The sequence below is a fragment of the Bradyrhizobium sp. LB8.2 genome, assembly GCF_040548035.1.
GTDB lineage: Bacteria > Pseudomonadota > Alphaproteobacteria > Rhizobiales > Xanthobacteraceae > Bradyrhizobium.
The window spans coordinates 1-182,755 of sequence record NZ_JBEPQV010000012.1 but is presented as its reverse complement, the minus strand read 5'-3'; the positions used below and the strand labels follow the sequence as shown (position 1 = coordinate 182,755).

Sequence of the window (182,755 nt, the reverse complement as noted above, 5' to 3'; positions counted from 1 at the left end):
CACCGGCAACGCGCTGAACGGGCTCGGCTTTGCCGGCAACACCGGCACTGCGAGCGCCTTCACCGCGGCACGGACCTCGGGCGTCGGCGGCATCACCGGCAAGACCCTGACCTTCTCCGCCTTCAACGGCGGCACGGCGGTCAATGCCACCTTCGGCGACGGCACCAACGGCACCGTCAAGACGCTCGACCAGCTCAACTCGAAGCTTCAGGCCAACAACCTGACCGCGACGATCGACGCCAACGGCCTGCTGACGGTCTCGACTACCAACGACTACGCGTCCTCGACCATCGGATCGAGCGCCGCAGGTGGTTCGATCGGCGGCACGCTCACTTCGGCGCTGACCTTCTCGACGGCTTCCAGCCCCGTCCAGGATACAGTTGCCCAGACGTCGCGTGCGAATCTCGTCAACCAGTACAACAACATCCTTCAGCAGATCGACTCGACTTCGCAGGACTCCTCGTTCAACGGCGTCAACTTGTTGAACGGCGACCAGCTCAAGCTGGTGTTCGACGAGACCGGCAAGTCGAACCTCAGCATCACCGGCGTGACCTACAACTCCAAGGGCCTCGGCCTCGCTGCGTTGACCGGCGGTGTCGACTTCATCGACAACGCCGCCACCAACAAGGTGCTGACCAACCTGAACACGGCCTCGAGCACGCTGCGTTCGGAAGCGTCGAGCCTCGGTTCGAACCTGACGATCGTGCAGGTTCGTCAGGACTTCAACAAGAACCTGATCAACGTGCTGCAGACCGGTTCGTCCAACCTGACCCTGGCCGACACCAACGTCGAAGCCGCCAACAGCCAGGCGCTGTCGACCCGCCAGTCGATCGCGGTCTCCGCGCTGTCGCTGGCCAACCAGTCGCAGCAGAGCGTGCTCCAGCTGCTCCGCTAACAAGCGGAAGACATCGCAAGCAAGATCCGGCGGCGGGGCTTCGGCCCCGCCGTTTTTTTCGTGCGTCAGCCGACATTCGCAGCCACGCAACGCTCTGAAAAAGTAACCAGCGGTTATGGTTAATGGAGGGTAAGCGCGGATAAACGCCAATGATTTCAGCCTGATTGCCGGCCGCGACCACGCCTTCCGCGCACTTATGGTGAACCCGCGCTTAATGCGGGCGCGTGTCGTTTCACCCTTTGTTAGCCATGTCGCGGCACGCTGTCCCCGTCACTCGATCCGAAGCGATCGAACGAAGACGCGTAAACCAGAAGGGTAAGTGTTATGTCCGGTATTGTTCTCTCTGCGTCGGTTCGTCAGAACCTGCTGTCTCTCCAGTCCACCGCCGACCTCCTCGCCACCACACAGAACCGTCTGTCGACCGGCAAGAGCGTCAATTCGGCCCTGGACAATCCCACCAACTTCTTCACAGCCCAGTCGCTCGACAACCGCGCCAGCGACATCAACAATCTGCTCGACGGCATCGCCAACGGCGTGCAGGTGCTGCAGGCCGCCAACACCGGCCTGACCTCGCTGCAGAAGCTGATCGACAGCGCGAAGTCGATCGCCAACCAGGCGCTGCAGACCACGGTCGGCTACTCCACCAAGTCCAACGTCTCCACCTCGATCGCGGGTGCGACGGCGGCCGACCTGCGCGGCACCACGTCCTTCGCCAGCGCGACTGCAAGCAGCAACGTGCTCTATAACGGCACGGCCGGCGGCACCACGGCGGCAAGCGGCACCACGACGCTCGGCGCCACCATCGGCTCCTTTGCAAGCACTGGCGCAACGGCCGGCGACGGCACCACGGCCCTGACCGGCACCATCACCCTGATCGCCACTTCGGGCACAACCGCAACCGGTCTGGTCGGCAACGCCCAGCCCGCCGACGGCGACACACTGACCGTGAACGGCAAGACCATCACCTTCCGCTCGGGTTCTGCTCCGGCCTCGACTGCGGTTACGTCCGGTTCGGGCGTCAGCGGCAATCTCGTCACCGACGGCAGCGGCAACACCACCGTCTATCTCGGCACCGCGGGCGCCCCGGCTGCGAACGTCAACGATCTCTTGACCGCGATCGATCTCGCCAGCGGCGTGAAGACGGTTTCGATCACTGCGGGTGCCGCGACGATCGCCACCAGCGTCGGCCAGACCGCCTCGAGCGCTGCTGGCGGCGCCGTCACGCTGAAGAGCTCGACGGGTGCGGATCTGAGCGTCACCGGCAAGGCCGACCTGCTCAAGGCTCTCGCCCTGACGACGTCTTCCGGTGCAGGCAATGCAAGCGTGTCCGTCAACCGGACCACGAGCGCGGGCTCGCTGGGTGCGACCCTTACGGACGGTTCGGCGCTGAACGTCGATGGTCACACCATCACCTTCAAGAACGCGCCGACCCCGGGTACGACCGGTGCTCCGAGCGTTCCGAGCGGGTATGGTGCGAACGGTGCGATCGTCACCGACGGTAACGGCAACTCGACCGTCTATCTGCAGTCCGGCACGGTTGCCGACGTGCTGAAGGCGATCGACCTTGCTACCGGCGTGCAGACCGCGACGATCAACGCCAGCGGCACCGCGACGCTTGCGACCGCGACAGGCCAGTCGAACTCGACGATCAATACGTCCGGTCAGCTCAAGCTCTCGACCGGCATCAACGCCGATCTGTCGATCACGGGCTCAGGCAATGCGCTGAATGTGTTCGGGCTGGCCGGCAACACCGGCAGCGCGTCGGCGTTCACTGCGGCGCGCACCTCCGGTGTCGGCGGCATTGCCGGCAAGACCTTGACCTTCTCCGCCTTCAACGGCGGCACGGCGGTCAACGTCACCTTCGGCGACGGCACCAACGGCACCGTCAAGACGCTCGATCAGCTCAACACGCAGCTTCTAGCCAACAACCTGGCTGCCACGATCGACGCCAACGGCCGGCTGACCATCACGGCGTCCAACGACTACGCGTCCTCGACAATCGGTTCGACCGTCGCAGGCGGTGGGATCGGCGGCACGCTCACCTCGGCGCTGACATTCTCGACGGCTTCCAGCCCCGTCCAGGATGCCGTCGCGCAGACGGCCCGTGCGAACCTGGTGTCTCAGTACAACAACATTCTGAACCAGATCGACACGACCTCGCAGGACTCTTCGTTCAACGGCGTCAACCTGCTGAACGGCGACCAGCTCAAGCTGGTGTTCGACGAGACCGGCAAGTCGAGCCTCAACATCACCGGCGTGACCTACAACTCCAAGGGTCTCGGCCTCGCTGCGCTGACCGTCGGTGTCGACTTCATCGACAACGCCGCGTCCAACCGCGTGCTGACCAATTTGAACGCCGCGTCGAGCACGCTGCGCTCGGAAGCCTCAGCGCTCGGTTCGAACCTCTCGGTGGTGCAGGTGCGTCAGGACTTCAACAAGAACCTGATCAACGTGCTGCAGACCGGCTCGTCCAACCTGACCCTGGCCGACACCAACGTCGAAGCCGCCAACAGCCAGGCGCTCTCGACCCGCCAGTCGATCGCGGTCTCCGCGCTGTCGCTGGCCAACACCTCGCAGCAGAGCGTGCTTCAGTTGCTCCGCTAAGCAGCTGAAACTACTAAATAAATCGAGCGGCGGGGCCAGTTGCCCCGCCGCTCTTTTTTGCGTCCGGAGGCGGGCAGGGGCGTTCACCCGCCATTAACCCTATCCCTTAAACCGGCGTTAACCATACTTTAAAGGACAGCCTCTAAGACTGGACAAAAGCCCGCTTTCCAGACCGCGCGGCCGATTCGTACCCGGTTCAAGAGGAAGACTCGCCAATGTCCAACATCGTTCTCTCGGCGTCCGTTCGCCAGAACCTGTTGTCGCTGCAGTCGACGGCCGACTTGCTGGCCACGACGCAGGAGCGGCTGTCGACCGGTAAGAAGGTCAACACGGCGCTCGACAATCCCACCAACTTCTTCACAGCGCAGGGGTTGGACAACCGGGCGAGCGACATCAGCAACCTGCTGGATGGCATCAACAACGGTGTGCAGGTGCTCCAGGCGGCCAACACCGGCATCACATCGCTGCAGAAGCTGATCGACAGCGCCAAGTCGATCGCCAACCAGGCGCTCCAGACCACGGTCGGCTATTCCACCAAGTCGAACGTCTCCACCACGATTCCCGGTGCGACGCCCGCCGACCTGCGCGGCACGACCTCCTATGCAAGCGCGACCGCCAACAGCAACGTGCTCTATACCGGCGCACCCGGTGGCGTGACCCCGGTCACGGGGACCGCCGCACTTGGCGCCTCGCTGGGCTCGACCGCCGGCGCTTTTACCGGAACAGCAGCGCTCGCCGCCGACGGCACCACCGCACTGTCCGGTACCGCCACGTTACTCGGCACCACGGCATCCGCCACCTTCAGCACGGCGCCCGCTGACGGCGACACCATCACGGTCAACGGCAAGTCCATCACCTTCCGCACCGGCGTCGCTCCGAACACGCAGCCGACCGGCTGGGGCCTCAACCCCAGCGGACACATCGCCACCGACGGCAACGGCAATTCGATCGTCTATGAGGGAACGGCGGCTGCGCCGGGGGCGACTGTCAACGACGTCCTCAGCGCGATCGACCTCGCCAGTGGCGTCAAGACCGCGACCATCAGCGCCGGCGCTGCGACCATCGTTGTCAGCGGCTCGGCCGGTCCGATCGGCACGCTCCAGGTGGCATCGTCCATCTCGGGAGGCGGCGCGGTTACGCTGAAGAGCTCGACCGGCGCCGACGTAAGCTTGACCGGAAAGGCCGATTTCCTCAAGGCGCTCGGTCTGACCACAGCGACCGGCGCAGGCAATGCCAACGTGACCGCAAATCGGTCGACGACGGCTGGCTCGCTGGGCAGTCTTGTTCAAGACGGTTCGACCCTGAACATCGACGGCCACACCATCACCTTCAAGAACGCCCAAACGCCCCAGTCGGCGTTGAGCGTCACCTCCGGCGGCGTCAACGGCAACGTCGTCACCGACGGCAACGGCAATTCGACCGTCTACATCCAGAGCGCGACACTCACCGATTTGCTCAACTCGATCGACCTTGCCACCGGCGTCAAGACCGCCAGCATCTTCAACGGCGCGGCGACCCTGTCGACCACCGCGGGCCAGATCCCGTCGTCGGTCAACAGCAGCGGTCAGCTTGCACTCTCGACCGGCATCAACGCCGACCTGTCGATCACCGGCACCGGCAACGCGCTCAACGCGTTCGGTCTCAGCGGCAACACGGGAACGGCAACCGCTTTCGCCGCGGCCCGCAACTCCGGTGTTGGTGGCGTCAGCGGCAAGACGCTGACCTTCACCTCCTTTAACGGCGGCACCCCGGTGAGCGTCACCTTCGGCGACGGCACCAACGGCACCGTCAAGACGCTCGACCAGCTCAATGTGCAGCTTCAGGCCAACCACCTGACGGCGACGATCGACGCCAACGGCGTGCTTACGGTCACCACCGTCAACGAGTACGCGTCCTCGACCCTCGGCTCGACTGCCGCGGGCGGCACGGTCGGCGGTACGCTCACCGGCGTGCTGGCCTTCACCACCGCGCAGCCCCCGATTCAGGATCCCGTCGCGCAGACGGCGCGCTCCGGCCTGGTCAGTCAGTTCAACAACATCCTGGCGCAGATCGACACGACCTCGCAGGACTCGTCCTTCAACGGCGTCAACCTGCTCAACGGCGACACGCTGAAGCTGGTCTTCAACGAGAACGGCAGCTCGACGCTCGGCATCAACGGCGTGGTGTTCAACGCGGCCGGCCTCGGTCTCAGCAATCTGGTTCCTGGCACGGACTTCATCGACAACGGTGCCACCAACAAGGTGCTGGCCAGCCTGAATGCGGCCTCGAGCACGCTGCGCTCCGAAGGTTCGTCGCTCGGTTCGAACCTGTCGATCGTTCAGGTGCGTCAGGATTTCTCCAAGAACCTGATCAACGTTCTCCAGACCGGCTCGTCCAACCTGACGCTCGCCGACACCAATGAGGAAGCGGCGAACAGCCAGGCGCTGTCGACCCGCCAGTCGATCGCGGTGTCCGCGCTGTCGCTGGCCAACCAGTCGCAACAGAGCGTGCTGCAGCTGCTCCGCTAATTCGCAGCGCAAGATCGCTACTCGATTTCGCGGCGGGGCCAAGGCTCCGCCGTTCATTTTACGCAGATCGCTAAGACAGGATTAGCTGAGATTGATGCGCATCGTGCGAGGCTTATTTACAGCGTGCACGTGCACATCTAGCTTCGTGATGAAGGACTTCGGGACCCGTAATACTCCGGAGCGCTTCCAAGCACACATGTAAGCAAATCTTAAGCGGTGCTGCCTAGGGTTGGGAAAGAAATCCTTAAGCGCGTTCAACGGGCTAGGTAACCTCCAAGGTGTGATTGATGTCGAATTCCGCTGCCTCGGCCTACGCGCGTGTTGCAACGACCACAGCATCCCCTCGCGACGTCGAGGCGCAGACCCTGCTCAAGGCTGCCAACAAGCTTCAGGATGCGATCAACAACGCCGAGCCGTTCAGCGAGCAGACCACGCAAGCCCTGATGTTCAATCGCAAACTCTGGACGATTTTCCTGAGCGAGGCCATGCGCGAGAACAATCCGCAGCCGCTCGACGTCCGGCAGAAGATCGCCAACATCAGCGTGTTCGTGCTGAGCCAGACCGCCGCGCTGCAGATGAGCCCGCAGTTCGATCACTTCCGTCCGCTGATCGAGATCAACCGCAATATCGCCGCCGGTCTGTCCGGCCGTCCGTGATCAAGGACGGCTCGTTCCGCTTCGGCAACACCAAATTCACGCTGACGGATGCCGGCAAGGCGCAGATCAAGAACGTCGTCACCGATCCTGCGACCGGGTCGAGCTATCTCGACACTGCCGTTGCGACGCTCGACGCCTGATCGTCAGGCGCTGAGGTCGGTGCTGGCCGGACGCGAGGGCTCGGATTTCAAATCCTGCGCATGGAAATAGGCCCGCCGGCGAAGCATTGCTTCGTCGGGGAACTGGTTGACCACGGCGTCGGTCCTGTCGTTGACGACCTGGAAGACGAAGGACGCCGCCGCCTGGTCGAACACGACCTGGCGTGAGACGTTTTCGTTGCTCCGCAAATCATTGCGTGCAGGCGCGCTCGCATCGCCAGCGGTCACTGTCTGACTCACTGGCAGCTCGGTTTGCACGGCTTCGTGTGCCGCCGCGTTCGACGTCGTTACGATCTGCACGGCAGCCGGTATCCCCACCGGCCTGATGCTGAAATCTGTACTCATGGCAGCCTCCTGGTTGCCTCACGTGAGTCAAATCCCAACCCCTCTCAATGCGCAACCATGGAACACCAGGATTGAAGACCCGGTAAGGAAACGTGCCTAACCGCGCGACCACGTTGCCGCGCGGTTTTTCGTAAAATTGTCGCTTGTTCTTGCGCGCGCTCAGAGCGAGCGGCTGACCGCCAGCGGGGTGATGTGGCGCGGGCCCGGAGCGGCGCGCCGCCCCGCGGCCGTGTAGGTGTTCGGCACGTTGCGCTTCTGGATCTCGGCATTGACGCCGCGCACGACGCTTTCCGAGACCGCGTGTGCGGTTGCGAGCACGGTGAGATTGACCTGGAGCATCGCGCGGAATGCATCGTGGTGCCGATGCAGCGTCGAGAGCAGTTCGGGTTCGGATTTCGCGAGTTGGGCCTGGTTGGCCTTCAACTGGCTGACGGCGCCGACATAGTTTCGCGACAGCTCTTGCTTCTTGCTCTCGAGGGTCATCGCCTCGCGGACCTGTCCGGCGCGCACGAGCTCGGTCTCGCGCTCGATCAGTCCGAGCAGGGCGCTCATCGCATCCATCAACTGCTCGGCGACCTTGCGCGCCTCGGCGCTGCCGGGTGCGGTGTTCGGGCGCTGCGCTTGCACCGGCTGACGCGAGGCGTTGAAGTGGTTCATCTCGTTTGACCTTATGCCGTGCGGATGGTTTTCGCCTGCTGCATGATGAGGGTGCGATAGACTTCGGTGGCGACGCCGACGCCGCCGGCGTTGGCGAAGTTCTTGGAATATTGCTCGGTCAACATCGAGCGCCACACGCCGGTGCCCGGCGTGTCGCCGAACGGACCTTCGCCCTTCAGACTCGAGGTCATCTGCGAGAACATGCTGTTGAGGAACATCGCCTCGAAGTCGGTGGCGGTCTTCTGCGCCTTGGCCTGCTGCTTCTGCGGGACCTTCTGCAGGGCCGCGGCGAGGTCGAAATCCGGCCGGCCGTTGCGGCTCTCCACCGAGAAGGCAGAGCTGGCGACGCGTGCGGTGTTGACCATGCCGGTCTGCATCACATCACCTCGATGTCGGCTTCGATCGCACCGGCGGCCTTGATCGCCTGCAGGATGCTGATGAGATCGCGCGGGCCGATGCCGAGGCCGTTGAGGCCGTCGACGAGCTGCTGAAGCGAGACGCCGTCCTTGACGACGGCGAACTTCTTGCCGTCCTCGGTGACGCTGACACTGCTGCGCGGCGCGACCACGGTCCGTCCCCGCGACAGCGGGTTGGGCTGGCTCACCTGCGGGCTCTCGGAGATCGTGACGGTGAGGTTGCCTTGTGCGACTGCAACGGTGGCGACGCGGACGTCGCGGCCCATCACGATGATGCCGCTGCGTTCGTCGATGATGATCTTGGCGGCGAGATCCGGCTCGACCTGGAGCTGCTCGATCTCGGTGAGAAAGGCGACGACGTTGCCCTTGAACTCCGGCGGGATCGCAAGCTGCACCGTCGACGGGTCGATCGGCTCGGCGGTTTTGACGCCGAGATAGTCGTTGATCGCGGCGGCGATCCGCTTGGCCGTGGTGAAGTCGGCGTTGCGCAGCGCAAGGCGGACGTTGGGCAGGCGATTGAGCGCGAACTCGATCTCGCGCTCGATGATGGCGCCGTTGGCGATGCGTCCGACGGTCGGCACGCCACGCACGATTTTCGCCGCTTCGCCCTCGGCCTGGAAGCCGGAGATCGCGAGCGAGCCCTGTGCGACCGAATAGACGTTGCCGTCGGCGCCGAGGAGGGGGGTGACGAGCAGGGTGCCGCCCTGGAGATTCTTGGCGTCGCCGAGCGCAGAGACGGTGACGTCCATGCGCGTGCCCTGGGTGGCGAAGGCCGGCAGATTGCCTGTCACCATCACGGCGGCGACGTTGCCGGTGCGGATGGTGGCGCCGCGGATGTTGACGCCCATGCGCTCGAGCATCGCTTGCAGCGACTGCTTGGTGAAGGGGATGTTGTTGAGGGTGTCGCCGGTGCCGTTGAGGCCGACGACGAGGCCGTAGCCGATGAGCTGGTTCTGCCGCACGCCTTCGATGTTGGCAAGATCCTTGATGCGCGATGTCGCGCTTGCAGACGTGACCGAGAGCGCCACCGCTGACAGCGCGGCGCAGGCCACCCCAACAATCCTCACCCAACGAACGCTTGGCATCCTCTGCTCCCCGAGGCTCCTCAAATCGACGGATCCTCACGACACTCCCATGACGAGCTGGTCCGACGCTGTCCTTGCGAGCGCTGTGCCAACTCGGAGCAGCGGGGGTAGGTGGCTGAACAGGTTGAGTAAATCTGTTTCGAGCGGTCTCAGCCGGTGTTGTCCCTGAGGAGCGAAACTGCCGCCTGTCGGCAGATTTTGCCGGGCTGTTTACGGGCCGTTAACCATAAAACGGCGAATGTGGCGCATCGATCACCCGGATTGCTTCCGATGCGCATCTACGGACCGAACGGCACCACGCTTGGAACGCCGGCCAGCCAGGCCAGGCGGACGAGCTCCGGCACCTTCGTGCTGCCCGACACCTCGTCGGCGCAGGAGACGCGGGGCGCTGCCGCACCGAAGGCCGCCGCCAACATCGACGGGCTGCTCGCGCTGCAAGGCATCGAAGAGAACCCCGTCGAGCGTCGCAAGCGCTCGGTCACGCGCGGCAAGACCGCGCTCGACGTGCTCGACGATCTGAAGATGGGGCTCCTCTCCGGCAAACTCGATGCGTCGACCGTGATGCGGCTGCGTGACGCTGCGGCGAACCTGAAGTCGTCTTCCGGCGATCCCGGTCTGGACTCGGTGCTGTCCGAGATCGAGCTGCGCGTCGAGGTCGAGCTCGCCAAGGCCGGGCAGGCGTAGCGTCTTACGCCGCTTCATCCTTCTGCGCGTCGTAGCGGCGCTGGGCGGCGAGCACGTCTTTCAGATTCTGCTCGGCCCAATCTCGGAGCGGATCGACCGCAGCTGCGAGCGTCACGCCGAGCTGCGTGATCGAGTATTCCACGGTCACCGGCACGGTTGCGATGGCGTGACGCTTGATCAATCCGTCGCGATCGAGCGACTTGAGAACCTGGCTCAGCATCTTCTGCGAAATGCCTTCAATCGTGCGGCGCAACTGATTGAAGCGCATCGGCTCCTCGCGCAGCAGTAGCAGGATCAGCACCGCCCATTTGTCGCCGACGCGGTCGAGGATCTGTCGCGTGGGGCAGTTCGCTGCATAGACGTCCGGCTTCATCGTCGGGTCCTCACGATCCATTCCGCTCATTTGCCGGCCGCCGCCGGTTACTCCTGCGTAAGCAGGTAAGCACAAGGTGCTCTCTTAACACCAGCATTCTTTATGATATCTAGTCACCGGTAGTTACCACAGAAGCAAAGGAGCCTTTCATGAAGATCGCAGTTGCCGGCGCCTCGGGCCGGACCGGGTCGGAGATCACCAAGGAACTGTCGCGCCGCGGCCACGCGGTCACGGCCATCGCCCGCAACCCCGAGAAGATCGCGGTCCTGCCGAACGTCACGCCCACCAAGGGGGACGTCCTCGACCGGTCCGGTCTTGCCAAGCTGTGGGTTGGGCACGACGTCGCCGTGAGTTCCGTGCACTTTCTGGCCAGCGACGCGCTCAAGCTGATCGGAGCGGCAAAGGATTCCAAGGTCGGTCGTTACCTCGTGGTCGGCGGGGCCGGCAGCCTTGAGGTCGCTCCGGGCGTCAAACTGGTTACAACTCCCGGTTTTCCGGCTCAGTACAAGGCTGAGGCTGAGGCGGGTTCGGCTTTTCTCGACCTGCTGCGGCAGGAAAAAGAGCTGAACTGGACCTTCATCTCGCCATCGGCCCTGTTCATCGAGGGGGAGCGCACCGGCAAGTTCCGGCTTGGGACCGATCAGCTTCTCGCAGATGCGAACGGGAAGAGCTGGATCACCTTCGCTGACTACGCCATCGCGCTCGCCGACGAGATCGAACGGCCGGCCCATGTGAAGCAGCGTTTCACGGTCGGCTACTAGGCCTTCGGCCGCCCCCGGGGCCCTCCAGGATAAACCTTCCTGTGCAAGGGCTTGGGAGCGCCAATCGGGCGATCAGGGAAACATTGTCTGTCACATGAGGCCGCTATATAACGCCCCGCTCAGCGGACTCCGTTCCGTTTGCGAGTCGTTGCTTAGACAGATAGGCCGCCCTTGGAAAAGTTGAAAAACTACCGACCGACCGAAAAAGAGCCTTTCATGAACGACAGGCAGAAGGAGTACTTCCGTTTGAAGCTCCTCGCCTGGAAGGATGAGATCCTCAAAGAGTCCAAGCTCACCCTGCAAGCCCTGCAGGAGGAGAACGTGAACCACCCCGATCTCGCTGATCGGGCATCGTCCGAAACCGACCGCGCCATCGAACTCCGTGCCCGCGACCGCCAGCGCAAGTTGATCGCCAAGATCGACGCCGCGCTCCAGCGTATCGAGGACAACACCTACGGCTATTGCGAGGACACGGGGGAGCCGATCTCGTTGAAGCGGCTCGAGGCCCGGCCGATCGCGACGCTCTCGGTGGAAGCGCAGGAGCGTCACGAGAAACGCGAGAAGGTCTATCGCGACGAATAGAGCCTGAGCCGCAGAGATGCGGCTCTTTGTTTTTGGATATGCCGCCACCGAAAGAACGAGTCGGTCGCGCAATAAGAACGAGTCGGTTGGTGCCAAGGCATCTCTTCAACCGACAGTCGGCGCGCGGCTAGAAAAACGTTCTCGATCGCGCTCGGTTCTGCGCGTGCGGAAGAACGTTTTTCTAGAAATGAATTGAGCGGCGCCAGCAGGGTCTGTTGAAGGGGGCAACGACTGCAGGACGTTGATCCTTCAGTACCAGTTGCCTTGGAGTTCGACCCCTCTCAGTTCATTGAGCAGCGGGACCAAACCTTCGGTCGGCACCCGTCCATCTGTCAGGTGGTCCAATAGCTCTTGGACTTGAAGAACACGCGGCATTCCCGCTTCATCGTACAGCGGCTCGTCGATCAGCCACGCGAATTCGACGAATGGCGACACGACTCTCCATTCGATCGACTTAGCCCAGGACACGTCGAAATTTGTGCCCTTTGGCTCCTTCGCGACCCGGTCTGCAAGCGACCGCGCTTGGTCGACCTTCTCCAGGATGAACTTCTTTCTCTTGTCGAAGACGCTCGGCTTTCCCACTTCGAAGTCGAGAGGTAGCTCGTAAGAGAAGCACTCGATTAAGATAAGCCGGTCGTTCAGCCGGACGGCGGCGTCGACTTCGCGTGGACTGCCGCTTGACCACTTGAGGTCGCCTTCGAGGCAGAGATCAAGTCCTCGAGCCCGGATCGCGCTGCGCACAGAGTTCTCAAAGCTTTCGCCGCCGCCGGCGGCCTTGCGCAGACCCACGAAGATCGTATGCAGGGCAGGTAGGATCGCCGCCAGATCGATCATTACCTTGCCCATCGATGGAAGAAGGATTGGGCGCTTGCCGCCACTCCAGAGACCAATGTTCTTCTGAGCTTCTTCGCTCAAGGATATGAACTCGACGGCTTTGCGCACCTCTTCGACAGTAAAAACCTTTTCGTGCCCGAGTTGCTCTGCGAACCAAACCGCTTCACTCGCGAATTCGTCGAGGTCGAAGCTGACCATCGTGTAGCCGCGGAACATCAGGTTCGTGAAGTTGTTCATCGTCCGGTCGCGGCGCTGCGCCCACGTCGAATTATGCATCGTGATGCCGAGGTAGGTGCCAAAGAACGCGGCAGCCCACACCGCGAACAGTACCGCGTCAAAATCGATTCCGTACTTCAGCCTGAACGGTTCGCCCATAAATGCGTTTTCCTTTCGGAACTGCGCCAAGGAGAACGTGCCGATCTCGAAGCTGGTGGCGCCGTACCCGCGCCCGATGCGACCCGCGACGCTGTTCCAGGCGGGATACTCTTCCGTCTTCGGGTTCGGCTTCAACTGGGCGAACTTGATCGTGTCGCCACCTTCGGCTTCAGTCTCGCCGGCATTTTCTTCGTCGAGCCAGGTGCCAAGCCGCGTATGAAAGCCAAAGGTTTCAGCGTTCCTCGCGTCGTGAAGCTCGAACGTGAGAGGGTTGACGACGCTATCCTTGTAGCGGTGCGACCCTAGCGCAAGGTCCCACTTGATCATCGATCCCTTGCCGATGCATCGCATCGCGGCCGATGCCCGCCAGTATTCGTAGCAAAGCCCCTCGATGGCGAACACGTCTATCAAGTCGGACCGGCGGAAGTCGGTCATCACGATCTGGTCTGTTTCGCGCAAAGCCTGGTAGGCCTTCTTCGCCTTCAATTTTCCTCCATACGCTTCGGCCATGGCTTCATACCAGGCGCCGTCGAGTAGGGTCTGTAATCGCGTCCGGCGGACAGGACCAAGGTCATCGGTTTTGCTAAGCGCACCGTGCTTCGCGTATGCGAGCTCGGCGATGCTGCGCACCAACATCACGGTGGCATCGTCGTTGTTGAACCCGTGCGCCTCCGCGAGCATGGGGCGCCGACGCCGATGGAGATGAAACCAAAATCCAGGAGAATGAATTCGAACGAGCTTTGCGATCTCCGCTTCAACCTTGTCCAGATACGCGCGGAAGACGAGCCACGCCTGATCGCCTGCGGCTTCGCCCAGCGCGATGAGTTGAGGTGCCAACTCGCGTTGTCGCAGTTCGCGAGGAACGTCGACGAGCCGCCGACGAATTTCCGCGTGATGTTTGAACATCAAATACGGCAACGTCTGCGAGTAGTAAAACTGCGTTACGACAAGCGGATCCTCTCCGCCCGCCTTGGTTTGAATATTCATGCACGCGCTCTCGTCATCCAATCGCGGGATGCGACCTGGGAGTCGGAAATCGTCTCAGAAACAGGAGTTTAAGCCTAGAAATGTAGCATTTTGGGAGAGGTGCGTCGACTCGATATGTTTCGCGTTCGCTCGCCGTCGCGGCAGCTTAGCGCGGCGCCTACTCGAAGGATTGCAGGCGAACCAAGATCCGGCGCCGACGGTCATGGCCAGCTTGCGACGACCTGATCGAGTTGGACCTGATCTCGCAGCGGCTGGGGCCCGGCAGCGTGGTGAGGGCGCGGACATGACGACCGGAACGGCTTGGGAATCCATCCTTAGCAATCCTTCTCCGTCGAACGGCGCCCAAGGATCGGATCTGGCACGCCCGAGAGAGCCCGCTCACGCCGATGTGAGAATCCTCGATTCCGGTTGTGGCGCCGCCGGCGACTCGGAATGCGCGAGAAAGGATTCGGAATCTGCGGGAGCGGAGCGGAATCCGCACGGAGCGATTCCTTTGCGCACACTCGACGAACTCAAGTGCCGCGGCCTCGTCCCGAGATTCGGATCCGGCTTCGCGAAGCCGTTCGGCGCCGTCGATGCGAAAGGATTCGATTTTAGGAGAGCATCGGTCGAGGAAAACGCCGACATGGCTGACGGGTCGGATCGCCTCAACTTACGATCGTCACTCCGGAACCAGGCGGGCCTTTTCGCGAGACTTAGCTCGGTTCATGTTTACCCGCCACCGGCTGAGGCGGTTCTGAGGAAAAAAGGAATGTAGAAAAAGAGAGCCTACCCGCGAAACGCGGAAAGTCTTCCGAAGGGGCGGCAGCTCGTAACAGCCCCGGGGGATACCCGCATCGGCGGTGAACAGTGAGAGCGAGAGAGCGCCCGTTAGGAGCGAGCACTCTCTCTGGTAGGCGCGCACCGCAAAGTGCGACTCTGAGCAGACCACCTCTGCTCCGGGAACGCAAGCGCGCGCCCACCTCCCGCTCCTCACAATCCATCGATCGATACCCCCGCCGGCGAGCCCTGCTTTCCGGCGGCCGGCGGAGCCTTGCCGATGGCCGGGCAGCTCCGTCTCCAGCCACCGCGGGCCGCCGAACTTCGGTTGGGAGAGATGAGAACATGAGCAAAAAGCCGACGACCTCCGCGACGAAAGTCGATCCTTTGGTCCGCTTGCCCGATCCCCGTGCTGAGTTCCAGCGCGGCATCGCGCGCTTGCGCGCAAAGTACGGCACCCGAGCGATTTCCGAGCCGCCCTCGTTCGAGCTCGTCGAGGATGACGAGGACGAGGAGGATCATCAGACGGATCCGAACAGTCAGAAGCGTCGCGTTTCGGCCGCCACGGCGATCATGGGCGCGGTGCTGGACGCCTCCATCCCGCGAAATCTCCGGCGACAGCTGCGCCATGTCCAGGCGCTCGCGGTGGTCGTGCAGGTGCCCGGCCCGGACTGGATCGAGCCGGTGCAGCGCGAGTTCCGGTCTGCTTTCGGCCCGCGCTGGGTGATGATTGGCCGCAGCACCTCAGGTTGGACGCCCTACAGGCCCGACCTCTCGGCTCAGGCGGCAGATTACCTGAGCGAGGGCCGTTGCGTCGCTACGGTTTGCGTCGACGAGACCGACGCTCCGGAAGCGCTCCGTCTGACCGCTGATATCACCATCGAGATAGCGCCGCCGGATACGGAGGTGTTGCGCCGGGCAATCGACAGGTTCGCCGGCGGGCAGATCAGCCTTCGCGCCGGCGACGGGGAGGGATTGGCCTATCCGGCTCTTATCGCGTGCTTCCGGCCAGGCTCCGGAGCGCAGCGCATCGCCGCCCGCCTGGCCAATGCCTCGCGGCTGCTGAAGGTCCAGCCGGATGAACGGCTGCCTGTTCTGGCCGAGGCCGTCGAATACGGCGCATTGCGGACGTGGAGCGTAGAGCTCGGCGAGGCGACCGAGTCATACCGTCGAAAAGCATGCTCCTGGTCAGACGTGCCTCATGGAATTTGCGTGGCGGGCCCGCCCGGCACGGGGAAGAGCGTCTGGGCCCGTTCCCTGGCCCGCCATTGCAACTGCCCCATTATTTTCTCCAACGTCCCCGCGTGGTTTCTGGCCGGAAAAACCGGGTTCCTCGACGATTGCCTCCGTGCAGTCCGCAACACGTTCGACTCCGCTGCGGCCGCTGCGCGCGCGCACGGCGTCGCGATCCTCATGCTCGACGAGGTCGACGCTATCCCTAGCCGCAACTCGGCCTCCCGCAATTCCGACTTCTGGTCGGCGATTTTGGCGGAGGTGCTCCTGAGGCTGGATAGCGGGAGTTCGTCGAGCCGCACCGGCGTCATCGTGATATCGGCGACCAATCGGCCCGCTGCGCTGGACGACGCATTGCTGCGGCCGGGACGGCTCGAACGCATGGTCACGCTGGGGCCAGCGGATGCTTCCGGCATTCTTTCCATGCTGAAGTTTCAGGTGAACGGCGAGGTCGGCGAGAACGAACTCGTCGAGGTGGCCCAACTGATCGGTCGCTCCACGGCGGCAGAAGTCATGGCGACGGTCCGTGAGGGACGAGCCATCGCGCGCCGGGCCGGGCGGGCGCTTCAGGCCGACGACCTCAAGGTGGCGCTCCTCGGCGACAAGGTAGCCTTGGTCGACGACCGTGTCTTCGCGCATGAGACCGGGCACGTGGTGCTGGCACTGGCGCTTTCCTACGGGCGGGTCCGTCATTGCGCGATCGGGGCGCGCGTCGGACCGTCGAACCGGACATTGATCGAGGTTCCTGAAGGCTGCCTGGCTACCCGCAGCACCCTCGAGGACGGCGTCACCATGACGCTCGGCGGGCGGGCGGCGGAGATGGCGCTTTACGGTGACTACTCCATCGGCGCCGGCGGCGACGAGCAGTCGGACGTCGGGCTCGCTACCAAGGTCATCTCGGCGTTGCGGCTGTCCTACTGCGTCGCGGACGAGATGTTCTTTCACGGTACCCCGCAGGAGGCCGTGGAAGCGGCCCGCTGCGATCCGGATCTGCGCAGGCTAGTGGAAGAAGACCTGCGGCGGCTGCAGAAGCGTGCCGACGCTATCGTCGCCGAGCATCTAGGCACCGTGATCGCCATCGCGCAGGCCCTGAAAAGCGCCCGCTATATGAGCGGTGCCGAGCTCAAGCGGATTTTCGATTCCGCCAGGCCCGCGGGCAAGGCCGGAAAGATCGGGAGGGCGGGCCGATGAGCGATATCAGCCAGCGCGCCGAGATCCTCGCGCCCGCGAAAGCCGTCATCGTGCAAGCGGAAGGATTCAGGCCGATCCGGACTTTTGTCGAGGCCGCGCACTCGAAACCGACCGGCCGCTGGACGTCGAGAAAGAGCCGGCGCGCTTTGCCTTGGGAATCCTATGCCGAGCGACATCTGTTCCGGTGCTGCGAGGTAGACCCGAAAGTCACGCGCTTCCTCGCGCAGCCCCATAGACTCGAGATGATGACGGGCGCGCCGCGGCCGCTCATCTATTTTCCCGACGTCCGGGTCGACTACGCCGACGGCACGACCGAGATCGTGGAGGTGAAGAAGACGGAGGAGGAGCTGGAGGATCCGGACTACCTCGAGAAACTGGCCGGCGCCGAGGCCGTGTACAGGGCGCTCGGCTGGAAATTCCGCGTCGCGATCGCGGAGGACGAGTTCGAGATCGACCCGGTCTTTTCCAAACGCCAAGGCGGTCTGCGCGGACCGGTTCGCGCTGATCGTTCGCCCGGCCGTGCTCGCGATCGAGGAAGCATTCCACGTCGAACGCGAGATCGCGCTCGGGAAGGCCGAGGAGATCGTAGCGGAAGCGGCACGCATTCCGCTCGATCGCGCCACCGCGATCGTGCGTGCCATGATGTGCACCCGTCGGGTCGCCGTCGATCCCCGTCGCCGCATCCGCCACGACAGCCCCGTCGGCAAGCCGGAGGAGGCGGTCGGTTCGCGCAAGCGGTCGTCGGGGGCCCAGCCATGACCACGCTCGATATCAACGTCGGCGACATCTACGAATTCCCGGATGGCCGCCACCGATTCCATGAAGAGTGGGACGACGGAACTTTATGGTTCTGGAAGGAAACGACGAAAAAACGCTTCCCGCTTGCCGAACCCGCGTTGGTCGAAATGCTCGACCTCGGCACCGCGCGGCGTATCGACGTCTTCCGCGGCAAAGACCGCAAACCGCAGTCGTGCAATGACAACGCAGAGTTCGGGCCGGACGAGGAGCATTCGCCCGACGCCGTTCGCGCGCGGACATTCCAGTGGCTTGTCCCCCGCTGGGACAATACGCCGGACGCAAAATTAGGGAAGAAATGGCTCGGCAACTTCATAGTCGACGCCAAACGAACGCAGCCGAGTCATCTCTCCTGGCCCGTAGCGCCGGGGCGCCTCTACGATGCCATCACTCTGTGCGGCGAGCCTGGCAACCGGCCGCTCCGGCTTTTCCGTTCGCGCCGCGGCAAGACACCGCGCAAGCGGTTCGAGCGCTTCGTGGAAGAAGCGATCGGTCAGACGATCGTCTTCTACTGGGATCTGCGGGCCCGCACCTACGACGACGCATACGCTTTTTTCCGCGACAAGATCGCAGCGGAGAACGCCCGCAGAAGGGATGTCGGCGAAGGGGAGATCGAAAAATACCCGCGCCGTTCAGAGACGATCCGCCGGCGCATCAACAAGACGATCAATCGCGACAACTGGGCGCGAAAATACACCGTCCATGCGGCCACTTTGAAATTCAGTGGCATCAAGGACAGCCCGACCGCCGACGCGCCGCTCGAGATCGTCATCATCGACCACACGACCGCTGACGCGTGGACCGTGCTCGACACGGCCACCGGACTGCCGCTGCGCCGGCCGACGCTGACGATCGCAATCGATGCCTGCCCGCGCGTCATTCTCGGCTACGTCGTCACGTATGAGGACCCTTCGATCTACAACGTCATGACGTGCGTGAAACGCGTCGTCCGGTCGAAGAACTACGTACAGCACGTATTTCCGGATATCGACTATGAACCGGACGCGTGGGACGGATGGGGTCTTCCGCAGACGATCCTGGTGGACAGCGGCTGGGAATTCAAGTCTCCCAGCTTCCAGGACGCGCTGCGTGACATCGGCATCGAGCCGGTCTGGTCGCCGGTACACCGCCCGACCTACAAGGCGATCGGGGAGCGCTTCTTCAAGACGCTGAACCAGAAATTATTCCACAAGATTCCCGGTGCCGTGCCGTTCGGGCCGACCGAAGCGCGTCTCGTCGATCATGAGCCGCGCAAAGAGGCGACGATTTCGCTCGGCATGCTCGACGAACTCATCCACGAAACCATCCAGGAGTACCATCTCGATGAGCACTCCTCGCTCGGCGAGTCGCCCGCCTCCGCGTGGAAGCGGAAGTTGAAGACGCGTCGCATCATCTCGGATGTCCATTCCCTCGACGCCCTGCTCGGACGGACAGCTAGAGTCCGTTTCACGCGCAAGGGCGTCACATTCCGTCATCAGACCTTCCTCGACGCGGACGTGGTCAGCCGGATTCTCGGCCCGATGTCCGCGCTCGCCGCCCGGCGGGACCAGTCTCATCGCCGGTCGGCAGCGCGCGCTGTTGGGCGAAGATCCGGTACGATCCTTTCGACGTATCCTGCGTCCGCATCTGGAACGACGCCGTCAAGCCCCCGCGCTGGGAAACGCTGCCCAACCGCGACCGCAAATTCTGCTACGGCGTAAAGATCGACGGAGCCCAGCGCGACGCCCGCCGCGAGCTTCCGATCCCGATCAGCTTCTGGCACGCCGACCAGATCAGGGAATACGCCAAGAAGAACGGCTTCCGATTCAGGACCGACGAGGAGAAGTGGGTCGCACGCAACAAGCTGCGCGCGAAGTGGGAGAAGACGGCGGGGCTGCTGCCCCTGCGGGAAACGAAGGATGCAATTCGGGGCCTTGCGCAGTCCTTGGGGACCTTCGAGCAATTGGTGAAGGTGAAGTCCCCCCCGCTCGCGGTCGAGGCGTCGCAGGTGGTGTTCGCGACCGCGCCCTCGACGCCGGGCGGCATGGCGCGCGCGACCTTGATCCCGCAGCAGGTCGCGGCTTTGGAACGGGAGACCGACGAGTATTTCCAGCCGAAAGGCCGCGGCGCCGGAAAGAAGGCCCAGGCGAAGGCGAAGCGGACCATACGCGAGAAGGCCGAAGCGGCGGCCGAGGAACGCGCCGAAAAGGCCGTCGCGCGCGTCAAGGAGCGCGCCCGCAAGGCGGCCGCGTCCGAGCAGCCATCCCGCAAGAAGGAACCGGCATCCGAGCAGCGGGCCAGCCGGGAAGACATCGACAAGTACCTCGACGAGGAGTGAGCGACCATGAAGCAGGATGACCGCGACAGCTTCGTCAGCCAGGCGCAGCTCAGGGCCAGGCTGAAGAAGATGGTGGTCGAAAACAGCCGGCTCGACACGATCGAACGATACACCCGCGAGCTCGTGGAGGAAACCAGGGCGTTGATGGCCGACGATTGCCTTTCGGACGACGACAACGCCGCGCCCGGACAGACCTTCACCTACACGGAACTGCCGGTCATGCCGATCATCGGACCCTCCGGATCGACCAAGACGACGTCGATGCTGCGCGTCGCCGAGAAGCTGAAGAAGGATTATCCGGGCACGACGCCCGTACTCATTGTCAAGTGCCGGTCGAACACGCGCACGATGAAGAGTTTGCAAGCGCTCGTTCTCGAAGCGTTCGGGGATCCCCAAGCCAAAGAGGTGCTCCAGAAGCAGTTCGCCGACCGCTATGAGCAGGATATCGTGACGCGGGCGATCCGCAAGGTCGCCCGCGAGGCCGGCACCTACGTCGTGGCGCTCGACGAGAGCCACACTCCGCTCGGAAGCGTCAACAAGCGTGAACGGGCCGCGACCATCGCTTCGCACTTCAAGAGCCTCGTCAACGACGGGCTGTTTGCCATCGTACTGATGGGCACTTCGGATGCGGAGTTGTATTTCGAGATGAGCGCCGAGCTCAACAACCGCAAGATCGAAGGGGTATCGCTGGAGCCGGTCGACCTGCGCCGAGCCGACCACTACCATTATTTCTACAAGTTCGTCGGACGCATCGAACGCCAGATGGTGCGCGAGGGGATCATCGAGCAGCCGATCGGGCTCATCGATAACGTGCGCAGCCGCGCCATGGTCTACGACATGTCGCAAGGGATCGCCGGCCTGGTCAGCCGGATCCTGATGGGCGCGCTGCGGATATCCCAGCGCGACAAACGTCGCGTCGTCACCTGGGACGACATCAAGGAGTCGTTCTGGGCTTGGAAACGCGAACAGGTCGACGAGAACGGCGAGCCGATCGAGATCTACGATCCCTGGGTCTCCGAGCCCAGGCCGACCACGCTGGAGACGGTCCGCGTGATGTGGAAGCCGGCCGCGGCGTGAACGATGGCATCCGTCGTCCGCCCCTTCGTCGCCAGAATGCCGGTCCCGCGCATCGACGAAGGCCTGCTCGGCTACATGGACCGCGCGCTGCAGAACACGATGATCCGGAACTCGCGACAGGCCTTGCGGATGGCGGGGCTCGATCCCGATCCGAACGCGCCGCCGAACGCGGCCAAGCTGACGGAGGAGGCGGTCGCCGGACTAGCCGCCCTGTTCAAGCTCGATCCTGAAGAGGTGAGGCGCCGCTGGTACCGGCGCGAACACGGCAGCTCCGCCATGATCGAGTTCTTCGGGACGCCGATCCGGGCCCAGTATTGGGAATCCCGATACCGGCGGCTCTCGCCTCGGGCGCTCGCCGGCGACCCGTACTACCGCGCCCTGTGGGAGATCCGGTGCTTCGGATTCGATCCGGACACCAGAGAACCGCTGGTCGAAGTCTGTCCGGTCTGCGGCCGCCGCTTCGGCTGGACGTCCATGCGCGGTCCGACCAAGTGCGACCACTGCACGGACCGCGACGGCTACCCGTCGACCGACCTGCGGGACCATCCCCAGCCGATCATCGAATTCCGGGATCCGGAAGCGATCGGCTTCGTCGTCGCCCTGCTGCACCCGGACCCGCAGCGCCGGCGCGCAGCCATGGCTCTCGTTCCGCAGGAGCTCGCCGGCGCCACCAACGGGGAATTGTTCGAGGCAGTCATGTGCATGGCCAGCGCACTCCGCCCCGGCGCCAGTACCAAATTGACCGACGCCGGCCGGCCGCTGCGGGCGCCGGACTTCACGGAGCTGTCGGCGGAAATGCTGGAGGCTGCGGGAAGGGCGCTGATCGGGGGCGAAGACGGATTTGCGGCGCTCGCCGCCCGTATGCGTGTTTCCGCCGACGAGAGGACCTCTTCGCACGGACTCTACAAGGAGCTCGGCCCGCTGGCTGCCATGCCGCTCGACCGGCACCTCAGTCCCGTCATTCGACGCTTCGCCAACGATGCCATCGCCCGCGATCTCGCACGCACCCGGGACGATGGGTTCGTCCGCCGCAGCGTCCCGCGCCTGGCCGACGCCCAAGGCGGCGCCTGGTTGACCATGGACGCGCTGTCGGCCGAGCTGGGCCTCCGGAAGCACGCGCTCGGCCGACTGGCGGAAAGCGGAGCCGTCGAAACCCGCCGCGCCGATGCCGAACAATCGCCCGTGCTGATGAAGATCGCCGACGTCGCTCCGCTCGCGGCCGTCTACAAGGATGCCGTGACCGGCAGGATGGTGACGGCGCTGCTGCGGGTGCCTGCTTCGGCGATCGAAGATCTCGCCGATCGCGAGCTGATCCAGCGCGTCCAGGGGCCGGCCGCCGCGATGCTGCCGCGCAAGCGGTACTACCGCGAATCCTCGGCCAAGGCCGTTCTGATCGCCATCCGCGAGCGCGCAGCGCCCGCCGCCGGCGAGGGCCGCGTCAAGCTCATCGCCGCGGTCCGCGAGCTGGGCGGAGTGGCGCCCTGGGCCGCCATCGTCGAAGGCATCGTGACCGGCGCCTTGCAGATCCGAACCGAGGCGCCCTTCGGTCGCGACTGGCGGCACGCGGTCTCCGTCGACCAGTCGGAACTCGAAGCCTTCCTGAAGCAAGCGGCTAGGCCGGCAACGGCGGGTGCCCAGGAAGCATGGCTTACGCGCGACCAGGCCGCCCAGATGCTCGGCACCGACGAGACCGTGGTCTGGGCCATGGGACGGGACGGCATCCTGCCGAAGCGCAAGGGAGAGGTCGCTATGTTCACGCGCGCGGACGTGGAGGCAGGGGCGAAGCGCTGGATATTCGGACAGGAAATGAGCGCGCACCGTATTCGGAAACGGGCGCGAAAGGAACGCCTGGTTGCGATCGATCGGCATCATGCCAGAATTCACGCTCCGCGACGGTTGGGTTTCCGTCTATTCGCGCACGCAGGTCGAAGCGGCCCTCGCAGTGCAGCCGCCCCGGCACGACGAAGTGGAACGTCCGGTCCGCGCCGGCGCGCGCGTTTCTGCGGATTTGAAGCGGCAGGCGGTCGAGGCGGTGCGGAGCGGCCTCGCCGCGTACTACGTCGGCAAGCGCCTCGGCATCGCCCACAAGTCGATCACAAAATGGGCCCAGCATTTCGAGAAGACCGGTCGGATCGAGCCCGCCGGCAAGCCCGATCCCTATGCCGACGTTATCATCGGCATGATCGAGGCAGATACGGGGCGCAGTACGCACGCGCTCTGGAAGGATTTCAACGAGACTCACGGCCTCGATGTGGCGTACACCAGTTTTTCTCACTTCATCGCCGTAATCGGGTTTGCGCGTGATCCTGGCACAGGTCTGTTCCGGCGAATACGACCAGCTTGATTCCAACCGGCATAGTGAACCTGAAGTCATATTGGATCTTGAGACCCAGAACCGAGCGCTGTCCGGAGTAAGTCATCCTTGCATAAGCTTCGCGGCGGGACGCGGGAAAGGCCAGTGCTTCAAGGGTCAATTATGAGCTGCGGTAACCGCGTTCCTGGAGCAGCCAATGATTGCCGTCCGGGTCGAAGAATTCGCAGAAGCTCGCGTAATCCTTCCGAGCCGCATCGAGTCCGGGCGCGAAACTGCCGTCCCATGCATCAATTGGAGTCTTATGTCTGATCTCCCCAACGGCGACGCCCCGCTCGCTCAGTAGGTTGCGTGCGACCTCGACATCGTTCACGACGAGATAGATGTTCTGCACGGATCCGGCAGGAGCGGCAGTGGTTCCTTTGCCGATCTGGATCGAACAGCCGGAGCCCGGAGGTGTGAGCTGCACCACGCGGAACAGGTCATTCGGCGCATAATCAACGTCCAGAGTGAAGCCGACCTGGTTAACGTAGAACCGAAGCGCACGATCGACATCGCTCACCGGCAGTACGACTACCTCGACCGAGAATTTGATTGCTGTGTTGGTTGCCTTCATTGCGTTTGCATCCATCGTTTCAAAGATCGATGACGACATCGTCGGTCGGCTGCGAGCAACAGATCAGCACGTTGCCTTCTGGCGGCATGTCGAGGGGCTGCGGTTCATAGGCGGCCGCGCCTGATATCAGGCCACTTTCGCAGTTGTGGCAAATGCCGGTCCGGCACGACCAGCGCACCGGTACGTCGCATGCCTCGGCGAGTTCTAGGATGTTTTGATAGGTCGAAGCGTTCCAGTGCGCGGCAACGCCGCTGCGTGCGAACGAGACCAGCGGACCGGTTGCGGCATCGTCGGCTGGCGGATGTGGTGCGCGCGGCGTGGTGCCCACGATGCCAGGATTGAGCGCCTCGCCACCGTTGAAAATCTCGAGATGCTGCCGTTCCGGCGCCACGCCATAAGCTGCGAGCCCCGCCTTCATGTCGGTCATGAAACGATTGGGCCCGCAGATATAGACGTCCGCGTCGCGCGGCATACCGATTGCATCGAACGTCGATCGTGACAGGTGGCCGGGCTCATCGAAATTCTCGCCAATCTTGTCATATGCACCCGGCCTGCTGTAACAGACATGGAGGCGGCCGTGCGAGAGCGCGCCCATCAGGAGGCGGACCTCGGCGGCAAAGGGATGATGCCGCCCGTCGCGCGCCGCATGCAGCCACAGGATTTGTCGCGGCGAACGCGCCGCAGCCAGCGCAGATAGCATCGCAAGCACCGGCGTTGCGCCGATCCCGGCGCTGAGCAGCACCACGGGTCGTTCGCCTGATTGCAGGATGAAGCTTCCGCGCGGCGAACTGACCTCGATAAGATCATAGACTCGGACATGGTCGCGGAGATAGGCGCCGGCGGCCCCGTCCGGCTCAATCTTGATGCTGATGCGACATTGTTCGCTCGACGGAGGGCCAGACAGCGAGTAGCTGCGCAGCAGCGGCGGACGGTCTCCCCCAGGCCGCAGCCGCAGAACGACATACTGACCGGGCAGAGCCGGAAGCAGCTTCTTGCCGTCCGGATCGCGCATCGTCAACGAGAGCACATCCGCGGATTCCTGTTCGATCGCGGTGATCGCGAGCGGGCGAAATCCAGACGCAGCAGGGTGGGCGGCGGATGCAGGCGCGAGCCCCGCATTGCCGCTTGCGTTGGCGGCCTGCCCGTTGAGAAGAGCTCCGAATGACGAGCGCCATCCCAGCGAGAGCGCTCCGATTCTCAAAGCCCGCTCGAGGCGCTCGCGCGGATGTTCGGACGAGTAGAGGAGCGCGTTGATCTCGGCGACGGTCATGCGCTCGTCCGCCTCTCCGACCCTGACGATCACATCGCCGGCGCCGACCTCGCCCTCCGCGAGGACGCGGAAGTAGAAGCCCGGCCGCCCGCTCGACGTCAGCAGGGCCGGCATGCGCGGCTCGCCGAGCCGGACGCCCACGCGATAACATGTCACGCGCGGCTGCGTTACCTCGAACAATGAGCTGCCGATGCGGTAGCGGTCACCGATGCACACGGCATCATCCGGCAAGCCTTCGACGGTGAAATTTTCTCCGAATTGGCCGTGGACGAAGTCGGAGCGCTGCAGCTTATCCTGCCAATGGCGATAGGACTCGATCTGGTAGACGAACACGGCGCGCATCTCGCCCCCATGGCCGTCGAGGTCGCCCTGGCCGTCGCCGGCGAGATTAAGACGACCGACCTTGCAGCGACCGGGCACCGGGTCCTTCCAGATGCCGGTATGCACCGTGCGGCCCTTCCACGCGATGTCGCGCGGCAGTCCGACATTCACCGAAAGCAGTCGCGCCATGCCCAGCTCCGCTTCAGATGGTTTGGCTTGGCCAGCCGGGTTCACGCGCGGGCGAACTCTTCGACATCGAGGTTGCGGTCGGGACCGTGCGGTACCACCGATTGCCCGGGCTCGAGACGAAGCTGAACGCCGTCCAACTGGACTGTGACGACGTCAGGCTCGAACGAGACCATGTTGGAGATACGGCGCACTTCGGGGTACGGGTCGGGATACGACCACGCCGCCTGCCGCGCCTCGCCGACGGAGAAGTAGCTGCACAGTCCCTTGTATGGACAGAAGGTCTGCAGCTTCACCGGCGCAAGCGCCGCTTCGTCGATGTCTTCGCGCGGAACGTACCAGCGCGGCGCGAAACCCGACTCATAGAGCACAAGCGGCCGCCTGGTGTCGGCGACCAGGCGGTCTCCGTAGCGAACCACAAGATTGCGCGAAGCCTGGCGAATGTCGATGCGGTGGTAAGGATCGGCGGCGTGACCGACGATCCGCTCGTCCTCCTCGTAGAACGCATCCATCGCGCGCCATGCGAAGGCAATGCGCCCCCGCAGATCGCTGGCGTGGGCCGGAAGATCGGTGTGCTGCCACGCCCCGCGGGCCGCTACGTGCTCGTCGTCGGCGCGGACGCTATACCAGGAGGTAGTTCCGAGATCGGCATGCCTGGTGACCTGCTCGGCGCGCTCGAGAACGCCAGGCGGTATATCGTTCTCGGGAAAGTACGCGACCGGATAACGAGCCGGCTCGAACAGCAGAACAACGTTTTCGCTGTCAGCGACCCAAGTTCCGCCAAAACGCACCCGCATCCGGCGGCGCAAGCGCTCGACGTAAAGCAGTCGCTTCGGCAAGGGCTCCGGCACGATGAAGCGGCCGACAGCGCCGGTTGATAGCGGACCTTGTTGCCAGGATAATCCCATGAGGTTTCTCCTAATGCTCGAGGCGGTGAGGGATCTTTTGCCGTCCCCCAGGATCACCCAAGAATTCGTTGATGGCCTGGGCGATTTCGGCGCAGTGCGTTTCCAGCGCGAAGTGGCCGGTATCGAAGAACCGAACCGTTGCCCCCGGAATGTCTCGCTTGAATGCTTCGGCGCCTGCCGCAAGGAAGAACGGATCGTTCTTGCCCCATACCGCCAGGAATGGCGGTTTATGTGTACGGAAATATCGTTGGAATGAGGGGTAAAGTGCAATATTGGTCTTATAATCGCCGAGAAGGTCGAGCTGAATTCCGTCTGCTCCGGGACGTGCCAAGTAAAAATTGTCGAGATTCTGGCCGTCCGGCGACACGATCGAGGGATCGGGAACGCCTTTGGTGTATTGCCAAGCGGTCGTTTCGGGCGTGAGAAAGGCGCGCAGCGCTTCCCGATTCGCTTGCGAGGCGTTCTCCCAGTACGCCCTGATCGGAGCCCACCCGTCACTGAGGCCCTCTTCGTAGGCATTTCCGTTTTGGGAGACGATCGCCGTGATGCGTTCTGGGCGCCGGACCGCCATCCGAAAGCCGGTCGGCGCACCGTAATCGAAGACGTAGAGAGCGAAGCGATCGTACTCCACGATCTCCGTAAAGCGCTCGATTACTCGAGCGATGTTCTCGAACGTGTAGAGAAACTTCTCCCGCACCGGCATCTCGGATTGACCGAAGCCGGGAAGGTCCGGCGCGATCACGTCAAATCTTTCGGCAAGGAGCGGAAGCAGGCCGCGGAACATATGGCTTGCGGTCGGAAAGCCGTGCAAGAGTAGCAGCTTCGGGGCACCGGCATTTCGCGCTTCGCGATAGAAGATGGTAATGCCGCTAACTTCGACTGTCTTGTATCTAACCGGAGTCATCAGACGCTCCTATTATCCGCGCTGGACTGAGGTAAACGAACAGGCAAAGGCAGATCAGCGCCATGCCGACGATCGGATAGCGAAGCGCTACGATTCCTGCGGCGGCGAACACCGCCAGCGTCGCAAGCGAGCGCATGCGCATCATCGATCGGACTTTCCGCTCTACTTTGTGAGGTGCAGATCGGTCGACGGCCTCAAGGCACAGCAGCAGATACGTCGCGTTGACCAAGAAGAAATCACCAGCATAGAAAGCTACGGCGGCGGCGCTCAGTCGAGTGGTCGCGACCCATGCAGTGGCGAATGGGATCAACGAGACGGCGAACAGATGCGCAAAGTTTCCCCATATCAAACGTTGCGTCGCAGCATCGGGAAACCTCAAAAGGTGATGGTGGTTTACCCAAACGATCGCGATGAACAGGTAGCTGATAATGTAGCTGATCGCGGTCGGCCAAAGTTCCAAGAGCGCTCCTAAGCTGGCCTTCCTCGGAGGATGGAGCTCCAGCACCAGAACCGTGATGATCACGGCGAATACGCCGTCGGAGAAGGCGTTCATTCTCTCAGGAGAGGCTATCCCTCTATTCACCATTGCCACGCGTCCTGGGCGCCTTGGTCAAGGCGGATCCGCGACTTGTCCGAGCACCGGCCAACGGCTGACGAGACATGTAATTGATCACGTTGAACTTCCATGGCACGGCTGCGATGTGTTAGTGCACGGTAGCCAGAAGATGTCCTACTCCCCGCTGTAAGCGGTCCTCGTTGGAGCGAGCGTTGGAGCGACCGTGGAAATGGCGCATCAGTCGACGGATCGAGTGCAGTTGCTGGGACCGCTCCAGGTCATCCGCGACGATGTCCCCTTGGATCAGCCGCCCTCGCGTAAAGTCCGGGCTCTTCTTGCGTATCTGGCAATGTCGCCGCGCCCGGTCACCCGCGAGAAGCTGTGCGAGTTGTTTTGGGATGTCGCGGACGACCCGCGGGGTGAGTTGCGCTGGTGTCTTTCCAAGCTGCGCCCCCTCATGGACAGGCCGACGGAGAGGCGGATCGTCGCCGACCGCAAGCAGGTTTGGATCGACGCAGGTTCGCTCGATGTCGATGCCCAGTCCGTCACACTAAGGATGCAGAAGGCCTTGGCGACGGCGTCGCCCGGAGAGCTTCGGTCGCTGTTGGCGTTGTTCAAGGGAGAGTTCCTCGAAGGTCTCTCGGTCGACGGCGCTCCTTCGATCGAAAACTGGCTTGCTGGCCAGCGGCACCGTTTCCGTCAGATGCGCCAGCAGCTTCTCGAACGTCTCACTTCGGTCCTGCCGCCAGAGAGCGACGAACGCATCGAATTCTTGCGAGAATGCATCGAATTGGCGCCGTTCGACGAAGCGGCTCACCTCGAACTTGTTCGCGCGCTGCTCCATCGCGGTCTTCATACGGAAGCTCAGCACCAGATCGAGTTGTCCTTGGCGCGTTTTCGCGCTGAAGCCATCGATCCAGGATCGCTCGAGACCGCTTTCGCGGCAGCGCGGCGGAGCTGCTCGAGGCCTACCGTCGCAAGCTTGATTGAAAACGCGCGTTTCGACGTTCCCCCGAAGCCGCCAACGAGGAACGTGGGAAAATCCACTCTGCTTTTGCTGCCTTTCACGGCGGCGCCGGAAGGCATCGCGGACGCCGACAGCATCACCTGCGACATCATCTTCGGTTTAGCGAAATTGCGAAGCTTCAGCGTTATTGCCCGGGGGACGGCCTTTTCGTTGCGCAGCTTGCCTCCAGGAACGGCAGCCGCCCTGGTGAATGCGCAATACGTGGCGACCGGCCATTTGCGACGGGACGGGAAAAGCTACGTTGTTTCGGTGGAGTTGATCGACCCCACAAGCGATCGCATTTTCTGGGTCGACGAGTTCAGGTGCGATGCCGGCGATTCCTACGCCGTGCCTCCTTTGCTCGCGGCGCGCATCATAACGGGCCTCGATGCAGAGATCCATATTATCGAACGAAACCGTGCGCTGCTCACACCGCCAGCTTCGCTCGATGCGTGGCAGGCGTACCATCGAGGACTTACCAGCATGTCTCGCTTCACAAGCGATGGTAACCTCGAGGCCCAGCACTTCTTCAGCATGGCGATCGCCCGCGATCCGATGTTTTCGCGAAGCTACGCGGGACTGTCGTTCACGCATTTTCACAACGCTTTCCATCTGAATGTGCTGGAATCGAAACGCGAGATAGCTTTGGCATGGGAGACTGCCGAGCAGGCGCTCTTGGCGGATCCTAACGACCCGGCGGCGCATTGCGCGGTCGGTCGCGCAAAATGGCTGGCGTATGCCCACGTGGGAGCCGTCGACAGCCTCAATCGATCGATCGATTTGAGTCCCAACTACGCGTTCGCTCACTACTCTCTCGCATTCGTGCAATGCCAGACGGGTCCCCCTGAGAGCGCGATAGGTGCCGCCGATATCGCGGCCCGCCTCAGCCCGTTCGATCCCATGATGTTTGGAACTTTTAGGGTGCGGACGTTCGCGTTGCTCCGTCTCGGCAAAGTGCAAGAGGCCGGCGAATGCGCCCAGCTTGTCGGGCTGAATGCCGGAGATCATGTTCATGCGCACGCTGTTTCGGCGTTGACGCTTGCGGCGGCCGGACGGCTGGACGAAGCTCGAGCAGAGCGTCGACGAATCAGCGAGCTAAGGCCGGACTATTCCTTTGGGCAATTCAAAGAGGTCCTTCACATGCTCGACGATCTAACGAAGATCTACAAAAAAGCCGCAAGGTTGCTGGAAATACCTGAGTAAGCCGAAAGTCTGCGATGGAGCGAAATCTGGGAGCCTCGGCAGCAAATGTTTACTTGGTGTTCGTGCAACTGAACGGTGCACGGGATCGTGAACCGAAAGGTTCGCAGCGTCCGTAACGATTGAACCCACGCCCACGTACAGCCAGCATCGACCACAAAGGAGCGGCAAGATGCGAGAGCTGAAGAAAACCTTCAATATTGCAGAAACCGGAGCAGGCTCCTATCGACTTTTGGCGATTCTGCGGTGGGTCATGGTCGTGATTTTCGTATCCTTCGGCATGCAGAAGTTCACCTTGCAGTCGGCTCAGGGCATAGAGCAGTTCATAAGCCATAGTCCGTTCGTTTCCTGGCTATCGCTGTTCGGTTTCAGGGGGGAAGCTTATTTCCTTGGCGTGACGGAATTCATCATCGCAATCTTGCTGGCTGTCGGCGCATTCAGTCCTTTGATGTCGGCATTGGGGTCCCTCATGGGAGTCATTACTTTCATGGTGACCTGGTCGTTCTTCTTCACGACTCCCGGCGTCGTCAAATGGAGCATTTCGACGGACCCGATGGCCTGGAATCTGGCCGGCGAGTTCTTATTCAAGGATATCGTGCTGCTGTGCGTCTGCGTAGTGCTGCTCATGGCATCGCTGCCTGAGACGATCACCCGGCTACGCACCTATCCCTGATCGTGCGCTTCGACCCGAGGGGGCTGATCTTGACACGGCGGAGAGCGGCAAGCTCGATCAGTACGCCGACGCGATCGTCTCCATGATCGAGGCGGACCCGGCGCGCAGCACGCTCGCACTCGACCTGGAGTTCATGAACCGCGGGGGCATAAAGGTCGCCTACACGCGGTTCTCGCAATCCATCACGGAACTGGGTTTCGTGCGCGACGCCCAGACGAAGCTGCTGGCTCAGATCGATCGGAGCGCTTCCAATATTCTCCCTCGAGAAAACGCAAGGCAAGGTCTACGATCGCGCGCAATTCGAGGCCGTCTTGCAACGGCAGCCGCCAGCTCCGGTCGAGTCCGTAACCGAACCTCGTCGCATGCACCGCGTCCCGCAGAAGGACAAGCTGTTGGCGGTCGAAGCCGTGAAAAGCGGTCTGACGCCGCACCATGTCGGCAAGCGCATGTGCGTGTATCATTCGACGGTCGCGAAATGGTTCAAGGAATTCGAAAAGACCGGCCAGGTCGCTCCGGCCGGAAAGCTCGATCCCTACGCGGAGCGAATCAGCGCAATGATCGCGGAGGACCCGTCGCGCAGCACGAACTCGCTGCATACCGAATTCATAAAACGCGAGCAGGTGAAGGTCGCATATACCCGGTTCTCGAAGTTCATCTCGGAACTGGGGTTTGTCCGAGATTCCACGACTAAACTCATGGAAAGAGAGTCGTCGCATTCGACAGCTGCCGATCGTGCCGCTACCAAGTCACGTTCAACCGGAACTGACCTTTGAAGTTGTAGACGGGATAGTCCTCGCTCACTGCGTGGCAAATCGGTATGTACGGTTTCATGGCAATCGCGCAGTTCGCGATTTTTAGGAATGTCCTCGGGGTGAGGCTCGAGCCGTCAATGCCAGAGTTTTGGTTCATGATGCAGATCGCGATGGTCGCGGGATTTTTCACGAGCTATCCAGTGAATTGGTGGCTGATAGAGCTCGGCGTGAAAGAACGCATGTAGGCGGGTCGAACCCATTCCAAGAACTATTCCGCGACTGCAGCTTCCCCGGCACGATCCTGCTGAACGCGCCGGGCACTTTGCTGCAAGCGCGGCGCGTCACCACCGATGGTGCGCACGGATCACGCCATGATGATGCCGGTAGGGCCGTGGCGCCCAGCCGTAGCTATGACGCCAGGGATGCGCACGCCGGACCGTATATCCCCACGGCCTCGGCGCGGACCAGCCGTAGCTATAGCGCCAGGGGCGCGGGCCCCAGGCGTATGGTTGCGGTCCCCAGCCATAGCTACTTCCGTAAGGTGTATAGGTGTATGCTGGATAGTACCCACCGTAGCGCGCATATGGGTATCTGTACCCATAGTACGGCGGATATTCCCCATAGTACGGGGCAGCAATGGCAGAGCCGATCAGCGCTCCTGCCAGTAGTCCTGCGCCGATCCCCCAGCCCCCGCGCCAGCGAACCTGCGTGAGATTATCCTGAACCGCCGAGATGTGCACCGTCGGGCCCGCGGCCGCAGACAGCGCTGTCAGAGGTGCAGCCTGAGTACTGCTGACAGGAGAAATTGCGATCAGGCCGGTGAGAGAAAGTGCAAGTGTGAGTCTCCGCATCTGTGGCTCCTGTGATTTCAGAACGCGGTCTCAACTTGAGCCTGCAATGTTGGTTTCTCGCGTCAAGAGTTCGGGACACTATGTCGCGCCGAGTGCCGGACCAGACTTGCGCGTGTACGACACCGTACCAACGGCATAGCCGCCGCACCGTTTAGCGATGTGTTTCTGGGGAGGACTGTTTACTCTCGCGCTCCAAGAACCCTTCAACATAGATCATCCGGACAGCAACGAGCAGGACCGCGATCAAAGGCGTTGCAACGATTAGCCCGATCAATCCGAAAAGAGTCCCGAGCACGGTTTGGGAAAGTATCGTAAGTGCCGGCGGTAGCGAAATCGTCCTTTTCTGGATCCATGGTGCGATTACATTTCCCTCCAATAGCTGGATCGACAAAAACAAGAGAGCGACCCAAGCGGCTAGAATAGGAGACTGAGACAAGGCCACAAGGATCGCCGGCACGGCGCCGGCAAGCGCCCCGATGTAAGGCACGAAGTTCAGCAAACCCGCCAGCAGGGCCAGTGAAAGTGCCAAGGGCGAACCGATCGACAGAAGGCCCAATCCGAGGAACAGCCCCACGATCAGCATGTCGATGAATTGTCCAAGAAACCAGAGCCTGAGCGTAGCACCGAGCTCCCTGGCAACTTCCCGGCCACGAGGCCGCCATGTCATTGGAAGCAGACGAAGCGAGCCTTCGAGATACAGTTGAGGCGATGCGGCGAGGAATATTGCTGTCGCCCCCGTGACGACAAGAGTGCCACTGATGCCGAGAACGGAGCCAACGACGCCTGGGACGTAGCCAGTCAGGCCAGCGCGCAGAGACTTTCCGGCGATCAGCAACTGTTGGGCCAAGATCGAGCCCCACGAGCTATGTTCCAGTTCGCCCCATATCCGCTCCAGTTGGATTCTCAGTTGCTGACTGATTTCGTCGGCCTGGTTGAAAATTGCGCTGCCGCGCCACCACAGTAGCGCACCGAGTGCCAGTCCAGTCACGAGGATGACGGAGAGTAACGAGGTGTATGGACCGAGGCGCGTTGCCCGCTGGACGGCGTTGCTTGCACCCCGCAAAACGCAAGCGATGACGACGGCGCTGAACGAGAGTAATAAAATATCGCGAAGCAACCAGACCGAGACGGCGAGAAATAGGCCCATCGCGCTTACTCGGAGGGTGCGCTCTATATGCCGGATATGAACAGTCAACTTGTCTTCCAATTCGTCTCCTTTGTCGAAACGGTCCGGAACTTCAGGTTGGTGATGTCCGCCGGCGCAGATGGGACAACTCGGAACATGAACGGAACGATCGCACCGCGACCGAGAGCCAGCGACCCGCGCGTTCAGACGGAACTGTCCTTCGGTACTTTGCTCAGCTTGAAGGTAATACTCCGTCGCGGCCTTAAATGTCCTAGCTACCAGAGCGAAATTTGTCGCACGACAAATAGGGGAGCAGTGTCGGAGCACCAGAGCGACCTGGGGCGCTGCGCTAACATTGTGGTTCGTCTCTGAGGCGAGGACATGAAGAATGTTCTAATCTCCGGCATTGGAATTGCTGGGCCCACACTTGCCTACTGGCTGAGGGCAGCAGGCTTCGAGCCTACGCTTGTCGAGCACGCTCCAGCTCTGCGTGGAGGAGGCTATGTCATCGACTTCTGGGGGCTTGGCTACACCATCGCCGAACGGATGGGATTGCTCCCGGAGATCAATCGCGACGGCTACCACGTTCAGGAATTGCGGATTGTAGACGAGGCCGGCCATCGACTAGCCGGCTTCGGCACGCGCGTTTTCGCGGAATTGACGAACGGACGATACGCCACCGTTCAACGCAGCCACCTCTCGCGCCTGCTGTTCGAACGATCTAACGGCTGCGCTGAAAGCATTTTCGGCGACGAGATCATTCTCGTCGAAGAAAAAGCAGATTGCGTCGAAGTCCAGCTGAAGCACGGCGGCAGGCGCAGGTGCGATCTTCTCATTGGTGCGGACGGCCTGCATTCGGCCGTTCGCAAGCTGGTCTTTGGACCCCAGGCACGGTTCGAGCGGCATCTAGGGTATGTCGTGGCGGCGTTCGAAGCTCGCGGCTATCGGCCGCGCAACGAGGATGTGTATCTGATCTACGGCCAACCGGGCCGCATGGTCGGCCGCTTCACGCTGCGTGACAATCGTACGTTGTTCCTCCTGGTATTTGCGGCGGATAGCGCGATTTTGCCTGAAACGCCGGGCTCGCAGAAGGCGCTCCTCCGAAAGGTCTATGGCGGCGATGGCTGGGAGTGCGAACATATGCTTACTGAACTGGAGCGCACCGGCGAACTCTACTTCGACGCTGTCAGTCAGATCAGGATGCCGAACTGGTCAAGAGGTCGTGTGGCACTCATCGGCGATGCCGCCTGTTGCGTCTCGCTGCTGGCCGGTCAGGGGTCGGCGCTGGCAATGACTTCAGCTTATGTGCTGGCCGGCGAACTCGCCGCGGCCGACGGACGATATCCGGAGGCGTTTGCCAGATATGAGGCGTTGCTCAGGAGCTATATAGACCGAAAACAGCGGGGCGCCGAGCGCTTTGCTGGGGCGCTGGCGCCGCGGACACGCTCAGGAATGCTCTTCCGCAACCTCGTGATCAGAAGCTTTTCGATACCAGGGTTGGCCAGGCTCGCAATCGGGCGAGACATTGCCGACGAGCTAGAGCTTCCTGATTACCGGTGACCCGCACACCATGAATTGATGCGCGCCCGATGAGAGCGTCCGCTAGTGGGGTGGACGCTGCGGTGCGGATTGGCCTCTAGTCTCGCTTGGCCTCTCGGCAGGAACCGCTTTCCGGAGCCAGGAGTTCATATCGTGATGTTTTACGCTCTTGTGACAAAATGCCCTCAGTCCTGACTTACGGCCCAAGAAAATCCCTGATCGGCAGCGGCGTTAATCCGTTTGCTGAAGAGCGGAGAGTCAGCCTTCTCGTACTTTGCGCGCTTGCCTTGGCAATTGGCGTCATGACCGGGCTTGGCGCCGTCGCCTTCCGCGCTCTGATCGGCCTGGTGCATAATTTGTTCTATAAGGGCACGCTAAGCGTCGTTTATAACGCGAACATCAGTGAGGGGCCCAGCCCGTTTGGTGACTTTATTCTACTTGCACCTGTGATCGGCGGCCTCGTCGTCGTCTTCCTCGTCAGGCGCTTCGCTCCTGAGGCAAAGGGTCATGGCGTGCCCGAAGTCATGGACTCGATCTTCTACAAGCGCGGCAAAATTCGCGGCACAGTGGCCTTGATAAAGGCGCTCGCTTCCGCAGTATCGATCGGAAGCGGCGCCGCCGTGGGACGAGAGGGCCCTATTATCCAGATAGGCTCGGCGCTCGGCTCAGCCTTTGCTCAATTCATCGGACTCTCGACCCGACAAAGGATCACGCTGCTGTCAGCGGGCGCCGGCGCCGGTATTGCCGCAACCTTCAATACTCCGCTGGGCGGCGTGCTGTTTGCTCTGGAAATTCTTCTGCCGGAAGTCTCGAATCGAACATTCCTTCCTGTCGTCGTGGCCACGGGGGCTGCGACCACGATTGGGCGCATCCTGATCGGCCCGGACCCGGCATTTACGGTTCCGGACATTCAATTCAGCATGGTTGCATCGTTCAATATCCAGGAGGCCATTGCATTCATCCTGCTCGGCGTGTTGTCGGGCGCGGCAGCTTGGGCGTTCATCCGTCTGCTCGTCTTCATGGAAGACGGCTTTCCAAAGCTGTCTGGCAACGAGTATGTTCAAAACATCATTGGCATGTCGTCAATCGGCCTGATGATGGTGGCCCTCACCCATGCCTATGGTCACTCCTACATCGATGGTGTGGGCTACTCTGTCATTCAGGAGATACTGAACCACAAGATGGTAGCGGCCGGGCTATTGGCGCTGCTGTTTGTGCTGAAACTGGTTGCGACCACGGTTAGTCTCGGCTGCGGAGCGTCGGGCGGGATCTTCTCGCCCTCGCTTTACCTTGGCGCCACTCTGGGCGCCGCTTTTGCCGCTGCAAGCAATTCCTTTCTGCCTCATTCAGGGCTGACGCCATCTTCGGCCGCGATCGTCGGAATGGCGGCCATCGTCGGCGCAGGGACGGGCGGCGTCATGACGGCGATCGTCATGGTCTTCGAAATGACGCGCGATTACGCAATCATCGTTCCGGTGATCGTTGCGGTGGCGCTGGCGGCAGGCGTCAGGCGCGCACTTGTCAATGAGACGATCTACACCGTCAAGCTGCGCCACCGTGGGCACCGCATTCCGAAGGAACGGCATATCAACCTCTACCTGGTGAAGCAGGCCCAAGACATCATGGAAAGGCGCTTTATTATCGCGAGGGTGGGGACAACCCTAAAACAGGCTATGGCTGCGGAAGATATCAACGATGCGCTTGCGATCGTTGTCGAGCGAGAAGGCCGGATTGTTGGGCTCATTCCGCCGCGTTCCGGATTATGGGCGGAATCGCAATCGAATCCGACGCTCGTGGTCGAGCACTTCGTCGAGCGACGAATGGTCGTTTGCCGCGATCAGGATCTTTTGAGCTTGGTGTTCGCCAGGTTGAAGCGCCATCGGGCCGGCGCTGCAATCGCTGTCCGCACTGCTTCACGCCCGCGCGTGAACGATGTCGTCGGCGTCGTCACCAAACGTGTGATCGCAGATGCGGTTATCGACAGCTATGAGGATTGACCGAGCGGAGCCAGGTCGGCTCGAGGAGAGCTGACCTATTGACCTACAGTACGTCTTGCAACCCAGCCCAGAGTCGAGCTTTGGATGATGATGCTGAACAGGACGACCGCATAGGTTGAGGCGAGTATGGCGGCCTTGGCCGAGTTATCCGGCAGCGACAAGGCTAGGGCAACTGAAATGCCGCCACGCACGCCTGCCCAGGTCAGGAAAGGTGCGTTGCGCAACGAGAGCAGCCGTGTCCATCCGAACAGAAACGGCTGTACTGCAACCGAGGCAAACCGCGCCAAGAGGACGATTGGCACAGTTGCCGCCGCCAGAACGAGACTGCGGAGATCAAATCGCAGTATCAAGGTCTCGAGCCCGATAAGCAGAAAAAGAACAGAGTTAAGAATTTCGTCGATAAGTGTCCAGAGCGCGAAAAGATACCCCTTTGTCCGCTCGCTCATCGCATATCGCGGTCCTCGGTCGCCGATGAGAAGACCTGCGGCGACCATGGAAAGCGGCCCGCTAACGTGCAAATGAAGCGCGAGAGCATAGGTCGCAGTGACGAGCGCGAGGGAGATCAGCACCTCGATTGCATAATCGTCAATGAGCCGCATCGCGCGATACGCGATATAGCCGCTCAATAAGCCGAGCACGATCCCGCCACCAGCTTCGCGAACCAGTAACTGCGCGACATCGGCAATCGAAACATGCGCACCATCGCCCGAGCTCGCGAAACGAAGCAGAATCGTGAACAGGACAATTCCGACGCCGTCGTTGAACAACGCTTCGCCTTCGGCCTCGATCTGTAGCTCTTTCGGCACATTCGTGTTGCGAAGTGTGGTGAGAACGGCCACTGGATCCGTCGGGCTTATCAAGGCTCCGAAGACGAACGCCCAGGCGAGCGGCACAGGTAAGTTCATAAGGCCGCAGATCAGCCAAAAGATTAGACCGACGAGCGCCGTAGAGATCAGCGTGCCGAACACGGCCAGAAGAAGCACCGGAAATGCGCGGCTCCTGAGTGTCTCCAGATCCACGTGCAGGGCGCCAGCGAACAGAAGAAATGCAAGCATCCCATTCACTACGACTTCGGCAAAGTCGATCTGCCGGAGCCCACTGGCAAGCTGGTCGAGCAGCTGAATGTTGGGAATTGCCGCATCCAAGCCGATCAGGAGCAATGACGTCAGGACGCTCATCACGAGAAGTCCTACGCTGCGGGACAGTGGCAGAAATTTGTGATTGAGCCAGCCGAAGACGGCTGACAGCGTAAGCAGAACGGCGGCAATATCCATCAGCGAAAGCACGGCAAGTTCCGTTGTTCTGGTGAGTGCGTTTGCTCCGCCCGCTATAGGCCGCTGCTTAATCTATCGAGGCAGTCAGATTCAAAATAGCGACTTCTGGGATGGCAACAACCAAAAAGCGGCCTCCGCCCATTCTTGCGACCCATGCAAGCGAAGCCAGGTGCTTCTGAACTCCCAGTTACCTCTCTCTGCGGGATTTGCCGCTCTTCGAGCTTTGAAGAGGATCTATTGCTTGTCAGCTTTGTACTGATGCTCCTGCGGCCAAAGATCGCGACAACAATTATCGACGCCGTCGTTCACTCCGCGTTCATTGAACAGACGTGAAAGTGCGAAGCGGGGCATACGCAAGGAAAAAATATGAAGAAATTCGCCTATGGTCTCGCCGCCGCTGCTTTGCTTGCGGGCACTCATTTCGCGGTTCCCGCCAGTGCGATGACGGCGCCTCCGGTCGGCGCAGGGGCAACATCCGAGACGGTGCAGGTCCGCTATTACAATCATCATCGGAGGGTTTGCACGGTGCGGACCATAGTCAAGCGCGGTTATCATGGCCGGCGTATCGTCAAGCACGTGCGTGTCTGCCGATAGTTGCGAACCCGAGGGTCGCTGTCCAGGCGGCCCTCGCCTTCGATACGAGAACCCTTGATCCTAAGGCGAGGGGGTTGCGTACGGTCAGTCTACGCGTCCAGAGGGAGGCACCGCGCTTACATCGGCCGCTGACGAGTAAGAACTCGGGAAAAGCGACGAGCTGCGACTTCCGCGCCGCGACACCGATAGCCATGAGCAACGTGCCGAGGACGATGGGCGCAAGGAGTGTATTCATGATCAGACAAAGTTCCTGCCGAAAATTCGATCGTGTCCCGTGGCGTGGTGTAGCTGGCGGTGGATCACCGCGTTCGCCGGCGAGAGCCGGGCTGGTCAGCTGGCGATAGCCGTGAGGCTGACACTCGGATCATCGCTCAACGGCGCGATTGTTTCCAGTGTCATGTAACGGGCGCGCTGGACGGCCCATTCATCGTTCTGTTCGAGCAGGATCGCGCCGATGAGGCGAACGATGGCATCCTCGTTGGGGAAGATGCCGACCACCTCGGTGCGCCGCTTGATCTCGCCGTTGAGGCGCTCGATCGGGTTGGTGGAGTGCAGCTTGGTCCGGTGCTGCAGCGGGAACGTCATATAGGCCAGCACGTCGGTCTCGGCCTCGTCCAGGAAGCCGGCAAGCTTCGGCAGTTTTGGCCGGAGCTGGTCGGCGACCTTGCGCCACTGGGTTCGCGCGGCCTCGGCATCGTCCTGGGCAAATGCTGTGGCAATGAAGGCGGAGACCACCCGCCGGCCGCTCTTGCCGGCATGCGCCAGCGCGTTGCGCATGAAGTGGACGCGGCAGCGTTGCCAGCTGGCGTTGAGCACCTTGGCTACGGTGGCCTTGATGCCCTCGTGGGCGTCGGACACCACCAGCTTGACACCGCGCAGGCCGCGGCGGGCGAGCTTGCGCAGGAAGGCCGTCCAGAACGTCTCGGCCTCGGAGGGGCCAATATCCATGCCCAGAACCTCGCGCCGGCCGTCGCTGTTGACGCCGACCGCGACAATCACCGCGACTGAGACGATGCGGCCATTCTGGCGCACCTTCACGTAGGTGGCGTCGATCCACAGATACGGCCAGTCGCCCTCGATCGGACGGGCGAGGAACGCCTTCACTTTGTCGTCGATCTCGCCGCACAGCCGGCTGACCTGGCTCTTGGAGATCCCGGTCATGTCCATGGCCTGCACCAGATCGTCCACCGAGCGGGTCGATACGCCCTGCACGTAGGCTTCCTGCACCACGGCCGTGAGCGCCTTCTCGGCTATCCGCCGTGGCTCGAGGAAGCCCGGGAAGTAGGAGCCCTTGCGCAGCTTGGGGATACGCAGCTCGACCGCACCGGCACGAGTCTCCCAGATCCGGTCGCGGTAGCCGTTGCGCTGGGCCAGACGCCCGGGAGTCTTCTCGCCATAGGCCGCCCCGGTCTGGCTTTCGACTTCCAGCTCCATCAGACGCTGGGCGGCAAAGCCGATCATCTCGCGCAGCAGATCGGCGTCTGGGGTCTTCTCTACAAGCGTGCGCAGGTTCAACATGTCGTCGGTCATCGGTGGTTCCTCGGTTGCGTTGGCGTGTCGCAACCCGATCCTACCGGAGAACTGCCGGTGACCACCGCAAAGCCGCCCGCCCGCTACGGCGCTATGGGAGGCGCGCGTCCGGACGGCTTTGCTCTACCGAGCTACACCACCACCGGGGACACGACCGAAAATTCCGGCCTGATGAGAGTCCGCGCTTCGACGATTCTGATCAATGTCTGGTGCTTAACGCGCTGATTGCCGTTCAAGCAATTGCATACGCCGAGAACAGAAGGCAGGTGAGGTATACACACGCGAGGCCAATTTCCGCGGTTCTCGCCATGCGGGCATCAACCCGCGAGTTTGTCCTGGCTGCGAGCCTCGGCAATTTCTCATATTGCGCAAAAAGCTGGCGACCGGCACGTCCGCGGAAAAGTACATTTCGCATGTCTGCCTCCAAACAAGTTGATCCGTTCCAGGTGCGAAGTGCAGGTTCGGGAAGAAATCGGGTTCCGGCTGTCTCATCCGCTACACGGAGGATAGTTCACGGCGCCTCATCGGACAGTCAGGAGATGAGCGTGGCTTGTCGGGATATCCCTGACGTCCGCACGCCGTGCGGCCGCCTGGCTCAATTCCGGGTCAGACTTGATCGGTACTCTTTGCCGGATGGCCCAACCAGCCAAGGGCCACGCCGTGGCGCACTATGTCGGCACGCGTGAACAGTCCGAGCTTTTCCACTGCTCTGGCCTTGTAGGTTTCGACGGTCTTGATGCTGATGTTTAGCTGATTGGCGATTTCCTTGTTGCTGAAGCCTTGTGCGATGAGTCTGAGAACCTCACTCTCGCGCGGTGTCAGCTCGCTGGCTGCGGAAGCGCCGGAAGACGGATGTGCGCCCCGCGTGGATGGAAGTGCCTTCTCCGCTATTGCGGGATCCAGATACAATCCACCTCCGGCAATCGCGCGAACTGCGCGCTCGAGCTCGTCGGCCGCAGAGCGCTTCAGAAGATAGCCGCGAGCTCCCGCCTGCAGCATGGGCTGAACGTAGGCGTGGTCCTCGTGCACGGTAAGCGCCAGCAGACGAACCTGAGGCAGCTGTGTCGCTAGGGTGCGAGCGACTTCAAGGCCACTGACGCCGGGGAGTGAGATGTCCAGGATGGCAATGTCTGGCGTCGCCTGGCGAATGATATCAAGGGCGGTTTGTCCATCCGTTGCTTCCCCGACGATCTCGATGTCCTGCACGTCCTGGAGCAACGCTTTCATTCCGGCCAGAACAAGCGGATGATCGTCAGTCAACGTGATCCGGATCGGGCACATAGCCGATCTCCTTTGTTGGCACCGGTATTCTCATGAAGAGAGAAGTGCCGTGGGCGGGTTCAGATTCAATCGCCAAAGATCCGCCCAGCAGCGTGAGGCGTTCCTCGATTACGGACAGGCCCAATTTTGCGTGGCGGCTCTCGCCCTGCGAGAATTCCTGAACGTCGAAGCCGTTCCCGTCGTCTTCGACGACGATCCTCAGCTCCGCTGTGCGCCGGTCGATTACCACGCTGACATTTCGAGCTCGCGCGTGTTTGACCACGTTGTTTACGGCCTCCTGAACTGCGCGGTAGACCGCGATTTCGACGTCCTGGCCGAGACGATCTTTTCTGCCCAGAGGCTGAAGATCAACGCTGATCCCGAACCGGCGCTGGATCTCCGCACAGAATGCCTCCAGCGCCTTGTAAAGGCCCAGGTCATCAAGGGCAGTCGGGCGCAGATCAGAGGCGATTTGATGGATATCGCGACCGATCCCTCTTGCGAGTCCTTGCAGCCAATTGAGCTTCTCCAATCCGAGCTTGCGTCTGGGGCTCGTGCCGAGAAACGGCTCCAGGCTTTTCAGGCCGAGGAGGAGACCTGTTACTGTCTGGCCGATCTGATCGTGGAGCTCTCTTGCGATTCGACGACGTTCGTTTTCTTCCGCCTCCGAAAGACGTCGAAGCAGTTGCTGTCGTTCCAGCTCGGCTCGCTTGGTCTCATCGATATCCAGAATGACCCCATATACAACGTCCAAGTTCTTGTCATCGAGCCGAGATAGCCGTCCGCTGGCCCGCAGCCACCGGCTGTGAGGGGGAGCGATCCGGAAATCGGCGATCGCGACGTTTCCCGAACGGCAACTCAGCAAGGATGCCTCAAAGTTCTGCTGGTCGGCGGGGTCAATGCTGCTCAGCATCCGATCAATCGGTAGGCTCATATCCCCTTCGGAGCGCGAACCTTCGATCTGGAGCATCTCTCGTGCGCGGGGCGATACAACCGCCTCTCTGGTCGCAAAGTCACAGCTGAATACGCCGAGATCTGCGGCATCGATCGTCAGCCTGCGTCGCTCTTCACTTGCGCTGAGTGCCATTGCCGCCTGCGCCTCTTGCTCGCGTCGGCGCAGCGAAATGTCGCGTATCGTGTACCAGGCTAAAGTGAGGGCAAGGACGAAGCTCAGGACTCCACCCCCGGCAAGAAAAATGGCTGAGCGCTGGACCGGACCGTTGAGTTCCTGCGTCGGTATTCCAAAATGGACTGACCATCCGCTGGTTCCGGGGATGAGCTTATAGATTGAGTCGACTTGGTCGCCGGCAGGTGTTGTTTTGATGTAGCTTCCTTCTGGCGCAGAGGCGATCGCTTGGCGGACTGTGACGCTGGCAGATTGTCCGAGCTCGGATTGCTCACCGAAGGTGCGGGCGACGATGTTGCCCTTGGCATCGACTACGAACCCAACCCAGCCTGCCGGGGCTCCTGCGCTCTTCAAAATCTGGCTTATTGCATCGGGCACCAAAGCCACGGTGAGTACAAACTTTAATTGTCCATCGCGCTCAACGGGGGCCCTGACGGCAACCACGCGTTTGCCGGTGACAGGACCGCGTGGCCCTATTCCGCCAATCGCCGGCTTTCTCGTCTTCAGGATCCGTTCGAAATTCTCGCGGTCGGCGGTGGCGCGCATCCCATCTCCTAGCGGGCGGCTAACGTCCAGCACCTGATTTCCGTCGGGATCGACTAGCTGTATCGTTTGCCAAAGAGGACGCGCTTCGTTGACGCGCGTCGCTTCTCGATAAAATGCATCGAGATCCGGCTTATCGAGCGTGGCGGAAGCCGCGACAGTCTCGGCGATCTCGAGCTGGAGGCTGATCTCCGAGGCAAGCCGGTTTACGACGCTATCGAGGGTTTCCACCGCGGCCGCCTGAGAATCCTTGCGCTGCTGCTGGGCATTCAGGAAAACGACCCAACCCGCAAAAAGCGCCAGAGGCATCGCTGCTGCTATGAAGACGAGGATCAGGGGGCGACGCGCTGCGCGCCGGGCAGCCGAAGCAGGCGCCTCCTTGCGGGTAGGTATCAAATGAGACAGCGCAACACCCACGTCTCGGCACTTTCTCGAGGCTTCTGGTTCACGTCAGGTTTTTCCTGACAGCGCTAACGGTCGCCCTGACTCCCAGCACTGTTCGATCCATCCCATAGTATAGACAATCATTGTTGCGGTCTAGAATTGGGCTTGCCATGGAACACTCATCATCGTCGCCGCTGTTGATCGAGAGCGAGTTCAAGCTGAAGCGGCCTCCCTCTGACGAACCCTTCTGCGGTCCCAGCCGGAACGAACTCGTCTCACGGCTATCGGCCTCATCGCGGAGTCGCTTGCTCGAAAGATGCGAGACAGTGCCCCTGAGCAAGGGGCAAGTTCTCTACGATCGTGGTACTCTTCTTCGCTACGCTTTCTTCATCGAGTCGGGCGGATGTTCCGTCACGACACGTGCGGGCGACTGCCTCCCCGTAGAGATCCATACGCTCGGGATGAAGGATTTTGTCGGTGTGCCGCTGGTCCTCGGCATGCAGGTGTCGCCGCACCGCTGCAGCGTACGAGTGCCGGGTCAAGCGTTACGCATCCAGTCCGAGCAGCTGATCTTTCTGATCAAGCGAGAGGTCGAACTTGAAAAGCTGCTTTTGGGCTATGTGCAGGCGATCCTGATCCATAGTTCGCAATTATCCGCCTGCAACTCGAGGCACACGCTGCACCAGCGCCTTGCGCGGTGGCTGCTGGTCGCCAGCGACCGGCTCGGGTCTCGCGAGGTGCCTTTCACGCACAGTTACATAGCGAATGCTCTCGCGGTCAGGCGCGCCGGAGTTACGGTCGCGCTCGGGGATATGGTGCGCGAAGGAGTGATCAGATGTCGCAGGGCAGGGATAGTAGTCACGGATGTAACCAGACTGAAGGCAATGTCGTGCGATTGCCAAAGCATCATTCTCTCGGCGCACGACCGCTCTTATACGGTGCCGCCCCTTCGCATTGCGTATTCGTAAACAGTAGTCCCGGCGACGGTCGAGCTCAATGTACGGCAGCGAACAGTGTTCAGACGTCATTGGAGCGCGTTGGCGAACGTAGAGTCGAAAAATGACATCTCAAGAGGGCAAGATTCGAGCCGATACCGAGGTCCTGGTGGCGGCGTTGGAGGAGGCCCAACGACTTCTTGCCGCCCGCGAGAACCCTTACTGCAATCGTACCAGAGACGACATTGTCGCCATGGTCGAGTTCATCATATGCAACCCATCCGTCACACGAGCAATGCTTCGGCAAAAGATGCGCAGCCGCCTCAAGCTAGTGGGATAAACCTCGCGCGGGAGCGCACCTCGAATGCGGTCAAACGAAACTTCCGATCGTCAGGGGAGTTGACGATGATCCAACAACACTAGGAGTTATCGTCATGAAGACACCTCTCTGCATTCTTACAGCCGCGATGTTGCTGGCCACCCCGGCCATGGCGCAGTCGCCCCAGAACAACGCGACGACCGCGGCGCCGAACATGCAGTCGACAACTGGTGCGACGGCTTCCATGCACAAGGACGGCGAATGGCGAGCATCGAAGCTCGTCGGTGTGAACGTCTATAACGACAGCAACGAGAAGATCGGCGACATCAACGATCTGATCCTGGATTCGAGCGGGCGAGTTGCGAACGTGGTGATCGGAGTGGGAGGATTCCTTGGAATGGGCGAGCACAACGTCGCCGTGGGATTCGATCAGCTCAAATTCGCCAAAGAACCGGTGAAGACAGCGTCCAACGATGGCGCTGGAAAAACCGGCAGCGCCAGTTCGATGAACACGACGGGGAGCGCATCATCGTCGGCCAACCGAAGCGACAATTGGTATCCGGACCACGTGGTGCTGAACGCAAACAAGGATCAGCTGAAGAAGATGCCGGAATTCAAGTACTGAGCCGACTTCGGCCGATAGCTGATCATGCTTATCGGCGGCGGTGTCATCTGAGATGACGCCGCCTTTTCGGCCGTCTTTCGTCCGGCCGGCCTATGTTTGCGGTAACAAGAAAGCAGCCTTGAACTTCCGTTTTGAATCGATCAGCTTGCGTCTCGCTGGCGAGGTCGACGATGTCTGATGAAGCACTGCCGCAAGATGTGAAGGAGTTGGTCCGCCGCTACATACATTCCGTGGCGCAGCTTGAAGCGTTGTTGTTCTTCCATAGGCGGCCTGGCGAGCGCTGGGACGTGGAGTCTCTCGCTGCACGCCTTTACGCGGGCAAGATCGAGATGGCAGATGCTCTAAGGTCCCTCAGGAGAGATGAATTCCTGGACGATGAGGCGGGACTCTATGTGTTCGCGCCCCGACCCGAGTTGCGGCCTGTGGTAGATAGCTTGGCGAAGGCCTATTCACGGCACCTGATCCCGATCACACATATTATCCACAATAGCCCGCGCCGTATCCAGGCATTTTCAGATGCTTTCAGGATTCGAAAGGACTAGTCATGGCTGCGGTGATTTACACGCTTTGCGCGATCACGAGCGGCTTTTGTACTTGGCTGCTCGTTCGGGCGTACATCGGTAATCGGTCAAGGCTACTCCTATGGAGCGCGGTCTGCTTCGCGGGTCTGACTTTAGAAAATGTTGCACTATGGATCGATAAGATCGTGTTTCCTCAAATCGACCTTTCCGCCGTGCGGCTGTCGATCGGCCTGTTCGCCATGGCGGTGCTGCTTATCGGCATGGTTTGGGAGGCCGAGTGATGGACCATCTGGATCCCGTTCTTTCAGGTGCGACGGCATTCGCATCGCTGCTGGCGAGCATATATTTCCTGAAGTTTTGGCGTAAGACGGGCGACACACTTTTTTTGTTCTTTGCCGCGGCGTTTGCGATTGACGCCGTTGCGAGGTTTATCCTGGCAGTGGTGCAAGTGACGAATGCGAGTGAACCAGTCTACTTCATCCCGCGCCTGATCACGTTCAGCCTGATCGCGCTTTCTATCGTCGGCAAGAACGCGCTGCCGAAGAAGCGGAAGTGAAGCTCGCGGAAGATGGCTTACGAGACCAGTTCGGTGCGCAAGCCTACAACCGATTCCACCCGTGGAGATGAACCGGCACAACAGGTCATTGCATCATCTCTCTTGCGACGTTTTGACCATCGATCACATGGATCAATCTCGGAACGCGGCTCGCGTCTCGCCGTTTGCACTTCGTTGAAGCAGAAGGGATCTTATGATAGCTACGAAGCCCATGATACTCGTAACGGCGTTGATGTCGATCGCATGCACCCCAGTGCTTGCCGCTCCCATCTCGCCGACAGCCATCACACAGGATGCTCAAGTCCAGCAAGTGCAGTACCGGCACTGGCACGGCCACGGGGGCCAGCGCTGGGGCGGAAGGCACAGGCATCACTATGGCTCTGGCGCCGCAGTGCTGGGCGGGCTGGCGGCTGGCGCGGTCATCGGAGGTGCGATTGCCAACAGCCAGGCGCAGGCGAATGCGGATGCATACTGCTCCCGGCGATATCGCTCGTATGACCCTCCGTCAGGAACGTATCTAGGGAACGATAGAATGCGGCATCCGTGTCCCTGACTTGCGGGAGGTCCCAGCGCAGTGAACCGCTAGGGGTCTACTCCGCTGGCCTTTGCGCCGACGATTGGCGATTTGTCACCGTGCCGAGGCAGCATTTTGCGGAAATAGTCGTCGTAGTGCTGCCGCGCAACGAAACACGGTACAGTTACGTACCAAAGGCCGTTGGGCCGCCCCGCCGCCGCTTGCTCGCGGGCGGCGATACGCGCTATTGCGCTTGGGGGGCAGCCATCATGATGAGCAAATCGAGTCGAACGGCACTCAATGTGTTTCCGCAGGCATACTGCCTATCCTGCGAAGAAAGCACGCCCCATCAGCATGAACGACTGGCAATCCGAGGAGCGCAAGTGGCCCGCTCGATTTGTCTCGCCTGCAACAATGAGCACACCGGTTTTGAGCCGCACAAGCAACTCGCCAGTCCGACCTAAGGGCCGCCGTTCTGGGATCTGGCAATTGTTTGCGCAATGTTGCGCATCGAGATCGGCGCAGTCGGTGGGTCGCCCCTATGGCTGCGCCCGCTCGAAGGCTCGACTAGTTGTCTGCGGACGACCGGGGTGACCTCGGAGTGCTGCCGATATCGTATAGGGATTTCTTTCGCTATGGCTTTTTCGGCCTGGCGGTGGCTGCGGTGGTGGCGTTCGGCATCTCCCCGTTCACCGGAGGAATCGTACAGCAATGGTCGCGAAGCGATGTTGAAGCCAGATCCAAACTGGTCTTCAACACCATCCAGCCTCTGCTCAACCGTGATGTAGAAGACCATGCGTGGGACCGGCTTTCGGACCTCTTCAAGAGAGTGGCGCTTGATAAGAAAATCCTGGCAGTAGGCTTTTGCGACCCGGAAGGGACGCTGGTGGCGCCAACGCCGGAGATGCCCGCGAACTTCTCGTGCGAAAAGTCAGCTGCAAGGTCTGAGAACGACAGTTTCACCAGCATAGTCAGCGGCGGGCGGCGCATTCTTGTTGCTGCGTTTCCGGTCACGAGCAGCCGAGGTCGCTCTTACCTGGTCATTCTGACCGACCTCAGCTTCGCAGCGGCGCGCTCCAGTCAGGTGCTGGCGTATCTCCTTGCCGCTCTTGCCGGGGTCGTCCTGGTCTTGACCGTCGGCACGATCATATTTGCCGTCCTCATGATGCGCGGTTGGATGGACGCCTTGCGACGCGCGGTTGAGGAGGTGCGTCGAGGCCCTCAGGGAGGGCCGATACAGCTCGGAGGCTCGTCTATTGATCGCGAAATTCACAAGCTGTTGCGCAATGCCGAACACGCTACGGTTACAAGCCAGATCGAGTGGACGCCAAAATCGCTTCAAGAGGTCCTGCAAAGCGTGCTTCCGGGCGCCGAAGTTCTCGTCGTTTCCAATCGGGAGCCATACATTCACAACGGTTCGGAAGATGGACCTGTGGTGCAGAGGCCGGCGAGTGGCTTGGTCTCGGCACTCGAGCCGATCATGCGTGCCTGCGGTGGCACGTGGATCGCACACGGTAGCGGCAGCGCAGATCGGGAAACGGTCGACGAGAACGATAGAATCCGCGTGCCCGAGGCAGCTCCGGCATACACGCTCCGGCGCATCTGGATTTCCGAAGAGGAGCAGGACGGATATTACTACGGTTTTGCCAATGAAGGGCTCTGGCCGCTCTGCCACATCGTCTTCGTGCGTCCCACATTCAGGTTCAGCGATTGGCAAATGTATCGCCAGATCAATCAGCGCTTCGCCGACGCGGTCGTTGCCGAGGCACGCACCGAGGATCCGGTCGTGCTGGTCCAAGACTATCACTTCGCACTCGCTCCGAGAATGATTCGCGAACGCTTGCCGAAGGCAACAATCATAACCTTCTGGCACATCCCATGGCCGAATGCCGAGACGTTCAGCATCTGCCCATGGAAGGCGGAAATCATCGCAGGTATGCTCGGTAGCACAATCGTTGGTTTTCACACCCAGTTTCACTGCAACAACTTCATCGAGGGTGTCGATCGGTTTGTCGAAAGCAGGATTGATCGCGAAGTACAAACGGTCAGCCTCGGCGGGCATGAGACCAGAATACGTGCCTATCCAATCTCGATCGAATGGCCGCCAAGGGAGCTGGAAAAGCTGCCACCTCCCGCGGAATGCCGATCCGGTATCATCTCGCAGTTCGAGTTGGCGGAAGGAACGAGACTGATTGTCGGTGTTGAACGCTTCGACTACACCAAAGGCATCCTTGATCGCATGCGGGCGGTCGATGCGCTTTTGTTGCGAGATCCGGCCTGGAGGGACAGGGTTGCCTTGATCCAGGTCGCAGCACCGACGCGTAGCAAACTCAGCTCGTACTCGAAGTTACAAGCTGAGGCGGAGGCGCTCGCTGCCGAAATAAACGAGCGGCACCACGGTCGCCAACCCGTGATGCACTTGATCGCGCGGCACTACGAGCCGTCAGACGTGTTCCGGCTGTTTAGAGGAGCCGATGCCTGCGTCGTCAGCAGCCTGCATGACGGAATGAACCTAGTCGCAAAGGAGTTCGTTAGCTCGCGAGAAGACAACGCTGGGGTCCTTATCTTATCGAGCTTCACTGGGGCGTCACGAGAATTGTCCGAAGCTCTCATTGTCAATCCCTATGACGTCGAAGAAATGGCATCGGCGATCGAGCTTGCACTTACCATGCCAGCGGAGGAGCAAGCCGAGCGCATGAAGCTCATGCGACAGCAGGTGAAGGAGCATAACGTCTATCGCTGGGCAGGCGCGATGCTGGTGGACGCAGCGAGAAGTCGCACCCGCGAGCGGGTTCTTGGTCTGGCCACTAAGGCCCGTCAGGGCCTGAAGCCGATCTGAGCGGGATCTCTCAAAAGGCGGTCTTCGAGAAAATCGGTAACCAAAGCGTACTGTTGGTTCTTTCCAAAAACGAACAGCTCGGTCGCACTCTCGTGCTCGCGACTTTTTGCTCCTTGATGTGGAGGAAGGCGAATATGAACATCCTGATCGGAGCTGCTATGCTTGCGGTAGCAGGCATTTTGATCTTCATTGGGCTTCCCGATCGGACCGGCGAGCAACCGAAGTTCCTGCGCTTTGAACCAGCGCTGGTTCTGTATCCTCCAATTATTTTGTCGTTCATAGGACTCGGCGCTGCGGGCCTGATTTCGGGCCTGCTAACTAGATAGCGCCTCTCGAGACATGAGAGAAGCACCTCCTGATCTGCCAATCGCAAGCATGGCCGCTGCGTAGTCGGAGAGCCAAAAGCCATGGAAGTTATGCGCAACGCCGATGCCGCCAATCCAGAGGGGTGTAGCCTTCCGAACTCTAGCCCGCTGGAGTTTCGAAACCAGGCGATTAGCGCCGGCCGAGCATCCTATGGGTCTGCAAACCGGCCCACAAACCCAAGTTTCGAGAGTCGATTGACCGATCAACAGCGGAGTGGTGTCAGATCAGCGGGAGCCGCGACGTAAAAACGGCGGCGGGGTCTGGATGGACAAAGGCTTCGTGCCGAGCACCGCCTGAAGCCCAGCCGACAGAGGTCCCGCCCCGATCACTTCGGCCTTGGCACAAAGCCTTTGCCACCGCATTTCGAGCACCGCCTCGGATAGATTTTCGGCCTGACTCAGGCCGCCGCACCGGTAAGGATCCGGTCCCGCTGCAAGCCTCGCATTTGGTCTCGTCCACCCGGTCCTTCGTCATGTTTCGCCGGCCGAGGAGAAGATTGCCGCAGGCGGAATGGTTCGGGGCGCCGGCAGCCCCCGTTTCGCGATTCCGTTTGCTTTGGGCATCGTACCGCTTCGCTCAGATCGAGTAGTCGCCGTCGTGTGATCCGCCTTCTCCGCCAGATCGCGGGCACGCTGCGCAAACCCTCTGTAGAACTCTTCCATCACGCCACCCCGCAACACCAACCAGAGCGGGATTTCAGTACGTCGGTAAGGTGCCGTCAAGCGCTCGAGCGAACGAGTGCCACCCAAGAGCACGGATGATGCAGCCGTTGCGACTAATCCTCTCCACCGCCCATTCCCGGCAGGCCCTGTTCCGTCGTCGAAGGTTGAAATGCCGCCCGTGCGACGTATAATGGGGCTCGGGTGTTCGCTGTATCGGCAGCGACAGGAAGAGCGATGGTCGGGCCGCCACGCGGAGATCCTGCGCCCGTGAACCACAATCCTCCGTTTCACGATCTGCCGAAAGCCCAGCGGCTGGCCGAACAGGCCCTCAACACCCTTCAGCGGTTCCTGCATGTCGAGGCCGTCAGCGGTGCGGTCCTGCTCGCTGCCGCCGCCGCTGCACTGATCTGGGCGAACTCTCCGGTCGCTCATAACTATCGGGATTTCTGGCATCTTCCCGCGACCATCGGTTTGGGGGAACTCGTCTTTTCACGCTCGTTGCACTTCTGGGTCAACGACGTGCTGATGACCGTCTTCTTTCTCGTCGTTGGCATGGAGATCCGGCGCGAAATTCACGAAGGCGCACTGAGCAGGTTGGACCAGGCCATTCTGCCGCTGATCGCGGCGGCCGGTGGCGTGATCCTCCCGGCACTGATCTATCTGAGCCTCAACGCCGGTCCGGATCGCGGGCAGGGCTGGGCGGTGCCAACGGCCACGGACATCGCGTTCGCGGTTGGAGTTCTCGCCCTGCTTGGACGAAGAATCCCGGTCAATTTGCGGGTCTTCCTCCTTGCTCTTGCGATCATCGACGACATCATTGCGGTCCTGATCATTGCTCTGTTCTACACCGCAGATATTCAGCTTGGTGGCTTCGTCATCGCGTCGGTCGGCGTTCTCGCAGTTCTGTGCTTTCAGCGGATCGGGTTCGGGTCAGCGCTCTTGTACGTCTTGCCCGGTTCTTTGGTTTGGATCGGGTTCATGACGGCCGGAATCCATCCTACCCTTGCGGGTGTGGTGCTTGGGCTGATGACTCCGGCGCGCGCAATTCCTTTGCGGGAGCCACCGCTGGAAATGGTGTCTCGCGTTGTGAAGCAGTTGCGAAGCAGCGATGCGGTCATGGAAAAGGATCCGCACAGATTGGCGCAACCGCTGCGAGACCTTCGCGTGGCTCACCGGGAGATGTTGCCGCCGGTCTCGCGGGTACAGATGGCACTGCATCCGTGGGTGGCTTACGGCATCATGCCGATCTTCGCGCTGGCAAATGCCGGGGTAGGCTTGACGAACACCAACCTGCCCGCCGGCGGTCAGTGGGTGATGCTGGGCACTGCGCTGGCTTTGGTCGCCGGGAAACCACTCGGCGTCGTTGGCGCGACCTGGGCGGCAGTGCGACTCGGCTGGTGCCGGCTCGCTCCGGGAGTTTCGTGGACCGGGGTCTGGCTGGTCGGGCTGCTGGCTGGCATCGGTTTTACGATGTCCATCTTCATCTCCATGCTCGCCTTCGCGGATGAAGGATTGTTGACGGCCGCCAAATTGGGGGTCCTCCTCGGCTCGCTTCTCGCGGCCATGCTCGGCCTCGGCTGGGGCTTCAGCAACGCCCGACGTTTGTGAAAGTCTAACCGATGCCCTTTAGAGCTCCGCATGTGTCGTTCGTGTCGTTCGCCGTCGAGATATTGTCCTCGGGGGTCACTCAGGTGATGATCGTGGAAACGGACCTGCACCTCAATCCAAGGCATCCCGCCTACGATAGGTCGGCCGTGACGCAACTGATCGCAGCCGCACAGGCCTACACGAATGCCAATGTGGAAGGCCCTTCTTCCATTCGGCTCGTCTCGACCCGCAGCGGGGAAATTTGATGCGTATCATTCGGGCATCAGTCGCCTCACTGATGGCCGATGCCGGAGCGGCTGACCGGGGCCCGCATGGGAAGCTAAGCAGGGTGGACCGACAAATGGAAAAGGCCCGTGCGGCGCCGTAAGGCCTGGACCGACAGGGAGGAGGCTACACTCCTGGAGATGCGGGCCGCTGGGGCGTCGTGGGAGGCGATCGCCGAAACGCTGGACCGCACCAAAATGTCGGTCGAGGTTCGCGCAGCGGAGATCAGGCGTCGCAATCCCGGTGTTACTTCTGAGCCGCGGGGCAGATGATCGACAGGCTGTTCTATTTTCCCCGACGTGCTCGGCAAGGGCAGCATTGCTGCGGCTGCTCGGAAATGATTGGTGACCAAGATGAAACATGTGCCGTCGTTGCTGGGCGTCGTCGTCCTGTTTTGCATCGTCTTCTTCCTGACGAGAGTGTCTCTTTCAACGCCTCAACTGGCAGCTGGCATTTGCATTGCTCTACTCGTCTATGCCGCCACCATGGCCTGGCATATCCGCAACATCCTTCGGTGATCGAGAGAGGCGGCGAAGGGGCTGAGCAGCCAATGCCCCAGGTCTTCGGAGTCCTGGAGCAGCGACCGGCCCTTAGGCCGTCAGTCGAACCGGCAATCGCGCCAAGGCGCGGATGCCAAGCCGCTTGTGCCACCTGATGTCTTCGGGCCGCTTGGCAAGCCGCAAGTCGGGAAAGCGATCCAAGATACGCTGAATTCCTATCGATGCCTCTGCACGCGCAAGCTGGAAGCCGAGGCAAAAGTGCACGCCGGTGCCGAAAGAAAGGTGCGGATTGGGGTGGCGCGTGATGTCAAACGTGTGGGGCTGCTCAAACCTTGCGGGGTCGCAGTTCGCCGCAGCAAGAAATGCCGCGAACATCTCGCCGCGCCGGAACTGACGTCCTTGCCAGATCAGATCTCGGGTCGCGAAACGGGGCTTGGTCATCTGCACGGGAGAGACGTAACGAAGACATTCCTCGATGCATGTCGGCATCAGGGCCGGGTCTTGGCGCAACCGGCTCGACTGGTCCGCGTTGGTGAGCAGCGCGTAGAGACCGCCCGCTATGAGATGCGTGGTGGTTTCCTGCCCTGCACCGAAGAGCAGGAAGATCATGGAGACAATTTCGTCCTCGCTGAGCGTTTGGCCTTCGATTTCTACCTCGCGCAGCGCAGCGATCAGGCCCTCGGGCCGGGCCCCGCCGCCGGGTCTCGAAACGCGCCGAAGGTACCGGACAACGCTGATCACGCCGGGGATCGCGCGTATCACCGCAAAGACATTCGCCGTATCCTTCAGCCCGCCCAACCAGTTCTTGAAACGGTCGTGATCCTTCTCCGGCAACCCTAGCATCGCGCAGATTACCGAAAGGGGCAGATCTCGGCAGAACTCGGTCATGAGATCGGCCTCGGGCTTGCCGTCCAACTTGTCGAGCAGCCGATCAGCCATCTCAACGATCGTGGGCTTGAGGACTGCAATCGTTCGCCTCTGGAAGGCGTCATCAACGAGGGCACGCAGGCGACGGTGCTCCGGATCGTCGTGGCCGAGCATGTTCGACGCAAGGAGGCCGAGCGTCCTCGGAAGAACTTTCAATATCCGCTCCTGCGTCCTGCTTCCGGCGTTTGCGGGATCGCGCGCGAAGTCCTGGCTGTTTTTCAACAGTTCCGCGCAGCTCTCATGACTTGTCGCGAGCCAAGTGCGGCCGACGATCGGCAATCTCAAGCGCACCACCGAGCCTTCGGTCCGCATGCGGTCGAGTGTCGCAAAAGGGTTGGCGTGGAACTCCGGAGATAAAATGTCGAACCGTCGCTCGTCGGTCATGTTCGTTTCCGCGCTTCTGCTTGTTGGGGGTACAAATTGAGCGGTGCTCCGTCCTTCATGCCGCGCTGGTGCGGACGGGGCGGCGCCGCTCTGCCGAGGGGATGCATCCCTGGAACGACACACTGAAAAGAACAGGGAACGTAGGTCCCCGCCTGGATCAAGGGCGTTGCGTGGATTGTCGGGCAAGGATAGGCACGCGCGACGCGTATGCCGCAGCGCAGGGCCACAGGGGAGCGTTGGCTCTGAAGAGCAAGCGGGTCCATTCAAACTGCCTCGACGCGCGCGCCGTGCGTTCAGTGAAAGTATTGGAACTGCAGAATGTAGACCGCCGCTCCGGCGAAGTATCCGAGGAGCGCGAGTACGCTAATGTTTCGCATGTACCAGATGAACTGGATCTTCTCGATTCCCATCGCGGCAACTCCAGCAGCGGAGCCGATGATCAGTATCGATCCGCCCGTTCCGGCGCAGTAGGCGATAAATTCCCAAAGGAAGCTGTCCGGTGGATACTGGCTCATTCCATACATCCCCATCGACGCTGCGACCAAGGGAACGTTGTCGACGATCGCGCTGAGCAGCCCCAACGCAAGCACGATTGCGTCGGTGCGGCCGATGCTTTGATCCAGCCAGGCTGCAAGGGCGGCGAGAATATGGGTGTGCTCCAGCGTGGCAACAGCCAGCAGAATGCCCAAGAAGAAGACGATTGAGCTGAGGTCGATCTGGGTGAGAGCGTGCGCCACGGTCAACCGCCTCCTCTCCTGCGGCTGCTTCTGGCGATGAATGATCTCTCCGACGAGCCACAATGTTCCCAAGCCGAAGAGGATGCCCATGAAAGGCGGCAGGTGGGTAACAGTTTTGAACGCTGGCACCAGGATGAGGATGGCAACACCGAGAGTGAACATGACGTTTCGTTCAAAGGCCGGCGTGAAAGCGTCGACGCTGCCCTCCAGCTTGGGAGTCGCGAAAGTTCGCCCGCGCAGCTGGTAATTCACGATGAGCAGCGGGATCAGCATGTTTGTTACGGAGGCGAGGAATAGCGTCTTGACTATGGCGAGAGCGGTGATCTGGCCGCCGATCCACAGCATGGTCGTGGTGACGTCCCCAATGGGGGACCATGCGCCGCCTGCGTTCGCAGCGATCACGATCATAGCGACGAACAACAACCGATCACTCTTCTTGTCCAGCAGCTTCCTGATTAACGAGACCATGACGATCGTGGTGGTGAGATTATCCAACGCTGCGCTCAGAAAGAACGTTACGGCGCAGATGAGCCACAGCAGGGTCGTCAACTTCTTTGTGTTGATCTGCGAGGTGATGATCTCGAAGCCGTCGTGGGCGTCTATGACCTCGACAATGGTCATAGCGCCCATCAGGAAAAATATGATCCCTGCCGTCGAACTGATGGTCTCGCGGAGCTGATCGGCGATAGCTTCGTGGTCGGCTGCCCCCACGGCATACATCGTCCAGAGCAGGCCGGCGCCAAAAAGGGCAGAAGCTGATTTCTCTATTTGGATCGGGTGCTCAAGCGCTATAGCGGCATAAACCACAACGAAAACGACTACGAGTGCGACCAGCAAAACGAGCCTCCGAATCCGGATTTCGTGGGGATCATGCCCGAACCGAACTGCGCTAAGAAGCCTCATGTGCTGAAAGGCCGCGGTCCAGTATTGTTGGTTCGGGAGAATAAAATGCCTCAACCAAACGGTAGCAGATCAAACTTGTGGGGCTCCCGCGCGAACGGCCCCGTCGGCTGGATTGTCACCGTCGTATCCGTTCTGATGTTTGTCGTGGCCCTGTACGTGTATGCAACGAGTGGCCCACGGACTTCGCCTCGGAATGGGACGGGCAGATCAAGTGATCACTCGCCGGCTCGTCTCTCAGCACCGAGCAAGTAAGGCCCTAGCAACTACTTGGCGTTCCAAAATCGTTCGCCGCAGGGGCATTGCTCAAGCCGGACAAGCAAGAAGCTTAGCAATGTGCCGCATCGGCCGAGGCCGTTTCGGCAAGCTCTACTCGCAAGTTCCCGCAGCAACAGCCTGATCTTGTGAGCCGCGATATTGGCGTCGTTACCTGGTCAGCAGGCTCGAAATGAGCGCCGCCGCGCCGAGTCCGATGAAACTCAAAATGATGGGCGGGTAGAGCACCAACGCCGCTTCGAAGCGCAAGAATTTTGGATGCTCGCCAGCCTTGTTGGGGCGACCGATGAAGATGAGCACTGCTGCGATTGCCAACATCGCAACTCCGGTCCAGATGTTCATGTCCGCTTCCTCCCGTGACGCGGGAAGCAGACCGACCCCATCGTCAGAGGGCAAGTTGGTCAATGGTCGCATCCACGGCCTGACATGCGCGGCTCATATAGCGTCAGAACGGTCCCGTCGCATGCAGAGGTGTCGAGCAGCGGGTCAGGATTCCTGACGCAGACGCATCGCACAAGTCCGACTTGCTGGACTAGTTAATCTAGAAAAGATTTTAGAATGGTGGCGGGAGTCCCGCAAGTATGCGCATGGCCATGGAAGCTCACCATCAAAGTGCGTACGGTACGGACCATGGTCAACGCTGCTGCCGCGGAGGGCGTATTGCCAACCGGGTGCGCATCTGCCGATAAAGGACAGACCGCCGCAGTCGCCGCCGTTGCACGGCTGCTTGACGAGCAATCTCCAGCAGATCTAGCGAGAGAAGTGGATTATCTCACAGGCCGCTTCGGCCTGGTCGTTTGAGGTTTGCCGCCAGGCGATCGACGCGCCGCGACCTCCAAGGCCACGAGGCCGAAGGCGGAGAGAGCGATAAGCATGACGAGTAGCAGCAGGCTGCCGTACATTCAGATGGCTCCTACCGAGCTGCTCCTGTGAGGAGCGCGTGGTTCAACAACGTGCGGCGTCGACGTCGCAGGTAGAGTGAAGTTGTCGATCAAGCAAATTGCACATGCGGACATAAGCAGGCAGTTGTGTGTACGCAGGTAAGGCCCAGGCCTGCAGCCCGAGCCTTGCCGGCATCTACACGCGAGTTTTCTCGGCTCTACGGCGGGGTAGTTTCTGATACTGCGCAAAAAGTTGCCGGTCGGGGCGCCCTCAAAAAATACGTTTCTCACGGGAGTCTCCACGAACGACACTTCGGGCCAAACGGAACGTAGTGATTGGCAGCTCGCCAGGCAGTCGGGAGATCGCTTGTCGCCCGTCAGGAAAATCCTGACTATGAAGACCTCCGTTCGGGCGAGGAAGGTTCGGTCAAGTGGCTCAAAGTCAGAACCTCAACTGGCAGGTGGCATCTGCATTGCTCTACTTGTTTATGCCGCGACCGCGGCTTGGCACATTCGTAGGCTCATTCGGTGATCAGGCTAGGGAAGCGCGGCGTCTCGGCGACCTAGCGCAACACTGCCGGTGGATGTGCGGCAGCACGAAGGGTTTGGTGCGCTGCACGATGGTAATCGCCCGAGGAGTGGGAGTATGCTTCGACGTCTGCCAAAGACGGCGCTCGAACGCCGCACACAATTACGTCCAAGGATGGAAAGGCCGCTCTTCGGGGCGGCTTTTCTGTGAGCACGGGGGTAAAGCAAATGCATCTGAAAGTCCCTATCGACCTTGACACGGAAAGGTCGCGCAAGAGGGCCGTGTGGTTGCGTCAACTAGCTGAAGGGGCGGCTCACCCGCAATTCGCTGAAAAGCTCAAGGATCTGACGGAAGAATATAACGGACTTGCCGAACAATTAGCACATGAGCGCCAGTAGGGCCGTCTCGCGACCGCCTTCTGGAGATGCTTGTCAATCGGCGTTCAAATATTGCAGGCCGAATGACACGTTGAGGCTGAATGTTCGGCCGGCGGACATCGGTGGCATCCTGAAGTCGGGGCGACATCTTCATCGGGACGCATCCGCTCGGGAGACGAGCGCCGGAGCTGATGTTCGACACGAGCCGCCTGCTAGAGCGCGAGCGACCTCGCCGCGCTGGCCGCGCGGGCTGCCTGCTTTCCGGATTGGAGTGCCGCGAGCGCCTTTTCCTTTTCGGTCAGGGCGCGGGAAAGGCATCGCGAGGTGCGCGTGGACTTGGGAGAGACCAGGTCTTCGGCCATGACATCGTGGCTGCTCCCGCCGAGCAGGGAGCCCACGACCGCACGCATGACGGGCGCGCAGACGCCGTTTCCGATGACCTTTACCTTGTCCCTGCGAGTGCCGTGATCGAGCAGGAATTTCACGCCTTCGCCGTTCTCGTCCTTCAGATGTGTTAGGCCCATCGCGCGCTTGAGCTCGGGAATCTGCAGCATGCGCAGGGTGGTTTGTCCGTCGATCCACTGCACGAGACCGAAGCGGTCGAGCGTCGTCAGCGTGCGCAGCGGCCGGTCGAGCCGCTGCCAGCCGCCTGCGCGGTCGGAGCCGTAGTACACGATCAGGAAGTCCTTCTTGCGCCCGAGCTCCGCGATCCCGCGCTCGACGCGGGCGATGGTGGACTCCGCGCGCTTGCCGTTGAAGTGTCATTCAAAGTTGCAAGCCGATTGACAGTCCGGGCGGGTGGCGCGCGAGAGGAGCGTGGCGTAGCGATCCGAGCCTCGAACCTGGGCGGCTCAAGCCGCAAGGCGTCTGATTCCGTCCAGCAGAACTCGAGTGGCTCGGCAATCGTCTTCGTTGTAGTCGAGTATTCGTTGCATGATGCTGGGGGTTTGTTCGCGCCACCACCGATCGGCCCACTCTACCGAAGCAGCTCCTGAGGGATGCGCATCCCTCCAGGCGAACCCCAGAAACCTGGCGAGGGTCTTGATGGAGTGATCTCTCGTCGGCCACTCGGTCGCTTTGAGCACCACGTCTGCGTACAGATCGACCGCGCGATCGGGGGCAAACAGCCGCTCCACGTCCTCGGGCGTGCAGAGGTCGGGGTACTTTTGCTGGAGTTTGCGGTAGATCGTGCGTTCGTACTTGGAATAGTAAAAGATTCCGGCAGCCGGTCGGGCGGCAAAATAGCCTAGCGCAGCGGCAAACGCGCGGCGTTCCGCCGCCGGCGTGGCCTGGTCCGCGAAAAATGCGACGTATTGCTCAGTTTCGTTGTCTCCATTCTTGCGCTCCACACAGCCGTGCAGGTAGCAGACGTCGCGCAGCGGATCGACTTCGATATCGAAAAATAGCTCGGTCGAGAAATATCCCAGACTTATGGGCCGACGCAAATAGGGCCGAGGGAAAGGAGCCTTCAGCATGACGGCACGCGCCTGCAGAGATCGGAAGCGGTCCGCCCCGATCCCGGAAAACGCGCTCCTCCGGCCCTTGATGAACTCCTCGGGATTGATCGAAGCGAAGGAGGCGATGGTAGGGATTCGATCGCTCATGATGTCGCGGTCGGATCGCCGTAGAAACGGGATCAGCGTGAGGTCGTCCGCCGCAGTGAGTGCGCGGATGCAGAAGGTGTACCAGTGACAAAGCTTGCAGGCGCTCGAGTAAGCAGCCCTCGGCACCGTTTCTCTCACAAGTATCGATCGCGCCTGAACGAGCGCTTTCTCATAGTCCCGCCAAAGATCCCGACCGGGCGGATCGACAAAATCGTACGCGACCTCGTCGCCTCGGATGTCCAACACGAACGCGCGACGACCGGCGGAAAGCCCCAAGCGCTCGAGAATGTCAACATAGAGCGCCAGCTGGACGCCGTAGTGCCGCTTTGGTCTGCCCTCATGCCGGTCGTCAGCACCTTCTTTGCCGCGTCCTGATTTGATGTCGCCCGGTACATAACCATCGAGCTCCTTGCGCAACAAGTCGGGCTTGCCGAACAAATCTCCTGTTTTTATGGACCCTCCGTAGATCAGCTGCTCGCCGTTCGCCATGGCGATGAGGGTCAGCCGTTGACAATCCGGCTCGCGGACGTCCGACAGATCGACGAACGGCTGTCGCAAGTTAGCGACCGTCTCCCGCTCGAACAGGGCTCCTCGTTCCCACAGCATCCGTATGAAGGGACTGATCGCGTCCCGCTGGGGGGGCGGGCCAAAGACATCGAGGGCAACACGCTGCGGGCACTCGACGAGGTTGTATAGAACCGACGCGGTCACGGTCACGCGGGGCCTCCGTCAAACACTGCTCGTCCCCAAGCATGCTTCCCGGCTCCATGATCTGCAAGACGTGCCGCTTCGCACTTTCGATACGGCGGATGTCCGCTAAAGAACGCGTATGCCTTCCTTTCCGTCGGCGAGCACGAACCGGCAGAGCACCGCCGCAGAACCGCACGAGGAGGCCGCAGGAGCGAGGTGTCCGCAGCAGCTTACCGTATCCAGAGTCGGAAAATCCGTATAAGCTTTGGAGAGCTCGGACCCTGCGAGTGCCTGAACTGAGCAGCCGACACTCGAGTCCTTGGACATTTCTTATTTTGCTGTGGTGCTCGCGGGAGAGCCGTGGCAGAGATTCTCTTCGTTTCTTGCCTTACCGCGTCTGCTGCATGAAAAAGGTAAGGATTTGCGGGGAAGCCGTGGCTGGATCTGAGTCCTTCGCCGAAATTCAGAAGCAGGTCCGATCCGCTCTCGGGCGACAAGTCAAGGACCGTCGACGCGCGCTCGAGCTGACGCAGGCCGACCTGGCGATGCGCGCGGGTGTCCGCCGTGCAATGGTGATTGAGTTGGAGCGAGGCGAGGCCAATCCGAGGCTGGACTCGCTCGTGCGCATCGCGGCGGCGCTCAAAATCGAGCCTGCCGAACTGCTGAGCTCCGACCCCTGAGGTGTCGAAAGATAGTCGTCGACGCGTTGGGCAAACTTCCGATAGGCGCGAAATGGATGTGCGGAACGCTTTGACGCAAGTTCGTATGTACGGTATACCGAACATCAGCACGGATTGGATTTCGGCGCGAGGCGTTCCCGTGATCCAGAGGACCTGGAAGCGGCCGAAGAGCGACGAGCCTAGCCGATCTACCGGATTTGGATCATGCTTCTCCAATTCCCGACAACTCCCCACCGAGACGCGCAGCCATCGCTGTTCAGATCGCCCAAATGCCGCGGCCCTATACCGGTGCAACATGTTCTTGTTCGTCACGCGCTGGAGCAGGCTTCGCTGGATACGACCGTACGCGAGATCCAATATCGCAGTGGTCCTCGCATAGAATGTCCGCCCCTTTCGCTCGCAGGTGTGGTGCTTCGAAGCGCAGCCGGCGCGTTTCTCCTTCGAGTCCATAACGTGAGCTGTCAACGCAACGAGGAGGACGATGCGCGCATCAGATTCGTCCTTGAGCGCCATAGATTGCAGTTACTTGAGAGAAGTGCGGGAGACGTGTTGTGCGAGCCCATGTTTTCAAACGCACGTAAAGTCTGGTCCCATGCCGGCGAAAGCGTGTCCCTCGCAGACAGGTTGAGACTTTCGATCGCACTCGAAGGCGGACCGCTTCGCATCTTCGAACTCGAGGGCCGAATTAGTCCCGATTGCGACATTGTTGCTGCGCTTTGCGCTCTCGCCTGCGAAAATCTTGTGCACGTCAGGTTGCGCGACGCTCCCCTTGGTCGCCACACGATCGTGGAGGTTTAAATGCCGAGTTCGGTTCGGAGCAGGAGAATCAAGCCGGCGCAGGCCTTGTCCGTCGTCTTTCATCCAGCTGCTAACGTGCCGGGCCTCGCAACTGATGCGTTCACATGGCGCAATCGCCTCGAACGAGGCGCCGTACCGAGCCTGATAACGGGGCAGCTTGACGGCGGGAAATTCGATCGCGTCCACTCAGAAGGCCGTTTCGAGCAGCATTCACCTGGATTGCGCTCTGTCGCTCGAAGCGAGTGCTCGGGTCGAAGAGACCTTCCTGGCCCTTGCGCGGAGTGCGGCCACTTGCGAGCTGGGCTGCGAACGGCTGGGGGACTAACTAGCCGGAAGGACCGCTGACATGCGGCTCTGGATCATGGGCGATCTTCACATGGAAACTACCCGCGGCTGGGATTTGCCGCCGCCTGCGGACCGTCCGGATCACGACGTGCTGGTCGTTCCGGGCGATCTCATCACGCGCATGGAAAGAGGGGTCAAATGGCTCGCCGAGCGCGTCGACCGGCCGACCATCTATGTTCCCGGCAACCACGAACTTTGGGGCGTCGATGCCGACATCACCGTGGAGAAGGCGCTGCGAGCCGCCGACGGTACGAATGTGCACGTGCTCCAGGATCGCGCCGTCATGATCGGGGGCACAGTCTTCGCGGGGTGCTGCCTCTGGACGGACTTCAACCTGTTCGGCGATCAGCGCCGTGGCATGGCGGTCGCCGGCGACCGGATGAACGATTATCGCCGCATCAGGAAGAACAATTACAAGCAGCGCTTCCTGCCGCAGGACGCGCTCGCCAGACATGTGGCGTCGCGGACCTTCCTGGAAGGCGAGTTGCGCAAGCCGCGGGGCGATGGCCAGAAACTCGTCGTCGTGTCGCATCACGCACCGATGCCGGAGATCGGCTTCCGGATCGCGCCGCATCGGCCGAACGAGAGGATCAGCGACGAAACCATGTTGAGCGCGGCGTTCCGCTCGGACCTCACGGAGCTGATGCGGCCGCAGCCGGCCGCCGACAGCAAGGACGCGCTGCGTCCCGCCCAGGCTTGGATTTTCGCGCACACCCACGAAACGATGGAGGTCGTTGTCGGCGAGACCCTCGTGGTCTCGAACAGTAAAGGATATGGCCCCTACGGAGAGCGCGCCGGCGAGACCTGGGAGAATCCGTTCTTCCGCAACGACTTCGTCATCGAGATTTGAGGAGGCGAGCCGATGTCCGACAGTCGGCTGCTAGGCCGGTTCGATCTCTTCACGTCCGCGAAGACGACGTGCGCCATTCGTGCGCGTCATCCCGCGCTGCACGAAGCCTTCGTGCAGGCGAGCCTCGATCCGCTGGTGCGCCCGATCGGCTACCAGGCGAAAGCGGCCGTCGGGAGCGCCGAGGTCGCGATCGACGCCGTGATCCTGCACCAGCACGACGGACGATATCTGCTCGATGTCGTGCCGGCGCGCCAGTTGCGCGACCTTGAGGAGGAGGGCTTGGTCCGCCTGGCGCCGCGCGGACTCGCCCTGCAGCCGCGCACGCTCACGCTGGAGGATAGTCAAATTCAGCCGCGCCGCGGCAATTGCGCGTTTGTGTGGACCTATCGCGGGCGGCAAGTCCTAATCGGGATTAGGACGCGCGTGCTGCAGGCGCTACGCGACGACGGTCCCCTGGAGCTCGGGCGGTTGCTGGAAGGACTCCACGCGGACCGGGATCCGGCGCCCGTCGGCCCTCTCCATGTGCTGCGACGATCTAGTCGAGCTGGACCTCGTGTCGCGGCCGCTCGGACCCGACAGCGTGGTGAGGGCGCGCAGATGAAGGCTCCGCACATGAAGGATTGGACGCAAGCCGCCTCGAAGGGCCCTCACATCCCCGTGAACGGCTCCCGCTCCGGCTGCGCCGAAAATCCGAAATCCGGGACTTCATGCAAGGACTCGTATCAAAGCGCGCGCCGCTGTTGCCGCGAGGGCCGAGTCCTTGCTTGCTCCGAGAGGGAATCCACAGTTCGTGGCGGGCGCCGGACGAATCCGCACGCCGAGCGCGAGGCGGTTGCTTTCGTCGGGACGCTAGGATTCGATTTCATGTGTTGCGGCGAGAGAAACATCGAGGCCGGTCCGCGACGAAAATCCCGCCGCAACCTACGATCGCCGCGGCCGCCTTTTCAATAAAGGAAGAGGGGTAGAAACTGCAGCTGGTTCGCGGACGACCAACGGAGAAGCCAGATGTAGATCATGACGTAGAACTACCAGCACCGAACGCCCGGAATGGCGTGGATGAGGAGATGGCTGTAACGAGCAGCCACCCCCGCTGATAGGCGTGCACCACAGAGTGCGCCCTGAGCAGACCACGGCTGCTCAGGGAGCGCAAGCGCACGGCTGTCCAGCTCCATTCACAAACCATCGATCGATACCGACGCCGGAAACCTCCTTCCGGCGAACGGGAACCTCTGTCCAAAAAGCGAGGATCACGTGAGCAAGAAAAAAGAACTAAGGAAAGTACGAAAAACCCTGTTCCATCGCATCGCGTCCGGACCGGACGAACTCGTTCGGCAATTCGACGTTTCGTGTTCAGGAAATCGTCTGAACGACGCAGCTTTCTACCTGGTCGACGAGGATGACGAGACCGTCGCGCCGCCCCGAGATCGCAGCGCCATCTCCGCAATTGTGGCGGCGGCCTTCGAGGCGTCGATACCGCCCGAACTTCGCCGCACGCTCCGGCGCACGCAGGCTGTGGGAGTGATCGTCCGCGTTCCGGAATCGGAATGGGTGGAACCTGCCGCTGCGTATTTCGGCGCGACGTTCGGCCCCCGTTGGCGGATCGAACGCGACGGGTCCGGGTCGAGCCACAAGGCTGCCGGTTCGACCCGGGTGGCGGGCGCGCTGAGCAACGGCCTCTGCGTAGTGGGCATCACCAGCGACCCCGGCCGGTTGCCGTCGCCGCTGACCGCGACCGCCGATATCACCATCCGCCTCGCGCCGGCGGTCGGCCAAGTCGTGCGGACCGCCATCCGCCGGTTCGCCGGTCGCGTCCCGGGCGGCGACGACGCCGCCCTTGGCGCAGGTCTTTCCCTCAACGAACTCGTCGCCTGTTTTCGTCCGGGTACCGGCGCGCAAAAGGTTGCCGAACGCATCGTCGCCGCGTCAACGGCGAAGCGCCGCGTCGTGGCCGGCGAACGAGTGCCGGAGCTCGAGCATGCGACCGAGTTCGGGGAGGCAAGAACCTGGGGCCTCGGACTGGCGCGCGACATTGCCGCATTCAGGCGGAACGAGCTGACCTGGGACGCATTGCCGCGCGGTCTGATCCTCACGAGCGACGCCGGCGGAGGCAAAAATACCTACGCAAAATCCTTGGCCGTTGCGTGTGACTTGCCCATTTTTCACACCTCGGTGTCCGCCTGGTTCGAAGGCTCCGGGTACCTCCATGATGTGATTCAACGGATGAACGCCGCGTTCGACCTCGCGCTCGCGGCGTCGCCCTCCTTGCTCTATTGGGACGAGCTTTCGTCTTTGCCGCGCCGCGACACCATCGATAGTCGCGGAAAAGACTTCTGGTTTCCCGTATTAGATGCCGCCCTCATCCGGCTGGATGGAGTCCTCTCGTCCGAGACCAGACGAAACGTCATCGTCATCGCGGCGACCAACGACATCACTCGCGTCGACCCGGCGCTCGCCAGGGCCGGGCGACTCGAGCGCATCGTTCACATCCCGCGCCCCGACGCCGCCGGGCTGGAACGCATGCTGCGTTTCCACCTCGACGGTCAACTGCAGGACTACGATCTCTCCGACATCGCCGCCATCGGGCAGGGAGGGACTGGCGCGGACATCATGATGCTCGTCCGGGAAGCCCGGCAAGCGGCGCGGCACGCGGGCGTCGCGCTGTCGGTGGACCATCTGCGGGCGAGGCTGTTGCCGCCCGCGGTGCAGGCTCCCGAGAAGATCTGGCGCGCCTGCGTGCATGAAGCTGCCCACGCGGTCATGGCCATCGTCCTCGGCTTCGGGAAAATCGACGTCGTCGTGGGAGCCGTCGTCGGCAATGCCAACCGCACGCTCATTCAGGGCATGCACGATACCGTGCCCACTCGAGAGACCTTCAAGAAGAAGGTCATGATCTACCTGGCGGCCCGCGCAGCCGAAGCCTGGCTGCCGAACGGCATTTCGGCCGGCAGCGGCGGCGGGAGCGATTCCGATCTCGCACGTGCTTCCCAGGAGCTGGCCGCGATGAATTTGAGCGCCGGTCTGGGCGACACGCTCCTCTACGTCGCCTCGCCCGACCAGGCTCTCGAACAGCTGCGCTACGACGGCGAGCTGCGCCAGACAGTCGAGGCGCAGCTCCAGGAACTCCAGAAAGAGACCACAGCGCTGGTCGAAAGGCATCGGGACGCCGTGCTCGCAGTCGCGCTCGCCCTGAGCAAAGCGCGCCATCTGGACGATGCGGCGGTCCGCCGGATCTTCGCCGGCGCAGGCGGCGGGGCGCTGCGCCGTCCGACGAAGGCGAGGGGACGGGCGTCATGAACGACAACTTCACGCCCTCTTCGCGCGCCGAAATCCTCGCACCGGCGAAAGCCATGATCGTGGAGGCGCCAGGGTGGCGGCCGATCCGAACCTTCGTCGAATTTGCCCATTCTAAAGCGGTCGGTCGCTGGACCTCCCGCAAATCCCGCCGAGCGCTGCCCTGGGAGTCCTACGCGGAGCGGCATTTTTTCAGATGCTGCGAGGTCGATCCGAACGTCACGCGTTTTCTCGCCCAGCCGCACCGCATGGAAATCATGAACGGCCGCGCTCCGCGGCCGCTCATCTACTTCCCCGACGTGCGCGTCGAGTACGCCGACGGCACGACGGAGATCGTGGAGGTGAAGCGCTCGGAAGAGGAGTTGCAGGATGCGGACTATGCCGAGAAGCTCGCCGGTGCCGAAGCCGTCTACGCCGCCCTCGGGTGGCGGTTTCGGCTCGTGATTGCAGAGGAGGAGATCGAAGTCGATCCGATCTATTCGAACGCCAAGAGCATCTGCGCGGACAGATTCTCCCTCATTCTCCGGCCCGCCGTGCTCGCGATCGAGGAGATATTCCACGTCGAGACGGCGATTGCACTCGGCAAGGCAGAGGAGATCGTGGCAAAGGCCGCCGACGTCCCGTTCGACCGCGCCACGGCGATCCTGCGCGCGATGATGTGCACGCGCCGCGTCGCCGTCGACGTGAGCCGCCGGGTCTGCCGCGACAGTTCCGTCACCAGGCCCGAACAGGCGACCGGATCGCGCAAGCGGCCGACCGGAATCTCGCCATGAGCAAGCTCGATCTGAAGGTCGGCGACCGTTTCGATATGCCGGAGGGGCCCGCCCGCTTTTACGAAGAGTGGGACGACACTGACAGCACCCTCTGGTTCGCGAAGGAAGCGACCAAGAAGCGCTTTCCGCTGACCGAATTGGAGCTCGTCGAGATGCTCGACCTCGGCACGGCGCGCCGTATCGACATTTTCCGCGGCCGGGACGGGAAGCCTCGGTCGTGCAACGACAACCCTGAATTCGGTCCGGACGAAGAACACTCGCCCGACGCGGTGAGGGCCAAAACCTTCCAGTATCTTGTGCGCCGCTGGGACAACACGCCCGATGCAAAACTGGGCAAAACATGGTTGGGCAAATTCATCGTCGACGCTAAGCGGACCCAGCCTGCGCATCTGAACTGGCCCGTGAAGCCCGGTCGTCTCTACGATGCCATCACCCAACGCGGCGAACCGGGCAACAGACCGCTCCGACTGTTCCGGTCGCGCCGCGGCAAGAGCCAGCGCAAGCGTTTCGGTCGCTTCGTCGACAATGCCATCCTTGAAACGATCGACTTCTACTGGTCGCTGCGGCCCCGCACCCATGACGATGCCTACGCAAGCTTCCGCGCCAAGATCGCCGAGGAGAACGCACGCAGGAGGGTCGCCGGGGAAAAGGAGATCGAGAAGTATCCGCGCAGGTCGGAGACGATCCGCCGGCGCATCAACAAGACGATCAATCGCGACAACTGGGCGCGGAAATACAGCGTCCACGAAGCGACGATGAAGTTCAGCGGCATCAAAGACAGCCCGTCCGCCGACGAGCCGCTCGAGATCGTCATCATGGACCACACGCGCGCGGATTCCTGGACGGTCCTCGACACGGCGACCGGGTTGCCTCTCGGCAGGCCGACGTTGACGGTCGCCTTCGACATCTGCACCCGCGTGACGCTCGGGTATCTCATCAGCTATGAGCCGGCCTCGGTCTACAGTGCGGTCACAACTTTGAAGAGGGTCGTGCGCTCGAAATCATACGTCCAACACGTTTTTCCGGACATCGATTACGCACCGGACGCATGGGACGGGTGGGGATTTCCCCGAACTTTGCTCCTCGATAGTGGATGGGAATTCAAGTCGCCCAGCTTCCAGGATTCGCTACGCGATCTCGGCATCGAGCCGATCTGGTCGCCCGTGCGTCGGCCCACCTACAAGGCGATCGGCGAGAGGTTCTTCCGCACTCTGAACATGAAGCTCTTCCACAAGATTCCCGGAGCCGTGCCGTTCGGTCCGACCGAGGCTCGTCTCCATGACCTAGAGCCGCGGAAGGAGGCCACAATTCCGCTGGGCATGCTCGACGAGCTCATCCACGAAACGATCCAGATGTACCATCTCGAAGAACACTCGACATTGGGCGAGGCTCCCGCCTCCGCATGGAAACGGCGGCTCAAGACGCGTCGCATCATCTCGGACAATCACAGTCTCGACGCGCTGCTGGGTAGGACGGCGACGGTACGCCTCACGCGCAAGGGCGTGAAGTTTCGTCGCCATACCTTCCATGACGCGGCCGTCGTCAGCCGGATTCTCGGTCCGATGTCGGCGCGCGCAAAGCGGCGCGACCAGTCGCGCTCACCGGTCGGCAGCGCCCGATGCTCGGCGAAGATCCGGTACGACGATCTGGACGCATCCTGCGTCCGGATCTGGAACGACGCCGAGAAGCCGCCGCGTTGGGAAACGTTGCCCAACCGAGACCGAAAATTCGTCTACGGAGTCAACATCGACGGCGCCCAGCGCGACCCGCGCCGCGAGCTTCCGATCCCAATCAGCTTCTGGCACGCCGACCAAATTCGGGAGTACGCCGAGAAGAACCGGATCAACTTCCGCACCGATGAAGAGAAGTGGGTCGCGCGCAACCGGCTGCGCGCGAAGTGGGAGAAGACCGCGGGGTTGCTGCCGCTGCGCGAAACCAAGGACGCAATCCGCGGCCTCGCGCAGTCGCAAGGGACCTTCGACCAACTGGTGACTGTAAAGTCGCCGCCGATCGCCATCGAGCCCTCCCAGGTCGTGTTCGCCACCGCGCCCTCCACCCCCAGCGGCATGGAACGCGCGACGCTGATCCCGCAGCAGGTCGCCGCCTACGAGCGCGAGGAAGATGAACACTTTCAGCCCAAGGGTCGCGGCGCCGGCAAGAAAGGCCAGGCGAAAGCCGCCAGGACGCGGCGCGAGAAGGCGGCTGAGGCGGCCGAAGAGCGCGCCGGGCAGGCCGTCGAGAACGCCAAGGAACGCGCTCGCAAGGCCGCAGCGCCCGACAGCGCCTCCCGCACCAAGGTGGAAGTAGAAGCGAAGCTCGACCGCGCTGACATTGACAAGTACCTCGACGAGGAGTGAGCGACCATGAAGCAGGACGATCGTAGCACCTTCGCCAGCAATGGGCAGCTCAAGGCCCGCCTGAAGAAGATGGTCGTCGAGAACAGCCGTCTCGACATGATCGAAGAGTACACCCGGGAGCTCCTCGAGGAAACGAAGGCTCTGATGGCCGACGACATCCTCTCCGACGATGCCGACGTCCCGCCCGGGCAGACATTCACCTACGTCGAGCTCCCGATCATGTCGATCATCGGTCCATCGGGCTCGACGAAGACGACCTCGATGCTGCGCGTGGCGCAGAAGCTGAAGAAGGACTACGGCGGCACGCCCGTGCTCGTCGTCAAGTGCCGCTCCAATACCCGCACCATGAAAGCCGCGCAGGCTTTGATTCTGGAAGCGCTCGGCGATCCGCAGGCCAAGGAGGTCCTTTCCAGGCAGTTCGGCGACCGCTACGAGCAGGACATCGTGACGCGAGCGATCCGCAAGGCCGCACGCGCCGCCGGCACCTTCGTCGTCGTGCTCGACGAGGCGAACACGCCCCTGGGGACGATCAAGAAGCTGGAACGCGCTGGAAGCATAGCGCCGCACTTTAAATCCCTCATCAACGATGGTTTGTTTTCCATCATCGTGATGGGGACGCCCGACGCGGCCCTCTACTTCGAAACCAGCGACGAGCTGAACAACCGCAGGATCGAGGGCATCTCGCTCGAGCCTGTCGATTTGCGCAGGCCGGCGGACTACCACTACTTCTTCCGCTTCGTCGGCCGCATCGACCGTCAGATGGTGCGCGAGGGCATCGTCGACGAGCCCATCGGCCTGATCGACGACGTCCGCAGCCGCGCGATGACCTACGATTTCAGTCAGGGCATTCCCGGCACGGTGAGCAGGGTCCTCCTCGGAGCGCTGCGGATCTCCCAGCGCGACAAGCGCCGCATCATCACATGGGAGGACGTCAAGCAGGCCTTCTGGGTCTGGAAGGGCGAGCAGCGCGACGAGAACGGCGAGCCCATCGAGATCTATGACCCGTGGCTCTCCCAGCCCCGTCCGACGACGCTGGAGGTGATCCGCGAGATGTCGAACCCGGCGGCGTGAACGATGGCCAAGGCTGCCACCGTCCGCCCCTTCGTCGCGAAGATGCCGCCGCCGCTGACCGATGAGAGTCTGCTGGGCTACATGGACCGCGCCCTCCAGGACACGATGATCCGGAACGTTCGGACAACCTTCCGGCTGGCCGGATTCGATCCTGATCCGAACACGACACCGAACGCGGGGAAGCTGACGGAGGAAGCGGTGGCCGGCCTGGCCGTCCTCTTCAAGCTCGATCCCGAAGAGGTGAGGCGCCGGCGATACCTGCGCGAGCACGGGAGCTCGGGCAGAATCGACTTCTTCGGCACGACGATCCGCGCGCAGTATTGGGAGTCGCGATTCCGGCGCCTGTCCCCCAGGGCGCTCGCCACTCGGTGCTATCATCGCGCGATCTGGGAAATCCGCTGCTTCGGCTTCGATCCGGATACGGGGGAACCGTTGCTCGAGGCTTGCCCGGTCTGTCGACGCCGCTTCGGATGGATCTCGATGCGGGGGCCCAGCAAGTGCGACCATTGCACCGGGCCGGACGGCTACCCCTCCACCGACCTGCGCGACCATCCGCGGCCGGTTATCGAGTTCCGGGATCCGGAGGCGATTGAGTTCGTCGTGGGTCTGGTTCATCCGGATCCGGAGCGCCGCCGGGCCGCCATGGCCCTCGTTCCGGACGAACTCGGCGGCGCAACCAGCGGCGAGTTGTTCGAGGCCGCCATGTGCATGGCAAGCGCGCTGCGCTCCGCGGCCGGCACAATGATGAACCGGTTGGGGCGGCCGCTGCGGGCGTCCGACTTCGCAAGCCTCACCCCCGATATGCTGGAGGCTGGCGGAAGGGCGCTCATCGGAGGCGAGAGCGGTTTCGCGGCGCTCGCCGCCAGGATGCGCCTGTTCGCCGACGACAGACCCTCGTCGCACGGCCTCTACAAGGAGTTGGGCCCGCTCGCGCGCATGCCGCTCGATCGCCATCTCAGTCCCCTTGTCAGACGCTTCGCGAATGACGCCATCGCCCGCGATCTGGCCCGCACGCAGGACGACGGATACGTGCGGCGGGGCGTGCCGCGCTTGCTCCGCGGGACGGGCGGGCTCTGGCGGAACATGGACGCGCTCTCGGCCGAACTCGGCCTCTCGAAACACGCACTCGGCCGCCTGGCGGACAGCGGAGCAGTCGACGTCCGGCGCGCCAAGGGAGAGCATTCGCCCGTGCTCATGAAGATCTCCGACGTCGTACCCCTTGCGGCGGTGTACAAGGATGCCGCACTGGCGAGGACTATCACCGCTTTCCTGCGGGTGCCGGGGGCGGTGCTAGACGAACTCGCCGCCCGGAAGCTCATCCAGCGCATCGGTGGTCCCGCAGCGGCGATGTTGAAGGCGGGGAGCTACTACCGGGAATCCTCCGCCAAGGCGCTCCTGATCGCGATCCACGCGCGTGCGCAGGCTTCGGGAGAGCCGGGCCGACGCGCCAAGCTGATCGCGGCCATGCGCAGGGTCGCTCGGGCAGCGCCTTGGTCGGACGTCATCGAAGGGATCGCGAGGGGCGCCTTGCGCATCCACGCGGAGAGACCGTTCGGGCGCGATTGGCGGCACGCCGTCACCGTCGACCAGGCGGAGCTCAACCAGTTCTTGAATGGGGTGGCGAGGCCGGGGTCAGCGAGCGCGCGGGAAGAATGGCTCACGCGCGACCAGGCCGCCCAGATGCTCTGTACCGACGAGACCACGGTCTGGGCCATGGGACGTGGTGGCATCCTGCCGAAGCGGTCGGGGACGGTTGCGATGTTCGCGCGCGCGGACGTTGAGGCGGCGGCAAAGCGCTGGATATTCGGTGAGGAAATGCGCGCGCGCAGCGTCTTCGGAAATGGGCGCGAATTGAACGCCTGGCTGCGATCGGTCGGCATCATGCGGGATTTCACGCTGCGCGACGGAACAATTTCCGTGTTCCTGCGCGCGGAAGTCGAAGCGGCCCTCGGACGGCAGCCCGCTCGGCACGATGAGATCGAACCTTCCGCGCGCCAAGGCGCGCGCGTTTCCGCGAACTTGAAGAGAGAGGCAATCCAGGCGGTTCGTAGCGGGCTCGCGGCGCACTACGTCGGAAAGCGCCTCCGGATCCACCACAAGTCCATCGCCAGGTGGGTCCAACATTTCGAGAAGACCGGTCGGATCGAGCCCGCCGGCAAGCTCGATCCGTACGCCGATCGCATCGCGTCCTTGATCGAGGCGGACCCGGCGTGCAGCACGAACCGACTATGGGCGGAGTTCAAGAAGAAGGAGCGCTTCGAAATAACTTACGGCAGGTTCGCCCGCTTCATCTCGGAGATTGGTTTTTCGCGCGATCCCGCGACAGGGCGGTTCCGTCGGGTACGGCCGGTCTGACTCAGCGCCTCTTTTCCTCCGTCATCTCGGTCAGCGTGTCGGCCATGCGGTCGTACAGCGCGTAGTAGACGCCGGCCTAGCTACGCCATCTGCGCAACCGGCGCATGTTCTCCGAGGCCTGTCCATACCGAGGCGCCACCGGATCGCGCCTGCGGCGTGTTCGACGCAGCGGGAGCCGAGCCAGCCATTGTTGTCGTACAGGCGGCCCTCAGCGCCGCAGCTCTCGCAGGTGCAGGCGGAGTGGGCGACGGCAAGATCGATGGCGTGGCCGATTTTGAGCTCGGTGTCCTCGGGGGCCTCAGTGTCCCAGTCGACTCGCAAGATTCCGAACTTCTGCTTGATCCGAATGAATTCGAATTCCTCGGGCTCGGCCAGAGCGATTTCGATCCGCTGACAGAGCCGCACCAGGATATCCTGCCAGCCGCGTTCGCAACGCGGGTAGCCGAACGAGCGGCTGGGCTCCTCCGCTATGGGGAGGAACAGTCGGACGTGCCGCAACATGAGGTCGCGCTGCAAGCCGGTCGCCATCTCACGTCTCCTCGATGCCGAGAGAGGCGGGGTCTACGTCGCCTCCAATTTCCAACGACGCCCGACATCACTGACCTCAACGCTATCGAGAAGAAAGCGCGTTGGTCTGGCGCGGCCGCCGCATTTTCGCTGGCTTGTCTGGATCAAATCATGGGCAGCGCCCAGACGCTCTCGATGCTTTCTATCCCGCGGGACGCGGCCGGTCTCCACTGGGACCAGGCCGCAGCGACCCGTCGCCTTCCAGTGGCATCCGGAACGTGAACCTGGTCTCCGTCTGGGACGAATCCACTTCGATCGTGCCACCGTGCGCCTTGGCGATTTCCGCCGCGATATAGAGGCCCAGCCCAAGTCCCTGCGAATGCCCCTGCGCCTCTCCGCGGTAGAATGGCTGAAACAGGCGCTTGCGCGCGTCTTCCGGAATGGCCGCGCCTGCGTTGGCGACTGAAAGCTCGAACTTATCTGCTTTGGCGCTCGCCTCGACCCGCACGGTGCGGTCAGGCGCGCCGTGGCTGATCGCGTTGCCGAGAAGGTTTGAGAACAACTGGGCGATGCGGGCCGGATCGCAAAAGACGGGCGTCTCAACCTCGAACATCGTTTCGATGCCGCGATCCGGATGGGCGGTGGCCAACTCCGCGACGACCTGATCGAGCACGGGCTCTATTCCGGTGATGGCCTTCGAGAGCGTAATGCCTCCGCCGAGGCGGCCTCGCGCCAGGTCCATGATGCTCTCGATCATCTTGGCCATCCGGTCCACGCTGCTTTGCATCATGGACTCGAGCCGAAGCGCGTCTTCCGAAGTCTTGGCCTTGAGCATCAGCCGTGCGCCGGCCGCAATCGATGCGAGGGGATTGCGCAGATCGTGTCCAAGCACAGCGATGAACTGCTCACGCAGTTCTGCGTTTTCACGCTCCTGCTGCAGGCGCTCCTCCAGCACCGTCTTGAGCTCGTCGCTTTCCTTGCGGGCGTCGATCAGCCCGCGCTCGTAGCGGCGCCGGTCCGCCGCGCGCATGATCGTCAGGCGGGTGAACAGAAGCGCGTCCGTGTCGGTCCGCCGCTCGCGGGCGTTGGCGATGGCCGGCAGCCGAGCCCCGGTCTTCGTGAGGAGATCGAGCGCGAATTCGTCGAAGAAGCCCTGCATCCGGAGCAGCGGCGCGACATGGGTCTCGAGGAATATGCGTCCCGCCATGTTGAGCAAGTCGCTCAGCCGCATCCCGGGAAGGTCATCGGGCTGGTACCCCATCCAGCCCGCAAGGGTCCGATTCGCCCGATCGATACGGCCGTCCGGACGAATCGAGAGGTACCCGCAAGGCGCGTTTTCGTAGAGGTCTTCGAAATCGCTGTCGGCAGGATGATTGTTGTTCACTCAGACGAAATCTCGAATTGCGGCGACGACTTCTTCGGGCGCGCTCAGGTTGGGACAATGGCCGGTTGCTTTCAGGGTCACCATTTTGCTGTTCGGGATATTGCGCTGGACGTACGCACCCACCTGTTGCCCCGCGATGATGTCTTCGCTGCACTGGAGGATCAGCGTTCGAGCGTTGACCTTGGCCAAGTCCGCGCGATTGTCGGACAGGAACGTGACCCGGGCGAACTCCTTGGCGATCGCGGGATCCGTACGGCAGAAGCTGTTGGTCAGCTCCTCGCCGAGTTCGGGACGATCGGAATTGCCCATGATGGCGGGCGCCATCTGCGCCGACCAGCCCATGTGGTTCTCCTCCAGAAACGAAAGAAGCTCTTCGATCTGCTGGGCGCTGAAGCCACCGACATAGTCCCCATCGTCGATGTACCGCGCCGAAGGCCCCACCAGCACCAGGCTTTCGAACAGTTCCGGATCCTTGATCGCGGCAAGCACTCCGATCATCGCACTGACGGAATGCCCCACGAATACGGCGTCCTTCAGGCGCAGCGAGCGGCCGATCTCGACGACGTCGTCGGCATAGCCGGACAGCGCCGAATACTTCCGGCGGTCGTAAGCGCCGAGGTCCGAGCGGCCGGCTCCGACGTGGTCGAACAGCACCGTGCTGAATTCCGCCTCGAAGGCCGGCGCCACGAAGCGCCACATGTTCTGATCGCATCCGAAACCATGGGCGAACATCATGGCACGCTCACCGCGGCCACGGACCTGAACGTTGTTGCGGAATTCGACTGACACCCAATTCTCCTTCGCTTCAGGCGATTATCATTCTTTGGACAAGCCTAGGGGCAACTTGACGGGCATCCTTTTTGGAGTCGGCAGGTGATTAGGACTTCCGGATCAGGAGATCCGACAAAGCCTCGACCAACTGCGCGGGTGCGAAGGGCTTGGATAGCATGACGCTGCACGCCACGCCGTTCGAGGTCCACCGATGGGCGCTATCGCCGGAGACGTAGAGGATCCCGCAGCCCGGATCATGCTGGCGTGCGAGACGGGCGAGCGTCCAGCCGTCCATCCTGATGCGGCCCAGATTGATGTCGGTGATGAGAGCTCGCGGTAGCGGCGCCCCACCCAGCAGATCCGCGGCCTCCTCGCCGGATGCGGCGCATACGACGCCGTAACCTGCCTCCTTCAAGGTCTCCTCAAGCATCTCGCGGAGAAGATCTTCGTCCTCGACCAGGAGGATTTTCGGTCTTCCTGCGGCCTCTTGGGAGTTGCTCAACTGCATCCTCGCGCATCTCTCATTCTCAAGGACACCTGGAGTCCACGACCCGTGATGATAGCGGAAAACGCTTCACCTTGCCTAGGCAAGTCGCGGGCGTCGGGAACCCTCGGGGGCAGCGACAAACGGTGGTTGCAGCGTTCCCTGATTTTGACGGCCGCGGTCAATTGGCTATTCGTTGTAAGGTGGCCCGCGATGCACACTCACAGGACCGTGGGCGATACGGTCTTGCCATTCTGGCCGCCACAAGGCCGGCGCCCGGACGGCCGGCCAGATACTTGCTGCCTTGGAAAAAGCCGGTACGCCCATCAGCCAGCCGACGCTTTCCCGCCGCCTCTCCGCGCGCTGCAGCAGGGACTACGGGCAAGCTCCTGACCGCAGGCGGCGGCGCCAAAGTCGAAGCCAGCGGCGAGCCGCTCCGGCGCGCCACGCATGGCCGAAGCTGTGGCTCTCAGGTGCCTTACTTCTTGACGCGTGATGATCGACCTGTTGTGGCGTTCTTGTCGTCGTCGTCGTGCAGGTCCGCCAGCAATTGCAGATGTTCCTTGATCTGCCCACGCGCCAGCTTGGCCACGTTGATGTGGGCCGGATCCTTGCCGCTCGCGAGATAAGTCTCCTGAATGCGCAGCAGCTTCTGATGGCCTTCGGTCTGCGCGCGGACATAGGCCGTCTCGAACTCCTTGCCCTCCATCTGCTCCATCTTCTGCAGCGTCGCCTGCTGGTCCTGCGGGACGTGCTTGCGAGCCTCGGACTCGGACGGCGGATTCGATTTACCTGTCGCCTTGCTCGGGTCCATCATCGACATCAGCACGTCGGCAATGGTTTCCTGCTCGGCGACCTCGAATTCGGCAAACTCCTTGATGTCGTCGTCGCGGACCTTCTTGACCGCCACACGCGAGGCGAGCAGCGACATCGAGCCCACGGCCATCGTGTCCGTCATGTGCTTCTGCTCGGCATCCCCCATCGTGCCGGTTCCTGCGCCAGTGGTTTGAGACATCGACGAGTCCTTGGAGGCGTCATTCGTCCTTTCTTTGCCGGCGGTTTGAGCGAGAGCCGGCGCGGCCATTGTCGCAGCGATGCCGGCGGGAAGAATGCGTCGTTCGAGCATTTGAAAGTCTCCTTGCATGTGACGGGGGCAGCAGGCTTCAAACGTCGTGATGAGCGGAAGTTTCCTCAGAAACGACGTCTCTCCTGATCGCGGCGCAGGCACAAAGATCGGGCCTGGCTGCACCAGTCCAAAGGAGGTTGCCTCGAAGTTTCAGGCGTTCGAACTGATGTGCCCAGAGGACCAGCAACTAGCGTCGGCCGCGGAGTGGGAACCCCAATTGGCATCGGGGCGGATGGCCAGAACGATCGGCTGCCGGCATTGGTCGCCGAGTTGATCCACGGGCGGGCGGCTGGCCCGAGTGTCGCAGCGGCTGCCAAACGCGGCAAGGAAATCGTGCCTGTCGTGTTCACCATCGGCAGCGATCCGGTGCAACTCGGCCTGGTGGCCAGCCTCAACCGGCCGGGAGCCAACGTGACCGGCACGACCTCGCAAGCCAGCGCAATCGTCGTGAGGCAACTGGAGGCCGCACGGGAGTTGAGGCCGAGCCTTGCCGTGGTGGGCTGCCTCGTCAGGGCGCGCTGCGCCACCATCAAGAACGAGCAGGGGCGTGGGCGTCAGGCCTCGCCGGGTCCGGAGAAGCTTGATGCAGGCGGCTTCGTGCGCGGCACCGGCAGCGGACGCTCGGCGGGTCCGGATGCCGACCGCTGACCGCCCTTGGAGTCGTACCGCTTTGCGAGATCCAGGAGACGACGCCGGGTGAACGGATCAGCCTTTTCGGCCATACCGCGGACCCGTTGGGCCAGGCCTCTGTAGAACTCCTGCTCCATGACACCCCCCTCAACATCACTGTCCACACTTGAGTGCTCTGCGGCTGCGGAGTCAAGAAACGCGACCAGGATTTCATTGACCAGCTTGAGCTCACGTTGTCGGCTGAACTGGATCATGCGATCTACTCAGGGTCGGGAAGAGGAAGGTCAACGATTCGGTTCATCAAATCGCGGAGATCAGAGGCCTCCCGTTCGCCCACGACCTTTTCAAAGGCGGTCTGCGCGCGGCGCCATGCGGCCAGGGCTCTGGTATGCGTTCTGTGACCCAGCTTTGTGACGGTAACGATCCGTTCCCGCCGGTCAGTTTCGCCGACTGAAATTTCAACGAAACCGTCACGCACCAGCGGTCTGAGGTTATGGCCTGTGGTGGCGCGGTCCATGGACATCAGCTTGGCGAGACGCGCCATCGTCATTGGCCCCGACGTCACCAGATAGCTCAACAGACTATATTGCGTCGCTTTGAGCCCAGTCGGGGCGAGGGCGAGGTCATAGTAGCGGGAGAGACGACGGGCTGCGCGCCGGACCTGATTGCAGTTACAGCGCGCTGGGTCATCAACGAAATTCGATGCTCCTACAGCTGCTCTCGTCATCGATCCCCCTCCGATGCGCAAGATATCACCCGCGCGTGTTTGCTGTCGATAGTTCCAGAGCGGCGGGATCCGAGGGACCAGTTGAACGAGGGCTCCTCCTGCTGTATATCCAATATAGTTTGATATGCCCCTATTTCTGCCCGACGCCGCCCCGGCTCGCTGGGGGCTCCGGAGGAGGAGATATGGATTTTCCTGTCTTGATCTCGGATGCCGCAGGGACTGTCGATCATGCCGTATGCGAGCTGCTGATCCGACAGGTCTCCAAGCTCAGAGCTCTCGTGCGCCACGTGGATTTGTACATGGCTGGAAACCCGGGCTGCGCGCTATGAACCGCATGGGCTTGTCGCTGGGCCTGATCATGCTGGCCACCTCCGCGCTGGCGCGTGACGATGGGCGCTACACCGGTTCACCACTGAAGCCTTGGTTCGAAAGCCTGTCCAGCGACTTTGGGCAGTGCTGCTCGGATGCGGATGGATACTTCGTCGCGGATGTCGACTGGGAATCCGACCACGGCCACTATCGTGTGCGCATCAACAATGAGTGGGTGATGGTGCCGGACGGGGCCGTGATCACACAGCCTAACAAGGTCGGGCGAACTATGGTTTGGAACTACTACATTGATGGCCACCCGCGGGTGCGCTGCTTTTTGCCGGGCACCATGATGTGACATGTGGGGCTCGAGCCGCAGTCACGCCGATCATGCGCCCTCCAGTGCTTTGCGGATACGCGGGTTGTGTTCGAGAGCCCATTGGACGGTCTTTGGAGCGCGCCCAAGCAATCGCTCGAGCTCATCGGTGACAACGTCATAACGTCCGCCTGCGACCAGGCGGGTGATGGCTTTCAGGTGGTCCGCAATGTGCGGATTGCGAGATGCCAGAGCCCTGTTGATGTATGTGCCGATCCAGGCGTCCAGGTCCTGGGGTACTACGAAACCTGGCGCCCCAGCGCGGCGCCGTAGTCCTCAGCAAACCCGTGCATGTCCTTCAACACCGGTCCCGTGAGCGCATACGACATTGATATGTGCGACGGCGGGTCGGTCAGGATCTTCGCGCAAAGTTCCGCAACGTCATAGGCAGCGATTGGCGCGATCTTCTGCGTGGCAAACGGCAGATGAAGTTCGCCCGCACTCAGCAATTGCTTGAGCGGAAACCAGGAAAGGATCGGGTTCTCGGCGAACATCGTTGCTCGGATGTTGACGACCGGGAGACCAGACCATTGCAACGCCTGCTCCGACGCCCAATGTGCCCGCTGTTGCGGCGACCACTCGGCGACAGATCCGCCCAGCCAGGCTATTCGCGCCTCCCGCTCGGCGGTCATTCGATCGAACGTCATGAAGGTCTGCTCGAACTCCGAGATGTTCACGAAAACCTCGATGCCGCCTTGCGCACGCGCAGCGGCGGCCATCAGGATGGTCGCGTCGCTATAGTAAGGGTTCAAGCTCATGCTGAAGTAGATCCGGCGACAACCTTTCAGGGCAGCCGCGACATCGGAGGCATTAAGAAGATCGCCGACGAATACCTCGGCTCCGGCCTGTCGAAGCGCCTCAGCCCGCTCGTCGTCCGTCCTAACGAAGGCGCGCACCGGATATTGCTGCAGCAGCATCTTGATCATCGTCCTGCTGACAGAGCCAACCTCGCCACCGGCACCGGTGATCAATATTGGGGGCCGCTTCGACATCGATTTGTCCTGTTGGCTGAGTGACCGAGTGGTTCGTCGACAGGTCCGATCCTCGCGCGCGGGATCAGTTAGGCTCTCATGAAGCGGAGGATGTGGTCGAAGACGGCGTCGGGTTGTTCAAGATGGAGAAAGTGCCCGACTTCAGGCATCACGACACGCTCAAGACCATTTGTGAACGCCGCCTCCATGCCTTCGCTAAGCTGGGCGGAGATGCAGCCGTCGTCTGCCCCATGAAGATAGAGCGACGGGACAGTAATTGGGCCAGTCGCGAGAGCCTCGAGAGCTTGCGCTGCCGCGTCGGATGGCGGGGCGAACAACTGCCGATAATAGGCCAGAGTCCTGCGTGAGGAGGCCGGGCTGGGCAAAGGCCTCGTTGAGTGCAGATCGAGCCGGAGCTGGCAGCACATAGCCCGGTGACCATTCCCGCCACAGGCGGTCGAGGAATGCAAAGTCGTTCAGCTGAACGGCGATCTCGGCCAGACGTGTCTGGAAGAAGAACATGTACCAGCTTCGCCGCTGCTGATCACCGTCGGCAACGAACGCCGACGCCAGTCCCTTTCCATAGGGCACGGCCAGCCCGACAAGCTTGCGGACGCGTCCCGCATCGAGGCTTGCCGCAGCGTAGGCTGCACGTGCGCCCAAATCATGGCCGACGAGAACGGCTTGCTCAGCTCCAAGCGATTCGATGAGCGCTAGTACGTCCTGACCTGTTGCCAAGGCGCGGTACGACCCGTCCGGTGCAGCGCCGCCGACCCAATATCCACGGAGCGCCGGCGCCACCGCCCAATATCCTTCTCGCTCGAGGCGATCGAGAAAGGGGATCCAACTCTGCGCATGATCGGGAAAGCCGTGCAGGCAGAGCACGAGGGGACCATGTCCAGCCTCCAGAATCGGGAAATCGAGCCCGTTGGCGTGAACCGTGCGGTTGCGGATATGGCCGCTCGCCAGAGAGTTCTCCCGCGAGCGCCCTGGACTATCGGCGTGCCGTTGTTGGGCCATTGAAGCGGAGGCGTTCATGCTCGGGTTTTCCTTCGTAGAGCCTGTCTGAACGAGCGAGCGCGCGCTTCCCGATTAGAGGCCCCACGAGCGAGGCGCCACTGCTACGCGGCCATTCGCAGCAGATCGACGATATCGGCTTCGTCTTACGGAGTGCCTGATCTTCTCGATCTCGTCCGTGTTGGAGTTCAGGGTCCGACTGGCAATGAGGAAGACGCGCTTTGCGTCAAGTCGCTCCGCCTCGGCGCGGATAGATTCGGAGGCGGCGGCGTTCGCTATCGCTGTTCATGGATGCGCTGCCGCCAATGTCAGGCGAGCCAGCTCGGACGGGTGCTCGACAGAGGCCTACGCTTTTCCACAGCGCCGCAACCGCTCCAGGCGTCAAGCGTCCATGATTCTTTTCATCGTGGCCCTTTGCATCGATCGCGGCGTCAGGCGATTTGAAAAGGCAGCCATGTTGTTCGCCAGGCCCGGGATCACCATGGCCTTTCCTTGCGAGAGCGCCCGAACGCCGCTCTCGGCAACCGGACGCGGCTTCATGGTGAGGAGCCGCAGCATGGCCGATGTGGTTGCGCCGGCCGCCGCATCGAAACCGGTCGCGGTGTGCCCCGGGCAGAGACTGGTAACGACCACGCCGTGCGGGCGGAGTTCGTCATGCAGGGCCTCGCCAAAGGCGAGTACATAAGCCTTGGTCGCCGCATAGGCCGCGTAGCTGGGAACGGCCTGGAAAGCCAGGAGGCTGGCGACCAGAAGGATATGTCCAGACCGCCGCTTGGACATGTCGCGTCCGAAAAGATAGGTCAGCTCTGTGAGCGTCGTGATGTTGAGCTGGATCATGTTCGCGGTCTGCTCGATCGGCGTGTCCAAAAAATCGCCGTGCAAGCCGAATCCGGCATTGTTCACTAAGATGTCGATCGTCACCGACCTCGCGTCGAGACTGCTTTTCAGGCGGCTGGCCGCGCTCGGCGCGGCAAGATTGATCGCCTCGACGAGCACATCCACCCCGTATTTGCTGCGGAGATCGGAGGCAAGCTTTTCCATCCACTCCCGCCGTCGAGCCGCCAAGACGAGATTGACTTTCTGCGCCGCCAGGAGATCTGCGAATTCAAGACCGAGGCCACTCGACGCTCCCGTGACCAGCGCCCATTTTCCGGCGAAGCTGTTCATTGCTTCATTCGACATCGTTCTCGTCCTCATCTAGTTGGTCAGCGAATGGGGCTCGGCCAGATCTCAATCAGAAACACTGGCCCATCCTTTCAAGCTGCGGCGGCGCCGCGAACCTGTTTCGCCGCGGCATCCAGAACGGCCTGCGCCAGATCAGGATCGTTGATCACGCGCGATAGCGTCACCGCGCCAACCATCGTCGCGAGAATGGCCATGGCCTTGCTGCGGGAGGCCTCGTCGCCGGCCCCGGCGAGAAAGCGGTCGAGCACGTCGAGATGCGCCTTGATTCCTGCTTCGAATTCCGCCTTCACCTCGGGGCCCTGTCGGGCGGCGTCTGAGCCGAGTGCCACGATGGGGCAGCCGTCCATCTTTTCTCCGCGATGGTCGCCGCTGAGGTAAAACCCGATCACCGCGCTCAGCGGATCATCGGGATTCTGAGCAGCCGCGTCCGACCATCGGCCCGACGCGCTCTCCAATGCTCGCCTGGACGCCTCGACAGCCAAATCCTCTTTTGACGCGAATTGCTTGTAGAAGGCGCCTTGGGTTAGCCCCGCCCCTTCCATCAGATCCTTGAGCCCGATGCCATCGAAGCCGCGCTCCCTGAAGAGGCGACTTGCCACATTGATCACGGTTTTGCGGTTCTCCGCGGCCTGAACGCGACTGACTCGCATTGGCACCTCCAACTTAGATTGCATTTGAACTCTAATACGACAATATAGAAGCCGAGCGCAATCTATCAAGGGGCCCCAACGCCGAATCTCTTTGGTGGAGGGCTTCAGCCGGCGCTCTTAACGTCGCCCGAGGGCCCGGAATCACATTTTCTTTGTCTCCCTTCCTTTTTAGATTGCGTTCGAAATCTAAACGGAATACAGAGTTCGGACGAAATCTAAATTGGGAGATTGACATGAGGATGCGGGGTTTTGCGGTTTTGGCTGGTATTTTGATCTCGGCCGGGGTGGCGACCTTCGTTGCCCTCGGGATCCCGCCCCGGGAAGCCTCTGCGGTCGGTGACCCCAGGCAAGAGCCCCCAATGGTTCGTCTCGCGATGGCCGCGCCGGTCGGCGGATCCGAACGCGGTTTCACCGGCACCATCGGGGCGAGGGTGGAAAGCAATCTCGGTTTTCGCGTCGCCGGTAAGATCGTCGAGCGGCTCGTCAGTGTCGGTGAGCAGGTCAAATCCGGGCAGCCGCTGATGCGGATCGACGAAACCGACCTCCGCCTGGCGCTCGCAGCGAAGCGCAACGCCGTCGCCGCTGCGCGTGCAGCTGTCGTTCAGACCGACGCCGATGAGCGGCGATACGCCAACCTGGTCAGCGACGGATGGACTTCCAAGCAGCGCTACGAGCAGGCGAAGGCCGCGTCGGATACAGCCAAAGCGCAGCTTGCCGCGGCGGAAGCCGACGCCGGGGTTGCCGAGAACCAGGCGACCTATTCGGTCCTGGTGGCCGATGCGGATGGTACGGTCACCCAAACGCTGGGCGAGCCGGGACAAGTTGTGTCCGCCGGCCAAGCGGTCGTTCGGGTCGCGCAGTCCGGTCCTCGCGAAGCTGTGGTGGCGCTCCCCGAAACGATCCGGCCGGCGATCGGCTCGCTCGCTGAGGCGAGCCTGTATGGGAGCGATGGGCGGTTTACTGCGCATCTGCGGCAGTTGTCGGATTCCGCCGATATCCAGACCCGCACTTATGAGGCACGTTACGTGCTCGATGGTGAGGCCGCGGCGGCACCGCTTGGCGCGACGATCACCATTCGGCTTGCAAGCCAGGGGAGCCAGCCGGAAGTTCAGGTGCCGCTGGGAGCCGTGCTCGACGACGGCAGAAAGACCGGCGTTTGGGTGTTCGACGGCGGCACCTCGACCGTCCGTTTTCAGACCATCAAGCTTGTGCGTGTGACCAGCGAAAATGCCGTTATCTCCGGCCTGAGCTCCGGTGATCGGGTTGTCTCTCTGGGCGCACATCTCCTGCAGGAGGACGCTCACGTCAGGACAGCCTCTCAAGACAGGAGCAACTGATGAGCTTCAATCTTTCGGCGATCGCAGTCCGTGAACGGGCCGCAACGCTGTTCTTCTTGCTTTTGCTGGCGGCCGCGGGGGCCTACGCCTTCCTCATGCTCGGACGGGCCGAGGATCCCTCCTTCACCATCAAGACCCTGACGGTCACGACCGTGTGGCCGGGTGCGACCGCACGCGAGATGCAGGACCAGGTCGCCGAACCGCTCGAGAAGCGGATTCAGGAACTGACCTGGTACGACCGGGTGGAGACGACCACACGGCCGGGTTATGCGTACATGACCGTGACGCTGAAGGACAACACACCGCCATCGAGCGTGCAGGAGGAATTCTACCAGGCCCGCAAGAAGCTGGGCGATGAAGCGCGCAAGCTGCCCCCCGGTGTGCTCGGCCCCTTCATCAATGACGAATATTCGGACGTCAGCTTCGCCCTTTATGCCCTGAAGGCCAAGGGCATGCCGATGCGGGAGCTCGCCAGGCAAGCAGAGACCATTCGCCAGGATCTCCTGCACGTGCCCGGCGTCAAGAAGATCAACATCCTCGGTGAACGCCCCGAGCAGATATTTGTCGAGTTCTCCTATCCCAAACTGGCAACTCTCGGCGTATCGGCAACGGATATCGTTGCCGCTTTGCAGCGGCAGAACACGGTCACACCCGCGGGCTCGATCGATACCAAGGGGCCGCAGGTCTTCATCCGGGTCGAGGGGGCCTATGACAGCGTCCAGGCGATCGCCGACACTCCGATCGTCGCAGCCGGGCGAACGCTGAAGCTTTCCGACATCGCCGAAGTCCGTCGCGGTTACGAGGATCCTCCCACCTACCTCATCCGGCACCAGGGCGAGCCCACCATCATGCTCGCGGCGGTCATGCAGGAGGGCTGGAATGGTCTCGCGCTCGGCAAGGCGCTGGAGGAGAGGTCCGCAGCGATCTCCCGGACACTGCCACTCGGGATGACGTTGGCAAAGGTCAGCGACCAGGCCGTCAACATCTCCTCATCGGTGAACGAATTCATGATGAAGTTTGCGATGGCGCTCGGCGTGGTGCTGCTGGTGAGCCTGCTCAGCCTCGGCTGGCGCGTCGGCATCGTTGTCGCGGCTGCCGTCCCACTGACGCTTGCCGTCGTGTTCCTCATCATGCTGGAGACCGGCCGTTTCTTCGACCGCATCACGCTGGGCGCCCTCATCCTGGCGCTTGGCCTTCTCGTGGACGACGCCATCATCGCCATCGAGGTGATGGTGGTGAAAATGGAAGAGGGCATGGACCGCATCTCGGCGGCAGCCTATGCCTGGAGCCACACTGCGGCACCGATGCTGTCCGGAACACTCGTGACGATCGCAGGCTTCCTGCCGGTGGGCTTCGCCCGCTCGACGGCCGGCGAATACGCCGGCAACATCTTCTGGGTCGTGGGGTTCGCTCTCATCGTCTCCTGGATCGTCGCGGTCGTCTTCACGCCCTATCTCGGCGTCAAGATGCTGCCCGCGATCAAGCCGATCGAAGGCGGCCACCACGCGATTTACGGTACGCCCAACTATCGGCGCTTGCGCGCTCTCATTACCTTCGTCGTGCGCCAGAAGTTCATGACCTGCGGCGTCGTCGCGGTCGCTTTCGCGCTTTCCGTCGCCGGCATGGGTGGCCTCAAACAGCAGTTCTTCCCGACGTCCGACCGCCCTGAAGTGCTGGTGGAGGTCCGTCTGCCGGAAGGCACCAGCATCGGGACGACGACCGCCACCGTCGCAAAGCTTGAACGCTGGCTGGAAGGCCAGTCGGAGGCCAAGATCGTCACGAGCTATGTCGGTCAGGGTGCGCCGCGCTTCTTTTTCGCGATGGCGCCGGAGCTGCCCGATCCGGCCTTCGCAAAGATCGTCGTGCTGACACCGGACGCTGAAGCCCGCGAGGTCTTGAAGCATCGGCTCCGACAGGCGGTGTCGGATGGGCTTGCGCCTGAGGCGAATGTGCGCGTCACGCAGCTCGTGTTCGGACCCTATACGCCATTCCCCGTCGAGTTTCGGATCATGGGGCCTGACCCAGCGGAATTGTACGCTATCTCTGAAAAGGCGCTCGGTATCATGCGTGGCGTTGCCGATGTGCGCCAGGCGAACCGCGATTGGGGTGATCGCACGCCCGTGCTCCGCTTCATCCCTGATCAAGACCGGCTGAACCTCATCGGACTTTCGCCCGCGGAAGTGGGCCGGCAACTCCAGTTCCTTCTCACTGGCATCGCCGTGACACAGGTCCGCGAGGACATTCGCAATGTCCCCATCGTGGCGCGCAGCGCCGGCGGCGAGCGGCTGGATCCGACGCGACTGGCGGATTTCTCATTGATGAGCCGAGACGGCCGCGCCGTTCCGCTCGACCAGGTGGGCCATTCGGAAGTCCAGCTTGAAGAACCGATCATGAAGCGTCGCGACCGCACCCCCGTCGTCATGATCAGGTCGGACATCAACGAGGCAACTCAGCCTCCGGAGGTCTCCAAGGATATCCAGACGGCTCTTCAGCCGCTGATCGCATCTCTTCCGGCCGGTTATCGCATCGAGCTGGGCGGATCGATCGAGGAGGCAACCAAAGCCAACGACGCGTTGGCGACAATCTTTCCGGTCATGATTGCCGCCATGCTGATCGTCATCATGCTGCAGGTGCGATCCTTCTCGATGATGGCCATGGTCGTGCTGACCGGACCACTTGGCCTCGCCGGCGTCGTGCCGATGTTGTTGATTTTTCACCAGCCCTTCGGATTCAACGCCATTCTTGGCCTGATAGGACTGGCGGGCATCCTGATGCGCAACACACTTATCTTGACCGACCAAATCAAGGAGAACCTTGCCGCTGGCCTTGACGACTATCACGCCGTCATCGAGGCCACGGTACAACGTACGAGGCCCGTGATCCTGACCGCGCTTGCAGCCGTGCTGGCCTTCATCCCCCTTACGCATTCCGTTTTCTGGGGATCCATGGCCTACACGCTGATCGGCGGCACCGCGGTCGGAACGGTTCTGATTCTGCTGTTCCTTCCTGCGCTTTATGCCGCGTGGTTTCGGATCAAGCCGACCGCAGATGACATGCATGAGGTTTCACCCAAGAGGCCGGAACTGCAGCCAGCATTGGCTGCCGAATAAGGCGCTGTCGCTCCAATGGATCGTCCGGTCCGAACAGGAAGAGAGTCCGACGAGGCCCGCGCCCGGATCCTGGGAGCGGCGGAAGAGCGCTTTCGGCGTGTCGGTCACCACAGGACGTCGGTGGCCGACATCGCCGCCGAGCTCGGCATGAGCCCGGCGAACATCTACCGGTTCTTTCCCTCCAGGAATGCAATCGACGAGTACATCTGCGGGCGTCTCATGAACGAGCTTGCCGACCTCGCCTTTGCGATCGCACGGAGGGACGCGCCGGCCACCGAGAAACTCGAGGAACTGCTGAGCACTGTTCACCATCACAGCAAGATGACGTTGGTCAAGGCGAAGCCCATGCACGATCTGATCGTTGTCGCCACGCAGGAGAACTGGCCGATCATCAAGGCGCAAATCGAGCGGATGGAGACGATCTTCGAGGCGATCATACGCGGGGGCGCCCAAGCGGGCCAATTCGATGTCGAAGATCCCGCGGAAGCGGCGCGAGCAGTCAGATCCGCGTTTATGCCATTCTTCCATCCGATTCTGATCGAGCACTGCGTTGTACACGGCGAAGACACGGAAGCAGGCCTGCGCGACCAGATTCGTTTCATACTGAAAGCACTCCGCAAATCGGGCTGAGCGGTCTGCTGCGTTCAACCCCTCCATCCACAACACGGAGCCCATCACCATGGATGACGTCATCATCATCGGCGGCAGCTTTGCCGGTCTAGCCGGCGCCCTGCAGCTCGGCCGTGCCCGCCGCAAGGTCACCGTTCTCGATACCGGCCTGCCGCGCAACCGCTTTGCCGGCCACTCGCATGGCCTGCTCGGCCACGATCACAAGCCGCCGCTGGACATCCTGGCCGAGGCGCGGCAGCAGCTGGCGCGTTATCCCACGATCAAGCTGGTCAGTGCCCGGGCCGACAGCGTCTCCGGCGCCATCGACGATTTCTCCGTCCTCACTTCCGACGGCGAAAGCCTTGGGGCGCGTCGTCTGATCCTGAGCTATGGCGTCGCCGACCAGATGCCAGATGTTCCGGGCTTTGCCGAAGGCTGGGGCACGTCCATCGTGCCCTGCCCCTATTGCGACGGCTTTGAAGTCGCCGGCCAGCATTGGGGCCTCGTCTGGTCCGGCCCGCAGTCGCACAATCAGGTCAGGCTGTTCCACGATTGGACCGACAGGTTGACGCTCTTCGCCGATGGTCACGACATTCCGCCCGATATCCGGGCCGATCTGGCGCGCCGCAACATACCTGTCGTCGAGGGCCGGATCACCGGGATCGCCCATCACGGGGGCCATAGCGCCACGGTCAAGCTCGATACCGGCCCCGATTTCGCGGTCGACATCCTGTTCGCACATCCGCGCAACAAGCCGTCCGCAAGCCTGCATGAATCGCTGGGTCTCGCCACGGTGGATACGCCCGGCGGCATCGCGCTCAAGGTCGACGAGCGCCGCCAAACCAGCATGCCCGGCATCTACGCCGCCGGAGACCTCGCCAACCCCCTCATGCCCTCGGTCACCACGGCATCATGGCAAGGCGCGATGGCGGGTATCTTCGCCCAGCAGTCGATGCTGGTTTGAGAGCACAGATTGGAGATGAGCATGGCCGTCGAACCGGACAGCGCGGGTGTGCGCTTCCCTCCGCCCTTGGTCTATCTGGGAGCGCTGCTGTTGGGGCTGGCGGCGGAGCGGTTCGTCACCTTGCGCTCTTTTGGCATCGACTGGCGGTTGCTGGTCGCGACGGGCGCGCTGCTGTTCGTTGCCGGTGCGGCGATGATGCTTGCGGCGGCGGGGCTGTTCCGGCGGCTGGGCACCAACGTTCCGCCGTCGCAGCCAACGACCCTCATCGCAACGACCGGCCTTTATCGGTGGACCCGCAATCCCATGTATCTCGGCATGGCGCTTATCTATGCCGGCCTGGCGATCGGCTTGGACGGGCCGATCGCCTTCGCCTTGCTCCCGTTGGTGCTGATCGCGATCCAGACGCAGGTGATCGCCCGCGAGGAGCGCTATCTCGAAACGAAGTTCGGCGACGACTACCGCCGCTACAAGGCCGAGGTTCGCCGCTGGCTGTGACTTGCGCCGCTGCCGTCTGCGTGGCCGCCCGTCAGCCAGCTTTGCCAACGGATCGCCGTCGTTACCCGGAGCAGCTTTCAGTATCTGGAAAGTATCCATCCCGTCTTGCAGAGCCGTCGGCTATCCAACAACAGGGGACATCAATGGTCTACAGTCTAATTGTCAAAAAAGAGATCCGCAGGAGCTTCGATCATGTCAACAACCAGCGTTGGGATGATGCTGCAAAAGGCCTAACACCAAACGCGTATCACTGGGTTGCCGGAGATCATGCGTTGGGGGGTGAGCGACATGGAAAGCAATCCGTGAAGCAGTGGTTCGAGCGCATGGGCCGTGTTTTCCCGAAGCTGCACATAGATGTTGAGCAGGTGGAGGTGACGGGTTGGCCATGGAATACCACAGTGTTCGTCAAGTGGCGGGCCAACGCGAGGCTACTTGACGGCCAAAGCTCGTATGTGAACAGAGGCGTCCACGTCTTCAAGTTGCGATGGGGCAAGGTTTATTCGATTGAGGAATACTTCGACTCGCAGGCTGCAGAAAGAAGCCTCGCTATCCAAGCTCGTGCCGGTTTGGATGAAGCTGCGGCTGGACCAATCGTGAGCTAACGCTGATCATTCGTGTGATGCCGCCATCAGCCTATCAGGTCGCCGACTGGAATGGCCAAAGCGGGGAGCGCTGGGTCGCCCACCAGGCCCGGCTCGACGCCAGGCTGGCGGTGCTCGGCCAGGCCGCGATCGAAGCCGCCGCGCCCGCGACGGGCGAGCGCGTGCTGGACGCCGGCCCTGTTCCGGGTAGCCGACGCCAGCAGCGCCGAGCTGCCCGAGGGCGCGTTCGACATCCTGTTCTCGCGTTTCGGAGTGATGTTCTTCGACGATCCGACAGGGGCGTTCGCGCATATGCGCCGCGCGCTCCGGCCGGGCGGCCGGGTCGCATTCGTCTGCTGGCGCGGTGCGACCGAAAACGATTGGATGCGCCTGCCGATGGGCGCGATCAAGGGTATCGTCCCGCCGACGGCGCCGCCCGATCCCGAAGCGCCCGGTCCATTCTCGTTCGGCGACCGGGGGCGGGTGGGTCGGATCCTGACGGCGGCCGGGTTCACCAATATCGCTATCGCGCCCTTCGATGCTTCCGTCCCGTTTGGCGAGGGCGCGACGCGGGACGCGGCGATCGACGACGCGGTGAAGATGACGTTGGAGGTCGGCCCGCTGTCGCGCGCGCTTGCTGATCAGCCCGACGACATCCGCGCCCGCGCCTCGGCCGCGGTTCGTGCCGCCTTCGCGGGCCGCCCCGGCGAGCGGTCGGTGATGATCGACAGCGCGACGTGGATCGTCACGGCGCGCAATCCGGCGAGCTGAGCGATTAACAGGGGAGACGCCCCGCTCGCGCCTTCTTCGATGAGTTTGCGGATTCACGGATTCAGGCCCCTGTTCACCTCGGGTCACAAGCGCTCAATTTCAATGCCTTGCGAGCAGCGACTCGATCCTATCGTCAAAGGCCTCCGATTGCCCCGTTCTTAAGGTCAAACACGACTCGCTCATTCGGCGGGGTATCAAGCAAATTCAAGGGCTTAGACGACTCGTTCTTAATGTGGTCGCATATTGGATGCAAAGCGCCGTTTCGCGCCGTGATCAGCATTTTGCCTTTCGCGTGCAACCCCGCGGCGCGCGAGCGCAATCGCAAAAAGTGAATCGCAATCAATGGGCTGGACTTAACTCCTCCGAGCTCACGTGAGTTCGGATGAGCAACAGCCTTCACTTCAGGTGCGGGAGGTTTTGCGAGTCGCGTCAACGACATCGACTGGAACGCTGAGACACCGATCCAGCAGCTTCACGCGTCGCTGCAATCAGGCCTGTTGCGCCCCTAAAAGGCGCGCTTCCCCATAAAGCCTGGACCAGTTCAATATTTCCTTAAACGCTGGCAGCAGGCCATGAGGCTTCCCCATGATGTGGCCGATCTGCGTCCGCAGCTCGTCCAGCTCGGGCTGGCAATGACGTGCTGCCCTGCGGCCCCGCGCTTGTCACACCCCGGCGGGGATGCTGAAGTGCCGCCCTCAATGCGTAGCGTAGGAGGCGGCGCCGATGGACAATATTCTCAAGGCCGCAAAGGCGATCGCGCTGGCGCGCCGCAACCATGCGCCGCTCGCGGCGCTCGAAGTTCCCCCGGCCGATGAAGCCGAGGGCTATCAGGTCCAGCGCGCGCTGCACGATCTGCTGCTGCCGCATGTTGGCCCGCTCGTCGGCTACAAGATCGGCTGCACCAGCCAGGTGATGCAGGATTATATCGGCATTCCGCACCCTTGCGGTGGCGGCGTGTTCAAGAAGGGCGTGCACGAAAGCGGCGTGCAGCTCGCGGCTGCCGACTACGTCCGGGTCGGCGTCGAATGCGAAATCGCCGTGCGGCTCAAGCGCAATCTTGCCGCCGGCGAGGCGCCGTTCACGGCCGAATGGGTCGGCGAGGCCGTCGAGGCCTATCATCCCGCGATCGAGATCGTAGACGACCGCTATGTGAAGTGGGAGACGATGGGCGCGCCGACCTTGATCGCCGACGATTTCTTCGCCGCCGGCTGCGTGCTGGGTGAGAGGGTGCCGCGCTCGTCCGTGCCGGACCTGAAGGCCGTCAAGGGCCGCGCCATCGTCAACGGTGAGGAGGTCAGCCACGGCACCGGCGCCGACGTGCTCGGCCATCCCCACAACGCACTCGCCTGGCTCGCCAACCATCTCGCCGCCGAGGGCAAGGGCTTGCACGCGGGACAGCTCGTGCTGACGGGGAGCCTGGTGAAGACGCTGTGGCTGAAGGCCGGCGACAAGGTGCGGATGGAGCTGGATGGGCTGGGGACGGTCGAGGCGGAGTTTACGTGACGTCTCCGCCGTCATTGCGAGGAACCCGTGGCGACGAGGCAATCCAGACTCTTTCCGCGGCGGCAGTCTGGATTGCTTTCGCTGCGCTCGCAATGACGGAGGTTGGGGCACGATTTCGTTCTTTCAATTTACATCGCAATTGCGGACGCACCACCACATCCTCGCGGCATCTTCCGCCCGAGTTTTGCAATCGTCTCGCCCTCCTGAAGATCAAGAAGGTGCAGGGAAGGCCGGGCGCCGGCTGGCACCCGCAATCCCGTGTGCGGATCAAACGCGCACGGGTGGATCACAGGTGACGCCGGGACATCCCGGCCTTCCCTGCGCGAATGGTTTTAACGGTGTCCTTCGTGCTCTCCCCGGGGAGCGATGCACTATTGCCCCCGTCGCCATGCAGATGGCTGATGCGCGTGCCCGGTCGGACAGCACACATCACTACAAGACTTGACGCACAGACCCCGGGCGTCAGGACCACACGACTTCTCCGTCCGCGCGCATCCCCGCTCGCATCATCGACGGCTGGCGTGCGCTCACCATCGAAGCCGAACCGGGACGCCGTCAGCGTCGTGTCGTCACGCGAGAGGTTCTGCTCACGGAATACCATCGAAGGATTCCCGCCCTGCAAAGCTCTTCGCGCCCGACGCCGTCGCGTCCACTGCATTCCATCCCTCGTTTCGTGACGGTCGCGAGACGCCCTCTTGTGGGAAGGAACAAAGAGGGAACATAATGAAGCGATCGGAGCGCGTCAACAATAAATTTCTAAAATCCGAAAATTCTGAAATAGAAAATTGGTAACGAATATGGTACCAAGAATCGAGATCGCGGAATACAGCATCGACGGTCGTATCCCGTTTCGGGATTGGTATGACCGGCTCGATGCGCAGGCCGCCGCAGCTGTCGCCGTTGCAATTGGACGACTTGCCGATGGAAATACCTCGAACGTCAAGTCGATCGGTGAGGGCGCGGCCGAACTGAAGATCAACCGCGGCCCCGGCTACCGGGTCTATTTCGGGTGGGACGGCAGCGTGCTGGTGATCCTCCTGGGTGGCGGCACCAAGCAGAGGCAACAGAGCGATATCAGCGTCGCGCTTCGTCGATGGCGTGACTACAAGGTGCGAAAGCGCAATGAGGGATGACCCGATGCCGTTGACCCACAGTTTTCAAGAGACCATTCGCGCGCGGGCAGAGCGCGATCCAACTTTCCGCGAGGCGCTGTTTCAGGAGGCGATGCAGACCCTGTTGCAGGGGGACACCGATTACGGTCGCACCGCGCTGCGGACTTACATCAATGCCACTATCGGTTTCGAACGATTGAGCGAGGTGCTTGATCGTCCGCAGAAGAGTCTGATGCGGATGTTCGGGCCGGGCGGAAACCCAACAATGGGCAACTTGGTGGCGGTGATCCGCGCGCTTCAGGAGGAGACCGGCGTGCATCTGGAGATACGCGCAGTCATGGATGTGGCGTGATGTGCACGCTCTCGCCTCCATCGTTGCGAGGAGCCCTTCGCGACGAAAGCAATCCAGAATCTTTCCGCGGACGCTCCGAATTGCTTCGCCGCGCCCACAATGACGGAGTTTGGGGCAGCGGTGTCGCTACAATTTCTCGCCTCTGACTTGCTTCTTGCAGCCGACGCCGTCGCCAAAATACATGCGGCCCTCGCTAGGGGAGCTAGCGAGGGCCGCGTCGTACATCGTCGTTCGCGCCTAGGTCCGCGAACACGATGTGGGAGCTCGGGAGAAGACTAGAAGGGCAGCAGCACGTCCATGACTTGTTGGCCGTAGCGTGGTTGCTGCACGTCCATGATCTGGCCGCGGCCGCCGTATGCGATGCGGGCCTGCGCGATCTTGCTGGAATCGATGGTGTTGTCGCTCTGGATGTCTTCGGGGCGGACGATGCCGGCGACGATGAGCTCGCGAATCTCGTAGTTGACGCGGATCTCCTGCTTGCCCTCGACCACGAGGTTGCCATTCGGCAGCACCTGGGTGACGACTGCTGCGACGTTGGTCTGCAATGCTTCCTGGCGGTTGACCGAGCCCTTGCCATCGGCGGAGGATGTCGAGTCGGTGGTGAGAAGCCGACCCGGCAGGATCTTGAGTGGCTGCGTGACCGTCTGGCTGCCGATAAAATCGGTAATTCCCGAGTCTTCCTTGGAGGTGCGGCTGCGCTGAGTCTCGTTGGAGAGGTTGGCCTTGTCGGTGATGTTCACGGTGACGGTCAGGAGGTCGCCGACGTGGGTCGCGCGCTGGTCTTTGAAGAAGGCTCGGCTGCCGTTGCGCCACAGCGAGTTCGGATTGTAGGAGGCGACTTCCGGCTTCGGCATCGGCATCTGCACCGGCTTGTAGCCGGGCTGCGTCGTCGGGTTTTCGATCGCCGCGAGCTTCGGCTGCTCGCCGATCTGCGACAGGCGGTCGATCGAGGAGCAGCCGCTCGCCAGCGCGCAAGTCGCCAGCAGCAGGGCAGTAATCGCGATGCGACGAGGACGGGAAGCCGAACTGAAACTGGACATGACTTACTCTGACTTGGCTGGAGCTTGCGAGACGCGAACTGGCGGGATCTGGGCTTGTGCGATCTGGGCCGGGGACGCCGGGGTCTGGATCAGGCTCTGGGCGAGAGCTGCGGCCGTGAGGGCGGGGGCGGGCGTTTCGTCACGCTTGAGCGATGAGGTCTGCTCGACCGCGGCCGGCATCGGCGCGGCCTGGCTGGCGCCCTGGACCGTCACCTGGCCGCGGGCCGTGACCACGCCTGTGAGCGTGCGCTTGGTCTGCAGGTTGAGCACGCTGATGATGTCGCCCTCGGCGCCGCTCTCGATCGCCTTGCCGCGCGTGGTGAGATAGATCCCGGGGACCTGGTAGATGACCGTGACGTTCTGGTCGCGCTGCACGAATTCCGGCTTGACGATATCGGCGACGCGGATCGGCATCCCCGCCCGCATCGGTCGGCGGAGCTGCATGCCGAGCGTCCGATCGCGCGAGGCGGCCTCACCGGTGACCTCGGCCTTCGGCCGGCGTTCCACGGCGACGTCGGAGGACTTCAGGAGATCGGCGCGGTCGATGTCGCGCGTTAGCACGGCCACTTCCACCGTTTCGATCGCATTGCCGGTAAAGCGCAGCTTGGTCGGCGCCGGATTGTTGTCGTTGTTGATCTCGAAGGCGATGTCGAAGCGGCCGCTGCGGGCGTCATAGCGGGTTGCGACCGGCTGCAGCGCGCCGGTGTTAGAGGCATCCAGCCGCATGTCGGCGACACCGCGGTCGAACGTCACGGTGATGTTGGCGGCATCGCCAAGTCCGAAGCGGCGCTCGAGCGCCGAGGCGACCGCGGTTTCGAGGTCCTTGTTCACCAGCGTGCGGGCGAGACGGGTAACCTGGACCTCCTTGATGTCGCCGGTCATCACGCCGATCACCTGCTTTGCACGGAGCACGCTCAGGACGTGGGCGACCGGCAGCGCGCCGGTGGTGCCGAGATCGGGCGAGCGGTAGACCGGGATCAGCGCGGCGGATCCGGCATTGTCGATGAGATCGCCGACCCGCACCACGTCCGAGGTCACGGAGATGCTCGCGCGCAGCGTCGGCGTTGCGATGAAATCGTCGGCGGCCCGTGCAGGCAGCGCCAGCACGAGGAGAGCGGAGATCGTGGCGAGGGTGGTGCGGATCATGGTCATCACCTCAGCGGAACAGCGCCGTGGTCGATTGCATCATCTGGTCGGCGGCGCTGATCACCTTGGCGTTCATCTCGTAGGCGCGCTGGGCGGCGATCAGGTCGCTCATTTCCGAGACGACGTCGACATTGGCCTGCTCGAGGCTGCTCTGGGTGATGTTGCCGAAACCTTCGGCGGTCGCCGTGCCGTCCTGCGGCGGGCCGGAGGAGGGCGTCTCAGTGAACTGATTGTTGCCGACCGGCTGGAGGCCCGCCTTGTTGATGAATCGGGTCAGGCCGATCTGGCCCTGGACCGCCGAGGTCGACGAACCCGGCAGCGTCACCGAGACCTGGCCCTGCACGTTGATGGTGAGACCCGAGGCGTTGTTCGGGATCGTGATCGTCGGCTGGACCGGGTTGCCCTGCGCGGTGACGATGCGCCCCTGATTGTCCATCTGGAAGGTGCCGTCGCGGGTGTACTGGTAGCTGCCGTCGGGCATCAGGATCTTGAAGAAACCTTCGCCCGTGATGGCCATGTCGAGGTCGTTGCCGGTCTGCGACAGCGTGCCCTGGGTCATGCTGCGCGGCGTACCGACGGTCTTGACGCCGCCGCCGATGTCGACGCCGACCGGCAGGATGGTGCCCTGGTCGGACGACTGGGCGCCGACGCGGCGGACGTGTTCGTAGATCAGGTCCTGGAACGCCGCGGTCTGCTTCTTGAAGCCGGTGGTGCGCAAGTTCGCGATGTTGTTGGAGATCACCTGAACGTTGAGTTCCTGTGCCGCCATTCCGGTCGCTGCGGTGTGAAGCGCCTGCATGTCAGTTCTCCCTCAATCAAGCCGGAACGTCGGCGAGTTTCTCGATCGCCGATTTGTGCATGTCACTCTGCTGCTGGAGCAGGTTGGCGATGGCGGTGTAGCTGCGCATGACTTCGACCATGCGGCTCATCTCACCGACCGAGTTCACGTTCGACTTCTCGACGTAGCCCTGCTGCACGGTCGACTTGGTGTCGGCCTGCGCGGTCGCGGAGCCGGCGCTGTAAAGGTTGGCGCCGAGCTTGGTCAGCTTGGCCGGGTCGTCGAACGCGGCCATGCGGATCTTGCCGCGGATCGAGTCGTTCTTGGCCGTGCCCTCAAGCACGGTGACGGTGCCGTCGGGGGCGACGTTGATGTCGTGGTCGGTCGGCTGGAAGGTGATCGGGCCGCCGGTGCCGAGCACGAGGTTGCCGTCGGAGGTGACGAGCTGGCCGGTGCTGTTGAGCGAGAATTTGCCGTCGCGGGTGTAGCGCTCGGCGCCATTGGTCTGCACCGCGAAATAGGCGTCGCCGCTGATCGCCATGTCGAGCGGATTCTTGGTCGGCTCCATCGGCCCCTGGCTGACGTCGCGGAAGGTGCCGCGGTCCTGCACATAGGAGACCCGGCGGTCGGAGCCGACGAAATTGTCCTCACGCGCGTTCGAGTTGAGGTACTCCTCGAACAACGAATGGTCGGCCTTGAAGCCGTTGGTATTGGCATTGGCGACGTTGTTGGCGACGACATCCATCTGCCGTTCCAACGTCATCTGCCGTGACAAGCCGATCAGAAGCGCGTTCTGCATCGGAAATCTCCCCTGAGTGAGATCCGCCAGCTCGCTCTCCCAAGCGCCTTGGCCGATCCCGTGAACGAGACCTCGGGTTCTCCCAAACCTTAGGTCTCGGCCCTTTCTTAGCGAAAGTCGTGCCAACCGGGAAAATTACGTAAATTCAATCGTTTATCTATTTTAAGAGGGCGTGGGGAGGCGGCAGAAAGGAACTGTTAGCCATGTTTGCCCGGCAGATTTTTCCTAGTGGGAGCCCAATCGAAAGGTTCCGTTAACCATTATTACCGTAGCGTTTGCACATAAGAGGAGCGCACTGCGCTGGGGCATTTGTGTCGCGTCACTGTCTGCCAGGAGCTTCGCTCTTTCGATCCCTTTGAGAAATGAACGAGCGCGGCGACCATGGCAGAGAATGAAGCGGAAGGCGGCTCAGGCGCGGAAGCCGCTCCACCGAAGAACAAGCTCAAGATCATCGTCATGGCCGTGGGCCTGCTCGCGGTCCTCGGCGGCGGTGCCGCGACCTGGTTCTTCTTTTTCCGTCACGGCGACGACGAGCATCACGCCGAGGCGGCGCCCCCGCCGAAGCCGCCGGCTTTCGTCGACGTTCCCGACATCATGGTCAACCTCGCCGGTGCGCCGGGCGAGCGCGTGCAATATCTGAAGCTCAAGATCGTGCTGGAGCTGAAGGAAGAGAAGCAGATCGAGGCGATCAAGCCGACGATGCCGCGCATCACCGACATCTTCCAGACCTATGTGCGCGAGCTGCGCTCCTCCGACCTCAATGGCTCCGCCGGCGTCTTCCGTCTCAAGGAAGAGCTGACCAAGCGCGTCAACGCGGCGGTAGCCCCGGTCCAGGTCAGCGCGGTGCTGTTCAAGGAAGTCGTGATCCAGTGAGCATGACGGTCTAGGGATCATGGCAGGCACCGACCAACCGGACCAGGATGCAATTGCCGCCCAATGGGAGGCCTCGCTCGATTCCGAGGATCCCGCCGAGGCCGCGAAGGCTGCTGCCGAAAACGAACTATCCGAGACCATGGCCCTGCAATGGGCGGCCATGGTCGAGGACGGCAGCCGCGATCTCGGCGCCGGCAAGAATTCCGGCGAGCGGGTGCTATCGCAGGAGGAGATCGACAACCTCCTCGGCTTCACAGCCGGCGACGTCACACTCGACGACCATTCCGGCATTCGCGCCATCATCGATTCGGCGATGGTCTCCTACGAGCGTCTGCCGATGCTCGAAATCGTCTTCGACCGCCTGGTGCGGTTGCTGACGACATCCTTGCGCAATTTCACCTCCGACAACGTCGAAGTCTCGCTCGACCGCATCACCTCGGTGCGCTTCGGCGACTACATGAACTCGATCCCGCTGCCCGCCGTCCTCACCGTCTTCAAGGCCGAGGAGTGGGACAATTTCGGCATGGCGGTGGTCGATTCCAGCCTGATCTACTCGATGATCGACGTGCTGCTCGGCGGCCGCCGCGGCTCGAGCCAGCTCCGCATCGAGGGCCGGCCCTACACCACGATCGAGACAGAGTTGGTCAAGCGGCTGGTCGAGGTGGTCATGGCCGATGCCGAACAGGCGTTCCGGCCGCTGTCGCCGGTGACCTTCACGATCGACCGGCTCGAGACCAATCCGCGTTTCGCCGCGATCAGCCGGCCTGCCAACGCCGCGATCCTGGTGCGCCTGCGCATCGACATGGAAGATCGCGGCGGCAACATCGAGCTCTTGCTGCCTTACGCGACCATCGAGCCGATCCGGGGCGTCCTGCTCCAGATGTTCATGGGCGAAAAGTTCGGCCGCGACCAGGTTTGGGAAGGCCATTTCGCAACCGAGATCGTCCAGGCCGAGATCTCCGTCGACGCCGTGCTCTACGAAGCCGACATTCCGCTCAAGCAGCTGATGCGGCTGAAGGTCGGCGACACGCTGCCGCTGGACATGCGCGCGGATGCCAATGTCACTGTTCGCTGCGGCGACGTCACGATCACCGAAGGACGCATGGGCCGGGTCGGCGATCGCGTCGCGATTCGGGTGACGAAACCCCTGCGCAAGCCAAGTACGACACTTGCGATGTTCGAAAAGGTCGACGAGCAGAACAAGATGATGGAGGCCCCATGAACCACTCCCTGGGAATGGCGATCGAGACGCTGGTGGCTATCCTGCTGATGCTGACCATCTTCTACTGCGTGATGCTCAACAAGCGGCTGACGCGGCTGAAGGCGGACGAGCATTCGCTGAAGGCGGTCATCGGCGAGCTGATCACCGCAACCGAGATCGCCGAGCGCGCGATCGGCGGGCTGAAGCTCGCCGTGCGCGACGTCAACGAGAACCTCGGCAGCCAGCTTGTGGCGGCGACGCAGATGTCCGAACAGCTCTACAAGCAGCTCGGTGAAGCCGACAACGTGGTACGGCGCCTGTCCAAGATCGCGATCGCCGCGCGTCCCATGACGAACCCGGATATGGTCGCCGCGCCCGCAGCCAAGCCCTCGTCGGCGAAGGCGGTGGCGGCTGCGGCCGAAGCCTTCTCCGAGCGCCGACGGTCCAACGGTCTTGCCGCATAAAGTCAGGGTATGAAGTCCTTTCGCAACATCCGCGTCATCCCGATCGTGCTGGTTGCCGTCGCTGGCCTCGCCACGCTGAAGGTGGCGGGCCTCGTGCTCAATGGCGGCTATGTCTTCGACTACAAGCCGAACCAGGTCAAAAAATCCTGGGCGCAGGAGAATCTGAACTTTCCGAGCAGCCGCGAGGACCCCGACATTACGGGCTCGACCCACGGCGCGCCGAAGCCGGCCGCGCCCGAGACCAAGCCCGAAGGCACCGTGGTCAAGGTGGAGGAAGCCCAGCCGCAGATATCGGCCTCGGAGCGCGCAATCCTGGAACGCTTGCAGTCGCGCCGCCAGGAGATCGAGGCCCGCCAGCGCGAGATCGACATCCGCGAGAGCCTGTTAAAATCCGCCGAGAAGCGCATCGAAAACAAGGTCGAGGAGATGAAGGCGGTGGAAACCCGCATCTCAGCGACCCAGGCCGAGCAGAAGGCCGCCGAAGCCCAGCGCATGAAGGGCCTCGTGACCATGTATGAGGGCATGAAGCCCAAGGACGCCGCGCGCGTGTTCGACCGCCTGGAGATGGGCGTGCTGATCGAGATCGCCTCGCAGATCGCGCCGAGAAAGATGTCGGACATCATGGGACTGATGTCGCCAGAGGCCGCCGAGCGGCTGACGGTCAAGATGGCCCGCCGGGCCAATGGCGGCGGCGATCAGTCCGCCTCGGCCGGCGATCTGCCCAAGATCGACGGCAAGCCGACGCAAAAGCCGAATTGAGGGCTCGAGAGGCGCGGCACACCGCTGCAACCTGCGCGTCCTCGCGCGGCCGTTCGGCCAGCACGCGGCTAGACGCCTTGCGTGTCTAGCTTGCGTGCCGCTGTTGAACCCTGCGACCGGCCGAGCTCAACGGTTTCTCGACGGGAAGGAGGGTCTCGCAGTGCTGCTTGATCAGCGCAGCCTTTGTCATTCGAGTCACGAGATGCAAGGTGCTGTGGCAGCAGGAGCACTCGTATACCTTGAGGGCATAGCCCCGCGCGATTGGAAAGACGGCTACGACCGTTCTTGTCCGGCTGCATACAATGCAGTTGGCTTCTCCGCTCATTGATTGCCCCCCAAAAGTCGACCAATCGAATTCGCATCGCCGTGATCACATTGATTCAGAGTCGTTGATGGACCGCAACACCTTTGGGGTTGTGCGCGCATAATCGGCAACCAAACACCCAAATCAAACACGCCTGGGAGTGGGGTGATCGCCGCGGGTTGACTTCCTTGCCGCACGGAGCGATGCGACTCGCGTTGCGGATGCAGCCGAAGCAAGCGGCATCTTCTGAGGCTGCGATGAGTTGACGCGTACAAATGTGAAGTGGAGTACAGTGGCGCTGAAGCGTTCGTCCTAGGCTTCCGCCATTCGCAATCAGCAGCGCGGGAGGAAGCTATGAATTACTCGTCCGTAGCAGAACGCGCAATCGAAGCCGTCAATCGGCTGCTCATCGCCGCGATGACGTTCGCATGGACGTCCGCGCTAGACCATCAGCATGCATGGCCGCCGCAAGAGGAAGAAGACGACTCTGATGACGCTTGTCTCGAGCGGGAGCACTCCTCGGCGCCGGATTGCGCGGGAAAGCAACACTGAAGGCGTGATTGGCGTCGCCGGTCGACGCCAATCGCGGGCCTCGAGGTGCGGGCGTCGGCCGGATGTTAACACCTCCCAAACCACTTGCTCTCCAAATTCGCAAGGGCGAACGCTTCAGCCCGCATCCAGGGCGTCGCGACACGCTGCGCCGGATCAGTCGTCATTACAGCATTAACAAGTCCTTAATTGGCAAAACCTACAGTCGACGGCACGGGCCGGCGCCAGTGCCGGCATGGACCGTCGAATCGGAAGAAATACTGCCAATGGCGCGAGAGGCTGCCGCTGGATTTGTGTCGCGAGCCCGCGCTTTGGCGCGGGGGCTGTCGCGTCACGTCCGGGTGGCGCCGCTACTGGCAGCAAGCCTCCTGATCGGCTTCAACGCACCGTCCCGGGCGGCCGATGTCGTCAGGGGCGAGGCGACTTTCTCGGCCGCGGGCGGCTTTGCCCGTCTCGTGATCAAGCTCGGCGAGGACGTCTCCTCCGAGGTGACGACGGCCGGTTCCATTCTCGTTATCCGCTTCGACCGGACGGTCGATGTTCCCGTCGATCGCGTCCCGGAAGGCGCGCCCGACTACGTCAACTCCGCCCGCCGCGATCCCGACGGCGGCGCCATCCGCCTGTCGCTGGCGCGGCGCGTCACCGTCAACACCATGAATGCCGGCGAACGCACCTTCATCGACCTCTTGCCGGAGGGTTGGAAGGGACCGCCGCCGAGCCTGCCCATGGACGTGGTCAAGGAACTCGCCGAGCGCGCGCGCGTCGCCGAACGGGCCCTGCGCGCCCAGCGCGCCGCGGCCGAGAGCAAGAAGCGTCCGCAGATCCGCGTGCGCGCCTCGGTGCAGCCGACCTTCGTCCGCTTCGTGTTCGAGATGCCCGACGGCGTGGGCGTGTCCTCCGTGCTCAACGAGCAGAAGCTGACGCTCGCCTTCAACGCCAACCTCAATTTCGATCTGGCGGACGCGGTCGTCGCAGCGCCGCCGAACGTCGCCTCGATCAAGCAGAAGGGCGACATCGACCAGACCAGTGTCGAGATCGCGCTGATCGGCGATTCCGACGTGCATTCATTCCGCGACGACAAGAACTACGTCGTCGACATTTCCTTCCAGCCGGACAAGGGCAAGATCGCCGCGACAGCCGAGGCCGCGATCGCGCAGGCCAAGCCCGCCGCCCACGGACCTGCGCCTGCGCCTGAAAAGCCGGCGGCCGAGAAGCCGAAGGACGCCCATCGCGAGATTGCACCGCCGACCTCCGAGGCGATCGCGCACGAAGCCAAGATCGATGTCAAGCCCGAGGTGAAGCCGGAAGCGCCGGCCGCCATGCCGCCCGTTGAAGCGCCGAAATCGGCGCCGGCTCCCGCGGCCGAAGCGGAGCACGCTGTGGAGGCGCCCAAGGACGTGTCGAAGGAAGCTTCAAAGACTGTGGTGCCGGCTGCAGAAACCGCGGTCGCGCCTGCCAAGCCCGTCATGGCCGAAGCGCCCAAAGAGGTCGTGAAGGAAGCCGCCAAGGAGACTGCGAAGGATCCGGTCAAGGAAGCCGTCAAGGCTGCGCCGGCAGAGGCGCCTGCCGCGCCGCAGCCCACTGTTGCCAGCGTCGATGCCCGCCGCGACAGCGACGGCCTGCGCGTGACTTTCCCGCTTCAGGTCGCAACGCCTGCGGCGGCGTTCCGACGTGGCGACACTGTCTGGCTGGTGTTCGATACGCCGAAGCCGATCGACGTCGAAGCGATCCGCACCAAGGGCGGTGCGATGATCGGCGACGTCGGCCGCATCCCGCTCGACAAGGGACAGGCGGTGCGTATCCGTCTCACCCGGCCGCTGGTCTATTCGCTGACGAGCGAGGAGGTCGGCAAGGAGACCAACTGGCTCCTGACCCTCGCCGACAAGATCCAGGCGACGCCGCTGCCGCTGATGATGTCGCGCAACATCACCGACCCCGCGCTTGCCAACATCGCGATCCCCTTCGCCAATCCAGGCCTTCTGCACAAGCTTACCGATCCCGACGCCGGCGACACGCTCTATGTCGTCACCGCGCAACGTCCGGTGCGCGGCTTCATCAAGCGGCAGGACCTGGTCGATCTCGCGTTGCTGGAATCCGCGCACGGCATCGCGATCCGGCCGAATTCCGACGAGGTCGCCGTCGAGGTCGGGGCGGACAAGGTCATCCTCGGCAAGAAGGGCGGGCTGACGCTGTCGCCGGTCGACATCTCGGCCGAGCGCGCCCCGACCGCAGTGCGGCCCATCTTCAACCCCGAAGGCTGGCGCAAGGGCCAGTCGGAAAACTTCATAGCGCGCCAGAACGACCTGATCACGGCGATCTCCATCGTCGAACCGGCGCTGCGTTCGCTGCCGCGGCTCGACCTCGCGCAATTCTACATGTCGCGCGCGATGTATCACGAGGCCAAGGCCGTCACCGAATTGATGCTGGCTGATCCTCTCAACAAGGAGGAGAGCGGTGCGCTGATCATGCATGCGGTCGCAAGCATCCTGATCGGCAGGCCGGCGCAGGGCCTCAAGGATCTCGCCAACCCCGTCATCGGCAACAGCCACGATTCCCAGCTCTGGAAGGCGCTCGCCTATGCGCGTCAGGGCAAATGGGCCGATGCGCGCGAGAAATTCAAGAACGTCGAATTCGCCATCGCCTCGCTGCCGCTCGACATCCAGCGCATCGTGACGATGGAGGCGATGCGCGCTTCGCTCGAGGTGAAGGACTATGCCGGCGCCTCCAAGCGCCGCAGCGAGCTCGAGGTGGTCGGCGTCCCACCCGAGGCCGCTCCCGGCTTCGCCGTGCTGCGCGGCCGGCTCGCCGAGGCGCTCGGCCACGACAAGGACGCGCTCGACGACTACAAGTTCGCAGTCGGCTCGACCGACCGGCCGGCCGCGGCCGAGGCCAAGCAGCTCGAGGTCGCGCTGCGACAGAAGCGCGACGAGATCAGCAAGGAGGACGCGCTGCGCGAGCTCGAGACGCTCTCGATGACCTGGCGCGGCGACTCCATCGAGGTCAAGACGCTTCAGATGCTGTCGCAGATCTATTCGGAGAACGGGCGCTACCGGGACGCGCTCACCGCGGCGCGTACCGCGACGAAGCTGCAGCCGAACGCGGAGGCCTCGCGGCAGGCGCAGGACCTCGCCTCCGACCTGTTCACGCAGATCTTCCTGGGGCCCAAGGGCGACGAGCTGCCGCCGGTCGAAGCGCTCGGGATGTTCTACGAGTTCCGCGAGCTGACGCCGATCGGCCGCCGCGGCGACGAACTGATCCGACGCCTCGCCGACCGTCTCGCCTCGATCGATCTGCTCGACCAGGCGGCCGAGCTCCTGCAATACCAGGTCGACCACCGCCTCGAAGGCGCGGCGCGTGCACAAGTTGCCGCGCGCCTCTCCATGATCTATCTCGCCAACCGCAGACCCGACATGGCGATTACGGCGCTGCGCGCGAGCCGCATCAGCGACCTCTCCGGCGAGCTCAGGCAGCAGCGCCTGCTGCTGGAGGCGCGCGCGCAGAGCGACGTCGGCCGCCACGATCTCGCGCTCGACATCGTCTCCAACGTCTCGGGACGCGAAGTGCTGCGCTTGCGCTCCGACATCTTCTGGGCCGCGCGGCGCTGGCGTGAATCCGCCGAGCAGATCGAGCTCTATTACGGCGAGCGTTTCCGTGACTTCAAGCCGCTCAACACGGTGGAGAAAAGCGACATCATTCGCGCTGCCGTCGGTTATGCGCTGGCTGACGACTCGATCGGCGTGTCGCGCTTCCGCGAGAAATACGCGCCGCTGATGAGCGAGAGCGCCGATCGGCTCGCCTTCGACATCGCGAGCAAGCCGTCCGGCGCCTCCAGCGCCGAATTCGCCGAGATCGCCAAGCTGGCTGCCAGCGTCGACACGCTCGACGGCTTCCTGCGCGAGATGAAGCAGCGCTTCCCCGACGCCACCGCCCGCGCGCCGGCCTCGCCGCAGGCCAACGACGAGTCCGACCACACCGGTTCGCTGCCCACGATCCCCGTCGTGCGACAGATCAAGATGACGCGGTAGCAAGCCCTGCTACCTCTCGCCTCTCGACAGGTGTCGCGCGAGGCGGCAACCTTCGTGGGGCATGACGGCGGTGGAGATTACCCCCCGTAGCTCTGCACCAGACTCCCCGCCACCAGCGACCAGCCGTCGACCAGCACGAAGAAGATCAGCTTGAACGGCAGCGAGATGGTTGCCGGCGGCAGCATCATCATGCCCATCGACATCAGCACGGAGGCGACGACGAGGTCGATGATCAGGAAGGGAAGGAACAGCAGGAAGCCGATCTCGAAGGCACGCTTCAGCTCGGAGATCATGAAGGCGGGGACCAGGATGCGTAAGCCGAGTTCGTCGGGGGTGGCGGGTGGCGGCTCGCCGGAGAGATCCAGGAACAGCTTGAGGTCCTTCTCGCGTACGTTCTTCTGCATGAAGCCGCGCAGGGGGACGGAGGCGCGCTGAAGCGCGTCCTCGACGCTGAGCTGATTGGCGACGAGCGGGCGGATGCCCTCGTCGTAGGATTTCTGCAACACCGGTCCCATCACGAAGAAGGTAAGGAAGATCGCCAGCGCGATGATCACCGAGTTCGGCGGAGCGGTCGCCGTGCCCATCGCGGTGCGCAGCAGCGACAGCACGACCACGATGCGCGTGAACGACGTCATCATGATCAGGATCGACGGTGCGATCGACAGCACCGTCAGCAGCGCGATCAGCTGAATCGCACGCTCGGTGACGCCGCCGCCGCCCGGACTGCCGCCGAGATTGATGCTGATGTCCTGCGCATGCGCCGGCATCGCGAGCGATGCCGCGCCGATCAGGACAGAAAGAAAAAAGACTCTACGCGGGAGGGCCGGCAGCCTCACGAAGACGGCTTTGGACGGCCAAGCAGCGAGGCCATTTCGTCTTCGAGATTTTCAAAGCTGGTCTTTTCCGGGGCCGGCTTTGCGGGTGAGGCCGGTGGTGCCGGCGGTTCGCTGCGGGCCGCACGCGGGGGCTCCGGCGCGACCGGAGGGGCAAGCGTCTCGCCGGCAGGGCGGCGCAGCGCAGCTTCGAGCCGCTGCGCCATCTCGGCGAGATTCTGCTCGGCGCTCGATGGCGCCGCAGGAGCGGGCGCCGGCGGCGGAACGGGCGGAGCCTGCGGCACAGGCGGAGGAGGCGGCGGCGCGGCTGCGCGCTCGGGAGGCAGCTTCACGGGCTCGCTCTGGCGCGGCGGACGCGGCATCAGAGGGGGTTCGTTGCGGGCAACGCGCGGCGGAATAGGTTCGGGACGCAGCTCGCGCTCGGGGCGCGGCGCGAGCGGCTCGGACATGAAGCCGCCCCGCGGCGGCTCGTTGCGGCGTTCGGCCATGGCGGGAGCGGGCCGGCGCACTTCGTCGGGGAAGGACGGGCGCGCGGGCCGCGGCGGCGGCTCGGGCATCTGCGGTTCGGGATGATCGAGCAGTTCGGGCCGCGGTGCTTCGTCGGCCCAGCCGCTGGTATCAGGCATTGGCGCAAGACGCGGCGGCTCGGCGGCATTCGGACGCTGCGGGAGCTGGTCACGGCCGGGCGCTGCGCGCACGATGTTGGGCTCGACGACGATGTCGGTGGGGCCGCCGATCATCAGCAGATGCTCGACATTGTCACGCCGGACCAGCACGAGGCGGCGGCGGCCGTCGACCGCGGCGGCATCGATCACGGCGAGCCGGGGCATGCGGCCGCGCTGGGTGTTGGCGCCGAGCCGGCTGGTGGCGAATCGGCGAACCAGCCATGCAGCGACGCCGATCAACGCCAGAACGACGATGAACGCGACGATGAAGGTGATAGGGCTGCCTTGCATACTTGTCCCCGACAAATGGCGCTTCTCTCGTGCCCGTGGTCAGATGCGCCAACCACCGGCATACGATGCCCCAAACTGCGATTTCTTAACGTCCCACGGCAAGTTTTGCCGTCCCCAACTCTTAATAACCTATGAATCGCTCGATCCAAAACGACTTCTTGCCCTGTGCACGCGCCGCCAAGGGGTTGGGTTAATGCCGTTTTGGAAGGCGTAGAATCACGGGGGCGCGCATTCGTGTTCCGGCGGCGGACATCTGCCCGTGACGTCCTTAACCAGCTGTTAACCATACACGCGGCAAATTCTGCCTAGCTTCGGACCTGGTCCGTGAGGCGGAAGGAGCCGCAACGATGTCAATCAACGATCTCCCGGTGCTGTCGGCGCTTCGCACCAAGATGCAATGGCACCAGGAGCGCCAGCGCGTCCTGTCCGAGAACGTCTCCAATTCCGACACGCCCAAATTCCGGCCACGCGACCTGGTCGAGCCGAAACTGGACAAGGCCGGCGCCGTCACGGGCTCGATGGGCCCCCTGGCGCTCACCCGCACCAGCGGTTCCCACATCGCGCCATCAGGCGGGGCCTCCGGATTCGACCAGAACAAGAATGCGGGTTTTGAGACCCGCCCCGCGGGCAACGCCGTCAATCTCGAAGAGGAGATGATGAAGGCCGCCAGCAACCAGATGGATTATGCGGCGGCGACCTCGCTCTATTCGAAGAGCTTGCATCTGCTCAAGACCGCGATCGGCAAAGGCTAGGGCTGGAGGTAGATCATGGCGAATGACAGCAGCGACTTTGCCCGCTCGATGGCGATCGCGACCTCCGGTCTGCGGGCGCAGGCCGGGCGCATGCGGGTGATCTCGGAGAACATCGCGAACGCGGATTCGACGTCGCAGAGTGCCGGCGGCGATCCCTACCGGCGCAAGGTGCCGACTTTCTCCTCCGCGCTCGACCGCACGCTCGACGCGCAGGTCGTCACCCTCGGCCGGATCAAGCCCGACCAGTCGAACTTCCGCACCAAATACGAGCCGAACAATCCGGCGGCGGATGCGACCGGCAACGTCAAATATCCCAACGTGAACTCGGTGGTCGAGATGACCGACATGCGCGACGCGCAGCGGTCCTACGAGGCCAATCTCAACATCATCAGTGCGACGCGCCGGATGATCCAGCGCACCCTCGACATCCTCAAGAGCTGAACAGGACATTTGAGCCATGGCAACACCGACAATTGCCGCCAACGCCTACGCAAACCTCGCCCGCGTGCTGGAGAACAGCGGTGCCGGCAAGGGCAGCGAGCCGAGCGGGCAGTCCTTCGCCTCGCTTCTGAAAGACACCGTCGGCAGCGTCCTAGAGTCCGGCCGCAAATCCGATGCGCAGACGGTGGCGATGGCCGCTGGCAAGGCCAACGTGATGGACGTGGTGACGGCGGTCGCGGACACCGACGTCGCGGTGTCCACGCTGGTCTCCGTCCGCGACCGTGTGATCGCGGCCTATGAAGACATCATGAAGATGCCGATCTGATTTCGACCTCCGTCGTCATTGCGAATCTTTCCAGGGCGGCAGCCTGGATTGCTTCGCTGCGCTCGCAAGGACGGGGAGGGGGCGTTCGATCACCGCGAGGCGCGGGGATGAGACTTGAACAAAGGAAGTTGGCAATGACCGGACCGGAAACCCTCGACGTCGCGCGTGATGCGATCTGGACCATCGTGATCGTGTCGTCGCCCCTGATGATCGTGGGGCTCGTGGTCGGCGTCGTCGTGTCGCTGTTCCAGGCGCTGACGCAGATCCAGGAGCAGACGCTGATCTACGTGCCGAAGATTTTGGCGATCTTTGCCACAATGCTGCTGGCGCTGCCGTTCATGGCCGACGCACTGCATTCCCACATGCTGCGGATATCGTCGCGAATCATCGGCGGCTGAGGCACAATGCGCCGGTCATGCGCATCGACGTCTCGCTGCTGCCGGCGCTTGCCGCCTCCTTCATGCTCGCCTTCGCCCGGGTCGGCGCGATGGTGATGCTGTTGCCGGGCCTGGGCGAGACCAATATCCCGACGCGGATCAAGCTGTCGATCGCGCTGCTGCTCACGCTGATCATCCTGCCGCTGCATCGGAGCGCCTACCACGTCGACATGGAATCGATCGCGGCGCTGCTCGTCCTGATGCTGCATGAGATCGTGATCGGCATCGTGCTGGGGGCGACCGCGCGGGTGACGTTGTCGGCGCTCCAGGTTGCCGGTGCCGTGATCGCGCAGCAGATGGGGCTCGGTTTCGTCACCTCGGTCGATCCGACGCAGGGACAACAGGGCGTGCTGGTCGGCAACTTCCTGACAATACTGGGGGTGACGCTGCTGTTCGCCACCGACAGCCATCATCTGGTGATCGCGGCGCTGAACGACAGCTACGCGATCTTCGCGCCGGGCGAGACCGTGTCGAGCGGCGATGTCGCCGCGCTGGCGACGCGCGCCTTCGCCGCCGCATTCCGCTTGGGTTTGCAGCTTTCCGGCCCGTTCCTGGTGTTCGGCCTCGTCTTCAACATCGGGCTTGGCGTGCTGGCGCGACTGATGCCGCAGATGCAGGTCTATTTCGTCGGCGTGCCGCTGTCGATCTTCGCCGGTTTCCTGGTGCTCGCCGTGGTGCTCACGGCGATGATGGGCACCTATCTCGACTATTTCATCGGTGTCATGCACCAGATGATGCCACTCAAGTGACCGGGTGATCGATGGCGGAAAACAACGATCCAGAGAGTCAAACAGAAGACCCGACGCAAAAACGTCTCGAAGATGCGCTCGAACGCGGTGACGTCGCCAAGAGCCAGGAGATCAACACCTGGTTCATGATCGCGGGCGCTACGCTTGTGGTATCGAGCTTCTCAGGCTCGGTCGGCAGCGGGCTGATGACGCCGATGCGCAACCTGCTTGCCAATTCCTGGATGATCAAGACCGACGGCCGGGCTCTGCTCGCCCTGATGCAGCAGATCGAAGTCGCGGTGCTCGCGGCGGTCGGCGTGCCGCTGCTGATGCTGGTGCTGGCGGCAATTGCGGGCAACATGCTGCAGCACCGCCTGGTGTGGTCGGCCGAATCCCTCAAGCCCAAATTCAGCAAGCTGTCGCCCGCCGAAGGCCTCAAGCGCATCTTCGGCAAGCAAGCGGCTGCGAACTTCCTCAAGGGTCTGGGCAAACTGATCGTGCTCGGCGCGGTCATGACCACGATCCTGTGGCCGGAGCGGCATCGTATGGAGGCGATGGTCAGGCTCGATCCGGCCGCCATGCTCGGCGCCACCACCAGTCTGACCATTCATCTGCTCGGCGCGGTGGTCGCGGCGCTCGCGATCATCGCCATTGGCGACTATTTCTTCCAGTATCGCAGCTGGTTCCAGCGGCAGAAGATGTCGCTCCAGGAGATCAAGGAAGAGTTCAAGCAGTCCGAAGGCGACCCGCACATCAAGGGCAAGCTCAGGCAGCTGCGCCAGCAGCGCTCCAAGAAGCGCATGATGGCGGCGGTTCCCAAGGCCTCCGTGATCATCACCAACCCGACCCACTATTCGATCGCGCTGTCCTACGAGCGCGGCATGTCGGCGCCGATCTGCGTCGCCAAGGGCGTCGACAACCTCGCTTTCAAGATCCGGGAGATCGCGCGCGAGCACGACATCCCGATCGTCGAGAACGTGCCGCTCGCCCGCGCGCTCTACGCCACCGTCGAGATCGACCAGGAAATCCCGACCGAGCACTACCATGCAGTCGCCGAAGTCATCGGCTACGTCATGCGTCTGAAGAGCGGATTCGGCGCCAGCCGGCAATAAAACCCCTGAAAAGTACTGGAAATGGCCGTAATCTGGGAATCAGCGTACCTTTCGCCCCTGCTGCCCTTGCGCCTGCGGGTCCGATTCAGGCAGGGAGGACCCCACGCGCCCTGTAGCGCGTTGATTCTCTGCCGACAGGCTGCGCCAGCTTGAGATGACTGCTGAGACCGACCACGACCTCACACGCGAGCCCGTTGCGGCGCCCGAACCGTCGCCGCGCTCGGGCAGCATTGCGCTGGTGCTGCTGGTGGCCGCCGGCCTCGTCGCCGTCGCTATCGGGCTGATGACGCTTGGGCGCGCGCAGGCGCAGCCCTATATCCTCGGCATCCTCGCCGTGCTGGCGATGGTCGGCCTGTTCAACCTATTTGCCTTTGCAGCCGGCATCATCCGCTTCGTGGACCGCAATCTCGATGATCCCGTGATGGGGCGCATCGCCGATCACGCTTTCGATGGCCTGGCCGTGACCGACCCGCGCGGCCACGTGGTCTATTCCAACGCCGCCTATCTGACGCTGACCGGCGCCACCGGCCCGCAGGAGGTGCGCCCCGTCGAGCGCGTCTTCATCGGCAACCCCGACGTCTCCGAAGCCGTGTTCCGCCTGTTGAAAGCCGCGCGCGAAGGCAAGCGGCAGCAGGAAGAGGTGCGGATCTCCGGCCAGGACGGCAGCCAGGGCCGCTGGCTGCGCATGCGGGTGCGGCCCCTTGGCACGGGAAAGCGCGAGACGAAATACGCGGTGTGGTCGATCGCCGACATCACCCGCGACCGCGAGCGCCAGGAGGACGTGTTCCAGGAACTCCAGCACGCGATCGAATATCTCGATCACGCGCCTTGCGGCTTCTTCTCGGTCAATCCGGCCGGCGAGCTCGCTTATGTCAACGCGACGCTGGCGAACTGGCTCGACCACGACCTCGCCGAGATCGGCTCGGGCGGGCTGAAGCTCACCGACATCGTCTCCGGCGACGGCGCTTCGCTGCTCACCGCGATCGTGGCGGTGCCGGGCGAGGTGAAGACCGAAGTCTTCGACATCGACCTGCGCATGCGCACCGGCAAAACCATGCCGGTGCGGCTCTATCACAAGCTCGCCTTCGGCGCCGACGGTGCGCCGGGGCCGTCGCGCACGCTGGTGATCAGCCGTGCCCGCGATGAGCGTAGCGATCCGGACCGCGCCGCCGAAGTGCGCTTCATGCGCTTCTTCGACCATACGCCGATGGCGATCGCGACGGTCGACCGCGGCGGCAACGTCGTGCGCTCCAATGCGCGCTACGCCAAGCTCGGGCAGGCGCTGGGGCTCGACAGCGCCAGCAAGTCGATCTTCCGCGCGGTCAGTTCGCGCGACCGGCACCTTTTGATCGCGGCCATCAACCAGGCCGCGGAGGGGCAGGCCGACGTCGCGCCGGTCGAAGTGGCACTCGAAGGCACCAAGGAGCGCTGGGGCCAGTTCTTCGTTACGCCGGTGGACGCGGCCGAGAACGACGCCGAAGCCGCCATCGTGCACATGCTCGAGACCACCGAGCGGCGCGCGCTTGAGAACCAGATCAACCAGTCGCAGAAGATGGAAACGGTCGGCCAGCTCGCCGGCGGCATCGCCCACGACTTCAACAACGTGCTCTCCGCCATCATGATGGCGAACGACTTCCTGCTGAACGCGCACAAGCCGACCGATCCGTCGTTCCAGGACATCATGCAGATCAAGCAGAACGCGACGCGCGCCGCCACGCTGGTGCGGCAGTTGCTGGCGTTCTCGCGCCGGCAGACGCTGCGGCCGCAGGTGCTCGATCTCGGCGACGCACTTTCCGACCTCGCGATGCTGCTGCGCCGCCTGATCGGCGAGAAGGTCAAGCAGGAGACCATCCACGGCCGCGATCTCTGGCCGGTCAAGGTCGACGTCTCCCAGTTCGAGCAGGTGGTCGTCAATCTCGCGGTCAACGCGCGCGACGCCATGCCGGAGGGCGGCAAGCTGATCATCCGCACCGCCAACGTCACCACAGAGGAAGCCGCCAGGCTCGCCTACAAGGGCATGCCGGCCGCGGACTATGTGCGGATCGAGGTCGCCGACACCGGCACCGGCATTCCCGCCGACATCCGCGACAAGATCTTCGAGCCGTTCTTCTCGACCAAGGAAGTCGGCAAGGGTACCGGCCTCGGGCTCTCCACCGTCTACGGCATCGTCAAGCAGACCGGCGGCTTCATTTACGTGGACTCCGAGCCGGGGCAGGGCACCTCGTTCCACATCTTCCTGCCGCGTCATCACGCCGAGCCTGAAGAGCAGGTCGAGCAGCCGACGGCGGTCGTTGGCGCCACCAATGGTGCCGCGAAGGAGGCCGGGCTAGCGGCGGAAGCCAAGCCCCGCACCGATCTCACCGGACAGGGCACCATCCTCCTGGTCGAGGACGAAGAGGGCCTGCGCGCGCTCAACGCACGCGGCCTGCGCTCGCGCGGCTACACCGTGGTCGAGGCCGAGAATGGCGTCGAGGCCATGGAGTTGCTGGACGAGCAGAGCGGCGGCATCGATCTCGTCGTCTCCGATGTCGTGATGCCGGAGATGGACGGCCCGACCCTGCTCAAGGCGATGCGCGAGAAGAATCCCGACATCAAGTTCATCTTCGTCTCCGGCTATGCCGAGGACGCGTTCGAGAAGAGCTTGCCCCAAGGCCAGCAGTTCGACTTCCTGCCAAAGCCTTTCACGCTCAGCCAACTCGTGGCGGCTGTGAAGGAGACGATGACGAAGGTAGGGTGAGGCTTTGAGGAAAAAGCGGAATTCTCCCCTCCAACCCGCCGGTAACCCGTGACCACAGTTCCTCGCACACCCGGCCAAGCGCCCGCCAAATATGGGCTTTTGCCACATCCCCGCGACTGAGGGCCGCAGCCATAAGTTCCGAAACCATCTTCACTTTTCGGGAAGTCTGCCCATCTTAAGGACACGTCCCCATGCCGGGGATTTGGGAAACGCACATGAAGTTCTCACAATGCTCCCGCAGTCTCTTCAAGACGATCGCTGTCGTGCTGGCGCTTGCGCTGCCGACCGCGCTGGCGATCTCGTCAGCTGACGCGCGCGTCGGCGGCGGCATGTCGTCGGGGTCGCGCGGCGCGCGGACCTATTCGGCCCCGCCCTCGACCACGACCGCGCCGGGTTCGACGTCGCAGTTCAACCGCACCTACACCCAGCCCGGTGCAGGCATGAATTCGGCCGCAACCGCGCCTGCGCGCGGCGGCCTGTTCGGCCGCGGCGGTGGCTTCCTGGGCGGCCTTGCGGCCGGCTTCCTCGGCGCGGGCCTGCTCGGCATGCTGTTCGGCGGTGGCCTGTTCGGCGGCCTTGGCGGCCTGTCCTCGATCCTGGGCCTGATCATCCAGATCGTGCTGGTGGTGGTCGTGGTGCGGCTGGCGATGTCGTGGTGGCAGCGCCGCCACACGCCGCAGGCCGCCTATGCCAACGCGAACGCCGGTGCCGGCCCGGGACCGGATACGAACTCCCGCAGTGGTCTTGGCAGCGGCTTCGGCTTTGGTGCCAACAACGCGCCGCTCGAGATCAAGCCGGCGGACTATGAGGCGTTCGAGCGTCTGCTCGGCGACGTCCAGGCCGCCTGGTCCAACGAGGACGTGGCCAAGCTGCACACGCTCGCGACGCCGGAAATGGTCTCCTATTTCGAGCAGGACCTCGGCCAGAACCGCGGGCGCAACGTCGTCAACAAGGTCAGCGATGTGAAGCTGTTGCAGGGCGACCTCGCGGAATCCTGGCGCGAAGGCGAGACCGACTACGCGACAGTGGCGCTGCGCTTCGCGCTCACGGACAAGACGCTCGACCGCAACACCGGCGCGATTGTCGCCGGCAGCGAGCAGCCGGGCGAGGCCACCGAAGTCTGGACCTTTGCCCGACGCCCGGGCAGCGGCTGGGAATTGTCAGCGATCCAGCAGACCAACTGATCGCAGACGACGTGAAAAGCCAGGGCGTCGTGCTTCTTGCACGGCGCCTTTTTCTTTTGGGACGTCTCGTATCGCGGAACCGGAATAAGCGGGCGCGCCTCGGGTTGAAATCCGGCGGCCAACGATAAACATCCCCACGGCTTCGCAAGCTGACGGCGCCGGATTTCCCGCGGGTGACGACAAGATCTGCAAGAACTGGACGTCGAGCACGCAAGGCGCGGCGGTTGTCGGCCACGCCGATCGTCAAGGCCTGCGCGATGACGAACCATCGAAATCGTGGAACAACTCGCATCCCTCGCGCGGCCCCGATGGCGGCTGCTCGCAGGCCAATCTGAAGAGCACCGGCGGCGACGGCCTGCTGTATTGCTTCGCGGCGAATTGAGGCGCGGAACTCTCTCCCCCGTCATGGCGTTCGTGGTTGCGTGCTACACTCGCCGCAACGCAATCACGGATCCCTCCCATGAAGTACGAACTCTATTATTGGCCCGAGATCCAGGGCCGCGGCGAATATGTGCGGCTGGCGCTGGAAGAGGCGGGGGCGGCCTACGTCGACGTGGCGCGCGGTCCGCACGGCACGGCTGCGATGATGAAGATGATGGACGCGCACAAGGGCACGCCGCCCTTTGCGCCGCCGTTCCTCAAAGCGGGAAAACTCATCGTCGGCCAGACTGCCAACATCCTGCTCTATCTCGCCGCCCGCCACGCCCTCGCCCCGAAGACGGAGGCCGGCCAACTCTGGCTGCATCAGCTTCAGCTCACGATCACCGACCTTGTGGTCGAGATTCACGACACCCATCATCCGCTCGGACCCTCGCTCTATTACGAAGACCAGAAGCCGACGGCGAAGAAGCGCACGGCCGATTTCTGGGGCGAGCGCGTGCCGAAATATCTCGGCTATTTCGAAGACCTTTTCACCGGCAATGGCGGCGCCTATATCACCGGCCGCAAGCTGACCTATGTCGATCTCTCGCTGTTTCAGATCGTCGACGGCCTGCGCTACGCGTTTCCGAAGCGCATGAAGGCGTTCGAGAAAGATATCCCGGGCCTCGTCGGCCTGCGCGATCGGGTCGCCGCGCGGCCGAACATCAAGGCTTATCTCGAAAGCGAGCGCCGTATTCCCTTCAACGAGCAGGGCATCTTCCGTCGGTATAAAGAGCTCGATAATTAGCCGGTCCGGAGGGAGGCTGGCGGCAGCCCCCGTTCCGGACCGGCCGTTTCGGGCGCGATCAATCGCCCGAACACGTCGTGGCTTTCGAGCGCTTGCCAACGCTTCAGAACATCGTCGCGCCTTCCTTCCGTGCATCGCACAGGAGAGTGATGCGCACTCACCATGCGCCGGGCAGCAGGCGATAGCGCACGCGCGTCATATAATCGGAGTAGCCCGGCAGGCCTTCGCGCAACGTGCGCTCCTCGATGCGAATGCGGGCTGCAAACAATACGAGGACGAGCGGCACCATCAGAAGTCCCCACCACGAGCCCAGCAGCAGCGGCACGCCGGCGAAGAACAGGATCATGCCGCTGTACATGGGATGGCGCACATGCGCGTAAGGCCCGGTCGAGATCACGCGCTGCGCGCGCTCGGCTTGCAGCTTCACCACGGGCGCGGCGAACGAGTTCTCGCGGAAGACCCAGAGGATGAAGAGCGTCGAGAGCAGGAATAATGCGAGGCCGAGCATCTGCAGCGCGAGCGGCATGTCGGAGGATAGCGTGCGCCGGTCGAGCCCCATCGCGGCCAGCCAGACCAGCATCACGACGACGAAGGCGATCATGAACACCTTGTCGGCGGCCGGCTGGTCCTTTTGCAGGACAGGCCGCAGACGTTCGGCGAGCAAGGCAGGGTCGATCCGGTAGAGCCACCAGCCGCAGAGCGGGCCGAGCAGGGCGCAGGTGGCAAGGAACACCCAGGCCGAAGGCCAACGCATCGTCCCGGCGCAAGCGAACAGCAGCGCGCCCATTGCGACAGTGGTAATCGTGTTCTGTAGCAGCAGTTTTGCGATCATGCGCAGGTCTCAGGGTAGACGCGCACGATATTGGTCCCATTATCCGGCAAAGATGCGGCCGGACGCGCGAAAGGCCCGATCGACCGGATCGGGCCTTTCATTGCGAAACGGACGGATCAGGCGAGCTGATCGATCCGCGTACCCTGACCCGGCGGCAGCGGCGCAGGCGGCGGCGGCTTATAGGTCGGGTCGTTGTCCTTGGTCTGATCGTCCTGCTGCTTGGTCGCGTCGTAGCTCGGCACCACGATCGCGATCGGCGGCGGCGAAACGGTAGAAACGCTCATCCACAAATCCTCACACATGGAAACAATTGACCTTGCACCGCGAGGCGCGAAATTTCCTTCAAGGCAATCGTTAAAATGCGAACGATCCGGTGCGGTGGGATGTGCTCTCGGATCTCTCCTCGTCATTGCGAGGAGCCCTTGCGACGAAGCAATCCAGTCTGTCATCGCGGAGACAGTTTGGATGTGCTTCGCTACGCTCGCCCCGCCTATTCGTCCCTGCCGCGCGTGATCGCGATGGACGCGTCGGTTTTGGTGCGGGTGCATTCCATGTTGAGACGCCGATAACGCATGCTGATCTTGTCGCCGCGCAGGAGTCCCATCCGCTTCAGGCAGCGTGTCGCGCCCGTCGTCGTATCATCCTTCGTCACGGTGAAGACGATCGCCGCCATCGACCCCACCAGCGCAAAGAACTCCGGCTTGGGCTTGCGATCGCCCTTGGCATAGAGCTCGATCGAATATTTGTCGCCACGGCAGGCCACAGACAATTCCTTGGCCGCGGGGTGCGTCAGGTAGACGACATTGGCGGCGCGGAAATTCACCTTGAGGCGATCGACCTGGTTCGCCAGCTCCTTGGCGCTGTCGTCGCAGCGGTCGGCGCGTGCGGGCGAGGCGAGGGTCACAAGGCCGGCGATGGCGGCGGCGACCAGGATCGCGCCGCGGACGTTCAAGTTCAATGTCATGATAAAAAGCCCCTTATGGGGCGTATTCAAGCGTCGTCCCGCGCGTAGCGCAAGGGGTGCGCCCAGGGTCTTCACCGGCATCATGAGGGACACGTGTCCGCCCGAGAGCCGCCGAAAAACGGTCGCTATGCCGCCGAATCGGGATGCCCCGACCGCACCAGACCGCCTTCCCTTTGCGGCAAAAAAGCTTAGAACGCTTCTATGAAAGGGGCCCATGCGAGGGCCCCAAAACCCCGAGATTTCAGCCCATGAACGCTCCTACCGCCTTCCCCGACCCGTCAAAACCCGTTCCGCCCTACAAGCACACGCCGCTGTTTCCGCTGGGCAGGGACGAGACGCCCTACAAGAAGATCACGGCCGAGGGCGTGCGGGTCGAGAAGGTCCTGGGGAAAGACATGCTGGTGGTGTCGCGTGAGGCACTGCGGGCACTGTCGGAAGCGGCCTTTGGCGACATCAACCACTATTTGCGGCCGGGGCATCTGAAGCAGCTCCGCGCGATCCTGGAGGACGGCGAGGCGAGCCCGAACGACAAGTTCGTCGCGCTGGATTTTCTGAAGAACGCCAACATCGCGGCCGGCGGCGTGCTGCCTATGTGTCAGGACACCGGCACCGCGATCATCATGGGCAAGAAGGGCTGCAACGTCATCAGCGACGGCGACGACGAGGCCGCGCTCTCGGAAGGCGCGCGCGATGCTTACCTGCGCCGCAATTTGCGCTACTCGCAGGTCGCGCCGCTCTCGATGTACGAGGAGAAGAACACCGCCAACAACATGCCGGCGCAGTGCGAGATCTACGCCGAGGGCGATGACGCCTACAAGTTCATGTTCATGGCGAAGGGCGGCGGCAGCGCCAACAAGAGCTTCCTGTTCCAGGCCACGCCCTCGGTGCTGACCAAGGACCGGCTGCTGGCCTTCCTGAAGGAGAAAGTGTTGACGCTGGGCACTGCTGCGTGCCCGCCCTATCACCTCGCCATCGTGATCGGCGGCACCTCGGCCGAACTCTGCATGAAGACGGTGAAGCTCGCCTCGGCCCGCTATCTCGACGCGCTGCCGACCCACGGTTCGCCCGACGGCAACGCGTTCCGCGATCTCGAAATGGAGCAGGAAATTCTGAAGATGACGCAGTCGCTCGGCGTCGGCGCGCAGTTCGGCGGCAAGTATTTCTGCCACGACGTGCGCGTGATCCGTCTGCCGCGTCATGGCGCCTCGTTGCCTATCGGGCTCGGCGTGTCCTGCTCCGCTGACCGCCAGGTGCTCGGCAAGATCACGAAGGACGGCGTCTATCTCGAAGAGCTCGAGCACAACCCGGCGCAGTATCTGCCGCAGGTGGAGCAGGCGCTCGGCGGTGAGGTCGTCAAGATCGACCTCAACCAGCCGATGAAGGATATTTTGGCGACGTTCTCGAAGTACCCGACCAAGACACGGGTCTCGATGAGCGGCACCATGATTGTCGCGCGCGATTCCGCGCATGCCAAGCTGCGCGAGCGGTTGGATAAGGGCGAGCCGCTGCCGGACTATTTCAAGAACCACCCGGTCTATTACGCCGGGCCCGCCAAGACGCCCGAGGGCTACGCCTCCGGCGCGTTCGGCCCGACCACCGCAGGCCGCATGGATTCCTTCGTCGACCAATTCCAGGCTGCCGGCGGTTCGATGGTGATGGTCGCCAAGGGCAACCGGGCACCTGCCGTGCGCGAGGCCTGCAAGAAGTATGGCGGCTTCTATCTCGGCTCGATTGGTGGCGCCGCGGCGAACCTTGCCGAGCACTGCATCAAGAAGGTGGAGGTGCTCGAATATCCCGAGCTCGGCATGGAAGCGATCTGGCGCATCGAAGTCGTCGACTTCCCGGCGTTCATCATCATCGACGACAAGGGCAACGACTTCTTCAAGGAGTTGAATTTGGGCTGAGGCGGCGTTCCCCGGATGCTGCGCAGCATGAAATGATGCGCTGCTGATCCGGGGTCCATTTTGGCAGCATGGGTCCCGGCTCTGCGACGCACCGCTTCGCGCTGCATCGCGTCCGCGACACGAGACTTACTCGCTCAGCTACAATTGGTGACCTGGTTGGAGCACTGCGCGCGCCACCAGCCACGGACGTCGTCCTGACTCTCGACAAGGCCCCAGAGGCCGCTGCAAGCAAGGCTGCGCTTCGGCCCGCCGTCGGTGGTCCGATAGGCCGTGCCGGCGACATAGCCTGCCGGCACCATAGCGAGCGCGCTTGCCTGCCACGCCGGTTCGGCATCGTCCGCGCGCGCCGAGTGCGCGCACGGTTGCCGCGCGGCTTACGCGCGCGTGCCGGTGAATGGGAAGCTGCCCATCGGGCCGATGCCCATCTCCCCGCTCATGCTGTCGCCGGAGACGGTTCCGATGAATTCGAGCGTCAATGGCATCGGATTGGTGATCGAGACCTTCCAGTTGACGGCATCTCCGCTGACGGCGCCGTCGAAAATCTCGGCGGTATTGCCTTCCGCACCCTGCGTGCCGTTGAGCGTGCCGCCAGCGGCCGTGAGGCTCAGCGTCGCCTTGCGCTCGCCCATGGGCGTCGTCATGGTCAGAGTCCAGTTGCCGTCCACGGCCATTCGGGTCTCCCAAAATTCCGGCGGACCGCGACGATCCGCGGGCCAGTCCCGGGTCGAGCGTATAGCGCAACTCGCAGCAGCTGCCTACGCTCCGTTGGAGGCATTCAGGCGCGGGCGGCCGCGCGTCGTCGGCTGGTGACGATGAGGCGAAGCACGACATACTGCACGGCAAAGGCGAGGATCTTGGCGCCGCCTGCGACCACCGTGATGTAGAACACCCACAGCTTCAGATCGCCTGTGAAGGCGACCGCGATCATGCCGGCACCGATCACGAACATCAGCCCCGCCCAGGCATAGCCCGCGGCCGTCACATATTCCGGGACGGTCTCGACGACGATCGCCGGCATGTAGCGCAGCATCCAGCCGCGCTTGAGCATGATGAGGCCGATCGCGAAATGCGCGATCGAGGGCTTCGCCAGCATGAAGCGGGGATCGTTGGTCAGCAGCGTGACCGTGCCCAGCACCACGACGAGCGCGACGCTCGCATAGGTCATGTAGTTGAGCTGCTGTCCCTTGACGCGGGCGTAGATCACCTGCGCGATTGCTCCGGCAATCGCAGCCGACGTTGCCAGGACGATGTTGTCGGTGATGAGGTAGATGACCAGGAAGACGATGGCGGAGAGGAAGTCGGAAGCGAGGCGGGCGAATACGTCCTTCATCGTCGATCCTGTTCAGCGTGTGTGGGGCATTGCGCTGGATGGCGTAGCGTACTTGATCTGGCGATACTCCGGATACCATTTTGTGAAATAGATCGCGCTGTTGCGGGCCGCGAAGGCGACCGCAAGGCTCGACCACAGCGGCAGGCCGGGGACATAGAGCAGCACGAGATTGGCGGCCGCCATCAACAGCGCGGCCGCGGTCCATGCGCCGGTGATGACGTAATTGGCATTGAGAAAGACGGGCAACGCCGCGGTCTCGGCGGGCACGGACTCGAGCGCGTATTGCAGCGTGAAGGGACGGCGGACCAGCATCGAACCGAGCGAGATGACGAAGATGCCGATGTCGACCGACAGCTTGACACCGAGCGTGCCCAGCGCCGGGTCGAACAGCGCGAGGTGGAGGCCGATCGCGGCAAACAGCAGCGCCGAGCCCATGGCCAGGATCTTCACGGAGCGGCCGCGCACGACATCGATCGCGACGGTGGCGAGACAGATTGCCGCGGCCACGAACACGCTGATCGTGGCCGATGTCGTCAGCATCAGGAAGGTGTAGGCGCCGTAGGGCGCGAGGATCAGGAAAATCGCCATGGTCCGCCTCGGTCAGGCCAAATCTTTACGATGTAAAGATCAGTAGTTCAGGGACGAAGCAGGGTCAAGCGATATCTTTACAGTGTCAAAATGACGTAAGCGACTTCCAAAACTGAATTGTGGCAACGGCTTGCTCGGTGATTTCGTCAGCGAATTCCGCCCAGGGCAGGCGCGACAGGACGGGTAGCGCGCAGGCGATCGAGAGGCCGAGGGCGAGCAAGATACCGCCGTTGAAGATGGTTTGGCCGCTCCGCCTCAGCCGGATCATCTGGAGTAAGAGCGCGGCGCAGATCAGGACGAGGACGACGAGACAGTCCGCAGTGATCGAGGGCATGTGCATCAGAGACCTCTACGGTGATATCCGCGATGACGAGGGATAGCTACTGCGCGCCGACCCAATTGCCGTGAAAGCCATCGGGCACGCGGTGGCCGAGCTGCACCATTGCGACGGGGCCGGCCTCGACATCGGTGGCATTGAACACGGCGAGGTCGCTGCGGTTCTCTCGCGCACGCCAGACCACTGCGAGCAGCCAGCCGTCGCCTTCCGCTGCATCCGTCGATCGCTCGACGAACACCGGTTCGGAAATGGTGTCGCCGGCCGGCAGCAGATAATGGCCGAGGCGCTTTCCGTTGCCGTCGACATGAACGATGCCGGACAGCGCGCCGAACATCGGCAGCCGCGGATTGGCGCAGGCGTACCAGCCGTGACGGTTCATCAGTCCGGCGCGGCGGTCGTCGATGCGCGGGAATTCGCCGGTGAGATCGTCGAGATAGGTCTGCTGGAAGCGGTCGGTATTCCCCGAGAGATCGAAGGTCCAGCGGCAGTGCCGGGCAAACGATTTCTTGGGATCGGTGGGTGTGCCGTCGGGATGGGTAAATAGCGGTGCTTCCTCGAACTGCATGACGTCGGCGATGATGCGGTCGCCGTCCTCCCACGCATTCATGACGTGGAAGACGTAGCAGGCTTCAGCGCGAAACCAGACGATGTCCTTCGCGCTGCCCTTGCGCTTGACCACGCCGACACAGGCGCCCTTGTCCGGCTCCCAGGCATAGGGCGGCCGCCCGCTCATCGCACGCTCCATGCTGCCGGTGACGGGCAGGATCGGAAACAACACATGGTTCGCGGTGACGATGAAGTCGTGCACCATGCTGGCATAAGGCGCTTCGAACCGTTCGAAGCGCGTCGCCTTGCCGGACGCGTCGATCGACCCGTAGGAGAGGGCAGGCGTCAGCGGTCCCGCGGCGTTGTAGCCGAAGAACACCAACTCGCCGGTGACGGGATCGACCTTGGGATGGGCTGTAAAACTGCCGGCGACGCGGCCCTGATAATTGTGATAGCCGCGCGTCGCGAGCGTGCCCGGCTCGATCTCGGTCGGCAGGTGCGCTTCTTCCAGCGCCAGCAGCTTGCCGGCATGGAAGATGATGTTGGTATTCGCGACGCCGCCGTCGGTGAGGTTCGCTGGCGCATCCGGCAGCTTGCGGCCGAAGCCGCCGAACAATGCGCGGCCGGCATCGTGCTCGGCCAGCCATTTCGGCGTGCGGACCCAGCGGTTGCGATAGCTGGCGCGGCCGTGATCGAGGTGAAAGGCGTGCAGCATGCCGTCGCCGACGAACCAGTGCGCGCCGGGCGCGTCGAACTGGGGATTGGGGCCGTTGCGATAGAGCGTGCCGTTCAACTCGCGCGGCAATTCGCCGATGATCTTGAGGAACGGTGCGTCGGCCTCGAATGGAATCGGCGCGAGGTTGTGGCGGCGTTCGGCAACGGCGTCCTGCTGCACGGTCTATCCCTCCGTATCTTTACATCGTAAAGATGAAATAGTTCCGATCGTCGCGGCCGTCAAGTGAAATCTTTACACTGTCAATATTGCGTCTTATAGCTTGCTGATGGGCAAGAGCGATACCAGGACCGAATCCCCGCGGCGCGCGCGCACGTCGCGAAAGACATCGTCGGCAGCGACACCGCCGCGTTCCGCGCGACGGCCGGCGAGCGTCAAGACCGAGGCGCCATATCACCACGGCGCGCTGCGCGAGGCGCTGCTCCGGGCCGCCGAACGGGTGCTGGAGCGCGAGGGGCTCGCCGGCCTGACATTGCGCGCGGTGGCGCGCGAGGCGGGCGTCTCGCATGCCGCGCCCACCCATCATTTCGGCGACCTCACGGGACTTCTCAGTGAGCTCGCGGCGGTCGGCTTCCGCCAGTTCAATGCGGCGATGGCGTCATCCTGTGACGCCGCTACCACGCCGCTCGCGCGCGCGCTGGCGCGGCCGAAAGCCTATGTCGCCTATGCCCAGGCTCATCCCGGCATGTACGGCATCATGTTCCGCACCGAGCGCCTCGACTATTCCAGGCCGTCGCTGCACGAGGCGGCCGAGGCTTCTTTCGCCGGGCTCGCCAATGCCGTCGGCATGATGCGGCAGGAGCAGATCAGCGGCGATGCGCTGACGCTCAATCAGGGCGCCGCGATCGCACGCGCCTGGTCGATGGTGCACGGTTTTACCACGCTGCTGCTCGACGGACGGCTTTCGGACATTCTGGGACGGCTGCCCGAGGGGACGACGGCCGAACGCCTGCTCGAGGCGATGCTGATGGCACCCATAACCGGGAAGCCGCCGGGTCCCTGATCAATTGGGACATGATGCCAGGCGAACGCCTAGCGCATCGTCGCCAGCTCCACGGCGCGGCCGCGGGCGCCGATGATCTTCACCTCGTCCTTGCCGCAGCGAAAACTGCGGGCAAAATCGTCTGCGGCCTTGCGGGCGAGTTCATTGCTGTTCGGGTTAGCGATCGCGTCGATATAGGCGACGTGGCAGACCGGTCCCGGCGGCAGCCGGGTCACGACGAGCATGGCCTTGGTGTTCGGCCGCCCCTGCTTGTCGGGGTCGGTGCCATCGGCGATGTGCCAGCGCTGAATGATCGCAAACGGTTTTGCGGCCGCTGCGCGCCACTCGACGGTGGTTTCGGACGAGTTGAACGGGCCGAACCAGACTTTTGCCGCCGGTTCCTCGGCCGCCGCCTTGCGATTGCGGCCGACGGAAACGATTTCGCGAAGATCGTCCTCGGCAATCAGGACCACGAGACCATCCTTGCCCTTGCAGACCCGCGTGGTGCTGCCGTCGAGCTCGCCGGGCTTGCCGATTTGACGGCAATCCTTCGGCGCCGTCGAGGTGTAGGCGCTGCCCATGGATTGGGCTGCGGCGCAGTCGAGACCGGTGCACAACAGCAACACGGCCATGCCTGCGGTGGTGATGTGGTTCATGACAACGCCTTTGATCGAGCGGGAACTCCGTACCATCAGACGTCTTGATTGTGGGCAAGGTTCAAACAGCGTCGACAGACACCTGACAGCGGCGCGGAATCGTTCTAGAAGGGCGGCTTCGCTTGAGGCATCGGGCCTCGTTCGCGGTCCTCTTTCTCCTGATCATGACAGCCATCTCCTCGCAAAAATCCTATCGTGTCGGCCGCTCGAAAACCGGGCTCGGCCTCTTCGCCACTCAGCCGATCAAGAAGGGCACCCGGATCATCCGTTATTACGGACCGATCCTGGACTCGCGGATTCCCGAGCAGGACGACATCGAGAACAAATACCTGTTCGAGCTCAACGGCCGCTGGACCATCGACGGCTCGGTGCGCAAGAACCTCGCGCGCTACATCAACCATTCGTGCCGGCCCAACGCCGAATCCGACGTCCGGCCGCGCGAGCGCAAGGTCTTCATCCGCGCCATCAAGAACATCGAGCCGGGCGACGAGATCAACTATGACTACGGCACCGACTATTTCAAAGCCTATCTGAAGCCGATCGGCTGCAAATGCGCCTCATGCGAGAAGAAGCGCAAGAAGCTTCGCGCGGAAGCGCGGGTCGAGCGCGCCAAGGTGAAGGCGCGCGCGGAACGTAAAGCGCAGAAGGCGGGGGCGAAGGCCGCCAAAAAGAAGAAGCTCAACGGCCACGCGGTTGGCAAGAAGAACGGCCGCGCGCGGGCGTAGCCTGCACTTGCGCACTCCCGCCGTCCTGGATGCCCTGGCTTGACCGGGGCATCCTGGACGCCGCGGCTTATCCGCATACGTCCACTGTCTCTGGAATTCTGTCTCTGGAAGAATGCGTCGCCCGGTTAAACCGGGCGACGACTGGTAGCGATAAGCCTTACGCCGCCACCACGCTGCCGCTCTTGCGCAATCCCACATACTGCAGCTCGGCAAACACGCCGGTCGCAATCGCCTGCGCCACGACCATGAGCTCGCCGGCAAGGTTCGGCGACACCGCGCCTGAGAACAGCAACGCGATGCTGCCGACCGTCCAGGCCGCGTTGCCGACCACGACCAGCAGCACGAGCGGCTTCGCCACAGAGGCGCGCGAGGCAAGCCAGCCGACGAGCGCGGCATAGGCGATCAGGAACAGGCCGGTCTCGCGCAGCAGCGCTTCGGGCAGGTTGAACAGCGACGCGAACGCGCCGGCGCCGAAAGTGAGACCGAGAGCGGAGACGCCGCTGAAGATTGCGTCGGCAAGAAGCGCGCGGCGGAGGAAGCTGGATGCGTCGATCATCGTGATCTCCATGGTTGGGTTGGGCTCGAGGTGAAACTCAGTGCAATCCGCGCCACCAGGCGCGGAGCAGGCGGGCGAGACGGAACGGGCAGAGCGTCCTGCCGACGCTGTGCTCGAAGGCTGTGACCTGCGCGACGACATAGTCGCCGGTCGAATGCACCAGCGGCTCGGGCATGTTGAGGCTGCGCGCCAGCATCCGGGTTGCGAACGCCATGGCCCAGGGAACAAGGTGGTCTGCGACGGTCCGGTAGAGCAGCAGTGCGATCATGATCGTCTCCTGTTGCGACCGAAGATGCGCCGGCCCGTGGCCCAATTCGATTACCTCCGACGTAATGGAAGAGCCGAAATCCGCGTGCTAGGTTTTCGACCATGAACGCACATGCATCCACGGCACAGGCCGAACGCAGCCAGCCAGTCCATATCGGCGACCATTTGCGCGAATGGCGGCAGCGCCGTCGCATGAGCCAGCTCGATCTCGCAGGCGAAGCCGAGATCTCGGCGCGGCATTTGAGTTTCGTCGAGACCGGCCGCGCCGCACCCTCGCGTGACATGGTGCTGAGGCTCGCCGAACGTCTCGACGTGCCCTTGCGCGAACGCAACGTGCTGCTGGTCGCGGCCGGCTATGCCCCGGCCTTTCCGCAGCGCCCGCTGGAGGATCCTGCCTTGAAATCAGCCCGCCAGGCGATCGACCTCGTCCTCAAAGCGCATGAACCCAATCCGGCGCTGGCTTATGACAGGCACTGGAATCTGGTCTCCGCCAACCGCATGCTGGCGCCGCTGCTCGCCGGCATCCCGGAGCGGCTGCTAGGCCGGCCCTTGAACGTGCTGCGGCTCGCTTTGCATCCCGAGGCGCTGGCGCCGCGCACGGTCAACCTTGCGGAATGGTGCGGGCATCTTTTGGAGCGGCTGCACCGGCAATGCGAGGCAACCGCCGATCCCGAGCTGATCAGGCTCCACAACGACCTGAAGAGCTATCCGATCCCGGCGCGCGCGGCGCCGCTGTCGAGCGACAATGTCGCGATCCCCTTCAAGCTGCGCCATGATGGAGAGATACTAAGTTTCTTCTCCACCACCATGGTGTTCGGCACGCCCGTCGACATCACGCTGTCGGAGCTGGCGCTGGAGACGTTCTTTCCGGCCGACGAGCGCACAGCCGAACGGCTGAAGCAGATGGCGGCAGCCATGACCTAGCACCCATGACCTAGCACCCTTGCCTCGGGGCGGGTTCGGCTTATCTTGGGGCGAACCCGCGAAGTGCCCGAAGGAGGCCCTGATATGAGCACGCTAAAGCCGCTCCAGATCGACGTCGTCTCCGACGTGGTGTGCCCCTGGTGCTATATCGGCAAGCACCGGATCGAGAGCGCGCTGGCGCTGGTGCCCGACGTTCCGGTCAAGCTGCAATTCCGCCCGTTCTTTCTCAATCCCTGGGTGCCGCGCGAAGGCATCAGCCGCGAGGCCTATCTCACCCAGAAGTTCGGCTCGGTCGAGGCTTATAAGGGCATTGCCGGCCGTGTGGTCGCGGCCGCAAGCGAAGAGGGCCTCACTTACAAGCCAGAGCTTGTCGCGCGTCAGCCCAACACGACCGACTGCCACCGCCTGATCCTCTGGGCCGAGACGATCGGCAAGGCACCCGAGATGAAGCAGCGCCTGATGGAGCTGTACTTCCGCGACGGCGGCGACCTCACCGATGTGAGCGTGCTGGTGCAGGCGGCTGCCGATGTCGGCCTCGACGCCGACGACGTGCGCAAGCGTCTTGCCACCGACGAGGACGTCGCGCGCGTTTCGGCGGACGCACAGGAAGCCGCCGAGAAGGGCATCTCCGGCGTGCCGACCTATGTGTTTGCGCAGAAATACGCCGTCTCCGGCGCACAGGATCCCAACATGCTCGCGCGTGCCATCCGTGAGGTCTCGGCGGAGATCAACGCTCAGGCGGCGGAGTAGCTTTCTCTTATTTGCGGAGCAGGCGGACCGCGCGTCGCGCGGTCTCGTGCGCGACGTTGAGGCCGATCAGCGCTCCATGAACAAGCGCCACGATCGGATCGTTCCGCCGCAGCGGGATCAGCACATCGCCGATTGCGAAGCGCCCGCGCCAGATCGGGTTGATCATGGGGTGGTCAGCGCTCGCGGTCGAATCCGCGCTGGCGATGGCGGGATCGGCGCAGAGGTGGCGGGTGAGCTCGAGAGTGAGCTGCACGCCTGGCGAATACTTTGCAAAGCGTTCGTCGATGCCAAGCTTGAAGAAGAAGGCGCGGTCCTGATGACGCAGCACGATGCCGGCGGCCACCGGAATCGTACCGGCGCGCAAGGTTACAATCTCGCACTGCGCGGTCTCTGCCAGCGCCGCTACGGCACGGCGGATGAAGGTCGCATCGCCCGCATGCTGGATCAGCGCGGTGCCGCGCTTGCCTTTCCAGCCGCTGGCCTCGAGCTGCAGGAACGTTTCGAGCGCAGGTCCGATCTCGTCGGGCCGCCGTGCGACGTCGAACGCGACGGCGCCATGCTCTTCGAGACGATGGCGCTGGCGGCGCAGCTCCTTGAGCTTCCTGGCGCCGAGCGCCTCGCGCAACAGCGTCTCGCCATCCTGCGTCGCATCGAGGCTGGCGCGGGTGTAGGAGCTGAGAATTTTCGGCTGCAGGCCGTCGCGATGCAGGGCCTGATTGAGGGCGGTCATCGCCGCCCCGTCGAGCGCGACGTCGTTGAGCACGAGCGCATGGGCTCCGGCTTCGCGCGCCCGCTGCAACAGACGCGTGGCGGCTTCCATCGGAGCGTCGCGGTCGATCAGCGGGCTGCAGAGCGTGCCATAGGGATGCGCGCTCACCAGCGCGGGCAGGGGGATCTTCCATGCGCGCCAGAGCGAGGTCACCGGCATCAGCCCGATCAGCCGGGCCGAGGCTCCGTCGAAAGCGGGAAGCGCCGAGGCATCCGTGCGGCCGCGCGCGGATGCGCTCACGGCGAGCTCCCAGCCCGGCAAATAATATCCATTCGGTTCGACCGCGCGTTGCGCGAGCGCGCGCCATTGGCCGGCTTCGATCGCCGTAAGAGGGACGCGCGCGTGCGACGCGGCGGCATGCTTTGCCGATGCCGGATTGGTCGCAGCCTGGTGCGCGATATCGACCACGTCCCGTCGTCCCCGTTCAGGAGGCCATGTTTAGCGCAAAGATTGGAAAATACAGTTGAGACGCAGCTTCAATTCGAGTGGTAATATTAACGTCTCATTGAGCATGAGGGCGCTCGGTGGCCCGGATGCCCCGATGGATACGCCGGAATTGCTCTCGACCCGGAGGATCATCATGGTTGCCACACCTTTCACGCCGATTGCGTCGCTCCTTGGTGGCGCATTGATCGGTCTCGCCGCCGTGCTCCTGATGTGGACGGCGGGTCGGATCGCCGGAGTCAGCGGTATCGTGGCGCGGCTGTTTCCGCCTTACGAGGATCGGCAATTCGCCGGCCGGCTCGCCTTCGTCGCTGGCCTCGTCATCGCGCCCATCCTGGTGCGCCTAGTCACGGGAAGCCTGCCGGCGCAAACGATCGCGGCGGCAACGCCGCTTCTAATTGTCGCCGGATTGCTCACCGGCTTCGGCGCGGTGTGGGGCAGCGGCTGCACGTCCGGCCATGGCGTCTGCGGCCTGTCGCGGCTGTCGGTGCGCTCGCTGGTCGCGACCATCACCTTCATGGCGACCGGCGTGGCGACGGTTTTCGCGATGCGGCACTGGAGCTGATCGCGATGGCCATTCTCGTTCAATTCGCAATCGGCCTGATCTTCGGCCTCGGCCTCATCGTCTCCGGCATGTCGAACCCGGCAAAGGTGCTGAACTTTCTGGACGTCGGCGGGATCCCGAGAGGGACCTGGGATGCTAGCCTCGCTTTCGTGATGGCCGGCGCGGTCGCGGTGACCTTCGTCGGCTTCAGCCGCGTCTTGAAGCTCGCACGGCCTGTCTTCGCCGACCGCTTCTACATTCCGACGCGAAGAGACATCGACCCCAAGATTATCGCCGGTCCCGCCATCTTCGGAATCGGCTGGGGCCTTGTTGGCTTTTGTCCAGGGCCGGCTTTGACCGCGCTTGGATTCGGTTCGGTCTCCGCGTTCATCTTCGTCGTTGCGATGTGCGCCGGCATGGTGCTCGCCCGCTTCATCGCGCAGCTCACGTCGTCAACGCGCATCGTCGCGCCGACCGATCCGCTCGAAACCTGAGCTCGAAACTTGACATGGAACAGGACCGGGCGAGTTGTCTCGTCCGGTCCTGCCCATTTCAATCTTATTGACTACCAGCGGTCCCCGCCGACACCGACGCCCACGCTGACGCCGGGTGTGCGAATGCCGACGCCGCCGCGCGGACCATCGTCCCAGTCGCGATGGCTGCGGCGCTCGTAATAGCGCTCGCGCGGCATGGTGTTATAGGAATCGCGCACGATCACGCGCTCACCGCCACGGCTGCGGTAGCAATTGCCGGAATCGTCGCAGACGAGCCGGACCTGCTGAACGAGATCGGGGCTGGTGTATTCGCTGGTCGTATAGATGTCGGCGGCCTTCGCGCCGCTCGCTGTGGCCAGGGCCCCGACGCCGGCCAGCAGTGCAATCGTGAATGTCCTCATCGTGTCCTCCTCAGAAACTGCCCTCGGCGGTAACAAGAAGGGGAGGCGGTGATCGTTCCCGGCCGTCATGCTGGTTTTTCCCGGAACCGGATCGCGTGTCGGCGTGATTTGTTCCTAGATCGGCTGGTAGCTTTCCGACCCGCAAATGTCGTCCGCTTCGGCGCGCCGGCGATCGACCACTTTTCCGCCGGTGATGGTCACGATGTAGGTCTGGGCGCCGAGCGCCGAGCCGGTGGCGGAGGTCAGCTGGGCGCGGACGCAGGCTGTCCAGCCTGGTCCCCTCACCTCACGATGGGGCGTGGCGACATGCACCTCGCGGGGATTGGACGTGCTGAGGAAAACGAATTCGATCTGCTCGCGCACGACGCGCTTGACGTCGGGGGGCGATTCGGGCGGCGCCTGCTCGGCTTCTTTGATGCGCATGAACTCCGGCACCGGTGCGCGGCTATCGGCAAAGCCGCACGCACCGAGCGCGAGCACGCCGGCCAGCAGCGCTGCTTGAGCAATAATCCGCAACATCCGTGAAGGTCCCCCGCGGGCCAACAGATAGGCACGAATGCGATCCGACGAAGTCCCGGCCGATCAAGATTTCCTGAAGGCAAGATTCCTGAGGGCCTGGAACCCGCGGTATTTGCTATTCCGGGATTGCAGGCTAGTTTGTGCCCAGACGGTGGGGAGCCAATGAGGATTTTGGTCATAGCGGCCGCGGTGCTGGCGCTGACGGTTGTCTCGGCGCAAGCGCAGATGGGTGGCGGCAGACGCCAGCCTAACGAGGGCGGGCAGAAGGCGGACAACAAGCCAAAGGTCGACGAGAAGGCCTACAAGGCCGCGCTCGAACGCATTCCCGAGTCCAAGGAGAAGTATGATCCGTGGAGCGGGGCGCGTCCGCCTGAACCTGCCAAGAAGCCGAAATAGATGCGGCGGGCGTTGGCGACCCGCCCCTGCTATTTGGCCCCTCTCATCACGCTCCTCCTGTTTTCGTCGCGGCCAGGCATCGCCTGGGAGAGCTGGGGTGGCGATCCCGGCGGCTCGCGCTTCTCGCCATTGCGAGAGATCACGCCCGACAATGTCGGCAACCTGGTTCGGGCCTTCGAATTCCACACGGGCGATCTCGCGGCGCGGCCGCCCGGGGTGATGCGGCGGACCAAATTCCAGGCGACGCCGCTGTTCGTCGAGGACAGCCTGGTCTTCTGCTCGCCTTTCAACGAGGTGATTGCGCTCGATCCCGGCACGGGCGCGCAGAAATGGCGTTACGATCCGAAGATCGCGATCAACCAGCGTCCCGCCAATCGCTACGTCTGCCGCGGCGTCACCTACTGGATCGACGATGAGGCGCCTGTAGATGCCACATGTCGATCGCGCATCTTCATGGGCACGAACGATGTCCGCTTGATCGCGCTCGATGCGAAGACGGGAATCCCCTGCGCCGGCTTCGGCAACAACGGTGAGGTCAGGCCCGTTATCGGCACGAAGCTGGAATGGCCGGGCGAATTCCAGATCACCTCGCCGCCGGCGGTCGGCCGCGGTGTCGTCGTGATCGGATCCGCGATCGGCGACAACCGCCGCGTCGACGCGCCAAGTGGCGTCGTGCGCGCGTTCGACGCGCGCACCGGTCAAATGCGGTGGACATTCGAGCCGCTGAAGCGCGACGGTATCGAAGCCGGTCACGCCAATGTCTGGGCGCCGATGTCGGTCGACGCCGCGCGCGGGTTGGTGTTCCTGCCGACATCCTCTCCATCGCCGGATTTTTGGGGCGGCAAGCGGCCGGGCAACAACGAGCATGCCAATTCGGTGGTCGCGCTGCGCATCGAGACCGGCGAGCTCGTATGGGCATTCCAGACCGTGCACCACGACGTCTGGGATTACGATCTGCCGGCGCAGCCGACGCTCGCGCGCATCGACACTGGAGAAGGTCAGCGCGATGTCGTGATCCAGCCGACCAAGCAGGGCTTTGTCTTCGTGCTCGATCGCGATACCGGCAAGCCGGTGTGGCCGGTCGAGGAGCGCAGCGTTCCGCAGGGGGCCGCGGAAGGTGAACGGCTGTCGCCCACGCAGCCATTCCCGACACATGTGCCGGCACTGACGTCGCAGACGATCTCGGCAGATGATGCGCTCTCGTTCTTGCCCGGCTTGCGCCGGTCTTCTTGCGAACGCCAGTTCGCGGAAGCGCGTAACGAAGGGCTGTTCACACCGCCTTCAACGCAAGGCACGCTGGAATACCCCTTCACCGGCGGCGGCGTGAACTGGGGCAGTGCGGCCTTCGATCCCGTCAACCAGATACTCTATGCCAACACCAGTCGCGCCGTTCATCTGATCAAGCTGATTCCGCGCGCGGAGGCTGCCGGATTCAATCCGCCGCCCGGCCATGATTTTGGCCAGCAGAATGGCGCGCCGTTTGCGATGTCGCGGGCGATGGTGACATCGCCGCTCGGTTTTCTTTGTAACAAGCCGCCCTGGGGCGAGATGGTCGCGGTCGATCTGAAGGCTGGCAAGATCCTCTGGCGTTCGACCGTCGGCACAACCGAGGATCTGGCGCCGCTCGGCGTGCCGCTCCCCTGGGGCGCTCCGCTCCTCAATGGGCTCGCGGTTACCGCAGGCGGGCTCGTCTTCACCGGCGCGATGGACGCCTATTTGCGCGCCTTCGATGCGCGAAGCGGAAACGAGCTGTGGCAAGGCCGGCTGCCGGTGCCCGGCGTCGCCAATCCCATGACCTATCTCTGGAAGGGCGAGCAGTATGTCGCCATCGGCGCCGGCGGCCACTCCGAAGCAGGCACCTCGATCGGCGACAGCGTCGTTTCCTTTCGCCTGGCTCGGCCGGGCGAGGGGCCGTCGCTATGGTCGCGTACCATCGATCGTCCCGGTGGACGATTTTTTGCGGCATCGTCGGCGGTCGCGCTCGCGATCGTCGCGCTCGTGGTCGCAAGCCTGCGCTGGCGCCGCCGGCGTCGTATCGCGCGAACATGACCCAGCATAGCGCGCGCGATGCGAACGTTCATTCACATCATGTGCACTACTGTACGAAAGCGAGGCCGATGCGCCTGTCGCTGCGCCAGACGGTGCGGCAATTCCGCACGAAATTGTCGCGCGCGATCGCGAGCGTGAACGATTGCGGTAATGTGACGGCGGCGTCGAGGTCGATCGCGGCGCCGTTCGCCGACATGTTTCGCACCGTGCACGCGATGCCGTTGTTTTCAAAGGTGATCGTTCCCCCCTTGAAAACACGGTAGCGCTGCGCTGCACGTTTCTCGACCATCGCGTTAATCCATAATGACGTTTGTAAAATAGCGAGTAGAAATTACGTTGAAATAAACTCAATACTGGCGCTACTTGCACTGCGCTTCAGACTTCGTTTACGACGTCGAAGCGGAGGTCACTCCGCCGACTTTCCTCACAAGCCTTTCCTTTATGGCGTTACGCGCCGATGGAGATATTGATGAAGACCACGCTTTCGCTTCTGTTCGCCGCGGCGCTCTCGCTGTCGTCGATGCCCGCGCACGCCACCAAGCTCGATCTTGCGACCATGAGCTGCAAGCAGTTCCTCGAGAGCGGCGACGACACCATCAAGATGGTGCTGACCTGGATGGACGGCTGGTACAAGGGCGACGAAGAGAACGCGATCATCGACACCGACGTGTTCGTCGAGAACGCCAAGCAGTTCGGCAGCTATTGCGGAAAAAATCCGAACGTCAGCATCGTCACTGCGGCCGACGAGGTGCTCGGCAAGTAACTTCTCGTTTGCGACGGCGCGACGCGCGATCGCGTTTCGCCTCGCGGCATAGCTCCATCGAAAGCCGCGGTGCGCCTTGCGCTCACGCGGCTTCTTCTTTTCGACTGATGCTCACCCCGGCAGCATCGCGAACGCGCTCGACACCATCGCCACCGGCTTGTTGTCGGTGGCCGAGAGCAGCGTGACGCGGCCAAAGCTCATGGTGCGTCCGAGTCGCACCACGCGGGCGTCGGCCAGCACGTCCGACGAGGAGACGGCGCGCATGAAATGCGTGGTCTGGTCGACCGTCGTCATCGGACGATAGCCGCGGTTGGCGGCGAGGTTCGCGATCACCATCGCCGTGTCGGCGAGCGCCATCAGCGCCTGGCCACAGACCACGCCGCCGTTGCGGCACAGCCGTTCCGAGAACGGCATGCGCAGGAGCGCTGCCGGCTGCCAGTCCGGCATGTCCGGCGGCGGTACGTGCTCGATGCTCTCGACCGACAGGTTGAGATCCTGGACCCAGGGCGCAAAGACCTCGCCGAGGATGCGTCTGGCGTCGGTGATGCCGAACTCGGCTTCTGGCTGCGATGGCATTGCTGTCGTTCCCTCCGTGTTGCCGGATATTTCGGCTATGTGAGCGGATCGGCGCGGCAAAGTCACCCGGTCAGCCGCGGGTCCTGTCGGCTTGAAAATGCCTGACTTGGCCCGATATGATGGCCCGGAGTGGGTATGGGTGGATGATGTTGCGTCGGTATGTCCTCGTGTTTGGTCTGGTCGCGCTCGGCCTCGCGCTGAACGGGTGCACCAAGTGCGGGCCGATCTGGGACGACTGGCTACAGGCGCCGAAATCGTGCAAATCGGACCGGCTCTAGGGCCGAGCGGTCCCCGCGGTCGCGACCCGGCTGCGACAAGGGCGACAAGGCGCGGGCGATCCGCGCCGCCATGGATGATCAAGGAGTCGATGATGAAGCTTTTCCGTATGGCCGCGGTACTGGCTGTCCTGGCGGTACCGGCCGTGCTGGCGGGACCGGCCTATGCGCAAATGCCCAATCTCAATTTGCTGCAGGAAGGGCCGAGCAAGACCCCCGAGGAGAAGGCCGCGGAAGCCGAGCGTGACAAGGCCTACAAGGAAACGCTGAAGAAGATTCCGGACTCCAAGGCGTCTAACGATCCATGGGGCGGCATGCGCTCCGATCCGCCGAAGCAGCCGGCGGTGCCAAAGGCCTCGGCCGCAACCGGTGCGCCGAAGAAGAAATCCGGCATGACTGCCAATTGACCGTCTGACCGATCGGAGGCGGCTGACGCCTCCGGCCGGGACTCCTGTTCGACCGGCCTGCTTCCTACATCTCGTGAGAGCGTATTGCGAGGAGGCAGGACATGGCCGATCGTCCGCGGGATCTCGCCGAGCGGATGGCGCGCCGGCGCAAGCTGGGCGGCAAGCCCAGCCCGACGGCCGGCGACGGCTATCTGCGCGAGACCTTCACGCTGCCGCGCGCGGCGGCGCGGGAGAGGGCGCAGGCCTTCTTCGCCCGCTACCCCAAGGCTGGCTATATGAGCGCGGTCGAGAACTGGCGCGAGCTGCCCGGCGGCGACATCGAATTCACGATGCGCCGGTTGCCCAGCGCGGATTAGGGCCAGCCCTATTCGAAGGTTTCGGATGTGATGCGGATCCGGAACACGGGCTCCTTGGCCTCGTCCAGCAGCTCCATGTGCCATTCGGAATTTTCCTGGAGCTTGCGGGCGATGCCGGCGGCCATGTCGGCGCAGACGCTGGTCATCTCCTTCCAGGCCAAATCGCGATCGGCAAATTCCGACGCCTGGTCGGCACAGCCGGAATAGCGGCCGTTCCGGATTCGGAAGAAGTAGAGCGGCATGGTTGGCACCGATCGCGCGTGACATCCCCCAGGGAAGGTTATCCCACAAGGCCATCCCCTCAAGGCCATGGGCGCGCGCACTCCAATCCCAAACCATCCTGAGATCAATTCCGGGCGGCTACGGAATACATCCGGGGCGCCCGTGCCCGTGATTCTCCGACCATGAACAAAGTTCCTGGGCCCCGCAGGGGCGCTGCGACGGCATGTGGCTTGCTTGGCCTGATGACGGCCAAACAACATGGGCGCGTCATGCTCGGCATTCCTCGCCGCTACTCTCATTTCGTCTTCGGTGTCATCCAGTCCGGCCTGACCTCGCTGATCGCGGCGGGGATTGCCAGCTTTCCCGCAGGGACCGCGATGGTCTTCCTCACGCACTGGATCGTGTCGTGGCTGATCGCATGGGTCGCAATGCTGCCGATCGTGCTGCTCGCAGCGCCGGCGATCCGCGCCTTCTCGCTGCGGCTGACGCGGGAAGAGGGGGGCTCGCAAACCGGCCGGCCGGCATGAAAAAACCCCGCTTGGGGAGAGCCAAGCGGGGCAGAAGGTTATTGGAGGCTGAGGTGCTGGGCTGCAACACCATAGCCAGATGAGCCTAGCCGGCTCAGCTTACGACAGCCTGACAATGACGCGAATCGGATCCGGCCCGCTGCGTTCGCTCGTGCCCGGCAAACAGAAAACCCCGCGCGGGGAGAGCGGGGTCGTCGTCTGGGTATGGAGGCCCAGACCAGGAGAGCAGGCTTGCGCGCGCCTGACAGTGGCGGCGAAAGTCGAGGCCGCAGACTGGCCCCGCACACGTCCCAATTTCGACATCCGTTCGCACAACTCAGAACACAAGGGCGGGCGAGATTTCGCACCGACGGTGCGGCCATGGGGGAGACGTGGCGCGCCGGCAACGGGGTGGCATCATGGACAACGTAGAGCGGTCATTCGCCGCCGCGACGGCGGCTGGCTTCGTGGTGCTGGTGATCGGCATCGGGTTGCTGGTTCTGCTGTAGGGGTGGTGCAGGCATGCCGTGAGACGGCGGCCGGCCCGATCCAAATTGCGCTCCAGTGGTGGAAGACGCATGCGCGCCTTTCAAAAAACGCGAAAACAACCCCATGCACAGTAGCTCTCTGGAAAATGTTCGCGTTCCATCAATGACTTACCGGTAGTATCGCGATACCACATCGTGCCCGGACTCGCCACCGGGATATGCAAATCTCGATTCCCGTGTCGGTCCCTTGCGATGAACAGGCGGCCGCTCCCGGCGGGCATTGTCTCCGGCGCGGACCGGGCGGCGGGCACCGCCACCGCCTGCCGCGTCCGGCAGCGTGTCCTTTCGTCAGCGCCGAAGCCCGTCCTGTGCGGATTAATGAACCCTGATCGCGTCCAGCGGCAAACGGAGCTCGGCGGCCCGCTCTTCGCGGTCCTTCTTGCGAAACTCGTTTTCCTTGCGCTCGAACTTGATCATCTCTTCCCGCGCGGCCTCCAGCAGGGGATTGCGCCTGGTCGTATCGTGGTGCGTGTCCGTCATGACTGAGGTCCCCGGAGTTGCGGTCCCGTGTCCCGGAAGAAGGCCGCAGACCGCAAAAAGGTTCGGTGCCGCAGGATTACGGAATTCTGACGGCGTGCAGGTCATCGATCTTTGATGTGCGTCAGCTTTGGTCGAGGAGGGACGCCGGAATTACGATGGAACGAAAGAGGCCGCCCACTGAGGCGGCTCTTCCTTCGACTATCGCTTATCAGCTTGCCCGTGATTTGTTCCGCTATCCGGACCAATGTATGTGCCGGTCCGCATACATTGCTTCCAAGCCCCCTCGCACTTGTTTGAGCCCTTAGACAGGCAGATATTTTTGTAGTCTGAGCATGACATCGCTTGAGCAGGATGCGCCGTGACAATCCCGATTGAAGCAGCAATCCACAAAACCAACCACTTGTTCATTACGTCTCCCCCATTCAATCCGGCAGATCATACATACAATCCGAGGGAAATCGCCTCTCTCTCGTATGGGCGAACAATCAGGAAAGCGGAGAGAGTTGCGATAGGAAAAATTGCTCGTTTTCAAAACAGGCCACGGGACCTTTTCAAACTGGGCCGCCAGGGGTCGAAACAGGCCAGCACCCAAATCTGCAAAAGAACATATTGCGAACCTAGAACAAATAGGGTACGTTGTCTTTATCGACGGACCGCCTCGCCAATCGTTTGTCCCTCACGCGAATCCTCGGCATAAGGAGCACGACCCGATGTCCACCACTGCGCTGCGTATCGTCGAAGGATCCTCCATGGACAAGAGTAAAGCCCTGGCCGCCGCGCTCTCTCAGATCGAGAGGCAGTTCGGCAAGGGCTCGGTGATGAAGCTCGGCAAGAACGACCGTTCGATGGATGTCGAGGCGATTTCCTCGGGTTCGCTGGGGCTGGATATTGCGCTTGGGATCGGCGGTCTGCCGAGGGGGCGTGTCGTGGAAATCTACGGACCGGAATCCTCAGGCAAGACCACGCTGGCGCTGCACACGGTGGCGGAAGGGCAGAAGAAGGGCGGTATCTGCGCCTTCATCGACGCCGAGCACGCGCTCGACCCGGTCTATGCGCGCAAGCTGGGCGTTAACATCGACGAGCTTTTGATTTCGCAGCCCGACACCGGCGAGCAGGCGCTGGAAATCTGCGACACGCTGGTGCGCTCGGGTGCGGTGGATGTGCTGGTGATCGATTCGGTTGCGGCGCTGGTACCGAAAGCCGAGCTCGAGGGCGAGATGGGCGATGCGTTGCCGGGTCTGCAGGCCCGCCTGATGAGCCAGGCGCTGCGCAAGCTGACCGCGTCCATCAACAAGTCCAACACCATGGTCATTTTCATCAACCAGATCCGGATGAAGATCGGCGTGATGTACGGTTCGCCGGAAACCACCACCGGCGGCAACGCGCTGAAGTTCTACGCCTCCATCCGTTTGGACATTCGCCGCATCGGCGCGATCAAGGAGCGTGACGAGGTGGTCGGCAACACCACGCGGGTCAAGGTGGTAAAGAACAAGCTGGCGCCGCCTTTCAAGCAGGTCGAGTTCGACATCATGTATGGCGAAGGCGTCTCCAAGATGGGCGAGATCCTCGATCTCGGCGTCAAGGCCGGCATCGTCGAAAAATCCGGCGCATGGTTCTCTTATGACAGCCAGCGTCTTGGCCAGGGCCGCGAGAATTCGAAGGCGTTCCTGAAGGCCAACCCCGACATCACCGCCAAGATCGAGACCTCGATTCGCCAGAACTCCGGCCTGATCGCCGAGCAGATTCTCGCCGGCAGCCCCGAGCGCGATGCCGACGGCGAGGAGCCGGGGGACGAGTAAGCCTAAACGCGGAGAGTTTTTCGCGAGGAGCGGGCGCTGAGGACGTTGAGTTGCCGACGTCGTCAGTGCCCGTTTCGTTTTGCGTTGCCCTAATCAGGTGGTGTGATGAAGCGTCTGATCTTGACCAGTTCGTCCGGAAGCGGGCTCGCCCGATCGAGGTTAGCGGAGCTTGTCATTTCATCTTCGTTTCACTTCGAGTGGGGACCGCTGCCCTCGCCCGAAAAGCTCGCAGCCTATTTCGCGGCGCGCTCCGCGAATCTCGGGCCAGGTGATCATTTGGTCTGATTGGGGCATCCGGTGGCCCAAGGGCATCAAGGATCGCAAAGACTTGCCCCTTGCGGACTTCTGCGAGCGATATGACGTGATCGAGCTTTGGTTCGATCCAGCTCCCAGGGATCAATTGCAGCTCGTCTGCTTGCTGGACTACCTCAGCTCCTGCTCCTCGCTGGTGCGAAAGCTTAGACTTCGACTTGTGGCATCCGATCTGATGATAGAAAGCGGTGAGGATCTCGCCGCGTCCGAGCCGCACATTCATGTCGCGCGTATCACGGCCCGAGAGTTCGAGACTGCCAAGTTGGCGTGGTCAGCCTACCGCGCAGCGACCCCTGAGGCTTGCGTCGATCTCGTTCATCAAGATCTCAGTGCGTTGTTGATGCTGCGCCCGGCCTTGCTCGATCTCTTGGCAGAACTCCCGTCGCCTTCGACGGGACTCGGTGCGACCGAGATGCGATTCTTGGAGATGCTTGCCGGAGGGTTTGCAAACACGAATGCGTTGTTTCACCTGCGTTCGCTCTGGCGGACGTTCGTGTTTGGAGAGACTGAGTTAGGCCGGTTGCTCGACGGGCTAGCGCTTGGCCCCAGTCCTGCAGTGGCCGGATTGGACGACGAACTGCGCACGATCGACCGCGAAAATCACAGGGATCGGCATGCCGCATATCTCCGCAGCCGGTTGTCGCTGACGGAGTTTGGCGAGGCAGTTCTTGCAGGCAAGGAAGATTTCAGTCGTCACAATCCGATCGACCGCTGGTGGGGCGGCACGCGGCTGACCAACGACCGGCTGTGGCGTTACGGCTCTGTTTTAACCAAGCCTTGAGGCCCCGAGCATGACGCGGCTTGTTCTGACAACAGACTCTTCCGCTGCCGGCGCCCTCGAACAGGCCGGCCTGGGCGATCTCGTGCTTGCGATCGAGCGACGGCTTGTCTGGGGTGCGCCGCCATCCGGCGCAGAGCTTGAAACGTTCTTTGCTCCGCATACGACACAGCCACCCGGCCTTCATTGGCTGGATGACACGCCGGCTTGGCGCCTCGATAAGTCGGGAGTGAAGGGGCGGGGATTGATCGAGCTGTTGTTCGAATGCGACTCGGCCGAGCTGTGGATAGAGCCAAATCCAAACGCACAATTGCTTCTGCTCTGGCTCCTCGACCATTGTGGCGGCGAGAGAGTGGCGGTTTCCAGATTCGTGATACGTCAGCTGGACGTTGGCGCCGGTGATGTTGATCCGGAGCGACTTGCGGAGCAAAATCCGCGAACTATTAGCCCCTCGCAAGGTCACGTTGAACTGGCCGGCCGTGCATGGCGGGCTTATCGTTCCCCGACGCCGCAGGCTTGGATCGACCTCCTCAAAACGGATTTGAGTCTGCTTCCGCAGCTGGAGCAGTCCGCAATTGGCCTCCTGGAAGAGCTTCCGGGCGTCGCCACCGGGCTTGGCACCACGGAAACACGGATCCTGGAGTTGGTCGCGCCAGGCAAGGTGCGGCCTTTCGATGTTTTTCCGGGCGATCAAAAGTCCAACGAGCGGCGCGTTTTCGATTACTGGGAGGTCGGCACGCTGCTTGATGGTCTCGCACGTTGTCCGGTGCCGGCCATATCGGGGTTGGAGGAGGGACCGTTCTCGCTGGACATGCATGTCGATCCCTCCCGTCACGCGCGGTACAAGCAATCCCGCTTGTCGCTCACTGACCTCGGGGAAGCGGTGCTGGCGGGAGAAGAGGATTTCTGCCGCCATAACCCGATCAGTCGCTGGTGGGGCGGCGCCCACCTGACCAGCGATCGGCTCTGGCGTTGGGATCGCGACAGCCGGGCATTGCTTTCCCCTGTCTGATGCGTGCGTGCTGCTCGAGGTGTTTTGGTATTGCTTGTTAATCGCGAGGCCACTGTGTCACATTTGATTCTGACCACGAACCATCTTGCGGCAGCTACGCTTCGGCAAACCAAACTGGCGAATATCGCGCTCGGCTTCTGCATGCGCTTCGTCTTCGGCCAATTGCCCTCCGCAGAGCAGCTTTTGATGGGGCTGGAGCGGCGGTCGGCAAAGCACTGCAATCCAGGCGATCACTGGCTCAACGAGGTTTGTCGAGACTGGCTGGAAGATTTCGGCACGCGCGATATCGGTTTCTTAGAGCTCTGTGCGAAGTTCGACTCGATCGAAGTGTGGATCGATCCTCAGCCCAACGACCAGCTCGTGCTTGTCTGGTTGCTCGACCTGCTTCGCCCTTACAAGGAGATCACGACGAAGCTGAGCCTGGTGCATACGGATGACAGTGTTGCGGACTATGCTGCGGAGTCCGTCGCAAAATGGAAGTTGCCGGCCTTCGAGGTCGCCGACGATCATTTGGTGATGGCAAGCCGCGCCTGGCGCGCCTATCGGGCTGAAACGCCAAAATCCTGTTTCGATCTGCTGATGACGGATCTGATGATCTTTCCGAGACTTCGATCGGCGCTCATTGCGCTGCTTGAAGAGCTTCCGGACAAGGTGACGGGGCTCGGTGCCAGCGAGATGGATATGCTGGGCTGTGTGAATGAAGGGCACACCGACCCAAAATACATCTCCGAAGCGAGGTGGTATCGCGATGTGTTCGAAGAGGGTGAGGCGAGCGATGCCTTGATCGCATTGGCGGAACATTCGGCGCCGCCCGTTCTGTTGGGCGATCCGGCGTTCGACAATGAGGATCGCTACTTCGGCAGGAGCGAGTGGAGGGTCACGCTAACTGAACTCGGACGTTCCCTTGTCGCCCGAGAAGATGACTTGTGGCGCCACAACCCGATCAAGCGTTGGTGGGGCGGGACTGAATTGACCAACGAACGGCTCTGGCGGTGGGATCGCGAAACCCGATTGCTGATTGCGCCGTAAATCATTGCCGTAGGGTGGATTAGCCGAAGGCGTAATCCACCATCTTTGTCGCCGCGGAAGCTAAAGCGGTGGGTTACGCCGGCGGTCTGCGCCTTCGCGCAGCCGCCCGCTAACCCACCCTACGAAACCTCCGTCGGGTCCTACTCCGCGGCTTCCGCATAATCGCTCACCGGCGGACAAGAGCACACCAGATTGCGGTCGCCATAGACGTTGTCGACGCGCCCCACCGGGCACCAATATTTGTCGGTGCGCGAGGTGCCCGCGGGGAAACAGCCTTCGGCGCGGGTGTAGGCGCGATTCCAGTCGTCATCCGCGATGTCGTGCACCGTGTGCGGGGCGTGGCGCAGCGGCGAGGCCTCGATCTTGAAGCGGCCGCCCTCGACCTCGGTGATCTCCTTCCGGATCGCGATCATCGCATCGCAGAAGCGGTCCAGTTCGGCCTTCGACTCCGATTCGGTCGGTTCGATCATCAGTGTGCCCGGCACCGGGAAGCTCATCGTGGGCGCGTGGAAGCCGTAGTCGATCAGGCGTTTTGCGATGTCGTCGACGGTGACGCCGGACGTCGTCTTCAGCGCGCGGGGATCGACGATGCATTCATGCGCGACGCGGCCCTTCTCGTTCTTGTAGAGCACCGGGAAATGCGCATCGAGGCGCGCGGCGACATAGTTGGCGTTGAGGATCGCGATCTCGGTGGCGCGCTTCAGGCCTTCGCCGCCCATCATCAGGATGTAGATGTAGGAGATGGTGAGGATCGAAGCTGAGCCGAACGGCGCGGCCGAGACCGGGCCGACCGGCGCATCCCCATTCGCCGCCGGATGACCTGGCAGGAACGGCGCGAGATGCGCCTTCACGCCGATCGGGCCCATGCCCGGGCCGCCGCCGCCATGCGGGATGCAGAAGGTCTTGTGCAGGTTGAGATGGCTGACATCGGCGCCGTAATCGCCGGGCCGGGACAAGCCGACCTGCGCGTTGAGGTTGGCGCCGTCGAGATAGACCTGGCCGCCATGGCCATGCACGATGTCGCAAATCTCGCGAATGTGCTCCTCGAACACACCATGCGTCGAGGGATAGGTAATCATGACCGCAGCGAGGTCGTTGGAGTGCTTCTCCGCCTTGGCCCTGAGATCATTGACGTCGACGTCGCCATTCTTTTCGCAGGCGACCACCACCACGTCCATGCCAACCATCGCAGCGGAAGCCGGGTTGGTGCCGTGGGCGGAGGAGGGGATCAGGCAGATCTTGCGGTGCGTCTCGCCGCGCGCGGCGTGATAGCCGCGGATCGCGAGCAGCCCGGCATATTCTCCTTGCGCGCCCGAATTCGGCTGCAGCGAGATCGCGTCATAGCCGGTGATGTCGCACAGCCACTTCTCCAGGCGCGCGAGCAGCGCGTGATAGCCGCGTGCCTGCTCGCGCGGGGCGAAGGGATGCAACGAGCCGAATTCCGGCCAGGTCAGCGGCATCATCTCGGTGGTCGCGTTCAGCTTCATGGTGCACGATCCCAGCGGAATCATCGCGCGGTCGAGCGCGAGGTCGCGGTCGCTGAGCTTACGCATGTAGCGCAGCATCTCGGTCTCCGAGCGATGCGCGTGGAACACCGGATGGGTGAGGAAAGAGGTCGCGCGCTTGAGCGTCTCCGGCAGCGCCTCGCGCGTGGTGGCGTCGATCTCGGCGTAAGCAAGCGTGCCGCCGAAGGCGCGCCAGACCGCTTCCACCGTCGCAGGCGTGGTGGTCTCGTCGAGCGCGATACGCAAAGCGCTATCACCGATGCCGAGATTGATCTTCTCGGCGACCGCGCGAGCGATGATCTCGGCACGCTTCGCACCCGCATCGACGCTGAGCGTGTCGAAGAAGTTTTCGCTACTCGGCGCAAAGCCGAGCTTGCGCAGGCCGGCGGCAAGCACCGCCGTGCGGCGGTGCACGTTACGGGCGATCTGCGTCAAGCCTTCGGGGCCGTGATAGACCGCGTACATCGAGGCGATCACGGCGAGCAGCACCTGCGCGGTGCAGATGTTGGAGGTCGCCTTCTCGCGGCGGATGTGCTGCTCGCGGGTCTGGAGCGCGAGGCGATAGGCGGGCGCGCCGCGGGAATCGACGGAGAGGCCGACGATGCGGCCGGGCAGCGAGCGCTTCAGCGCATCGCGCACCGCCATATAGGCCGCGTGCGGCCCGCCATAACCCATCGGCACGCCAAAACGCTGCGCCGAGCCGATCGCGATGTCGGCGCCGAGTTCGCCCGGCGAGGCGAGCAGGGTCAGTGCCAGCAGATCGGCGGCAACGATCGCGAGTGCGCCCTTCGCCTTCAGTGCTGCGATCGCGGGCCTGAGGTCGCGCACGGCGCCCGACGTTCCAGGATATTGCAGCAGCGCACCAAGCACGTCGGTCTTGTCGAGATCGGTGATGGGATCGCCGACGACCAGGGTCCAGCCCAGGGGCTCCGCGCGGGTGCGCATCACCGCGAGCGTCTGCGGATGCACGTCCTTGTCGACGAAGAAGGCCTTTGCTTCGACCCGCGAGTGCCGCTCCGCGAGCGCCATCGCCTCGGCGGCAGCCGTCGCCTCGTCGAGCAGCGAGGCGTTGGCGACGTCGAGCCCGGTGAGATCGCAGATCATGGTCTGGAAGTTGAGCAGCGCCTCAAGCCGGCCCTGGCTGATCTCCGGCTGGTAGGGCGTGTACGCCGTGTACCAGGCCGGGTTCTCCAAAATGTTGCGCTGGATCACCGCAGGCAGAATCGTGCCGGAATAGCCTTGGCCGATCAGCGAGGCGAAGACCTGGTTCTGGGCGGCGAGCTCGCCCATATGCGCGATCGCCTCGGTCTCGCTCAAGGGCTTGCCGAGATCGAGCGGGGCGGCCTGCCGGATCGAGGCCGGCAACGTCTCCGCCATCAGCGCATCGACGCTTTTCGCGCCGACGGCCTCGAGCATTGCAGTGACGTCGCGTGCCGAGGGGCCGATGTGGCGGCGAACGAAAGCGGCGGTATCGCCGTTGGATTTGCGGTGCGCGGTCATCGCTTGCTCCATCGTCTTTAAGCCGTGTGGGCCTTGTAGGCGGCGTCATCCATGAGGCCGCCTAGCTCGCTCTTGTCGGCAATCTTGATCTTGAAAAACCACGCCTTGCCTTGCGCATCCGAATTCACCAGCGCCGGCTCGGCGGCGAGGTTGTCGTTGATTTCGGTGACCTCGCCCGTAACAGGCGCGTAGATGTCCGAGGCGGCCTTCACGGATTCCACGACGGCTGCGGCTTCCGTCTTCTTCAGGGCGCGGCCGAGCTTGGGCAGTTCGACGAACACGACGTCGCCGAGCTGGGACTGCGCGTAGTCGGTGATGCCGACGGTGGCGACATCGCCGTCGATGGCGAGCCATTCGTGGTCGGAGGTGTACAGCGTCGTGGTCATTTTCTTGTCCTCAGCGTTTGTAGGTGTTTTTCACGAAAGGCATGGTGGCGATTTGCAGGGGCAGCCGCTGGCCGCGCACCTCGGCGAAAATTTGTGTTCCAAGCGCGCTCTGGCTTGTGGGCACATAACCCATCGCGACCGGCGCATTCAGGCTTGGGCCGAAACCGCCCGAGGTGACTGTTCCGATCGACTCGCTCGAGGTCGCGTTCGCAAACAGCAGCGCGCCCTCGCGCACCGGCGCGCGGCCCTCGGTGCGCAGCCCGACGCGGCGACGGGCCGCGCCGTGGTCGAAATGGGCCAGAATCTTCTCCGCGCCGGGAAAGCCGCCGGCGCGCGCGCCGCCGGTGCGGCGGCTCTTCTGTACCGACCATTCCAGTGCGGCCTCGACCGGCGTGGTCGTGGTGTCGATGTCGTGGCCGTAAAGACAAAGTCCGCCCTCGAGCCTTAGGCTATCGCGGGCGCCAAGCCCGATCGGCATGACGTCGGGATTGTCCAGCAGCGTCTTGGCGAGCCGCTCGGCGTCGCCAGCAGGAACGGAAATCTCGAAACCGTCCTCGCCGGTGTAGCCGGAGCGCGAGACGAAGCAGTCGATGCCGGCGACCTTGCGCGAGCCGGAATCCATGAACTTCATGGACGGAGCCTCTGCACATAATTTCGCCAGCGCCGATTCCGCCTTCGGGCCCTGCAACGCGATCAGCGCGCGGTCGGCAAGCGAATCGATGATGCAGTCGTCCGACAGCTTCGCGCGCAGATGCGCCTCGTCCTCGGACTTGCAGGCGGCGTTGACGACCAGGAACAGATGATCGCCGAAATTGGCGACCATCAGATCGTCCAGAATTCCACCCTCGGCATTGGTGAACTGGGCGTAGCGCTGCCGCCCCGGCGCAATAGCCACGATGTCCTGCGGCATCAGCCGTTCCAGCGCGCGCGCGGCGTCCTCGACCTTGCCCGACTTCGGCCGAAGCGCGATCTGGCCCATGTGGGAGACGTCGAACAGGCCGGCGGACGAGCGGGTATGGAGGTGTTCCTTCAGCACGCCCGCAGGATATTGCACGGGCATGTCATAGCCCGCGAACGGCACCATCTTGCCGCCGAGGGACACATGAAGCCCGTGAAGGGGCGTGCTCTTAAGGGAATCTTGGTCGTCGCGCGCAAGCATCACAGGGGCCCTCGGTGGTTCCCCGGGGATGATTCCCCGGAAGCAACCAGTCGAAGCCCCATCTGTCGCTGTGCCTGAGAGTATTATCCCGTCGGCGGACGCTGTCCGGACCAACCCTTTCTTTTAAAAGGTCTAGGCCCGTCGGCGCCTCTTTCCAGATGCTGTCAAAGCCACGCGGTCCTTTTGCCTGAGAGTTTCCGGGGCGGTTGCTCCTTCGGCGCCGGCTACCCAAAGCCGGTCTCTCCCGACGTGGCCGTACGATACAGATGGGTAGAGACCACAAGCTGGCCAAGCCTGTCAACGCGGCATCAGCGGCTTTCCAACGGGATTGCGCGCCTGCGGCAACCCACTGATCCGGTTGCACAGTTTCTGGACAGCGAAGCTGGCCTTGTCTAAAAGCGCTTTGGCCCGCAGATATCAGCCCAAACTCGCGGTTTGGATGGCGTATGGCGGGTCCAAGCACACCCGATTGGATGAACATGAGCGGCGTCAACGAGATCAGGTCGACCTTTCTGAACTTCTTTGCCGAGAACGGCCACGAGATCGTGTCGTCCTCGCCGTTGGTGCCGCGCAACGACCCGACGTTGATGTTCACCAATGCCGGCATGGTGCAGTTCAAGAACGTCTTCACCGGCCTCGAGAAGCGGACCTATCAGCGCGCCACCACCTCGCAGAAATGCGTGCGCGCCGGCGGCAAGCACAACGACCTCGACAATGTCGGCTACACCGCGCGCCATCTCACCTTCTTCGAGATGCTCGGCAATTTCTCGTTCGGCGACTATTTCAAGGAGCGCGCGATCGAGCTTGCCTGGACGCTGATCACGAAGGAATTCGGGCTGAAGAAGGACAAGCTGCTCGTCACGGTCTACCACACCGACGACGAGGCGGCGGGCCTCTGGAAGAAGATCGCGGGTTTCTCGGATGACCGCATCATTCGCATCCCGACCTCGGACAATTTCTGGGCGATGGGCGACACCGGCCCGTGCGGTCCGTGCTCGGAGATCTTCATCGATCGCGGCGAGCACATCTGGGGCGGACCTCCGGGCTCACCGGAAGAGGACGGCGACCGCTTCCTCGAGTTCTGGAACCTGGTGTTCATGCAGTACGAGCAGGTGACGAAGGAGGAGCGCGTGGCGCTGCCGCGTCCCTCGATCGACACCGGCATGGGCTTGGAGCGCATGGCCAGCATCATGCAGGGCGTCGACAGCATCTTCGAGACCGATCTGTTCCGTCATCTGATCGACGCGACCGCGTCCGCTCTTGGAAGCGGACCGGACGAGAAGACCGTCGCCTCGTTCCGCGTCATCGCCGACCATCTGCGTTCGTCGGCCTTCCTCGTCGCCGATGGCGTGCTGCCCTCGAACGAGGGCCGCGGCTATGTGCTGCGCCGGATCATGCGCCGCGCGATGCGCCATGCGCAGCTGCTCGGTGCAAAAGAGCCGCTGATGCATCGCCTGGTCTGGGCGCTGGTGCGCGAGATGGGCCAGGCCTATCCCGATTTGATGCGCGCGGAAAACCTGATCGAGGAAACGCTGCGGTTGGAAGAGACCCGTTTCCGCAAGACGCTGACGCGCGGCCTCGCCATCCTCGACGAGAAGAGTGCGTCCTTGAAGAAGGGCGACATGTTCGACGGCGACGTCGCCTTCACGTTGTACGACACCTACGGTTTTCCGCTCGATCTGACGCAGGACGCGCTGAAGTCGCGCGGCATCAGCGTCGACCAGGCTTCCTTCGCCGATGCGATGGAACGTCAGCGCGTGAAGGCGCGTGCGTCCTGGTCGGGTTCGGGTGAGGCGGCCTCAGAGGCGATCTGGTTCCCGCTGCGCGAGAAGCTCGGCGCGACTGAATTTTTGGGCTACGAGACCGAGATCGCTGAGGGCGTCGTCTCGGCCCTGATCAAGGATGGCAAGGAAACCGACAGCCTCAAGGCCGGCGACAGCGGTGCGCTGCTGCTGAACCAGACGCCGTTCTATGCGGAGTCCGGCGGCCAGGTCGGCGACACCGGCGTGCTGGTCGGCGAGGGCGGCATCAAATTCCGCGTCACCGAGACGCAGAAGAAGCTCGGCGATCTCTTCGTTCATGTCGGCACCTTGGAGAGCGGCGAGCTGAAGCCCGGCACCGCGCTCCAGCTCGAGGTCGATCACAGCAGGCGCTCGTCGATCCGCGCGCATCATTCGGCCACGCATCTCATTCACGAGGCGCTGCGTCAGGTGCTCGGCGATCACATCGCCCAGCGCGGCTCGATGGTTGCGCCTGACCGCTTGCGCTTCGATTTCGTGCATCCGAAGCCGATCACGGCGGAAGAACTTGCGCGCGTCGAGGACATCGCCAACAACGTGGTGCTGGAGAACGACGAGGTCTCGACCCGCGTCATGGGCGTGGACGAAGCCCGCGAGGCCGGCGCGCGTGCGCTGTTCGGCGAGAAATACGGCGACGAGGTTCGCGTCGTCTCGATGGGCCGGACCGCGCGTGAGCGCGGCACCAACGCGCTCGGCTGGTCGGTCGAGCTCTGCGGCGGCACCCATGTCAGGCGCACCGGCGACATCGGCCTGATCACGCTGATGGGCGAGAGCGCGGTCGCCTCTGGCGTGCGCCGCATCGAAGCGCTGACCGGCAATTACGCGCGCAAGCATGCCAACGACACCATGGCGCTGGCCAAGACCGCGGCCAACGAGCTGCGCACCTCGATCGACGACGTGCCGGCGCGCATCAGTGCGCTGATGGACGAGCGCAAGAAGCTCGAGCGCGAGCTCTCCGACGCCCGCAAGAAGCTGGCGATGGGCGGCGGTGCCGGCGACGGCGGAAATTCCAACGTCGTGGAAATCGGTGACGTCAAGTTTTACAAACTTCACGTGACGGGATTGCCGAGCGACGAACTCAAATCCCTCGTTGATCAAGCCAAGGCAGAGATCAAGTCGGGCGTTGTCGCGGTTGCAAATACGACGGCTGACGGAAAAGCCAGCCTCGTTGTCGGCGTGACCAAGGATCTATCAACCCGTTTCGACGCCGCAAGCCTGGTCAAGATTGGCGTGCCTGTCGTGGGCGGAAAGGGCGGCGGCGGCCGAGCCGAAATGGCGCAAGGCGGCGGGCCTGATGGGGCAAAGGCTCTGGACGCCCTGTCGGAGATCCAAAAAGCCATAGCCGGCGCGTAAGGGCCGTCTCTCCTCGTTCCTCAGCCCTTCTTCAGGAAAATGTATTCGGCCGAATAGGGCGCGCTCTTGAACTCGCCGGCCTTGTCGCAGGCGCCGTCGAGCTTGCCGCCATGGGTGTTGATGCGCTGAACCGTCGTGGCGGGCGTGAGGACGCCGCTGCCGCGATGGGCGTTCACTTCCAGCTTCAGCCAGGGAATATCGGCCGGCGTCGCGCCCGGCGCGTTGCCGGCGGCCTTGGCGGCCACGGCGCTGCCGTCGGCATGCTCCCAGTTCGGCCCGGCATAGTGCCGGCCGACCGTCTTGCCCTCGTATAGCAGGGTGGCGATCGGCTCGCGAAATGCCCAGGCGAGCTTGCCGTCGGTGCCGGCCTTGCACTCATAGACCTGCGCGCCTTCGGCGTGGACGCTGAGCACCACGGTTTCGCCGGGGGCGGCGATGGCGGCGGGGAGCGGGTCCGCGGCCGCAGCCGGTCCGGCAAGCAACAGAAGGCAGGGCACGGCAAGCTTGATCGACATGGTCGCGTCTCCAAGGGTCTCAAAAAACAACGGGCCGCGCTTTGGCGCGACCCGTGATGATGTCCGGCCCAGTCGGGCGAAATCGCGGACGACTTACGCCATCGCCTTTTCGAGGTTCTCGGCGACCTTGTCGAGGAAGCCGGTGGTCGAGAGCCAGCGCTGGTCGGCGCCGACCAGGAGCGCGAGATCCTTGGTCATGTAGCCGTCCTCGACGGTGTCGACGCAGACCTTCTCCAGGGTGTTCGCGAACTTGGCGAGCTCGGCATTGTTGTCGAGCTTGGCGCGGTGGGCGAGGCCACGGGTCCAGGCGAAGATCGACGCGATCGAGTTGGTCGAGGTCTCCTTGCCTTTCTGGTGCTCGCGGTAATGGCGGGTCACCGTGCCGTGGGCGGCTTCGGCTTCCACGGTCTTGCCGTCGGGGGTGAGCAGCACCGAGGTCATCAGGCCGAGCGAGCCGTAGCCCTGCGCGACCGTGTCGGACTGCACGTCGCCGTCGTAGTTCTTGCAGGCCCAGACATAGCCGCCGGACCATTTCAGGGCCGAGGCCACCATGTCGTCGATCAGGCGGTGCTCGTAGGTCAGGCCCTTGGCCTCGAATTCCTTCTTGAACTCGCGGTCGTAGATGTCCTGGAAGATGTCCTTGAAGCGGCCGTCATAGACCTTCAGAATCGTGTTCTTGGTCGAGAGATAGACCGGGTAGTTGCGCAGCAGGCCGTAGTTCAGCGAGGCGCGGGCGAAGTCGATGATGGAATCGTCGAGATTGTACATCTGCATGGCGACGCCGGCGCCGGGCGTCTTGAACACTTCCCTCTCGATGACGGTGCCGTCCTCGCCGACGAACTTCATCGACAGTGTGCCCTTGCCCGGGAACTTGATGTCGGTGGCGCGGTACTGGTCGCCATAGGCGTGGCGACCGATGATGATCGGCTTGCTCCAGCCGGGAACGAGGCGCGGCACGTTCTTGCAGATGATCGGCTCGCGGAAGATGCAGCCGCCGAGAATGTTGCGGATGGTGCCGTTCGGCGACTTCCACATCTGCTTGAGGTTGAACTCCTTCACCCGGGCCTCGTCCGGGGTGATGGTGGCGCACTTGACGCCGACGCCGACCTTCTTGATCGCCTCGGCGGCGTCGATGGTCACTTGATCGTTGGTCTGGTCGCGGTACTCCATCCCCAGGTCGAAATACTGCAGCTCGACATCCAGGAACGGGTTGATCAGCTTGTCCTTGATGTACTGCCAGATGATCCGGGTCATCTCGTCGCCATCGAGTTCGACGACGGGGTTGGACACCTTGATTTTTGCCATGTTCGGGGAAGCCTCTTGGGAACGGCGCTTTTGGTGCGCCACGGGAATATCCGCCGCCTCTTAGCACCGGGACGCGGCCGGCGAAAGCCAAGGGATTATGCACTTTTAGCTCATCCAGCCTCCGCAGATGGGGGGCGGAAAGCGGCCCTGCCGCGGGGCCGGGGTGAAGTTTCAGGCGAGATTTAAAAGTCGAATCCAACCCGTTATTTCCCTTGAGAATTTTGTCAGGACAGGCAAACGACAGGCGAAGGGACAGCCGGCCGGGTCGGCCTGAATCAATTCCTGAGGCGGCTCCCACAAGGCCTTGAGAACCAGCGTGAAAGCGAGACGAGATGTCGGGGACTGACAAGAGTAAGGCCGGCCTTTCCCTCGACGGTCCCATCGTGATCCTGGTCGAGCCGCAGTTGGGCGAAAACATCGGCATGGCCGCGCGCGCCATGGGCAATTTTGCGCTCGGCGCCTTGCGCATCGTCAACCCCCGTGACGGCTGGCCCAACATTGCCGCCCAGCGCGCCGCCGCCGGCGCCGATCACATCCTGGAAAAGGTCGAATTGTTCGACACGGTCGGCGAGGCCGTCGCCGACCTCGACCTGCTGTTCGCCACCACCGCGCGCCCCCATGACCAGGCCAAGCCGGTGGTGGGGCCGGAAGCCGCAGCGGTCGAGATCTCAGGGCACGTCGCAGCGGGCGGCAAGGCCGGTATCCTGTTCGGCCGGGAGCGCTGGGGCCTGACCAATGAGGAGGTCGGGCTCTCCAATCGCATCATCACCTTTCCGGTCAATCCGGGCTTTGCCTCGCTCAACCTCGCCCAGGCGGTGCTGCTGGTGGGCTACGAATGGTTCAAGCGGGCGACCTCGGGCGAGCTGCCGCACGCCATGCCGGAACGCTCCGAGCGCGCCTCGCAGCACCAGATGCAGGCCTTCTTCGACAACCTGATCCGCGAGCTCGACCGGGTCGAGTTTTTGCGCCCGGCCGAGAAGCGCGACACCATGCTGGTGAACCTGCGCAACATCTTCAGCCGGATGGAGCCGACCAAGCAGGACATGCACACCCTGCACGGGGTGGTGATGGCGATCGCCGAGGGCCGCAAGGGCCCGGCCAAAGGCGGCGTGCTCGACGGCGAGCAGGCCACGCGGCTGCGCGCCCTTCTGGCCGAGCACGGGCAGGGCGGCGGTGTTCCCGACAGCGGCTCCACGGTCCGCGGCCTCGCCCGCCTGCTTCGTCGCAACCCGACCGATGCGGAGCGCTTGCTCTGGCAGGCCCTGACCCGCGATCGCCGCTTCGCAGGAGGGTTCAAGCGCCAGACCCCGGTCGGCCGGCACATCCCTGATTTCGTCTCGTTCCCGCACCGGATCGCGATCGAGCTGGTGAACCCGGGCGAGGGCGAGGCCATCGCCGCCGACCGCGCGTCGCGGCGGGCGTGGCTGGAAGCGCGGAATTATCGTGTGATCGAGATGCGGGCGGCGGATGTCGAGCGCGATCTGGAGGCGGAGCTGGTGAGGTTGCAGGGGATGATCGAGCAAAGCGCATAGGTCTCGTAGGGCGGGCAAAGCCAAGCGTGCCCACCATGTCGCGCAACAAAGCTGAGACAGAATGGTGGGCACGGCGCTACGCGCCTTTGCCTACCCTACGAGATCGAGCTTTTATCACCCCCGGCCGAGCTGCACTTCGCGCTCGACTGCAATCCATGTCGTTCGGGCCACCGCCAGCAGCTTGCCGCTTCATCATGCGCGGCCGCCTCGGCTGTGCGTTTGCGGCCCTCGCGGCCTGCCGGCCAGGCTGTGATGATGCAGCGCTCTCCCGGGCGCGGGCGGGCTTCGATCCGCGCTGACATCCGTCCCAGCAGGAGCGGTGTCTTGTCGAAGACGCCGCTCTGCTGATCGCAGTTGCAGGCAAAGCCGGTGGGGCAATCGAGTGCCGACCAGAGAAATTCGGGCGCGACCAGGCCGTCATCGGCGGCCAGATTTGGATCCGGTGTCCAGCTCGCGGCGAGAACGGCGCTCTGCGAGGGACGCGCGAGCGATCCGGCAAAGATGCGCAAACCATCTCCCTTCGCCCTTGCGGGACCGCAGACGAAGCAGGTCGGCAGGGGATGCTCGTGCGGCTTGACCGGGGTCAGCAATTCGGCGGCGCAGGCCTCCTCGAAGCTGGCTTTTTCCAGACGCGCAAGCTCGACATTTGCCGCTCGCCCGGTCGCGACGATGTTGCCGCCATCGCGAAGCTCCCATGTGCCGTCGTCGGTCGCGATCACATCGAGCGGCTTGCCCAGGGGAGGCGGCGCGCGCAGCGTCACTTCCGCACCGCCGGGAATGTGGCGGGCCAGCCGGCCGCATACATAGCCACCGTTGCCGGAATTTGGAGGACCGCAATAGCGTTTGTCGATGATGATCGGTGTCATCGGTTTTGTTCTCTCTTCCTCGTCGGCGCACTCTATCTGATCTTGAGGACAATTCGCCCCTGAACCGTTCGGTTGGCCACGGCACGCATGGCTTCTCCGGCCTCCTCCAAAGGGAGGACGCGATCGATGTGCGGACGGATTTTTCGCTCGGCCAGCAATTGCATCAGCGTGTCATTCATGCGCGCGGCCTCGGCGGAAAATTTCTCCGCCCAGGCGCCGACGAAGACGCCGAGGATGGAATAGTTCTTCAGCAGCGGCAGGTTCATCGGGAGCTGTGGAATCTCGCCGCTGGTGAAGCCGATCGGCATCAGCCGTCCGCCCCATTTCATCAGCCGGGCCATTTGCTCGAAGATCGCACCGCCAATATTGTCGAAGCCGATGTCGATGCCTTCTCCTGATGTGATCGACTTGATCCGGTCGCGCAGATCTTCGCTGCGATAGTTGACGATTTCGCCGGCGCCGTAGCTTCGCACCAGGGCGGCCTTGTCGTCGGAGCCGATACCGGCGACGACGCGCAAGCCCAGATGGCGGCCGAGGTCGACGGCGGCAAGCCCAACTCCGCCGGCCGCGCCAGTAATGAAAACGGTTTCGCCGCGTTGCGCCCGTGCCCGCTCGACCAGCGCATAATAGGCCGTGCCGTAATTGTGCAGGACGGTCGCCGCGACTTCGAACGCGACATCATCAGGCAGCCGGACGCTCTTCGTTTCCTTTGCTATCATCCGTTCGGCGTAGCCGCCGGTCCAGGCGCTGCATGCCACGCGATCGCCCGGTGCGAATGTCACGACGTTGTCGCCGACCGCGACGACGACACCGGATGCTTCCGTGCCGGGCACGAAGGGGGTCGGCGGACGCATCTGGTAGAGGCCCGCGACCAGCAACTGGTCCATGAAACTGACGGAGGCCGCGTGGACGTCGATGAGAATTTCGTCGGCGGCGGGCTTCGGCTCGTCGATCTCGCCGAGGCGTAAATCGCCCGGTCCGGTGAACGAGCTGCATAGCACTGCTCTCATCGTATCGCTCCAGCGGATTGCCTAGATTCGGCAGGTTCTCTCAACGGCGTCGCATATCCCGCGACGAGCTTGACGAAATCGGCCTGTCGCGCTGCACCGGTCTTTTCAAACAAATGGCGGACATGCGTCTTGACCGTCGTACCGGCAACGCCGAGCGCTGCAGCGACTTCGGGAACGCTGCCGAGCTCGACGATCGCGAGCAGCACGCGCAACTCGGTCGGCGTCAATTTGAATGCCTTGGCGATCAATTCGGAACGCGGCGGTATTGTCAGCGCCGTCTTGCGAACGAACAAGGCCGCCACGGCGCTGTACGCTACGCCCGCACTTCGGCGCGTACCGGAAGTCAACGGCAAAGCGTGGGCGACATGACGTTGCCCATCCCTCCCGAGCATCGGCACTCCGCTGGTGCCCAGGATGGCGTTTCCTTGCCCGGCCACCGTGAAAAAATGTTGCAAAGTCTGGTTGACTGCTGGATCGCTGGCCACGAGGTGCCCGCGGATCTCAAGCAGGATGTCGCGCGCATCGAGGATGGCTTGGCCGGCCGTATTGGCGTGAACGAGCCGCGCGTGCGCGTTGACGAGATAGAGGCCGACGTCGAGCCCATCGAGCGTGTCGGCGAATGTGGCGGCATCCACGGACATTCGGGGGAAAGGAAACAGCGCGTTCATCGCGGAGCTCCAGCAGGCCGACGATCTTCCGTCCGGCGACGAGCGAAAGGACGCGGCACCAACATGGGAACGCGGCGGCGATACTCTTGATAAGTCGCGCCGAACTCGGCGATCAGATCCCGCTCCTCGAACTGCAACCCGACCAGGATGTAGACTGTATTCCCTAGCGCGAACAGCAAATGACCGGCGGTCATCTCAGGCGTGGCCCAGAACGCGAGCAGAAAGCCCAGCATGATTGGATGCCGCACGATCTTGTAGAGCAGCGGCGTCCTGAACGATTGGCCTGATATTTCGGCCCCGCGTAGCGCGACGAAAGCCTGGCGCAGGCCGAACAGATCGAAATGGTCGATCATGTGGGTCGAGGCAAACGCGATCAACCAGCCGAGCCAATGGATGCCGATCAGCAACCAAGCCGCAATTCCACCGATCTGCCAGACCGGTGTCGGGATCGGACGCCATTGCCAGAACAGCAGCAGCAGGATCAGGCTGGAGAGCAGCACGTAGGTGCTGCGCTGGCAGGCCGCGGGAAGGAGATTTGTCATCCATCGTTTGAAGGATGGACGCGCCATGGCACTGTGCTGGATGGCAAACAGGCCCAGCAGCAGCAGGTTGACGACAATGGCCTCGCTCAAATTCGTGTGACTGCCGACATCAATCGACTTCGGCACGACATAATTGCCGACGAAACCGAGCGCGTAGAGAAATGAAAGGGTGAATACGCCATAGCTGACGATGGCGTAGAGCAGGATTGCGAGGCGCGCGAACATGTTTTTTCCTATTGTGCCTGATACAGCGGTGCCGCATGCAGGAGGTTGGTGCGCTCGCTGGCGGCCAGGCTCGATCTTGTCCGACTCGTAACGGCGGACCGTCCCCTGCGCGTCCCCCGGGGACGCCGACCGGGGAGAGAGGACTTCCATGACGGCTGTCTCGCTCGGGACGTTCGGGTTCCCGGAGATCCACGCTGATGACCGCCCGATCAAGCTGAACCTGCGCAAGGGACTTGCGCTGCTGATCTATCTCGCGGAGGCCAAGGGCGCGGTCGCGCGAGACGTGATCGCCACGCTGCTGTGGCCCGAAACTGCCCGCGAGACGGGCCTCGCGCGGCTGCGGCGCCTGCTTCATCGCATCGAGCTCACGCTCGGCCAGCCGGTTTTCGAGACCGACCGCACCAGCGTGCGATGGTCCCCGGCAGTCGCGCTGAAGGTCGACACGCACCAGTTCGAGAGTGCGTGCGATCGCGGCGCCTTCGAGGAGGCCTGCCAGATGTATCGGGGTGACTTCCTCGCGGGCTTCGCTCTAGACGATTGCCCTGAATTCGACGATTGGGCGTTTTTTCGCCGCGAGGCGCTGCGGGGACGGCTCGTGCACGCGCTGGAGCGCCTCGTGCAGGACAGGAATGCCGCCGGCGACCATTTTGCCGCCACAGTGCACGCGGGACGTCTGGTCGAGCTCGATCCCTTGAGCGAGGTGTACGGCCGGCATCTGGTGCGCAGCCTTTTGCTGGCCGGCGACCGAAGCGCGGCAGAACGGCATCACGCGGCACTGACGCAGCGGCTGCGCGACGAGCTTGGCGTCGCGCCTGAAGCCGAGACCGAGGCGCTCATGGACCCCGGCGCGGCGTCGTCGCTCGCCGCCGTTCCGACGACGCGCTACGTCAAGGGTGCCGGCGTGCATCTGGCGTATCAGACCTACGGAAGCGGCCCGCTCGATATCCTGGTCATGCCCGGCTTCGTGTCGCATGTGGAACGCGCCTGGGAGCATCCCGCGAGCCGGACGTTTCTGGCATCATTGATGAAGCTGGGGCGGCTGATCGTTTTCGATCGTCGTGGCATCGGGCTGTCCGACCGGGTCGGATCGGCGCCTGGCATCGACGTCACCGCGGAGGATATCGGCACCGTGCTGCGAGCGGCGGATGCACGCCGCGTCGTGCTGTTCGGCGCGTCCGAATGCGGGCCGGCCTGCATCAAATTTGCGGTGGACGAGCCGCGTCTCGTGGCCGGGCTCATTCTGTTCGGCGCATTGGCCAAGGGTTGCTGGTCACAGGACTATCCGCACGCGTTGCGCGCCAGCCAGTACGATGCCTGGAGCAAGCACCTCATCGCGCAATGGGGCGGCCCGGTGGGGATCGAAACCTTCGCGCCGAGCCTTGCCGGCGATCCCAAGGCGCGCGCCTGGTGGGCGGGGCTGCTGCGCGCGGCGTCCAGTCCCGGCGGCATCTCGGCGGTGCTCGAGGCGTTTCGCGACGCCGACGTGCGACATCTTCTGGCGCAGATTGCGGTGCCGACGCTGGTGCTGCATCGTCGGGACGACAAGGCCGTACGGATCGCGGCCGGCCGCGATGTGGCGAGCCGGATCAATGGTGCGGAATTCCTCGAGCTCGACGGCAATGATCATTGGTTCTTTGCCGGCGATCAGCAGCGCGTGCTCGATGCGATCAAGCGATTTGCAGAGGCTTTGCCACGCGAAGGGAAATCGAGGCGGTGAAGCCCTAAGCCTCATTTATTGGCACGTTTCGTGCCTCCCAAAGCGGCACGAAACGACGTGACACAGTGCTTAGCGAAGGGAGATCCTGACATGAAACGCGAAGACCTCACCGAGAAGCTGCTCGACATCAAGCGCGAGAAGGGCTGGAGCTGGAAATACATCTGCGGCCAGGTCGGCGGCTATGCGGAGGTGCTGATCGTCGGCGCGATCCTCGGTCAGATGAAATTGACAAAACCGCAGGCCGCGAACGCCAGCGAGCTGTTCGGCCTGTCGAAGGCCGAGACCGCGATGCTCAACGAGGTGCCGATGCGCGGCACCGGCACGCCGATGCCGCCGACCGATCCCCTGATCTACCGCTTCTACGAGATGGTGATGGTCAACGGCCCCGCGTGGAAGGCGCTGATCGAGGAGGAGTTCGGCGACGGCATCATGTCGGCGATCGACTTCGACATGGCGATCGAGCGCGTCGCCAACCCGAAGGGCGACCGCGTCAAGTTCACCATGAGCGGCAAATTCCTGCCGTACAAATATTACGGCGCCAGCGGCAACGTGCCGGAGTATGGCTTCAAGGAAGGCTGACCGCGGTGAACGCGTCGCGCAATTCCTTGATCGGCGCCATCTCGCGCACATAGGTGAAGGAGCCGTGCTCCTTCATCTCGCGTGCGCTCGTCAGGAATGCCGCGAGCGCAAATCGCGACATAGCGCCGCCGACGCTGATGCGCTTGACGCCGGCTTCCGACAGCTGCGCCAGCGTCAGGGTCGGATCGGCAAAGCCCATCACGAGATTGAATGGTTTTCCAATCGACGAAACCACCGTCTTGATGGTCGCGAGATCGTGCACTCCGGGCGCGTAGAGCACGTTGGCGCCGGCGGCCTCGAACGCCTGGAGGCGCTTGATCGTGTCGTCGAGATCGTTGCGGCCGTGCAGAAGATTTTCGGCTCTGGCCGTCAGTGTAAACGGAATGGGCAGGGAGCGCGCCGCCTCCACCGCGGCCTGCACACGCTCGACGGCGCGTGCGAAATCGTAGATCGGCCGGCTCCGGTCTCCCGTCGAATCCTCGATCGAGCCGCCGACCGCGCCAGCTTCGGCGGCGCGCCGGATCGCGTCCGCCGCGCGCCGCGGCTCATGCGCGCCGCAGTTTTCGAGGTCCACGCTGACGGGTAGTGGCGTCGCTTCGGCGATCGCGCGGCAATTGTCGAGGATGGCATCCAGGCTGACGGTCGAACTCCCGAGCGTGTTGGCCAGCCCAAGGCTGGTGGTTGCGAGCGCCTCGAAACCCATCGCGGCAAGCAGCTTCGCGGTGCCGGCATCCCACGGGTTGGGAATAATGAAGGCGCCCGGCCGGGTATGCAGGTTCTGAAACGCTTTCGCCTTCTCCAATTGGGTCGCCATGTCTTTTTGAGTAGCCATGTCTCTTTGCTCCGCGCGGGATGGTCGGTTCGGTGCAGCCATAGGCGATTTCACGACATCCACCAAATTTGTTATTTCTCTCTATATCATCAGTTTTTTGCATGGGATGACCTCATGGACAGCGATGCGCTCGACACTTTCCTTGCGGTTCATCGCCGTGGCGGAATCTCGAATGCCGCAAGATTCCTGCACCGCTCGCAGCCGGCGATCTCCCGCCGCATTGCGCTGCTGGAGCAGGAGCTCGGTGTGCCGCTGTTCGAACGTGTGGCGGGGCGCACGCTTCTCAGCGATGCGGGGCGTGTTCTGATCCCCTATGCGGAGCGGCCCGTTGCGGCCGCACAGGATGCCGAGCAAGCCGTCCGCGCGCTGACCAAGCAGACATCGGGACCGGTTTCGCTGGCTGTGACCGGGACGCTTGCCGACAGCCGCCTGTCAGGGATCATGAAGGGATTTGCGAGGGCTCATCGGGGTGTCGCGCTCACCTTGCGCACAGCGACCAGCGCCGAGGTCAGCGCGCTCGTCCGCCGTGGCGAGGCGACGATTGGCCTGCGCTACAACCTCGACCGTTCGCGCGATCTCGACTGCGAGCCGATCCTGTCCGAGAAGCTCCAGGTCGTCTGCGCCCCCGACCATCCGCTCGCCGGACGCCGGGTGAAGCGGTTGGCTCAGCTCGCGAGCGAGCGCTGGATCGCCTTTCCCGAGATACAGGGCCGACCCGAGGTCGCGGCCGCGCATATCTTCGCGTTGTTTCTGACGCAGGGCCTGGGTGACGTGGTGTGGACCGCGGTCGACAGCCTGACCGCCCAGAAGCGGCTGGTGGAGTCAGGGTTCGGCCTGGCGCTGCTCGCGCAAAGTCATGTCGCAGAAGAACTCGGCTCGGGCGCGATGTCGACGATTGCGGTCGGTGATCTCTCCGCCAGCCACAACGTGGCGATCGTCACCCGGCGCGACGGCTTTCTGAGCCTGGCCGCGCAACGTCTGCTGGACGCCATTCGAGGCGGCTATGGCGCTTCGCGAAGTCCCGCAACAGAACGGCCGGCGCGCAAAAATTCTGCACGCCGGCCGGACGCCTAAGAGCAGGCGCTATTTTCCCGCCTTCACCTCGGCCGCCGCCACCGCGATCAGCTCGTTCATCTTGGCGCGAATCGCCTGCTCGGTGACGGACACGTTCTTGGCGGCGAAATCGGCCGCGACCTTGCGCAGGACGTCGGCGTCGCCGGCTTCCTCGAAATCGGCCGCGACCACATCCTTGGCATAGGCCGCCGCCGCATCGCCGGTGATGCCGAGCTGCTCGGCCGCCCACACGCCGAGCAGCCGGTTGCGGCGGGCCACCGCCTTGAATTTCTGCTCCTCGTCGAGGGCGAATTTCTTCTCGAAACCTTCCTGGCGCTTGTCGAACGTGCTCATGCCTTTTCCAATTCCCTGCTGACTGGACCCGGCGCCCTCGTTGCGACGGCCCCTTCGCATGCCTAGATAGGGGGCACGAATCGGCAAAACAACGAGCCGTTAAGCCGCAGGCAAGGCGGTATAAGTTGGCATCGGATGAGCCGGATCGATTGTGCTGGGACAGCCAATCGGATAGGTTGCCTGAAGGTCCGGTTCCCGTTCTGTTTCCAAGGGTTGCAGATCGGTTCCAGGCCATTCACAGCCGCTCCGCTGTGGGTCGTAATCCCTAGTAACCGGAGCACACCAAATACATGGATTTCAACAAAACACGGTACATCCCCATGAGCCGTCGGCGTCGCATTTATGAAGGCAAGGCAAAGGTTCTGTATGAAGGCCCGGAGCCCGGTACCCTGATCCAGCACTTCAAGGACGACGCCACAGCGTTCAACGCGAAAAAGCATCAGGTGATCGAGGGCAAGGGTGTCCTCAACAACCGGATCTCGGAGTACCTGTTTCAGCACCTCAACGACATCGGGGTGCCGACCCACTTCATCCGCCGCCTCAACATGCGCGAGCAGTTGATTCGCGAAGTCGAGATCGTGCCGCTGGAAGTGGTGGTGCGGAACGTCGCCGCCGGCTCGCTGTCGCAGCGCCTTGGCATCGAGGAAGGCACGCAGCTGCCCCGCTCGATCATCGAATTCTACTACAAGAACGACCAGCTCAACGACCCCATGGTGTCGGAAGAGCACATCACCGCCTTCGGCTGGGCGACCCCGCAGGAGATCGACGACATCATGGCGCTCGCCATTCGTGTCAACGACTTCCTCACCGGTCTCTTCCTCGGCATCGGCATCCGCCTCGTCGACTTCAAGATGGAGTGCGGCCGGCTGTTCGAGAACGAGATGATGCGGATCATCGTCGCCGACGAGATCTCCCCGGACTCCTGCCGTCTGTGGGACATCAAGTCGAACGAGAAGCTCGACAAGGATCGTTTCCGCAGGGATCTCGGCGGGCTGCTTGAGGCCTATACCGAAGTCGCCAAGCGTCTCGGCATCCTCATGGAGAACGAGCGTCCGCAGGGCTCCGGCCCGGTGCTGGTGAAGAGCTAAGAGGGATCTGACGTGAAGGCACGTGTCACCGTTACCTTGAAAACGGGTATCCTCGACCCGCAAGGCAAGGCCATCGAAGGCGCGCTGAAGTCGCTCGGCGTCGATGGCGTCGCCAGCGTCCGGCAGGGCAAGGTGTTCGACATCGAGCTCGCCGGCGCCGACAAGGCCAAGGCCGAGGCGGCGTTGAAGGACGCCGCCGACAAGCTGCTCGCGAACACCGTGATCGAGAATTATCGGGTGGAGCTGATCGGGTGAACGGGATGGCTCACAGCCATCCGACCCTGCGAAAACGCCAGTACAGCACGCCGCACGCCGTCAGCATCACGCCGAGCAGCGTGTAATAGCCGTACTCCCAGTCCAGCTCCGGCATGTGCTTGAAGTTCATGCCGTAGATGCCGGCAAGCGCGGTCGGGATCGCGATGATCGCGAGCCAGGAGGCAAGCTTCTTCGAGACCGCCGTCTCCTGAGCCTGGCCGACCAGCAAGCTGGCTTCGAAGGCGAAGGCCAGCACCTCGCGCATCGAATCGATCCGCTCCTGGATGTTCCTGACGTGGTCGGTGACGTCGCGGAACAGCGGCTGCATCGTCGCGCGCACCATCGCCAGCTCGTCATGCTCCAGCCTGCGACAGACCTCGACCAGGGGGCCGATCGCAGTCCTGAGCCGCAGCAGGTCGCGGCGCAGCATGTAGAGCCGCTCGATCTGGGCCTTGCTGATCGGCTGGGAGAGCACGTCGTCCTCGATGCTCTCGACCTCTTCGTGAATGCTCTCGAGCACGGGCGAGTAGTTGTCGACGATGAAATCGAGGATGGCGTAGAGGATGTAGTCCTCGCCGCGCGCGAGCGCCCGCGGGCAGCTCTCGCAGCGTTCGCGCACCGGCGTGTAAGACGTCGAGGCGCCGTGGCGCACCGAGACCAGATAGCCTTCGCCGACGAAGATGTGCGTCTCGCCGAAGGCGATCCGGCCTTCGATCAGTTGCGCCGTCCGCGCCACGATGAACAGGGCCTCGCCATATTGCTCGATCTTCGGCCGTTGGTGCGCGTTGTTGGCGTCCTCGATCGCGAGCTCGTGCAAATCGAACTGCTTCTGCACCGCGCTGAGCAGCGCCATGTCGGGCTCGTGCAGCCCGATCCAGACCACGTGGCCGGGTTTTGCCCGCCAGCTCGAAGCTTCGCTGATGGCGATATTGGCGACGCGCCGACCGTCGACATATGCGCCGGCGGCGACGACACCCTCGGCGGACACCGGCTCGGAGAGGGATGCGGGCAGCGACGGGACATTCATGGCTTCAATCCCGGGCAAGTCGATCAGCCGAATGGCGGGCTATGGCCTGTGCACAACGCTCGCTGGCAAGGCTAGCACTGGTAAAATCCCCGTCAAATGGTTATGTCTGCTGGCGATTTGGCCGCCGTGCCAGCCCATTCCAATCTCGTTCGGAACCTCCGCCATGAAAGCCGCCATCCTCGTGTTTCCCGGAATCAACCGCGAGCGCGACATGGCGCGCGCGCTGAAGCTGATCTCGGGCCATGAGCCGGCGATGGTGTGGCACGCCGAGACGTCGCTGCCTCACGGCACCGATCTCGTGGTGGTACCCGGCGGCTTCTCCTATGGCGATTACTTACGCTGTGGCGCGATTGCGGCGCGGGCGCCGGTGATGGACGCGGTGCGCGACTATGCGGCCAAGGGCGGCCTCGTGCTCGGCGTCTGCAACGGTTTTCAGATCCTCTGCGAGTCCGGCCTCTTGCCTGGCGTGTTGATGCGCAATGCACGGCTGAAATTCATCTGCCACGACGTGCATCTGCGCGTCGAGCGCTCCGACACGCCGTTCACGCGCGGCTACAATGCAGGGCAGGTGATCCGCGTGCCCATCGCGCATGGCGAGGGCAATTATGCGGCGGACGCAGAGACCATCAAGCGGCTCGAAGGCGAGGGTCGCGTGCTTTACCGCTATTGCTCGGCGGACGGCGCAATCGACGATATCAGCAACATCAATGGCGCCGCGCAATCCATCGCCGGCATCGTCAACGACAAAGGCAACGTGCTCGGCATGATGCCGCATCCGGAAAACCACGTCGAAGACATCATGGGTTGCACCGACGGCCGCGGCCTGTTCGCCGGCCTCACCGCGCATCTGGAAAAGGCCGCGTGATTGCGTTCGTGCTGAAGCGGCTGTCGGCCGCTGTCGCCGTCGTTGCATTCGCGACGGCCGCGTTTGCGCAGGATTTCCCCAAGCGTCCCGTCACCATGATCGTGCCGTTCGCGGCCGGCGGCACCTCGGACGTGATCGCGCGCACCGTTGCCGAGCAGATGGGCATCGCGCTCGGCCAGACCATCGTGATCGAGAACGTCGCCGGCGCCGGCGGCTCGACCGCACTGGCGCGCGCCTCCCGTGCCGAGCCTGACGGCTACACCGTTGCGATCGGCAATGCCGGCACCAACGCCGCGACCTATACGATCTATCCAAAACTCCCGTTCACACCGGACTCCTTCGTGCCGATCGCCATGGTGGCGAAGACGTTCGGCATCATCGCCGTACGCAAGGATTTTCCGGCAAAGGACCTCAAGGAGTTCATCGCCTACGCCAAGGCCAACCCCGGTAAGATCAATCTCGGCCACGCCGGTGTCGGCTCGTCGAACTACCTCATTTGCAAAAGCTTCGTCACCGCCGCCGGGATAGACGCGACGCTGGTCGGCTATCGCGGCGCCGCGCCTGCGCTCACGGACGCGATCGGCGGCCAGATCGACGGCGTCTGCGATGCGGCGGCCTCCGTCTCGCAATCGGTCAACGAGAAGCTGGTGCGGGGTCTCGTGGTCGGCTCGAATGTGCGGCTGGCCACGCTGCCCGATCTGCAGACATCAGCCGAAGCCGGCCTGCCTGAATTCGAGGCGCAGGGCTGGAACGGTTTGTTCGCGCCCAAGGGCACCCCGCCCGCCGTGATCGCCAGGCTGAACGCCGCCGCGCGCACGGCGGTGGAAACCGATGCAGTGAAGAAGCGCTTTGCCGAGTTGTCGACTGTTGCGCCGGATGACAGCGAGCACACGCCGGAGCTGCTTCAGCAACTGGTGACGCGCGACGTCGAGAAGTATCGGAAGATGCTGGCGGACGCCGCCAAGCAATAGCTAGCGCTTCTTCAGCCGCTCCACCGGGATCGTCATCGCAGCGACGCCGGCCATGACCAGCACCAGCCCCAGCGCCAGGTTCGACGGCACGCTCTCGCCGAGCAGCAGCACGGACAGGCCAACACCGATCGGGATGCGCAAATAGCCTTGTGCGTTCGTCGTCAACGTGCCGAGCCGTCCGAGGCACATGTAGAACAGCATCAGCCCCAAGGCGCTGGAGACGATGCCCATGACGATGGTGGCTGTGATTGCCGTCGGCGTCGGGTGCAGCGTCCAGGGCTGGTCGATGATCAGCGAAGGCGGCAGCAGGATGAGGCCGCCGAACAGCAGCGAGCCGGCCGCCACCACCATCGGATCGTATTCGGAGAGCCGCAGGCCGAAGATCGTGGCGCAGGCAAAGGAGATGGTGGCGAGCAGGATCGCGATCTCCGCCACGATCTCGTTACCGAAGCCGCGCAGCGCATCCAGGCCGACAATGACGATTGTGCCGGCAAGGCCGAGGATCGCGCCTGCGAGCTTCAACAGCGTTGCCGGCTCGTGCCGCGTGATCAGCGACGTGATCAGGAAGGCGAAGATCGGCGTCGTCGAGGCCAGCACCACCGTGTTCGACGCCGGCACATATTGCTGCGCCCAGGTGATGATCAGGAACGGGAAGGTCGAGTTGATCAATTGCTGGGTCGCGAACAGCTTCCAGGCCTTGGCGTCAGCCGGGATCCTGACGCCGCGCATCCACAGGATCGCGAACAGGAAGGCGGCCGCGATCAGCGAGCGTGCCGAGATGAAGGTAACAGGCGGGATCGTGTCCAGCGCGAGCTTGGCCAGCGGATAGGTGGAGCTCCAGCAGCAGGCCAGCGCGACCAGCAGCGCATAATCACGCCAGTTGCGCGCGCCGGCGGCGGGCATGGACGGCAATTGCGAGGCCGTGGCGCGACCTGTCGGCGATGTGCTCTGCGGCACCTTGATGTTGCTCCCCGCGCGACAGCGCTGGACACAAGTCTGGGCGAGGGGGCACCAAAAGGGAAGACGGCGAGCTATGCGTTTGGCTGCGGTGCCGGCTTCCGCTTCACCCGCTTGATCGTGCCGGAGAAGGTGAAGAGGGGCCGCCCGCCTGATGTCAGCTTGCCGCGCAGGAAGATCAGCGAGCCGCCGGCGCGTGAGACTTCGCCGACGCATTCGATCAGTTCGCCCTCGCGTGCAGCGTCGAGGAAGTCGCAGGCGAAATTGGTGGTCACGGCCGGCCCATCCAGTTCGTGGGTGGCGATCGCGAACAGGCAATAGTCGGAAAACGCCATGAAGCAGCCGCCATGGACGTTTCCGGAGCCGTTGAGGTGCTTTTTCTCGACTCGGAACGCCGAGCGGACGCTGCCATCGTCCTCGATCTTGTGCCAGAACGGGCCGATATGGCTCTCAAAACTGTCGCGAATCCAGGTTCGCCAGCCCTGGAATTCCCCATCGGTGGCGATGTGGAGGTCGGGGCGGCGAGGCGGGGGCGCTTTGGTCAATTCATGCAAGGAAATGGGCCTTCAATTGCGGGTCTTTTGCCCTTAAATCCGATCTGTCCGCGCTGCGCAATTCCTGTTCCCGCAGCCCACGGCCGCAAAACGTGGGACAGCGGGAAAATGCGCCATAAAGGGCTTTTCCAAGCCGCCCGATGTTCCTAAGAACGGCCAACTGCTGCCGAAAGCCCAAATTCCATGAAGAACGAACCCAAGATCACCCCCGAGCTGATTGCCGCCCACGGGCTCAAGCCCGACGAGTACGAGCGCATCCTGAAGCTGATTGGGCGGGAGCCTACCTTCACCGAGCTCGGCATCTTTTCGGCGATGTGGAACGAGCACTGCTCGTACAAATCCTCGCGCCTCCATCTGAAGGGTCTGCCGACCAAGGCGCCCTGGGTGATCCAGGGTCCCGGCGAGAACGCGGGCGTGATCGACATTGGCGACGGCCAGGCCGTGGTCTTCAAGATGGAGAGCCACAACCACCCGAGCTACATCGAGCCTTACCAGGGCGCGACCACCGGTGTCGGCGGCATCTTGCGCGACGTCTTCACGATGGGCGCGCGTCCGATCGCCTGCCTCAACGCACTGAGTTTTGGCGCGCCCGAACATGCCAGAACCCGGCATCTCGTCTCCGGCGTCGTCGCCGGGGTCGGCGGCTATGGCAATTCCTTCGGCGTGCCGACGGTCGGCGGCCAGGTCCGTTTCCACACCCGCTATGACGGCAACATCCTCGTCAACGCGATGGCGGTCGGCCTCGCCGATACCGACAAGATCTTCTATGCGGCCGCCTCCGGCGTGAACATGCCGATCGTCTATCTCGGCTCCAAGACCGGCCGCGACGGCATCCACGGCGCCTCGATGGCCTCGGCCGAGTTCGACGACAAGTCCGAGGAGAAGCGCCCGACGGTGCAGGTCGGCGATCCCTTCGCCGAGAAGCTGCTGTTAGAGGCCTGCCTCGAGATCATGGAGAGTGGCTGCGTCATCGCGATCCAGGACATGGGTGCGGCTGGCCTGACCTGCTCGGCGGTCGAGATGGGTGCCAAGGGCGACCTCGGCGTCGACCTTGATCTCGACGCTGTGCCGACGCGCGAGACCGGCATGAGCGCCTACGAGATGATGCTCTCGGAGAGCCAGGAGCGCATGCTCATGGTGCTCAAGCCCGAGAAAGAGAAGGAAGCTGAGGCGATCTTCAAAAAGTGGGGCCTCGATTTCGCCGTGGTCGGCTACACCACGCCGAGCAAGCGCTTTGTGGTCAAGCACGGCGGCGACGTCATGGCCGATTTGCCGATCAAGGAGCTCGGCGACGAGGCGCCGCTCTATGACCGTCCGCATGTCCCCTCGACCGCGCTGCCGGTCGTGCACGCGCGCGAGGTGCCGTCGCCGATGGGTCTCGGCGCTGCGCTGGAAAAGCTGATCGGCACGCCCGAGCTGTGCAGCAAACGCTGGGTCTGGGAGCAGTACGACCACGTCATTCTCGGCAACACCATGCAGCGTCCTGGCGGCGATGCCGCCGTGGTGCGCGTGCAGGACGGCCCGAAGGGCTTGGCGCTGACCGTCGACGTGACGCCGCGCTATTGCGAGGCCGATCCCTATCAAGGCGGCATGCAGGCGGTGGCAGAAGCCTGGCGCAACATCACCGCCGTCGGCGGCAGGCCGCTCGCGATCACCGACAATCTCAATTTCGGCAATCCCGAGCGGCCCGAGATCATGGGCCAGTTCGTCGGCTGCCTGAAGGGCATCTCGGAAGCCTGCCGCACGCTCGACTTCCCGGTCGTCTCCGGCAATGTCTCGCTCTACAACGAGACCAACGGCCGCGCGATCCTGCCGACGCCCTCGATCGGCGGCGTCGGCCTGCTGGATGATTTCACCAAGTCAGCCTCGCTCGCCTTCAAGGCCGAAGGCGAGGCGATCCTCTTGATTGGCGAGAACCATGGCTGGCTCGGCCAGTCGGTGTATCTCCGCGACATCTGCGGTCGCGAGGAGGGCGCACCACCGCCGGTCGACCTCGCCGCCGAGAAGCGCAACGGCGACTGCGTGCGTGGCATGATCCATGCGGGCACCGCGACCGCCGTGCACGATCTCTCCGACGGCGGTCTTCTGATCGCGCTCGCCGAGATGGCGATGGCGAGCGGCATCGGCGCAGAACTGCTCGCGGCGCCGACCGCGCTGGTGCCGCAGGCCTATTGGTTCGGCGAGGACCAGGCGCGCTATCTCGTCACCGTGCCGGAAACGGAAGCCGGCCGGGTGCTCGCCAAGATGCGCGGTTGCGAGGTGCCCTGCGTGCGGATCGGCACCACCGGTGGTGACGCCGTCGCGATCGCAGGCGAAGCGCCGGTTACGATCGAGGCGCTGCGGACCTCGTTCGAACGCTGGCTGCCGGAGTATATGGGCGGGAAGGCGGCCTGAGGGGCTGCCGCACATTCCGTCATTGCGAGCGTAGCGAAGCAATCCAGAGTCTCACCGAGGAGGCAGTCTGGATTGCTTCGTCGCAAGGGCTCCTCGCAATGACGAGCGGAGAGGCCTTGGTCTCACAACACGTGCGACGCCCCTGGAATCTTACGTAAGCCCGCCGTCAGTGCCCAGCTCAGGATCACCGTGAGCACGAAGCCGATCGCGGCCTTCACGATCGCCGGCAGCGAGTAGTCATACAGCGCGTACTGAATCCACAGCGCAATCGGATAGTGCACCAGGAACATGCCGTAGGCATCCGCCTGCATGCGGTCGAGCAGGTTCGGCCCGGGCGCCTTCTGGTGCAGGAAGAAGGCGAGGATCGCGAGCAGGATCGAGCCTGAGAACAGCACGAAGAACGTGCTGTAGATCGCCTGGTACCAGTGCGGCTGCGGGTCGGGATTCCCCAAAACTTCACGCTTGATGTAGATCATGCCCCACATCAGGCAGTACGGGATCAGCGTCGCGAACACCCATAGCCAGCGCTGTTTCGGCAACTGGCCGTCGGCGCTGAGGATGCCGCGATCGAAGTTCGCCGCACCAACGCTGACGCCGATGAAGAAATAGGCGAAGTAGAGCAGGATGCGGCTCGCCTGTACCGAGAACGGCCCGAGTTCGAACCATTTGCTGCCGCCGAAATAGAGCAGCGACGGCACGTAGACGAGGGCGGTGACGACCACGAGCATCAGCCAGAATGCGGCCGGCTGCTCAAATCCGCGCAGCGAGATACGGTTGCCCGGATCGACCAAATGGGCCGAGACCCGGTAGAGCAGGCTCGCGCTCAGGTCGAATGCCAGCAGCACCCACACGAACCAGATCGGCCCGCTCGGCCACGGACCAACCGTCACCGTCTTCCACCAGAACGCCGTGAAGCTCAGCTCGGGCTCGTGCCGCAGCGCGATAGCGTAATAGGCGAGCGGGATGACGGTGAAGGCCGCGATCGCGAACGGCAACCCCAGCCGCAACAGGCGATCGCGGAGAAAGACCGACGGCGCCTTACGTGCGATGCCGGGCCACGTGAACAGTCCCGACAGGAAGAAGAACATCGCCATGAAGAAGCTGTCGGTGGCCAGCACGACGATGTCGAAACCGATCCAGGAGGTCGGATCGGTGTGCCCGAAATAGGTGTAGGGGATGACGGCGTGGTGCAGCAGCACTACCAGCGTGAGGAAGGTGCGGGCGCGATCGAGCGACAGATTGCGCGCCTTACTCCTCGGCGCGGCGTGCACGTCTGCGCCGATCGTCGCTGAATGTGACATCGTCATCGTGGCCGCCCCGGTCGCGCTTCTGTCGGCCGGACTTTGCCGCCGGGAACCAGATTCAGCAAGGGTCGTTTGAGACGTCCGCAGGTCCCGACACCGCTAGGAACCAGTTCCCTGCGACGAAGTTAGCGTTCGCCAAGAGGGCGAGGACCGCGACAAGCGGTACAATTTCGGAGCTGGCGATGACGATTCTGAAATGGGCGCTGATCTTCTTACTTGTCTCGATCGTGGCCGGCGTGCTCGGCTTCACCGGCATCTCGGCCGCCTCCGCCGACATCGCCCGCTTCCTGTTCTACGTGTTCGTCGTGATTTTCCTGGTGCTGCTGATCCTGGGGCTCACGATCTTCAGGGCATAGCGGGGCTGCTCCAGCATTCCCAGTCGTCGTGCCCGGGCCTGTCCCGGGCATCTACGTCCTTTTGTATCCGCGGCAGCCAAGAACGTGGAGGGCCGGGACAAGCCCGGCCCTGACGGTAGGCCCGTGTCGGTGCTACCCCACTTCCTCGATCTTCACCTTGTCCGGATAGAAGGCGAGATGACCGGAAATCTCGGTCATCGCGGGGAAAGGCGTCTCGTAGGTCCAGATCGCGTTGTCGAGCGTCTGGCCGTTGGCCTTGACGCTGTAATAGCTCGCGTCCCCCTTGTAGGGGCAATGGGTGACGCGATCGGTGCGCTCCAGCAGCGCCATATTGGCGTCCTGTCTCGGGACATATTGCACCGCCGGATATTTGGCCTCCTTCAAGATCAGCGCCTTGCTGGTCTCGGCGATCACGATATCGCCCGCCGTAACGCGGACGCGCCGGGGGTTCTGGGTGATGGTGATGGGGTGGTCGGGCCCTGGAAGCTTCATGACTTCACGCCTTTTCGATCAATCTGCCGTGCGTGGCACTTTGTCGTGCCTTTATCAGGATGGGATATAGTGCCGGAAGGCGTGACGTAGAAGGCCGTTCACGCTAAGTTTGTCCCTGCCGGCAAGTTTGGCTTTGCAGATCCGGACCCCGGCAGCGATTCGACGACAAGGCTGATTGCAGCCGCGACAAGGAGTACGACCCGAATGCCCATGGACGCTCACGATATCGAGGCGATGATCAAGGCGGCGATCCCCGATGCCGAGGTGACCATCCGTGACCTCGCCGGCGACGGCGACCACTATGCCGCGACCGTGATCTCGGAATCCTTCCGCGGCAAGTCCCGCGTCCAGCAGCACCAGATCGTCTATCAGTCCCTGCGCGGCCAGATGGGCGGCGTGCTGCATGCGCTGGCGCTGCAGACCGGGGTGCCTGGGGCGCCCGGGGCCTGATTTGATCGTGTGACGGGGGATGACGATGGCTGCGGACAATCCTCGCGGCGCGATGTTTCGCGTCATCCTGCCGAACCAGCACAGCCGCGTCACCAATGCCGAGCTGTTCTTCGACCTCGTCTTTGTTTTCGCGATCACGCAGGTCTCGCACACGCTGCTGCACCATTTCACGCCGCTGGGCGGGCTGCACGTGACGATGCTGTTTCTCGCGGTGTGGTGGGTGTGGGTCTACACCGCCTGGGTCACCAACTGGCTCAACCCCGAGCTGACCCCGATCCGCGTCATGCTCTTCTCGATGATGCTCGGCGGCCTCGTGCTGTCGACGACGATCCCGACCGCTTTTGAGGGACGCGGCCTGTGGTTCGCGATCGCCTACGCAGCGATGCAGGTCGGACGCACGGCCTTCTGGCTGTTCGCGACCCCGCGCCATCGCACCGCCGTTCGGCACAACGCGATCCGCATCCTGGTCTGGCTCTCCGCTTCCGCGATCTTCTGGATCCTCGGCGGTCTGGTGCACGAGGAGGAGAGGCTGTGGTTCTGGATCGTGGCACTCACGATCGAATATGTCTCACCCGCGGTCCGATTCTGGGTCCCCAGGCTGGGATTCTCGTCGGTCGAGGCCTGGGCCGTCGAAGGCGGTCACATGGCCGAGCGCTTCGCCGGCTTCATCATCATCGCGCTCGGTGAAGCCGTCGTCGTCAACGGCGCGACCTTCGCCGAGCTGGACTGGACCGCCGACAACCTCCTCGCCTTCGTCTCGGCGCTGGTCGGCAGCATCGCGATGTGGTGGATCTATTTCCACAAGGGCGCGGAGGCCGGCTCCGAGCGGATATCGAAGACCGCCGAATCCGGCCGGCTGGCGCGGCTTGGCTATACCTATCTGCACATGCCGATCGTCGCCGGCATCATCCTGACTGCGGTGGCGGACGAACTGGTGCTGAAACATCCCACCGGCCATTCTGACATCCGGACCATGGTCAGCACGATCGGCGGGCCGCTGGTGTTTCTGGTCGGCACCATCCTGTTCAAGCACGCCATCCGCGGCTTCCTCCAGCTCTCGCACGGCATCGGCATCGTCCTGCTTCTGGTGCTGAGCTGGTTCGCTGCGGAACTGTCGCCCTTATGGCTGTCGGTCGCGACGACCGTGATCATGATCGTGGTGGCGGTGTGGGAGTCAATCTCGCTGCGATCCACCCCGGAAGAGGCCCAAGAGCATTGAGCCGGCGCCGTTGTCGCCGGAGCGGTTACTCCGCCGCCTCCAGCGCGTGCACCGAAAACATCTTCGCCGTATCCGTCCAGCTCTCGCGCACTTGCCAGCCCGCGCCTTGCGCCAGGGCGGCGAAGCGGTCGAGGCTGTATTTGTAGCTGTTCTCGGTGTGGATGCTCTCGCCCGCACGGAACGAGAAGCTGGTACCGAGCAGGCGCACGGTCTGGCTCTTCTTGCTGATCAGGTGCATCTCGATGCGGTGCCGCTCGCGATTGTAAATCGCGCGATGGGTGAAGGCGGAGAGATCGAAATTGCCGCCGAGTTCGCGGTTGATGCGCACCAGCACATTGAGGTTGAAGCGCGCGGTGACGCCGGCCGCGTCGTTATACGCGTCGTGAAGCACGCGCTCTTCCTTTTCGAGATCGGCGCCGATGATCATCTGCGCGCCCCGGCCCAGAATAGCTCGCGCGCTCTTCAAGAAGGCCTGCGCTTCATGCGGCTCGAAATTGCCGATGGTCGAGCCCGGGAAGAAGCCGACCTTGGGCATGGATGCCACCGCCTTGGGAAGCTCAAACGGCGTGGTGAAGTCGGCCGCCACCGGGTGGATGCCGAGTGACGGAAAATCCCGCTTCAGGCCGTTCGCCTGCGCCTTCAGGAAGTCGCCGGAGATGTCGACGGGCACATAGGCCGCGAATTTGCAATGGTTGAGCAGCAGGCGGACTTTTGTGGTCGCGCCCGCGCCGAATTCGACCAGCGCCGCGTGCTCCGGAATGATTTTCGCGATTTCGCTGCCGCGCTCTTTCAGGATCGCAAGCTCCGTGCGCGTCGGGTAATATTCCGGCAGGCGTGTGATTGCCTCGAACAGTTCAGATCCGGCCGCATCATAGAAATATTTCGGCGACAGCTTTTTCGGCTGCTGCGAGAGGTCCCCGATGGCCTCGCGGGCGAAGGCAGTGGTCTGAGCGTCGGGAAGATGGGCTTCAGCCAAAGCGCTGGCGTGCACATTCATGATACTCTCCTGAACGCGCTGTCCGGCGCGCGGTTGTCGTCGGATAATTGTTATTCGTAGTCGGCGAGCCGCAATCCCGTGAACTGCCAGCGGTGGTGCGGATAGAAGAAGTTGCGATAGGTGATACGGCTGTGCCCCTCCGGGGTTGCAAGCGAGGAGCCGCGCAGCACCAGCTGGTTGACCATGAACTTGCCGTTGTACTCGCCGAGCGCGCCTTCGATAGCGCGATACCCGGGGTAGGGTGAGTAGGACGATCGCGTCCACTGCCAGACGATGCCGAAGGCATCGTTGAGCTGGCTGGCGCGGGCCGCGACTTCCCATTCCATCTCGGTCGGCAGATGTTTTCCGGCCCAGCGCGCAAACGCATCGGCCTCGTAATAGCTGACGTGGCAGACCGGCGCGGTGGGATCGACCGGCTTGAGGCCGGCCAGCGTCATCACATGCCATTGGCCGTCGATCTCGCGCCAATGGCCGGGAGCGTCCCAGCCCTCGTTGTTGACGGCCGCAAAACCGTCCATCAGCCACAGCGTTGCGGTCCGATAGCCGCCGGCGCGCATGAAGGCGAGCCATTCGCCATTGGTGACGAGATTGCGTGCGACCTTGACCGGGCCGACGAGGGCGCGATGCGCCGGCTTTTCGTTGTCGAAATGGAAACTATCGTCGACATGACCGATGGTGTGGATGCCTTCGTTCAGCGTCAGCCAATCCTCACCGGCCGGCGTCGCGGTCGGGAAGCGCCAGTCCGGGTCGTAGGCCGGCGGGATCGGGTTCTGCGCGAAGGCGTGCAGGATGTCGGTGAACATCAATTCCTGATGCTGCTGCTCGTGGTTGAGGCCGACCTCGACCAGCGGTGCGATCTCGCGCAGCTTGTCCTCGCCGGCCTCGCGGAAGAATTTTACGACCGCAGCGTCGACATAATTTCGGTAGGCGCCGACCTGATCGGCGCTGGGACGGGTGATGTCGCCGCGATGATTGCGGGAATGGCGGGGACCGGCGCTGACGTAATAGGAATTGAACAGGAAGGCGAAGTCAGGGTGAAAGGGCCGGTAACTCGCACAGTGCTCGCCGAGCAGAAATTGCTCCCAGAACCAGGTGGTGTGCGCCCGGTGCCATTTCGTCGGGCTCGCATCCGGCATGGACTGGATCTGCTGGTCCTCCGGCGACAGCGGCGAGGCCCGGCGCTCGGTCTCGTCGCGGACGGTGAGAAACGCGTCTTCGAGATTCCGCGCAAGGCCGCCCAAATCGGCCGACGGTGACGAAAGCGGGGCGGGGGCCGTAGCGGAGGCTTGTTTCGTCACGTTTTTCTCCAGACAGGACAAGAGAACGTTGTTGGCGCTGCCCGGTTCCAAAACGCGGGGTTCGTCCTAGATAGGGGCTCCGTGACGGTATGAAAGTCCTCCCCGGCGATGATATTCGTGCCATCATGCAATGGGCCGGCGCTGCCCAGACCGTCGGCGCAGGGGGGCGGTCGCCGCCATTTTACTTTGGATGCCACAACGGTTTGGGCTACATATATAGGCAGGTATCGGGTTAGATCGGCTGAGCCAGCCCGAAGCGATTGGAGTGGGCTCAGCCTCATAAGGACACGGATATGAGCATCGAGGAATTCATCGCCAACGAAGTGAAGTCGAACGACGTGGTTCTGTTCATGAAGGGTACGCCGCAATTTCCGCAGTGCGGGTTCTCCGGCCAGGTCGTGCAGATCCTCGACCACGTCGGCGTCGGCTATAAGGGCCTCAACGTTCTCGAATCCGCCGAACTGCGCAACGGCATCAAGGACTTCTCGAACTGGCCGACCATTCCGCAGCTCTATGTAAAGGGCGAGTTCGTCGGCGGCTGCGACATCATCCGCGAGATGTTCCAGGCAGGTGAATTGCAGCAGCTGTTCTCCGAAAAGGGCGTCGCTGTCGCAGCCTGATACGTGACCGAGCTGACGCGCCGGATTGGCGGCGCCGAACTCGAGGTCATCGTTGCTGACATCACCACACTGAGCGTTGACGCAATCGTCAACGCGGCCAACACGTCGCTCCTGGGTGGGGGCGGCGTGGACGGCGCCATCCATCGGGCGGCCGGGCCCGATCTGGTCGCCGAATGCCGCATGCTTCACGGCTGCAAGACCGGCGATGCCAAGATCACCAAGGGCTATCGGCTCAAGGCCGCCCATGTGATCCACACCGTCGGGCCGGTCTGGAACGGCGGTACGCTCGGCGAGGATGATCTGCTCGCCTCCTGCTATCGCCGCTCGATGGAGCTGTGCGGGAAGCACAAGCTGACCTCGGTGGCATTTCCCGCGATTTCGACTGGCATTTTCCGCTTTCCTGCCGACCGGGCGGCCGATATTGCCGTGCGCACCACGATCGAAGGGCTCGCGGCCGCACCATCCGTCGCTCGCGTGGTGTTCTGCTGCTTCGCCGAGCCGAGCGCCAAGCTCCACGCCGAGGCGGTTGCGCGACACAGCAGCCCTTGTGCCTGATGCCGCGGTCAGTACACTCCGCCCGCGATGTTCCGGGGAGGGGATATGATCTTACAGTTTGGACTGCGTGCGTTGCTCTGCGGCGCGCTGGTGTCGCTTGGCGCGATGTCGTTCGCGCGAGCGGAGGGCACCTACGAGATTCCGGCCGGCGCGCATTTTAACCGGGACAAGCTCGCCAAGATCAGTGAGTTCTTCAAGAACGAGGTCGCGACCGGCAAAATCGCCGGCGCAACCGTGCTGATCCAGCAGCGCGGCAAACCGGTCTTCCGCGAAGCCTTCGGCGTGCAGGACATGGCGAGCAAGGCGCCGATCACCGACAAGACGATCTTTCGCCTGTTCTCGATGACCAAGGCGATCACCTCTGTTGTCGCGATGCAATTGGTCGAGGACGGCAAGATCAAGCCCGACGATCCGGTCTCGAAATACATTCCTTCTTTCGCCAATGTGAAGGTCGGCGTTGAGAAGAAGGCCGAGGACGGCACCAAGTCGCTCGAGCTCGTGCCACCTAACCGGCCGATGACGGTGCACGATTTGATGACGCACACCTCGGGCGTTACCTATGGCTTCTACGGCGACAGCCTGGTCCGCAAGGCCTATCGCGACGCCAATATCTATGCCGGCGATTTTGACCTCGCCGAGTTCGCCGAGCGCATCGCAAAGCTGCCGCTGCACAACCAGCCCGGCGCGCTCTGGCAGTACGGCCATTCCACCGACATCCTGGCGCGCGTCATGGAGGTCGCGAGTGGAAAGCCGCTGCTCGAGATCGAGCGGGAGAAGCTGCTGGTGCCGCTCGGCATGGTCGATACCGGCTTCTTCGTCACCGATCCCGAGAAGCAGAAGCTGCTGGCGCAGCCGGTGTCGAATGACAGTGATTTCCGGGTCGGCCGGATCAACGATCCGACCGTCGTCAAGAAGTGGCAGTCCGCCAGCGGCGGCATGGTCTCCACCATGGCGGACTATGCGCGCTTCGCGCAGATGCTGCTCAACGGCGGCACCCTCGATGGCAAAACCATCCTCAAGCCCGAGACGTTCAAGCTGATGGTGACCGATCAGATCGGCCCCAAATCGGGCGTCGATCGCGATTATTTCTACTTCCCCGGCGACGGTTTTGGCTTCGGCCTCGGACTCGCGGTGCGCACCGACCCCGGCAACGCAAAACCGCCGCCGCCCGGCGATCTCGGCGAATTGAAATGGGACGGCGCCTCCGGCTGCTATTTCGTGATCGATCCCAAGCAGGACATGTTCTTCGTGCTGCTGGAGCAGACCCCGACCGAGCGCCAGCGCGTGCAGCGGACATTGAAGCAGCTGGTCTATGAAGCAATGGAGAATTGACATGCGCGGGCGCCGCGCGCTGATCGCGGCGCTCGTCCTTCTGGTAGGCGTCGTTGGTGTGAAGGCAGGCTCCGAGCGCGCCGCGCACAATCTCTCGCCCGAAGGCCTGGCAAAAGTCTCCGACTACATCCGGAACGAGATCGCGACCGGCAAGATCCCCGGCGCCATCCTGCTGCTCCAGCAGCACGGCAAGCCGGTCTATTACGAGAATTTCGGCGTCCGCGACGTCGCGACCGAGATGTCGATGAGCGCGGACACGATCTTCCGCCTCTACTCGATGTCGAAGCCGGTCACGTCAGTCATGGCGATGATGCTGGTCGAGGAGGGCAAGCTCAAGCTCGACGATCCCGTCTCAAAATACATTCCGGCCTTTGCCGGCATGAAAGTCGGCGTCGAGAAGAAGGCCGAAGACGGCAAGATCGCGCTGGTGCTGGAGCCGGTCAATCGTCCGGTCACGATCAAGGACCTGCTGCGCCACACCTCCGGGCTGCCCTACGGCTATCATGGCGGCGGCATGGTGCGCGAACTCTATGCCGAGGCCAATCTCTTCAACAGCAATCTCAACAATGCCGACTTCGTCGCCAAGATCGCCACGCTGCCGCTGGTCGAGCAACCCGGCACGGTGTGGGACTACGGCTATTCCACCGACGTGCTCGGCCGCGTCGTCGAGGTTATCGCGGGAAAGACGCTGCTTCAGTTCGAGAAGGAACGGCTGCTCGATCCGCTCGGCATGATCGAGACGGCTTTCTTCGTCGCCGATCCCGCCAAATTCCCGCGCATTGCCGAGCCGATGCCGGAGGATCGCAACATCAATCCGACGACGCAGGTCCACGACATCAGGCAGCCCGCGAAATGGGAATCGGGCGGCGGCGGCATGGTCGGTACCGTCGGCGACTATGCCCGCTTCGCACAGATGCTGCTGAATGGCGGCACCTATGAGGGCCGGCGCTATCTCAAGCCCGAGACCATCGCGCTGATGGCGTCGGATCATATCGGGCCCGAGACGAAGGTCGCACGTGACCAGAACTATTATCCGGGCGGCAGCTCCGGCTTCGGCCTCGGCTTCGCGGTGCGCACTTCGGTGCCGCCTGCTACCTCGTGGCCTCTTGGCGAATATCGCTGGGACGGCGTCGGCGGCACCTTCTTCTTCATCGATCCCGAAGACGATCTGTTCGGGATCTTCATGGTGCAGACCCCGTCGCAGCGCGGCCGGATTCAACTGGCGCTGAAGACGCTGATCTATCAGGCGATGGGGCGGTGATCGCGGCGGTTCGCGGGACTTAAGCCCCGCGCACGATCTCGCGCACGTAGCCGATCATCTCCTCGATCTGGCTCGAATTGACGTCGAGATGGGTGCAGGCGCGGATGCGGCCGTCCATCATCGCAAGCGTCACGCCGCGCTGGCGGAGCGCCGCAACCATCTTGTCGCCGGCAATGCCGGCGCCATCGGGCTTGAAGAACACGAGATTGGTCTCGGGCTCCTGCACGTCGACGCCAGGGATCTGCGACAGTCCGCGGGCGAGTGCGCGCGCGTTGGCGTGGTCGTCGGCGAGACGATCGACGTGATGGTCGAGTGCGTAGATGCACGCGGCCGCGCAGATTCCGGCCTGCCGCATTGAGCCACCGAGGCGCTGCTTCCACTGCCACACCGCGTCGATGAAGGCGCGGGAGCCTGCGAGTACGCCGCCGATCGGCGCGCCCAGGCCCTTCGAGAAGTCGATCCAGGCCGAATCCCACCCCGCCGTCATGTCGCGCGGGGAGATGCCGCTCGCCACGGTGGCATTGAGCAGACGCGCGCCATCCATGTGGGTGACGAGGCCGTGTTGTTTGGCGATCGCGACGATTTCGTCGAGCGCGGCCTTCTTCCAGATCGTGCCGCCGCCGATATTGGCGGTCTGCTCGACGCTGACCACGGTCTGCGGCGGCTGGTAGCGCGTGCGCGGGTGCAGTGCCTTGCGGAATGTCTCCGGCGTGAACTGGCCGTCGGGCCCCTTCAATTGCGTGACCTGGAAGCCGCCGATCGCGGCATGTGCGCCGCCTTCGCGCGCGATGATGTGCGCGCTCTCATGGGCGAGGATCTCGTCGCCGGGGCGACAATGCACCAGCGTCGCGGTGACGTTGCACATCGTGCCTGATGGCATGTAGACCGCGGCTTCCTTTCCGAGCAGCTCGGCGACGCGCTCGCACAGCGCATTCACGGTCGGATCGTCGCCGACCTGCTCGTCGCCGACTTCGGCGCGCGCCATCGCCTCGCGCATCGCAGCCGTTGGCTTGGTCTGCGTGTCCGAGAGCAGATTGATGCGCACCGGCGGTGCCTTGGGATCGATGGGGGGAGGGGTATAGAGCATCAACTTGCTCCCTGAGGGAATTGCACTCACTCGCGGTCGGCGAGTTCTGGGTGGACGCCGGGCGGCGTGACGAAACCGCATGATCACGACTTCTGTCGCGGTCACACGATAATCGATCAGATACGGTTAAGGGTTGCCCGGCAAGCGACGGACGTATGCACGGGTGGTCGGTCGCCCTGCATAGGGGTGATCCTGAAGCAGTGCGATGAGCGCTATAACGCGGTCACGCACGTGGTCTGCTCCTTGGGGCGAGCGCGCTTCGATGTAGGTCAGAACTTCGTCGATTTGGACGAGCGCCCGCTTCGTGTAGCGGACCTTCACAGCCCGTGCTTAGCCCACATCGCGTGGATTTCGTCGACGCTGGCAACCTCACCGCGAGCGATTTCGGCTTCGGCCTCGGCGAGATCGGCCTCTTCCGCCGGCGTCAGCTGGATCGGAGGAGGCTGATCGACTCCAGCAAGTTCAAGCAGGGTCCGCGCCAATTCGTCCTGCTCTGAATCAGGCAGGCCGGACACTTTGCTAAAGGCCTCTTCCAGAAGACGCGTCATGCTCAACTCTGCAATGCGCAATACTAGCCCAACTTGCGCAGAATCGACCCCCGGCTATAAGCAAATCAATGCCTTAGCCGAAAAGTTGGCACTACATTTTCTTGGGAATTGTGATCAG

At 63.0% G+C, this 182,755-nt stretch carries 174 protein-coding genes, 8 pseudogenes and 1 riboswitch; of the genes and pseudogenes, 102 read left to right on the top strand and 80 right to left on the bottom strand.

Annotated features, from left to right (window positions below; genetic code table 11):
• The 5 genes and pseudogenes from ABIB06_RS17295 to ABIB06_RS17275 form a co-directional block, all read left to right on the top strand.
• Window positions 1-895, top strand: an 895-nt coding sequence (locus tag ABIB06_RS17295) for a DUF1522 domain-containing protein (RefSeq protein ID WP_354052743.1), incomplete at its 5' end; no start/stop codon positions are given.
• Between the two features lie 324 nt (window positions 896-1,219).
• Window positions 1,220-3,499, top strand: coding sequence for a DUF1522 domain-containing protein (locus ABIB06_RS17290; protein WP_354052745.1), 2,280 nt, complete (start codon window positions 1,220-1,222; stop codon window positions 3,497-3,499).
• A 215-nt stretch (window positions 3,500-3,714) separates the two neighbouring features.
• On the top strand, window positions 3,715-6,006 hold the full coding sequence (locus tag ABIB06_RS17285) for a DUF1522 domain-containing protein (protein WP_354052746.1): 2,292 nt from the start codon (window positions 3,715-3,717) through the stop codon (window positions 6,004-6,006).
• A gap of 287 nt (window positions 6,007-6,293) precedes the next feature.
• Complete coding sequence (gene flaF / locus ABIB06_RS17280; RefSeq protein WP_247351981.1) at window positions 6,294-6,662, top strand: flagellar biosynthesis regulator FlaF; 369 nt, start codon at window positions 6,294-6,296, stop codon at window positions 6,660-6,662.
• Window positions 6,659-6,802 (top strand): annotated as a pseudogene (locus tag ABIB06_RS17275) (hypothetical protein); the annotation flags it as partial. The gene flaF and the pseudogene ABIB06_RS17275, both read left to right, overlap by 4 nt.
• 3 nt (window positions 6,803-6,805) lie before the next feature.
• Here the strand turns inward: ABIB06_RS17275 and ABIB06_RS17270 are convergent.
• From ABIB06_RS17270 to ABIB06_RS17255, 4 genes are all read right to left on the bottom strand, one after another.
• A complete protein-coding gene (locus ABIB06_RS17270) occupies window positions 6,806-7,165 on the bottom strand; it encodes a hypothetical protein (RefSeq protein WP_354052747.1) in 360 nt (119 codons plus the stop codon).
• Between the two features lie 159 nt (window positions 7,166-7,324).
• The gene (locus ABIB06_RS17265; RefSeq protein ID WP_354052749.1) at window positions 7,325-7,822 is read right to left on the bottom strand and encodes a hypothetical protein; all 498 of its coding nucleotides are present in this window, start codon (window positions 7,820-7,822) and stop codon (window positions 7,325-7,327) included.
• 11 nt (window positions 7,823-7,833) lie between these two features.
• The gene (flgJ, locus tag ABIB06_RS17260; RefSeq protein ID WP_247351973.1) at window positions 7,834-8,199 is read right to left on the bottom strand and encodes a flagellar assembly peptidoglycan hydrolase FlgJ; all 366 of its coding nucleotides are present in this window, start codon (window positions 8,197-8,199) and stop codon (window positions 7,834-7,836) included.
• Window positions 8,199-9,323 carry a flagellar basal body P-ring protein FlgI gene (locus ABIB06_RS17255; RefSeq protein WP_354052751.1) on the bottom strand — a complete coding sequence of 375 codons (1,125 nt, stop codon included), beginning with the start codon at window positions 9,321-9,323 and terminating at the stop codon, window positions 8,199-8,201. Before ABIB06_RS17255 ends, flgJ begins: the two co-directional genes overlap by 1 nt.
• 270 nt (window positions 9,324-9,593) lie before the next feature.
• Between ABIB06_RS17255 and ABIB06_RS17250 the strand changes: the two genes are divergently transcribed.
• Complete coding sequence (locus ABIB06_RS17250) at window positions 9,594-10,007, top strand: flagellar assembly protein FliX (protein ID WP_247351970.1); 414 nt, start codon at window positions 9,594-9,596, stop codon at window positions 10,005-10,007.
• 4 nt (window positions 10,008-10,011) lie between these two features.
• On the opposite strand, the gene ABIB06_RS17245 is transcribed toward ABIB06_RS17250, so the two are convergent.
• On the bottom strand, window positions 10,012-10,380 hold the full coding sequence (locus tag ABIB06_RS17245) for a winged helix-turn-helix transcriptional regulator (protein ID WP_247352188.1): 369 nt from the start codon (window positions 10,378-10,380) through the stop codon (window positions 10,012-10,014).
• Window positions 10,381-10,529: 149 nt separating this feature from the next.
• Between ABIB06_RS17245 and ABIB06_RS17240 the strand changes: the two genes are divergently transcribed.
• Both ABIB06_RS17240 and dksA read left to right on the top strand, forming a co-directional pair.
• Entirely contained in the window at window positions 10,530-11,141 is a 612-nt protein-coding gene (locus ABIB06_RS17240) for an NAD(P)-dependent oxidoreductase (protein WP_247351968.1), read from the top strand.
• A gap of 216 nt (window positions 11,142-11,357) precedes the next feature.
• Complete coding sequence (gene dksA / locus ABIB06_RS17235) at window positions 11,358-11,723, top strand: RNA polymerase-binding protein DksA (protein WP_008554760.1); 366 nt, start codon at window positions 11,358-11,360, stop codon at window positions 11,721-11,723.
• 249 nt (window positions 11,724-11,972) lie between these two features.
• On the opposite strand, the gene ABIB06_RS17230 is transcribed toward dksA, so the two are convergent.
• The gene (locus ABIB06_RS17230) at window positions 11,973-13,919 is read right to left on the bottom strand and encodes a hypothetical protein (RefSeq protein WP_354052753.1); all 1,947 of its coding nucleotides are present in this window, start codon (window positions 13,917-13,919) and stop codon (window positions 11,973-11,975) included.
• A 1,104-nt stretch (window positions 13,920-15,023) separates the two neighbouring features.
• On the opposite strand from ABIB06_RS17230, the gene ABIB06_RS17225 reads away from it, so the two are divergent.
• From ABIB06_RS17225 to ABIB06_RS17205, 5 genes are all read left to right on the top strand, one after another.
• The gene (locus tag ABIB06_RS17225) at window positions 15,024-17,102 is read left to right on the top strand and encodes an AAA family ATPase (RefSeq protein ID WP_354068864.1); all 2,079 of its coding nucleotides are present in this window, start codon (window positions 15,024-15,026) and stop codon (window positions 17,100-17,102) included.
• On the top strand, window positions 17,099-19,597 hold the full coding sequence (locus ABIB06_RS17220) for a TnsB C-terminal domain-containing protein (RefSeq protein ID WP_354052757.1): 2,499 nt from the start codon (window positions 17,099-17,101) through the stop codon (window positions 19,595-19,597). Before ABIB06_RS17225 ends, ABIB06_RS17220 begins: the two co-directional genes overlap by 4 nt.
• Window positions 19,598-19,842: 245 nt before the next feature.
• Entirely contained in the window at window positions 19,843-20,214 is a 372-nt protein-coding gene (locus ABIB06_RS17215; RefSeq protein ID WP_354052759.1) for a hypothetical protein, read from the top strand.
• Between the two features lie 6 nt (window positions 20,215-20,220).
• Window positions 20,221-21,291 (top strand): ATP-binding protein, encoded by a 1,071-nt coding sequence (locus ABIB06_RS17210; RefSeq protein WP_354052760.1) that lies wholly within the window; start codon window positions 20,221-20,223, stop codon window positions 21,289-21,291.
• Window positions 21,292-21,294: 3 nt separating this feature from the next.
• Window positions 21,295-23,595, top strand: coding sequence for a hypothetical protein (locus ABIB06_RS17205; RefSeq protein ID WP_354052762.1), 2,301 nt, complete (start codon window positions 21,295-21,297; stop codon window positions 23,593-23,595).
• A gap of 170 nt (window positions 23,596-23,765) precedes the next feature.
• Here the strand turns inward: ABIB06_RS17205 and ABIB06_RS17200 are convergent, their stop codons facing one another.
• From ABIB06_RS17200 to ABIB06_RS17180, 5 genes are read right to left on the bottom strand one after another with little or no spacing between them, the layout of a single operon-like run.
• A complete protein-coding gene (locus ABIB06_RS17200) occupies window positions 23,766-24,218 on the bottom strand; it encodes a VOC family protein (protein WP_354125603.1) in 453 nt (150 codons plus the stop codon).
• 19 nt (window positions 24,219-24,237) lie between these two features.
• A complete protein-coding gene (locus ABIB06_RS17195) occupies window positions 24,238-25,998 on the bottom strand; it encodes an MOSC domain-containing protein (RefSeq protein WP_354052765.1) in 1,761 nt (586 codons plus the stop codon).
• A 41-nt stretch (window positions 25,999-26,039) separates the two neighbouring features.
• On the bottom strand, window positions 26,040-26,903 hold the full coding sequence (locus ABIB06_RS17190; RefSeq protein WP_354068866.1) for a DUF427 domain-containing protein: 864 nt from the start codon (window positions 26,901-26,903) through the stop codon (window positions 26,040-26,042).
• 10 nt (window positions 26,904-26,913) lie between these two features.
• Window positions 26,914-27,807: an alpha/beta fold hydrolase gene (locus ABIB06_RS17185; RefSeq protein WP_354052768.1), complete on the bottom strand. Its 894-nt coding sequence runs from the start codon at window positions 27,805-27,807 to the stop codon at window positions 26,914-26,916.
• The gene (locus tag ABIB06_RS17180) at window positions 27,794-28,360 is read right to left on the bottom strand and encodes a TMEM175 family protein (protein WP_354052770.1); all 567 of its coding nucleotides are present in this window, start codon (window positions 28,358-28,360) and stop codon (window positions 27,794-27,796) included. The genes ABIB06_RS17185 and ABIB06_RS17180 overlap by 14 nt, the downstream gene beginning before the upstream one ends.
• A gap of 232 nt (window positions 28,361-28,592) precedes the next feature.
• Between ABIB06_RS17180 and ABIB06_RS17175 the strand changes: the two genes are divergently transcribed.
• The 4 genes and pseudogenes from ABIB06_RS17175 to ABIB06_RS17160 form a co-directional block, all read left to right on the top strand.
• A complete protein-coding gene (locus ABIB06_RS17175) occupies window positions 28,593-30,572 on the top strand; it encodes a BTAD domain-containing putative transcriptional regulator (RefSeq protein WP_354052819.1) in 1,980 nt (659 codons plus the stop codon).
• A gap of 169 nt (window positions 30,573-30,741) precedes the next feature.
• Entirely contained in the window at window positions 30,742-31,242 is a 501-nt protein-coding gene (locus ABIB06_RS17170) for a DUF417 family protein (protein WP_354052772.1), read from the top strand.
• Window positions 31,243-31,634: 392 nt separating this feature from the next.
• The gene (locus ABIB06_RS17165; protein ID WP_354052774.1) at window positions 31,635-32,015 is read left to right on the top strand and encodes a COG3415 family protein; all 381 of its coding nucleotides are present in this window, start codon (window positions 31,635-31,637) and stop codon (window positions 32,013-32,015) included.
• A 20-nt stretch (window positions 32,016-32,035) separates the two neighbouring features.
• Window positions 32,036-32,239: pseudogene (locus tag ABIB06_RS17160) on the top strand (DUF4396 domain-containing protein); the annotation flags it as partial.
• 757 nt (window positions 32,240-32,996) lie between these two features.
• On the opposite strand, the gene ABIB06_RS17155 reads toward ABIB06_RS17160, so the two are convergent.
• Window positions 32,997-34,052: an AI-2E family transporter gene (locus ABIB06_RS17155; RefSeq protein WP_354052776.1), complete on the bottom strand. Its 1,056-nt coding sequence runs from the start codon at window positions 34,050-34,052 to the stop codon at window positions 32,997-32,999.
• 300 nt (window positions 34,053-34,352) lie between these two features.
• On the opposite strand from ABIB06_RS17155, the gene ABIB06_RS17150 reads away from it, so the two are divergent.
• Together ABIB06_RS17150 and ABIB06_RS17145 are read left to right on the top strand one after the other, a co-directional pair.
• Window positions 34,353-35,531: an FAD-binding domain gene (locus tag ABIB06_RS17150; protein ID WP_354052778.1), complete on the top strand. Its 1,179-nt coding sequence runs from the start codon at window positions 34,353-34,355 to the stop codon at window positions 35,529-35,531.
• A gap of 158 nt (window positions 35,532-35,689) precedes the next feature.
• Window positions 35,690-37,507 carry a chloride channel protein gene (locus tag ABIB06_RS17145; protein WP_354052779.1) on the top strand — a complete coding sequence of 606 codons (1,818 nt, stop codon included), beginning with the start codon at window positions 35,690-35,692 and terminating at the stop codon, window positions 37,505-37,507.
• A gap of 35 nt (window positions 37,508-37,542) precedes the next feature.
• Here ABIB06_RS17145 and ABIB06_RS17140 read toward each other — a convergent pair whose 3' ends face one another.
• The 3 genes from ABIB06_RS17140 to ABIB06_RS17130 all read right to left on the bottom strand — a co-directional run bounded on the left by ABIB06_RS17140 (window position 37,543) and on the right by ABIB06_RS17130 (window position 40,905).
• The gene (locus ABIB06_RS17140) at window positions 37,543-38,793 is read right to left on the bottom strand and encodes a cation:proton antiporter (RefSeq protein ID WP_354052781.1); all 1,251 of its coding nucleotides are present in this window, start codon (window positions 38,791-38,793) and stop codon (window positions 37,543-37,545) included.
• Between the two features lie 222 nt (window positions 38,794-39,015).
• Window positions 39,016-39,201 carry a hypothetical protein gene (locus tag ABIB06_RS17135; protein ID WP_354052783.1) on the bottom strand — a complete coding sequence of 62 codons (186 nt, stop codon included), beginning with the start codon at window positions 39,199-39,201 and terminating at the stop codon, window positions 39,016-39,018.
• A 504-nt stretch (window positions 39,202-39,705) separates the two neighbouring features.
• Window positions 39,706-40,905 (bottom strand): IS256 family transposase, encoded by a 1,200-nt coding sequence (locus tag ABIB06_RS17130; RefSeq protein ID WP_354052785.1) that lies wholly within the window; start codon window positions 40,903-40,905, stop codon window positions 39,706-39,708.
• Window positions 40,906-40,962: 57 nt separating this feature from the next.
• Here ABIB06_RS17130 and ABIB06_RS17125 point away from each other — a divergent pair, with 57 nt between their 5' ends.
• Window positions 40,963-41,130 (top strand): hypothetical protein, encoded by a 168-nt coding sequence (locus tag ABIB06_RS17125; RefSeq protein WP_354068868.1) that lies wholly within the window; start codon window positions 40,963-40,965, stop codon window positions 41,128-41,130.
• Window positions 41,131-41,511: 381 nt separating this feature from the next.
• Here the strand turns inward: ABIB06_RS17125 and ABIB06_RS17120 are convergent, their stop codons facing one another.
• Window positions 41,512-42,186: a response regulator gene (locus ABIB06_RS17120; protein ID WP_354052789.1), complete on the bottom strand. Its 675-nt coding sequence runs from the start codon at window positions 42,184-42,186 to the stop codon at window positions 41,512-41,514.
• On the bottom strand, window positions 42,158-44,251 hold the full coding sequence (locus ABIB06_RS17115) for a sensor histidine kinase (protein ID WP_354052791.1): 2,094 nt from the start codon (window positions 44,249-44,251) through the stop codon (window positions 42,158-42,160). The genes ABIB06_RS17120 and ABIB06_RS17115 overlap by 29 nt, the downstream gene beginning before the upstream one ends.
• A 293-nt stretch (window positions 44,252-44,544) precedes the next feature.
• On the opposite strand from ABIB06_RS17115, the gene ABIB06_RS17110 reads away from it, so the two are divergent.
• From ABIB06_RS17110 to ABIB06_RS17060, 11 genes are all read left to right on the top strand, one after another.
• Window positions 44,545-45,186 carry a Crp/Fnr family transcriptional regulator gene (locus ABIB06_RS17110; RefSeq protein ID WP_354052794.1) on the top strand — a complete coding sequence of 214 codons (642 nt, stop codon included), beginning with the start codon at window positions 44,545-44,547 and terminating at the stop codon, window positions 45,184-45,186.
• 401 nt (window positions 45,187-45,587) lie between these two features.
• Entirely contained in the window at window positions 45,588-46,097 is a 510-nt protein-coding gene (locus ABIB06_RS17105) for a PRC-barrel domain-containing protein (RefSeq protein ID WP_354052796.1), read from the top strand.
• Window positions 46,098-46,267: 170 nt separating this feature from the next.
• Window positions 46,268-46,639: a hypothetical protein gene (locus tag ABIB06_RS17100; protein ID WP_354052797.1), complete on the top strand. Its 372-nt coding sequence runs from the start codon at window positions 46,268-46,270 to the stop codon at window positions 46,637-46,639.
• 2 nt (window positions 46,640-46,641) lie between these two features.
• Complete coding sequence (locus tag ABIB06_RS17095) at window positions 46,642-46,899, top strand: DUF5985 family protein (RefSeq protein ID WP_354052799.1); 258 nt, start codon at window positions 46,642-46,644, stop codon at window positions 46,897-46,899.
• Window positions 46,899-47,174, top strand: coding sequence for a DUF5985 family protein (locus tag ABIB06_RS17090; protein ID WP_354052801.1), 276 nt, complete (start codon window positions 46,899-46,901; stop codon window positions 47,172-47,174). The genes ABIB06_RS17095 and ABIB06_RS17090 overlap by 1 nt, the downstream gene beginning before the upstream one ends.
• A 193-nt stretch (window positions 47,175-47,367) precedes the next feature.
• Window positions 47,368-47,727, top strand: a complete 360-nt coding sequence (locus tag ABIB06_RS17085; protein WP_456663722.1) for a BA14K family protein — start codon at window positions 47,368-47,370, stop codon at window positions 47,725-47,727.
• A 532-nt stretch (window positions 47,728-48,259) separates the two neighbouring features.
• A complete protein-coding gene (locus tag ABIB06_RS17080) occupies window positions 48,260-50,527 on the top strand; it encodes an alpha,alpha-trehalose-phosphate synthase (UDP-forming) (RefSeq protein WP_354052803.1) in 2,268 nt (755 codons plus the stop codon).
• 134 nt (window positions 50,528-50,661) lie between these two features.
• Window positions 50,662-50,853, top strand: a complete 192-nt coding sequence (locus ABIB06_RS17075) for a hypothetical protein (RefSeq protein ID WP_354052805.1) — start codon at window positions 50,662-50,664, stop codon at window positions 50,851-50,853.
• A 936-nt stretch (window positions 50,854-51,789) separates the two neighbouring features.
• Window positions 51,790-53,163: a Na+/H+ antiporter NhaA gene (gene nhaA / locus ABIB06_RS17070; protein ID WP_354052807.1), complete on the top strand. Its 1,374-nt coding sequence runs from the start codon at window positions 51,790-51,792 to the stop codon at window positions 53,161-53,163.
• A 41-nt stretch (window positions 53,164-53,204) separates the two neighbouring features.
• Window positions 53,205-53,408, top strand: coding sequence for a hypothetical protein (locus ABIB06_RS17065; protein WP_354052809.1), 204 nt, complete (start codon window positions 53,205-53,207; stop codon window positions 53,406-53,408).
• 363 nt (window positions 53,409-53,771) lie between these two features.
• Entirely contained in the window at window positions 53,772-53,945 is a 174-nt protein-coding gene (locus tag ABIB06_RS17060; RefSeq protein ID WP_354052811.1) for a hypothetical protein, read from the top strand.
• A 72-nt stretch (window positions 53,946-54,017) separates the two neighbouring features.
• On the opposite strand, the gene ABIB06_RS17055 is transcribed toward ABIB06_RS17060, so the two are convergent.
• From ABIB06_RS17055 to ABIB06_RS17045, 3 genes are all read right to left on the bottom strand, one after another.
• Window positions 54,018-55,238, bottom strand: coding sequence for a cytochrome P450 family protein (locus ABIB06_RS17055; protein ID WP_354052813.1), 1,221 nt, complete (start codon window positions 55,236-55,238; stop codon window positions 54,018-54,020).
• 293 nt (window positions 55,239-55,531) lie between these two features.
• The gene (nhaD, locus tag ABIB06_RS17050; protein WP_354052815.1) at window positions 55,532-56,812 is read right to left on the bottom strand and encodes a sodium:proton antiporter NhaD; all 1,281 of its coding nucleotides are present in this window, start codon (window positions 56,810-56,812) and stop codon (window positions 55,532-55,534) included.
• Between the two features lie 489 nt (window positions 56,813-57,301).
• Window positions 57,302-57,493 (bottom strand): hypothetical protein, encoded by a 192-nt coding sequence (locus tag ABIB06_RS17045; protein WP_354052817.1) that lies wholly within the window; start codon window positions 57,491-57,493, stop codon window positions 57,302-57,304.
• A gap of 1,295 nt (window positions 57,494-58,788) precedes the next feature.
• Between ABIB06_RS17045 and ABIB06_RS17040 the strand changes: the two genes are divergently transcribed.
• A complete protein-coding gene (locus tag ABIB06_RS17040; protein WP_354046126.1) occupies window positions 58,789-58,959 on the top strand; it encodes a hypothetical protein in 171 nt (56 codons plus the stop codon).
• A gap of 191 nt (window positions 58,960-59,150) precedes the next feature.
• Here the strand turns inward: ABIB06_RS17040 and ABIB06_RS17035 are convergent, their stop codons facing one another.
• On the bottom strand, window positions 59,151-59,612 hold the full coding sequence (locus tag ABIB06_RS17035) for a hypothetical protein (protein WP_354046128.1): 462 nt from the start codon (window positions 59,610-59,612) through the stop codon (window positions 59,151-59,153).
• Between the two features lie 177 nt (window positions 59,613-59,789).
• On the bottom strand, window positions 59,790-61,259 hold the full coding sequence (locus ABIB06_RS17030; protein WP_354125602.1) for a TM0106 family RecB-like putative nuclease: 1,470 nt from the start codon (window positions 61,257-61,259) through the stop codon (window positions 59,790-59,792).
• Window positions 61,260-61,636: 377 nt separating this feature from the next.
• On the opposite strand from ABIB06_RS17030, the gene ABIB06_RS17025 reads away from it, so the two are divergent.
• The 8 genes from ABIB06_RS17025 to ABIB06_RS16990 all read left to right on the top strand — a co-directional run bounded on the left by ABIB06_RS17025 (window position 61,637) and on the right by ABIB06_RS16990 (window position 73,752).
• Window positions 61,637-61,912, top strand: coding sequence for a helix-turn-helix domain-containing protein (locus ABIB06_RS17025; protein ID WP_354046132.1), 276 nt, complete (start codon window positions 61,637-61,639; stop codon window positions 61,910-61,912).
• Between the two features lie 1,144 nt (window positions 61,913-63,056).
• Window positions 63,057-63,905, top strand: coding sequence for a metallophosphoesterase (locus ABIB06_RS17020; protein ID WP_354046134.1), 849 nt, complete (start codon window positions 63,057-63,059; stop codon window positions 63,903-63,905).
• Between the two features lie 12 nt (window positions 63,906-63,917).
• A complete protein-coding gene (locus tag ABIB06_RS17015) occupies window positions 63,918-64,856 on the top strand; it encodes a hypothetical protein (protein ID WP_354046136.1) in 939 nt (312 codons plus the stop codon).
• 300 nt (window positions 64,857-65,156) lie between these two features.
• Window positions 65,157-67,199: an AAA family ATPase gene (locus tag ABIB06_RS17010; RefSeq protein ID WP_354046138.1), complete on the top strand. Its 2,043-nt coding sequence runs from the start codon at window positions 65,157-65,159 to the stop codon at window positions 67,197-67,199.
• Window positions 67,196-67,969 (top strand): TnsA endonuclease N-terminal domain-containing protein, encoded by a 774-nt coding sequence (locus ABIB06_RS17005; protein ID WP_354046139.1) that lies wholly within the window; start codon window positions 67,196-67,198, stop codon window positions 67,967-67,969. The genes ABIB06_RS17010 and ABIB06_RS17005 overlap by 4 nt, the downstream gene beginning before the upstream one ends.
• Complete coding sequence (locus ABIB06_RS17000; protein ID WP_354068870.1) at window positions 67,966-70,326, top strand: TnsB C-terminal domain-containing protein; 2,361 nt, start codon at window positions 67,966-67,968, stop codon at window positions 70,324-70,326. Before ABIB06_RS17005 ends, ABIB06_RS17000 begins: the two co-directional genes overlap by 4 nt.
• Before the next feature lie 6 nt (window positions 70,327-70,332).
• Entirely contained in the window at window positions 70,333-71,397 is a 1,065-nt protein-coding gene (locus ABIB06_RS16995; RefSeq protein ID WP_354046143.1) for an AAA family ATPase, read from the top strand.
• 3 nt (window positions 71,398-71,400) lie between these two features.
• Entirely contained in the window at window positions 71,401-73,752 is a 2,352-nt protein-coding gene (locus ABIB06_RS16990) for a TniQ family protein (protein ID WP_354046145.1), read from the top strand.
• 30 nt (window positions 73,753-73,782) lie between these two features.
• Here ABIB06_RS16990 and ABIB06_RS16985 read toward each other — a convergent pair whose 3' ends face one another.
• From ABIB06_RS16985 to ABIB06_RS16965, 5 genes are all read right to left on the bottom strand, one after another.
• The gene (locus tag ABIB06_RS16985; protein WP_354046147.1) at window positions 73,783-74,280 is read right to left on the bottom strand and encodes a hypothetical protein; all 498 of its coding nucleotides are present in this window, start codon (window positions 74,278-74,280) and stop codon (window positions 73,783-73,785) included.
• A gap of 181 nt (window positions 74,281-74,461) precedes the next feature.
• Window positions 74,462-75,643 carry a PAS domain-containing sensor histidine kinase gene (locus ABIB06_RS16980; protein WP_354046149.1) on the bottom strand — a complete coding sequence of 394 codons (1,182 nt, stop codon included), beginning with the start codon at window positions 75,641-75,643 and terminating at the stop codon, window positions 74,462-74,464.
• Window positions 75,644-76,432 carry an alpha/beta fold hydrolase gene (locus ABIB06_RS16975; protein WP_354046151.1) on the bottom strand — a complete coding sequence of 263 codons (789 nt, stop codon included), beginning with the start codon at window positions 76,430-76,432 and terminating at the stop codon, window positions 75,644-75,646.
• A gap of 88 nt (window positions 76,433-76,520) precedes the next feature.
• Window positions 76,521-76,916: a response regulator gene (locus tag ABIB06_RS16970; RefSeq protein ID WP_354046153.1), complete on the bottom strand. Its 396-nt coding sequence runs from the start codon at window positions 76,914-76,916 to the stop codon at window positions 76,521-76,523.
• Between the two features lie 460 nt (window positions 76,917-77,376).
• A complete protein-coding gene (locus ABIB06_RS16965) occupies window positions 77,377-77,913 on the bottom strand; it encodes a DUF4142 domain-containing protein (RefSeq protein ID WP_354046155.1) in 537 nt (178 codons plus the stop codon).
• A 315-nt stretch (window positions 77,914-78,228) separates the two neighbouring features.
• Between ABIB06_RS16965 and ABIB06_RS16960 the strand changes: the two genes are divergently transcribed.
• A complete protein-coding gene (locus tag ABIB06_RS16960) occupies window positions 78,229-78,672 on the top strand; it encodes an ABC transporter substrate binding protein (RefSeq protein WP_354046157.1) in 444 nt (147 codons plus the stop codon).
• Here ABIB06_RS16960 and ABIB06_RS16955 read toward each other — a convergent pair.
• Both ABIB06_RS16955 and ABIB06_RS16950 read right to left on the bottom strand, forming a co-directional pair.
• The gene (locus ABIB06_RS16955) at window positions 78,579-78,791 is read right to left on the bottom strand and encodes a hypothetical protein (protein ID WP_354046550.1); all 213 of its coding nucleotides are present in this window, start codon (window positions 78,789-78,791) and stop codon (window positions 78,579-78,581) included. The two genes, ABIB06_RS16960 and ABIB06_RS16955, sit on opposite strands and share 94 nt — an antisense overlap.
• A gap of 122 nt (window positions 78,792-78,913) precedes the next feature.
• On the bottom strand, window positions 78,914-79,381 hold the full coding sequence (locus ABIB06_RS16950) for a MarR family winged helix-turn-helix transcriptional regulator (protein WP_354046159.1): 468 nt from the start codon (window positions 79,379-79,381) through the stop codon (window positions 78,914-78,916).
• Between the two features lie 325 nt (window positions 79,382-79,706).
• Here ABIB06_RS16950 and ABIB06_RS16945 point away from each other — a divergent pair, with 325 nt between their 5' ends.
• Window positions 79,707-80,048, top strand: coding sequence for a hypothetical protein (locus tag ABIB06_RS16945; protein WP_247495113.1), 342 nt, complete (start codon window positions 79,707-79,709; stop codon window positions 80,046-80,048).
• A gap of 257 nt (window positions 80,049-80,305) precedes the next feature.
• On the opposite strand, the gene ABIB06_RS16940 is transcribed toward ABIB06_RS16945, so the two are convergent.
• From ABIB06_RS16940 to ABIB06_RS16920, 5 genes and pseudogenes are all read right to left on the bottom strand, one after another.
• Window positions 80,306-80,992: an NAD(P)H-binding protein gene (locus ABIB06_RS16940; RefSeq protein ID WP_354046161.1), complete on the bottom strand. Its 687-nt coding sequence runs from the start codon at window positions 80,990-80,992 to the stop codon at window positions 80,306-80,308.
• A 134-nt stretch (window positions 80,993-81,126) separates the two neighbouring features.
• A complete protein-coding gene (locus ABIB06_RS16935) occupies window positions 81,127-81,465 on the bottom strand; it encodes an alpha/beta fold hydrolase (RefSeq protein ID WP_354125601.1) in 339 nt (112 codons plus the stop codon).
• Window positions 81,466-81,547: 82 nt separating this feature from the next.
• Window positions 81,548-82,057 (bottom strand): annotated as a pseudogene (locus ABIB06_RS16930) (alpha/beta fold hydrolase); the annotation flags it as partial.
• 378 nt (window positions 82,058-82,435) lie between these two features.
• Window positions 82,436-83,236 (bottom strand): SDR family NAD(P)-dependent oxidoreductase, encoded by an 801-nt coding sequence (locus ABIB06_RS16925; protein WP_354046165.1) that lies wholly within the window; start codon window positions 83,234-83,236, stop codon window positions 82,436-82,438.
• A gap of 74 nt (window positions 83,237-83,310) precedes the next feature.
• A complete protein-coding gene (locus ABIB06_RS16920) occupies window positions 83,311-83,889 on the bottom strand; it encodes a TetR/AcrR family transcriptional regulator (protein WP_247295401.1) in 579 nt (192 codons plus the stop codon).
• 233 nt (window positions 83,890-84,122) lie between these two features.
• On the opposite strand from ABIB06_RS16920, the gene ABIB06_RS16915 reads away from it, so the two are divergent.
• The 10 genes and pseudogenes from ABIB06_RS16915 to ABIB06_RS16870 all read left to right on the top strand — a co-directional run bounded on the left by ABIB06_RS16915 (window position 84,123) and on the right by ABIB06_RS16870 (window position 94,723).
• Window positions 84,123-85,226, top strand: a complete 1,104-nt coding sequence (locus ABIB06_RS16915) for an efflux RND transporter periplasmic adaptor subunit (RefSeq protein WP_354046167.1) — start codon at window positions 84,123-84,125, stop codon at window positions 85,224-85,226.
• The gene (locus ABIB06_RS16910; RefSeq protein ID WP_354068872.1) at window positions 85,226-88,336 is read left to right on the top strand and encodes an efflux RND transporter permease subunit; all 3,111 of its coding nucleotides are present in this window, start codon (window positions 85,226-85,228) and stop codon (window positions 88,334-88,336) included. The genes ABIB06_RS16915 and ABIB06_RS16910 overlap by 1 nt, the downstream gene beginning before the upstream one ends.
• Before the next feature lie 15 nt (window positions 88,337-88,351).
• Window positions 88,352-88,966, top strand: a complete 615-nt coding sequence (locus ABIB06_RS16905; RefSeq protein WP_354046171.1) for a TetR/AcrR family transcriptional regulator — start codon at window positions 88,352-88,354, stop codon at window positions 88,964-88,966.
• 49 nt (window positions 88,967-89,015) lie between these two features.
• Complete coding sequence (locus ABIB06_RS16900; protein WP_354046173.1) at window positions 89,016-89,909, top strand: NAD(P)/FAD-dependent oxidoreductase; 894 nt, start codon at window positions 89,016-89,018, stop codon at window positions 89,907-89,909.
• 21 nt (window positions 89,910-89,930) lie between these two features.
• Window positions 89,931-90,404: a methyltransferase family protein gene (locus tag ABIB06_RS16895; protein WP_354046175.1), complete on the top strand. Its 474-nt coding sequence runs from the start codon at window positions 89,931-89,933 to the stop codon at window positions 90,402-90,404.
• A gap of 143 nt (window positions 90,405-90,547) precedes the next feature.
• Window positions 90,548-91,006 carry a nuclear transport factor 2 family protein gene (locus ABIB06_RS16890; RefSeq protein ID WP_247456121.1) on the top strand — a complete coding sequence of 153 codons (459 nt, stop codon included), beginning with the start codon at window positions 90,548-90,550 and terminating at the stop codon, window positions 91,004-91,006.
• 17 nt (window positions 91,007-91,023) lie between these two features.
• A pseudogene (locus ABIB06_RS16885) lies at window positions 91,024-91,756 on the top strand (class I SAM-dependent methyltransferase).
• Window positions 91,757-92,479: 723 nt separating this feature from the next.
• Complete coding sequence (locus tag ABIB06_RS16880; protein ID WP_247446407.1) at window positions 92,480-93,259, top strand: 2-keto-4-pentenoate hydratase; 780 nt, start codon at window positions 92,480-92,482, stop codon at window positions 93,257-93,259.
• Between the two features lie 809 nt (window positions 93,260-94,068).
• Window positions 94,069-94,392 carry a type II toxin-antitoxin system RelE/ParE family toxin gene (locus tag ABIB06_RS16875; protein WP_456664581.1) on the top strand — a complete coding sequence of 108 codons (324 nt, stop codon included), beginning with the start codon at window positions 94,069-94,071 and terminating at the stop codon, window positions 94,390-94,392.
• Window positions 94,393-94,396: 4 nt separating this feature from the next.
• A complete protein-coding gene (locus ABIB06_RS16870) occupies window positions 94,397-94,723 on the top strand; it encodes a helix-turn-helix domain-containing transcriptional regulator (RefSeq protein ID WP_247351964.1) in 327 nt (108 codons plus the stop codon).
• A gap of 275 nt (window positions 94,724-94,998) precedes the next feature.
• Here the strand turns inward: ABIB06_RS16870 and flgH are convergent, their stop codons facing one another.
• The 4 genes from flgH to flgF are packed head-to-tail and all read right to left on the bottom strand — an operon-like array spanning window position 94,999 to window position 98,486.
• On the bottom strand, window positions 94,999-95,763 hold the full coding sequence (gene flgH / locus ABIB06_RS16865) for a flagellar basal body L-ring protein FlgH (protein WP_247351962.1): 765 nt from the start codon (window positions 95,761-95,763) through the stop codon (window positions 94,999-95,001).
• A 3-nt stretch (window positions 95,764-95,766) separates the two neighbouring features.
• Window positions 95,767-96,909, bottom strand: coding sequence for a flagellar basal body P-ring formation chaperone FlgA (flgA, locus tag ABIB06_RS16860; protein ID WP_354046180.1), 1,143 nt, complete (start codon window positions 96,907-96,909; stop codon window positions 95,767-95,769).
• Between the two features lie 10 nt (window positions 96,910-96,919).
• On the bottom strand, window positions 96,920-97,708 hold the full coding sequence (flgG, locus tag ABIB06_RS16855; protein WP_211397591.1) for a flagellar basal-body rod protein FlgG: 789 nt from the start codon (window positions 97,706-97,708) through the stop codon (window positions 96,920-96,922).
• Between the two features lie 16 nt (window positions 97,709-97,724).
• The gene (gene flgF / locus ABIB06_RS16850; protein ID WP_354046182.1) at window positions 97,725-98,486 is read right to left on the bottom strand and encodes a flagellar basal-body rod protein FlgF; all 762 of its coding nucleotides are present in this window, start codon (window positions 98,484-98,486) and stop codon (window positions 97,725-97,727) included.
• Between the two features lie 381 nt (window positions 98,487-98,867).
• Here flgF and fliL point away from each other — a divergent pair, with 381 nt between their 5' ends.
• The 6 genes from fliL to ABIB06_RS16820 all read left to right on the top strand — a co-directional run bounded on the left by fliL (window position 98,868) and on the right by ABIB06_RS16820 (window position 106,661).
• Window positions 98,868-99,359 carry a flagellar basal body-associated protein FliL gene (fliL, locus tag ABIB06_RS16845; RefSeq protein WP_247351957.1) on the top strand — a complete coding sequence of 164 codons (492 nt, stop codon included), beginning with the start codon at window positions 98,868-98,870 and terminating at the stop codon, window positions 99,357-99,359.
• Window positions 99,360-99,378: 19 nt separating this feature from the next.
• Complete coding sequence (gene fliM / locus ABIB06_RS16840; protein ID WP_247351956.1) at window positions 99,379-100,581, top strand: flagellar motor switch protein FliM; 1,203 nt, start codon at window positions 99,379-99,381, stop codon at window positions 100,579-100,581.
• Window positions 100,578-101,024 carry a DUF6468 domain-containing protein gene (locus tag ABIB06_RS16835; protein ID WP_247351954.1) on the top strand — a complete coding sequence of 149 codons (447 nt, stop codon included), beginning with the start codon at window positions 100,578-100,580 and terminating at the stop codon, window positions 101,022-101,024. Before fliM ends, ABIB06_RS16835 begins: the two co-directional genes overlap by 4 nt.
• A 9-nt stretch (window positions 101,025-101,033) precedes the next feature.
• A complete protein-coding gene (locus ABIB06_RS16830; protein WP_354068875.1) occupies window positions 101,034-101,783 on the top strand; it encodes a MotE family protein in 750 nt (249 codons plus the stop codon).
• Window positions 101,784-102,441: 658 nt separating this feature from the next.
• Window positions 102,442-102,639, top strand: a complete 198-nt coding sequence (locus tag ABIB06_RS16825; RefSeq protein ID WP_247444414.1) for a hypothetical protein — start codon at window positions 102,442-102,444, stop codon at window positions 102,637-102,639.
• A gap of 263 nt (window positions 102,640-102,902) precedes the next feature.
• Window positions 102,903-106,661: a tetratricopeptide repeat protein gene (locus tag ABIB06_RS16820; protein ID WP_354046185.1), complete on the top strand. Its 3,759-nt coding sequence runs from the start codon at window positions 102,903-102,905 to the stop codon at window positions 106,659-106,661.
• A gap of 77 nt (window positions 106,662-106,738) precedes the next feature.
• On the opposite strand, the gene fliP is transcribed toward ABIB06_RS16820, so the two are convergent.
• Together fliP and ABIB06_RS16810 are read right to left on the bottom strand one after the other, a co-directional pair.
• Entirely contained in the window at window positions 106,739-107,497 is a 759-nt protein-coding gene (gene fliP / locus ABIB06_RS16815) for a flagellar type III secretion system pore protein FliP (protein WP_354046187.1), read from the bottom strand.
• Window positions 107,494-108,450, bottom strand: a complete 957-nt coding sequence (locus ABIB06_RS16810; protein WP_354046189.1) for a flagellar biosynthetic protein FliO — start codon at window positions 108,448-108,450, stop codon at window positions 107,494-107,496. The genes fliP and ABIB06_RS16810 overlap by 4 nt, the downstream gene beginning before the upstream one ends.
• A gap of 347 nt (window positions 108,451-108,797) precedes the next feature.
• Here ABIB06_RS16810 and flgB point away from each other — a divergent pair, with 347 nt between their 5' ends.
• From flgB to ABIB06_RS16760, 10 genes and pseudogenes are all read left to right on the top strand, one after another.
• Window positions 108,798-109,202 carry a flagellar basal body rod protein FlgB gene (flgB, locus tag ABIB06_RS16805; protein ID WP_247351945.1) on the top strand — a complete coding sequence of 135 codons (405 nt, stop codon included), beginning with the start codon at window positions 108,798-108,800 and terminating at the stop codon, window positions 109,200-109,202.
• Between the two features lie 15 nt (window positions 109,203-109,217).
• Window positions 109,218-109,643, top strand: a complete 426-nt coding sequence (flgC, locus tag ABIB06_RS16800) for a flagellar basal body rod protein FlgC (RefSeq protein ID WP_027567607.1) — start codon at window positions 109,218-109,220, stop codon at window positions 109,641-109,643.
• Between the two features lie 16 nt (window positions 109,644-109,659).
• Entirely contained in the window at window positions 109,660-109,968 is a 309-nt protein-coding gene (gene fliE, locus ABIB06_RS16795) for a flagellar hook-basal body complex protein FliE (protein WP_007612285.1), read from the top strand.
• Window positions 109,969-110,102: 134 nt separating this feature from the next.
• Window positions 110,103-110,366 carry a flagellar biosynthesis protein FliQ gene (gene fliQ, locus ABIB06_RS16790; protein WP_129268713.1) on the top strand — a complete coding sequence of 88 codons (264 nt, stop codon included), beginning with the start codon at window positions 110,103-110,105 and terminating at the stop codon, window positions 110,364-110,366.
• A gap of 17 nt (window positions 110,367-110,383) precedes the next feature.
• A complete protein-coding gene (gene fliR / locus ABIB06_RS16785) occupies window positions 110,384-111,154 on the top strand; it encodes a flagellar biosynthetic protein FliR (RefSeq protein ID WP_247351941.1) in 771 nt (256 codons plus the stop codon).
• An 11-nt stretch (window positions 111,155-111,165) separates the two neighbouring features.
• Complete coding sequence (flhB, locus tag ABIB06_RS16780) at window positions 111,166-112,245, top strand: flagellar biosynthesis protein FlhB (RefSeq protein ID WP_354046192.1); 1,080 nt, start codon at window positions 111,166-111,168, stop codon at window positions 112,243-112,245.
• A 154-nt stretch (window positions 112,246-112,399) separates the two neighbouring features.
• Window positions 112,400-114,982: a cell cycle histidine kinase CckA gene (gene cckA, locus ABIB06_RS16775; RefSeq protein ID WP_354046194.1), complete on the top strand. Its 2,583-nt coding sequence runs from the start codon at window positions 112,400-112,402 to the stop codon at window positions 114,980-114,982.
• 191 nt (window positions 114,983-115,173) lie between these two features.
• Window positions 115,174-116,166: a Tim44 domain-containing protein gene (locus ABIB06_RS16770; RefSeq protein ID WP_354046196.1), complete on the top strand. Its 993-nt coding sequence runs from the start codon at window positions 115,174-115,176 to the stop codon at window positions 116,164-116,166.
• Window positions 116,167-116,293: 127 nt separating this feature from the next.
• Window positions 116,294-116,548, top strand: a pseudogene (locus tag ABIB06_RS16765) (lectin); the annotation flags it as partial.
• A gap of 78 nt (window positions 116,549-116,626) precedes the next feature.
• Window positions 116,627-117,334 (top strand): glutathione S-transferase, encoded by a 708-nt coding sequence (locus tag ABIB06_RS16760; RefSeq protein ID WP_354046198.1) that lies wholly within the window; start codon window positions 116,627-116,629, stop codon window positions 117,332-117,334.
• Between the two features lie 157 nt (window positions 117,335-117,491).
• Here ABIB06_RS16760 and ABIB06_RS16755 read toward each other — a convergent pair whose 3' ends face one another.
• The 3 genes from ABIB06_RS16755 to ABIB06_RS16745 form a co-directional block, all read right to left on the bottom strand.
• A complete protein-coding gene (locus ABIB06_RS16755) occupies window positions 117,492-118,166 on the bottom strand; it encodes a methyltransferase family protein (protein WP_354046200.1) in 675 nt (224 codons plus the stop codon).
• 116 nt (window positions 118,167-118,282) lie between these two features.
• On the bottom strand, window positions 118,283-118,450 hold the full coding sequence (locus ABIB06_RS16750; RefSeq protein WP_354046202.1) for a hypothetical protein: 168 nt from the start codon (window positions 118,448-118,450) through the stop codon (window positions 118,283-118,285).
• A 206-nt stretch (window positions 118,451-118,656) separates the two neighbouring features.
• The gene (locus ABIB06_RS16745) at window positions 118,657-119,130 is read right to left on the bottom strand and encodes a hypothetical protein (RefSeq protein WP_354046204.1); all 474 of its coding nucleotides are present in this window, start codon (window positions 119,128-119,130) and stop codon (window positions 118,657-118,659) included.
• 248 nt (window positions 119,131-119,378) lie between these two features.
• Here ABIB06_RS16745 and ABIB06_RS16740 point away from each other — a divergent pair, with 248 nt between their 5' ends.
• Window positions 119,379-121,034: a fumarate hydratase gene (locus ABIB06_RS16740; protein ID WP_247351926.1), complete on the top strand. Its 1,656-nt coding sequence runs from the start codon at window positions 119,379-119,381 to the stop codon at window positions 121,032-121,034.
• A 134-nt stretch (window positions 121,035-121,168) separates the two neighbouring features.
• Here the strand turns inward: ABIB06_RS16740 and ABIB06_RS16735 are convergent.
• The 6 genes and pseudogenes from ABIB06_RS16735 to ABIB06_RS16710 all read right to left on the bottom strand — a co-directional run.
• Window positions 121,169-121,291 (bottom strand): annotated as a pseudogene (locus ABIB06_RS16735) (SH3 domain-containing protein); the annotation flags it as partial.
• 117 nt (window positions 121,292-121,408) lie between these two features.
• A complete protein-coding gene (locus ABIB06_RS16730) occupies window positions 121,409-121,705 on the bottom strand; it encodes a hypothetical protein (protein WP_247351923.1) in 297 nt (98 codons plus the stop codon).
• 104 nt (window positions 121,706-121,809) lie between these two features.
• Window positions 121,810-122,364: an inner membrane-spanning protein YciB gene (locus tag ABIB06_RS16725; RefSeq protein WP_354046206.1), complete on the bottom strand. Its 555-nt coding sequence runs from the start codon at window positions 122,362-122,364 to the stop codon at window positions 121,810-121,812.
• Window positions 122,365-122,376: 12 nt separating this feature from the next.
• The gene (locus ABIB06_RS16720; protein WP_354046208.1) at window positions 122,377-122,952 is read right to left on the bottom strand and encodes a hypothetical protein; all 576 of its coding nucleotides are present in this window, start codon (window positions 122,950-122,952) and stop codon (window positions 122,377-122,379) included.
• A 77-nt stretch (window positions 122,953-123,029) separates the two neighbouring features.
• Window positions 123,030-123,292, bottom strand: a pseudogene (locus ABIB06_RS16715) (hypothetical protein).
• A 40-nt stretch (window positions 123,293-123,332) separates the two neighbouring features.
• Window positions 123,333-124,730 carry a carotenoid oxygenase family protein gene (locus tag ABIB06_RS16710; RefSeq protein WP_354046209.1) on the bottom strand — a complete coding sequence of 466 codons (1,398 nt, stop codon included), beginning with the start codon at window positions 124,728-124,730 and terminating at the stop codon, window positions 123,333-123,335.
• A gap of 106 nt (window positions 124,731-124,836) precedes the next feature.
• Here ABIB06_RS16710 and ABIB06_RS16705 point away from each other — a divergent pair, with 106 nt between their 5' ends.
• Window positions 124,837-125,571: a TetR/AcrR family transcriptional regulator gene (locus tag ABIB06_RS16705; protein ID WP_354046211.1), complete on the top strand. Its 735-nt coding sequence runs from the start codon at window positions 124,837-124,839 to the stop codon at window positions 125,569-125,571.
• Window positions 125,572-125,600: 29 nt separating this feature from the next.
• On the opposite strand, the gene ABIB06_RS16700 is transcribed toward ABIB06_RS16705, so the two are convergent.
• Window positions 125,601-126,206, bottom strand: a complete 606-nt coding sequence (locus ABIB06_RS16700; protein WP_354046213.1) for a hypothetical protein — start codon at window positions 126,204-126,206, stop codon at window positions 125,601-125,603.
• Between the two features lie 164 nt (window positions 126,207-126,370).
• On the opposite strand from ABIB06_RS16700, the gene ABIB06_RS16695 reads away from it, so the two are divergent.
• The gene (locus ABIB06_RS16695; RefSeq protein ID WP_354046554.1) at window positions 126,371-126,931 is read left to right on the top strand and encodes an SET domain-containing protein; all 561 of its coding nucleotides are present in this window, start codon (window positions 126,371-126,373) and stop codon (window positions 126,929-126,931) included.
• 157 nt (window positions 126,932-127,088) lie between these two features.
• Here ABIB06_RS16695 and ABIB06_RS16690 read toward each other — a convergent pair whose 3' ends face one another.
• Both ABIB06_RS16690 and ABIB06_RS16685 read right to left on the bottom strand, forming a co-directional pair.
• A complete protein-coding gene (locus tag ABIB06_RS16690) occupies window positions 127,089-127,487 on the bottom strand; it encodes a hypothetical protein (protein WP_247351908.1) in 399 nt (132 codons plus the stop codon).
• Between the two features lie 37 nt (window positions 127,488-127,524).
• The gene (locus ABIB06_RS16685; RefSeq protein ID WP_354046215.1) at window positions 127,525-127,755 is read right to left on the bottom strand and encodes a hypothetical protein; all 231 of its coding nucleotides are present in this window, start codon (window positions 127,753-127,755) and stop codon (window positions 127,525-127,527) included.
• Window positions 127,756-127,856: 101 nt separating this feature from the next.
• Between ABIB06_RS16685 and ABIB06_RS16680 the strand changes: the two genes are divergently transcribed.
• Together ABIB06_RS16680 and ABIB06_RS16675 are read left to right on the top strand one after the other, a co-directional pair.
• Entirely contained in the window at window positions 127,857-128,678 is an 822-nt protein-coding gene (locus ABIB06_RS16680; protein ID WP_354046217.1) for a helix-turn-helix domain-containing protein, read from the top strand.
• An 84-nt stretch (window positions 128,679-128,762) separates the two neighbouring features.
• Entirely contained in the window at window positions 128,763-129,428 is a 666-nt protein-coding gene (locus tag ABIB06_RS16675) for a DsbA family oxidoreductase (protein ID WP_354046219.1), read from the top strand.
• Between the two features lie 7 nt (window positions 129,429-129,435).
• Here the strand turns inward: ABIB06_RS16675 and ABIB06_RS16670 are convergent, their stop codons facing one another.
• Window positions 129,436-130,605, bottom strand: coding sequence for a GNAT family N-acetyltransferase (locus ABIB06_RS16670; RefSeq protein ID WP_354046221.1), 1,170 nt, complete (start codon window positions 130,603-130,605; stop codon window positions 129,436-129,438).
• Between the two features lie 172 nt (window positions 130,606-130,777).
• Here ABIB06_RS16670 and ABIB06_RS16665 point away from each other — a divergent pair, with 172 nt between their 5' ends.
• Together ABIB06_RS16665 and ABIB06_RS16660 are read left to right on the top strand one after the other, a co-directional pair.
• Window positions 130,778-131,206 carry a YeeE/YedE family protein gene (locus tag ABIB06_RS16665; RefSeq protein WP_247444434.1) on the top strand — a complete coding sequence of 143 codons (429 nt, stop codon included), beginning with the start codon at window positions 130,778-130,780 and terminating at the stop codon, window positions 131,204-131,206.
• 5 nt (window positions 131,207-131,211) lie between these two features.
• Window positions 131,212-131,679 (top strand): DUF6691 family protein, encoded by a 468-nt coding sequence (locus tag ABIB06_RS16660; RefSeq protein ID WP_354046224.1) that lies wholly within the window; start codon window positions 131,212-131,214, stop codon window positions 131,677-131,679.
• A gap of 71 nt (window positions 131,680-131,750) precedes the next feature.
• Here ABIB06_RS16660 and ABIB06_RS16655 read toward each other — a convergent pair whose 3' ends face one another.
• The gene (locus ABIB06_RS16655) at window positions 131,751-132,080 is read right to left on the bottom strand and encodes a hypothetical protein (RefSeq protein WP_247444436.1); all 330 of its coding nucleotides are present in this window, start codon (window positions 132,078-132,080) and stop codon (window positions 131,751-131,753) included.
• A gap of 114 nt (window positions 132,081-132,194) precedes the next feature.
• Window positions 132,195-132,599, bottom strand: coding sequence for a hypothetical protein (locus ABIB06_RS16650; RefSeq protein WP_247444437.1), 405 nt, complete (start codon window positions 132,597-132,599; stop codon window positions 132,195-132,197).
• A gap of 162 nt (window positions 132,600-132,761) precedes the next feature.
• On the opposite strand from ABIB06_RS16650, the gene ABIB06_RS16645 reads away from it, so the two are divergent.
• Together ABIB06_RS16645 and ABIB06_RS16640 are read left to right on the top strand one after the other, a co-directional pair.
• Entirely contained in the window at window positions 132,762-132,995 is a 234-nt protein-coding gene (locus ABIB06_RS16645) for a hypothetical protein (RefSeq protein ID WP_247351890.1), read from the top strand.
• Window positions 132,996-135,044: a pyrroloquinoline quinone-dependent dehydrogenase gene (locus ABIB06_RS16640; RefSeq protein ID WP_354125599.1), complete on the top strand. Its 2,049-nt coding sequence runs from the start codon at window positions 132,996-132,998 to the stop codon at window positions 135,042-135,044. It begins immediately after the preceding gene.
• Between the two features lie 46 nt (window positions 135,045-135,090).
• On the opposite strand, the gene ABIB06_RS16635 is transcribed toward ABIB06_RS16640, so the two are convergent.
• Window positions 135,091-135,333: a PilZ domain-containing protein gene (locus ABIB06_RS16635; RefSeq protein WP_354046229.1), complete on the bottom strand. Its 243-nt coding sequence runs from the start codon at window positions 135,331-135,333 to the stop codon at window positions 135,091-135,093.
• 180 nt (window positions 135,334-135,513) lie between these two features.
• Between ABIB06_RS16635 and ABIB06_RS16630 the strand changes: the two genes are divergently transcribed.
• A complete protein-coding gene (locus ABIB06_RS16630) occupies window positions 135,514-135,807 on the top strand; it encodes an HdeA/HdeB family chaperone (RefSeq protein WP_027567633.1) in 294 nt (97 codons plus the stop codon).
• A gap of 111 nt (window positions 135,808-135,918) precedes the next feature.
• Here the strand turns inward: ABIB06_RS16630 and ABIB06_RS16625 are convergent, their stop codons facing one another.
• Entirely contained in the window at window positions 135,919-136,383 is a 465-nt protein-coding gene (locus ABIB06_RS16625) for a PaaI family thioesterase (protein ID WP_247351884.1), read from the bottom strand.
• Between the two features lie 370 nt (window positions 136,384-136,753).
• Between ABIB06_RS16625 and ABIB06_RS16620 the strand changes: the two genes are divergently transcribed.
• Entirely contained in the window at window positions 136,754-137,065 is a 312-nt protein-coding gene (locus ABIB06_RS16620) for a hypothetical protein (RefSeq protein WP_354068878.1), read from the top strand.
• 101 nt (window positions 137,066-137,166) lie between these two features.
• Window positions 137,167-137,421, top strand: a complete 255-nt coding sequence (locus tag ABIB06_RS16615; RefSeq protein WP_354046233.1) for a hypothetical protein — start codon at window positions 137,167-137,169, stop codon at window positions 137,419-137,421.
• Window positions 137,422-137,429: 8 nt separating this feature from the next.
• On the opposite strand, the gene ABIB06_RS16610 is transcribed toward ABIB06_RS16615, so the two are convergent.
• The gene (locus ABIB06_RS16610; protein ID WP_247351877.1) at window positions 137,430-137,663 is read right to left on the bottom strand and encodes a DUF6894 family protein; all 234 of its coding nucleotides are present in this window, start codon (window positions 137,661-137,663) and stop codon (window positions 137,430-137,432) included.
• A gap of 249 nt (window positions 137,664-137,912) precedes the next feature.
• On the opposite strand from ABIB06_RS16610, the gene ABIB06_RS16605 reads away from it, so the two are divergent.
• Window positions 137,913-138,170: a DUF2798 domain-containing protein gene (locus ABIB06_RS16605; protein ID WP_354046556.1), complete on the top strand. Its 258-nt coding sequence runs from the start codon at window positions 137,913-137,915 to the stop codon at window positions 138,168-138,170.
• An 842-nt stretch (window positions 138,171-139,012) separates the two neighbouring features.
• Here the strand turns inward: ABIB06_RS16605 and ABIB06_RS16600 are convergent.
• Window positions 139,013-139,177 (bottom strand): hypothetical protein, encoded by a 165-nt coding sequence (locus ABIB06_RS16600; RefSeq protein WP_354046235.1) that lies wholly within the window; start codon window positions 139,175-139,177, stop codon window positions 139,013-139,015.
• A gap of 710 nt (window positions 139,178-139,887) precedes the next feature.
• Here ABIB06_RS16600 and recA point away from each other — a divergent pair.
• The 4 genes from recA (at window position 139,888) to ABIB06_RS16580 (ending at window position 144,107) form a co-directional block, all read left to right on the top strand.
• Window positions 139,888-140,976, top strand: coding sequence for a recombinase RecA (gene recA, locus ABIB06_RS16595; protein ID WP_354046558.1), 1,089 nt, complete (start codon window positions 139,888-139,890; stop codon window positions 140,974-140,976).
• Between the two features lie 268 nt (window positions 140,977-141,244).
• Window positions 141,245-142,069, top strand: a complete 825-nt coding sequence (locus ABIB06_RS16590; RefSeq protein ID WP_354125598.1) for a hypothetical protein — start codon at window positions 141,245-141,247, stop codon at window positions 142,067-142,069.
• A 10-nt stretch (window positions 142,070-142,079) separates the two neighbouring features.
• Complete coding sequence (locus ABIB06_RS16585) at window positions 142,080-143,078, top strand: hypothetical protein (RefSeq protein WP_354046239.1); 999 nt, start codon at window positions 142,080-142,082, stop codon at window positions 143,076-143,078.
• Window positions 143,079-143,132: 54 nt separating this feature from the next.
• On the top strand, window positions 143,133-144,107 hold the full coding sequence (locus tag ABIB06_RS16580) for a hypothetical protein (RefSeq protein WP_354068882.1): 975 nt from the start codon (window positions 143,133-143,135) through the stop codon (window positions 144,105-144,107).
• Window positions 144,108-144,247: 140 nt separating this feature from the next.
• On the opposite strand, the gene gcvP is transcribed toward ABIB06_RS16580, so the two are convergent.
• The 3 genes from gcvP to gcvT are packed head-to-tail and all read right to left on the bottom strand — an operon-like array spanning window position 144,248 to window position 148,657.
• Window positions 144,248-147,112, bottom strand: coding sequence for an aminomethyl-transferring glycine dehydrogenase (gene gcvP, locus ABIB06_RS16575; protein ID WP_354046243.1), 2,865 nt, complete (start codon window positions 147,110-147,112; stop codon window positions 144,248-144,250).
• A gap of 17 nt (window positions 147,113-147,129) precedes the next feature.
• Complete coding sequence (gene gcvH / locus ABIB06_RS16570) at window positions 147,130-147,498, bottom strand: glycine cleavage system protein GcvH (protein ID WP_354046244.1); 369 nt, start codon at window positions 147,496-147,498, stop codon at window positions 147,130-147,132.
• Window positions 147,499-147,508: 10 nt separating this feature from the next.
• On the bottom strand, window positions 147,509-148,657 hold the full coding sequence (gene gcvT, locus ABIB06_RS16565) for a glycine cleavage system aminomethyltransferase GcvT (RefSeq protein WP_354046246.1): 1,149 nt from the start codon (window positions 148,655-148,657) through the stop codon (window positions 147,509-147,511).
• 166 nt (window positions 148,658-148,823) lie between these two features.
• Window positions 148,824-148,914: riboswitch (glycine riboswitch) on the bottom strand.
• 222 nt (window positions 148,915-149,136) lie between these two features.
• Between gcvT and alaS the strand changes: the two genes are divergently transcribed.
• Complete coding sequence (alaS, locus tag ABIB06_RS16560) at window positions 149,137-151,809, top strand: alanine--tRNA ligase (RefSeq protein WP_354046559.1); 2,673 nt, start codon at window positions 149,137-149,139, stop codon at window positions 151,807-151,809.
• 20 nt (window positions 151,810-151,829) lie between these two features.
• On the opposite strand, the gene ABIB06_RS16555 is transcribed toward alaS, so the two are convergent.
• Window positions 151,830-152,324: a DUF3455 domain-containing protein gene (locus ABIB06_RS16555; RefSeq protein ID WP_354046248.1), complete on the bottom strand. Its 495-nt coding sequence runs from the start codon at window positions 152,322-152,324 to the stop codon at window positions 151,830-151,832.
• 93 nt (window positions 152,325-152,417) lie between these two features.
• Entirely contained in the window at window positions 152,418-153,629 is a 1,212-nt protein-coding gene (locus tag ABIB06_RS16550) for an NADP-dependent isocitrate dehydrogenase (protein WP_247444450.1), read from the bottom strand.
• A 332-nt stretch (window positions 153,630-153,961) separates the two neighbouring features.
• Between ABIB06_RS16550 and ABIB06_RS16545 the strand changes: the two genes are divergently transcribed.
• Window positions 153,962-155,161 (top strand): TrmJ/YjtD family RNA methyltransferase, encoded by a 1,200-nt coding sequence (locus ABIB06_RS16545; protein WP_354046250.1) that lies wholly within the window; start codon window positions 153,962-153,964, stop codon window positions 155,159-155,161.
• Between the two features lie 114 nt (window positions 155,162-155,275).
• Here the strand turns inward: ABIB06_RS16545 and ABIB06_RS16540 are convergent.
• The 4 genes and pseudogenes from ABIB06_RS16540 to mddA all read right to left on the bottom strand — a co-directional run bounded on the left by ABIB06_RS16540 (window position 155,276) and on the right by mddA (window position 158,472).
• Window positions 155,276-156,027: pseudogene (locus ABIB06_RS16540) on the bottom strand (PaaI family thioesterase).
• A gap of 32 nt (window positions 156,028-156,059) precedes the next feature.
• Window positions 156,060-157,037 carry an NADPH:quinone oxidoreductase family protein gene (locus ABIB06_RS16535; protein WP_354046252.1) on the bottom strand — a complete coding sequence of 326 codons (978 nt, stop codon included), beginning with the start codon at window positions 157,035-157,037 and terminating at the stop codon, window positions 156,060-156,062.
• Window positions 157,034-157,705 carry a helix-turn-helix transcriptional regulator gene (locus ABIB06_RS16530; RefSeq protein ID WP_354046253.1) on the bottom strand — a complete coding sequence of 224 codons (672 nt, stop codon included), beginning with the start codon at window positions 157,703-157,705 and terminating at the stop codon, window positions 157,034-157,036. The genes ABIB06_RS16535 and ABIB06_RS16530 overlap by 4 nt, the downstream gene beginning before the upstream one ends.
• A complete protein-coding gene (gene mddA / locus ABIB06_RS16525) occupies window positions 157,702-158,472 on the bottom strand; it encodes a methanethiol S-methyltransferase (RefSeq protein ID WP_354046255.1) in 771 nt (256 codons plus the stop codon). Before mddA ends, ABIB06_RS16530 begins: the two co-directional genes overlap by 4 nt.
• A gap of 148 nt (window positions 158,473-158,620) precedes the next feature.
• Here mddA and ABIB06_RS16520 point away from each other — a divergent pair, with 148 nt between their 5' ends.
• Both ABIB06_RS16520 and cynS read left to right on the top strand, forming a co-directional pair.
• Window positions 158,621-160,189, top strand: a complete 1,569-nt coding sequence (locus ABIB06_RS16520; RefSeq protein WP_354068884.1) for a bifunctional AfsR/SARP family transcriptional regulator/alpha/beta hydrolase — start codon at window positions 158,621-158,623, stop codon at window positions 160,187-160,189.
• Window positions 160,190-160,279: 90 nt separating this feature from the next.
• The gene (gene cynS, locus ABIB06_RS16515) at window positions 160,280-160,768 is read left to right on the top strand and encodes a cyanase (RefSeq protein WP_354046259.1); all 489 of its coding nucleotides are present in this window, start codon (window positions 160,280-160,282) and stop codon (window positions 160,766-160,768) included.
• On the opposite strand, the gene ABIB06_RS16510 is transcribed toward cynS, so the two are convergent.
• A complete protein-coding gene (locus ABIB06_RS16510) occupies window positions 160,755-161,582 on the bottom strand; it encodes an isocitrate lyase/PEP mutase family protein (protein WP_354046561.1) in 828 nt (275 codons plus the stop codon). The genes cynS and ABIB06_RS16510 overlap by 14 nt on opposite strands.
• Before the next feature lie 132 nt (window positions 161,583-161,714).
• Between ABIB06_RS16510 and ABIB06_RS16505 the strand changes: the two genes are divergently transcribed.
• Window positions 161,715-162,674, top strand: a complete 960-nt coding sequence (locus ABIB06_RS16505; RefSeq protein WP_354068886.1) for a LysR family transcriptional regulator — start codon at window positions 161,715-161,717, stop codon at window positions 162,672-162,674.
• Between the two features lie 9 nt (window positions 162,675-162,683).
• On the opposite strand, the gene ABIB06_RS16500 is transcribed toward ABIB06_RS16505, so the two are convergent.
• Entirely contained in the window at window positions 162,684-163,007 is a 324-nt protein-coding gene (locus ABIB06_RS16500; RefSeq protein WP_354046263.1) for a DUF1476 domain-containing protein, read from the bottom strand.
• A 320-nt stretch (window positions 163,008-163,327) separates the two neighbouring features.
• Between ABIB06_RS16500 and purC the strand changes: the two genes are divergently transcribed.
• Both purC and purS read left to right on the top strand, forming a co-directional pair.
• The gene (gene purC / locus ABIB06_RS16495) at window positions 163,328-164,095 is read left to right on the top strand and encodes a phosphoribosylaminoimidazolesuccinocarboxamide synthase (protein WP_173015815.1); all 768 of its coding nucleotides are present in this window, start codon (window positions 163,328-163,330) and stop codon (window positions 164,093-164,095) included.
• Between the two features lie 12 nt (window positions 164,096-164,107).
• The gene (gene purS, locus ABIB06_RS16490) at window positions 164,108-164,350 is read left to right on the top strand and encodes a phosphoribosylformylglycinamidine synthase subunit PurS (protein WP_007602264.1); all 243 of its coding nucleotides are present in this window, start codon (window positions 164,108-164,110) and stop codon (window positions 164,348-164,350) included.
• A 10-nt stretch (window positions 164,351-164,360) separates the two neighbouring features.
• Here purS and ABIB06_RS16485 read toward each other — a convergent pair whose 3' ends face one another.
• Window positions 164,361-165,377 (bottom strand): magnesium and cobalt transport protein CorA, encoded by a 1,017-nt coding sequence (locus tag ABIB06_RS16485; protein ID WP_354046265.1) that lies wholly within the window; start codon window positions 165,375-165,377, stop codon window positions 164,361-164,363.
• A 163-nt stretch (window positions 165,378-165,540) separates the two neighbouring features.
• On the opposite strand from ABIB06_RS16485, the gene purQ reads away from it, so the two are divergent.
• The gene (gene purQ, locus ABIB06_RS16480; protein ID WP_247444459.1) at window positions 165,541-166,242 is read left to right on the top strand and encodes a phosphoribosylformylglycinamidine synthase subunit PurQ; all 702 of its coding nucleotides are present in this window, start codon (window positions 165,541-165,543) and stop codon (window positions 166,240-166,242) included.
• Window positions 166,239-167,213 carry a tripartite tricarboxylate transporter substrate binding protein BugD gene (locus ABIB06_RS16475; RefSeq protein WP_354046267.1) on the top strand — a complete coding sequence of 325 codons (975 nt, stop codon included), beginning with the start codon at window positions 166,239-166,241 and terminating at the stop codon, window positions 167,211-167,213. The genes purQ and ABIB06_RS16475 overlap by 4 nt, the downstream gene beginning before the upstream one ends.
• Here the strand turns inward: ABIB06_RS16475 and ABIB06_RS16470 are convergent, their stop codons facing one another.
• Together ABIB06_RS16470 and ABIB06_RS16465 are read right to left on the bottom strand one after the other, a co-directional pair.
• Window positions 167,214-168,170 (bottom strand): DMT family transporter, encoded by a 957-nt coding sequence (locus ABIB06_RS16470; protein WP_354046269.1) that lies wholly within the window; start codon window positions 168,168-168,170, stop codon window positions 167,214-167,216.
• 74 nt (window positions 168,171-168,244) lie between these two features.
• On the bottom strand, window positions 168,245-168,724 hold the full coding sequence (locus ABIB06_RS16465; RefSeq protein WP_247339141.1) for a PaaI family thioesterase: 480 nt from the start codon (window positions 168,722-168,724) through the stop codon (window positions 168,245-168,247).
• A gap of 183 nt (window positions 168,725-168,907) precedes the next feature.
• Between ABIB06_RS16465 and purL the strand changes: the two genes are divergently transcribed.
• Window positions 168,908-171,118: a phosphoribosylformylglycinamidine synthase subunit PurL gene (purL, locus tag ABIB06_RS16460; RefSeq protein ID WP_354046271.1), complete on the top strand. Its 2,211-nt coding sequence runs from the start codon at window positions 168,908-168,910 to the stop codon at window positions 171,116-171,118.
• A gap of 122 nt (window positions 171,119-171,240) precedes the next feature.
• Here purL and ABIB06_RS16455 read toward each other — a convergent pair whose 3' ends face one another.
• A complete protein-coding gene (locus tag ABIB06_RS16455; RefSeq protein ID WP_247444531.1) occupies window positions 171,241-172,419 on the bottom strand; it encodes an acyltransferase family protein in 1,179 nt (392 codons plus the stop codon).
• Between the two features lie 185 nt (window positions 172,420-172,604).
• On the opposite strand from ABIB06_RS16455, the gene ABIB06_RS16450 reads away from it, so the two are divergent.
• Window positions 172,605-172,778: a DUF1328 domain-containing protein gene (locus tag ABIB06_RS16450; protein ID WP_007612121.1), complete on the top strand. Its 174-nt coding sequence runs from the start codon at window positions 172,605-172,607 to the stop codon at window positions 172,776-172,778.
• Window positions 172,779-172,910: 132 nt separating this feature from the next.
• Here the strand turns inward: ABIB06_RS16450 and ABIB06_RS16445 are convergent, their stop codons facing one another.
• Window positions 172,911-173,270, bottom strand: coding sequence for a DUF427 domain-containing protein (locus tag ABIB06_RS16445; RefSeq protein ID WP_247339137.1), 360 nt, complete (start codon window positions 173,268-173,270; stop codon window positions 172,911-172,913).
• A gap of 204 nt (window positions 173,271-173,474) precedes the next feature.
• Here ABIB06_RS16445 and ABIB06_RS16440 point away from each other — a divergent pair, with 204 nt between their 5' ends.
• Both ABIB06_RS16440 and ABIB06_RS16435 read left to right on the top strand, forming a co-directional pair.
• Complete coding sequence (locus ABIB06_RS16440; protein WP_212487351.1) at window positions 173,475-173,720, top strand: BolA family protein; 246 nt, start codon at window positions 173,475-173,477, stop codon at window positions 173,718-173,720.
• A gap of 25 nt (window positions 173,721-173,745) precedes the next feature.
• On the top strand, window positions 173,746-174,939 hold the full coding sequence (locus tag ABIB06_RS16435) for a low temperature requirement protein A (RefSeq protein ID WP_247339133.1): 1,194 nt from the start codon (window positions 173,746-173,748) through the stop codon (window positions 174,937-174,939).
• 25 nt (window positions 174,940-174,964) lie between these two features.
• Here the strand turns inward: ABIB06_RS16435 and egtD are convergent, their stop codons facing one another.
• Both egtD and egtB read right to left on the bottom strand, forming a co-directional pair.
• Window positions 174,965-175,936 carry an L-histidine N(alpha)-methyltransferase gene (egtD, locus tag ABIB06_RS16430; protein WP_247444465.1) on the bottom strand — a complete coding sequence of 324 codons (972 nt, stop codon included), beginning with the start codon at window positions 175,934-175,936 and terminating at the stop codon, window positions 174,965-174,967.
• A gap of 50 nt (window positions 175,937-175,986) precedes the next feature.
• Window positions 175,987-177,285, bottom strand: coding sequence for an ergothioneine biosynthesis protein EgtB (gene egtB / locus ABIB06_RS16425; RefSeq protein WP_354046276.1), 1,299 nt, complete (start codon window positions 177,283-177,285; stop codon window positions 175,987-175,989).
• 242 nt (window positions 177,286-177,527) lie between these two features.
• Here egtB and grxD point away from each other — a divergent pair, with 242 nt between their 5' ends.
• The 4 genes from grxD to ABIB06_RS16405 are packed head-to-tail and all read left to right on the top strand — an operon-like array spanning window position 177,528 to window position 181,002.
• Window positions 177,528-177,854: a Grx4 family monothiol glutaredoxin gene (grxD, locus tag ABIB06_RS16420; protein ID WP_247444467.1), complete on the top strand. Its 327-nt coding sequence runs from the start codon at window positions 177,528-177,530 to the stop codon at window positions 177,852-177,854.
• Window positions 177,855-177,857: 3 nt separating this feature from the next.
• A complete protein-coding gene (locus ABIB06_RS16415) occupies window positions 177,858-178,409 on the top strand; it encodes an O-acetyl-ADP-ribose deacetylase (RefSeq protein ID WP_247444468.1) in 552 nt (183 codons plus the stop codon).
• Between the two features lie 45 nt (window positions 178,410-178,454).
• The gene (locus ABIB06_RS16410) at window positions 178,455-179,741 is read left to right on the top strand and encodes a serine hydrolase domain-containing protein (RefSeq protein WP_354046279.1); all 1,287 of its coding nucleotides are present in this window, start codon (window positions 178,455-178,457) and stop codon (window positions 179,739-179,741) included.
• 1 nt (window position 179,742) lies between these two features.
• Window positions 179,743-181,002, top strand: a complete 1,260-nt coding sequence (locus ABIB06_RS16405; RefSeq protein WP_354046281.1) for a serine hydrolase domain-containing protein — start codon at window positions 179,743-179,745, stop codon at window positions 181,000-181,002.
• Between the two features lie 19 nt (window positions 181,003-181,021).
• Here the strand turns inward: ABIB06_RS16405 and ABIB06_RS16400 are convergent, their stop codons facing one another.
• From ABIB06_RS16400 to ABIB06_RS16390, 3 genes are all read right to left on the bottom strand, one after another.
• Window positions 181,022-182,089 (bottom strand): threonine aldolase family protein, encoded by a 1,068-nt coding sequence (locus ABIB06_RS16400; protein WP_354046282.1) that lies wholly within the window; start codon window positions 182,087-182,089, stop codon window positions 181,022-181,024.
• 126 nt (window positions 182,090-182,215) lie between these two features.
• On the bottom strand, window positions 182,216-182,410 hold the full coding sequence (locus ABIB06_RS16395) for a type II toxin-antitoxin system RelE/ParE family toxin (protein ID WP_354046284.1): 195 nt from the start codon (window positions 182,408-182,410) through the stop codon (window positions 182,216-182,218).
• Window positions 182,407-182,637: a hypothetical protein gene (locus ABIB06_RS16390; protein ID WP_354046286.1), complete on the bottom strand. Its 231-nt coding sequence runs from the start codon at window positions 182,635-182,637 to the stop codon at window positions 182,407-182,409. Before ABIB06_RS16390 ends, ABIB06_RS16395 begins: the two co-directional genes overlap by 4 nt.
• Window positions 182,638-182,755 lie beyond the last annotated feature (118 nt).

What these genes read in the sequence shown, in the direction of transcription:
- ABIB06_RS17290 (WP_354052745.1), top strand. Translation starts at nt 1,220, where the DNA reads ATGTCCGGTATTGTTCTCTCTGCGTCGGTTCGTCAGAACCTGCTGTCT.
- ABIB06_RS17285 (WP_354052746.1), top strand. Translation starts at nt 3,715, where the DNA reads ATGTCCAACATCGTTCTCTCGGCGTCCGTTCGCCAGAACCTGTTGTCG.
- flaF (WP_247351981.1), top strand. Translation starts at nt 6,294, where the DNA reads ATGTCGAATTCCGCTGCCTCGGCCTACGCGCGTGTTGCAACGACCACA.
- ABIB06_RS17270 (WP_354052747.1), bottom strand. Translation starts at nt 7,165, where the DNA reads ATGAGTACAGATTTCAGCATCAGGCCGGTGGGGATACCGGCTGCCGTG.
- ABIB06_RS17265 (WP_354052749.1), bottom strand. Translation starts at nt 7,822, where the DNA reads ATGAACCACTTCAACGCCTCGCGTCAGCCGGTGCAAGCGCAGCGCCCG.
- flgJ (WP_247351973.1), bottom strand. Translation starts at nt 8,199, where the DNA reads ATGCAGACCGGCATGGTCAACACCGCACGCGTCGCCAGCTCTGCCTTC.
- ABIB06_RS17255 (WP_354052751.1), bottom strand. Translation starts at nt 9,323, where the DNA reads ATGCCAAGCGTTCGTTGGGTGAGGATTGTTGGGGTGGCCTGCGCCGCG.
- ABIB06_RS17250 (WP_247351970.1), top strand. Translation starts at nt 9,594, where the DNA reads ATGCGCATCTACGGACCGAACGGCACCACGCTTGGAACGCCGGCCAGC.
- ABIB06_RS17245 (WP_247352188.1), bottom strand. Translation starts at nt 10,380, where the DNA reads ATGAAGCCGGACGTCTATGCAGCGAACTGCCCCACGCGACAGATCCTC.
- ABIB06_RS17240 (WP_247351968.1), top strand. Translation starts at nt 10,530, where the DNA reads ATGAAGATCGCAGTTGCCGGCGCCTCGGGCCGGACCGGGTCGGAGATC.
- dksA (WP_008554760.1), top strand. Translation starts at nt 11,358, where the DNA reads ATGAACGACAGGCAGAAGGAGTACTTCCGTTTGAAGCTCCTCGCCTGG.
- ABIB06_RS17230 (WP_354052753.1), bottom strand. Translation starts at nt 13,919, where the DNA reads ATGAATATTCAAACCAAGGCGGGCGGAGAGGATCCGCTTGTCGTAACG.
- ABIB06_RS17225 (WP_354068864.1), top strand. Translation starts at nt 15,024, where the DNA reads ATGAGCAAAAAGCCGACGACCTCCGCGACGAAAGTCGATCCTTTGGTC.
- ABIB06_RS17220 (WP_354052757.1), top strand. Translation starts at nt 17,099, where the DNA reads ATGAGCGATATCAGCCAGCGCGCCGAGATCCTCGCGCCCGCGAAAGCC.
- ABIB06_RS17210 (WP_354052760.1), top strand. Translation starts at nt 20,221, where the DNA reads ATGAAGCAGGATGACCGCGACAGCTTCGTCAGCCAGGCGCAGCTCAGG.
- ABIB06_RS17205 (WP_354052762.1), top strand. Translation starts at nt 21,295, where the DNA reads ATGGCATCCGTCGTCCGCCCCTTCGTCGCCAGAATGCCGGTCCCGCGC.
- ABIB06_RS17200 (WP_354125603.1), bottom strand. Translation starts at nt 24,218, where the DNA reads ATGAAGGCAACCAACACAGCAATCAAATTCTCGGTCGAGGTAGTCGTA.
- ABIB06_RS17195 (WP_354052765.1), bottom strand. Translation starts at nt 25,998, where the DNA reads ATGGCGCGACTGCTTTCGGTGAATGTCGGACTGCCGCGCGACATCGCG.
- ABIB06_RS17190 (WP_354068866.1), bottom strand. Translation starts at nt 26,903, where the DNA reads ATGGGATTATCCTGGCAACAAGGTCCGCTATCAACCGGCGCTGTCGGC.
- ABIB06_RS17185 (WP_354052768.1), bottom strand. Translation starts at nt 27,807, where the DNA reads ATGACTCCGGTTAGATACAAGACAGTCGAAGTTAGCGGCATTACCATC.
- ABIB06_RS17180 (WP_354052770.1), bottom strand. Translation starts at nt 28,360, where the DNA reads ATGAACGCCTTCTCCGACGGCGTATTCGCCGTGATCATCACGGTTCTG.
- ABIB06_RS17175 (WP_354052819.1), top strand. Translation starts at nt 28,593, where the DNA reads ATGGCGCATCAGTCGACGGATCGAGTGCAGTTGCTGGGACCGCTCCAG.
- ABIB06_RS17170 (WP_354052772.1), top strand. Translation starts at nt 30,742, where the DNA reads ATGCGAGAGCTGAAGAAAACCTTCAATATTGCAGAAACCGGAGCAGGC.
- ABIB06_RS17150 (WP_354052778.1), top strand. Translation starts at nt 34,353, where the DNA reads ATGAAGAATGTTCTAATCTCCGGCATTGGAATTGCTGGGCCCACACTT.
- ABIB06_RS17145 (WP_354052779.1), top strand. Translation starts at nt 35,690, where the DNA reads ATGCCCTCAGTCCTGACTTACGGCCCAAGAAAATCCCTGATCGGCAGC.
- ABIB06_RS17135 (WP_354052783.1), bottom strand. Translation starts at nt 39,201, where the DNA reads ATGAGTGCCCGCAAGCAAAGCAGCGGCGGCGAGACCATAGGCGAATTT.
- ABIB06_RS17130 (WP_354052785.1), bottom strand. Translation starts at nt 40,905, where the DNA reads ATGACCGACGACATGTTGAACCTGCGCACGCTTGTAGAGAAGACCCCA.
- ABIB06_RS17120 (WP_354052789.1), bottom strand. Translation starts at nt 42,186, where the DNA reads ATGTGCCCGATCCGGATCACGTTGACTGACGATCATCCGCTTGTTCTG.
- ABIB06_RS17105 (WP_354052796.1), top strand. Translation starts at nt 45,588, where the DNA reads ATGAAGACACCTCTCTGCATTCTTACAGCCGCGATGTTGCTGGCCACC.
- ABIB06_RS17100 (WP_354052797.1), top strand. Translation starts at nt 46,268, where the DNA reads ATGTCTGATGAAGCACTGCCGCAAGATGTGAAGGAGTTGGTCCGCCGC.
- ABIB06_RS17095 (WP_354052799.1), top strand. Translation starts at nt 46,642, where the DNA reads ATGGCTGCGGTGATTTACACGCTTTGCGCGATCACGAGCGGCTTTTGT.
- ABIB06_RS17090 (WP_354052801.1), top strand. Translation starts at nt 46,899, where the DNA reads ATGGACCATCTGGATCCCGTTCTTTCAGGTGCGACGGCATTCGCATCG.
- ABIB06_RS17085 (WP_456663722.1), top strand. Translation starts at nt 47,368, where the DNA reads ATGATAGCTACGAAGCCCATGATACTCGTAACGGCGTTGATGTCGATC.
- ABIB06_RS17075 (WP_354052805.1), top strand. Translation starts at nt 50,662, where the DNA reads ATGAACATCCTGATCGGAGCTGCTATGCTTGCGGTAGCAGGCATTTTG.
- nhaA (WP_354052807.1), top strand. Translation starts at nt 51,790, where the DNA reads ATGGTCGGGCCGCCACGCGGAGATCCTGCGCCCGTGAACCACAATCCT.
- ABIB06_RS17055 (WP_354052813.1), bottom strand. Translation starts at nt 55,238, where the DNA reads ATGACCGACGAGCGACGGTTCGACATTTTATCTCCGGAGTTCCACGCC.
- ABIB06_RS17045 (WP_354052817.1), bottom strand. Translation starts at nt 57,493, where the DNA reads ATGAACATCTGGACCGGAGTTGCGATGTTGGCAATCGCAGCAGTGCTC.
- ABIB06_RS17040 (WP_354046126.1), top strand. Translation starts at nt 58,789, where the DNA reads ATGCATCTGAAAGTCCCTATCGACCTTGACACGGAAAGGTCGCGCAAG.
- ABIB06_RS17025 (WP_354046132.1), top strand. Translation starts at nt 61,637, where the DNA reads ATGAAAAAGGTAAGGATTTGCGGGGAAGCCGTGGCTGGATCTGAGTCC.
- ABIB06_RS17020 (WP_354046134.1), top strand. Translation starts at nt 63,057, where the DNA reads ATGCGGCTCTGGATCATGGGCGATCTTCACATGGAAACTACCCGCGGC.
- ABIB06_RS17015 (WP_354046136.1), top strand. Translation starts at nt 63,918, where the DNA reads ATGTCCGACAGTCGGCTGCTAGGCCGGTTCGATCTCTTCACGTCCGCG.
- ABIB06_RS17005 (WP_354046139.1), top strand. Translation starts at nt 67,196, where the DNA reads ATGAACGACAACTTCACGCCCTCTTCGCGCGCCGAAATCCTCGCACCG.
- ABIB06_RS17000 (WP_354068870.1), top strand. Translation starts at nt 67,966, where the DNA reads ATGAGCAAGCTCGATCTGAAGGTCGGCGACCGTTTCGATATGCCGGAG.
- ABIB06_RS16995 (WP_354046143.1), top strand. Translation starts at nt 70,333, where the DNA reads ATGAAGCAGGACGATCGTAGCACCTTCGCCAGCAATGGGCAGCTCAAG.
- ABIB06_RS16990 (WP_354046145.1), top strand. Translation starts at nt 71,401, where the DNA reads ATGGCCAAGGCTGCCACCGTCCGCCCCTTCGTCGCGAAGATGCCGCCG.
- ABIB06_RS16985 (WP_354046147.1), bottom strand. Translation starts at nt 74,280, where the DNA reads ATGGCGACCGGCTTGCAGCGCGACCTCATGTTGCGGCACGTCCGACTG.
- ABIB06_RS16965 (WP_354046155.1), bottom strand. Translation starts at nt 77,913, where the DNA reads ATGTCTCAAACCACTGGCGCAGGAACCGGCACGATGGGGGATGCCGAG.
- ABIB06_RS16955 (WP_354046550.1), bottom strand. Translation starts at nt 78,791, where the DNA reads ATGGAGCAGGAGTTCTACAGAGGCCTGGCCCAACGGGTCCGCGGTATG.
- ABIB06_RS16950 (WP_354046159.1), bottom strand. Translation starts at nt 79,381, where the DNA reads ATGACGAGAGCAGCTGTAGGAGCATCGAATTTCGTTGATGACCCAGCG.
- ABIB06_RS16945 (WP_247495113.1), top strand. Translation starts at nt 79,707, where the DNA reads ATGAACCGCATGGGCTTGTCGCTGGGCCTGATCATGCTGGCCACCTCC.
- ABIB06_RS16940 (WP_354046161.1), bottom strand. Translation starts at nt 80,992, where the DNA reads ATGATCAAGATGCTGCTGCAGCAATATCCGGTGCGCGCCTTCGTTAGG.
- ABIB06_RS16935 (WP_354125601.1), bottom strand. Translation starts at nt 81,465, where the DNA reads ATGTGCTGCCAGCTCCGGCTCGATCTGCACTCAACGAGGCCTTTGCCC.
- ABIB06_RS16925 (WP_354046165.1), bottom strand. Translation starts at nt 83,236, where the DNA reads ATGTCGAATGAAGCAATGAACAGCTTCGCCGGAAAATGGGCGCTGGTC.
- ABIB06_RS16920 (WP_247295401.1), bottom strand. Translation starts at nt 83,889, where the DNA reads ATGCGAGTCAGTCGCGTTCAGGCCGCGGAGAACCGCAAAACCGTGATC.
- ABIB06_RS16915 (WP_354046167.1), top strand. Translation starts at nt 84,123, where the DNA reads ATGAGGATGCGGGGTTTTGCGGTTTTGGCTGGTATTTTGATCTCGGCC.
- ABIB06_RS16910 (WP_354068872.1), top strand. Translation starts at nt 85,226, where the DNA reads ATGAGCTTCAATCTTTCGGCGATCGCAGTCCGTGAACGGGCCGCAACG.
- ABIB06_RS16905 (WP_354046171.1), top strand. Translation starts at nt 88,352, where the DNA reads ATGGATCGTCCGGTCCGAACAGGAAGAGAGTCCGACGAGGCCCGCGCC.
- ABIB06_RS16900 (WP_354046173.1), top strand. Translation starts at nt 89,016, where the DNA reads ATGGATGACGTCATCATCATCGGCGGCAGCTTTGCCGGTCTAGCCGGC.
- ABIB06_RS16895 (WP_354046175.1), top strand. Translation starts at nt 89,931, where the DNA reads ATGGCCGTCGAACCGGACAGCGCGGGTGTGCGCTTCCCTCCGCCCTTG.
- ABIB06_RS16890 (WP_247456121.1), top strand. Translation starts at nt 90,548, where the DNA reads ATGGTCTACAGTCTAATTGTCAAAAAAGAGATCCGCAGGAGCTTCGAT.
- ABIB06_RS16880 (WP_247446407.1), top strand. Translation starts at nt 92,480, where the DNA reads ATGGACAATATTCTCAAGGCCGCAAAGGCGATCGCGCTGGCGCGCCGC.
- ABIB06_RS16870 (WP_247351964.1), top strand. Translation starts at nt 94,397, where the DNA reads ATGCCGTTGACCCACAGTTTTCAAGAGACCATTCGCGCGCGGGCAGAG.
- flgH (WP_247351962.1), bottom strand. Translation starts at nt 95,763, where the DNA reads ATGTCCAGTTTCAGTTCGGCTTCCCGTCCTCGTCGCATCGCGATTACT.
- flgA (WP_354046180.1), bottom strand. Translation starts at nt 96,909, where the DNA reads ATGATCCGCACCACCCTCGCCACGATCTCCGCTCTCCTCGTGCTGGCG.
- flgG (WP_211397591.1), bottom strand. Translation starts at nt 97,708, where the DNA reads ATGCAGGCGCTTCACACCGCAGCGACCGGAATGGCGGCACAGGAACTC.
- flgF (WP_354046182.1), bottom strand. Translation starts at nt 98,486, where the DNA reads ATGCAGAACGCGCTTCTGATCGGCTTGTCACGGCAGATGACGTTGGAA.
- fliL (WP_247351957.1), top strand. Translation starts at nt 98,868, where the DNA reads ATGGCAGAGAATGAAGCGGAAGGCGGCTCAGGCGCGGAAGCCGCTCCA.
- fliM (WP_247351956.1), top strand. Translation starts at nt 99,379, where the DNA reads ATGGCAGGCACCGACCAACCGGACCAGGATGCAATTGCCGCCCAATGG.
- ABIB06_RS16835 (WP_247351954.1), top strand. Translation starts at nt 100,578, where the DNA reads ATGAACCACTCCCTGGGAATGGCGATCGAGACGCTGGTGGCTATCCTG.
- ABIB06_RS16830 (WP_354068875.1), top strand. Translation starts at nt 101,034, where the DNA reads ATGAAGTCCTTTCGCAACATCCGCGTCATCCCGATCGTGCTGGTTGCC.
- ABIB06_RS16825 (WP_247444414.1), top strand. Translation starts at nt 102,442, where the DNA reads ATGAATTACTCGTCCGTAGCAGAACGCGCAATCGAAGCCGTCAATCGG.
- ABIB06_RS16820 (WP_354046185.1), top strand. Translation starts at nt 102,903, where the DNA reads ATGGCGCGAGAGGCTGCCGCTGGATTTGTGTCGCGAGCCCGCGCTTTG.
- ABIB06_RS16810 (WP_354046189.1), bottom strand. Translation starts at nt 108,450, where the DNA reads ATGCAAGGCAGCCCTATCACCTTCATCGTCGCGTTCATCGTCGTTCTG.
- flgB (WP_247351945.1), top strand. Translation starts at nt 108,798, where the DNA reads ATGTCAATCAACGATCTCCCGGTGCTGTCGGCGCTTCGCACCAAGATG.
- flgC (WP_027567607.1), top strand. Translation starts at nt 109,218, where the DNA reads ATGGCGAATGACAGCAGCGACTTTGCCCGCTCGATGGCGATCGCGACC.
- fliE (WP_007612285.1), top strand. Translation starts at nt 109,660, where the DNA reads ATGGCAACACCGACAATTGCCGCCAACGCCTACGCAAACCTCGCCCGC.
- fliQ (WP_129268713.1), top strand. Translation starts at nt 110,103, where the DNA reads ATGACCGGACCGGAAACCCTCGACGTCGCGCGTGATGCGATCTGGACC.
- fliR (WP_247351941.1), top strand. Translation starts at nt 110,384, where the DNA reads ATGCGCATCGACGTCTCGCTGCTGCCGGCGCTTGCCGCCTCCTTCATG.
- flhB (WP_354046192.1), top strand. Translation starts at nt 111,166, where the DNA reads ATGGCGGAAAACAACGATCCAGAGAGTCAAACAGAAGACCCGACGCAA.
- cckA (WP_354046194.1), top strand. Translation starts at nt 112,400, where the DNA reads ATGACTGCTGAGACCGACCACGACCTCACACGCGAGCCCGTTGCGGCG.
- ABIB06_RS16770 (WP_354046196.1), top strand. Translation starts at nt 115,174, where the DNA reads ATGCCGGGGATTTGGGAAACGCACATGAAGTTCTCACAATGCTCCCGC.
- ABIB06_RS16760 (WP_354046198.1), top strand. Translation starts at nt 116,627, where the DNA reads ATGAAGTACGAACTCTATTATTGGCCCGAGATCCAGGGCCGCGGCGAA.
- ABIB06_RS16755 (WP_354046200.1), bottom strand. Translation starts at nt 118,166, where the DNA reads ATGATCGCAAAACTGCTGCTACAGAACACGATTACCACTGTCGCAATG.
- ABIB06_RS16750 (WP_354046202.1), bottom strand. Translation starts at nt 118,450, where the DNA reads ATGAGCGTTTCTACCGTTTCGCCGCCGCCGATCGCGATCGTGGTGCCG.
- ABIB06_RS16745 (WP_354046204.1), bottom strand. Translation starts at nt 119,130, where the DNA reads ATGACATTGAACTTGAACGTCCGCGGCGCGATCCTGGTCGCCGCCGCC.
- ABIB06_RS16740 (WP_247351926.1), top strand. Translation starts at nt 119,379, where the DNA reads ATGAACGCTCCTACCGCCTTCCCCGACCCGTCAAAACCCGTTCCGCCC.
- ABIB06_RS16730 (WP_247351923.1), bottom strand. Translation starts at nt 121,705, where the DNA reads ATGGCCGTGGACGGCAACTGGACTCTGACCATGACGACGCCCATGGGC.
- ABIB06_RS16725 (WP_354046206.1), bottom strand. Translation starts at nt 122,364, where the DNA reads ATGAAGGACGTATTCGCCCGCCTCGCTTCCGACTTCCTCTCCGCCATC.
- ABIB06_RS16720 (WP_354046208.1), bottom strand. Translation starts at nt 122,952, where the DNA reads ATGGCGATTTTCCTGATCCTCGCGCCCTACGGCGCCTACACCTTCCTG.
- ABIB06_RS16705 (WP_354046211.1), top strand. Translation starts at nt 124,837, where the DNA reads ATGGGCAAGAGCGATACCAGGACCGAATCCCCGCGGCGCGCGCGCACG.
- ABIB06_RS16700 (WP_354046213.1), bottom strand. Translation starts at nt 126,206, where the DNA reads ATGAACCACATCACCACCGCAGGCATGGCCGTGTTGCTGTTGTGCACC.
- ABIB06_RS16695 (WP_354046554.1), top strand. Translation starts at nt 126,371, where the DNA reads ATGACAGCCATCTCCTCGCAAAAATCCTATCGTGTCGGCCGCTCGAAA.
- ABIB06_RS16690 (WP_247351908.1), bottom strand. Translation starts at nt 127,487, where the DNA reads ATGATCGACGCATCCAGCTTCCTCCGCCGCGCGCTTCTTGCCGACGCA.
- ABIB06_RS16685 (WP_354046215.1), bottom strand. Translation starts at nt 127,755, where the DNA reads ATGATCGCACTGCTGCTCTACCGGACCGTCGCAGACCACCTTGTTCCC.
- ABIB06_RS16680 (WP_354046217.1), top strand. Translation starts at nt 127,857, where the DNA reads ATGAACGCACATGCATCCACGGCACAGGCCGAACGCAGCCAGCCAGTC.
- ABIB06_RS16675 (WP_354046219.1), top strand. Translation starts at nt 128,763, where the DNA reads ATGAGCACGCTAAAGCCGCTCCAGATCGACGTCGTCTCCGACGTGGTG.
- ABIB06_RS16665 (WP_247444434.1), top strand. Translation starts at nt 130,778, where the DNA reads ATGGTTGCCACACCTTTCACGCCGATTGCGTCGCTCCTTGGTGGCGCA.
- ABIB06_RS16660 (WP_354046224.1), top strand. Translation starts at nt 131,212, where the DNA reads ATGGCCATTCTCGTTCAATTCGCAATCGGCCTGATCTTCGGCCTCGGC.
- ABIB06_RS16655 (WP_247444436.1), bottom strand. Translation starts at nt 132,080, where the DNA reads ATGAGGACATTCACGATTGCACTGCTGGCCGGCGTCGGGGCCCTGGCC.
- ABIB06_RS16650 (WP_247444437.1), bottom strand. Translation starts at nt 132,599, where the DNA reads ATGTTGCGGATTATTGCTCAAGCAGCGCTGCTGGCCGGCGTGCTCGCG.
- ABIB06_RS16645 (WP_247351890.1), top strand. Translation starts at nt 132,762, where the DNA reads ATGAGGATTTTGGTCATAGCGGCCGCGGTGCTGGCGCTGACGGTTGTC.
- ABIB06_RS16640 (WP_354125599.1), top strand. Translation starts at nt 132,996, where the DNA reads ATGCGGCGGGCGTTGGCGACCCGCCCCTGCTATTTGGCCCCTCTCATC.
- ABIB06_RS16635 (WP_354046229.1), bottom strand. Translation starts at nt 135,333, where the DNA reads ATGGTCGAGAAACGTGCAGCGCAGCGCTACCGTGTTTTCAAGGGGGGA.
- ABIB06_RS16630 (WP_027567633.1), top strand. Translation starts at nt 135,514, where the DNA reads ATGAAGACCACGCTTTCGCTTCTGTTCGCCGCGGCGCTCTCGCTGTCG.
- ABIB06_RS16625 (WP_247351884.1), bottom strand. Translation starts at nt 136,383, where the DNA reads ATGCCATCGCAGCCAGAAGCCGAGTTCGGCATCACCGACGCCAGACGC.
- ABIB06_RS16620 (WP_354068878.1), top strand. Translation starts at nt 136,754, where the DNA reads ATGAAGCTTTTCCGTATGGCCGCGGTACTGGCTGTCCTGGCGGTACCG.
- ABIB06_RS16615 (WP_354046233.1), top strand. Translation starts at nt 137,167, where the DNA reads ATGGCCGATCGTCCGCGGGATCTCGCCGAGCGGATGGCGCGCCGGCGC.
- ABIB06_RS16610 (WP_247351877.1), bottom strand. Translation starts at nt 137,663, where the DNA reads ATGCCGCTCTACTTCTTCCGAATCCGGAACGGCCGCTATTCCGGCTGT.
- ABIB06_RS16605 (WP_354046556.1), top strand. Translation starts at nt 137,913, where the DNA reads ATGCTCGGCATTCCTCGCCGCTACTCTCATTTCGTCTTCGGTGTCATC.
- ABIB06_RS16600 (WP_354046235.1), bottom strand. Translation starts at nt 139,177, where the DNA reads ATGACGGACACGCACCACGATACGACCAGGCGCAATCCCCTGCTGGAG.
- recA (WP_354046558.1), top strand. Translation starts at nt 139,888, where the DNA reads ATGTCCACCACTGCGCTGCGTATCGTCGAAGGATCCTCCATGGACAAG.
- ABIB06_RS16585 (WP_354046239.1), top strand. Translation starts at nt 142,080, where the DNA reads ATGACGCGGCTTGTTCTGACAACAGACTCTTCCGCTGCCGGCGCCCTC.
- gcvP (WP_354046243.1), bottom strand. Translation starts at nt 147,112, where the DNA reads ATGACCGCGCACCGCAAATCCAACGGCGATACCGCCGCTTTCGTTCGC.
- gcvH (WP_354046244.1), bottom strand. Translation starts at nt 147,498, where the DNA reads ATGACCACGACGCTGTACACCTCCGACCACGAATGGCTCGCCATCGAC.
- gcvT (WP_354046246.1), bottom strand. Translation starts at nt 148,657, where the DNA reads ATGCTTGCGCGCGACGACCAAGATTCCCTTAAGAGCACGCCCCTTCAC.
- alaS (WP_354046559.1), top strand. Translation starts at nt 149,137, where the DNA reads ATGAGCGGCGTCAACGAGATCAGGTCGACCTTTCTGAACTTCTTTGCC.
- ABIB06_RS16555 (WP_354046248.1), bottom strand. Translation starts at nt 152,324, where the DNA reads ATGTCGATCAAGCTTGCCGTGCCCTGCCTTCTGTTGCTTGCCGGACCG.
- ABIB06_RS16550 (WP_247444450.1), bottom strand. Translation starts at nt 153,629, where the DNA reads ATGGCAAAAATCAAGGTGTCCAACCCCGTCGTCGAACTCGATGGCGAC.
- ABIB06_RS16545 (WP_354046250.1), top strand. Translation starts at nt 153,962, where the DNA reads ATGTCGGGGACTGACAAGAGTAAGGCCGGCCTTTCCCTCGACGGTCCC.
- ABIB06_RS16535 (WP_354046252.1), bottom strand. Translation starts at nt 157,037, where the DNA reads ATGAGAGCAGTGCTATGCAGCTCGTTCACCGGACCGGGCGATTTACGC.
- ABIB06_RS16530 (WP_354046253.1), bottom strand. Translation starts at nt 157,705, where the DNA reads ATGAACGCGCTGTTTCCTTTCCCCCGAATGTCCGTGGATGCCGCCACA.
- mddA (WP_354046255.1), bottom strand. Translation starts at nt 158,472, where the DNA reads ATGTTCGCGCGCCTCGCAATCCTGCTCTACGCCATCGTCAGCTATGGC.
- ABIB06_RS16520 (WP_354068884.1), top strand. Translation starts at nt 158,621, where the DNA reads ATGACGGCTGTCTCGCTCGGGACGTTCGGGTTCCCGGAGATCCACGCT.
- cynS (WP_354046259.1), top strand. Translation starts at nt 160,280, where the DNA reads ATGAAACGCGAAGACCTCACCGAGAAGCTGCTCGACATCAAGCGCGAG.
- ABIB06_RS16510 (WP_354046561.1), bottom strand. Translation starts at nt 161,582, where the DNA reads ATGGCGACCCAATTGGAGAAGGCGAAAGCGTTTCAGAACCTGCATACC.
- ABIB06_RS16505 (WP_354068886.1), top strand. Translation starts at nt 161,715, where the DNA reads ATGGACAGCGATGCGCTCGACACTTTCCTTGCGGTTCATCGCCGTGGC.
- ABIB06_RS16500 (WP_354046263.1), bottom strand. Translation starts at nt 163,007, where the DNA reads ATGAGCACGTTCGACAAGCGCCAGGAAGGTTTCGAGAAGAAATTCGCC.
- purC (WP_173015815.1), top strand. Translation starts at nt 163,328, where the DNA reads ATGAGCCGTCGGCGTCGCATTTATGAAGGCAAGGCAAAGGTTCTGTAT.
- ABIB06_RS16485 (WP_354046265.1), bottom strand. Translation starts at nt 165,377, where the DNA reads ATGAATGTCCCGTCGCTGCCCGCATCCCTCTCCGAGCCGGTGTCCGCC.
- purQ (WP_247444459.1), top strand. Translation starts at nt 165,541, where the DNA reads ATGAAAGCCGCCATCCTCGTGTTTCCCGGAATCAACCGCGAGCGCGAC.
- purL (WP_354046271.1), top strand. Translation starts at nt 168,908, where the DNA reads ATGAAGAACGAACCCAAGATCACCCCCGAGCTGATTGCCGCCCACGGG.
- ABIB06_RS16455 (WP_247444531.1), bottom strand. Translation starts at nt 172,419, where the DNA reads ATGTCACATTCAGCGACGATCGGCGCAGACGTGCACGCCGCGCCGAGG.
- ABIB06_RS16450 (WP_007612121.1), top strand. Translation starts at nt 172,605, where the DNA reads ATGACGATTCTGAAATGGGCGCTGATCTTCTTACTTGTCTCGATCGTG.
- ABIB06_RS16445 (WP_247339137.1), bottom strand. Translation starts at nt 173,270, where the DNA reads ATGAAGCTTCCAGGGCCCGACCACCCCATCACCATCACCCAGAACCCC.
- ABIB06_RS16440 (WP_212487351.1), top strand. Translation starts at nt 173,475, where the DNA reads ATGCCCATGGACGCTCACGATATCGAGGCGATGATCAAGGCGGCGATC.
- ABIB06_RS16435 (WP_247339133.1), top strand. Translation starts at nt 173,746, where the DNA reads ATGGCTGCGGACAATCCTCGCGGCGCGATGTTTCGCGTCATCCTGCCG.
- egtD (WP_247444465.1), bottom strand. Translation starts at nt 175,936, where the DNA reads ATGAATGTGCACGCCAGCGCTTTGGCTGAAGCCCATCTTCCCGACGCT.
- grxD (WP_247444467.1), top strand. Translation starts at nt 177,528, where the DNA reads ATGAGCATCGAGGAATTCATCGCCAACGAAGTGAAGTCGAACGACGTG.
- ABIB06_RS16410 (WP_354046279.1), top strand. Translation starts at nt 178,455, where the DNA reads ATGATCTTACAGTTTGGACTGCGTGCGTTGCTCTGCGGCGCGCTGGTG.
- ABIB06_RS16405 (WP_354046281.1), top strand. Translation starts at nt 179,743, where the DNA reads ATGCGCGGGCGCCGCGCGCTGATCGCGGCGCTCGTCCTTCTGGTAGGC.
- ABIB06_RS16400 (WP_354046282.1), bottom strand. Translation starts at nt 182,089, where the DNA reads ATGCTCTATACCCCTCCCCCCATCGATCCCAAGGCACCGCCGGTGCGC.
- ABIB06_RS16390 (WP_354046286.1), bottom strand. Translation starts at nt 182,637, where the DNA reads ATGACGCGTCTTCTGGAAGAGGCCTTTAGCAAAGTGTCCGGCCTGCCT.